Below are 230,686 nucleotides of genomic sequence, written 5' to 3' on the forward strand. Positions count from 1 at the left end.
ACAGGTATATCTCCGCCTATTATTTGTGCTTGATCTTCAATATAACATGGCACTGGTTTTCTTAATGCAGAATAAATAGACGCATATAAACTGTGTGTATGAACTACTGCTTTTATTTCAGGGAAATTTTTATAAATTTCCAAATGTAAAGCTTTTTCACTTGATGGCTTTAAACCATCAATATGTTTTTCTGTTTCAAAATCTAGAGTAGAAATATCTTCCTCCTTTAAGATATCATAAGGAACACCTGATGGAGTTATATAAACTTTATTATCAACTCTAATACTTAAATTTCCCCAGGTTCCTTTTATCAAACCTTTTTTCTCTAAATAAGTAATGCCATTTATAATTTCACGCTTCAAAAATACCACCTACCTATTATTGTATGCTTTTACAGCTTCTGCCAAGATATATGTAGCTAATTTAAGTTTTTCGCTTTCTAAAACATATGCTATTCTTATTTCTTGCAAACCGGAATTTGGTGTGGCATAAAATCCAGTTAAAGGAGATACCATAACAGTGGTATTATCAATGCTAAAATCTGTAAGAACCCATTTTACAAATTCTTCACTGTTATCAATAGGCAATTTTACAGATACATAAAAAGCACCTTTTGGTTTTTGGAATATAGCACCTTCAATTTTTGATAATTCTTCATATACAGCCAATCTTCTCTTATCATATTCTTTATACACTTCATTAATATAAGACTCATCCATTTCTAATAATCCTATCGTTCCTAATTGAGCAACCATAGGAGGACATAATCTTGATTGAGCCATTTTCATAACTTGATTATATAAGTCTTTATTTTTGGTAGCGAAAACTCCTACTCTCGCTCCACATGCACTATATCTTTTAGAAATGCTATCAACAACTATTGTTCTATCATATTCTTCAAAAGCCATTGTAGAGATGTGTTTTGTTCCATCGAATGTGAATTCTCTATAAACTTCATCCGAAATAATAAATAGGTCATGTTTTTTAGCAAAATCAACAATTCTTTTTAATTCTTCTTCAGAATAAACGGCTCCAGTTGGATTAGAGGGATTTGAAAAAATAATTCCTTTTGTTTTATTGGTTAAAACTTTTTCAAAATCTTCTGTAGGAGGCACAGCATAACCTGTTTCCGGTAATGCTCTAACAGGAACGAGTTTTACATTTATCATTTCTGCAAAACCTTTATAATTAGCATAAAATGGCTCAATTACGATAATTTCATCACCAGGATCAGCAATTGCACCCATAGCAAATATAATTGCTTCACTACCACCATTTGTAACTATTATTTCTTCTGGTGTAAATGGAATATTATGCTTGTTGTAATAATTGGAAAATGCTTCTCTTAATCCTAACAATCCAGCGGAATGAGTATATGCAACAACCTCTGGTTTGCTCTTTTTTTCAATATAATCAAAAAAAGCTTTTGGAGTTGCAATATCAGGTTGTCCAATATTAATGTGCAACACTTTTTTCCCAGCTTTTTTTGCTTGTTCTGCATATGGAATTAATTTTCTAATTGGTGATGCTTGCATGTTTAACACTCTTTTTGAAAAGTTCATTTTATTCCCTCCTGTGAAATAATTTTCTCGATATTTAATTTTACCATAAATGTTAAGAATTTTTTCATATTAATTTGTAATAATACTATGTGATAATAATTAATTTCTTATGTCTAAGAAGAGGTGAAGTATGGATTTAGAATATTTTAAAAAATATGGTAAAATTATTGGAGTAGATGAAGCTGGTAGAGGGCCTTTAGCGGGACCAGTTGTTGTTGGGGCTGTTTTATTAGAAAATATAAAGCAATTAGAGATTTTAAATAAAATATCTAATGATTCAAAAAAAATGACAGAAAAAGCCAGAAATGAAGCTTTTGAAATCATTACAAATAATTTTAAATATTCCATAAAAATCGCAAGTCCAGAAGAGATAGATATTTATAACATTTTTTCTGCCACAACTTTTGGTATTAAAAGAAATTTAGAAGAATTTGATATTTCAAACGCTTTTATAATAATAGATGGAAAAAATTTTAAGTTAGATATTATTAATTATGAATGTATAGTCAAAGGAGATATGAAATCAAAAGTAATAGGAGCAGCATCAATCTTAGCGAAAGTTTATAGAGATAGAATTATGGTAGAATTAGGTGAAAAATATCCAGAGTATAATTTTCAAAAACATAAAGGGTATCCAACCAAAGAACATATAGAAAATATAAAAAAATATGGCATAAAAAACTTTCATAGAATAACGTTTAATCCTATAAAAACGTTATTATTGAAAAATGAGATAAAATATAATAAAAATGATTTCAATTCTATGAGATTAATGAAAATAGGTTTATAGGAGGGATTATGAAAGAATTAGAGAATTTTAAAAAATTATTAGAAATAATGGAAACTTTACGTTCAGAAAATGGTTGTCCATGGGATAAAAAACAAACTCATGAAAGTTTAAAACCATATGTTATAGAAGAAGCTTATGAATTAGTTCATGCCATTGATAGCAAAGATAAAAATTATTTGATAGAAGAATTAGGTGATGTTTTACTGCAAGTTATTTTTCATTCGCAGATAGCAAAAGAGAATAATGATTTTTCTATTAATGATGTCATAGAAAAATTAAATGAGAAATTAATTAGAAGACATCCACATGTTTTTGAAAACAAAGGTGAGTATTCTTATGAGCAATGGGAAAAATTAAAAGCTAAAGAAAAAGGGAAAAAAGAATTTTCAAAAATAGGAGAGTATAATCCAGGTATGCCTCCTTTAATGAATTTGAGACGATTAATTGAAAATTCTTTGGCCGTAAATCATGATCCGTTTAAAAATGAAGATATTATAAATTTATTAATTGAAGATTTGAAAAAAATAAAAAGTGACAAATTAAATAAAAGATATAATATTAATTTTTTAACACATTTGATATATTTCTATGTTAAAAATAACATGAATATAGATTCTATTATTTCAAAAGCTGCAGAAATTTTTGTTGAAGAATATAAAAAAAATGAAAATAGGGAGGATTTATAATGAAAAAAGGTTTATTACTGGTATTCATATTATTGTTTGTTTTTACTTCTTTTGCTATTGTGAAATATGAAGATCTTGAAGCTAAAACTATAGCAATCATTAATGGTGAATCAATAAATTACGATTATTTTCAATCACAAGCAAAGACATTAGAAGTTTTGAGAGGAATTAATAAACTAAATAATGTTTTTTATAAAATATTAGTAGGAACTACTGAAGGTAATACAGTTATACAAAAGTATGAAAAAACAAAATTAGATAAATTAGCCGGAGAAATTTTATTTATTCAATTTACAGAAAAAGTCAAAGGTTTAGATTTGAAAAGAGATGAATTATATAATTCCATAAAGTCTCAAGTTGAGAGTATTTTTAATTCCTCCAAACTTTCAGAAAATGATATTTTATTATACTTAATTTCCAAAGGATTTGAAAATAAAGAACAATATATTTATAATATATATCATGACAAACTGTATCAACGATCTGTTTCTGCAATATATCAATATTTGATTGATAATGTAACAGTTTCAGAAAATGAGATTAGAGATGAATATGATAAAAATAAAGATAAATATTTCAAACCACAAGCTGCTGATATTAAACTCGTTTTATTAAATTCTTCTGATGATGCATCATTGGCTTATCAAAAAATAATTGATGGATACTATACATTTGATGATATTTATAATAATAAGATTTCTTCAAATGAAGCTACGATGATGAGAGTAAATATTGATAATGAACAAAGTGATTTTCTTAAAACAATTAGATCATCATTTCCAGGTGCTATATTAAAACCTATGAAATATAATAATGATTCTTATGCTTTAATAAAAATAGAAAAGAAATATCCAAAAACTCAAATGACATTTGAAGAAGCAAAATCTGAAATAATTAAAAATTTAAAAGATGAGAAAGCTAAAAAACTATTTGATGAATTAGTTTCTTCAGAATTTCAACAATTTAAAAATAATTCTGAAGTTATTATAAATTCGAAATATTTTAAAGGAGATGAGATAAATGGTAACTAAAGAGCAAGTAATGGAAGTATTAAAAAATGTATATGATATGGAAGTTGGATTTGATGTTGTTTCATTAGGACTTATTTACGATGTTAATATAGATGAAGAAAATAACGTACATGTATTAATGACATTAACAACTCCAATGTGTCCTTTAGCAGGTTTTATCACTGAAGATGCAAAAAATAAAGTAGGGTCTATTGAAGGAGTTAATAGTGTTAATGTTGAATTAACCTTTGATCCACCATGGGACCCTTCCAAAGCTTCAGATGAGGTAAGAACAATTTTAGGAATATGACGCTAAAAGAAATAATCAAGAAATATAAAAATATTCTTATTAAAAAGGGGATTAATAATCCCCTTTATTTTGTTGCAAAATTAATTTCTGAAATAGAAAATATAAATCTTTCCAATATTTTAATAGAAAACAATTTTGTTATTTCTGAAGATACATTAACTAAATTAAAAAAAATTATTTTATATGATTATCCACCTGAATATATAACAAATAAAGTTATATTTTATGGATACGAATTTTATGTGAATAATAATACATTAATACCACGAATAGAAACTGAAGATTTAATAAATATTGCAAAAGAAATAATAATAAAAAATAATTATAAATATATCATGGATATAGGCACTGGAAGTGGGGTTATTGCTATTATTTTAAAAAAATTATTTCCAGATGCTACAATTTATGCTGTGGATATCTCAAAAGACGCTTTAGAAGTTGCAGAAAAAAATGCTAAAAATTATGATGTAAATATAAAATTTATACAAAGCGATATTTTTGAAAATATTCCTAATAATATACTCGATAATATAGAGTTTATTGTATCTAATCCGCCTTATGTTGAAAGTGAGTTTTATATTAATAGTTCTTCATTGAAATATGAGCCCAAAATAGCTCTTGAAGCTGGAGGTGATGGGCAAGAATTTTTTAGAAATTTATTGAAATATAAAGATACTTTACTAAAAAAACATATGATATTTGAAACTACTGAGTTTAATATAGATAAAACTGTAGAAATATTATCTAACTTAGGTAAAACAAAAATATATAATGATTCATTTGGGGTTAGAAGATTTGTGGAAAAGATAGTGAGAAATAAAAATTAACATCAAAGGTGCGGAAACCGCACCTTTGATGTTAAGATATTAATTATAATTGTTCTAAAACATTAGCACATCTTGGACAAGTATCTGGATATTTTTCGTTTTTCCCAACCTCAGGATGTATTTTCCAACATCTTTCACATTTTCTACCTTCAGCTTTAACTACTTTAACTTTTGCAAATTCGCCATCATATCCATCATCAACGATGCCTAATTCGAATTGTGATGTGATAAATAAATCAGCTACAAAATATGGATCGTATGAACTTAAAATTTCTTTTAACTCTTCAGTTTTAGGTTCTACAATAATTTTGGCATCTAATGGATGACCAATGAACTTTTCTCTTCTTTTTTCTTCTAAAGCTTTTGTAACATCTTCTCTTAATTGGAATATTTTATTCCATTTTTCTTCTAATTTTTTATCAAAATATTTTTCATTAACCTTTGGCCATTCTTCTAATTGAACAGTTTCATATTTTTTAGTGGGTAAATATGAATAAATTTCTTCTGTTGTAAATGCTAATAATGGAACCATTAATTTTGTCAAAGCTACTAGCGCTTCATACATAACTGTTTGAGCGGATCTTCTTAATCTTGATTTTGGTAATTCTGTATATACTCTGTCTTTTATAATATCTAAATATATAGAGCTCATTTCTACTGTACAGAAGTTACTTATTAGATGATGTACTCTGAAAAATTCATATTTTTCATAAGCTTCAGTAACTTTTTCTATTAATTGGTGAACCTTCATTAATGCCCATTTATCTAATTCTTCCATTTCTTCATAAGGAACTGCATCTGTTTCAGGATTAAAGTCTGATGTATTACCTAATAAGAATCTTATAGTGTTCCTGTATTTTCTATATACTTCAGTTTGTTGTTTTAAGATATCGAAGGATACTCTAATATCACCTCTATAATCACTGGAAGCTACCCATAATCTTAATATATCAGCACCATATTGGTCTATAACATCAAAAGGACTAATTACATTACCTAACGATTTTGACATTTTCTTTCCATCTTTATCTTTAATAAAGCCATGGGTTAAAACCGTTTCATATGGTGCTATTCCATTTTTTGCTACTGATAAGAATAATGAACTTTGGAACCAACCTCTATGTTGATCAGTACCTTCCAAATATAAATCTACAGGATATTTTTTCAAGTCATCTCTAACATTTACGACAGCATCCCATGATGAACCAGAGTCAATCCATACATCCAAAATGTCTTCTTCTTTTTTGAAGTGAGTTCCACCACATTTTGGACATTTATATCCTTCGGGTAAGAAGTCTTCAACAGGTCTTTCATACCATGCATTTGTTCCTTCTTTTTCTACTATATTAATTACATTATCTAATACATTAGGGTCTAAGAATGTTTCTCCGCAATCTTCACAATATAATGCAGGAATTGGAATTCCCCAAGCTCTTTGTCTTGAAATACACCAATCTGGTCTATCTTGAACCATAGCTGTGATTCTGTTCTCGCCCCAGTCTGGAATCCAATTTACTTTTTTAATTTCTTCTAATGCTTTTTCTCTTAAATTATTTTTATCTACAGAAATAAACCATTGTTCTGTTGCTCTAAAGATAACAGGATTTTTACATCTCCAACAATGTGGGTATGAATGCCTAATATCTATTTGAGCTATTAAATGGCCAGATTCTTTTAAATCATTTATTATAATTTTATTACCTTTCCAAATATGTAAACCTTTATATTTTCCAGCTTCATCTGTAAATATTCCTTCATGATTTACAGGAGATAATATAGGAAGATTATATTTTAAACCTGTTTGATAATCTTCTGCACCATGACCTGGAGCAGTATGAACACATCCTGTACCATCTTCAAGAGTTACATAATCAGCTAATACTATTAACGATTCTCTATCCATAAACGGATGTTTAGTTTTTTTGTATTCAAGATCTTTGCCTTTAAATTCTTCAACTATTTCATAGTCGTTAATTCCAGCTACTTTTAATAAATTGTCTAATAAACCTTTGGCTAAAATCCATTTTTCTTCTCCTACTTTTACTTTTACATAATCAAAATCTGGATGAACAGCTATTGCAACATTTGCTGGTAAAGTCCATGGAGTTGTTGTCCAAATAACTACAAATGTATTAGGTTCATCTGTCATTTCAAATTTAACGTATATTGAATGAGATGTATGATCATGATATTCTATTTCAGCTTCTGCCAGGGCTGTTTCACAGCTCGGACACCAATATATAGGTTTTTTGTTTCTAAATACATTTCCATCTTCAACCATTTTCTTTAATATTTCAAGAACTTTTGCTTCATATTCTGGCTTTAGAGTAACATATGGGTTTTCCCAGTCTCCTCTAACACCAAGTCTTTTAAATTCTTCTTTTTGAATGTTTACAAAATTTAATGCATAATCTTTACATAATTTTCTTATCTCAAGTTTTGACATTTGCTTTGCTTTTTCGCCTAAATCCGTAGTAACTTTGTGTTCAATTGGAAGTCCATGTGTATCCCAACCAGGAACATATGGTGCATTATAACCTTGCATTGTTTTATATTTAATTACAATATCTTTTAATACTTTATTCAAAACATGTCCAAGATGAATATGTCCATTTGCATATGGAGGTCCATCATGCAAAATATAAGTTGGCGCTTTTTCTCTTTCTTTTCTAACATAGTGCTCTAAATCTAGTTCTTCCCATTTTTTCAATGTTTCTGGCTCTTTGTTTTTTAAATTTGCCTTCATTTTAAATGAAGTTTTTGGTAAATTCAACGTATCTTTATAATCCAATGTAAAGCACCTCCACTAAATTTTTAAAAGTCTATCTATAGTATCTTTAAATTCTGTTAAATCCAATGATTTTACAACGTAAGCATCTGCAACCCATGATGCCATATCACTCTTATAATGACTATATGCAGTCATTAATATAATTTTTTTGTTTGGATATTTTTTTCTTATTTCTGAAGCAAGTTCTAATCCATTCATTTCTGGCATTTCTATATCCAGTGAAATAACATCAAAATTTTGATCTTTTGATAAAATTTCTAAAGCTTTTTTTGCGCAATTAGCTTCAACAACTTCATAACCACTCTCTTCTAATTCTTCTTTTAATAATAATCTTATATTATCTTCGTCATCGACGATTAAAATTCTTGCCATACTTACCCCTCCCTTAATTTAAAGGTAATTCAAATCTAAAAATAGTGGATCGTTCATCTGATTTTACTAAATAAAGTTTACCTTTATGTTCTTCTTCTATTATTTTTTTACAAATAGGTAATCCTAAACCTGTTCCTTGAACTTTTGTAGTAAAGAAAGGTGAAAAGATTTTACTTTGTTCTTCATATGGAATAGGTTCGCCATTATTTTCAATCTGAAAAAATGCATAATCATTTTCTATACCTGTTTTAATATTTATATAATTATTTTCGTTTGTTGCTTCTATAGCATTTTTTATTAAATTTATTAATACCTGTTTTATTCTACTTCTATCACATTTTACATCTATTTTATCAAACATTTTTTCAAATTTCAACTCTAAATTTTTTTGTACAAAAAAATCTTGATACATCAAAATTATTTCATTTATAAGAGAATTAATATCAACATATTCAAATGTGGGTATTCTGCTTCCTCTACTAAACTCAAGTATTTCAGAAACTATACTTTCTAATCTAGACAATTCATCCATTATTATGTGTGAATACTGCTTTATTTTATCAGGTTGATCTAATTTTTTCATCATTCTATTAACAAATCCACCAATAATTGTTAAAGGATTTTTTATTTCATGAGCTACTCTTGCTGTCATTTCACCAATTGCTGCTAATTTTTCTCTTCTGGCAATTTCTTTTTCCATCTTGTAAGTTTCTGTAACATCGTCAAAAGTAACTATAACTCCTTCAATAACATCAAGGTCTCTGTTCCATAATGGAGAAAGTTGTATATCAAAAACCCTTTCTTCATTTCCATGATTTATGATATATTTAGGCATTTTCATTTCTTCTCTGGTGAAAAAAATACTTTCAATAGAATTGATAACATCATCACCTAGTTTTTCTTTTAAAATTTCAGCACTTTCACCAACTATCTGTTCTCTATTTTTATCAAAAAAAAGTTCTGCTTTTTTATTCCATTCAAGTATTTTTCCTTTTCTGTCTATAACAATTACAGCAAGTGCAAGGTTTTGTAAAATATTTTCGTTAAAACGTCTATAAAAATCTATTAAGTTTTTTTGTTCTTCTAAAAACTTTGTTTTTTCTTTCAATTCCTCATAATTTTCTATTGTCTCAATAGATAATCCAATACTGTCTTGGAATATTCTTAAAATTTCAATATCAACAGATGATATTTCTTTATAAGTAAATTTGTTGTCTGCAATAACTATTCCTTTAGTTTCCCATTTTCCTGTGATAGGAATAATAACAAATTCATCAAAATTAATAATTTCATATAAATATTGTAATTCATCATATTTTAATTTTATCATTTGAGGGACTACGTGAATTATATGTTTTTTAGTAACAGCTCTTTCAAGGATAGGTTGACCCTTATATACAATTAATCTGTTTTTAATGGATTCTGTTAATTTATTATTTGAAGTTAATTGAATAGCTTCTTCTCTTAAATATTGGACGATATCACCATATTTTAATGCCCTTTTATTTGCTTCTTTCCATATTGCTTCAACATTTTCATCATCAGATGGACCTACCCATATTTTAGGTATTAAAACACCTTTTGTTCTATCTCTTTCTAAATAAAGGGCTCTATTAAATTTAAGTCCTCTAACACTTGTTAGTCCCATTAACATTATTTTTATAGCATTATTTTTATCAAATGTTGATCTAACAGCTTGACTGATTTTATGCAAAGAATTTAATTTATCTAAATGTTCTCTTTGAACTTTAATTAGATCTTCGTGATTTTTTTTCAAAGTTATAAGCTTTTCAATTTCATCTTTGAGCTTATCATATAAGTATATTCTACTTAATGCCAATCCAAGTCTTCTGGTGATATTTCTTAAAGATGCAAGATCGAAATCATCAAAATGTTTATAAGGCCTAAATCCAAATCCTTCTTTTCTATTATATACACTAATTACTCCATATTCTACATTATCTATTATTATTGGAGCATATAGAGCCGATAATACCTCTGAAGATACAGGGACTTCAAATTCTTTAAATCTATTTTTTCCAACAACTAAAAATGGTTTTTTGTTTTTTTTGCATAATCCTTCAAGAGAAGATGATTCATTTAATATATTTTTACTAATATCCTCTTCTGAAAATCCTGAATAATTCTTTAATATTAATTTATTACCTTCCGTCTTCCAGAATAAAGTTCCCTGAGCATGAAGCATATTTTTAATGGTCTCTAACATCTTTTTTATTAATTCATTTTCGTCTAAAATATTTTCAAATAAATCTGTGATTTCTTCAATATATCCTAATCTATCTCTTGTTTCTTCCAACACAAGAAATTCCATAGTTAATTTTAAAATTATAGCATAACTTTCTGTTTCATAATAAAAATCATTTAATTTTTCTTTATCAAATTCAATCGGAACTCCAAAAGCTCCAATTAATGAATTATTTAAAACTATAGGAATTAAATATAAATTTTTTACATTTAAACAATTTAATTCTTCATATTCATCAATTGTTATTTTATAATTGTTTTTTGATAATAAATTTTCTAATAATCCTTTGTTATCTGAAAAATAAATTTTAAATTTCCCAATAGCGTCACATTCGCTAGAAGCCCCTAATAATTTTAATAAATTTCTAGGGGGTTCATGTATAAATATGAAAACCTTGGTATTAAATTTTTCAGATAAATTCTTTGCAGTATCATTTAATATTGACTTTAAAAGATTAGAAGGATCTTCATTTGAAAAATTTTTTAATATATCATTTAGCATTTAATCACTCCCAATTAGGAATTTGTAAAAGGAATAAAAATCTTACAATACTATTATACTATAAAAAACAATAATTTTTAACAATAATACTCATAAATTAAAATTATTTTGATATAATTACATATCTTTCGTATGGAGGAGATACGTGTGGGCAAAGAAACGATAAAAGAAATAACATTAATTACATTTGGTACATTTATAAATGCGATTGGATGGACTATGTTTTTGATTCCCTGGAAAATTATTGGCGGAGGGTTAAGTGGTGTAGGAACAATGATCTACTATGTTACTGGGATACCTGTAGGTATAAGTTATTTATTAATGAATATAGTTTTGTTATATGCAGCTATGAAAATTATTGGAAAATCTTTTGGATTTAAGACTATCTATGGAATAGCCAGTTCTAGTTTTTTTATTACATTCTTACAGGGATATTTTCATTCACCTATAATTTATGATGAATTTTTATCAACTGTAGTAGGTGGTATATTATTAGGAACTGGAATTGGAATTGTGTTTTTAGCCGGAGGTACTACTGGAGGTACTGAAATAATTGTTATGATTATAAATAAATATAAAAATGTTAGCCCTGGTAGAACTATGTTTTTATTTGATATAATTATAATAGGTAGTTCAATTTTTATTTTTGGATCTTTTGAAAAAATTATATATGGATATGTTACCATGGCAATAGCAGGATATTCCACAGATTTAGTACTTGAAGGTATCAAATCATCAGTCCAATTATTTATTTTTTCAGAATCATATGGATATATTGCAGATGAAATTACTAAAACACTTGGAAGAGGAGTTACTATTTTACAAGGTACAGGATGGTATACTAAAGAAAATAAAAATATTATTTTAACAGTTATTAAAAGACGTGAATTACCAACAGTTTTAAAAATAATTAAAAAACATGATAAAAATGCATTTGTTTCAATGTCATCAGCAACTGGAGTATATGGTCAGGGTTTTGAAAAATTAAAAGTATAGGAGGATTTTTTATGTATGATTTTGTTGTTATAAAGTATAGTGAAATAGGAACAAAAGGGAAAAATAGAAAAATATTTGAAAGTAAATTAATGAATAACATAGTACTTCAATTAGATCACAAAGTAAATGCTAAAAAAATATATGGAAGAATAATTGTGTTACCCAAAGATGATGAAAAAATAAATAAAAACATGCTGAATTCTTTAAAAAAAGTATTTGGTATTAAGTCTATTTCACCAGCAATTGAAGTGGAAAAAAATTATGAAGATATAAAAAGTAAAATAATTAAATTAATTAGAGAAAAAGGAATAAATACTGGGACATTTAAAGTTGAGGCTAGGAGAACTGACAAAAGTTTTCCTATTAGAAGTTTTGATTTAAATAAGAATCTTGGTGCGGATATTTTAGAAGAATTTCCAAATTTATCAGTAGATGTTCATAATCCAGATTACTTAATTAGAGTTGAAATAAGACATGAAATATCTTTTGTGTATTTTGAAAATATTGAATGTTTTGCGGGATATCCAGTAGGTTCAGGTGGAAAGGCTAGTATAATGCTTTCTGGAGGAATTGATAGTCCTGTAGCTGCCTGGATGATGATGAAAAGGGGAATGAAACTAAATGCTATATCTTTTTATAGTCCACCAAGTAACGATGAAAAAACTATAATGAAATTAATTGAATTAAGCAAGAAATTAAGTGAATTTTATCCATTTAAATTTTATCATTATATTATACCTTTTACAAAGGTTCAGCTTGTAATTAAAGATTTAAATGTAGAGAGCTATTCTTTAATTTTGCAAAGAAGGTCCATGTTAAGAATAGCTTCTAAATTAGCAAAACATACTAATAGTCAGGCTTTGATTACAGGTGAAAATTTAGGGCAAGTAGCTTCACAAACATTAGAAAATATGATAGCTATTTCTGAGGCTACAAATATGTTGATTTTAAGGCCTTTGTTAGGATTTGAAAAACTGGAAATAGTCAACAAATCTCAAGAGATAGGTACTTATGATATTTCAATATGGCCGTATAAAGATAGTTGTGTGGCTTTTTTACCAAAAAATCCAGCTACCAAATCTTATAGTGATAAACTAAAAAAATATGAAGAAAGAATAAATAATTTAGAAGGATTAGAAAATGAAGCTTTAAACAGAGGTTTAGTTTATGTAATTAAGAATGGAAAAGTGATTGAAAGCTATATATTTTCTGATAAAGAGGTGATAGAATGAAAAAGATATTTTTTTATATACATACCTTTTTATTAACTATATGGTTTTATGTTGGCTTTTTAGGATACATTGTAATATATGGATCTATAGTTTTACTAATTTCTAAATTTTTGAAAAAAATAAAAGGCGAAGAATCATCAGAAAATTATTTAAGAAAGGTAATTTATAATTTTGGAAAAAGATCCTTTAAATTAATGGGAATAAAAGTAAATGTTGAAAAAGAGATAGATTTGGCAGAATTAGAGAGTGAACCCTATATAATTGTGGCAAATCATCAAAGTTTATTTGATATACCATTGATTATAGGTTATGTATATCCAGCAGGATTTATAGCTAAAAAAGAATTAGAAAAAGCTCCAATTATATCCTCTTTTATTAAATCATTAGGTTCAGTTTTTATTGATAGAAAAAATCCTTCCCAAGCTGCTAAAGCTTTAAGAGAATTAAGGAAAAAATTATTAGAGGGAAGAAAATTGACTCTTTTTCCAGAAGGGACTAGAACTTTAGATGGGAATGTAAAAAAGTTTAAAAAGGGATCTTTAATGATACCATATAGATATGGCATTAAAATAGTTCCAGTTTCTATTGATGGAACATATTATATGAATAAAAAAGGAGAACATTTGATAAAGCCTCATAAAATAAAGATAAAAATATTTAAAGCGATAGACCCAAAAGAATTTGAAAATGAAAATGAATTAATAGAGTATGTATATAATTTAATAGCTTCTGAAGTTAATAAATAAAAAAGGAAGTGATTTAATGCTAAAAAAGGTGGATGTAATCACAATGGGCTTGGATAAGGTTTCTAATTCGCCTGTTATTTTTTTAAGGATAGAAAATACTCATATGGGATTACCTATTTGGATAGGTGCTTGTGAAGCAACATTTTTAGCTTTATCAATAAAAGAAGAAAAAACCCCAAGACCTTTAACTCATGATTTAATGCTAAATATTCTTGAAGAAGAAGGATATATATTAAAAAGAATAGAAATAATAAATATGGAAAGAGACACATATTTTGCAAATTTAGTTTTAGAAAAGGATGGCTCTGAAACCGTTTATGATTCCAGACCATCTGATGCGATTATATTAGCTGTTAAAAGTAAATCACCTATATATATTAAGGATAAAATTGTAATAGAAAATGGAATAGATTTATCTTTTATACCTATAGATGATCAAGAAATTGAAGATGAAGAAAATAAAAGAAAAGAATTCCAAGAATTTTTAAAGAATTTTGATATTGATACTATTAAAAAACACTTTTTTGATGAAGGGAATGAAGGTAGTGAAAATAAATAATTTCAGAATTTTTTTCGATAAAAAAGCATTAGTTTATTTTGATTTATTTCAAATAAATGATTTATTAAAAAAATCCTTAAAATATTCATTTTTTTCAGGAGGAAAAAGATTAAGACCTTGGATAATATATAATATTGGACGATATTATAATGTAGAGGAAGAAAAATTGTTAAAGATAGGGTTCGCTACAGAAATATTGCACACAGCATCTTTAATTCATGATGATTTACCGTCTATAGATAATAGTAATTTTAGAAGAGGTAAAGAAACAAATCATATAAAATTTAGTGAATGGCAAGCTATCTTAGCTGGAGATTTAGGGTTTGTGTTACCATTTTATTTGTTTTCTCGGTTTGATGAAATGGAATCAAAAGAATTAAATTCCTTTTTTTCTAAAACAATTTTAGAATTAATTGAAGGAGAAGCACTTGATATAGCATTTGAAAAAGAATTATTATTACCAAAAAAGGAAGATATAGAAGAAATGTATGTGAAAAAAACTGCAGCTTTATTTGAATTTTCTTTTTGTGTAGCTCCTTTGATAAAAGGAAAAAATGATGAATTTGAAATATTAAAAGAAGTAGGGAGAAATTTTGGATTATCATTTCAAATTTATGATGATTTAAAAGATAAATATGGCATATTTGAAGATATAGGTAAAGATTTAAATAAAGATGAAAATAAATATACGTTGTTAAAAGTTATGTCCGATGAAGACGCAAAGAATTATGCAGATAATTTATTTAATGAATCTTTTAATACGCTATTGAAATTGGGGATGTCTGAATTTGCAAAGGCTTTAATGGAAATAAAATCTTTGATTGAAAGGAAGTAAAAATGGCTAAAAAAGAAAAGAAAGAAAAGAAAAAAAAGGTTAAAGCCAAGAAAAAGAAAAAGGTTACAGATGAAGAGGCTGAACACAAGAAAAAGAAATTAGATTTAAGTAAGATTACAGGTATTTTTAAAAAAATAAATTTAAGAAAAATTAATATTAAACAGGTTATTTCTGATTTAAAAAACTTCAAGCAATTAGATAAAAAGAAGAAGAGATTAATGCTTGGAGGTATATTGTTATTTATTGCGTTAATATTGGTTATTATACTAATTCCAAGATTTTCTATTAGAAAATTAAAGGTTGAAAGTCAACCAAAAACTGCCTCTATTTCAAATCTTTTTTTATATGTTCCACCAGATGCTTTTCAATATAAAAAAACCTTTACAATTAAGCCATTAAAAGAGAATTCTGCAGAATATCAAAATCTGAAAACAATGGGTAATTTTTATGGACCTATATATCAGATTATTCCAGATGATAACAAAGAAGAATCATCCCTTAAACCGATAAAGATAAAATATAGAATTCCTATGGATTTATATTATGGGGATAATTTTAATAATTTTTCTATTATGTATGCTTCAGATGATGATCCTCCTATAATTAGAAAAATTCCTGGTTGTGAAATATTCAAGGATGAATCATTAGGAGATTATATAGTTCAAGCAAATACTTTTCATTTTTCTAAATTTGGATTATATGTAGATCCTAATCCTAAAGAAGTATCTTTTGGGTTAAAAACATTAATTGAAAAACCACCATCCTTGGAACCTGATATAATTTTGGTGCCAGGAATAGATAATAATTTTCTTGGATTTGTTCCAAATACTCAAACTATAAATAATTTGTATGGGGAAAATGTATGGAGTTTATATTTCCCTAATAGAACTATATGGAATTATAAATATCCACTATTAGAAACAAAACCCAAAAGTTATATGGAAGCTTTTTTTGGGTATTATATAAGAACAGGTTCGAATAGCTATCTTGAGTTTGAGGCTGAAAGATTTGCTGCAGAACTTAAAGCAAAACAAAATAAGCAATTTGATATTATAGCCCAAGGTATAGGAAGTTTAATAGTCAGATATGCTTTAGAAAAGCATCCGGAAATAAAAAATGTTAGGACTGTTAGTTTATTTTCACCTCCTAATCATGGTATTAATATAGTTAACCCTATATATTATAATATAATTTATAAAAAAAGCCCTGAAATTATGGAGTTAGCTTATGGAATTAATAAAGAGGAATATAATTCATTATTTTTAAATGTTAGTTCTAAACTTGAATTAATATCTTCTTATTATAAAGAGCTTTTGCCAGATTCTGAATTTATAAAAAAATTAGAATCTTTAAAGAAGAGAGAAGATATAAAATATTATGTATATGTTGGAACTAAACCAGACATAAATGTTCATATAAAAAATACAAAGTTAGCTACTTTTTATCCGGAATTCATAAATGGTAACGGTGACGGACTAGTTACTGTTGAAAGTGCAAAATTAGAAGGAGCCAAATATTATACTTTTGATTTACCATATAATAAATTATATTCAGATAACGATGTTTTAAATTTATTAAAAAAGAATTTGTCCGAAGGTATTCAAAAAGTAAATGTACCAAAAATAGATAGTGATGAATTTCCAGAAACAAAAAAAGAAGTGATCGAAAAAGCTCAACAAAAAGAAGAAGAAAAGGAAAAATTGACATCTATCTATAATAAGCCAGTGAAATATGAAAAAAAAGAATTATTGAAATTATCTAAACAATTATTATATTTAAGAAAAGTAATATACGGAAAAATATGCAATTTAAATGGAGAGATCCTTTTAGTTACAGATAAAGGGGTATATAATTTAGATGGAGAAAATATATTAAATAAAAAAATATATGGAAGTTTAGATTATAAAAACAGATTATATGTTACTACGGAAGATGGAGTATATGCAATTGATAATAGTACAGAAAAGTTTGTGAAAATTAGAAATTTAAATTTTGCTTTACATGATAATGTATTCTATTTACCAGAAATAAGAAAATATATTTTTGTTGATTATAACAGTGGTTTAGCGAAAATTAGTGAAGATGATAAAATTATTGTAGAAAAGGATATCTTTAATAAAATTAAAGTATTAAATAATGATTTTTATTTGGTTTTAGGAAACAAAATAATGAAACGAAAGAATAATGAGTGGATTACTTTAGTTACTAAAAAAGGTATTGAAGATATTCTAAAGAAAAAAATTGGATATTTTGAAGATTATTTTTCTAGATCATATTATATGTATTTGCTCACCTCGGACTATAAATTAATAATATATGATACAAAAAAAGATAAGATTCAAGTATTAGGAGATAGCGATGTTGGAAAAATGAAGTTGTTAGAAAATTATAATAAACTATGGATATTCGATAAAAATTACATAACTTATATAGACTTAATTGATAAGAATTTTCCAGGAGAATATCAAACATTAAATGATTTTGAATTAATGGATGTTGCTGATTATAAAAAAGATTCATTTTTATTCTTTATTAAAAAATCAGGGGGATATGAGTTATGGACAGCTCAATATTAAAAAAGATATTATTAATTATTTCTTTAATTATCATAATATACTCATATGGGCAGACTCTTCTTGATAAAGCTGAAGTGTATTATTTTAATGGTAGAAGTGCATTTCAAACGGAAGATTATGCAAATGCTGAAAGATTTTTTGAACAAGCATTAAATCTTACGGCTGAAATAGAAATCAAATATCCAGATATTAGATATATGTTAGGATGGACAAAATTTTATCTAAAAAAATATAGTGAAGCAGAAAAATATTTAAAATATTATACAGATGATCCTAAAGTAGTTATAGCCTTAAATAGTATAAAAAGAGGTAATGTTAGAGAAGATTTGCATTTTACTACTATAAAAGTATCACCCACACCAGCTTCTACAGAAGCTACAAAAAGTGATATAAAAGTTGGATTATTTTACTATATTATAGTAGCATTTGTCATATTTTTTATTGTAGTGTTAGTAGTAGCTTTGATTTATTTCTTTATATTAAAGAAATATTCATTTGGAGAAAAAGTTGAAGAAAAATTTTTGGAGCCCAAAGAAGAAGGAATGGAAGAAGAAGTTGAAGAATCAATACCTATGGAACAAATTTTAGAAGTAAAAATTGATGAATTAGAAGAATTATGGAGTGAATATGAAAAAATGAAAGAAAAAATGGATGTAGATGAAGAAGATATAGCACCTCAAGAAACAACGAATACTCCTCCGGCTGCCGAATCACATGTGGAGGAATTAAATATTGATGAATTACTTAATGAGCCAATAGAAGAAAAAAAGGAAACTTTAGATTTAGAGGATATTCTTGAAGAGGATAATCTGGAAAAAGTTGAAGAAACAGAAATTAAAGAACCTTCAGAGGAACATGTAGAAAAAGATATAGAAAATACAGAGAATGATGAACAAGAATCTGAGGATAATAATATAGAATCTATTATAGAAAAAGAGAAAATGGTAGATCTTGATTCAATAGAAACAGTGAAACCAAACATTGATGTTATTACAAAATATAATAAAATAATGTCTGAACCAGAAGGCAATATTGTTGTTTCTAATATAAAGGGGGTTGAAGAATTAGAAAATATTGATGAAGAAGTAAAAAAGAAAGGTGGGCAATTTAGTAAAGCTGACTTACATAATATATTTAAAGAAGTATTTGCAGATAAAAATAGAGATAATCTTATGATAGAATAAAAAATGGAGCGGGCGACGGGACTCGAACCCGCGACCCTCAGCTTGGGAAGCTGATGCTCTACCAACTGAGCTACACCCGCATCGGTTATCTATTATATCATTTTTCGAACAATTTTTCAAGGGGGTTCTATATGAAAGATAAATTATACAAAAAAGTTTTAATTATTTCAACATCGATAATGGCTATTTTGATTATTTTTTTATTGCCTGGTGTATTTTCTGGGAAAATATTATTAAATCCTGTATTATTAACTATTGGAACATTACAAATTAGGTGGTATGGATTACTTATAGCAACAGGAGTTTTTTTAAGTTTCTATTTGGCAAGTGATACAGCTAAAAAATGGGAAATATCCGAAGATGATTTATCTACAGCAGTTATGATAGGTATAATATTTTCAATAATTGGAGCTAGGTTATACTATGTAATATTTAATTGGGATATTTATTCAAAAATGCCTTCTGAAATATTTAAAACATGGCATGGTGGTATGGCTATTCATGGCGGAATATTGGGTGCATTACTATCTGTGTATATTTATACAAAATTAAAGAAAAATATTACCTTTAATTTTTTAGAAGGGTTGGACTTAATGGCTCATGTATTACCTTTAGGTCAAGCAATTGGAAGATGGGGAAACTTTTTTAATTATGAAGCTTATGGAGGACCAACTTCTTTACCATGGAAAATGTTTATCCCAAAACCTTTTAGAATGCCGGGATATGAAAATTTCGAATATTTTCATCCAACATTTTTATATGAATCTTTATGGGATTTGGGAATATTTCTATTTTTATTTTATTATGCAAGAAACAAGAAAAAATTTGATGGTGAAATTATATCGCTTTATTTAATATTATATTCTGCTGGGAGAGGATGGATAGAATTATTAAGAACAGATTCATTAATGTTTATGGGATTAAAAGTTGCTGTTTTAATAAGCATTGTGTTTATTATCTTGGGAATAATAATGTATTTTGTATTAAGGAAATATCAGAAAAATTAATCTGTATTATAGATGGAGGAGGTGAATTATGAAAAAGGTTTATATAGGAAAAGCAATGGAAGTTGAACCAATTATATATGATGATGGTGGTAAAACAGTTAAAGGGGCTCATAAGAGGGTATTAATTGGAAATAAATTAGGTGCTCCTAATTTTGTAATGAGATTATTTACTTTGGAGAAAGATGGTTTTTCACCAAGACATTCTCATGATTGGGAACATGAAGTGTATGTATTAAAAGGGAAATTGGAAGTATTTGATGGAGAAGAATACGTTGTTGCTGAAGAAGGGGATTTTGTTTTTGTTCCACCAAATATTGAACATCAATTTAAAAATATTAACGATGGCGAAAGTCAATTTATATGTGTAATTCCGAAAAGTGGAGGGGAATAATAAGTGAAACTTGTAGATACTCATTGCCATTTGAATTTGATAGAAAATAGCAAGGAAATAATTGAATTATTTGAAAAAGAAAATATGGAGTTTGTAGTTGAAGTTGGAATAAACGCAGAAAATTCTTTTAAAACTGTAGAATTAGCTAACGATTATGATAAAATTTATTGTTCTGTAGGTATTCATCCAAATGATTCTTCTAATTTAACAAATAAAGATTTTGATACAATTAAGATTCTTGCTCAAAATGAAAAAGTTGTAGCCATCGGTGAAATAGGTTTAGATTATTATAGAGAATATACATCTAAAAAAGAGCAATTTTCTTCATTTATAAATCAAATTCAAATAGCTAAAGAATTAAAATTACCTTTAATTTTGCATATAAGAGAAGCCTATGATGATGCATTTAATATATTGATTAATGAAGGTGTTCCGGATAAATTAGGTGTTGTACATTGTTTTTCTTCTGATTGGAAAACAGCAAAAAAGTTTTTAGATCTTGGATTTCATATTGGTATAGATGGTCCTATAACCTTTAAAAATAATAACACATTAGTAGAAGTTGTAGAAAATACACCTATCGAATATATATTACCAGAAACAGATTCGCCTTTTTTAACACCTGTTCCTTTTAGAGGAAAGAAGAATAATCCTACATATGTGAAATACGTAATCCAAAAAATAGCTGAAATTAAAAATATGAATATTGAAGATACTTCACAAATTTTAGTAGAAAATTCAAGAAAAATATTCAATATTTAATAATATAAACCTCCTGAAAAGGAGGTTTTTATGATATGATATAATATATATTGGAATTATCTTTAAATAAATGAGGTGATTTATGAAAATAATAAAAACACAAAGAAATAAAATTTATACGATTAAAATTATTGGAGAATTTACATTATATGATATTCACGATTTTGAGAATGAGATTAAACCAATAGTCAATAAAAAGGATATAAATACTATAATTATGGATTTTAGAGAATTAATAACAATTGATAGTACTGGAATAGGACAACTTATTTCTCTTCAAAGAAAATTAAAAGAAATAGGAAAAGAGTTAGTTCTTATAAACATGAATGAAAAAGTAGAAAAATTGTTTACGTTGCTAAAACTTCAAGAAGTATTTAATATAAATAAATAGGGGTGTTCGTATGAAAATATTAATTTTTTATGCATCTATTTTAATCGCTGTTTTAGGAGTGTTTTTCTCTCAGATTCCAATATTACCTATAGTTTTAGAAGCACTAGCTGCTGTAGTTTTTTCTATGGTATTTGAAAAAGGTAAATGGTTATATCTAATTATTTTCTTTGCTATATTTGTTTTAATAATTACAAATTATATTCCAGATTTTAATTTTGTTTTAACAATAAAATAATGAGGTGGTTATAATGATAAAAACTATAAGATTTGTTTTTGAAAAAGAATTTAGGCAAAGATCATATTATTTAATATTTATATCTATCTTACTTTTTTTACCAAATGATTTAGGAAATTTATTTGCAGTTGTTTTTGCTTCTACATTATTAACAAGAGAAATTGAAAATAAAAATTATTCTTTAATTGCAACTTTGCCTATATCCAGAATGGATTTTTATTTATCTTATTATATACTTGGTGCAAGTTTACTCCTTTTTTCAAAAGCATTATATTTTGGGATAACAAAAAATTCTGATTTGATAGGTTTATTGGGAAGTTTATTATTTTTTGCTTTTTTTTATAGTTTAAGTGTATTATCTTCTATTAAAGGTTTAGGTGGAATATATATACCTATTTCTATTTGGTTAGTAGATTTATTCTTAAAATCTAATGATATGATAAAAAATTATAGTTTGGTTACTCAAAAAAATATATTTATAAATCTTATCTCGTTATTTTTGTTTTTTTCTGTAATGATAATTTTTCATTTTTCAGATTCGTCTAATTATACAAAAAACAAAAACAAATTATTTACTATAATTGGTCTCGTTTTTGTCCTAATAATTGTGACATGGTTAATTACAAATTCATTGAGGTGATTAATATGATAGAAGTTATAAATTTAGAAAAATCATATGGGCCAAAACCAGCACTAATTGACGTTAACCTTATTATTAATCCTGGAGATATATATGTATTAGTTGGTCCAAATGGCGCTGGAAAAACAACTACATTAAAATGTATATATGGAGACTTAAAGCCTGATGAAGGGAAAATTTTAATAAATGGCAAAAAATTAAATAAAATTAGAAAAAGAAATATGACGGTTTTATTGGAAGATAGAATTACATTTAAAGGTTTATTTCCATATGATTATGCAGAATTGTGGAAAATATTATATCCAAATTGGAATGATAAAAAATATAAAGAATTAATGATGGAATTCAATTTGCCTATTAATAAACCTGTTCATACATATTCTTCAGGTATGAAAACATTATTTTATATTATTCTTATGTTTTCTGCACAACCTAAAATAATGATTTTGGATGAACCCACACAAAATATTGATCCAGTTAAAAAAGATAAAATTTTAAAGATGTTAAAGGAATTTGTCTCAAATGAGGAGAATATTGTTATCATGTCAACACATCATATAGAAGAAGTTGAATTAATTGCAACAAGATTTGCTATAATAAATTCTGGAAAAACTACTTTTGAAGGAAATATAGAAAAAGCTTTATCAGCTCATAAAATTGTTAAACAAAGTGAAATGACAGAAGAAATGGAAATTATAACTCCACTAGATGATGGGATTTTAGTGAAAACAGAAGAGAATATAGGAAGAGCACCAGATTTCAGAGAGGTTGTATTAGGATATTTAAAAAAATGAATAAAAAAATTAATATAAGCAAATAGTTTATTATGAACGTTTAAAGGTATTTAAAATGCAATTTCTTTTGAAATTGCATTTTTTTATTTTGCCTCTTGTAAATAATATATTTTTTGTGTTATAATATGATTATCAAAAAAATAATTCTGTTTAAAATTTTACATTAAGGTATTATATTTTTTACATCATCATTTTAGAAAGGGAGGGATAGTATGAAAAAAGTTTTACTTGTTTTATTGTTAGTTGTTTCTATTTTGGCTTTTTCATCAAAAGTATTAGTTGTCGGTACAACTGATAAAATCAGGACATTGGATCCTGCAAAATGTTATGATTATTTTTCCAGTAATATTTTGCAAAATGTATTAACAGGGTTAGTTGATTATGAGGTAAATACTTCTAATCTCATTCCGTCATTAGCAGAAAGTTGGGAAGTTTCTCCTGACAGTTTAGTTTACACATTCCATCTTAGAAAAGATGCTAAATTTGAAGATGGAACTGCTATCGATGCTTCTGTTATGAAATATTCCATAGACAGAGCTATGAAATTAAATGGTGATCCTGCATTTTTATTAACCGATATCGTTGATAGCACTAAAGTTGTTGACAAATATACATTCCAAATTAAATTAAAATATCCATTCTCTGCATTTTTATCTGTTTTAGGATATACAGTAGCATGGCCTGTAAATCCAAATTTATATCCTGAAAATGCATTTTATGAAGGTGCTCCTTCTTCATCAGGACCATATAAAATTACTGAATGGATAAGGGATGTTAGAATTGTTTTAGAAAAGAATGACAAATATTTTGGACCAGCACCAAAAGTAGATAAAGTTGTTATTACATTCTATGAAAGTGCAGCAACATTGAGGTTGGCTCTTGAAACAGGTCAAATTGATATTGCATTTAGACATTTGGATCCAAGAGATATTTCTGATCTTGAAAATAATCCAAATATCAATGTTATAAAAGGTAGTAGTCCTCAAATTAGATATTTAGTATTAAATACAAAACAAGCACCATTTTCAAATCCTTTAGTAAGAAAAGCTATTATGTATGCTGTTGATAGACAAAGAATTGTTGATGATGTATTTGTAGGATTAGCTCAACCATTATATTCAATGGTTCCAATGGGAATGTGGAGTCATGAAGATATATTCCCAAAAAGAAATTTAAGAGCAGCAAAGAGATTATTACAACAAGCAGGATATTGGACAGATAAACCATTAACAATAGATTTATGGTATTCACCTACACATTATGGTACAACTGAAGCAGATGTTGCCCAAGTATTAAAAGAATCATTAGAAGAAACAGGTATTATAAAGGTTAATATTAAGTATGCAGAATGGTCAACATATGTAGATTATTTCTTAAATGGAACAATGGGTTTATTCTTATTAGGATGGTATCCAGATTACATAGATCCTGATGATTATTTATGGCCATTCTTAAGTGTAAATGGTGCAAAATCAATGGGGAGTTTCTATGAAAATCCAACAACAGAAGCTATTATGAAAGCTGCAAGAGTTTGTGTTGATCAAAATACAAGATCTGATCTTTATGATCAAGTGCAAAATCATTTAGTTGTTGATGTTCCAAATATTCCATTATGGCAAGGTGTTGCAGTAGTTGCTACACAAAAGAATATAAAAGGTGTATTATTAGAACCTACACAAATCTTCAGATACTATATTATTGAAAAGAAATAATAATCTCCCCGCCAATTGGCGGGGTTTTTAAAAGAGGTGATGACTGGTGTCCTTAAAAGATTACATACTCACAAGAATTTTATTAGCAATTCCTATGATGTTTATACTTTTAATTGTAATTTTCTTTGTTCTTAGAATAATACCAGGAGATCCTGTTCTCGCTATTTTAGGCGGAAAAGCTCCACAGGAAGTTATAGTTCAAAAACGTCATGAATTAGGATTGGATAAACCGATTATAGTACAATTTTTTGATTATGTCGGGAATTTATTGAAAGGGGATCTTGGTAAATCTACTTTAACTTCAAGACCTGTGTGGAATGAGATAAAAGATAGATTTCCAGCAACAGTAGAGTTAACTCTATTTGCATTTTTAGTAGCAGTGTTAATAGGTATTTTTTGGGGAAGTGAGGCTGCGGCGCATAGAGATGGTGTAATAGACGTTACAGCAAGGGTATATGCGGTTTTTATATATGCTATTCCTGTATTTTGGTTTGGGTTGATGATGCAATATTATTTTGGAATGGTTTTAAGATGGTTACCTGTTGCAGGAAGATTATCCCCTATTGTATCCCTTGATACCAAGACAGGATTTTTCTTGCTTGATTCCATAATAACATGGAATTGGGAAGCGTTTGTTGATGTTTTAAAACACTTATTAATGCCAGGAATAACTCTTGGTTTAGTTATTTCGAGTATTTTTTTAAGAATGGTTAGAAATAACACTATATTGATGTTGTCTCAAGATTTTTCTACTGCTGCTAGAGCACGTGGAATAAGTCAAAAAAGAGTATTATACAAACATGCTTTAAGAAATGCAATGGTTCCTATTTTGACAGTAATGGGACTTCAATTAGCTATATTATTAGCAGGTGCTGTTTTGACAGAAACAACATTTTCATGGCCAGGATTAGGGAGTTATTTGGTTATGAAAATAAGATATAGAGATTTTCCTGCTATACAGGGAACAATTGTGTTCTTTGCGTTTTTTGTTATTATCATTAGTATTGTTGTTGACATAATTAATGCACTTATAGATCCAAGAGTTAGATATTGAGGTGATATGATGGAAGAAAAATTTTTATCACATAAAATAGCTTCATTTTTTAAAGATTTATTTAAAACCGGGACTGGCTGGATAACTTTTGTTGGAGCAATGATATTATTGTTTTATATTTTAATGGCAATATTTGCTCCTCAACTTTCTCCATATAACCCTATTCAAAGAGTTGGTAGAGCATTAAGTTCCCCAAATAGTCAATTTGTATTTGGTACAGATAATCTTGGAAGAGATATTTTCAGTAGAATAATGTATGGAGCAAGAATTGCTCTATCCATAGCTTTTATCTCTGTTGGATTTGCTTCTGCCTTTGGAATTCCATTGGGATTATTATCAGGTTACATCGGAGGTCCATTAGATAGAATTCTAACTTTAATCATGGATGCAATATATTCATTTCCTGGTTTAATTTTGGCAATAGCTATTGCAGCTGTATTAGGACCTGGTATGATTAATATTGCTTTATCTATTGCTGTTGTTTATACACCTACGTATTTTAGGGTAATAAGAAATCAAGTTTCTGGTATTAAAAATGAATTATATGTTGAAGGTGCAAGAGCTATTGGAGCAAAAGATTGGGAAATATTATTTAAATACATTCTCCCAAATGTGTTACCTTCTGTTGTTGTTGTTTTATCTATGAATTTAGCTGATGCTATTATGACAGAGGCCGGTCTAAGCTTTTTAGGCTTAGGAATTGCACCACCTACTCCTGATTGGGGTTATGATTTAAGTAATGGGCAAAGATTTGTTCTATCACGTGCATGGTGGGGAATATTGTATCCTGGTATGGCTATAATTACCATAGTTTTAGGATTTTCCTTATTCAGTGAAGGACTTAACGAACTATTGAATCCTACTATTCGTGAAAGAAGGTGACGATTGATGATATTACAAATAAAAGACTTGAACATAAACTATGAAGTAAAAAATGGTTATGTTAGTGCCGTTCAAAATGTTAATATCGATCTTTCAGAAAATGAAACACTTGGACTTGTTGGAGAATCTGGTTGTGGAAAATCCACATTAGGAAAGTCATTATTGAAAATTCTACCTAAAAATGCAAAAATACTTGGTGAAATAAATTTTAAAGGTAAAAATATTGCAGATTATAATGAAAAAGAAATGAGAAAAATTAGAGGGAAACATATTTCTATGATCTTTCAGGATCCAATGACATCATTAAATCCCATTATGAAGGTAAAAGATTTATTTTTAGAAACAATAAAAGCTCATTATCCAGAAATCCCAGAAGACGAAGCTCTTGAAATGTCAGGGAAAATATTATCGGATGTTGGAATTGATCCCATTCGTATGAACGAATACTCTTTTCAATTTTCTGGAGGTATGCGTCAAAGAGTTATGATTGCTTTGTCATTAGTATTAAAACCAGAAATAGTTATTGCAGATGAACCTACTACATCATTAGATGTTATTGTCCAAGCACAAATTATGGAAGTATTGAAAAAACTAAAGGATGAACATAGAATGTCTATGATTTTGATAACCCATGATTTGGGGGTTGTTGCAGAATTAGCAGATAGAATTGGTGTTATGTATGCTGGTCATCTTGTTGAACTTTCTACAGCAGAAAAAATATATTATGAACCAAAACATCCTTACACACAAGCATTATTAAAATCAATACCAAATACTAATATTGATGACAGAGAATTAAGATATATCCCAGGTGATTTGCCGAATTTAGTTAAACCGCCAAAAGGTTGTAGATTTGCATCTCGTTGTCCATATGCAAAAGATATTTGTCATAAAGAAGTTCCACCTGAATTTAAAGTTGATGGAACGAGAGTAAAATGCTGGTTGTATAAAGATGAGAAGGTGATAGTATGAGTGATGCATTAATCGAAGTAAAAAATCTAAAAAAATATTTTCCTTTAAAAAGATCCATTTCAGAATTTTTAACTGGGAAAGAACAAAAATATGTTAAAGCGGTCGATGATATTTCTTTTACTATAAAAAAAGGTGAAACTCTGGGATTAGTAGGAGAATCGGGTTCTGGAAAAACTACTACAGGAAGAATGGTTTTAAGATTATTAGAACCAACATCTGGTACAATAAAAATTAATGGTGTTGATATAACTTCATTGTCTAATGAGGAATTAAGAAAGTTCAGAAAAAAAATACAAATTATTTTCCAGGATCCAATGGCAGCATTAAATCCTTATATGAAAATAGGTGAAGCTATTCGTCATGCACTTCAAATACATAAAATTGGGGAAAATTACTCTGAGCAAAAGAAGCTTGTTTATAAAATTATGGAAAGAGTTAATTTAAAACCTGCAGAAGAATATTATAATCGATATCCAAGAGATTTATCTGGTGGTCAAAGGCAACGTGTTGTTATAGCAAGAGCTTTGGTATTAAAACCTGAATTTGTTGTAGCTGATGAAGCAATTGCTATGCTTGATGTATCAGTTAGATCACAACTCTTAAAACTTATGATTGATTTAAAAGAAGAATTTAACCTTACTTATTTATTTATTACCCATGATTTAGCAACGACCAAATATATATGTGATAGAATTGCAGTTATGTATCTTGGAAAAATAGTAGAAATTGGAACTTTTGAAGATATATATAGAAATCCAGCACATCCATATACTAAAGCATTAATTTCTGCTGTTCCTGAACCAGATCCTAAACTACAAAAAAAGAAAATTATTCCTAAAGGGGAAGTTCCGAATGCGGTAAATCCACCAAAAGGATGTAGATTCCATCCAAGATGTCCATATGCAATAGATATATGTAAAGTTGAAGAACCACCTACAATAAAATTAGATGATCAACATGAAGTTAGTTGTCACTTATTCAATAAATAAATGCTCTCTATACTCAAACAGCTCTGCAACTGCAGAGCTGTTTGTTATTTTAAAATGTCTTTTCTTTTTAAAATTTTTGCCATCATTGTATATATATAAATAAATAAATAAAGCTATTAGTAGGTATAATGAAAAAATCTTATATAATAAAATTCTGGTTTCAATCGAGGAAAATTTAAAAATAGAATTAGAAAAAACAAATAATAAAGAAAGAAGTAATATAGCTATTACATTCTTATATAGTGAAATAATAAAATAGTTTATTAAAATTAATGATATTAAATATAATGATAAAATTTTGTCAATTCCAAATATGGTGAAAATAAAGAATAAACCTACCGTAATTAGCAAAATCCCCATATGATTATTATTAATTCTTTTATATTCAAAAGCTGTGATAAAAATAGGTCCTAATAATGGAATAAAGTGAAATTTGAAATATAATCCAATTATTGTCCAAACTAATAATAAAATAGGATAATATCTATAAAATATATCTTTGTATCTTCTCTTTAAAATAAATGAGACAATACCAAATAATATAAATAGTAAATCACTTAGTAAAAACATCATAATCCCCCTCTTATTCTAAAATGTTTTTGATTTAATTATCTGGCGCCAGAATTTAAATATAAACTACTATAAGTTATAAAAGAATATATACTAAGACCATATGATATTAAAAACTATTATATTAAACCTATTTTTCTAATAAGTTATTGATTATAAAACATTACATAAACATTATAACACACAAAAAAAAAAGTCAATACAAATAAAAAAATTACACCGTTTTTACAAAAAAATAACTAATAATTGATATACCAAAGATTATATAATGTAAAATAATCATAAATATCAGAAAAAGAAAAATTATTCTGAACAAAAAAAGCTTGTTTATGAAATCATGGAAAGAGTTAATTTAAAACCTGCAGAAGAATATTATAATCGATATCCAAGAGATTTATCTGGTGGTCAAAGACAACGTGTTGTTATAGCAAGAGCTTTAGTATTAAAACCTGAGTTTGCCGTAGCCGATGAAGCGATTGCTATGCTTGATGTATCAGTTAGATCACAACTCTTAAAACTTATGATTGATTTAAAAGAAGAATTTAATCTTACATATTTATTTATTACACATGATTTAGCAACAACTAAATACATATGTGATAGAATTGCTGTTATGTATCTTGAGAAAATAGTAGAAATTGGAACTTTTGAAGATATATATAGAAATCCAGCACATCCATATACTAAAGCATTAATTTCTGCTGTTCCTGAACCAGATCCTAAACTACAAAAAAAGAAAATTATTCCTAAAGGGGAAGTTCCGAATGCGGTAAATCCACCAAAAGGATGTAGATTCCATCCAAGATGTCCATATGCAATAGATATATGTAAAGTTGAAGAACCACCTGCAATAAAATTAGATGATCAACATGAAGTTAGTTGTCACTTATTGAGACCATAAAAAATTTTGTGTAAATAAAAAGTAGAAAAAATAGGTAACCCTCTTCTTGGTATGGTAAAATAAAACCAAGAAGGGGGTATTTTAAATGGCAAAGAGAAAGAAAAAGGAAGAAAGTAACATTGAAAAATTAGCAAAGTTAATAGCAAGAGATCCTGAAGTAAATACAATGAAAGACGTATATGACAAGATTAAAGAATTGATGGGACCAATAATACAAGAAATGTTAGAAGCGGAATTAGAAGATGAATTAGGATATGAGAAATATGATAAGGAAAATAAAGAAACGGATAACTCCAGAAATGGATACAGCTCAAAAAAGGTAAGATCAAGCATGGGTGAGATGGAATTGAAAATACCCAGAGATAGAAAAGGTGAATATGAACCGAAAATAATACCGAAGTATAAAAGAGATATTTCAGATATTGAAAGTAGAATAATAGGAATGTATGGTTTGGGATTAAGTACGAAAGATATAGTTAGGAATGTTGAAGATATATATGGTGTAGAATTATCAGCTGAAATGATAAGTAAAATCACTAATAAGATATTACCAGAAATTAGAGAATGGCAAAGCAGACCATTAGAAGAGATATACACTTTTGTTTTCATGGATGGAATAGTATTTAAAGTAAAAGATGATGGTGAGATAATTAAAAAGACTGCATATGTTGTAATAGGTGTAAATATTGATGGATTTAAAGAAGTTCTTGGTATATATATAGGTGAAATAGAATCATCAAAATTCTGGTTAAGAGTATTAAATGATTTAAAAAATAGAGGAGTTAAAGATATATTAATAGCTTCAGTAGATGGATTAACTGGATTTCCACAAGCAATTAAAGCAGCATTTCCTGATACTGTAGTACAAAGATGTATAATACATCAAATAAGAAATACATTAAAATATGTTAATTACAAAGATAGAAAAGAACTTGTAAATGATTTAAAAAAAGTATATAAAGCACCCAATAAAGATATAGCTTATTCAAACCTACAAGATTTAAAAGAAAACAAATGGACAAAATACAAATTGGCATTAGAAAGCTGGGAAAAACATTGGGAAACAATATCTCCATATTTTGATTATGGTGATGAAGTAAGAAAAATAATGTACACAACAAATGTAATAGAATCATTGAATAGGCAATATAGAAAAGTGACTAAAAATAAAACATCTTTTCCAAATGATGATGCATTATTAAAAATATTATATTTAGCAACAATAGATGCAACAAAAAGATGGACAGCTCGATATAGAAACTGGAGTAAAGTCCTAAACGAACTATCCATCTTTTTCAAAGAAAGAATCACAAAATACGTCTATAATTCTTAATACAACTAAATTCCAAAACCTGTAATAATCAATAATACATAAAAACAAATACTAAAAACTAACGCCAAAAATATATTCTTAATTTAACAATGTTAAATCTTGCAGTGAAAATTGCAAAAAGGTGTTTGTTTTCAAAAACTCACATTAAAAACTTCTAGAAATTACTATTAAAGCATATTACAATATAGACGATAATTCATATGAAAATAATTTAAGAATTATAATCCAATTTAATTAATTTATTACCATCCAAGAAGAGGTATTTACACAAAAAATTACATGCTACCCACTTATTCAATAAATAAAATGCTGTCGAATTTCGACAGCATTTTATTATTTTATTTTTTTTCTTAATATATCCATTTCTTCTAAATCAAGGTCAAACTTTAACAATTACGTTTGGATTTGCTGTTTCTATTTTACCTTCTTCCTGACCTTTTCTCATTTTAATCATTTCTGGCATAATAACTTTAATAGGGTCACCTTTTGGTTTTATTATTTCAACTTCATCTCCTACATTAACTTTACTTCTAATTTCAAGAACACTTTTATAATCTTTAGACTTTCCAATGACTTTTGCCACTATATCATGAGTTTTATTATATGATGATGAATCGTAATTTTGACCTTCTGAACCAGGATTTCCAAAAAAGAATCCTTTTGTATATTTTCTATTGCTTACAGAATTTAACATATCCATCCATTTAGGATTATATTTAAAGTTTCCTTCATAATATCTATCTATAGCTTCTCTGTATACTTTAGTTACCATTGCACCATAGTATATACCTTTCATTCTACCTTCTATTTTTAGACTATCAATACCTGTATCCAAAATTTGATCTATAAATTCTATTGTACATAAATCGCGTGAATTCATTATAAATGTGCCACGTTCATCTTCATAAATAGGATAATATTCTCCGGGTCTATTTTCTTCAACTAAATGGTATTTCCATCTACATGGTTGAGCACATGCGCCTCTATTTGCATCTCTTCCTGTTAAATAATTACTTAATAAACATCTTCCAGATATAGACATACACATTGCACCATGTATAAATACTTCAAGTTCAACATCTGGGACTTTTTCTCTAATTTCTCTAATTTCTTTCAATGAAAGTTCTCGAGCTAAAATGATTCTTTTAGCCCCCATTTCTTTCCATACTTTAACACTCATCCAATTGGTATTGCTTGCCTGAGTGCTTATATTTATCTCTAAATTAGTATTATCTCTAACAACTTTGAATATACCTAAATCTGCTACAATTACAGCATCAACTCCAGCAGATTCAAGAAATTTTGAATAATCTGCAACTTTTTCTATTTCGTTGTTATGTGCAATTATATTTAATGTGACATATATTTTTTTTCCTAAGGAATGTGCATATTTTACCGCTTCTATAATCTCTTCATTTGAAAAGTTCCCTGCTAATGCTCTTAAATTGAAAAATTTTCCGCCAAGGTAAGCTGCATCAGCACCATAGCGGAAAACCATTTTTAATTTTTCCATGTTACCAGCAGGGGAAAGCAACTCAACTTTCTTCATCGTCTTTCCTCCTATGAATGAAATTAATTAATTTCTACAATCTCAATTTCAAAAGTCAAATCCTGCCCAGCTAATGGATGATTGGTATCCATTTTTACTGTTTCATCTGTAACTTCTAAAATTTTAGCTAAAAATACATTTCCTGATTGATCGCCTAATTGTACTGTTTGGCCTAAAGCTTCATCGATATTTGGTGGGAAGCTTTGTCTTGGTAATTCAAATATTTTTTCTTCAGAATATTCACCATATGCTTCTTCTGCAGGAATAGTAAATGTCTTTTTTTCTCCAGCTTCCATATCCATAACGGCTTTATCAAAACCAGGTATTACTTGTCCTGCACCTGCTGTAAATTCTAAAGGGTCTCTTCCTTCTGATGAATCGAATACAGTTCCATCACTTAATGTTCCTTTGTAATGTAATTTTACTACACTTCCTTCTTGTACTTTCATATTAGTCCGCCTTTCTCTTTTTTTCTTTTGCCTTTGATATTATAGGCTTTCTGCCTCTCTTTTTCTTTTTAAATGCCTGTAAAATTACTTCCGCTTCTTCAAATGGTACAGTCATAAACGAAAATTTATCGAGTATTCTAACATCTCTCAAATAAATATTTTGCAAGTTAGTATATTCTTTTATCATATTCTTTAATTTTTCTATAGTTAAATCATCATCTCTTCCTAAAGCTACAAATAATCTTGTTTTACCTTTTTTATCGACAGAAGAAACTTCTTTAATTTCCCTGTAATTTCTTTCATCTAATTCATCCTGAAATGCATATTTTAAAACTGCAGCTAATACTTCTTCAGGATTATTATCTTCAAGCATTTCTTTTGCTAATGATAAATAATTTTCATATGCATTATGTTCTAATATAGAATTTATTTCACTTTTTATTCTCAATTTTTTAGTTTCGATAACATCTTTAACCTTCGGTATAGGCATTTTTTTGATGTTGCTTTTTGAGATTCTTTTTATAAATAATAATTTTCTATATTCTTCAGGAGTTACAAATGTTATTGCTGTTCCTTCTTTACCAGCTCTTCCAGTTCTTCCGATTCTATGAACGTAAGATTCTGGGTTTTGAGGTAAAGAATAATTTATAACATGAGTTAAATCATTAATATCTATACCTCTTGCTGCAACATCCGTAGCTACAAGTATATTTGCTCTTTTTGATTTGAATTTTCTTAATATTCTTTCTCTTTGATATTGGGATAAATCTCCATGTAAAGCTTCAGCATGATACCCTCTATCTATTAGTCTATTAGATACAGTGTCAACATCTACTTTTGTTCTACAGAACACAAGACCATAGAATTCTGGTTCAATATCTATAATTCTACACAATGCTTCAAATTTATCCTGTTCTGAAACTTCAAAATATATTTGTTCTGTTAATTCTGTTGTTAATTGTTCTGGTTTTACAGAAATTATCTTATAATTTTTCATGTGTTTTTTTGCTAATGATATAATTCTTGAAGGCATTGTTGCTGAGAATAATAATATTTGTCTATCAGCAGGAGCATTTGATAAAATTTCTTCAACATCATCTATGAACCCCATATCCAGCATTTCATCAGCTTCATCTAAAATAAAATATTTAACATGGCTTAAGTTAAGTGTCCCTCTTTTAATGTGGTCTAAAACCCTTCCTGGAGTTCCAACAACAATATCAATACCCTTTCTTAAACGACTTATTTGGTTTTCTATTGATTGACCCCCATAAATAGGAAATACATTTAATTTATTAGTTCCTTTTAAAGAATTTATTTCTTCAGCAACCTGAACAGCCAATTCCCTTGTAGGTGTTAAAATTATAGCTTTTACTTTTTTAGATGGTTTTAATTTTTCAATTAAAGGCAGTCCGAATGCTGCAGTTTTACCTGTTCCTGTTTGTGCCTGACCAATAATATCAACATCTTGTTCTAATAATAACGGTATAACTTTTTCTTGAATAGGTGTTGGTTCTTCAAAACCTTTTTTCTTTAATGCTTTTAATGTTCCTTCTGATAAACCTAATTTTCTAAACTTTTCTAATTTTACCATTTTCTACCTCTTTCCATAATAATTTTTTCAGATAATCCAATGCTAGGATATATCCATCGAGTCCTAACCCTGTAATTTGTCCATCACATACAGGGGCTATTACACTTTCTTTTCTAAATTCTTCTCTTTTATATATATTAGAAATATGCAATTCTATTTTTGGTATATTTAAGATTTCTAAAGCATCTCTAATTGCATAACTATAGTGTGTATAAGCACCTGCATTAATAATGAGCCCTTTAAAGTTCATTTTTTGAAGTCTATCGATTATTTTCCCTTCACTATTTGATTGGAAAACATCGACAGGTATTCCATTTTTTTCTGACCATTTTTTAATTTCTAATAATAAATCATCATAAGAAAATAGTCCATATATACTTTTTGGGCGTTTTCCTAACATATTAAGGTTAGGACCATTCACTACTAGTATCATATCACAAAACCCCCACTTTTTCTTTTATAATTATTTTTCTTAACTCAAACGTTCTGATATTGTTACTGCGATAATATTTAAATCAAATATTTTCAATATCTAAATCTTTTATATTAATATTTTTTAATTTTATATTACCTATTTTTTCGATAATAGGAACATCAATTTTTCCTTTTGAAGTAATTTTTTTATCTTGAAGAAGATATTCCATGAATTTCTTTTTATTGATATTTGTATTAAAAATTATATTTGGTAAAATGGATTTAAGAAAATCTATAATAATATTTTTTCCCTTAAATTCCTTACTAAATAACTCTAATTCCTTTATAATTCCCCAACCTACAGAAAGGCCATGAGAGATACCTGTATAACTTTCAAAAGCATGACCTAAGGTATGTCCTAAATTCAAAACCTCCCTTATATTATTATCATAAGGATCTTTAGAAACTATATCTAATTTTATTTTAGTTGAGTATTTTATTATTTCTATTATTATATTTAAATCTCTTTTTATTATTTTATCAACATTATTGATGAAAAGATTAATATCACCATCTATTAAAGATACTTTAAATGCTTCAACTATTCCTTCTAAATAATTTTCATCACTTTGAGAAATTATAGTCAACGGATCTATTATAACTTTTTCAGGTATATAAAATGTCCCGATGGCATTTTTTATATTATCAAAATCAACTGCATTTTTCCCTCCAATTGATGCATCAACTTGTGATAACAATGTTGTAGGATAAAATATAGTTTTGACACCTCTTTTATATGTAGCCCCAACGTATCCTATTAAATCTGTTACTGTTCCTCCACCTACTGCAATTAATGTATCAGATCTATTGATTTCTTTTTTTATTAAATAACGATATATATTTTTAAGATTATCATAATTTTTTATAATTTCACCATCTGATAAAATATAAGGATTATTAAAATATTCCCCGTATATTCGATTAACACTATTGCTTACAAAAATATTTTTTTTGTTTTTTAAATCTTCTAAACCTTTTATTTTTAAAATAACATTTTGAAAATCATTTTTTATTACTTCTTCTTTAGAATCTAATATTTTGTATAAAATTTTTGCTGCTGATTCGTATATACTTAAATGTGATAAATTGATTTTTTCGAATTGTTCATATAAACTTTTTCTTTCTTCCCATATTTCATATAGTTTATCTTTTCCTGATTTTAATAAAGGTCTATTTTCTATTTCTATCCTTTTTATTAATTCTTTTATGGGAACGTATAAGAATAATGTTTTATGCTTTTTTAAAAAAATTCTATTTTTATCTTTTAATATAACTCCTCCACCTGTTGAAATAATTGCATTTTCATTCTCTATTTTTTCAAGTATTCTACTCTCTATTCCTCTAAAATATTCTTCACCTTTTTTAGAAAATATTTCGTTTATTTTCATATTTTGATCTTTTTCTATTTCTTCATCGATATCAATAAATTTTTTATTTAAAATATCACTTAAAATTTTACCTATTGTTGTTTTTCCAGAACCCATCATTCCAATCAAATAAATCGGCACCATTGTACCTCCTTACTAATTCAGTTATATTATCATTTCCAAATCTTTCTATTATACTCTCCATTAAAATTAAAGCTAAAGTGTTTTCAAAAATAATTATACTCGAAGAAATTACTGTGACATCAGATCTTATATATGGTGATTTTTTTTCATTTAAAGTTTTTAAATCCACAGAGTTAAGAGGTTTTCCCAATGTTGGTATTGGTTTTAAAAATACGGTTATTTCTATACTTTCTCCATTTGTAAATCCAGCTTCTATTCCCCCAGCATTGTTGGTTTTTCTTTTAATTTTATTATTCTCAATATAAAATTCATCGTGATATTCACTACCAGCTAAAGAAAAATCTTCATTACCAATAATAATACCTTTTACAGATGGTATTGACATAAATACTTTTCCAATTTTTGAATCCAATCTTTCAAAAATAGTCGAATATCCGCCTATACCAGGTTTTACATTTTTTGCAACTATTTTTACTGTACCTCCTAATGTATCACCTTTATTTTTCATCTCATCAATATATTTTTTCACTTCTTCTGTTATTTCTCCGTTTTTAATATTCATTTTTCCTATATTTTTAACATATCCATTTATTTCAATATTAAATACTTTTAAAAATTGTTTTGCTATAGACCCTAATGCAGTTAATACAACAGTCCATCTTGCACTATTCCTCTCAGTATAGATATTCAAATCTGGAATTTTATACTTCATATATGCGCTATAATCACCGTGTCCAGGCCTTGGAACACTTCTGATTTCTTTTTCTGTGTTGCTTCCTTTATTTTGAATAATTAAAGTTAATGGTGATCCAGTTGTATAACCTTTCCAGATTCCTGAAACAATTTCAACTTTATCATTTTCTATTTGCATTCTTTTGCCACGTCCATAACCTTTTTGGCGCTTTTTTAAATCTTCATTAATACTATCAATATTTATTTTTAGTCCAGCTGGAATATTTGTTATTGTACCTATCATCATAGGTCCATGAGAATCTCCCGATATAACAAAATTCATAAAATCACTCCTAAACTTTCGCTTCACGAAAATAAAATTTTTTTTAATATTCTTTGTAAAAACGTGTATTTATTTTTAATGTATAGCAATTAAAAATATGTTCATGTGCATTTTCGAGGACTCAAATTTTTCACCTTAGGCACGAATATTATTTTTTACTTTGTCTCCAAACTATAAGAAATAAGTTTCTATCATTTATTCATATTTTTTTTACAATATAATCCTCAATATTTCTCTTTTCTGAATTTATATTTATTCCTATTATATATATTTCTTTTTCATTATTTTTACTCATATATTTTTTATAATATTTTTTTTCTTTTATTTGATTTATCGCTTCTTTAGCACTTTTATCTAATTTTATTTCAAATATATATATTTTATCATTATGTTCTAATATTAAATCACTTCTCCCAAGATTTGTTAGTTCTTCTGCTGTTATGTTTAACCTTGCTGATGCTAATATTGTATATATTAATGAGTGATAATAACTTTCTCTTTTTTGATGTAAGTTATACGGTATTGCACTTATTATCCTTTTTATTTCTTCTATTAATTCTTTTATTTCATTTTTTTCTACTAATTCATATATTTCATATATTTTCTCATATGTTTCTTCATTTAGACCATAATTTGCTTCTAATATTAGTTTTGAGAAACTATTTTTTACTTCTAAATTTGGATAGTCTAATATATATTTTTCTGTTATTCCATATTTTTTTATTCCTTTAAATGTTAAGTATCCTGCTTGTGCAAAGAATATATTTGCATTTGCATCTTCTATTTCTCTTGTTGTAAAGTCTAATGAATCTACTGTGTATTTTACTAAATCCTCATATTCTATTTTTCTTCCTTTTACATATTCGTATATAAATGATGGTGATCCACTTTCAAACCAATAATTTTGAAATTTTCTTTCATCAAAGAATCTTAATACTGAGAATGGATTATATACAAAGTGTTCCCCGTCAAATGAGAATCCATTATAATATGTTTTTATTTCTTTTAGTAATTCTTCTTTACTTATTCCTATTTCTTTTGCTGTTTCTTCTATATGTTTTTTAAAATAAAATTCAAGTTCTTTTTGGGTAAAACCCAAAAAATTTGAATAATTTTTATCAAAAGAAATTTTCATTAAATTATTTAAACCCGAATACACACTTTTTAGTGTGTATTCTGTTATTCCTGTTATGAATACAAACTTTATGTATTCATCATTAGATTTTACCGTTACATAGAAATCTCTTAGTATTTCTCTGTATTTTTCTGCTTTTTCTTTGTTATTTATATTATCTAATATTGGCTTTTCATATTCATCTACTAATATCACTACTTTTCCTTTTTTAGATAATTTATATATTAATTCATCAAATGCATATTTATAATGATTACTCTCTATTTTTATTTCATTTTTCATTGCTTCTTTTTTTATTATTTTCAATAATCCTTCTTTTAATTCTTCCTCTGTATTGCTTGTTGTATCCAATAAGCTTATTCTTATTATTGGATATTCTTTAAATTCCCATTTGTCATATATATATGTATTTTTAAATAATTCTTTTTCTCCTTTGAATATGTAATATAATGTCGATATAGTTAAACTCTTTCCAAATCTTCTTGGTCGGGATAGAAAATAATATTTCCCATTATCCATTAAGTTATATATATATTTTGTTTTATCTACATATATGTAATTTCCTTCTATTATTTCCTTATAATCCTGTATTCCTATCGGTAATTTTTTCATCAATTCCACCTCCGATTCAATTATACCATATAAAAATAAAATGAGGCGAAAGCCTCATTTTATTTCAGACTGTTGATAAAATAAAATATGAAAAATAATATAAGAGAATCTTTAAAAATTCCTGAAAAAATTTGAATGAAACCAAACACAGATGCGAGTCTAACTACAATCTCAAATAAGACTTTAGCCGCATTTTTATCTTATAATTTGATTTTAAAAAATTTTTCTTCATCAAATAAATTCCAAATTTTTAAATTTTCAATTGCTTGATAATACCACATCATTTTTCCATTAATCGTTTTTATTCCAAGACTTTCTGCTTCTTTTTGCAATGGTGTATGAAAATAAACTACGTCATATAGTAAACTTAATTTTTTATTTAGTTTAATTGGTAATCTTTCATTGAACATACCTAGAGAAGTTGTATTTATAAATATATCAACATCATTAATTATTGTGTTTATTTTTTCATATTTTTCAATCTTGATTTTTATTTTTTTATCAAACAATTTTTTTAATTCAACTGCTCTTTCATATGTTCTATTTATAAGAATTATTTTGTCAACTCCTATTTTATGTAGACCATATAATATGGCTTTTGTTGCACCGCCTGCACCAAATACTAATATATTTTTATTTAAGTTTTCATTTAATATAGAATTATAAAAACCTACCCAATCAGTATTATAACCAATTCCCTTATGTATAGTATTTATAGCAGATAAGAAGATTGCACTATCAGTAGCTGAATCAAGATATTTGAAAATTCTTTCTTTATAAGGAACGGTTATATTTAAACCATAATAATTATTCAAAATATCTTTTATTTTAAAATCAAAATCGTTAGGATTTATATTAATCCCTTCATAAACAGCATCTATATTTATTTCTTGAAAATATTTGTTAAAAATCCTCTCCGACATACTTAACTTTTTTGGATACTGTACTATTCCAAATCGAAGTATATTCATCACACCTTTACATATTATTTCTTAACAATTCTTCATAAATATTAAAGAGTTTTTCTTTTAATGCATTCAATGTTTTTATTGTTTCCCACACTAATTCAAAATCGATTCCAAAATATGCATGTATTAATTTATCTCTCATTCCTGCCATACTTCTCCATGGAACTTCTGGATATTTTTTACGTATATCCTCTGGAATATTTTTTGCTGCTTCACCTATTATTTCAAATTTTCTAATAACTGCACTGGATGTTTTATCATCCAAAACAAAATCGTCAAATTTTTGACCTTCTATAAAATAATTAATAGATTTGATTGCATCCAATATGTCTTTTATGTACAAAGAATATAACCTGTTCATATATAAATCACTTCTTTTAAAATTATGTCCTTTATTTCTTTTTTTATACCATTTTTTGTTACTAAATCGACTTTTAATTGTAATTTTTTTTCAAGAAAATCATTTAATTCAACAAAATCAAATAAAGTTGCCCCTTTATCAAATTCTACTATAATGTCCACATCACTATCTTTGGTTTCTTCAGCACGCGCATAAGAACCAAAAATCCCTATAATTTCAGCTCTATATTTTTCTTTAATAGTTTTTTTAAATTTTCTCAGTTGTTGTTTTATATTTTCTATTTTTTCCATATTCCCACCCCAAAAAACAAAAAAATTTATTTATTTTATAAGACTATTTTTTATTTATTTAGTTCACTTACTACATTTAATAAATCGCTATATGAGTTTATATATGCTACTTTATTTCTTAATTCCCGAGCATTTTTTAGCCCTTTTGTATAACCAATAAATATTTTTTTAAATCTTCGTATTGCTTTTTCTTCGCCATAATCATTTATCATCATCTCAGTATGTCTTAATATTACTCTTTTTAATTCATCAATATCTGGTTTTTTATTTGAAAATATCCATGGATTTCCTATACTACCTCTTGCAACTACTACAAAATTCACATCATATTCTTCAATTAATACTTTAGCATCGTTATAAGAGTATATATCACCACTTGCACCAAGCGGGATATCACAAATTTTTTTTAAATCTTTAAATCTATTCCAGTTTACTTTGCCAGAATATAATTGCTTTTGTGTCCTGGCGTGAACTATTATATAATCAGCATTATTTTTCTGAACGGTATTTATAATTTTTTCTCCGATATCCTCATCAAATCCCAATCTTACTTTGACTCCAACAGGAATATCAACTGTATTTTTTAATGCTTTTATTATATCTCCTAGTTTGTTTAAGTCTTTTAAAAGAGCTGAACCTGCACCCTTTTTCACTACTTTCTTTACAGGACAACCTGCATTAATATCTATCCAATCACCATAATGTTGAACCATTAAACCTGCTTTTACAAAACTTTCAATATTTGATCCAAATAATTGTATACCTATATTATTTTCATTTTCTTTAGGAAGCATTTGAAAATTCTCTTTTTTATCCCTTACCAAAGCTTCCACACTAATCATCTCTGTAAAGGTAAATTCTGCACCATATTCTCTACATAACTCTCTATAAGCATAATCTGTATAATCAGCCATTGGGGCTAAACCAATCTTGCCATTTAACATATATCTTTCAACCCCAAGTTTGGAACTGCATCTAAACTTAAATTTGAAAATTTATTTCTAATAAATTTTTCATATGCAGCTCTTGCAATCATTAAAGCGTTATCTGTACATAATTCTAATGATGGGAAATAAATATGTAAATTTTTATTTTTTTCTTGTTCGTCTTTTATTTTTTTTCTTAAATAAGAATTGGCTGCAACTCCTCCTGCGATTATAATATCATTTATTTTTAAATCTTTTGAAGCTTTAATAGTTTTATGGATTAAAGTATCTATTAAAGCTTTTTGAAATGAAGCCGCAACATCTTCTATCCTATAATCATTATTTTCTCTAGTAAAATATAATAGTGCTGTTTTTAAACCGCTAAAACTAAAATCATATCCTTTGTGATATAGTGGTTTTGGGAAATCATATATAGCATTTCCTTTTTGAGATAATTTATCTATTTTTGGACCGCCAGGGTATCCTAAATTTAACATTCTTGCCACTTTATCAAAAGCTTCTCCAGCTGCATCGTCCATCGTTTGGCCAACTATTTCAAAGTGCAAATAATCTTTTGCATGTAAAATCATCGTATGACCACCAGATACTAATAATACTAAAAATGGTGGTTTTAATTCTGGAAAAGCTAAAAAGTTTGCATATATATGACCATATAAATGATTAACGCCTATCAAAGGCTTATTTAAATTTAAAGCTAATCCTTTTGCAAAGTTTAAACCAATAAGCAAAGCCCCGACTAATCCGGGGCCATATGTAACTGCAATAGCAGAAATTTCTTCTGGTCTTATTTTTGCTTCTTCAAAAGATTTTTTGGCTAATTGGTTTAAATAGTCTAAATGTTTACGAGAGGCAATTTCAGGTACAACACCTCCAAAAACTTTATGTATATCTATTTGAGAAACTACCAAATGAGATAAAACCTTATTTTTCCCTTTTAGGATAGCGACAGCTGTTTCATCACAAGAACTTTCTATCGAAAAGATAATGGGTTCTTCCATCATGCACTCTCCCGTTCAATCATTATAGGTTCTTTTTTGCCCTTAACTACATCTTTATCAATAATAATTTTTTCAACAACGCCTTTTTTATTTGGGGCCTCAAACATTATATCCAGCATTACATCTTCGAATACACTTTTTAATGCCCTAGCACCAGTGCCTCTATTTAAAGCTTCTTTTGCCAATTCTAGTAACGCATCATCGGTAAATTCTAATTCTATTCCGTCTAATTCCAACATTTTTTGATATTGTTTTAAAATAGCATTTTTAGGTTCTTTTATAATTTTTACTAAATCTTCAGCGCTTAAATCATTTAATGTTGTTACAACAGGGAATCTCCCAACGAATTCCGGAATTAAGCCATAATGTACTAAATCATCTTGAGTTACATTTTTTAATAGTTCCCCTAATTTCATATCATTTTTGCTCTTTACTTCAGAACCAAATCCCATTGTTGTTGTTAAAATCCTTTGTTTGATTATTTCATCTAAACCATCAAATGCACCGCCAGCAATAAATAATATGTTAGATGTATCAACTTTTATAAATTCTTGATATGGATGTTTTCTTCCACCTTGAGGTGGTACGTTGGCAATTGTTCCCTCAACAATTTTCAATAATGCTTGTTGAACACCTTCACCAGAAACATCTCTTGTTATAGATGGATTTGGAGATTTTCTTGTAATCTTATCAATTTCATCTATATATATAATGCCCATTTGTGCTTTTTTAGGGTCAAAATTGGCAGATTGTAATAATCTTAAAATGATATTTTCTACATCTTCACCAACATATCCTGCTTCAGTTAAAGGTGTTGCATCGGCTATTGCAAAAGGAACACCCAAAATCTTAGCTAATACTCTAGCCATCAAAGTTTTACCCGTCCCTGTTGGACCTATCATTAATACATTTGATTTTTCAATTTCCACATCGTCATGTTTATTTCCATAAAATACACGTTTATAATGATTATATACAGCCACAGATAAGGTTTTTTTAGCTTGTTCTTGACCAATTACATATTTATCTAATTCAGCTTTTATTTCAGCTGGAGTAGGTAATTTTTTTTCTTGATCTTTGCTCTTAATATTTTTTTGTTCTAAATCTAAATGTTGTTCCTCAATAAGATCAGAAAATAATTCTATACACTCGTTGCATATATATACGCCTGGACCGGCTATTAATGTCTCTACCTTACTTGCTGGTCTTCCACAAAATGAACAATATTTTTCTTTCATAAAGAAATCCTCCTATTTAATAAGTTTCAATTTATTTTAACACCCTCATATGGACTTTTCAAGACGATATTTTAATAATTTGTTAAATATACTTTTAGATTACAAGTAAAATTAAATTAATAGACTTCCAAAAAATTAAAATCATTCAAACAGCTCGATTGCAAATTTGAGGATTTAGGATTTTCCGTATGAGTAAATATTATTTTTTGAAAATACTTTGTATTTAAATATAGAGTTTGTCAGCAATCTGAGAATTATATTAAAAAATATAAATCAATACATATTTAAAACAAATATATATTTTAATATTTAGAAAATTGAGTTTTTTCGCGAAGCGAAGCATAGGTAACCTTCGAGTGTCCGTTCCTTTTCTACTCTTTGGAGAGTCTATTTTATGGAGTTTTTATTTGTGAAATTTAACAATATATGGTATAATATTATTAATCAAACGCTTGATATATTAATGAAAGGGGTATTAAAATGAATAAATGGTTAATAGCTTTTTTTTTACTGTTTAATATAATCCTTGCATTTCCTATCAAAATTATAACTTTTTCAGGAAATACATTAAGCGGTGATTTGATTTCAATTAATAATTCTCAAGTTTTCTTCAAAACTGATAATAAAATTAACAAAATTCCTATTTCAGAAATTAAAGAATTATCATTTACCGAAAAAGAAAAAGAAAATATGTATTTTTCATTAACCAATGGATATACATTTAAGGGATATTTAAAAGATATCAACAAAAATTATTTTGAATTTGTTTCTAAAAAATCTTTTTATAAAATAAATAAAAATGATATAAAAATCATTGTAATAAGACATAGAGCTACCTCCAACATAATTGCTACTAATTTCGGAAGATTCCATTTCAAACCAATTGAAATAATTTCAGATAAATTATGGAAAGTAGAAACAAAATATGGCATAATATCAATCTCCTCTGCTTTAATACAACCTTCATTTAGACCTGATATCGATAGTTTTAATAAAAATATCTTATATTTAAATAATGGTGATTATTTCTTTTATAATAATTTAACACTACTGGATTCAACTTTCCTATTTAATATTAATGATTTCAATATTCAAATATCAAAAAAAGATATTTTGTTTTTAAAAAATAAATATTTTACTCCAAAAATTATTCATACAAATAAAAAATTCCGCTTAAACATAAATAATAAATATTATTTTGTAGATTCATATGATATTAAAAATAATAAAATTATTTTAAATGATAAAATAATTGAAAATCCAAAAATTAATTTTATTTCTAATTCTTTAGTAAACCTTTATATTTTAAATGATGTTTTTTATAGTGGACTTTCTGTTGATAACAACTCAATATTTATATCTGGATATTCAAAAATCCTTTATGAATTAGACATAGAAAGTGGAATAAAAAATACTTATAAACTTAATAGTTTTTCTTATGATTCACCTGTACTATATAAAAATTATATTATTTTCTCTGGTTTTAGAAATTATCTAATAATGATAGACCGTTCTAACAATAAGATAGAATACACAAATATCAAATCTCCATATTCCAGTGCTTCAATTGTAGATGAAAATAAGTATGTTGTTCATTTATTCTCTAAAAAAACTTACTTATATAATTTTAATGGTAATATGATTAAAGAAATTGATTCAATAACTTCTAAAAGAAGCCCATTAATTAATTATAATAACAAAATAATCGACTTAGATAGATATGGAAATTTAAAAATTTTTGATAAAAATCTAAATCTTCTCATCCAAAAAAATCTTGATGGTAAAACTGATTATTATAATATAGATGAAGACAATAATATTTATATATGTGGTCCAGAAAATAATTTTACTGTAACAGACGAAAATGGAAATATATTAAATACATATAAATTAAACAAAACCCCTTCATCTTTCCCGCTAATAGATAAAAAAACAAAAAATATATATATTGTCGCTAATGATTATTATTTATATGCTTTAAATAATGGAAAAATTTTATGGAAGAAAAAAGTAGGCTATGTACCCGGTGCAGGAGTTTTAACTAAAAATTATATTATATTGAATAATTTAAATCATGATATTTTATTTATTTCTAAAGATGATGGAAAAATAGTTGATAGTTTTCATTTAGGATATTCTTCAATATTAACAATGGATAGCAGAGGTTTTCTTTATAGTGCTTCATCTAATGGTGTAGTTGCTATTTTAGACACAAATGAAGAAGTTATTAATCAATACAAGTTTAATACATTCCATACAGGAAATCCTTTAATATATTAAAGCCATCTTAAATGGATGGCTTTTTTATATTTAAAAAGTTATAAATTTTGATTTTGGTTGATTGTAAATAGCATTATTTATTTTTATCAGCTCCACATAATGAATAATCTTATTATGAAATTTTTTTCAAAGGTGGTATATTAAATTAGAACTTAATATGGAGGTGAAAAAATGTTCAATTTTCATAAAATTGACATTATTCCAGAAGATTATGATTATTTAGATGTTATGGCTGTAGACATATATGGAAAGCTAAAGCATGTAACCTTACCTAAAAGCTACGTTAGTGAAAAAATATTCAAAGAAGGTATAGGATTTGATGCATCCAATTATGGTTTTGCAAAAGTTACAGATTCTGATATGGTTGCCATTCCCGATTTAACAAAAATGTATTTAGAAGAAAATGATAATATGAAAATTATACATGTCTTAGCAGATGTAATAAATCCTTCAACTGGAAGCTTTTTTGATCAATATCCGAGAAGTATAACAAAAGAAACCTTAAATTATATAAAAAAATCAAATATTGCAGATGATGTAAAATTATTGGTTGAATTAGAATTTCATATATTTGATAATGTAAATTATAAAATATCATCTGATGAATCATATTATTATATAGAAAGTTCTGAAGGTTTGGGCGACAATAAAGACTATCCTAAAACAAATGACTCTTCTTATCATTTAAATGAACCATATGATATACATTTTAATTTAAGAAATGAAATTGTAAAAGTATTAGAAAATGCTGGAATACCTGTAAAATACCATCACCATGAGGTTGGTATTGCACAACACGAAATAGAATTAAATTTCACATCTCTTGTTGATACTGCAGATAATGTAACATTAGCTAAATATTTAATAAGAAAAGTGGCAGAAGAATATGGGCTATATGTAACCTTTATGCCAAAACCATTATATAATATGCCAGGCAATGGTATGCACGTTCATCAATATTTAGAAAAAAATGGAAAAAGTTTGTTTGTTGGTGATGAGTTATATAATTTAAGTAAAATAGCATTAAACTATATAGCTGGAATTTTAAATCATAGCTTATCAGGCTCATTATTAGCTTGGTCAAATCCAAGCACAAACTCTTATAAAAGATTAGTTCCTGGATTTGAAGCGCCTATATCTGCATCATTTTCAAAAGGAAGTAGAAGTGCTTCTATAAGAATTCCAGGATATTTAAAAAAATCTGATACAAGAATTGAATTTAGAACAGGAGATGCTACATCAAATGTTTATTTCTTCTTATCATCAATGATTTTAGCTGGACTAACTGGCATAGAAGAAAATTTAAACCCTATTGATTTAGGTTTTCATTCAAAAGGAGAAAATGATAAAGAATTTCCATTAAATTTAAAAGATGTCATATATGGACTTAAAAAAGATAATGAATACTTGAAAACATTCCCAAAACCGTTAATAAATAAGTGGATAGATTTAAAAATAAAAGAAGCTAATATGATTTATTCAATTCCAAATCCAAAAGAATTTGAATTATATTTTGAGTTGTAAACAAATAACCTGCGCAAATGCGCAGGTTATTTTAAAAAAGTAAAAAATTATTTTATCCCCAATAATCTTTCAATTTTTGCTTTATCAAAACCAACTATAGTTTGATTACCTATTTCTATAACAGGAACACCCATTTGTCCTGTTTTTCTTACCATTCTTTCAGCTGCTTTTTGATCTTTTTCTACATTATATTCTTTAAATGGAATCCCTAATTCTTTAAAATATCTTTTTGCCTTTTTACACCATGGACATCTTGATGTTGTATATATTGCTATTTTCACATGAGCCACAACTTTCCCTCCTTATTATATACAATTTGTATATATCCAAAATATTTATGCCATATAATATTTAAAATTACAAGCACTTTTTGTTAAGAATAAAAAAATCTTCCCAAATGGGAAGATTAATCAACATTATATTCTTTTATTGGTATAATTTTATCCAATCTAACAATTTCAATAACCTTTTTCACATTCTCATTTCTTACATTATGCAGTTCCATTGAACCACCTTTTTTCTTATAATTCATGAAGAAATATAAGATTCTTCCTAATCCACTACTATCAATATAATCCAATCCAGACATATCTATAAATATTCTTTTTATACCGTTTTCGGCTAATTCATTTAGTTCATCTCTTAATTCTTCAGAATTATTAATATCAATTCTACCTTGTAAAAAAATTGTTGCACTATTTCCATAGATTTCTTTTTTCATTATATTCCTCCTCTCTACTTTATATCATTATATCATATTTTCTATATTTTTTGAAGCACTAAAAAACTTTTTTCTGGAACTTTTACAGAAATTAAACCGTTATATACATCATATTCTTCATTTTCAATATCATTTATAGAAAAAACTTTTTTCAACTTGCCATTATTTATTTCTGCCATCCATACTGGGATTTTATATTCGACTGAATTTTCATTTATATTTACAATAATTACCAAATTTTCATTTTCATCCCATATACCATATGAAATAAATCCTTTATCCCACTTCAAAAATTCTATAGAACCATTTCTTAATGAAGAATGTTTCTTATAAAATTGTATCATGTTTTTCATAAATCCAAGACGCTTTTGATAGCTCTTATCATTAAGTTTATTCCATGGAAATGTCCTTCTATTATCCGGATCAGTCCAACCTGCTAAACCTATTTCATCTCCATAATATAATCCAGGAGACCCTGGCAACGTAAACATCATTGAATATCCTATTTTGAAAATATTCCAATCTATACCATTTTCAGCATCTTCATGTCCATTAAGATGTGATCTTCCTATCTTTTGGGTAGTTCTAGTTGCCCATCTTGAATGATCATGATTACTTAATTGATTTAAAGAAATATATTTTGAATTTAATGGCAATTGACTCCATGCCCATCTTAAATGATTAATAAACCATTCAGAATTTCCTATCAATTCAGGTTTAAAATCGTCATTATGTTTTTCCATTCCTGTTAAAAAATAACTTATTGGATCCATAGAACCAATATAATTCATAACTCCATCCCAAGAAAGACTTTCTATCCACTCTTTTGGTGATTCATAATCTTCTGCAAAAATAATAGCATCTTTATTTGCTCTTTTAACAATTTTTCTAAAATATCTCCAGAATGTTTTGTTAACAGATTTACTTCTCCCAAGATCTCTAGCAACATCAAGTCTCCAACCGTCTGCATTATAAGGATAGCTGACCCATTTTTTCCCGATTTCAGAAATATATTTCCATACAAGCATTGTTTTATCATAATTTAATTTTGGCAAAGATTTATATCCCCACCATCCTTCATATCCATCTTTATTCCAATAAAAGTATTCGGATTCTGGAATATTTGGATCATTTGCAATACCAGCATTTTCTCCATATATTTTATATTCATTTACCCATTTATGATACGAACCACAATGGTTAAAAACTCCATCCAATATTACTCTAATATTTCTTTTATGAGCTTCTTCTACTAATTTAGCAAATAACTTATCACTCTCAATCAAATTTTTTTCAGATGTTGTTCTAACCTTATACTTTTCATCTATATTATCAACATCTTCAACAATTACTCCTAAATGAGGATCAACATGTTCATAATCTTGTGTATCATACTTATGAGGGCTAGGTGATACAAAAATCGGATTTAAATAGATTACTTCTATACCTAAATCCTGTAAATAATCTAACTTATCAATAATACCTTGTAAATCTCCACCATAAAATTCCTTGTGACCTTTAGTAGGATGCGGCATCTCATCCCATTGCTTTTTCTTTATGGGTTCTCCATCATAAATATATTCCCCATCAACAGGATCATTTGATGGATCACCGTTATAGAATCTATCCGGAAAAATTTGATAATAAACAGCCCCATTAGCCCATTCAGGCACCTCAAAGTCTGGTATTATAACAAAATCTTCAACATGCCTATTTTCAACTATTCCTCTAGAATCATATTTTATAGTTTTATTGTAAGACAAAAATTCTAATTCAAAATGATATCTAATAAATCTTTCTGTTAGTTTTATTTTTGTAGAAAAATACCAAAATAAATCTTTTTCTTTCTGCAATACCATTGGTGTATTTTTATACTTTTTGGAATTTTTTTGAGTCGAAATAAACAAATTCCCAAACACTTCACCATATATTTTAGGAACTCTAATACTAATCTCAATTACATCATTTATTTTAGGATTAGTTGGATTAAAAAAATTTTTACTTTGATCGGAATATATTCCGAATATCATATAATCATCCTCCATAACTTCTTAATTCTTCCAATTCACGAATTATTTCATTTTCTCTATCTGTAATTAAATCTAATTCTTTTTCTAACTTTTCTTTTTCTTTGGTTAACTCCATTAATTTTTGATAATTTTGAGAATATAAATTTATATCTTTATCAATATTTTCTATTTTTAATATTATTTTCTCAAAATCTTTTTCTAACTTCTCTTTCTCTCTTGTTAATGATTTTATTTTATTTTTTATTTTCTTTGCCTCTTCATAATCAACATTAACTTTATTATTCTTTTTCAATTTAAATGAATCATCCATTAATTCTGGCAAAACATTATCAAAACTACTATACTCTTTTAAATTACCATTTTTAATTAAAAATATTCTATCAGATATAGTCTTTATAAGATTTTCATCATGAGAAACCATTATTATTGATCCCTTAAATTCTTTTAATGTTTCTTCAAGTGTTTGCACAGTAAATATATCTAAATGGTTTGTAGGTTCATCTAATATTAACACATTAGGTTTTTGAAGAATTAATTTTGCTAAAGCTAATCTTGTTAATTCCCCACCACTTAAAGCATCGACACTCTTAAAAACAAAATCACCATTAAACCCAAATCTTCCTAAATATTTTCTAACTTCATAATCTTTCCATTCTGGTATTTCTCTCCATATTATCTCCATTACATTTAAACTTTTATTAAGAGAAGATATGACCTGATCAAGATACCCAACTTTAATGTTATATCCCCACTCTATCTTTCCTGAGTTAGGTATTAATCTACCCATCAATAATTTTAATAACGTTGATTTTCCTGAACCATTTTTTCCTAATATTGTTATTTTTTCTTCTTCATTAACTTCAAAATTTATATTTTTCAATAATTTCATAGAATCTGTATATCCAAAAGATAATTTTTCTACTTTTAAAACTTTGTACCCTGTTCTCTTGGGTTCAGGAATTTTAATCTTAATAACTTGCTCTTCAACTAAAGAATCTATAGACTCATACTCTTTTATTAATTTATTTCTTAATGTTTCCCTAAACTTTGCCTGCTTCATCATCTTTTCTGTTCCCCATTTTCTGAAACGTTCAATCATAGAATTTAATCTTTCTATTTCCTTCTCTAAATTCTTTTTTCTACTCGAAATATTAAGTAACATGTTTTTCCTTAATTGAAGATATTGTTCATATTTCCCTTTAAAATCCCATATTTTAAAGTTGTTTATCTCCCAAAATCTATTTGCTAATTCTTTGAGAAATTTTCTATCATGAGATACAAAAATCAATGCCCCTTTATAATTTTTTAAATAATTAATTAACCAATTTATAGAGTAAATATCTAAATGATTTGTAGGTTCATCGAGGATTAAAAGATTATAATCACCTGCCAAAACCCTTCCTAAAGCAAGCCTTGTTAATTCTCCACCACTTAACGAATTAATTTTTCTATCCCAATCTTTTTCTTCGAATCCCATTCCTTTTAATACTGATCTTATAATTTTATTTTTAATCTCATCGTTTATACTTTTTTCTATTTCTTTCTTTACATAATCATATAATGTTAAGTTTAATTCATCCGCTCTAAATTGCTTCATATAACCTATTTTAGCCTTATTAGTTATTGTAACCTTTCCTTCCAAAGGTTCAATTTCTCCGTTAATCACTTTTAATAATGTTGTTTTACCAGAGCCATTTGATCCTATTAATGCTATTCTGTCATTCTCGTAAACAGATAAATTGACATCATAAAAGATGTCTTGGGTTCCAAAATTATGAGAAACATTATCTATATTAACCAGCATATAATTCACTCCAAATTATTAAATCTCAGATGTAATTATAACATTAAAATCTTAAATTTAAAAACCCCAAGAAAATACTTATTATTTTTTACAGGCAACCATGACGGATCGAATTTAAAAAAATCCTGTAATTTTACTATCTTAATGTATCCTCCACCTTCTATTGGCCCTGTATGATATATAAGATATTTTTCGTTATTATATATTACAAATACCATTAAATGATAAGGATATTCAGGATCCTCCGGATGAAAAAAAGCGAGAATATCTCCAGATTTTGCTTTATTTATGTCTTTTGTAACAAAATCTAAGTTATATTCAATTAAATATCTTGCAGTGACATATGAAGAAAAATCTTCATTTATATTATTTGTATCAAATACTCCCGATTTTTTTCTAAAAATCCTAACTCCTAAATATGGAATATCTGGGTAATTATACCTTAAATCTTCGAAAATAGGACCATCATATTGATTTTCTAAAATCCATTTTGCATCATGCTTTTTTAATGTTTCTTTATATGCATATTTTACAAATCCCGAACAATCTCTATAATTTTCTGGTAAGTTATTTTTTAAGGCAGTATTTATAATGATATTGGTAAACCAACTCCTAAATATTTTGCTTTCTTCTTCATTAAATTCAAGAGAATCTTCAAAACCATTTAAATTTTTATCTATAGGAATATATTCTTTTTTACAACTAATAAATAAAAAAAGTATAAAAATAATTATAACAGACATTTTTCTCATTTTAAAATCCCAATTCCTTTATATATATTTCTTGATATTGATAATTCATAGTATAAAAATTGGTTAAATAATAATGATATAATTCATGGATAAGAGTTTTTCTAAAAATATTTAGTCGTTTTAATATGCTAAATGGTTCAGTAATTATAATATTTTCTTCTGGTTCATAAATAGCCGCTTTTGAATATGGCTGATTTGTTAATAAATTATATTCATATAACGTATCTGCCTCTATAATTATCACTTCAAATTTCTTGTCAAAAGTATAATCTAAATCTATATTATTTGGATAAATATGGATTTTATACCCAAATCCAAATAAATTAATTATCATAAACATGAATATTAAAAATTTTCGAACTTCCATATACACCACTCCAATACATTGAATACCCTACAGTATGTAGAAGCATATAATTACCTACAGCCGTTGGTTTCCAGTAATACTCAAAAATTCCTTTATTAAATCCATTAGAAAAAAATGAAATTTTATTTTTATTTATTTGATAAGCACTATACCAGTAATTCCATTCATTATACCAATTATAATAAAATTTATATGAAGGCTTAATTGTGTTTTCTTTATATGAAATCAAAATCTGTGAAGCGCCTATAATCGGATCTTCAAATATTAAATAAGCTGGTATTTTAGAAGTGAATTTTATTCTTGTTTTTAAAATATCTGAGATAGATATTTTATGATCTCCAGTTTTAAACAAAATTTTAAATTTTCCAAAGCTCATTAAAGGTAATGAGTTTCCTTCAAATTTAACTACTCCATAATATGTATTTTCACTCAACAATCTTGAAGCACTTATAGGTAATATATATTCTAAATTTTCATTATTATTTAATTTATACATAGCATTACCGAATAAATAATTTTCTCCATTTAGCACATCTATATAATGAATATTTTCATTTAATTCAATAATTTTATTATCCATAATAAGTTGATTGTTTTTTAATATTATTATATTGCCATTATATATTGCAAAATCTGTTATATTTTCATCAATTTTAGAATTGGATATAGCTTCAAACAATCCTTTTGATGTGTGAATGTATATTTTATTTTTAAAAGCTCTTAAAGAATATGGGCGACCATAATTTTTATTATCAATCTTTAATTCACCTTTATATACTTCAAAATATTTATTATATATTTGAAATTTCTCATCTTTACCTTTATACAACCATATGTATTCATCTTCTCTCTTTTCTACTACATTTATAGGTAATATACTTATATTTTCAGGAATATAATTTCTATTTAGTGGCATAAAAACATCTACCAAATATTTATTTTTTTCTTGAGTTACAAACATCGGATAATTTTTATATAATGTTTTTTCTATTTTTATGCCTTTATCAACATTTTCTTTATTTATAACTTCTTTTTCTATCACTTTTAAATTATCAAACTTAAAATTTGAAAAGTCTAATAAAGCAATGGTAGCTCTCGCTTTATCTTTTGTAGAATACCATTTGTTTAATAACAAATATTTTAATACTTTAAAGGATAATTCTTTTTCACCTTTTTCTGATAATAATTTTAATAACCATGCATTGATTTCAATTGGGCTTATAAAATAATTATTATCATTATATTCTAAATATGCAATGTTATTAATAGTCTTTATTTTTTTCTTTAAATTTTCTAAAGCATTATTATCATAAAATGAAAGAAATAATAGATCAAAAGTATTTTCTGGTTTTATATTAATTTCCACACCATATAATTTTAAAACATACCATACGTAACCCTTATATTTTGAATTCAATAAATTTTCTTTTAAATAATTCAACCCATTTTCAATAATATTTTTATCTATATTATCAATATAGTGAAATAATTCTAAAACATATGCTGTTAAATATGGATTTGATTTATCATTTGGCCACCATCCCCAACCACCATCATCATTTTGATATTTGTATAATCTAAATATATTATCTTGAATATTTTTATATCCGTTCAAAACTGCAGGAAAAATAGAAGACACACTTTGTTCTGTACAATTATATGGATATTTTAATAATTCATCAATATTATTTTTTATCAACGTATTTACTTCAAAAATGTTACCTTCATTACTTTGAACAATTTCTTTCTCTTGTCTTTTTAAAATATTATCATATACATTAAAATAGAGCTTCACTATATCTTTTTTAAAGTCGAATAAAATCGAGTATTTTCCTTCTTCACTTGTTTTGAGTTTTAATTTAACAGATTTACTTGAATTATGTGGAATTTCAATAATTCCAGATTTTGGTGAAATATATAAATCGCTATCAATATTATAATTGATTTTTATATCATCTTTAGTATTATTATATACAATTACCGGGAATTCAAAAGAATCTCCCTTAATAGCAAATTTTGGCAAAATTGGTCTTATATAAAAATCTTTTGTAGATATATAACTTTTTGTTTTAGTCCCTACACTATTTTTTGAAACACCATTGACTGTTATTCTAAATTTGGTTATAGAATCAGGATTTTTAAATGTAATCTTTGCATAACCATTTTTTGTTTTTACAGAAGGTAACCATAATGCAGTATCCGGAAAAACTTCCCTTGTATTGCTTTTTTGAGAATTAACGGCTTTAGTAGAGGCTAAAGCATTTTTTGATATAGGTAATGTTGCTCTAATATTATAAAAAAAGTATTTATCTGATGTATCTATAATAATTTCAGGACTATATAGCTTTGGATATAATGTTTTTTCAAAATCAAAGTTATCTTCTGATAAAGCAAATATAGCTTCATCTACAGCAGAAATAGAAAATTCAGCATCTTCATTAGAATGAATCTCTAATTCAACAAGATCTTTAGGTTTATAAGTATCCTTTGATAATTTAATTGAAAATCTAAGATTTCTGTTTTGGTTTAAATTTATTCTCTTTATTTTTTTAATAATTTTATGATTATCCATATAAAAAGCTACAATGAATAAATTATTTTCTAATATCTGTTTTGGAATTTTCAATATATTTCCTTCATCATATAAAAGTCTTCCACATAAATAAGCATAACCATTGAAATTTATAAGTTGTATAACATTATTTTTTATCGCATATTTAATATCTTTTTCTTCTTGATAATATTTAGAAGTATATGTATATACATAAGTATAAGAATCTTTATATGAAAGCTTTATTTTATAAGACCCTTCCTTGGTAAGTACAATCGGAAGAGAAAAGTTCTTTTCAAAAGATTTTATAGAAGATTTAATAACATTGCTCGATTCATCGAAGATCTCTACTTTTATATCACCAGAAGCTGGATTATTATTAATATCTGTAACTGTTCCATAAATAGTAAATTTATTATTTAATTTACTCTGATAATAATAATCATTAGTTTTAATTAAATACTTTCCATTATATACTTTTACTGATATTTCATCTTCCATCTGTCTTTGACTCTCATCAGTAGATACTATCTGTAGAACATAATATCCATTATCCTGTGATTTAACTTTAATCTGAAGATGTATTTCTCCATTATCATTGGTGAAGGAAACTCCATGATATACCATATTTTGGTTATTAGAATTCAATGAATAAAATCTTACATAATACGCAACTTGTGCATTTTTTACGGGACTTTCATTATAATATTTTAATTTTATTTTGAAGTGTATAACCTCATTGGAAAAATAATAATCTTTATCCGCACTTAAAAAAGTTTTGTATTCTGGTTTTATATAGTTTTGAAGATAAAAACCATGATATTCTTCTTCACCATTATAAGATACAATTAAAGAATAATATCCTATAGGCAATTCAGTATTTAACTTGTAATCTAGTGACGCACCTCCAAATTCATCGGTGTTTATTTCTTTATTAAATAATTCCAAATTATCTGGCCCTTTTAATTTTATAGTAACCTTTTCATTTTTAGCTGGTGAATATATATTTTCTTTTTCATTGAAAAGATAGATTTTTACATGCAAAATATCTCCGGGCTTATAAATAGGTTTGTCAGTAATAATAACAATTCTATTATCTGTATATATTTTATATTGATTATAGAACTCTTTTATAGCATACGAATCATTTTTATTAACTATTATTTTCTTTAAATTATATATTTTTACATTAATCTCTGATGTATTTTTATATTGCAATGTTTTATTACTTTTATCTATTAAAAACACATCAGCCGTAGATAAATTTCCATTTTTTAAGTTAACAACCTTCAACTTTAAATTTTTTCCATCATAAATAGATATAAAATCTACATTTCTTACTATAATAATATTATAATATGTAGTTTCCTTCCCCTTTAATTCAAATAAATATACTCCTTCTTTTTTTATTTTTTCATAATATTTATTATTTTTAAGTTTGATATTTTTAGAATATAAAAAACTTTTATCTAAATCCTTAATTCTTTTTTTCTGAACAAATATTTCCATAGGATTTATTATTTTATACACTTTCATTTCTATAATGTTTTCATTATATCCATGGATCACAGTATTTTCTCCAGGATATAATTGCTTATTTTCCATATATACATAAGAAAAAATATTAATAATAGCTATCAAAAATATTATTATTAAAAAAATTCTTTTCATATAATCACCTTAATTTACTTTTATATTCATACATTCTTTTGTCTGCAATTTCTAATAATTTATCTATATCTTCTGAATCATCAGGATAAATTGCATAACCATAACTAAAATTCACTTTTAAATTTATTTCATTATATTTGAAAGTATTTTCAAATTTTTTCTGTATTTTATCAATAATAATATGAATGCCTTTTTCATCAGTATTAGGAAGAGCTAAAACAAACTCATCTCCACCAATTCTACCAAATAAATCACTTTCTCTTATAGATGATTTAATATTATTTGTAAAAAACTTTAACACTTCATCACCAATTAAATGCCCATATGTATCGTTTACTTGTTTAAACTTATCGATGTCAAAATATATTATTGAAGTACTTTGTTTATACCTTTTTGATAATTTTAATATTTCCTTTATTTTATACATAAAGGCTTGTCTATTATATACGCCTGTTAAGAAATCATATTCTGCAGCTTGTTTTAATTTTTCCTCTAACTTGATCTTATATAACAAAAATTCTAAATTACTTTTTATAATCTTTGCAAAATTTAATTCCATTTCTTCAAATGAATAATTGAAAGTATCTAAAGTAATTTCACCATATAATTGATTATCCACAATTAATGGTATCAATATAGTTTCTTTTATTTCGTTTGTTTTACCATATTTACTTAAAATTTTTTCCATTTTATCATTTAATTTATTATGTCTTTTAAGATCATATATAACATAAGGTTCATAATTATTTAGTATTTCTGGATTAAACCAAACTTTTTTTAATTTCTCAAGATCATAACCATAAACAGCTATATATTCAAATAATCCTTTATTATTTTTTAATAAAAAAGAGCCTGCTTCTGCATGAGGAACTATATTAACTAATTTTTCAAGTATTGTATTATATAGATCATCTGAAGTTGAGTTTGATAAAACGTAATTTGTAAGTTTTAAAAGTTCGGTAGAAAATACAGCTGAATTTTTTAATAATTCCATATATTTCAATTCTTCTGTAACATCAATTCCTGAACTTATTGTATAATTTATCTTTCCTTCAGAATCTCTTATATAAGCATTATGCCAAGAAATCACATGTTTTTTATTTTCTTTGTCTATCACTTCATTTTCATAAAATTCAGTACCTTTCATTTCACCATTCATTATTTTAATAAAAACTTCTTTCACCTGATCTCTAATTTCTTGAGGTATAAAATTTTCAAACCAATTTATGCCTATAGCTTCTTTTTTATTAATTTTCAAAATTTCACAAGCTTTTTTATTGATATCATAAATATTTCCTTCTCTATCCAAAACTACATTTATCGTTTGAGATAGTTCAAAATATTGTTTAAACTTTTCTTTTTCTAATTCGATATTTTTTTCAAGTTTTTTTCTTTCAGTTAAATCATAATCTATTTCTTGAATTATAAAATCTCCATTTTCGAGCGGTATTGGAGACAAATAAGCTTCTACCCATAATATTTCATTATTCTTAGAGATATATTTTTTCTCAAATATTTCAAAAAAACGTCCTCTTTCAAGAGCATTTCTTATTTTTCTTATAATTTCTTCATCAGATTCATCAAGATGTTTTTTATATGAAATACCAATCATTTCATCAACAGACTTATAACCCAACATTTCTGCTGCTTTTTTATTAGCTTTTATTAGCTTTAAATTTTTATCCCAATAAAATATTGCATTTTCCGATTTTTCAAAAATATTTTTTAAAATTACGTTATCCATATTTTTCCTCCGAAATTTTTAAAATTATTACATTTAAGAAATTCTTTATATATAGATTATATCATAAAAAATAAAAACGAGCACAAAATGCTCGTTTTTATTTTGATTTCTTATTATGCCATTTCCAAAGCTATTTTCATCATATTTGTAAATGACTTCATTCTTTCTTCGCTTGTTGTAGCTTTCATAGTTACCAATGAATCAGAAACAGTTAATAAACATGCTGCATTTTTCCCTGTAACTTTTGCATTAGCAAATAATGCGAATGATTCCATTTCAACAGCAATACATCCATATTTATCTCTAATCTTTTTGTAATCATCAAAATTTTGTCTATAAAACACATCTGAACTGTGAATTCTGCCTTTGTGAATAGGAATATTTAATTGATTAGCAGCATTTTTCAATCTTTTATTTAATTCAAATGATGGTTTTAATATTTCATCTTCAATACCTGCCATAACCTTAGCATATGTAGATTCGCTATATGATTCTTCTACTAAAATAACATCATACAAATCTATTTCTTCAGAATAAGCACCGCATGATCCAACTCTTATAATATTTTGAACATCGTAAAATTTGAATAATTCATATGAGTATATTCCAATACTTGGCATTCCCATACCGCTTCCCATAACACTTATTTTTTTCCCTTTATATGTACCGGTATAACCAAACATATTTCTTACTTTATTAAATAAAACTGGATTTTCTAAAAAATTTTCAGCAATAAACTTTGCTCTTAATGGGTCTCCCGGCATAATAACAGTTTCTGCAATAACTCCTTTTTTATCAACTTCAATATGTGGTGTTGGTATCACATCAATTCCTCCCTTAATAAAATTTATTTTTACCATAATATTATACACTTTTTTAATTAAGAAGAAAATTCAAAAATAAAAAAATATGATAAAATATAGAAAATCATATAAAAGAGGTGTTGATATTGCTAAAATTATTTTTTATGTTCTTTAAAATATCCGCATTAGCTCTTGGCGGTGGATATGCTATGATTCCTGTAATGTTAAAAAATCTAACTTCTGCAAATCTATTAACAGAAGAAGAATTTAAAAATATTTTATCAATTGCCCAAGCTATGCCTGGCCCTATTGCCTTTAAAGTGTCCTGGTTAATTGGAAAAAAAATTAACGGAATAAAAGGTTCAATAATAACCTCATTAGGAATATTAATCCCTCCATTTTTCAGTATAGTTTTAGTTGCATCAATATTAAAAAAATATGCCAATAATAATTTTGTCCTGGCTTTTACAAAAGGAGCTTATGCTTCTTTGATAGGAATGGTTGCTGGAATTCTATATGATTTTATAAAAACTACTAAAACTAATATTTATGATATATTTATAATAATACTTTCTACTTTAATAATGTTTATATATCCTAAATATACAGTTATAGTATTTTTCTCTTCAATAATCTTATTTTATTTTTTAGAAAAAGGATATGGTAAAAATGCTTAAAATGATATTATTGTTTTTTCAAATTGGATTTATTTCTTTCGGTGGAGGATGGGCCTCATTAGGAATAATTAAACAGTTGATTTTAGAAAATAAATTATTAAATGAAAAAGCTCTACAACAAGCGATTTCTATATCTCAAATGACTCCTGGTCCTGTTGCTGTAAATCTAGCAACATATATTGGATATTTAAAATGCGGTTTATTAGGAGCAACATTAAACACTATCTTCTTAGTTATCCCTGCAATAATATATTATTATATCGCAAAATGGCTTTTATTGAAACTCAATCTGAATAGAAAAAACGTTATGCAATCTTTAAGATTAGGAACTATAATTCTTATTTCTATGACATTCTTGTCAGTTTTAAAACCTGTTTTAATTATAAAAGATTTTGGAAGTATTATTATAGCTATATACGCATTAATACTATTTACAAAAACAAAATTAGATCCTATTTATATAATATTGAGTTCTGCAATAATAGGAATGATACTTTTTTCTATTATATAAATAAAGGGAGTAAACTCCCTGTTATTTATATAAAATGGTTTTTGTGAGATTTTCGAATAGAATTAGTGATGTTATTTCACCAACTCCACCTGGAACTTCTGTTACATAAGCAATATCTCTCACAGATTTTTTAACATCACCAACAATTTTCCCATCAACAACATTTATACCAACATCAATTATTATAGAATTTTCCCTAACCATATCTTTCGTAATAAATTCAGGATGTCCTACAGCAGCAACAATAATGTCCGAATTTAATGTAATATCTTTTATATTTTTAGTATGGCTATGACATATAGTCACCGTTGCATTATTTTCCTTACTTGCTAACATTACTGAAACAGGCATTCCAACTATCACACTTCTGCCAATTACAGCAACTCTCTTTCCATCAATTTCAGTAAAATCTCTCAATATTCTCACAACAGAATCTGCTGTACATGGTTTAAATATAGATTTCCCATATATAAGATTTCCTAAATTATATGGAGTTATTCCTTCAATATCTTTTTTAGGTTCAATATATATAGACACTTCATGAGAATCAAAAGGTAATGGTTGAGATAAAAAAATCCCGTTTACGCTTTCATCATTATTTAATTTTTTTATAGTTTCTATCAACTCTTTTTTTGAATTCGTTTCTATTACTTCATAATCAATATGCAATTTCTTAGATAATCTTCTTTGAGAATTCAGATAAGCAAGTGTGGCTTTATCTGGTTCTAAAGCCACACTAACTAATTTTAATTTATGCTTTGTTGAAATATTCATAATATTATTTCTTATTTTTTCTGATAATGAATCTATAGAAATAATCATAATATCACCTCAGAATAAACCAGAGATATTACCTTTAGCATCAACATCTATTTTTTCAGCATTAGAATGTTTAGGTAATCCAGGCATTCTCATTATTTCACCAGCTAAGGCAACTATAAATCCAGCCCCTGCAGATAATTCAAAATCTCTAATTGTAAAATTATAATTTGATGGAGAACCTAATTTCTTAGGATCATCAGAGATGGAATACTGAGTTTTAGCTACAATTACTGGTAAATGATCATATCCGTATTTTTTCAAAAATTTCATTTTATTTCTTGCAGCCATTTCATAATCAACATGTTTTGCTCTATATATTTCTTTAGCTAATTTCATTATTTTAACTTCTAAAGGGTCATGCCAATTGTATATTGTATTTAATTCGCTTTTTAATTCTGTAGCTTTTACTACTTTTTCTGCTAAATCTAATGCCCCTTCTGAACCCTTGTAATATGCTTCGTTTATAGAAATAGGAACATTCATATTTTCTACAAAATCCACTACATAATTTATCTCAGCATCTGTATCTGTATCAAATTTATTAAGAGCAACAACTATTGGAATGCCAAATTTTTGCAAGTTTTCAATATGCACCCTTAAATTTGCTATACCATTTCTCAATGCATCGATATTTTCTTCATTAAAATCTTTAGTCCCACCATTATATTTTAAAGCTCTAATAGTTGCAACTAAAACAATTGCATCTGGTTTAAATCCTGCTGTTGGAGAAACAAAATCAAGGAATTTTTCTGCACCTAAATCTGCTCCAAATCCACTTTCAGTAACAACATAATCAGATAATTTCAAAGCCATTTTAGTAGCAATTAATGAATTTGTGCCATGTGCAATATTAGCAAATGGCCCACCATGAATAAATGCAGGTGTATTTTCTATTGTTTGAACCAAATTAGGATCTAAAGCATTTTTCAATACAGCAGCTAAAGCTCCTTCAATTTTTAAATCTCCTATAGTTACCGGTTTCCCTTTTCTGGTTCTTGCTACAACTATATTTTGCAATCTTCTTTTTAAATCAGGTATATCTTCTGCTAAACATAACACTGCCATAATTTCAGAAGCAGCTGTAATAATAAAACCATCTTCTCTTGGATTTCCATTTGAATGACCACCAAGAGAAACAACTATTTCTCTTAAAGCTCTATCGTTCATATCCATAGCCCTTTTCCAATATACTCTTGTTGAATCTATATCTAATTCATTACCAAATTTTATATGAGCATCAATAACAGCTGATACAAGGTTATGTGCTGTTGTAACAGCATGAATATCTCCAGTGAAATGTAGATTTATATCTTCCATTGGAAGAACTTGAGAATAACCTCCACCTGCCGCACCACCTTTTACTCCCATCACAGGACCTAAGGATGGTTCTCTTAATGTAACTATAGATTTCTTACCTAATTTATTAATTGCCATAGATAATCCTATACTCGTCGTCGTTTTCCCCTCTCCTGCAGGTGTTGGATTAATAGCAGTTACTAATATCAACTTTCCATTTTCATTATTATTCAATTCTTTCAAATAATGATGTGAAATTTTAGCAATGTAATTTCCGCATTGATGCACATATTCTTCTTTAATATTCAAATCATTAGATACTTTAATAATTTTCTCCATCTTTGAACTTTTTGCAATTTCAATATCATTTAGCATATTTTCCCCTCCTTATTTAATCTCCATCTATTTTTGCTAAACTTAATAATTTATCTAAATTTATTTTTATTTCAGTTAAAGCTTCGGAAGTTTGTTTAATACCTTCTAAAACTTCATTCATTGATAATCTTGTTGTATGAGAAAACCCAGATAAAGAATCTACATTTTCCGCAAAACTTTCTACTACCTGAGAAATAGAATCTAATGAATTTTCTACGTTTACTAATTCTTTAGATATTTTTTCTGAAAGTAACACATTTGAAGTAATACTATTTTCTATTTCTTTTAATACATTTTCTGAATTTCTAGATGTATTTCTTGCATCAGTTGCTAATTCATTTATAAGATCAGCTATTTTTGATATTCCCTCTTTATCAATATTTTCTTTACTCGTTTCTATTGAAGAGTTAATAGATAATATAGATACTGTATCGGAAATATCTTTTATTTTATCATTTAACGAGGAAAGATTGTTGATAAATTCAGCTATTTTTAATGTCATTTGATTCATCGATTGAATATTTGCAAAAAATCCCTTCATATTTAACAACGTAGCGTTTAATTCACTCCTACCTTCTTCAATGGAAGAAGAAAAGTTTTGTATTAATTCATCTAATTTTTCAATATTACTCTGTGTATTATTTGCAACTGATTCTATCTCACTAGCTGCAGAACTGTTTTCTGCAATATATGATGAAACATTAGTTGTAAATTCCTCAATGGTTTTTATTTGTTTTTTAAATTTTTTTCCTATTGCTTTACTAATAACAAATGACAAAATGCAAACAATTCCAATAAATGCAAGTAATATGAAAATTAAAATATTCCTGGATTTTCTTAATCCGCTAAATAGTTCAGATTCTTTTACAGCATGAGCAAAATAATATGTGTAAGCATTAAAATTAAATTTAGCAAAAGCAACATATCTTTTTTCGTTTTCATATATATATTCATAAACACCTTTTTCATTTTTTTTCATATATTCCCAAAGTTCTGCTAATTTAGCATCTCTAAGAATATTAATACCTATTTTTGTTTTATCAGTATGAAAAACTACATCACCATTTTCATCTAAAATGTAATAATAACCCTTTCCTTCATTACCAAATCTCTCATTAAAATTTGTTTCATTAATAATATTAAAATTATTTTTTAATCCTATAACTATTCCACTTACTGATGACAAATACTCATTTTTCACATCTTCTTTTATATTATTAGAAAATATAACATATGATAAATAAAACAAAATACTTATTGCTACTGTAAAAATTATTGAAATCAAAATAGAATACTTTAATTCAATTTTCATTTTAATTCCTCCCCTGTAATTATTCTATTTTTCCCCATTTTTTTGCTAAATATAACGCCTTATCTGCATCATTTATAAATTCAGTTAAACTTTTTCCTTTTTCAATGTTTCTCCACTTTTTTCATCATACTACCTTCTCATTTAATGATAATAATAATTTATTCAATTCTTCCAATGTTTTTAAATTATATCTTTTTAACTCACTCATTGCACTTTTTGTCATATATGGAAATTGAGCATCTTTTTGAATATAAATTTTTGCATTTGTATTTTCTAATTTTATTAAACCATCAGTTCCATCATTACCTAATCCACCAAGTAATAATACATATGTATTATTTGCATATGGAACTAAACTGGTAAAAAGATGATTTATAGATGGTGAAACTATATCACTTTTTTTATCCACTGTAATTGTAGAATCACTAAAGAATATTAAATCATTACCACCTTTTGGAATATATATTCCCTTATTTAAAACTGTTAATTTATTTACTATATATACATTTTGCTTAGAAATATTATATATGTATCTTTTAAAATTATCCGTTTGGTTTTCCAAATTATGCATTGCTAGAATAATAGGATAATTTATTTTTGTATTAAATTTAAACAATATTTTTAAAGCTTGTGGCCCTCCAGCGGATGCACCCACTACAACTTTTATAATAATAATCATCCCCTTAAAAATTTATTCAAAAGATCTAATATTTTTTCTGTATTTTCACCTTTAACTACATAAGCATTAGCCCCAGAATCAAGGCCTTTTTTTATATCTTCAGGTGCAGACTTAGTTGAAAGCATAATAACTGGTATATCTTTATTTTTCTTTTTTATATATTTTACAACTTCATATCCATCTATTCCTGGAAGTTCAACATCTACAATAGCAGCATCATATCCTTTTTTTTCAATAGCTTCCTCACCTGTCCCTACTTCAATAACATTATATCCATTATTTTTTATCATCCTTGATATCACAAATCTTGTAAGCACAGAATCATCCAATACTAATACAGTTTTTTTCTTTATTTTATTTGAATTTACTTTAGATATTACTTTTTCTATAGAAATTATAGGAACTGGAAATGAAAAAATATTCTTAGCAAATCCCACTATTTCATTATAATTATATGGAGAAATAAACGCTTCAAAATGACCTATTATTTTATCAGCAATAATAGCTTTATTATTTTTTGTTATTATTGCAAATTTAATCGTTCCACTTCCATAATCTATTATATCTAACAATTTATTTCCATAATTTATTTTTCCATCTATTACTTCAATTTTATTAATAACTTCTTTTACATCATTTGAATCAACTGAGAATATATTATTACTTCTTTTTATAACCAAAACTTTTTTAGAGGTTATTTTAGTTTTAAAGGAAATTATAAACTTTGAACCTTTATCTTTCTCAGTTTCTAATTTTACAAAACCACCTTTTGCTTCAGCAAAAGCTTTTACAGAATCAAGCCCAACTCCTCTACCTGAGGATTGATCTGCAGTATCTTTAGTAGAAAATCCTGAATAAAAAATTACTTCCAATGGATCAACATTAGAATAACCTAATTTTTCTGCTTTTTCTTTAACTTTTTCCAGATCTATTCCTTTTCCATCATCAATTACTTCTAAATATATATAATCATTTTTAATATAACTTTTTACCGTTATATTACCAACTTCATTTTTCCCTTTTTCTTTTCTTTCTTCTGGTGATTCTATACCATGAGCAATAGCATTTTTTATTAAATGAACTAATACATCTTTGAGGCTTTCTGCATCATCTTTTTCTATTTTAGTATTTTCAACTTCTATATTTAAATTTACTTTTTTCTTATTAAAAACTGATTCTTGAAAAACTAAATTTTCAAAGCTTTTGATTATTTTATAAATAGATATAAATCTATTTTCTTCAATTAATTTTTGAGTATATAATCTTATATCTTTTGCTTCTTTTAAAGCTATTGTATAATTTTTATTTATTAAATTATTTTCTAATTTTAATATTCTTTCATAAAATTTTTCTAATAATTCTACAGATATCTTTTTAGATTCTATGCTACCTACAGTGCCTTCTTTTAAACTTATTTTTCCATTTAAAATGGATTCAAAATAATTTATTTCTTCATCCGTTAAATCATTCTTTTTATTTATAATTTCTGTAGAAATTTTTATTACTCTAGCTACAAATTCTTCATCTAAATCTTCATTTAACTTTTCTTTAAATGCTGATTCTAATTTATGCATAAATTCACCAATTTTAGGTAATCCAACTAATCCTGCAGATCCTTTTAAGGTATGATAAATCCTATATAAATCCTTAATTATTATAGGATCATGTGATTGAAGATAGTTTTTTAACAATTCTATGGCCTCATTTAGCTTTTCTTCCATTTCTGTAAAATATATATCCATAAATTCCATAGTATCACTCCAAAATAGGTAAGGTTTTATCATCTACTTTTAATACTTTTTTATTTTCCGAATCAAAAATTTCACCATATTCGAATTCAATTTTATCGCTTAATAACGCCATTTTTTTACTTATTACAATCCATTTGGGATTTTCAGAAGTTTTTTTTACATTATAAATTTTATTTTTATATTCAACAAATCCATCATATTCTCCAGATTTAAAAGGGCAAAATCCGCTAGTATCAATAATACTTATGATATTGTTTTTTAAAATTGAAATTTTATCATCAATAATATATGCATTGGACTTTATAACCTCTTTTTTTTCCTCTTTCTTTTTATTTGGAACTTTAACTACAATATCATCAGGAAGTTCATCAAAAACTTTATCTATATTAAAAATATATATTTCCTCATCATTATATTCAAAATATCCTGAAAATATTTTTAAGTGAGGAAACATTTCTAATGTTTCCTCATTGAATTTTTCAATCTTATCTATTTTCTCTTTTTTAATTATATTAGTAACTCCAAAAGCAAAGGATTTATATATTAAAAATACTTTTAATATAAATTCATTTTTTTTAGGCAAAGTGAGAACTGGGAATAATTGGCTCTTATATTCAGAATATCCCAAAAAACCTCCATCAATATTCTTTTTTATAAATTCTGATGATACTCCTATAATTCTATCTTCCAAAGCTATTTTTATTGACTCATCATTATTATCGATAATTTCGCAAATATAGTAATTCATATTATCCTCTCCCGTAATTTTTCATATTCCACAGCTCTTCATCATCTGGATTTAGAAAAATTGCTTTATTCAATGAGTCTTTATAATCCAAGTTAAGATGAATTTCTAAAAAAGCTTTATATTTCCAGATTAAGTAATTTATTGAATTATCTGCTATTCTATTTATTAAATTATATGCAAAAACATAATTTTTTTCTGATATTAGCTTCTCTATAATTTCTAAATATTCACCTTCAGAAATATCTACTATTGACTCTATTAATTTTTTCTTTTTATTAGATTCTGTTGGTTCCGTTAAATTAGTGTCCTTTTTTAATAATCTCCTTTTATTAAAGTTTATAAAACTTCGTGATTTATTCTTAATATTTCTATTACTTGTTTTTCTCCACAACACAACATTATTTATTATTTCAAATTCAAACAATTCTGTAAGGTAAGGATAAAATTCCCCATGTCCTAAAATCAATAAACCTTCATTATTAAGCATATTTTTGAGACTCTCCAAGATAGAATTTATTTGATCTTCTGAAAAATATATTAACACTCTTCTTAAAAAAATTATATCATATTTAACATCTTTTTTTAGATAATTACCAATTTCACCCACTTCAAATTTAATATTTTTTTTATATTTTTCTTTAACATAATAGCAATTATCTTTTTTTTCGAAATATTTATTAATCTCTATTTGAGACAATTTTCTAATACTCCAATATTTATATTTACCATCTTTAGCCTGTTTAATTCTCTCAAAAGAAGCATCTACACCTGTGATTTTATAATTTATATCTTTTATTTCACTGAGAATAAAAGATAAAGTGTATACTTCTTCGCCTCTAGAACATCCTAAACTTAATATATTATATTTATCCTTTTTATTTAAAAAAATATATTTTTTCAAGCTATCCCACAGTTCTTTATCCCTAAAAAAATATGATTCTCCAATAGTGTAATTTTCAATTATAATTTTTTCTAATTCTTCATCAGATATATTATCAAAAAAATTTACTATTCTTTTTATATTTTCAATTCTCTTTTTATCATATTTTAAATTATACTTTTTTATAATTTTTTCAATTCTACTTTCCATTAGTCAAATCACCTCTTTTTTATAATTATAGCAAAAATAAGGATTTTTATTATTATCGTCGAAATATATATTGGATAATTGATATTCTAAATACATTTTTATAAATATTATTTTGATTTGCATTTTAGAAAAAATATGCTATAATTTTTCTGATAATTAATTAATCATCTGATATATTAATTCTATGTTAATATTTATGAAGGAGATACGATATGAAATACAATAAAATTATAAAAAAATATATCAAAAACTCCACAATACAAAATGTTATTTTAATAATAATACTTTTTGTATTGTGGTTTGTTATGTATTTAAATATACAAAATTCTTTAAAATCTATATCTAAAATTAATATAAATAATTTTAATAATACTATGAATCACTACTATTATCATCTAAAATATATAAGTTTAATTAATGATGAATCTTTGCTTAAAGATGTAAATATTAAAAGTTTTTTTGTTATAAATAAATATGGAACCATAAGGAAATCATCATATCCTTCCCTTAATTATAAAACTATAAATAACACACCTCTTTTCCAAGAAATACTTAAAAAACATTCTGGAATTTTTCTTGTTAAAAGTTCTTTGTTCAGTGATAAAAAAAGAGTATTTGTTGGAGGAGCGTATAATAAAACATTTTTATTGGGAGAATTAACAAATTTAGATTTTGAGCAAGATGCAAATTATCACTTTTCTATTTTAAATGAAAATAATAATATTATATATTCTAAATTTAATCTACAATCAATGCTTGGAAAATGGTTAATATATAAAAAAAGATTCTACTTGAATTCATATACAAAATGGAATGATCTGATCGTAGCTACTTCCTTAGATATAACCTATCCATTAATTACTAATATAATAATATCTATATTTATACTTTCATTAATTATGTGGAATTTTTTATCCAGAGTAAAAAATAGAAAATTAATGAATATATTTGAAAAAGAATTTTCCATTATTATCAAAAGTATGGAGAAGTTTTTAAAAGAATTAAGAGTTTTAGACAAACAAACTTTTTTAAGTATTTCTGAAAAAGATTTTGAAGATATTTTAAAACCTATAAGAGATGTTAAATTCTTTTTTGATGATTTAAATGAAATAAAAGAAGTCGAATCACTTTCTATAAAAGAAATAATAGATTTATTCGATGAAATAAGTGCTTCTACTGAGGAATTAGAAGCTACTAATAAAGAGTTGGAAGATCTTTATATACAGGTGGAAAAAGCTTATTCAGATTTAGAAAATTCATATAGAAAATTTTCATCACATCTTTCCGCTATAGCAGAAAAATACGATGAAATAACAGGAAGTCATATAGATAGAGTTGCGAAATATTCAAAATTAATAGCAGAAAAAATGGGATTTGACATAAAATTTGTAAATGATATTGAAGCCTATGCACCTCTTCATGATATTGGAAAATTAATGATTAAACATGAAATACTTAATAAACCTGGAGGATTGACAACAGATGAATATGAGGAAATGAAAAAGCATACTATTTATGCGGAGAAAATATTTGGTAATGATAAAAGATTTGAAATGGCGAAAAATATTGCTATATTTCATCATGAAACCTATGATGGAAAAGGATATCCTTTTGGATTAAAAGGAGATGAAATACCTATTGAGGCAAGAATAGTTGCATTAGCTGATATTTATGATGCATTAAGAAGCGAAAGACCATACAAAGATGAATACACACATGAAGAAACTTATAATATAATTGTAAATGGTGACTTTAAAACTAAACCTACTATTTTTGACCCAAATGTTTTAGAAGTTTTTAAAAAATATCATTTAGAATTTGATAAAATATATAATGAATATAAAGAAAAAGAAAAAAACACCGATATTGAACAAGATTATATTAAATTAAATTTACATTAGCATTTTTAACTTTTTTATCCTCACTTAATCTGAAATTATTATTTCTCTAGTATTTTATTTCCTATAGAAAATATATATCCAAAAAATATAAAAATATCTCTTCCTATATAATCCTGAGAATATGGCTCAGGAGTCTCTACCAAACAGCCGCAAACTGTTTGACTATAGGAAGAGGGATGTGGAGTTTTTAAATCACACCTCTCTTCCATAGAGGTGTGATTTTATTTTTAATAATCAAATAAATCTTTCTAAATAAAGTTACCCATTAATTAACATTAACCTCATTTTAATATGAAGGTAATAATTAAGAAACTTTATTTTTATACAATAATGTTAAAGTTTCTTTATATTTCTATAACTCAGGAGGTGTTACGGGGTGGAAAAGTTTTTTAAGTTAAAAGAAAACGGAACAACTGTAACTACAGAGATTTTAGCGGGGTTAACTATCTTTTTAAGTATGGCTTATATACTTTTTGTTAACCCAAGTATTTTGGTAACGGCTATGGCTCCAGGCGCTGGACCTGATACTTCAGTATATGCTCAGTATTTCGGTGCATTAATGGTAGCAACTATTTTTGGTGCTGCAACTGCAACATTAGTAATGGGTTTATATGCTAATTATCCTTTCGCTTTAGCTCCTGGTATGGGTTTAAATGCATATTTTACATATACCGTAGTCTTAAAAATGGGGATCCCTTGGCAAGTAGCTTTAGGCGCTATTTTCGTTGAAGGTATTATATTCATAATTTTGACTGCTTCTGGTGCAAGAACATTTGTTGTAAAAGTAATACCTCAAAATATAAAATTTGCAACAAGTGCTGGTATAGGTTTGTTTATAGCTTTCATAGGTTTAAAAAGCGCTAATATTATAGTATCTAATCCTGCTACATTTGTTGGTTTAGGTGACTTAACAAAACCAGATGCATTATTAGCTATTATCGGTTTAATTTTAACAGGGGTTCTTTTTGCATTAAGAGTTCCAGGATCTATTTTATTAGGTATTATTTTAACTACTGTTGTCGGTGCTTTTCCAGTTTTTGGAGTTACTCATTATCAAGGAATTGTCGGAAAAATTCCTAGTATTGCTCCAACTTTTCTAAAAATGCAACTTACATGGGGTGATTTAGTTACAGGTTCATTCTGGGTAGTAGTTTTAACATTCTTCTTTGTTGACTTCTTCGACACTTTAGGAACTTTAACAGGATTAGCTCAAAGTGCTGGTTTCATAAAAAAAGGTGAAAGTGACTTTCCAAGATCAAATAAAGCTTATATGGCAGATGCTGTAGGTACTACAGTTGGTGCTTTATTTGGAACTTCAACAGTTACTACATATATCGAAAGTGAAACTGGTATAGCTCAAGGCGGAAGAACAGGTTTAACTTCTGTAACAGTTGCAGTTTTAATGTTATTGATGCTTTTCTTCTCACCATTAGGATTAACAATTCCTGCTGCAGCAACTGCTCCTGCTTTAATATTTGTAGGTTCTTTAATGCTTAAAAATTTAATTCACATTACATGGGAAGATACAACTGAAGCTTTACCAGCATTTATTACTATAATAATGATGCCTTTAACTTATTCAATTGCAAATGGTATTGCTCTTGGTTTGGTATTATATCCATTAGTCAAACTTTTCTCAGGAAAAGGTAAAGAAATACATTGGTTTAATTGGGTATTAGCTTTAGCCTTTGTATATTATTTAGTATTTTTACAACATTAAATAAAATTGCCCTCATTCGAGGGCAATTTTAGTTTGAAGAGTAAGTATAAAATAAAATATTCAAAATAATATTTGCTCGTCCAGTGAAAATTCTGAGTCCTCGAAAATTCTCATGAACATATTTTTAATGCGAAGCATTAAAAATAAATAAAGGTTTTTATATTAAAAAATATAATAATTAATATAAGTTATAAATAAAACAATTATTTTAGCTTATAATATTTAAAATTTCGCAAAGCGAAAGTTTGGGAATTTTCAAGGATTCTCTTATATTATTTTTTATATTTTATTTATATTTTAATATATCTAAAAATAAATAAAATAATTTATCACTACCATGATAATCAATAAAATGTGTTTGTATAATTGTAAACAGAAGAGTATTAATATTTGTTATTTTTCCTTTAGATATTTTTTCTGAAATACTTTTTAATAAACTTCTAAATTCATCTCTGACATCTTTTAAATCCAATCTGATTGAGTTTTTTTCAAATGATTTAATTATTTTTTCTGAAAATACTATATATAAATCATAATTATCATAATTTTTGAAAATATAAAGCCTTCCAATTTTTTCATTTTTCAAAGTTGATAATTCTTTTATATCAATATTTTCTATATAATTTAAATTCATTCCGCTTTCAGTTAGTTTTATGCCCACAGAAAACAATGATTTTAACTCATCAATATCAAAAATTTTTTTTAATAATCTCTTTAAAATTAAATTTTTAATTTTCAAAACTGTATTATATGAAACTTCTAAATCTTCAGAGATCCTTTTTATTAACCTTCCTTTTGAAAGTTCATGTATGATTTTCACAAATTTTAAAGGTTTAATTCTAATATCTTTAAAAATTGTACCATATATTTAGACCATTCTCTTCTGCAGTTCTTGCATTTAAAATGATTTCTTCTAATTGAATACACTTCCGTACTTCCACAATACGGACAAACTCTATTTATTTCTAATACGCCAATGTCGATTAAAAAATTTTCTGCTTCTATATCATTTTTCAATTCTTCAATATTCATGAAATCACCTCTTTATGATATATTTTACCATATTAATCAAGACTTAATTATCTGCCACCAAAATTTTCTTTATTTTTAAACATTAATGAAACATTTTAAGAGTAAAGTATATCTCGAAATAAGTATTCAATATTTGCCACCAAAGGAGGAAGAGTATGAAAATAAACAAGAAAAGTTCGGCATTTATTGTTATATTAATATCTTTACTTACGGTATTTTTTGCATTTTACGCAGCAAAAGTTAGTGTTAAAGATAATATAGCAAGTTATGTTCCAAAGAACGATCTAGATAAAAAGATATATGATGAAGTTGCAGATGAATTTGGATTAAACGGGATTATACTCACAGGTGTAAAATTTGATGATGCATATAAACATTTTGGTGAAATAAACACTTTGACAGAAAATTTAAAGAAATTAAATGTAGTGGATAATGTTATTTCACCAGTTAATGCTCCAAGAATTAGCGTTACAGAAGATGGAGATATATCTGTTGGAAATTTGAAATCCAGTTATGATTTTTCAACAGATAATTCATATAACTTTGAGAATTTGAAAAATGAGTTGTTAAATGATGATATGATAAAAGGTAAATTTATTTCAGAAGATGGAAAAAGTGTGTTATTTGCTATTGGATTAAAAAAGAATGTTGAAGAAAAATCTGCAGGTTTAATGGTTGAAAATGTTTTTAAAGATGCAAATGTTGACTATTACATTTTTGGAACAGCAATTGCGAATAGAGAAATCGAAGAGATAGTTAAAGATAATCTATTAAAGTTAATTCCTATTGTATTAGTTCTTGTTATGCTTGTTCTTTACTTTAGTTATAAGAACATTGCAGGCGTAATTCTTCCTATAATCTCTGTATTAATAGCAGATATTTGGACTGTGGGAATTATGTATCTCTTAGGTATTAATTTTAACATTACAACATCTGCAGTACCAATTGCTGTAGTTGGAATTGGAACAGCATATTCAATTCATATTATTAGCAAATATTATGAAGAATTACATAGAGGAATTTCTGCTACAGATGCAGTTAATGAAACGTTAAAACATGTTGGTACAGCAGTGGTATTGAGTGCATTAACCACTATAGCAGGATTTTTATCTTTATTAACAGCTGATTTAACTCCTGTATGGCAGTTAGGTATTTTTACATCTTTAGGTATAGCTTTAGCATTATTAATGGCTACAGTTTTTGTACCTGCTATGTTGATGATTTTTCAACCTAAATCAAAAGTTAATCTTTCAGAAGAAGGGGAAAGTCACTTATTAAAAGCTTTTACAAGTAAAATAATTCATCACAGAACAATTACATTGTCAATTATTTTATTTCTAATAATATTAACATCTTTCTTTATTCCAAAAATCAAATCTGATATGCAAATTGAAAACTTTATGAGTGAAAAAACTCATATGGTTCAGGGTTCTAAATTTTTGAGAAAGAATTTTGGTGGAAATGATTATATTTTTATAGATTTTCTTGCAAAAAAAGATAACACATTTAGAGATTTTTACTTTAATAGAACAATAAGGGATATTTCAATGTATGCAAAAAATTCACCAGTAGTATCTCAAATTACTAACATAGGTGATGTTGTAGCGAATTTAACAGAAGGATTTACAGGTTATGAATATGTTCCGGGTTCTAATTATGCAATGGAACAAAACTATATGTTAATTGAAGGTAGTGAAGGAATAGATAAGATATTATCCCCAGAAAAAAATGAAGCAATTTCTCAGATTATGGTAAATACCAAAAGTTTTAGTGATGTGAAGGTTTTAGAAAAATCATTGAAAGAATATATTGATAAGAATATTATAAAAGAATACAAAGTTGAAGACTTTGATATAGAAAATCCAGAGCATATAAAAGCGTATGGTAAAGAAATAAAACAATTTGTTATTTCCAGAAATGGTCATTATAATGGAGATATTTTAAATACAATGATAGAAGCTAAATCAAAAGATATTGAAGAACTTGTGTCAAATTTAGATAAAAAATCATTATTTAACATGTTCAATGATTATCTTAAATACAATGATGAAGACAGTATTGATTATGAAATATTTTTAAATTTAATTAATGGTGAAAAAGTAGAAGATTATATTTCTGAATATTATGAATACTTTTTATACGATTATGAACCAAATATAAGAGCAAATTATGCAAAAAACAAATTGTCTTATTTAAATACCAATTTATCAGAAAAAGCCTTAGACGAATTAGCTCAATATGTAAATGATGAACAAGTTCCTGTAGAAGGTGGAAATAATGTTCTTGAGGTTAGAGTAACCGGAATTCCTGTTTTAACAAATAAGGTTAATGATATGGTTTTTGACAATCAAAAAGAAAGTATGTTGTTAGCTTATGCTTTAGTATTTATATTATTTGCAATTCAAATGCATTCAATAATTTTAGGATTATTGGCTTTAATTCCAATAACTTTAACAATTATTGTAAACTTTGGAATTATGGGATTAACTGGAATTTCTTTAAATGCAGCAACTGTTACTATAGCATCTATTACTATAGGTACTGGTATTGACTATACAATTCATTATTTATCAAGATTTAAAAAGGAATATAGAGAAAATAAAGACAAATTTAAAGCAGCTATAAGAACTTCTGCAACATCAGGAAGAGCTATATTAATCAATTCGTTGGCTGTTATTTTAGGTTTCGCAACATTTATCTTTTCTGAAATAGGAATGCTTAAGCAATTTGGAATTTTAACAGCAACAGCAATGATAGTTGCACCATTTTTAACTCTAACGATATTCCCTGTTTTAATGACTATGTTAAGCGATAAATTATTAACTAAATTTTCTAAAGAATCAGTTATAAAAAGAAAATTAAAAAGTAGGAGGGTGAAAGCATGAAAAGAAAGTCAGTATTAATGACAGTTGTATTGATTTTAGCTTCTTTTGTGTTTGCTATTACAGGTCAGGAAGTACTTGATAATGTAAAGGATGCACATGATAACTTTAAAACAGAGAAATCTTTGGTAATAATGAAATTAAAAGATTCAAATGGAGATGTAAGAGAAAGAGAATTTGATATGTATTTAATGCATTCAGGCGATGATTCATTGGCTTTAGTAAGATTCAATAAACCATCAGAAGTTAAAAAAATTACATTATTAACTTTATCTGATGATGAAATATACTTATATATGCCAGCATATAGAAAGACAAAAAGGATTTCTGGTGGGGCAAAGAACGGAAAATTTGTGGGATCGGATTTCAAATATAACGATATCTCTTTATTATATAACGAACAAACTGGCGATTATGATGCTAATTTAGTAAAAGAAACAGATAAAGAATATATTGTTGAAGTTATTCCACATGAAAAGGACAATGATTATGGAAGAATAGTTATGACAATAAAAAAAGAACATATGTTGTTTGAAAAAATCGAATTTTATAATCATGAAAATAAGTTAATTAAGATAATGAATTTTAAAGATGAAAAAGATTTTGATGGACATATTTTAGCAACAACAATTGAGTTAGATAATTTAGAAGAAAATCATTCAACAATTCTTGAAATAAAGAAAGTAGAATTTGATATTCCAATTACAAAGAAATTCTTTGATAGAAGAAATATATCAAAACCTGTATTGAAATATAAATGATGGGGGTGTAAAAGATGAAAAAAAGACTATTAATAATTTTAATGATATTATCAACACTTGTAATTTTTGGTTTTAACGGTGATTTGCAATACTTTTATGGATATAACTTTTCTGAAGATGCTTCAACTACAATAAGTGGATTAAAAACAAATATAACCTTTGAAAATTCTTTAGATACATTATATTATAAATTATCACTGGATTTATTTAAATTAAAAAATGGAAAGACAAATTTTGATTTTGATAGTGGTAATTATTCAATGTTTCTACCTTCAGAAATGTATTTGATAAAACCTAATATGCCTTGGATGTTATATGTTTTAAATGAAGCATATGCTGATATATATTTTGATGAAGCAACTATGAGATTTGGAAGATTTATTTTAAACAATGGTAGTTCTACATTATATAGTCCTTCAGTTTTGTTAAGTGCTCATGATGGACTAAATCCATTTGAAAATTATAAAACATTACCAGTAGAAGGAATTAATATAAATGGTTACTTAGGTGATTTTGTATATGATTTAACAGTAATTCCAGAAACATATGATAATATACCTGATTTTGTATTATATCCAAAAACTATAAATGAAAATATCATTTCGGAAAACGCAGCAACATTAACTTATCAATTTACTGAAAGTAAAAAAGAAGTTGAAAAAGCAACAGAAGAGCTTATAGCTCAATTAGCAAATGCAGGATTAGATCAAAAGGCAATAAATGCAATGTTAGAAAATCCAGAATTATTAAAAAGCGCTGGTTTGACAAAAGAACAAATTTATCAAGTATATGCCGGTCAAACATTAATGACATTACCTTCAACTTATGAAGTAAATACAATAACTGCTGAGGCAACGGATATAGATGAATTAAACGTAAAAAATATGAATTATGCAGCAAAAGTTTCCTTTAATGTTTTGGGATATGATTTAAAAATGGGATTTGTACATGATCATTATCATTTCATGGTGCCGGAAAAAATAGATATAAAATATTCTGATGATGGAACAGGCGTTTCAAATACAGTAATGTATAGACCAGCAAGAAATTCTATTACTTTAGATGTTCAAGGTGTTTCAAATTTCTTTGATTCAATTAGTTATCATGGTGAAGTAGCATTTATTATGCCAGAAAAAAATTATGTAACAGTAAATACCAGTTATTATGTTCCAAATACTTCAAAACCAACAGAAACAATTTTAACTACAAATTCAACTGAAGTAGAAATATTTGATAAATATTATGTAAAAGCAGTTGGTGGTATAGAATATACAAAAGGTGAAGACTTTACTTTAGGAATAGAAGGATTTAATGGATTACCAACTGAAGAATTAAAAGATCATATTTCATTTGGTGGAGATGTATATGTTAAAGCTAAATATTCAAATATTTTAATAGAAGGTTTGGGATTAGCAGCTTTTTCAAAAATTAATGATGAATATAAACCAGGGTATATGACAAATTTAAAAATTGCTTATTCAGGAATAGACAATTTTGAACCATCAATGCAATTAAAATATGCTTATACTGAAGATGATGAACATTCTTTAAAATCAATGGAAGAATTAAACTCAATCTCTTTAAATATTAAAATATACTTTTAAAAACACCTGTGCTTGAGCGCAGGTGTTTTTTATTATTATGATATAATAACTAAAACAAGAAATTGAAGGAGGATTAATATGAGAATAGCAATTACAGGAGTTACAGGCTCAATTGGTACTCAAACTTTAGAAGTTTTGGAATTTTTAAAAACAAAAAATTTCGATTTTAAATTGGTAGGTATAAGTGCTGGAAGCAATGTTAAAAAAATGATTGAAATAATAAAAAGATGGAAACCAGAATATGCAGCTCTTGAAAATGCTGAACTTGAAAAATTTAATGAGACAAAGATATTAACTGGAAAAGATGCAACAATAGAAATGTTAGAAAAATCCAAGCCAGACTTTGTTTTAGTAGCTACAGGTGGAGCAATCGGCATTAAGCATACATTAAAAGCTATTGAAGTATCAAAAAGAATTGGATTAGCCAATAAAGAATCCATAGTTTGTGGTGGAAATATGTTACTTGAATATGCTAAGAAAAACAATACAGAAATCATCCCAGTTGATAGCGAACATAGTGCTTTATTTCAATTAAAGTTGGGAGATATAAAACCTTCAAAAATAATTATAACTGCTTCTGGTGGAGCTTTAAGAGATTGGCCTATTGAAAAACTCAATGAAGTATCTGTTAAAGATGTATTGAATCATCCTGTTTGGTCTATGGGAAAGAGAATTACAGTTGATTCTGCAACTATGGTAAATAAAGGCTTAGAAGTAATTGAAGCTTATCATTTATTTGATTTAAAGAAAGATAATATTGATGTTTTGATAAATAGAAATAGTCATATACATGCCATAGTAGGTTATCCAGATGGTGTTATGAAATTCCATTATGGTGTTCCGAGTATGACAATTCCAATTGCATATTCCATAACTTATCCTGAAAGAATATATGAATACAAATATCCTGATTTGACTTTGGAACCAATAAAATTTGAAAAAGTCGATTATAATAGATATCCTTCTTTAAAATTGGCTTTTGATATTTTAGGAAATCAAAAATTACAAATCGTATATAACGCCGCTGATGAAATAGCCGTTCAGAAATTTTTAGAGGGGAGAATTAAATATACTGAAATTTATAAATTAATATATCAAGCGATTAATAAATTTATAAATAAAAATATAAAAATTAATAATTTTAGTGATATAATGTTCCTAGATAGTAAAGCAAAAAAAATTGTGAAAGGAATGATTTTATGAAAAAAATTAAATTTCATCAAACAATGGGGTTCAAAACCATATTTATGGTATCTTTAATAATTGCTTTAGCGTTTTTGATGAATGGATTTATTTCATATTATAACATGAAAAAATTAACGGATGATTTTGTTAAAGAAGGATTAATGAAGCAAAGTGTAGAAAATATTTCTGCTACAATTGAAACATTTAACGAAGGACTAAAAACATTGGAAAATACTTTGAGAAATGATGAAATAAACAGAATGAAAACGATAAATGCTGCAACAAAAAGTTTAGTAAATAAAATACTTGAGGATATGAAAAGTGGAAAAATAGATGAAGAAGAAGCCAAAAATAGAATAAAAGAAGAATTAAGAAAGATAAGATTTGATAACGGCCAGGGTTATTATTTTATATATGATGAAAATGGTGTAAATGTTATGCATGCGGTTAAACCATCATTGGAAGGAAAAAATTTATATAATTTACAGGACAAAACAGGAATTTATTTAATTCAAGAGTTGATAAATGAAGCTAAAAAAGCTTATGAAAACAATGACAGTGGAGTTGTTGTTTATTATTGGCCTAAACCTGGGGAACCTGAAGATAAATTATTTCCAAAATTAGGAGTATCATTTTGGATTCCGGAATTTAAATGGATGGTCGGAACAGGAGTTTATATTGATGAAATTGATAAAAAGATTCAAGCAAAAAAGGAAGAATTTTTAAATAAATTATATGGTGAATTATATTCTCGATCTTATGTTGGAAGTAATACATACCCAATTGTTTATAATAAAGACGGATCATTCTTTATGTATAAGGATAAAACAAAAATAGGAACAAAATCTTCGGCAAAGGATCCAAGCACAGGAAAAATAATATCTCAATTAGCAAGGGAAACAAAAAATGGATTTTACGAATATATGTATCCAAAGGTTAAAGGATCAGATAAACTATATAAGAAACTCGCTTACGTGAAAAATATTGGTGATTTATATATTGTTTTAGCAGTTTATGAAGATGAAATTTATCAACCATTAACGAAATCAAATATGACAAATATAATTTCCTTATTTACAACCATTGTTATAATTATAATTGTTATATCTATTTCTATTAAGATATTGATTTCAAAACCTATTCATAAATTAATAGAAAATATTGGTAAGATTGAAAAAGGTATATTAAATGAAAAAATTGAAGTTACATCTAAAACAGAAATAGGTTTGTTAGAACATTCTTTTGAAAATATGAGAAAATCATTAAAAGAATTAATTTCTTCTTTAATAAAAGGAAATGAAATGATAGATAAAGAAAAAGATAAGGTTTTGGAAAGCGCGGATGAATTAAAAGAAATAGTTGAAAATGTTGAAAAATCACTTGAAATAGCTTCTGAAGAATCTGACAATGCTGCAACCTCAATTGAAGAAACAACATCTGGTATTGAAGAAGTAGCTTCAGCAGCACAAATGGTAAGTTCTGCTGCACAGGATTTAAGCCAAAAAAGTAATGAAGTTGAAAATTCTGTTAAAATAGGCGAAAATAGCATTAAAGATATTCATAATATAGCAAATGAAGCAAGTATCGCTGCAGAAGAAAATGCGATTAAAGTAAAGGAATTACAAGAAAAATCTGCTAATATTGGCGAAATAGTTAATACCATAGTAAGTATTGCAGAACAGACTAATTTATTAGCTTTAAATGCCGCAATAGAAGCCGCAAGAGCCGGAGAAGCGGGTAAGGGGTTTGCTGTTGTTGCAGATGAAATAAGAAAGTTAGCTGAAGAAACAAGAAAAGCAACAGAAAACATTGCTGAACTATTAAAGGGAATAAAAGATGAAACAGATGCAGTAGGAGAAAAATCTACATCATTATCACAAATAATCTCAAAGGTATCAATTAAAAGTGATGAAGTTTCTGAAGAATTTGGAAATATTAAGAATGCAATTGAAAATATAGTATCTATGGTTGATAGTTTGGCGTCAAGTTCTGAAGAACAAAGTGCATCTACTGAAGAAATGGCAGCAGCAATGGATCAGGCTTCTAAAAATGTAATCAATGTAAATGAATATATCAGAAGTTCAAAAGATAATTTTGCAAATATAGAAAATAGAAGTAAAGAATTACAGAGTGTTTCTAAAGAATTGGAAGATGCAGTTCAAAATATGAAAAATTTAATTAAAAAGTTTAGAATATAAAGAATTAGCGCGAACTAGTTCTTTTTTAACATCATTAATTTAATAAGCTGTATTCTCTAAAAAGTCAAAGATAATAAAAGGAATATATATATAATTATGTATCTTTTGTATTATTTAAAAATATTTAAATAACGACAGCATGATTTAGATAATTAGGATCATATTTTACATTATACTTGAGAAGTGTATATACTAATTCAGCCAATTTTCGTACTATTGCTATTAAAGATACTTTTTTAATTTACCTCTTTTAATTAAATTATGTAATTGAAGTAATTATTTTATATGTATTATGATATTTATTATTAGATTTCCAGGTTCAAATGACTTAATAGCGAAATCACTCAATATGTATATAGCTTTAGCAATGTTTTTAGCATTCGTCTTATTTGTTTTAGAATGACTAAAAGATTTCATGAAGTTTTTAATGAATATGAATGTAATACAATAATCATACGAAAACGCCTCCTTTTTTCATACAACCGTGGTTCGTGCAAGCTTAATTCTTAATTCTCTAAAACATGGCAAAAAGGGAAGATAACTACAGTCGCAAGCTTTTAAGCTTAGTCCAAAAAACTATCTTTCTCTGTAAATTATTTATTTTAACTAAAATAATATTTTATAATATATATATGAAATTGAAAATATGAACACGGAGGTAAATTATGAAAATATTATCCTGGAATGTTAATGGAATAAGAGCAGCAATAAAAAAAGGATTTGTGGAATTTCTTGATAAGGAAGATCCTGATATATTATGTATTCAAGAAACTAAGGCAAGAGAAGAACAATTAACAAAAAAATTTCTTGAGCATGGTCCATGGAAAAAATATTTTGTTTCTGCTGAAAAAAAAGGATATAGCGGTGTCGCTACTTTTACTAAAATCGAACCAAAAAATGTATTAAAAGGTTTTGGAAATGAAAAATTCGATTCAGAAGGTAGAACATTAATCACAGAATATGAAAATTTTTCATTATTTAATATATACTTTCCTAACGGAAAGGCTCGTGATGAAAGGTTACAATATAAAATGGATTTCTACTATTATTTATTAGAATTTTTAGAAGATTATAAAAAGAATCAACCAAACATTATTATATGTGGAGACGTTAATACTGCTCATACAGAAATCGATCTTGCAAGGCCAAAAGAAAATGAAAATACTTCTGGTTTTTTACCAATTGAAAGAGAATGGATTGATAAATTATTAGATAGTGGTTTTATAGATACATTTAGAATGTTTAATAAAGAACCTAATAATTACACATGGTGGGATTATAAAACAAGAGCAAGGGAAAGAAATGTAGGATGGAGAATAGATTATTTCTTTATAACTAATTCTTTAAAAAATAAACTTAAAGATGCATTTATTTTATCTGATATAATGGGGTCTGACCATTGTCCTATTAGCATTGAAATTGATTTATAATTTTAACATAAGTTTAATCAATGTTTAGGGTGAAATATGATAAAATATTCCGGAAAGGGTCTAAGGTCTCAAAACCGTAATGGTACCTTAGCCCACTATTATTATTCCAAGAGGAGGTGACTATATGTACGCTATTATCGAAGTTGGCGGAAAACAGTACAAAGTAGAAGAAGGCATGGAACTTTACACAGAAAAATTAAACGGATATGAGCCTGGTTCCGAAGTTATCCTAGATAAGGTTTTATTCGTAAAAGGGGATTCGGCTAAAGTTGGAAAACCTTATGTGGAAAATGCTAAAGTTGTTGCCGAAGTTGTAGAACACGGAAAAGATAAAAAGGTTTTAGTAGTAAAGTTCCGAGGAAGAAAAAATTACAGAAGAAAAAAAGGACATCGCCAACATTACACAGCTTTAAAAATTAAAAAGATTGAAGCATGATCAATGTAAAATTTAATTTCAAAAAGAATTTTGTTGAAATTAAAGGACATGCTGAATTTGATGAATTTGGAAAAGACATTGTTTGTAGTGCTGTAAGTATTTTAACTCAATTTGTTGCGGAAATAATCAAAAATGAGAATAGTGGAGAATATAAGAAAAAAGATGGATATTTAAAAATCAGCTGGAAAGATAATGAAATATCTGATAAATTGATAAAATATCTACACGATGCACTAAAAAGCATTGAAGAGAGTTATCCTGATAACTTGAAAGTGGAGGTGAATATATAATGAAAATAAATCTTCAACTCTTTTCTTCCAAAAAGAGTGGGGGTACTGCAAGAAACGGAAGAGATAGTAACCCTAAATATCTTGGCGTAAAAAAGAGTGATGGACAAAAAGTTATTCCTGGAAATATAATTGTTAGACAAAGAGGAACTAGATTCCATCCAGGAAACAATGTAGGAATGGGAAAAGATCATACAATATTTGCTAAAATAGAAGGTTATGTAAAGTTTGAAGTCAAAAACAATAGAAAATTAGTAAGTGTTTACCCTGAAAGGTAAGTTGGTGATAGCATGAGCCGTGTAAAAATCTTATCCACGGCAGGAATATTAGGAGCTTTATCTGTACTATTAATGTTTTTAGAATTTCCTATTTTCCCTTTTGCTAATTTTTTAAAGTATGATCCAAGTGCTTTACTAATCATTGCATCATTGTTTTTGTTTGATTGGAAAACAGCTATGTTTTCATTAATAACAAAAGATCTTGTTTTTTATTTTGTAAAATCAGGAGATTTAATTGGAGTTTCAATGGATTTTGTTGCTATTTTTACTTTTATTTCAATTATTGCAATCTTTAGATTAAATATAAATAAATATATTAAATATGTTGTAGCAGCATTTGGTGTTGGAATTGCAATGGTTTTAATGAATATGGCTATTATACCGATATATTTTAAAATGTCTTTTAATGATGCAGCAAAATATTTCGGATTAACTCCATGGACGCTTATTATCACTATAATAAGTTTTAACTTAATAAAATTTATTGCAAATGCAATATTAGGGGACTTGCTATATAAAAGAATTAAAAACTTTTTTTCCTAAGAAAGGAGGACAGCAAAATGGCTTCAATTATGACTCAAAAGAGTTATTTAGCAAAAAATGAAGAAATTGAAAGAAAATGGTATGTAGTTGATGCTACTGGAATGTCATTAGGTAGATTAGCATCTCAAGTTGCTAAAATATTACAAGGAAAACATAAACCAACATATACACCTCATGTTGATACAGGTGATTATGTAATTGTGATAAATGCTGAAAAAATAGTTTTAACAGGTAAAAAATTGACTCAAAAGAAATATTATAGACATACAGGTTATCCTGGAGGAATTAAGGAACAAACAGCTAAAGAAATTTTAGAAAAATATCCTGAAAGGTTAATCGAAAAAGCCGTTAAAGGTATGCTTCCAAGTACTACATTAGGAAGACATATGTTCAAAAAATTAAAGGTTTATTCTGGTTCTAATCACCCTCATGAAGCACAAAAACCAGAAAAGTTGGAATTATAAGGAGGGAATAATACATGGCTGAATTAATAGATTATTACGGTACAGGTAGAAGAAAAGCTTCTATTGCAAGAGTACATTTAAGACCAGGAGAAGGAAAAGTTAGAGTTAATAAAAAAGAATTTGAAAATTTAACTCAATACTTCAATAATAATCCTGTATGGTCTAAACACGCTTTAGAACCTTTAGCAGTTACAGAAAACGAAGGAAAATTCGATTTAGTTATAACTGTAGAAGGCGGCGGAATGAATGGTCAAGCTGGTGCTATTAGATTAGGCATTGCAAGAGCTTTATTACAATTTGATGAAAACTTAAGACCTGTTTTAAGAAAACACGGATTATTAACAAGAGATCCAAGAGAAGTAGAAAGAAAGAAATATGGTTTAAGAAAAGCAAGAAGAGCTCCACAATTCTCAAAGAGATGATTCTTGTTATATATCCAAAATGCTGCATAATAAGGGAACGGTTTTTCCGTTCCCATACTTTTGCTATATGGAGATGAGGGTATTTTGATACCAAAAGAAGTCATAGATGAAATAAACTCAAGATTGAGTATTAAAGATATTGTTGGGAATTATCTTTCCTTAAAAAAAACTGGAAAGAATTACACTGCTTTGTGTCCATTTCATCCTGAAGATACTCCTTCATTTTTTATTTTCCCAGCTACAAACACTTTTCACTGTTTTGGATGTGGAGCTCATGGAGACCCTATTAGCTTTATTCAAAAATACGAACAATTAAATTTTATTGATGCAGTAAAAAAAGCTGCATCATTGGCTGGTATAGATATTTCTCAATATTTAAAACAGAGAGAATTACCTATAGAATTACAGATATTTGAAAATTATCATAAAAAGTATAAAGAAATTCTTTTGAATTTATCAAATTCTCACCCTGCATGGAAGTATTTAAATAATAGAGGAATTACAATAGAATATGCAGATAAATTTGATTTAGGGTTTTCAAATGGTTCTTTAAAATCTTCTATTTTAGATGATTTTGATTTACCTATAACCCTTGGTAATGAATTAGGAATAATTAGAAAAGATGGTAGTGAAATTTTTTCTAATAGAATAATAATTCCAATAAAAGATGATTTTGGAAGAGTTGTTGCTTTTGCAGGAAGATCTATAAATAATGAAAATCCAAAATATTTAAATAGTCCAGAAAATAAATTCTTTCAAAAATCGAATATATTATTTTTATACGATAGATCAAAAAATATTATTAAAAGAGAAAAATATTCTATATTAGTTGAAGGTTATTTTGATGCTATAAACATGCATATTAATGGCTTTGAAAACACAGTAGCTATTCTTGGTTCTGCATTTACATCAAATCATGCCAAAAAATTAATAAAATTAACAGATAAAGTTATTACTATGTTTGATATGGATTCTGCTGGGCAAAATGCAACATTAAAATCTTTAGATTATTTATTATCTTATGGATTCCAAGTAGCTATTGCTCAATACAATTCTAAAGATCCCGATGAATTAATCAGAAAATCTGGATCTAAGGGAATATTAAACACATTAGAAAACTCTAAAAAATTCTATGAATTTATCCCAGAATATTTTAAAGATAAATATAATTTAAATGATGAATTTGGAATAGAACAATATCTTGAAAAAATGGCAGAATGGTATTTAAAGTTTCAACGTTCAAAACATGCTGCTATACTTGATACGTTTATTAAAAGGATTTCTTTAATTCTATTAAAGCCTGAAACTAATATAAAAAAAGCAATTGACAATATATTGAAATATAAGAAATTTAATAAGAAAGTAATTCCTTATATTTCTGCACAAAATGAAGAAGAGTTTTCTAATAAAGAAAAAAAGTATAATGAATTGGATAAACAATTAATATGGTTATGGATTAAACATAAAAAATATAGAAAAAAATTGACAGAAAAACTTTCTTCAAAAGATTTTGAAGGATTAGGGAAAGAATTTCTAGAATATATAGAAAATAAACATGAACTTTCTGAAATTTTAGAACAAGCTAGTGAAGAATTAGTAGATTTAATTAAATTTTCATGGAATTTTGACTATGATTTAGAACCAGAGCGAGTATTTTTAAGTCTAATAGATTCAGTGGAGAGAATAAAAAAAGAGAAAATAGTTAAGGAATTAAGAAAGAAATTAAATAGCACTAATGATCCTAAAGAGAAAAAGGAAATAATGAGAAAAATTTTTGAAATACTCGCTACCCTCAAAAAGCGAGGAGGTGTTTTTAATGGCAGATAAAGACTTAATGAAGGCAATTGAAGACATTGCAGATTTAGAAATAGACAAAGAAGTTGCTACTTCTGAAGAATATGTTACTGTAAAAAAGAAAAAGAAAAGCTATAAGCCACCAAAGCCATTTGAAAAAATTGTAAAAGATTTAGTAAAAAAAGCCAAAAAGAATAATATGGTTCTAACCTATGAAGATATAGATAAGTTATTGCCAACAGAATTAGATACTGAATTAATAGAAAGAATATATGAAGCGTTAGATAAAGAAGGCATAGTGATTGATGATGGAAATCAATTAGATGATGACAGCATTCAAGAAATTGAAGATATGATTGAATCTGATGGAGCTGCTACAATTGAATTAATGGATTATTTAGAAGATGGTGAAACACAGGTATTTGATAATATGTCTTTAAAAGATCCTATAAAAGTTTATTTAAAAGAAATTGGTAAAATTAAATTATTAACGCCCCAAAGGGAAAAAAGGTTGGCTAAAAGAGCTCATGAAGGCAACAAAAAAGCAAGAGATGAATTAATAAGAGCTAACTTAAGATTGGTTATCTCTATCGCAAAAAAATATGTTGGAAGAGGTTTATCATTCCTTGATTTAATCCAAGAAGGAAATATTGGTCTTATTAAAGCAGTAAATAAATTTGACTATAAAAAAGGATTTAAATTTAGCACATATGCAACCTGGTGGATAAGACAGGCTATTACAAGAGCTATTGCTGATCAAGCAAGAACTATAAGAATTCCTGTTCATATGGTTGAAACTATAAATAAATTCAATAAAATAATAAGAGAATACCTTCAAGAATATGGAGAATATCCTTCTCCTGAAAAATTAGCAGAATTAACTGGAAAACCTATAGAAAAAGTAAATGAAATATTGCTTACTGCAAGAGAAACTATTTCTGCAGATTCTCCGCTTGGTTCATCTGATGAAGATGATTCAACTATTGGAGATTTTATAGCAGATGATTCATTAGACAAACCTTCTGAAGTTGCTATGAAAATGTTATTAAGGGAAGAATTAGAAAAGATATTAGATACATTACAACCTAGAGAAGCTATGGTGTTAAAAATGAGATATGGCCTTCTTGATGGGAAAGTTAAAACATTAGAAGAAGTTGGTCAATATTTTAATGTAACCAGAGAAAGAATTAGACAAATAGAAGTAAAAGCTTTAAGAAAATTAAGACACCCAAGCAGAAGTGCTCAATTAAAAGAATTAAGTTCCATGTTAGGTAAAGAATTATAATCGGAGGATTAATATGGAAGAAAAAGTTTTTAATATAAAAAAAAGTGAATATGTTATTCCAGAATTTTTCAAAGAAGAACTTGACGAAGAACAGTTAAAAGCGGTTACCAATTCTAACGGAAGGTCTCTTATAATAGCTGGCCCGGGTTCTGGGAAAACCCGGGTTATTACATATAAAATAGCTTATTTGTTATCTCAAGGAATAAAACCGGAAAATATTCTACTTGTTACTTTTACAAGAGCTTCTGCTAGAGAAATGATAGAAAGGGTTAGAAACGTTACTAATATAGACACTTCCCCATTAACCGCCGGAACATTCCATCACGTGTGTAATATGCTTTTAAGACGATATGCTAAAGTTCTCGGTTACGAAAATAATTTCTCCATTCTTGATTCCGAAGATGCTAAAGATTTAATGAGAATTGCTAAAAATGAATATAAGGGAAACTTAACTAAAGAAGAAGCTAAACAAATACCAAATGAAGGTGTTATTCTAAAAATTGTAGGATATGCAGCAAATACTTTAAAATCATTAAGAGAAGCTATTTTAGATATTGCTTCATATTTAATAGATTATGAAGAAGACATAGAAAAAATTTATATGAATTATTTAGAATTAAAACAAAAAATAAATGCTATGGATTATGATGATATGTTAGTAAACACATTACGTCTTTTAGAAAATAATGAAGATATTAGAAATCATATTGCTTCTAAATATAAATGGGTATTGGTTGATGAGTTTCAGGATACCAGTTTAGTTCAATTGAGAATAGTTGAATTTTTATCCAGTGTTCATAAAAATCTAATTGTAGTCGGTGATGATTCTCAAAGTATATATTCATTTAGAGGATCAAGATTTGAAAATGTTGAGGATTTCCAAAATCACGATAATGTGAAATTATTTAAAATTCAAACAAACTATAGAAGTACTCCAGAAATTGTAGAATTAGAAAATTATTTAATTCCTACACATTCTATACCAAAGAAACTTAAACCTTATAGATCATCTTTTGATATTAAACCAAAAATTGTAAAAACATATGATGAATTAGAACAGGCAGAATTTGTTGTTCAATTAATAGAAAATAAATTCGATGAAGGCATTTCACCAGAGGATATTGCTATATTATATCGTTCTCACAGTTTATCTATGACATTACAACAAAAGCTCGATGCAAATAAAATATCATATAAATTATTATCAGGTAAGAGATTTATTGAAACAAGACATATTAAAGATATTATGGCATTTTTGAAAATAATAAATAATCCTTTTGATAACATATCTTGGTCAAGAGTATTAAAATTATTTCCTGGAATCGGTCAAAAAACAATGACGAAAATCACAAATGAATTTTATGCTAATTTGATGGAATATACTACACCATATGATGCATTTGAACATATTAACTTAAAGAAATATCCTAAATTAAAAGACATTATATTATACTTATATGAAAATGAAACAGAAAACCCACAAGATTTAATTGATTATGTTTATCTGGAATTCTATAGAGAATATCTTGAATTAAATTTTAAAGACGCTTATTCAAGAAAATTAGATGTTGAAAGACTATCAGAAATTGCTTCAAGGTATGAAACTCTTGATAAATTCCTTGAAGAATTGGCTTTAAGTGAAAACATTGAAATTCAAGGTGCAGAAAAAGACAGAAATGTGGAAAAAGTAACTTTAACCACGGTTCATGGTGCAAAAGGGCTTGAATGGAAAGTTGTAATAATAATTTCAGTAAATCCTGGTGATTTTCCTAATGGTATGGCTTTGAAAGAAAAGAAATTAGACGAAGAAGAAAGACTTTTCTATGTTGCAGTAACAAGAGCTAAGGATGAATTATATATTGTAAAACAATTAACTGGCACTGCTAAACCTTATTATGGTAATTCATTTTATATGAGGCAAAAACTTCCAGATTTTACGGATAAAATACCAAATAGACTTGTCGAATATTGGAAAATTGGATATACAGAATAGCTCCTCAAATTTTGAGGAGCTATTAATTCATTCAAGAACATAAAATGCTTTTTATCTCCAAACACTAACATACTTTTCTAGGGTAGCATGTAATTTTTTGTGTAAATACCTCTTCTTGGATGGTAATAAATTAATTAAATTAGATTATTATTTTTAAATTATTTTCATATGAATTATCGTCTATATTGTAATATGCTTTAATAGTAATTTTCAGAAGTTTTTGATGTGGATTTTTAAAAACAAACACCTTTTTGCAATTTTCACTGCAAGATTTAACATTATTAAATTAAGAATATATTTTTGGCGTTAGTTTTTAGCATTTAGTTTTATGTATTATTGATTATTACAGATTTTGGAATTTAGTTGTATTAAGAATTATAGACGTATTTTGTGATTCTTTCTTTGAAAAAGATGGATAGTTCGTTTAGGACTTTACTCCAGTTTCTATATCGAGCTGTCCATCTTTTTGTTGCATCTATTGTTGCTAAATATAATATTTTTAATAATGCATCATCATTTGGAAAAGATGTTTTATTTTTAGTCACTTTTCTATATTGCCTATTCAATGATTCTATTACATTTGTTGTATACATTATTTTTCTTACTTCATCACCATAATCAAAATATGGAGATATTGTTTCCCAATGTTTTTCCCAGCTTTCTAATGCCAATTTGTATTTTGTCCATTTGTTTTCTTTTAAATCTTGTAGATTTGAATAGGCTATATTTTTATTCGGTGCTTTATATACTTTTTTTAAATCATTTACAAGTTCTTTTCTATCTTTGTAATTAACATATTTTAATGTATTTCTTATTTGATGTATTATACATCTTTGTACTACAGTATCAGGAAATGCTGCTTTAATTGCTTGTGGAAATCCAGTTAATCCATCTACTGAAGCTATTAATATATCTTTAACTCCTCTATTTTTTAAATCATTTAATACTCTTAACCAGAATTTTGATGATTCTATTTCACCTATATATATACCAAGAACTTCTTTAAATCCATCAATATTTACACCTATTACAACATATGCAGTCTTTTTAATTATCTCACCATCATCTTTTACTTTAAATACTATTCCATCCATGAAAACAAAAGTGTATATCTCTTCTAATGGTCTGCTTTGCCATTCTCTAATTTCTGGTAATATCTTATTAGTAATTTTACTTATCATTTCAGCTGATAATTCTACACCATATATATCTTCAACATTCCTAACTATATCTTTCGTACTTAATCCCAAACCATACATTCCTATTATTCTACTTTCAATATCTGAAATATCTCTTTTATATTTTGGTATTATTTTCGGTTCATATTCACCCTTTCTATCTCTGGGTATTTTCAATTCCATCTCACCCATGCTTGATCTTACCTTTTTTGAGCTGTATCCATTTCTGGAGTTATCCGTTTCTTTATTTTCCTTATCGTATTTCTCATATCCTAATTCATCTTCTAATTCTGCTTCTAACATTTCTTGTATTATTGGTCCCATCAATTCTTTTATCTTGTCATATACGTCTTTCATTGTGTTTACTTCTGGATCCCTTGCTATTAACTTTGCTAACTTTTCAATGTTACTTTCTTCTTTTTTCTTTCTCTTTGCCATTTTAAAAACCCCCTTCTTGGTTTTATTTTACCATACCAAGAAGAGGGTTACCTATTTTCTCTACTTTTTATTTACACAAAATTTTTTATGGTCTCTTTTCTAGTGATTTTTTAAAAATTATGAATGGAGGTTTCCAAAATCACATAGATTTAATTTTGAATGAAGCCGAGTATGGATGCGGTTCTGAACGGAAATCGAGAATGATTAATTTTTTCAGTTTAGCAATCACGTGTTTAAATAAGTTTTTTTGTACTTTGACTATAGACTAACTTCCCTTTTCAGGGAATTTTAATTTTATTTGTAATATTATATTTTTTCAATCATATAATCATCAATATTTCTTTTGTCAGAGTTTATATTTATTCCTATTATATATATTTCTTTTTCATTATTTTTACTCATATATTTTTCATAATATTTCTTTTCTTTTATTTGGTTTATCGCTTCTTTTGCACTTTTGTCTAATTTTATTTCAAATATATATATTTTATTATTATGTTCTAATACTAAGTCACTTCTTCCAAGATTTGTTAATTCTTCTGCTGTTACGTTTAATCCTGCTGAGGCTAATATTGTATATATTAATGAATGATAATAACTTTCTCTTTTTTGATGTAAGTTATATGGTATTGCACTTATTATCCTTTTTATTTCTTCTATTATTTCTTCTATTTTATTTCTTGATAATAATTTCCATATTGCTTTATTTAATTCCTTTATCTTATCATTTTCTAAATTATAATTTGCTTCTAATATTAATTTTGAGAAACTATTTTTTACTTCAAGGTTCGGATAATCTAATATATACTCTTCTTCAAGTCCATATTTTTCTTTTCCTTTAAAGGTTAAATATCCTGCTTGTGCAAAGAATATATTCGCATTCGCATCTTCTATTTCTCTTGTTGTAAAGTCTAATGAATTTACTGTGTATTTTACTAAATCTTCGTATTCTATTTTTCTTCCTTTTACATATTCATATATAAATGATGGTGATCCACTTTCAAACCAGTAATTTTGAAATTTCTTTTTTTGGAAGAATTTTAATATTGAAAATGGATTATATACAAAGTGTTCTCCATCAAATGAGAATCCATTATAATATTTTTTCATTTCTTGTAATAGTTCTTTTTCTGTTACTTTTAATTTTTTTGCTGTTTCTTTTATATATTCTTTAAAGTAACTTTCTAACTCTTCTTGTGTATAACCTAACATTTGTGAATAGTCATTGTCTAATGATATATCATTTAGATTGTTTAACGCAGAGAATACTCCCGTTTTGGTGAATTTCGTTATTCCTGTTATGAATACGAATTTTATGTATTCATCTTTTGTTTTTACTTTTTTATAGAATTCTCTTAAGAATCCTCTTATTTTTTCTGCTTCTTTTTTATTGTTTATATGCTCTAATATTGGTGATTCATATTCATCTATTAATATTACTACTTTCTCATTATATTTTTTATTTAAACTTTCTATTAAATTACCAAATTTTGTTGGAATATTATTTTTTATTACTGGTATTTCTTCATTTATATATATTTTATTTATTACTTCGTCTAAAGATTCTATAAAAGTTTCATATGTTGTTAAGGTATTATCAGACATATCAAATTTTATTATTGGATATTCTTTAAATTCCCATTTGTCATATATATATGTATTTTTAAATAATTCTTTTTCTCCTTTGAATATGTAATATAATGTCGATATTGTTAAACTTTTTCCAAATCTCCTTGGTCGAGATAGAAATATTGGCACTTCTGAACTTATTAAATCAAATATATATTTTGTTTTATCTACATATATATAATTTCCTTCTATTATTTTTTTATAATCCTGTATTCCGATAGGCAATTTTTTCATTGTTTCCACCTCCGGTTCAATTATACCATATAAGAAATAATAAACATTATCATAAAAAATAAAGTGCCTGATCTTTAATCAAAATCAGACACTTTATTAATAAATTTTAATAAATTATATTTTCTATAAAAATTTTTAAAGTATTAAATTCTCCTGACTTTGACACAAAAATGGCGATTTTTGGGTAAATAGGACGGTAGAATGCGGGTTTGAGGTGCGTATTTTTCAGGAAGTCGAAAAAATGTGTGGCTAACTTTTGTTACATATAATTAACTATACATATTGTTATTTAGCTTCTTTTAGTGGTATAATATATATGACAACCACTAAAAGGGGATGATTATAATGTATCCTAAAATATCAAAAGTTAAAGGTAAGAGATATTTAAGGATAATGGAAAGTGTAAGAGAAGGTAAGAAGGTTAAACAAAAGACAGTGGTAAATTTTGGAAATGTTGATAATTACACTAAAAAAGATATAATTAAACTTGTAGATAGTTTGTTAAGGATATTTGAAATAGAAGGATACGAAAAAATAGATGATGATTTAATGGAAGAAATAGCAAGAAAGAATTACGGAATACGATTAATAGTAAATAAGATATTTGACAGATATGAAATGAAAAGATATTTTGAGAAGATGAATACAACATATGATGTAGAAGAGATGTTAAAAATAATGGTAATGAATAGAATAATAGAACCGAGGAGTAAATTAGGAATATTTAATAATTTAGAATATTTAGGATATACACCAGTAGAAGTTAGTGAAGGAAAAGAATTAGAAAAAGATGAAGTTATGTTGCATTGGTTGTATAGAACATTAGATGTATTAGCAGAAAATAAAGAAGGTATAGAAAAACATTTGTATAATCAAAGAATAAGTTTGTTTAATACAACAGTAGATTTAGTATTTTACGATGTAACTACATTAGCCTTTGAAACACAACAAACAAATGAGATATTACAAATGGGATATTCAAAAGATAAGAAATTTAATGAATCACAAATAGTATTAGGTATGTCAATAGATCAAGATAAAATGCCAGTGAGTTTTGATATATATCCAGGTAATACATTTGAAGGACATACATTTAAAGATGCAGTTGAAACAATGAAAAAAGAATATCAATTAGGAAAAGTAATAGTAGTATCAGATAGAGGAATGATGAGTAAAAAAAATATAGAAGTAGTAGAAAATTCCAATTATGAATTCATAGTAGGTAAATCAATTAAACAATTAAAAAAAGTAAATATATTTGATGGAGAATTCATAGAAATAGCAAAAGGAATAAAATATAGAGAAGTTCAATACGATAATAATAGATTACTCATAATATATTCAGAAGAAAGAGCTAAAAAAGATAGAGCAGATAGACTTAGATTAATTGAAAAAGCAAAGAAAATGCTTGAAAATAATAATGTAGATTCAATGAATAAAAGAGGAGCTAAAAAATATTTAAAAGAAGAAAATAAACAGAATTATATATTAGATAATGAAAAAATAAAAAATGATGAAAAATACGATGGATATTATGGAATAATGACAAATACTAAATTAAATCCAAAACAAATATTAGAACAGTATCATACATTATGGAAAGTAGAAGAAACATTGGTAGCATGTAATTTTTTGTGTAAATACCTCTTCTTGGATGGTAATAAATTAATTAAATTGGATTATAATTGGTAGCATGTAATTTTTTGTGTAAATACCTCTTCTTGGATGGTAATAAATTAATTAAATTAGATTATTATTTTTAAATTATTTTCATATGAATTATCGTCTATATTGTAATATGCTTTAATAGTAATTTTCAGAAGTTTTTGATGTGGATTTTTAAAAACAAACACCTTTTTGCAATTTTCACTGCAAGATTTAACATTATTAAATTAAGAATATATTTTTGGCGTTAGTTTTTAGCATTTAGTTTTATGTATTATTGATTATTACAGATTTTGGAATTTAGTTGTATTAAGAATTATAGACGTATTTTGTGATTCTTTCTTTGAAAAAGATGGATAGTTCGTTTAGGACTTTACTCCAGTTTCTATATCGAGCTGTCCATCTTTTTGTTGCATCTATTGTTGCTAAATATAATATTTTTAATAATGCATCATCATTTGGAAAAGATGTTTTATTTTTAGTCACTTTTCTATATTGCCTATTCAATGATTCTATTACATTTGTTGTATACATTATTTTTCTTACTTCATCACCATAATCAAAATATGGAGATATTGTTTCCCAATGTTTTTCCCAGCTTTCTAATGCCAATTTGTATTTTGTCCATTTGTTTTCTTTTAAATCTTGTAGATTTGAATAGGCTATATTTTTATTCGGTGCTTTATATACTTTTTTTAAATCATTTACAAGTTCTTTTCTATCTTTGTAATTAACATATTTTAATGTATTTCTTATTTGATGTATTATACATCTTTGTACTACAGTATCAGGAAATGCTGCTTTAATTGCTTGTGGAAATCCAGTTAATCCATCTACTGAAGCTATTAATATATCTTTAACTCCTCTATTTTTTAAATCATTTAATACTCTTAACCAGAATTTTGATGATTCTATTTCACCTATATATATACCAAGAACTTCTTTAAATCCATCAATATTTACACCTATTACAACATATGCAGTCTTTTTAATTATCTCACCATCATCTTTTACTTTAAATACTATTCCATCCATGAAAACAAAAGTGTATATCTCTTCTAATGGTCTGCTTTGCCATTCTCTAATTTCTGGTAATATCTTATTAGTAATTTTACTTATCATTTCAGCTGATAATTCTACACCATATATATCTTCAACATTCCTAACTATATCTTTCGTACTTAATCCCAAACCATACATTCCTATTATTCTACTTTCAATATCTGAAATATCTCTTTTATATTTTGGTATTATTTTCGGTTCATATTCACCCTTTCTATCTCTGGGTATTTTCAATTCCATCTCACCCATGCTTGATCTTACCTTTTTTGAGCTGTATCCATTTCTGGAGTTATCCGTTTCTTTATTTTCCTTATCGTATTTCTCATATCCTAATTCATCTTCTAATTCTGCTTCTAACATTTCTTGTATTATTGGTCCCATCAATTCTTTTATCTTGTCATATACGTCTTTCATTGTGTTTACTTCTGGATCCCTTGCTATTAACTTTGCTAACTTTTCAATGTTACTTTCTTCTTTTTTCTTTCTCTTTGCCATTTTAAAAACCCCCTTCTTGGTTTTATTTTACCATACCAAGAAGAGGGTTACCTATTTTCTCTACTTTTTATTTACACAAAATTTTTTATGGTCTCTTATAATTCTTAAATTATTTTCATATGAATTATCGTCTATATTATAATATGCTTTAATAGTAATTTCTAGAAGTTTTTAATGTGAGTTTTTGAAAACAAACACCTTTTTGCAATTTTCACTGCAAGATTTAACATTATTAAATTAAGAATATATTTTTGGCGTTAGTTTTTAGCATTTAGTTTTATGTATTATTGATTATTACAGATTTTGGAATTTAGTTGTATTAAGAATTATAGACGTATTTTGTGATTCTTTCTTTGAAAAAGATGGATAGTTCGTTTAGGACTTTACTCCAGTTTCTATATCGAGCTGTCCATCTTTTTGTTGCATCTATTGTTGCTAAATATAATATTTTTAATAATGCATCATCATTTGGAAAAGATGTTTTATTTTTAGTCACTTTTCTATATTGCCTATTCAATGATTCTATTACATTTGTTGTGTACATTATTTTTCTTACTTCATCACCATAATCAAAATATGGAGATATTGTTTCCCAATGTTTTTCCCAGCTTTCTAATGCCAATTTGTATTTTGTCCATTTGTTTTCTTTTAAATCTTGTAGGTTTGAATAAGCTATATCTTTATTGGGTGCTTTATATACTTTTTTTAAATCATTTACAAGTTCTTTTCTATCTTTGTAATTAACATATTTTAATGTATTTCTTATTTGATGTATTATACATCTTTGTACTACAGTATCAGGAAATGCTGCTTTAATTGCTTGTGGGAATCCTGTTAATCCATCTACTGAAGCTATTAATATATCTTTAACTCCTCTATTTTTTAAATCATTTAATACTCTTAACCAGAATTTTGATGATTCTATTTCACCTATATATATACCAAGAACTTCTTTAAATCCATCAATATTTACACCTATTACAACATATGCAGTCTTTTTAATTATCTCACCATCATCTTTTACTTTAAATACTATTCCATCCATGAAAACAAAAGTGTATATCTCTTCTAATGGTCTGCTTTGCCATTCTCTAATTTCTGGTAATATCTTATTAGTAATTTTACTTATCATTTCAGCTGATAATTCTACACCATATATATCTTCAACATTCCTAACTATATCTTTCGTACTTAATCCCAAACCATACATTCCTATTATTCTACTTTCAATATCTGAAATATCTCTTTTATATTTTGGTATTATTTTCGGTTCATATTCACCCTTTCTATCTCTGGGTATTTTCAATTCCATCTCACCCATGCTTGATCTTACCTTTTTTGAGCTGTATCCATTTCTGGAGTTATCCGTTTCTTTATTTTCCTTATCGTATTTCTCATATCCTAATTCATCTTCTAATTCCGCTTCTAACATTTCTTGTATTATTGGTCCCATCAATTCTTTTATCTTGTCATATACGTCTTTCATTGTGTTTACTTCAGGATCTCTTGCTATTAACTTTGCTAATTTTTCAATGTTACTTTCTTCTTTTTTCTTTCTCTTTGCCATTTAAAATACCCCCTTCTTGGTTTTATTTTACCATACCAAGAAGAGGGTTACCTATTTTTTCTACTTTTTATTTACACAAAATTTTTTATGGTCTCGAAACATTTAGAACATTAAAAAATTATCTAGAAACAAGACCTATATTTCATTGGACTCCTAAAAGAATAAAAGGTCATATAGTAATGAGTTTCATATCTTACATAATGCAAAGAACATTAGAATTAGAACTAGAAAAAAATAACATTGATTATTCACATGAAAAAATTAGAGAGACTATTAAAAATATGGAATATTCAGAAGTAAGATTAAAAGACAAATTATTTGCATTAAGAGCCAATTTAAATGAATTTCAAAAATCAATATTAAAAATATTAGAAATAGAAAAACCTAAAAAAATGATGGATTTAGATGAATTTAAAGAAAAATACTTCTAAAATACGCATGAATAGCTAAAAAGAGGGAGGTGTGTGGCTAATTTCTCTTTTTACAAAAAGTTAACAATCGCTGTTTTTCTTATTATTTCTCTTTTTGAGAATTTGAGTTACAAAAGTAGTGTCAAACTCAGGAAAATAAAGTGCCTGATCTTTAATCAAAATCAGACACTTTATTAATAAATTTTAATAAATTATATTTTCTATAAAAATTTTTAAAGTATTAAATTCTTCTTCTAAGGTTGGCATTTGTATTTTCCATATTGGTTCTTTTTCAAAAATTTCCGCTTTAGTTTTATATATTATTTTATTATCAGGATTTAATATAATTATTGTATGAGGGTAAAATAACTTCATTTTTTCTTGGATAATTTCATATTCATTTATTCCTTTAATTAAAGTAACTTCTAAATTAGAATATTCTTTTTCAATAATTTCTTTTATATTATCTTTTTCTTCTTTATTTACTAAGAGTAAAATTTTAACTTCTAATTTATCAGAAACATTATCATTTAAATATCTAAATATCTTATTATATTCTTTATTCAATGGTACAAATAGTATTATTTCCCACTTTTTATTATTTTTTATTTCTATTTTTTTATCTGCAAAATTTATATTTTCAGGAAATTCATAACCAACATTGCCAATTATATTTTCACTTGTTTTATCTAAAACAACTTTTTCTCCATTTTCTGAAACTTCTGCTATTTCATAGTTTTCTCCATTTATATTAATATACTTTTTAAATATTTCATTACTTTCGTATTTGTTATCTGAATTTAAATCTATACCTAATACTATATTTTCTAAATCATATATTCCATCTGAATTTGTGTCTGCGATAAACATTCTATATTTTCTCTTATTAATATTAATATAACCTTCTTTTCTTGTTATTCCATAATATCCAAATTTATCTAAAAAATATTCTAATACAATAGTATATTCATAATTTTGGCCTTCAAAGTTATAATTAATTGTTGTAAAATCATATATTTTATTATCCATACTTTCAAATATATAGTTATCTGTATAATCATCTGTCAAATTTTTATTATTATTAGAATCTACAATAATAACTCTTTTATTATTCTTTATACCTGTAATTAGATTAAAATAGCTATTACCAATGTAAATTTTACCAAATTGAATCTTTTCAAGATTTGGATATACTAAAATTTCCAACGGCTTTTGATATAATACTATTGGCTTAAATAATGTCTGCATCATACCAATTTTTGTTTGACTTAAATTAACAGTAATAGACGCATAAACAAACACAGGCAACAATAATAAAATAATAAGTAACTTCTTCATCCTATCACCCCCGTTATTAATTATAAAAATCACAATATACTTTAATTATAGATAACGATTGTTAACAATTAAGTTTTTACAAATTACAAAATAGTTAAAATAAATTTTATATATAATATATACTCCTGGGAACTTCCAGGAGTATATATTATTTCATTAAATATTTAATTGTATTTATTGCAAGCTGTGCATCATCACCCCATTGCCAACCATTATGTAATAAATCACTGGTATCTCCAGTTCCATCATCAAATGGAGAGCTATCTCCAATTGCAACCACTTTTCCTTTTCCATAATTAGTCACTACCATATAAGGCTTATTTTCAGAATTAGCAATTAAAACTTTTACATTATCCTTTAATATCTTTATAGATGATCCATTCCAAACCCCTATATTTTTAATCCCCTGTGTAATTTCATGATCATATACATATTTCAAAGGTGCTTCTTCTAAATCATCTCCAACAAATTTAAACCCAAAGTTTTCAACAAAAGTATTGAATATTCTCGGCGAATCCCAGCCATTTCCATTCCTATCAGAGCCACCATGATCTGCAATTATAAATAATGATCCGCCATTTTTAACAAAATTTAATATTGCAGATATTTCTTCTTCCTTAAATGGTTTATTAGGCTCTGGAATAACTAATATTTTATACATCTGAAGTATATTTTTATCTAAGTTTTCCTTTATTTCATCAACATTCAAACTTAAATCTCTAACAGCATCAGCAAAATCCGAATATGCTCCATTTATTACCCAATCAGCATTTCCAGCAGTTTGTCCATGATAATTATCAAATAATACTTTATTACTATAACTGTCCTTCTCTTTATTCATTGGAATAATTTTCATACCTGTTTTATTTCCTTTTTTATCAGAAATAGCTCTTAATACTAATTTGAAATTTTCTGGTATTGTTTCTAAATCAATTTTTATAATTGTATTATTTCTCAATAATTCTACATTTTTTATGTTGCCTTTTAGTATTCTAATAGACTTATTAGCTATAATACTTTTTTCATTTAATGGTTCATTAAATTCTATATAAATTGAATTATCTTTTATTGCATATGTTTCCACTTCTGGAGGAAATACATCATCCACAATTATATCTTTCATATCTCTTGGCCAAAGTTCATATGCTGACATATATTGACCTAAAACCCCTATAACTTTCATGTTTATTCCTGTTTTAAATAATGCTGGATTTATTCCTGTATTTTCACGAATAAATACCATTCCTTCTCCACTTCCATCATCTATAAAGATTTTTCTCACATCGTATTTGTCTATTTTTACTATTTTACCCTCAGTCTCTAATAGCATACCTTCATATTGTTCTTTATTTATGTCTTTAGTTTTTATTTTTATAGGATTTGGTAAAGGATTATTTCTCGATATTATTTTATAATAATGGGATTTATTATCACTTTCTAAAACTAATTCTGTATTATTTCTATGTGTCCAAATATATCCTCTTGCCTCTACTAAATCTCCTCTATTAACATTTTCAAATTGTCCACCTCTAAAGTATAGGTTTATCCCCCCTGTTTTATCTTGAATTATGATTATGTTAACATCATATGGCCCAGGCTCAACGGTGACTATTCCTCTAACAGTTACTGTTTGCAAATCTTTTAACTGTCTTGCATCTGAGATGCTAATAACCTTATTAGATGAAAATGCTATAACAATCATAAATAAAGTAATTAATACGAGAACACTTTTTTTCATCTTAAATCCCTCCTAAAAATTGGTATAATTTAACATAACATTATATCATAAAATTTAATTCATTTTACTTTTATATTTTTCATGTTATAATATATTGACTAAAAATTTTTGAGGGGGAAAATATTGTGTTTAATTTAGATAAACAAAAAATATTTATACTATTTATTATTATAATAGGAATCATTTCAATTTTTAAAGTTTCATACCCATTTATAAAAGATAGAGATGAAAATCTAATATTTCAAAATACAAATATAGTAAAAAATAATGTAACTTCTGATGATTACACTTTTGTTATTCTTGGAGATAACAAAAACTCTATATCTACCTTTAATAAAATTATTCAAAAGATAAATAACGATAATTCCATTAAATTTGTAGTAAATACTGGTGATATGGTTTTTGATGGCAATCCTATAAAATATGACTTCTTATTAAAACAAATAAAAAAATTAAATAAACCTATGTTACCTGTGGTTGGCAATCACGATATCGCTGATGATGGAGTAGGTAGATACTTAGAAATATTTGGACCATTATATTATTCATTCCATTTAAAAAATTCTTATTTTATTATGTTAAATGATTCAAATGAAAAAGAAATAGATCCTTGGCAAATGCACTGGTTAAAAGGTGAACTGGAAAAATCTAAAAATTATAAATATACTTTCGTTTTTATGCATGTTCCTATATATGACCCTCGAAATAATATTAATCATCAACCAGGACATTCATTAAAAAATTTATCCAACGCTAAAGAATTGTTAGATCTTCTGAATAATTATAATATAACTCAAGTGTTTTTTGGACACATTCATGGTTATTATGTAGGAAAATGGGATAATGTTCCTTATACTGTTACTGGTGGTGCTGGTGCAGAATTAGTAGGTAAAAATCCTGAACATGATTTTTATCATTATATTAAAATCCATGTAAATGATGATAATGTTTCATATGAATTAATTAAATTGGATTCTCCAGATTTTAATTTCATTGATAGAATAGGTGCATTTTTATGGATATACTTATACTCTACAATTGTCATTAATTTCTGGACTATATTATTATTTATATCTACTATAACTCTTATAGCATTTTATTTTAAATCTTATGGTACAAAACATTTTTATTTGTTCAAAAAAATTTTTAAACGCAAATAATTTTAAAATGGAGGTGTATAAGTGAAAGACTTTTTTCTGGGATTAATAATGGGAATAGCTAACCTCTTACCTGGAATCAGCGGTGGAACTATTGCTGCAATTTCTGGAAGATATGAAATTATACTAAAGGCTGCATCAAACTTTGTTTCTTTTAAATGGAAGAAAGAGTCTTTAAGCATTATTTTATTTTTAATCGCTGGAATGGGTACATCTATAATTTTATTATCTAAAATTCTTTCATTTATATTTGAAAAATACCCAGAATATTCTTATGGTATATTTACTGGCTTAATTATTGGAGGATTACTATATTTATTAAATCAAATAGACTTTAAAAAGAAGAGTAATTTTTCAGTAATCACTATTTCTTTTATAATTACTTTTTTTCTTTTGAAATTCGCCGAAACATTAGAATCATCAAACGGAAACATTTCTTTTTGGTATTTAATACTAGGAGGATTAGTAGGTGCTGCAACAATGGTATTACCTGGAATTAGCGGTTCTTCTATGCTATTGATTATGGGGATTTACAAACCTGTAATAGATGCTATTTCTAATATGAATATGAAAATCATCATACCTGTAGGAATTGGTGTTTTACTTGGTCTTGTTTTAATAATAAAATTGTTGGAAAAACTTATAGAAAAATTTCATGAACAGGTTATTGCTTTTTTAATAGGCTTAACTATTGCTGGAACTATTATTATTTTTCCTATAACTTCCAAATGGTTAACTTATGTATTTTTTCTAATTGGAATTTTCTTATCAAGATATCTTGAGAAAATATTAAAAGAATAATATAAAGAAAGAGGTGTGGTATGCAGGAAATTTTATTAGGCATTATTCAAGGTTTAACAGAATTTTTACCAGTTTCCAGTTCAGGGCATCTAGCTTTATTTTCTAAACTAATTAATTTTGATCCAAATGTATCGTTCTTTGCTTTTCTTCATTTAATGACATTTTTTGCTGTTTTATTGTTTGTGTATAAAGAAGTATGGTTTATTTTAAAAGGAATGTTTACTGGTAAAAAAGATGCATGGAATTTAGCACTAAAAATTATTGTATCTTCTATCCCTGCAGCTTTTATTGGATTAATGTTTGAAAATCAAATTAGTGAAGCTTTTTCATCATTAAAATTAGTTGGTGTATTTTTCTTATTCACTTCAATAGCAATGATTCTATCAGATAGATTTAATGGAAAAAAAGAATTAATGGATATTACATATATTGATGCAATAATAATAGGATTATTTCAGGCCGCTTCTATTTTCCCTGGAATTTCAAGAAGTGGTTTTACATTATTTGGTGCATTATTATTAAATACTAAAAAAGAAGCTGCATTAAAATATTCATTTTTAATGAGTTTACCAGTAACTTTTGGAGCTGGAATGCTTGAAATACATAAGGTTAACTTTACTGCACCTGTTATCTACTCTGGAATATTCACATTTATTTTCGGAGTTTTAGGTTTGTTTATATTAAAAAAGACTGTTATAAATGGAAAATTAAAATATTTTGGATATTATACTATAATAGCTGCTATATTAACTTTTATAGCTTAGGGGAAAAATTATAATGAAAATACTTTTAACAGGAAAAATGGGTGTTGGTAAATCTACAATATTAAAAAAAGCCATAAAAAAATATGATATAAAAAATGGCATTTTCACCAAAAAAATTGGTGAAAACGTTTATGCGTGGTTATTAGATTCCAACAAAAAATATATTATCGGAAAAAGATCTGACTACGGTATGCAAATAAATAAGGAAGGTTTTGATTCTCTTGTTGAAGAATTAAAAAAGATTAAAATTCCAGAGTTTTTTGTTATCGATGAAATCGGATATTTAGAAGAGAAACATCCACTTTTTTTAGAAGAATTAAAAAGAATTATTAATGAATCTAAAAATTTTATAGGTGTCGTTAGATTATTTTTTCAAGAAAGATATCCCTTTTTATCTTCTTTAAAGGTCATTGAAATTAATGAAGAAAATAGAAATACATTAGAATTATAATTTGATAAAATAAAAGCTCCAGATTTCTCCGGAGCTTTTATGATGCCATATATCTATATGGAATCGGGGGATGGGGATTTCAGAATTATTATATCTTAGATATATTAATTTAATGTTACAGAATTGGTTTAAATTTATATTTTTAGTTACTATATGCCTTATATTTCTCAAAAAATCAACGAGACCAATATGGCCTCGTTTGTCTTTAATTTATTTATTTTTTAATGCTTTTAGTACTTTTTCTGGTGTTATTGGTAAATCCTTTATTCTAACTCCAACAGCATTATAAATAGCGTTTGCAATTGCAGCTGGAGGTGTATCTATTCCAATTTCCCCTACACTTTTTGCACCAAATGGACCAGTTGGTTCGTAACTATCAACTAATTCTACATCAAGATTTTTAATATCTGCTCGTGATGGTATTTTATAATTCATCAAATTATTAGTTAATAATCTTCCATTTTTATCATATATAACTTCTTCATACATTGCCATACCTACTCCTTGAGCAAGTCCACCCTCAACTTGAACTTTAGCAAGATTTGGATTAATTGGTGTTCCACAATCAACAACCGCTACATAATTTAACAAATCTACTTTACCTGTTTCTGTATCCACCTCTACTTCTGCATATCCTGCCATAAATGGTGGTGGAGACTCTTCACCAACATATGATCCTGTTGCACTTAATTGCTTTTGATTTTCATTATAATATAAAATTTCTGCTAGTTTAGGTAAAGTAATTTTATTATCCTTGGTTTTTATTTCTTTTCCATCAAATTCAACTTCTTCTACTGGAACTTCAAAATATTCTGCTCCAGCTTTTATTATTTCTTTTTTCATATTTTCTGCTGCTATTCTTACTGCATTTCCTGATACATATGTTGTAGAGGATGCATATGCTCCAACATCAAACGGAGTTACATCTGTATCAGACGAATATGGAATTATATTTTCTGTAGGAACATTTAATACTTCAGCTGCTATTTGCGATAATATCGTATCACTACCAGTACCAATATCTGTAGCACCTATTAATAAATTAAATGATCCATCTTCGTTTAATTTTAATGTTGCTGCTCCCATATCTATTTTAGCAATACCAGAACCTTGCATAGCTATTGCCATCCCAACACCTTTAGCTTTTTTACCTTCTTTTTTAGCTTTAAATTTATTCTCCCAATCTATTTTTTGTGCACCTTTTTCTACGCACTCATCTAATTTACAACTTCTAACTATCATATCAACACCTTCTCTACCTTCACCCATAATCTTGAAGATAGGAGATGTTTCATTTTCTCTAATCATATTTATCTCTCTTAATTTTACAGGATCTATATTCAATTTTTCAGCTAATATATCCATAGCAGATTCAATTGCAAAATTTGCCTGTATTGCTCCATATCCTCGGTATGCACCAGCTGGAGGATGATTAGTATATACTACATCTCCGCCAAATCTAACAGCTTTTACTTTATTATACATTGGTAATACTTTTGAACCTGCAACCATAAATGTAGTTAATGCATGTTCTCCATATGCACCTGTGTCTGAAAGACCTCTTACATCAATTACATTTATTTTCCCATCTTTATTTGCTCCTATTGTTATATCAAATCTCATTGGATGTCTTGTATATGTAGATTCAAAAACTTCTTTTCTTGTATAATAGACTTTTGCGGGTTTACCTGTTTTTAAGGTAACTAAAGCTACATATGGTTCTCCGTGTATTCCCTGCTTTCCACCAAAACCTCCCCCAACACGTGGTTTTACAACTCTTATATTTTTTATAGGCATACCTAATGCTCTAGAAAGAATTCTTCTTACATGAAATGGAACTTGCGTTGAGGTAACTACAACTAATCTTCCTTGCATATCTATATATGAATATGCTGCATGAGGTTCCATCGCAACATGCGCTTGTGCTTGTGTATAAAATCTATCTTTTACTACAATATCTGAATTTTCTATTTCTTTTTCTATATCTCCTATGCTCATTTCATATGTTGCAGCTATATTATTTTTCGGATCTGAACTTACAAAACTTTCACTTTTATAATCTTTTTCTGGATGAATTACTGATTTTGATCCCTTACTTTTTTCAAAATCTAAAACTGGTTCTAAAACTTCATATTCAACTTCTAACAATTTAAGTGCTTTCTCTGCTGTGAACTCGTCTTTAGCAGCTACTACAGCTACTTCATCTCCCACATATCTAACATATTCATCTAATATATATTTATCATATGGTGAAGGTTCAGGATAGCCTTGCCCTGCTCTTGTGAAAATATTTCTTGGAACATCTTTATAAGTTAATACACACTCCACACCTTCTAAAGCCTTAGCTTTTTCTGTATTTATATTTTTTATTCGTGCAAATGCATGAGGTGATCTCAATATTTTAACTATTAATGAATTTTTAGGTGCTAAATCATCAGCATATACTGGTTGACCACTTACTAAACCATACCCATCAACTTTTTTAATAGAACTTTTTACTTCTTTCATGCTTTCACCTCAAAATACTTTTTTATTGCCCTCATTTGTGGAATATATCCTGTACATCTACATAAATTTCCAACTAAATACTTTCTTATATCTTCTTCTGTTGGATTTTTTAATTCTTTTTTCATAGAATAAACATTTAAAATTAAACCCGGGCTACAAAATCCACATTGATCTGCACCTTCGCTTAATAAAGCTTCAGATATAGCTTTATATTCAGGATCGTCTTTTAATCCTTCAACTGTTGTTATTTCGTGTCCATCTGCTGAAGCAGCTAAGACAGAACAGGATAATACAGGCTTTCCATCCATTAATACTGTACATACTCCACATGTTCCAGTATCACAACCTTTTTTTACACTCATATAATCAAGTTTTCTTAAAACATCTAATAAAAATTCTGAAGGTTCTATATCCACTTCTCTTTTTTCTTTATTTATTATTAATGTTATTTTCATTTTAAAACCTCCTCTAACGCTCTTCTAACCATTACTGGTGCAATCATTTTTCTATATTCTTTTGAACCTTTAATATTAGAACCATATTCTACCTCATCTGCCGCCATCTCTGAAACTTTATCAATATCTTTATTATTTTTCATATATTCCATAGCTTTTTTGGTCAATTTTGCAATTCCAGGCCTAGCTCCAATCGCAATTCTAAAATCTTCATTTTCATCAACTGAAGCTGCAACATTTAATATTGAAAAATCATAAAAAGAGTTTCTCATATATTGAAAAGATAATTTCCTGTTTTCTTTTTTTATTATAATTTCAGTTAAAATATCTTTTCTGATTTTTTCTTCTAAAAATACTTCTAATGGCATTCTTCCACTATTAAATAAAACAACATCTGTATTTAATGCTAATAATGCAGTGATCAAATCTGAAAAACCTAATTTTGGAAATATAGTTCCACCAATAGTTGCTATGTTCCTCAATTGAACTGACCATATTGCTTTAAAAACCTCAATTAGTTTTCCGTCAAATACTTCTTTTATAATTTCATTTTTTTCAACACTTCCTAATGGAGTTGCACTTCCAATCTTTATTTCTCCATCTTCTAATTTTACATAATTTAATCCCGTATCTTGTAAATCAATTGCTAAATTTATCTTTCTTGAGGATAATCGCATAAAAGCACCACTACCTATAACCTCAGCACCTTCAACATTTACCAACTTATCATAGGCTTCTTCAACACTTTTAGGCCTACAATAATCTTTAATTTCTATCACCCTTATCACCCTTCCCTAATTTTATTTAGAAAATTTAATATAAGCTTTCATTAATAGATTTTTTACCATTTTCTTTCTGTATTTAGCAGTTGCTCTTACATCTGTTATTGGATTAATTCTTTGCATATACTTCTCTGATATTTCTTCAAATAATTCTTTTGAAAATTCTTTTCCTTTCATTTCATCTTCTAAATCTTCGAATCTAATTACTGTTGGACCTACAGAACCATATGCTATCTTTATATCTTTAATGATGTTATTTTCCTTTTTTAATAGTACTCCCAAGCTAATAATAGAGATATTCATTGCATTCCTTTTTCCTACTTTTTCATAATAATACTCATAATCTGGTCTTTCTCTTAATTCTATAGAATATATAAATTCCTCTGGTTTTAACCTTAATTTTCCCGGTCCAGTAACTAAGTTTGATATTTTTATTTTTTTATTTGAAGGTTTTATATCTGCATAACCATGAAACAAATATGTTGTTAGCAGAAAATCACCAGCTGGTGAAGCATTTGCAATATTTCCTATAGGAGTTGCTCTATTTCTAATTTGCGGTGACCCTATTTTTTTCATTACCTCTACTACCATAGGAAATTTTTTATTAAATTCATAATTATTTATTAATTCTGTATAAGTTGTATTTATTGGTATTATTACCTTATCATTTTCAAATATTAATTCTTTCTTTTCTAATCCTTTTGTATCAATAACTATACTTGGTTTTATAACTTTTGCTCTCATTTTTACCATCAAATCTGTTCCACCTGATAATAACATTACATTTTCATTTTTCTTTATTTCACTTAATTCATCTATTGTATGAGGTTTGTAATATTTAAATTTCATTTTTTCTCACCTCGTTTTTCTGCTGCTAACTTTACTGCTTCCATTATTTTAGTATAACCAGTACATCTACACAAATTACCTTCTAATCCATTTTTTATATCTTCTTCACTTGGATTTGGATTATTATCTAATAATACTTTAGTTGACATTATAAATCCGGGAGTACAAAATCCACATTGTATTGCTCCTTTTTCAACATATGAATCTTGTATTATGGTATCTCCTTTTTCATTTAATCCTTCCAACGTCCAAACTTCTTGCCCATCTAATTCAACTGCTAAAACCATACATGAATTTACATTTTTACCATTTAATATTATTGTGCAAGCTCCACATTCTCCCTCACCACATCCTTCTTTTACAGAAGTCATTCTCATATCATCTCTTAAAAAATCCAAAGCTCTTTTGTATTCAGCAACATCAACACTTACATCTTTACCATTTAATTTAAAACTAATTTTCATTCTTCAACACCTCTCTAACTTCATCTGGCTTTATTTTTTTGAGATTTACAAATTTTTCTATAGCTTTTACATCCTTTAAACCATTACCTGTAACAACTATTGACACTTTTGCATTTTTTCCCAATGTATTCGCAATTTTCTTTAATCCAGCATATGATGTAGCCCCAGCTGGCTCTGCAAAAATCCCCGATTTAATCGCTAATTCCTGTATTGCTGATAATATTTCTTCATCTGATACTGATATAAAATATCCTCCACTTTTTTTGACGTATTTACATGCTTTTACAACGTCTCTTGGTTTTCCAACACTAATACTATCTGCAATTGTATTTGTTTCTATATCATCAGGTAAAAAGGGTTCTCCTTTGTCAAAAACTCTTTTAACAGCTGCTGCTCCTTCTGCTTGCACTCCTATAATCTTAGGAATTTTATCAATTAATCCCAACTTATAGAAATCATAAAAGCCTTTATAAAATGAGCTTATTACTGTACCATCACCAACACTCACAAAAACATAGTCAGGGATTTCCCAATCACTTTGTACAGCTATTTCTAATGCCCCTGTTTTTTTCCCTTCAAGCAAATAAGGATTTATAGCAGAATTTCTGCAATACCATCCTTTTTCCTTTCCAATTTCCATAGATATATCAAAAGCCTCATCATATGTTCCATCTATTGGTAATACATTAGCACCATATATGAATAATTGAGATATTTTTGCTATGGGAGCTGATGCTGGCAAAAATATATAAGTTTTTAATTCAGTTGGGGCACTTAAGCCTGCCAAAGAACTTGCTGCATTTCCTGTTGAAGCACAGTATATTGTATCATAACCTTTCTCATATGCTTTAGTGATAGCTATAGCTGAAGCTCTATCTTTGTATGATGCTGTAGGATTCGTTCCATCATATTTTATCGTTAATTTTTCTATTCCTAATTCTTCCGCCATTTTTGGCATATTATACAGTGGCGTTCCGCCAACATGTAAATGTGTTCTATAACTTCCCTTTTCGATTGGTAAAATTTTCTCAAATTGCCATATATTTTCAAATTTAGAAAATTCTTCTCTTTGAACTTTTATATCCTCATAATCATAAATCACTTCTAATGTTCCTAATCTATCCCCACATACAGGACAAGTATATTCAACTTCATCAGGTTCATAAACTTTTCCACAATTAATACATCTTAATTTATATTTCCCCATTATTTTTCCTCCTATTTTTTTTATTTTTCATCTATATTAAATTTTACATTATTTTATATTTATTTTAAACCTTACTTAAAGCTATTTGCATCTAAATATAATCAATGATATTCAATTATTCCTTCTTAATTGCTTTTTTTGTAATATCAATAATAAAAATAAAAATAAAAGTGAGGCTTCAAAGCCTCACTTTTGCTATTCCACAAGATATATTTTAGTTTCTCCAGGATTTAGATTTATATTTAACCATGCTCCTTCATCCCATTTAAAATCACATCTTCTATAATTTTCGAGCAATAAACTTATTTTATGATTTCCTCTCCATGTATGATATCCTAAATCAAATCCAAAATTAACTGCTTTTTCGAAATTCAAATTAACTGGAATTAACAATCCCCTATTACCATCCCAATAAAACATAGAAAATACTTTTTCCATATGCTCTGTATACCTATAATTACTAATTTTTGATACTAATTCTATATGATCTTTCTTTATTTTTCCTAAAGCTTTTAAAAGATTTACCATATGTTTATCTACATCCCAATGTAAAGCATAATAATCAAAGAATGCTAACTTCCCATAGAATTGATCAGTAGGTTTTAAATATTTATATCTTTCTTCTTCAGGTTTTTCAAAATCAAGTCCTAAATTCATAGGTTGTTTTTCAAATATCTCACTTCCCGAGTTAATAACTGTAATACCATTTGGCATGAATGTATTAACAACAGCAGATAATTTTGCAAACAACTCTCCTCCATCTCTGATAACAGCTCTTGGAGAGTCAGGTGTTTCTGAAGTTGCAAATGATGGAACTTCTAATTTAGGCATTATATCTCTAACAGTTTTAATAAACCAACTTTCTTTATGTCTTGGTTCACTCCACCATGTATTTCCTAATATAGCGTCATAACCGCTTAATTTTGCTTTAATGTGATTGTCCATAGATAATTCTTCAGCTATTATTCCAAAAGATGGATCATAATTCTTAGCATTTGATATTATTCTATGTTCTAACTCTTTTGGCAGCGCATGCCCCATATCGAGTCTTGCACCATCTATCCCAAAATTTTTTTGGAAATAAGGCATTATATTTGCAATTAAATCCCACAATTTTTCATTCTTTTCTTTTCCAGGAAAATTGCTGGATTTTACTACATCATATAAAACATATGGAGGTTGCTCATTTGGATTTTCTAAATATTTTTCAGATTCCATTGGATGGCTTAAGAATAACCTTAAGAAAGTCACATCATCCCATGTTGGTTGAGGATCATTTATCCAATCAGAAAAACCTGGAACAGTTATTACCTTAAATTCTTTTACTATTTCTTCCAAAAAGTCCGGATTCTCTTTATTCTTTTTCACAAAATTTTCCCATTTTTGTGGATCAGTTATATTTGGTGCCCATCTAAATTTCTTTAAATGTTTTTTTACCTCAAGTGATGAATATAATATTGGCAAATTTTCTTTCGATGGTTGTTCGAAATCAAGGCTTTCAATCTTTGGTGGTTTATATGAAGATAATTCATTTATATCTATCCAATAGAACCAATCCGGGTGTTCCAAAATCAAATTATTGTCTCTTGAAGATGTTCTAGGAATGAAATCTAAAATCACTCTTATTCCCATCATATGAGCCGCTTCTACAAAAGCAGAAAATTCTTGATTAGAATTAAAACTTTCTAATAACGGGTCATGATAGTCTTCTTCTACGTTATGAAAACTTTTTACTGCATATGGAGAACCTACTTCTCCTTTTTTAAACTTATTACTTGATTGAGTTATTGGCAAAAGATATACTGCATCAACATTATATTGTTTTAAATATGGTAATAATGCTATCATTTTTAAAAATGTACCACTTTCTTTGTAACCAAGATCATCCTCAGGTTTAAAAAAAGGAGCTTCTGCATCATGTTTATATGAAACTGTCATTCTTACATGAGCACTATAAATAATAGCTTTTTTCAACCAATCAGTTGTTTTTTCATTTGTAGAAAATGACAAAGGTTTTGAGTACTCAACATTTTCATTTGTATTTTTTAAGATTTTTTCTATAATTTTTGTAAAGTATTCATAAGGATTTACAACAAATGTCCTTCCTTTTAGTCTTACATTGCCTTCATATTCATCAGGCATCCATCTCTTTGGAATGGCGTAATTTATCTTTCCTTTTTCTATGTTTGCCTTTAAAAAATTATATACATTTTTCAAGTTTTTCATTTAAAACCCTCCCACCAAAATATATAAAAATGGCGGAGGCGGTGGGACTCGAACCCACACGAGGGTTTAACCCTCACCGGTTTTCGAGACCGGCTCCTTAGCCAATTCGGAACACGCCTCCGTTTGTAACTACATTTTAACATATATAAGTTATTTAATTTTGAAGCTTAAATTAAATTTAAAAACATATTGTTCTTAAACCAACTTTATTTCATCATAAAAACTTAAAATTACTTAATTTAATGGTTGAAATTTTTTTCATATTTATTATAATATATTTTGTTTAATATTTCAATATTCTGGAGGAATAATATGGAAGAAAAAATTTCAGTAAAAAAAACTGGTATATTGGAGCCTATATTGTTTATTGTTTTTTCTTTAATTATATTTTTACCTGTAATGAATTATATGGGCATTAGCAATTTCTTTAAAACATTGATGTCTACGGCTCATGATTTACTTTTAAATACCGTATTTTTCATTATGGCTGTTGCAGTTTTAACCAGTGCTTTTGGTAACGTTCTATCTGAATTTGGTGTTGTTTTTTTATTAAATAAAATTTTATCAAAATTAATGAAACCTTTATATAATCTACCTGGCGCGGCAGCATTAGGTATATTGACAACTTATTTATCTGATAATCCCGCTATTTTATCTCTAGCCCAAGACAAACAATTCACAAAATACTTTGAAAAATGGCAAATTCCTTTATTATGTAATTTAGGAACTTCATTTGGAATGGGTTTAATTGTAACAACATTTATGATAGCACAATCTTCTGCCATGAAGGAAAACCTACTTTGGCCAGTATTTTTAGGAAATTTTGGGGCAATAATTGGAAGTATTATTAGTGTAAGAATATTTTCTTTTTATACAAAAAAATTTTATAGTGAGGTTAAATATATTGCTCATACAGAAGATGTAGAATATTGGAATTCCACAAAAGGCAGTGCTCTTTCAAGGCTTATTGATGCTTTGCTTGAAGGAGGTAAAACAGGTGTTGATTTAGGATTATCCATTATACCTGGTGTATTAATTATAAGTACGATAGTTATGATGTTTACAAATGGTCCAAAAGACCCATCCATTGGCTATCAAGGTCTTCCGTATGAAGGTGTCCCTGTATTACAATGGATTGGAAATAAATTGGATTTTGTATTAAATTTTCTCTTTGGTTTTAAATCTCCAAAGTTAATCGCATTTCCATTAACCTCTTTGGGGTCAACTGGTGCTGCATTAGCCTTAATCCCTAAATTTATAGAAACCAATTCTATCACTCCTAATGATATTGCTGTTTTAACTGCAATTGGAATGACATGGAGTGGTTATTTGTCTACTCATATTGCTATGATGGATTCTCTAAAGGCAAGAAAATTAGCAAGCAAAGCTATACTTTCTCACACAATTGCTGGTATTATTGCTGGATTTATAACTCATTTATTATATATTCTTTTTTTCTGAATGCTTGCTTTCAATAACTTTCATTACAACAAAAACTATTAAAGCAAATATAAAAAATACTAATAGCATTGCTAAAATCCCCTGGAGAGCTTTTATAATAGTTCTTAAAATCTCAAGAAGCCATCTTTCTCGTGTCAGAGAGATGGCTTTTTGTATTATTCACCACCCAATTTAATTATACTCTTTCTTAATGTAAAATATTCTTTGAGAATGAATTAAATTTCTCTTTCTATTACAGTAATCAAATTGTAACTTTAAATTTTCCACCTTCTCACATTTTGTTCAATAGAATTCATGAAAAAAAAGAATTTTTATAGTATACTAAACATGTATTTTTATGTTAATTCATTAAAATACGATAATCAATGAAATACATACACAGATTATAGAATAATAAAAATCTATAATCTGATGCTTTTCTTTTTTATTTTTATTTTAATTCCTCATCGGAGGTGTGTTAATGTTTGATAATATACAGAAAAAATTATCTAAAGCCTTTAGGAATTTAAAAGGACAGGGTAAGTTATCTGAAAAAAATATTAAAGAAGCTGTTAGAGAAGTAAAAATGTCCTTATTGGAAGCTGATGTTAATTACAAAGTGGTAAAAGAGTTTATTGATAAGGTAAGGGAAAAAGCTTTAGGTAAAGAGGTTATGGAGAGTTTAACTCCAGATCAAGAGTTTATTAGAATTGTTAGAAATGAACTTATTGAATTGATGGGCGGTAATGAAAAACCCAAATTAAATATTTCAAAAAGACCTGGATATATTATGTTAGTCGGTTTGCAAGGAAGCGGTAAAACTACACATGCTGCAAAATTAGCAAATTATTTTAAAAAACAAGGAAAAGCTCCTTTATTAGTTGCTGCTGATACATACAGGCCAGCTGCTATTGACCAATTAGTTCAACTTGGAGAACAGATCGGAGTCCCAGTTTTTACTGGAGATAGAAAAAATGCTGTCAAAATTGTTAAAGAATCCATGGAATATGCTGAAAAACTTCTACACGATATTGTAATTCTCGATACCGCTGGTAGACTACATATTGATGAAAATATGATGGCAGAATTAGATGAAATAAAAAAAATAGCACAACCAGAAGAAATATTAATGGTCGTAGATGCCATGATAGGTCAAGATGCTGTTAATTCAGCTAAAGAATTTAATGATAGACTCGAATTAGATGGATTTATTGTAACAAAATTAGATGGTGATGCGCGTGGTGGTGTAATTATATCAATTAGGCAAATTACACAAAAACCTATTAAATTTGTTGGTATTGGAGAAAAAGTTGAAGATTTAGAATTATTCTATCCTGAAAGATATGCAAGTAGAATTTTAGGAATGGGTGATGTTTTATCTCTTATTGAAAAGGTTGAATCTGAAATTGATAAGGAAAAAGCAGAAGAATCAGCTAATAAGTTTCTTGAAGGAAAATTCGATTTCAACGATTTTTTAGAACAAATTAGGCAAATTAAAAAATTGGGACCTTTATCAAAAATACTTGAAATGATTCCAGGAGCTCCAACAGAAGGCGTTGATTTAAGTAAAGGCGAAGAAGAATTAAAGAAAATAGAAGCTATAATTAATTCAATGACTAAAGAAGAAAGAAGAAAACCAAGAATCTTAAATTATTCAAGAAAACAGAGAATTGCTAAAGGTAGCGGAACAACATTACAGGATATCAATAAATTGATTAAATCTTATGAGCAAATGAAAAAAATGATGAAGCAAGTTAGAAAAATGAAAAACAAAAAATCATTGTTCGGAAAAATGCCATTTGGATTTTAATAAAAAATTATTATAAAAAACTAAAATTCTTAGGAGGTGTATTATTAACATGGTAAAAATCAGATTAAACAGAATGGGAAGAAGACACAGACCTTTTTATAGGATCGTGGTAGTTGATTCAAGGGAAAAAAGAAGTGGAAAGTATATTGAATCATTAGGATTTTATGATCCACTAAGAGAAAACGATACATTTCAAGTTAACGTAGAAAAAGCTGTAGAATGGATTTTAAAAGGAGCACAACCAACTGAAACTGCTAAGAATATTTTATCAAAAGCTGGAGTAATGAAAAAAGTTCATGAAATCAAATTTGAAAAGAAAGCTTAATGCCAGGAGGCATATAAATGAAAGGGTTATTAGAAAATATTATTAAAGGTATAGTTAGAAAACCTGAGGCTGTAAAAATTGAGGAATTTGACAATAATGATGAAATTATTTTTGAAATTCATGTGGATCCTCAAGACGTTGGTCAAATTATTGGTAAAGACGGAAGAACTATAAAATCAATAAACACATTACTAACAGCTGCAAAGAAAGACGAAAATACTAAATTTTTATTAAAGGTAATTAGGTGATAGAATGAAGAGGTTAGACGACCTCTTGAAGGATAGAATAGCTATTGGAAAAATTTCTAATACACATGGTTTAAATGGAGAACTTAAGTTAACTCCATATACTAATGAACAAAGTGTATTTGATTCTTTACAAGATGTATTATTATATAATCCTAAAACAAAAAGATTTTTATATGCTAAAATTAATTCAATAAGAAAAGCTAATAAATTTTATATTATAAGTTTTATTGGCGTCGAAAATATTTCTTCAGCACAAAGATATAAGGATTTTATTTTATATATTAGTAAAGAAGCTTTACCAGAACTTAATAACAACGAATTTTACTATTTTCAATTATTGGAAAAAGATGTATATTATGATGACGGAACCTTTGTAGGAAAAATCGTTGATATCTTAGAAACCGGAGCTAATGAAGTCCTAATAATTGAAAAAGAGATTAATAAATATACAAAAGATGAGCTATTATATCCATTAATAAAAAATAATATTGTTCGTTTTAACAAAGATGAAAATGAGTTAGTAATAAAACGATTGGAATGGTACAATGATAATACCGAAGATAGAGATTGATGTTGTAACTATTTTTCCTGAAATGTTCGATGCTATAGTAAAATACGGGGTCATATCAAAGGCAATAAAAAATAATATTATCTCTTTTAATGCTCATAATCTCAGGAACTACACTAAAGACAAACATAAAGTTACAGACTTATATGCTTACGGTGGCGGCCCTGGTATGGTTATGAAACCAGAACCTTTTTTTGAATTTTATGATAATTACCTAGAAAAGAAAGGTAAAAAACCATATGTTATTATGCCATCACCACAAGGAAAACAATTTAACTCTAAAGATGCTGAAAGATTAGCTTCTATAGAAAATATAGTCTTCTTTTGTGGAAGGTATGAAGGAATAGATGAAAGGGTTATGTCATTAGTAGATGAGGAACTTTCTATTGGCGATTTCGTTGTGACTGGTGGAGAATTACCTTCTATGCTAATGATAGATGCCATAAGTAGATTTATCCCTGGTGTGGTTGGAGATATTGAAAGCGTTAAAAATGATTCTTTTTATAATCAATTACTTGATTATCCTCATTTTACAAAGCCAAGAAGTTATAGAGGAATGGATGTCCCAAAGGTATTACTAAGTGGAAATCATAAAAAAATTGAAGAATATAGAAAAAAAGAAAGTATTTTAAGAACAATTTTAAAACGTCCTGATCTGTTTATTAAACATGATTTGGATGAATTCGAAAAAAAAGTCATTGTTAATATAATCAGGGAGCTGATTTTAAATGAGAAATAATGTTTATCTAGCTTTAATACATTATCCTATTTTAGGAAGAGAAGGACAAATAATTTCTACAGCTATTACAAATTTAGATATACATGATATATCCAGATCTTCTAGAACGTATAATATTAAAAACTATTATATTGTAACTAATCTCCCTGCCCAACAACAAATCGTTAAAAATGTTTTAAAGTATTGGAATGAAGGGTTTGGAAAAGAATATAATCCTAATAGACATGATGCTTTATCTATTGCAAAGTTAAAACCATATTTAGAAGATGTTATTGAAGACATTGAAAAAATAGAAGGTAAAAAGCCAAAGTTAATCTTTACATCTGCAAAAATAAGAGAAAGAACTAAAAGTTTTAAAGAAATTAGTAAAATAATCACTGAGAATGAAGAACCACATCTAATTTTATTTGGGACTGGTTGGGGTATGCCAGAAGAAATCAGATTAATATGTGATTACGAGTTAGAACCTATAAGAGGAAAAGCACAATTTAACCATTTATCAGTTAGAGCAGCTGTAGCAATTTCTTTAGACAGACTTTTTGGTGAAAATTAATAAATTAAAAATATTCTCAAGGAGGGTTTAACATGGATCAATATATCAGAGCCATTGAAAAAGAGTACATGAGAGAAGATATTCCAGAATTCAGACCTGGTGATACTGTAAGGGTTTATGTAAAAGTTGTTGAAGGTGGAAGAGAAAGAGTTCAAGCTTATGAAGGTATTGTTATAAAAATAAGAGGTGGAGGATTAGGAAAAACCTTTACTGTTAGAAGGATTGGAGCTAATGGTATTGGTGTAGAAAGAATATTCCCAGTACACTCTCCATCAATAGAAAAAATACAAGTTGTAAGAAAAGGTAAAGTAAGAAGAGCTAAACTTTATTACTTAAGAAATGTAAGAGGTAAAATTAAAATTAAGGAGAGAAGGGACTGATCCTTTTTGCCTAATAATAATCTAAAAAATAAAATAAAAAAAGAAACATATGAATGGATCAATGCCCTAGTATATGCTGTTATTTTTGGTACCATAATAAGATTATTTGTTTTTGAAACAATGATGGTTCCAACACCTTCTATGGTACCTACCATACAGGTGTTGGACCGTTTGTTTATTGAAAAAGTTACTTATGACTATACAAAACCAAAAATTGGTGATATTATTGTATTTTGGACCCCATTTGTTGACAAAACCGCTCAAAAACAATTAGGTGCTTTTGATAAATTTATGGATTTATTTGCTCCAAAAGAATTTGATGGTCATGTAAAATATGTAAAACGATTAGTGGGAACGCCTGGAGATACTATAGAACTTATACCAGATTCTAAAATTTGGGATAGAATTGAAAATGATCCCAATTTCAAAACTCCATATTGGTTACAAAAAATTATTGAGAATTATGGAAGTATTGATAAATTACCATCAAGCGTAAAGAATTCCGTTGCTCAATTATATGTAAACGGAAAAATTCCAAAAGGATTTGAAGATAGATATTATTATATCGATGGTATTTTTGCCTCAAAAAATTATTATAAATTTATGGCTTATCCTGAAAAATATAGCAGTGACATTTATAGAACATATACAGAAATTAGAAAACCAATGTTTGATTTAGGAGCATTTAGATATTATAACAACACCTTAGATTATACTAAATATTACAAAAAGTATTTATCAAATTTGGATTTAAATAAAGTATTTATAGAAAAAAATGGTAGAGTAAAAGTTGTTCTTCCTAAAGGTTTTTATTTCTTTATGGGAGATAACACTACAGAAAGTTTTGACAGCAGGTATTTTGGAATAGTTCCAGAAAAGAATATTATTGGACGTCCTTTTTTAAGAATATGGCCTTATAATAGATTTGGCTCAGTAAAATAAACCAAAAACCGCCCTTAAATCGGGCGGTTTAAATTTGGCGGAGACGGTGGGACTCGAACCCACACGGGGCGTTAACCCCATCGGTTTTCAAGACCGACGCCTTAGCCAATTAGGCTACGTCTCCGAGGAGTATTATACCATATTAGGAGGTACTTGTCAATGAATTTTTTATTGAGACTTCTTAAAAAATATGACATTTTATTGAACGAAAATTCATATAAACTATTAAATGATTTTATTGAATTAATAATAAATTACCCTATTAATCTTACTGCAATAAAAGAATATGGAATTGCAGCAGAATCTTTAATCTTAGATAGTATTTTCCCATTCTACAAATTTGTTTCTTTGCAAGATAATGGAAATTTTTTGGATATTGGCACTGGTGGAGGAATACCTGGAATACCATTATCTATAATTTTTCCAAAGGTCAATTTTACATTGTTAGATAGCATTGAAAAAAAAATAAAAGCTGTAAAATTCTTTATTAATGAATTATCTTTAAAAAACTCTAAAGCTATTAATGAACGTGTTGAAAATTTTTCAAAAAATAATTTGGAAAGTTTTGATTATGTTACCGCAAAAGCTGTTTCTAGAAGTGATATATTATTAGAATATGCCGCTCCTTTATTAAAAATTAATGGTATATTGTTCTTATATAAAGGTCCTACATATATTTCTGAAGAAAAGCATTATTTAAAAGAAGCTATGAAAAAAATATATTTTGAAATAATAGATGAACATTATTATGTATTAGGTGGAAAGGAAAGACATTTTATAGTACTTAAAAAATTAGCCAAAACTCCTTCCAGTTTTCCTAGAAAAATTGGTATGGCTTTAAAAAAACCTTTGGGAGGTATTTTATGATACGGTTAATTATTGATACTTATCATATGGGCTCATGGAATATGGCATGTGATTTAGCAATTGCTAAACATGTCGGAAAAGGTTCCCAACCAACTACTATTAGATTATATGGCTGGACTTTACCGACATTATCATTAGGCCGATTTCAAAAAATAGATGATATTGATATTGATTATTTAAAAAATAATAATATTGATATCGTTAGAAGACCAACTGGCGGAAGAGCCGTATTGCATCATAAAGAAATTACTTATTTATTCACAGCATCTGCAAATCACCCGCTATTACCCAAAAGTGTAATTGGTAGTTATAAAATAATCGCAAATGCTTTAATAAAAAGTTTAGAATATTTAAATATTTTTTGTGATGTTGAAAAAAATAAAAATAAACATATGAATACACCAGCATGCTATGATGCACCTTCTATATATGAAATTACAATAGACAAAAAAAAATTTATTGGAAGTGCTCAATATAGAAACGATGATTATGTATTGCAACACGGATCTATTCCTATTGAATTTCCCTTAAAAAATTATGTAAATTCTTTTAAATTAAACAATGAAAAAAAAGAAAAACTTTTAAACCTTTTAAAAAAGAAGGTTATTGATATCAAATCCGTATTAAACAAAGATATTTCTTTTGAAGAAATGGCTGAAGCTTTCAAATTTGGATTTAGTAATGTATTTCAAGAAGAAGTTATTATTGGTGAGCTTTCTGAATCCGAATATGATTTAACAAAAAAACTAGTTGAAAAATTTGAACTTGATATTGGAAATGTTTAATATCATATTTTAATGAAAAAAGCCTTTTTTGTTAAACATTCATGTCTGTTTTAGTAACATTATTGATTTATCATATTCCCATCTTTATATAATGGGAGGTAAGCCATGGAAGTTACTAATTTAATTAGAGAGGCTGCAAAAAGATTGGAAACTCCTTTTTTGGTAATTGATATTGACCAGGTTAAAAAAAATTACAAACGATTAAAAGAATCTATGAAAAATGTTGAAATTTTTTATGCTGTAAAAGCTAATTCTCATATCGAAATTTTAAAAGCTTTAAGGGATCTAGGATCTTCTTTTGATGTTGCATCTGTTGGTGAAATTAATAAATTATTATCTTTAGGTGTTAGCCCTAAAAAAATGAGTTTTGGAAATCCTATAAAAAAGGAAAAAGATATCGCTTATGCCTGGGATATCGGAATAGAATATTTCTCAGTTGATAGTGAGATGGAAGTAGAAAAAGTAGCAAGAAATGCCCCTGGATCAAAAGTATACGCTAGAATTGCAACTAGTTCTTCAGATAGTGATTGGCCACTTTCTGGAAAGTTTGGAACAGATATAGATCATGTGATTTCAATTTTGAATTGGGCTAATAGACACGGATTAAAACCATATGGTGTAAGTTTTCATGTTGGTTCTCAATCATATAATAAATATAAATGGCAACAAGCTATTTTAGAAGCAAGTGTTGTATTTAATAAATTATCAAAGAATGGAATAGACCTAAAAATGCTTAATTTAGGTGGTGGAATACCTGTACAGCATACAAAACCTATACCTACTGTTGAGGAAATAGGAGAAGTTGTTGAAGACTCTATAAAAGAATATTTATGGAAACATAAAAATTTAATGATTTTAACTGAACCTGGAAGATCAATGGTTGGTGATGCTGGAATACTTGTTTCAAAAGTAATATTAAAAAGCAGAAAAGGCAGTAAAAAATGGATATATTTAGATACTGGTGTATTTCACGGATTAATGGAAACAATAGAAAATTTTCAATATGAAATACAAGTTGAAGGAAAGAATTATGACGAAACAGATGTATTCACATTAGCTGGGCCTACGTGTGATAGTGTAGATACAATATATGAAGATCATATATTACCTGCAAATATTGATTATAATGACATTGTTTATTTTATTAATGCTGGTGCTTATACCGTTGAATATGCTGCACACTTTAATGGTATTGAACCACCTAAAGTTTATACAGTTGATGAATTAAAAGAATTATTAAATTATAAAGATTAGTCTTATTTTTAATTTAAATCCAGCTTTTTTATAGCTGGATTTTTTATATGTTAATTGTAATATACCTCTGATATAATATGTTAAAAGAGGTGATTTTATGATTAGAAAAGACGCTTATCTATTATTGCGAGAATTTGATAAAAAACATTATATACCCCAGAAATCATTTGATTATTTTAATGAAATTTATTCAAATCAAGATATGGCTTTATTAAAAAATCTTGTATGGGGAACTATAAGGAATCTTGTTAAAATTGACTTTTATTTAAAAAAATTAATTAAAAATTACAAAAATATTCCTCCTGCTTCTAAGTGGATATTACGTTTAGGTGCTTACCAAATATTAAATGACTTTAAGCCTTATGTTGCAGTAAATGAAACTGTAAAAGTTGCTAAAAACAGGAAAGTCAGAGGTTTCGTAAATGCTACTCTAAAGAATCTATTAAGCAAAAAAAATGATTATGTTTTGCCAAACTGGGTTGAATTTTCTATTCCAAAATGGTTATATGATTATATGAATGGGAATTTTCCAGAATATTATGTAAAAGAATTTATGAAAAAAAATTATTCTATAAATCCACTCACATTAAGAGCAAATACATTAAAAATAAAGAGAGAAGATTTAATCAAAAATTTATCCGAATATTCTATTAAACCAACTCAACATTCTCCTTATGGTATTGTTGTAGAAAATCCACAATCCCCTATTGAAGTTACTGAATTTTATAAAAATGGATTCTTTTATATTCAACATGAAAGTTCTCAAATAATCCCCTTGATTTTAAATCCTCTTCCAGGAGAATCTGTTCTTGACATGTGTGCAGCTCCTGGAGGAAAAACTACTGAACTTGCTCAAATGATGGAAAATAAGGGAGAAATAATGGCCCTTGATATAGATGTTGATAGATTAGAATTAGTTGAAAGAAATGCTAAAAGATTAGGAATTGATATTATAAAAACAAAATTAGTCTCTGGTTATGAATATAATGAAGGAAAATATGATAAAATATTAATTGATGCACCTTGTACCTCTTTAGGCACTTCTTCTATTCATCCTGAGGTTTTACATAGAGTTACAAAAAATGATTTTACCATTTATTCAAATATACAAAAACAATTATTAGAAAATGCTATTGAAAATCTAATAAAAAATAATGGAGAAATAGTATATTCTACATGTACAATTTCAAAAGAAGAAAATACATTAAATATGGAATATATTAATGAAAAATATAATGATATAACGTTTGAAAAAATAGATTTAGAAAAATATGGAATAAAAAGCTATTTTGATGGATTTGGTTACTACTTTTATCCTGATGAATGTTTAATCCCTTTTTATGTTGCAAAAATAAAAATTAATAATGATTACAAAAATAATGAAGAAAGGGGATAAATATGGGAAAAATAGCGATTATCACAACTGGCGGTACTATCGCAATGATACATGATCCTTTACTTGGAGTTGTCCCTTCAGAAGAACGAAATAAACACCTTAATGAAATTCCCGAATTAAAAAAAATTGCTGAAACAGAATTACTTGAATTTACAAACATACCAAGTCCTCATATGACTCCAAAGATCATGTTTAAATTATCTAAATTCGTTAAAGATGTATTAGCAAGAAAAGATATTGATGGTGTTGTTATAACTCATGGAACTGATACTTTAGAAGAAACTGCATATTTTTTAGATTTAGTTTTAAATGAAAAAAAGCCTATTGTTTTAACTGCTGCTATGCGAAATTGGAATGAACCAAGCACAGATGGACCTGCAAATTTAATTTCCTCTGTAAGAGTTGCTGCATCTAAAAAATCCATTAATAAGGGTGTTTTAGTATGTTTAAATGATGAAATACACTCTGCAAGAGAAGTAACAAAGACTTATACCAGCAATGTTGCTACTTTTGATTCTCCAGGTTATGGCCCATTGGGAATTGTCGATGAAGATGCTATAATTTTCTATAGAGAATCTCTTTTAAGAATGCATATAGATGCTACTGATGTTGAAGATAAGGTGGCTTTAATAAAAACATATACAGGCGATGATGGTTCTATTTTAAGCGTTTTACCAGACTTAGGATTTAAAGGTGTAGTAGTGGAAGGATTTGGAAGAGGTAATGTACCTCCAAAAGTTGCTGACAAAATTGAATGGCTGGTCAAAGAAAAAAATTTGCCTGTAATTGTTGTATCTAGATGTTTTAAAGGAAGAGTTCTTGGAGTATATGGTTATCATGGTGGTGGAGCAGATTTAAAAAACAAAGGAGCTATTCTTGGAAATGAAGTTTCTGGACAAAAAGCTAGAATTAAATTAACTGTTGCTTTGGGAGTTACCAATAATATTGAAGAATTAAAAAAATTTTTTGAACTTAATGGAGTTGATTAAATTGAAATTGAGCACTAATTTAAGAGGTGCATTGTTTTCTTTTCTATATTTCATGCTTTTTATAAGTATTGCTTTTATATCACAAGATGTTTTTGCTATAATTATTTTTACTATTGGATTTGTTTTAGCTATTAATTTAATAGCTAAAGGATTAAATAGACTAAAAATACCTATAAAGATTGCTACAATAGTCTCTTTAATAGGGTCGTTATTTTTTCTATATTTATTATTAGTATTATTGGTACCAACGGTAATAAAAGAAATAAGTAATTTTGTTGTTTTCCTTAATGACTTTTTTCAAAATGGTTCATGGAAAGTGTTGTTGAAAAATCAACCAGAAAATATTGTTAATAACATTGAAAATTTTATGAATTCTTTACAACCTAAATTGATAGAAATGCTTTCTAATTTTATTGAATTAATACCTTCATATGGTCAAAAAGCATTTACCTTTTTATTCTTTTTGACCATTGGTTCTATTTATTTAAGCTTTTACTTTGAAGAATTCAAAGTAAGATTACAATATCTATATCCTAGATCTCTGCGTAACTCTGCAAAAATTTTTTATGAGGAATCTTTTAGTCAAATAGAGCATTATGTTGTAGCAACATTATTTGCTGCAGCATTTGTAGGAATTTCAGCATTTTTAGCAATGTCTTTCCTTGGTATTAAATATCAATTATTATTAAGTTTCTGGGCCGCTGTTACCAATTTTATACCAGTTATTGGTGTTGTCCTTGAATTTATACCTATGATTATTGTTGGTGTTTCTAGTGGATTATCTACAATGCTAATATTTATACTTATTATGATTATAATACATGGAATCGCTTTTATTATATTCATTTCTATAATGAAAGATTATGGGAGAATTAATCCTGTAATTACTGTATTTTCCTTATTAATTCTGGGCTCTATTTTAAGTTTAACTGGAGCTTTGATTGCCGTTCCTACAGCTATGATAATAAAAGTTTTTTGGAATATTTATATTAAGCCAGAATTAGAAAGGAGTTAAGATGAAAAAAAGTTTATTATTGTTTTTTTTAGTATTATTTACCCTTTCTTTTTCTATAACAATTGAAGATATTAGGAATCTCTCAAAAGTGCCTGATACACTTAACCAGGCATGGAGTGAGTTTATAAAATATATTGCACAAAATCCTAATGATCCCTCAATAGGAATTTTGGGTGAAATTTTATCTGCAAAAAAATATTTTTATGAACATTATAAAAATACACCTTTTTTTGAACCTCTTTTAGAAGAAAACTTCAATAAATTTTGTAATTCATTAGGCTTATATAATAATTATTTGAATGAAGATGAAACAAAGCTAATATTAAAAATATTTCCCCAAATTCCTTTAACTATAAAAAGAACTTTAGAAACTGGCATCATTGAAATGAATTCTTATAAATATTTATATAAACTTGATGGTTTAGAAAAATATGTTTCTCCTTTCTCATATCAAGGTTTTTTACAGGTTTTTGTTGACAAATCTATAAAATCTCCTGTTTTTCTTGATAGGGATATGGAATACTTTATAAAGAAGTTTATTCCAAAATCAAAAATCAAAAACATCAATGATATTTTATCTAATTCTACCTATTTTTTAGATGAAAATAATTATTTAGGTGCATATAAACTTTTAGACTTCCTAAAAAGAGAAGGTATTATTAATACAAAAGAATTACAAACTTATACTTTGTTAAAAAAATATTTTGATATTAAAACCAAAATTGGTGAACTTTCATCAAATATATATATTATTGAACCGAATAATTTAAAAAGTTTTACTATTAACCTTTTAGATATTACTGAAGATACATTAAATTTAAGCATAGAAAAAAGTACTCTAATAACTTTAATATCAGGCATTATAAAAACCATTAGAATAAGAATTGAAAGTTCAAATAAAATTATTTTTGATTCTTATCCTCAAAAATTAGATGATTTAATAAAACGATCACCAACTACATTAAAAAATGAATTAGAAAAATTAAAAACTACTATTATTAATTCCTCATTAAAAAAAGAAAAAAATGACTCAAAAATTAGTACAAAATCCAATAATTCAAACGTTTCAAAACCCTCAACAAAAACAAATAAAAATAATACATCAAAAATAAATATTTTTATCTATTTTTCCTTAATTATAATTTTTTCTATATTAGCTATATTATATATTCCGTTTTTCTTCTCTTCCCAAAAAAGCGTCAAGTTTTATATGAAATTAAAAATGCATAAAACTGCATTAAAACTAGCAGAAAAACTCATTTTAAAAGATCCTAATAATTATAAAACATATATTCTAATGGCACACATTTTAGAAGAAATGAATGAAGTTGAACAAGCAATGATGGCTTATAAGATGGCTTATACAAAAAAACAAAATCAAGATTTAAAATGATAATCTAAAAAAAGATGTATAATATATCCTGTAGTTATAGAAAGCCCTAAATATAACGAATAAAAATCTATTTGATAATAATTATTAGTGTTTAAATAATATGTTATTACACCAAAAATTAATGCTGTAATTGGACTATGCCATTTACCTCTATGCTTAGTAATATAATTAAAAAATGAGCCCATCATTCCACCAACTAATATGCCAAGTATTATATATATAGTATTTATAATGTATAATTTAATCTGTAAAAAAGATAATATATCATATGATTGTTTTACTTTGAAAATAATATATATTCCTAAACCTACTAATAAAATTCTAAAAAACTTGTTTATTAATGAAAAATTATGATCTACATCTGGCAAATCGGCTCCAAGTACAAAAAAGAAAAATGAAATAATTATCATATTAATGTTTGGATTAAAAGATACATTAAATATATCCATAAAAAATGAATATAATAAAAAAAATGTTGGAAAAAACAATATACCTGTTATAACATGTGTTTTGAAATTTGGCATTCAAACTCTCCTTTCTAGGTGGTGATTATTTTGAATATATTAGTATTAGATGCTTCTAATAAAGGACTTTTAGTTGTTTTAAAAAAAGATAATAATATTTTTTACAAACAAAACTTCGAGAAGAATTCAGGTAATTATATTATACCTTTAATTAAAGAAATTTTAGAAGAAAATTCTATTTCTATAGATAATATTGATTTATTTGGATGCACTATTGGCCCCGGTTCTTTTACTGGAATCAGAATTTCAATTGCGTCTTTACAGGGGTTATTATTTAATAAAAATAAGAAAGTTGTTCCTATAGTTTCAACAGAAATTATATATAATAGTTATAACGGCCCGTATAAATTAGATAAAATTGCCATTTTAAAACGTGCTCGTGTTGATGCTGCATATGTTCATATTTTTGAAAATGGTAAAACTATCTTTAATCCTAATTTAATTCATATAAATGATCTTAAAAATTTAATAGATAATGCTTATTTATTAGGAGAGGAAAGTTTATATTTCAAAGAAAAATTAGATTTGCCTAATGAATTATTAAAAGCAGAATTTTCTCCTGAAACTTTTATTTCATACATTGAAAATAACAGAAATAAAGCTCTTTTACCTGAAAATTTAAAAATTTTATATTTACAAAAACCTTTAGCAGTTGAAAATTTTGAAAAAAAGAATAATATTAAAATAGATGAAAATTTATATAATTAAACTAACTAAAAATAGCACCATTCGGTGCTATTTTTTTTCAAATAATTTTTTTACATGAGATACATCATCAACTTTTGTTGCTGAAATGTTTTCGTTCATTATACTTTCATATACTTCTTCCCTATATATTTTAAAATCTCTTGGTCCATCAAATCCTATCTTTATAGCATTTCCATCTATTGATAATATTTTTATCTTTAATATTTTATCTTCTATCATTATAGTAATACCTTCATCTAATTTCCTTGATAATACCAACATATTATGCACCCCTTCCTTTATCAGGTGCTTTTTCATTTAAAATAGAATCACTTCTTTCTATTTCTTTTTTTACATTATGCTTTAAATTATAATTATCATCATCTAAAATTATTTGTATTCCTTTATTATTTACTTTAGAAATTACTATTGGAGCTTTTAAATTTACTGTTATATTGTCCGGATCACCATGTGGTATTGTCATTATTGCATAAATTTTAACATCTTCAGGTTTTTCAATCTCTAAGTATTCTACTATGTCTTTTGATAATTCAAACGAATAATCTACTCTTACTAATAGAGGATCTATAATAGGAAATGATATCTCCGGGTTTTCTAAAGATAATAACCATTGAATTGGGAAAGTATCTTTTATAAAATGTATATAAAATTTATTTAGATTTTCAAAACCTGGTATTCCATTATCAAATGTAATAATATCATTTTCTGATATTTCTAATTCACCAAATTTTGTATTATATTTCTTTTTTTCATGAGATATTTTTGAAACTTCTAAAATTTGTTTTTCTAATATTTGCTGACTAAGTAAAACTTCCTCTTTAATTTTATGTTTCAATGACAACGTATCATCATCTATTATATATTGAATACCTTTATTTGTATTTTTTGATATTACTAATGGTGCTTTTAAATTTACTGTTGCCTCATCTGGATTATCATGAGGTATTGTCATAATAGCAAACACTGCTGCATCCTCAACGTTCTTTATACCTAATTTATCTGCAATTTCACCAGGAAATTTAACTTTATAATCTATTTTTACTAATTTTGGTTCTATTATTGGAAAAGAAATTAATTCATCTTCTAAAGAGAGTAACCACATTATAGGATATGTTTCTTCTAATGTTAATATTACATATTTTTTCAAGTTTTCAAATCCTGGCAATCCTTCTTCAAAAATTATTATTTCATCATCATCTACTTCAATTTCACCTATTCTTGTATTAAACTTTTTTAAAGCCACTTTTAATCTCCTCCCTATCTAATAAAGTCCACAAGGGATTGTGGTAATATTTGTGCTGTTGTTTTTAATGCCGCTTGTAATGTTGTTTGTTCCAAAGATAAATCACTTAAAGCTTTTGGCAAATCAGTTCCAACTAAATCATTTACAATATCATTATTATTATTAACAACATTTTCAAATCTTTTTTCCATAGATTCTAACATATTATCAACACTACCAATTCTTGCTAAATTTGAATTAACATTATTTAATATACTATCAAGAGAACCTAAATCTCTCTCGATATTGTCGTTTTTACCTTCTTCAACAGAATCTATTAATCTATCTAATATTCCAAATACTGTTTCTCCAGTATCTGTTTTAAAAACATCATAAACTGTTACTCCATATTCGACATTAATGTTTTCTATTGGGAGTTTTGCTCTAATATTAGCTTCTTGTGGAGTATTAATTACAACTTTATTATTTTCTTTTCTAACTGGTGGAATATCTGTTTTTGCTCCTCCAAAAATATATTTCCCACCAATTTGTGTATTAGCTAATTTATAAAGATGTTCCTTCAATTGTTTTAATTCTAAGGCAATATGATGTCTATCTTCTATTGTCTGAGTTCCATTGGCCGCTTGAACTGTTAATTCTTTTATTCTATGATTTACATTTTGCATTTCTTGCAACGCTGTATCATAATATACCAAAACTGATCTGGTATTTTTAATATCATCTATATAGCTATTTAGTAATCTATTTCTACTCATGAAATAACTAGCTTTTCCTGCTTTTTCAGGATCGTCTGAAGGTTTATTTATCTTTTTCCCTGTAGATATTTGCTCACTTAATTCTTCTCTTCTCAACATCGAATTCCTAATATTCTTTAAAGCATTATTTGCTATCATACTTTGGGTAATTCTCATATAATCACCTCATCATTCCGTTAATTATCTTATCTAACATACCATCAACAACATTTATAACTTTAGCCGCTGCGTTAAAAGCTTGCTGATATTTTATCATGTTAGACATTTCTTCATCTAAAGATACTCCCTTTACACTTTCACGTTGATTATAAAATTCTGTTCTTAAACTATCACTATTAATTTCCATTTTTTTAGCTTTTTGACCTGATAATCCCACATCTGTTATCATATCTGATATATAATCCTCAAAATCATGTCTTCCATCAGATAATAATTTTGCACTTTTTAACATATATCCTTCTTCCCATAAGCTGGAAGAATGTTCTCCTGTTGGAATTAATGTATCAACTTCTCCATCATCATCTGTATCTACTTTTTTACCTAAGTCCATCGCAAGCATATCAGGATTACTTAATAGATAATCTTTCACTTTCAAATTTTCAGCCATATTTATATTATCTGAAAGTATGAACTTTGAAACATATTTTAGTTTATTTTCAAATTCTGAACTTTGAAAATCTGGATTTAGCAATGTAAATTCTTCTGAATACGGCTGACTTGAATCTATATGTTTCCATAAACCTAACATTTCAAACAATTTTTCTGGTCCTTTTATTTCCGCATTTTTCAAATCATAATTTATTGTTTTATCAGCTTTTAATACAAGTCTTCCACCTGGCGTATAAAACGCTAAAACTCCTGTATTGGTTTCATTAATTTTATCAACTAAACTTTTTAATGTATCTCTATTAAAATCTAACTGAACCTTTTTCCCTTGAATTGATATAAACGATCCAAAATCAAGAAAATTCATTCGCCATTTTAAATCTTCATCTGATTTTAATTTTAATTTCGCACTTTGCTTATCGCCTGCCCATCCTTGACTAACTATTTTGTTTGCTGCTGAATCTTCATCATAATAAAAATTTTCTACCGAAATGGTTTTTGAACCAACTTGTATTTGTATATTATTAATATTTTCCCAACTAAAAGTTGAATTATCAGCTCCAGGCAAAATTTCAAATTCTTCTCCATTTCTAACTATTTGAAATTCATTATTATTTCCAATAGTTGTCCCATCTAAATATGATTTTAAAATTGTATTTGAATATTGGGCTGATCCATCTTTATAACTAATGGTAATATTAACATTATCTGTTTCATCAAATGAAGATAAATCAAATGTTTTTGTTTTATATGCATATAATCCCATTGCATTTTTTAGTGAATTTTGAGAAGTATCCAAAGCTGTTAAACTCACAGAATTTGAATTCATTTCATGTAACATTCCAAGCGGATCATCTATTATAACATTCTTCATATCAAGATATGATTTATCTGTAGGTACAATGTATAACTCATTATCTCTTACAAAAGCTCTAACTAATTTTAAACCACCATCATTATTTCCATCACCATCTGCATCACTATTTATCCTTTGAGCAATTTCATTTATACTATTTATTCCTTGTAGATTGAGCGTTTCTGAATAATTTCCAGGTCCTTTAAAAGTCATTATCCCTTTATCCGTTGGAATTGATGACCATTTTAAAGCATTTACTTCTTTGGTTGGTAATCCTAATTGTTTAAAAACATTATTGTTAAAATCTATTACTAACCTGCTATCCAATGACGACCCACCCTCATTGGAAAAAGTTAGTAATCCACCATTTTGCACATTATATTTATATTTAAAATCTCCTCTAAATTTATTACCTTTTGACAGATTATCTAAGCCCTCACCAGAATTTATGGTTGCAGTATAGTCATTTGTATCTTCAAATCCATTTTCTATATTTATTAGTTCTCCAGTACCTATATCAAAATTAACTTTAATATCATCTTTGGTATTTTGATTAAATTTTAAATAACTGTCTACATAATTTTTGGGTTCTCCACTTAAGAGTTTAGATCCTGCTATTCTACGTAATTTATCAGTTTGTAAATTACCAGAAGGAACTTCATTAAAAAAATTAAGACCTCTTATTGTACCTGTTAAATCAAATCCTTCTTCATGTATTAAATTTAGAGTATCATAAAACGTTGCTGCTAATTCATTCAATCTATTCAATTGATCTGAAATAACTTTATCTCTCAACTCAGAAATAGCCCCTAAAGATCCACTTTTAAGCTGTAAAATATTTTTATCAACAAATATAAATTTTTTACCATCAACTTCTTTTATATTTAATTTTTTATAGGTTTCACCATTTAGAATTACTGTATTTTTTAAGATTATACTAATCTGACCATCTTTTTGCTCTTTAGCTGTAAAATTAAATTTTTCTGATAATTCATCCAAAATTTTGTCTCTTTGATCTAATAAATCATTAACACTTATCCCTTGACTTTTCAATCCTTTTATTTGCTTGTTTAAGTTAGATAATTCCTCAAGTTTATCATTGATATCCTTTACAGATGTTGATAAATCATTATTAAGATTTTCTTTTACATTATTAATATCAGAATATAAGCTATTCATTTTATTAGCTAATTCTTGAGCTTTATATACCAATTCTCTTTTATTTTCTGGTACTGTTGGTTCTGATAATATTTTATGTATCGACCCCCAAAAATCATCAAATGACTTTCTGAATCCATCTTCTGATGGTTCGCCATATAAAGATTGAATATAATTAAGATTGGAATTCATTGTTTTCCAATAACCGTAATCACTATTATATTTTCTATATTGTATATCTAAAAATTGATTCCTTATTCTTTCAATAGATTCTATTTTTGAGCCAGTTCCCATTTCGAAACCGCCATAACTAACAGGGGTATTGGTAGTAATATTAACCTGTCTCCTTGAGTAATTTGGATTATTCACATTAGCTATATTTTGAGAAACAGCATTCATAGCTGTTTTACTAGAAAATAATCCAGATACACCTGTATTTAAAGTATTAAATAATGACATTTTATCACCTCATCCCTGCCAATTAGCTTTACCTTGGTTTACTGGCTTGCTATATAATCCGTTTTTCCCATATACTGGAACATTATTTTTAGGTTCCATAAATAATTTTATCAATATATCGTTGTATTCAACTTTAACCTTTAATAAATCTTTTAGGGTAGAACTTAAGGAATTTATATCAATAAATTTATCCGACATTTTTTTCAATAAATCTGCTACTTCTAAATCTACATTTGAAAAATATTCATAAAAACTATTTATACTATTTTTTATATTCTCTTTTTTGGATATTTGCTCAAAATGCTCCACCCTTTTTTTTTCTATTTTTGCCAATTTTAATGCATTTTCACTAATTTTTGAGACTGAATTATTTATATCTTTTATGTCTGCATTATTTAAAACAAATTCTTTCAAATTATTCATTGAATAAAAAAGATCCACGAGGATACTAAGTTCCTCGTGGATTAATTGTTTTATTATATTAATATCTGGCATTTTAAAAACCTCCCAGCATCCTTTCAGCTATCTTATCTGGATCTATTTTGTATAGACCTTGCTCAATGGCCTGGCGTAGCTCTTCCACGAGGCTTTCCCTTACTTCAGGGATTTCATTCCTGGCCATCTCTATATATTTTTTTGAAGAACCGTCAACTGATACCTTTACAGGAGTATCTTCCTGTTTTATTATTCTATCTTCTTTGGAGGTTTTCCCTATTTTTGTATCTTTTTTCAACGTTTCATTTTTTACATATTGATTATACGCATTATTTAATTTATTTATATCCATATTTTGCACCTCCGAAATCACTCTCACATAATATATCGTCTAAATTTTGCCAGATATTAATATTTAAATTTATTTTCTAACTTCTATTCCTAATTCATTTTTCAACATATTAATAGTTTTCTCTGAAACTCTATTTATTTCATCGTCTGTTAATGTTCTATCTTTAGCTCTATATGTAACGGTTATTGTAATACTTGTTTTTCCTTCTTCTATATTTTTACCTTTATATATATCGAATATTTTTATTTCTTCCACAAGTTTTTTACCAACTTTTAATATTACATTTTTAATATCTAAATAAGTAACTTTATCATCTATTAACATAGAATAATCTCTTCTCATAGATGGATAATCTAAAGATATTATATTTTTCTTTTTGTTTGATTTTAAATCATATAACTTTTCTATATCTAATTCAGCTATATACAAAGGTTGGGTTATATCATAAATATTCTTTGCTATATCATTGTCTACCTTGCCAATAAAACCTATTTCAACGTTTTTCACAAAAATTTTACCACTTTGGGAATAAGATAATCCTTCTATTTTTCCCCTTTTTAAATCAGCTTCAATTCCAAAATAATCTAATAAATTATCTAATACTCCTTTAAAAGTATAAAAGTTAATATTTCTTTTATCTGTATAATCATTAGGATTTTCTTCTCCAACACCTACAAAAGCTAATTTTTCTATCTCTTTTACCTTAGTCTCAGAACTTTCATCTTTTAAGAAGCTTTTTCCTATTTCAAATAATTTTATGTTCCTGCTTTGATTTCTAAAATTATATGATGCTGATTCTAAAACACCGTAAATCAATAAAGGTCTTAATGTTGCTAATTCAGACGATATTGGATTTTCAAGAAATACCTCCCCTGATTTTAACCACATTCTAGAATTATCCATAAATGCAAAAGTAAACGCTTCATTATATCCATTTAATCTCATGATTTCAGAAACTTTTTCTCTAAACTTAATATACTCAGAAACACCACCAACAAGATTATTATATGGTAAAGTTGATGGTATATTATGATAACCATATATTCTCCCAATCTCCTCAACGAGATCTATTTCTTCAGAGATATCCGGTCTTCTAGTGGGAACAGTAACTATATACCCTGATTCTGCTTCCTTACTTTCAAATTCTAATTTTTCTAAAATTTTATTAATATCTTTTTTATCTACTTCTATACCCAATCTATTATTTACATATTCATTTCTAACATTTACTTTTTTAGGTTTTATTTCTTCCGGATAAACATCTGTCATTGGTGAAGCTATTCTGCCATTAGCTAATTTTTCTATGAGATATGCAAGTCTTCCCATTACAAATTCAACATCATTAGGATCTACTCCTCTTTCAAATCTATATGAAGAATCGGAAGACACTTTATGATATCTTGAACTTTTTCTAATATTCACTGGATCAAAATATGCTACTTCTAATAATACTCTTTTTGTATTTTCATTAATTCCAGATTCTTGCCCTCCCATTATTCCACCAAGTGCAAGAATTTTTTCACCATCTGTAATTAATGTTTCGGTACCATTCATTTCATATTCCTTTTCATCCAATAATAAAACTTTTTCACCTTTATTAGCTTTTCTAACTACTATTTTATCTCCTATTAAATCGAGATCAAATGCATGTACTGGATGCCCAGTTTCTAACAATACGTAATTAGTTATATCAACAATATTATTTATACTTCTTATACCTGCAGTTGCCAACCTCTTTACTAACCAAGCTGGTGAAGGTTTAATTTCTACATCTTCAATAACTAAAGCTGCATATCTTTTACAACCCTCATATTCTATCTCTACAGGAAAGCCATTCCCTTTTTTCAATTCTTTAATTTCTGGATATTTTAAATTTTCTGCTGCATCTATAGCTATAAATTCCTTAGCTACTCCTAAATAAGATAATAAATCTGGTCTATTGGGAAATATTTCTATATCAATAACATCATCTGGCAATTTTAGATATTCAACAAAATCTGTCCCTGGTTTAATATCCTCTGGTATTCTATATACATATTCTGATTTTTCTTCTAAACCTAATTCTTCTAGTGAACACATCATACCTTCAGAGATTATTCCTCTCATTTTTCTTGATTTTATTTTAAAATTACCAGCTAAAATAGCGCCATCAACAGCAACAGGAACAAGATCATTTACCTTTACAGTTTTATCAGCCGTTAAAATTTGTAACTTTTTATCTCCAACATCTACTGTACAAATAATAATTTTATCTGCATCAGGATGATCTTTTATATCAATAACTTTACCAACTATTACCCCTTTTATTCCATTACCAATTCTTTCTACCCCTTCAACATTTGTAGAATGTAGTTTTATTTTATTTATTAATTCACTTATTGTCAATTTTAAGTCTATATATTCAGATATCCAATTTTTTGATATATTCACTACTATTCCTCCTTTATAATCCTAAAAATCTCATATCATTTCTATAAAATTCTCTCATATCAGCAATTCCATGTTTTAACATCGCTATTCTTTCAACTCCTGTACCAAATGCAAAACCTTGCCAGATTTCCGGATCATATCCTACATTTTTTAATACGTTTGGATGAACAAGCCCTGCACCCAAAATTTCTATCCATCCTGTACCTTTACATACATTACATCCTTTTCCTCCACAAAACATACAATCAACATCTACTTCATAACCAGGTTCTACAAATGGAAAATAACTGGGCCTTAATAATACTTTTCTTGATCCTCCAAAATACATTGTTAAAAATTGTTCTAAAGTTGCTTTTAAATGACCAACAGTTACATTTTTATCAATGTATAAGCCTTCTATTTGATTAAATGCTGGAGAATGAGTTGCATCAGGTTCATCTTTTCTATATACTCTTCCAGGAGAAATTATAGCAATAGGTGGTTCCTGACTTAGCATCGTTCTAATTTGGACTGGTGATGTATGAGTCCTCAAAATTATGTTATCTTTATTTGATATATAAAAAGTATCTTGCATATCTCTAGCAGGATGCCAATCTGGGGTATTTAATGCATCAAAATTATGCCAGGTTGTTTCAACCTCAGGACCTTCAACAATTTTATATCCCATATTAGAAAATATTTCATATACTTCTCTAATTGTTTGCTTCAATATATGCTCATAACCTATTTTTCTTCTTGCACCGGGTAAAGTAATATCAACCCAATTTTTTCTCTCTTCTTCTTCTTTCATCTTTTCTTTCAACTTAACAAAATAATCTTCTAACATTTCTTCAGCTTCTTTTTTTATGCTGTTTACAAATGCCCCAAATTCTTTCCTTTTATCCTTTTCAATCTTAGAAATTTCTTTCATTAATTTAGAAATTTCACCTTTTTTCCCAAGAAATTTAGATTTCACAATCTGAAATTCCTGAACATTTTTTACTTCTTCAATTTTTTCTTTCAATTCATTTAATATTTTATTCCTTATGTCGTTCAATTTATTTTCCTCCTCTTAATATATTAATTTCTCAATTTTTCTTTAGAAGTATAATACTAAAAACAAAGTTTAAAATTATAGCTATGCCTAATGAAATTATTGAATAAAAAATATTATTCGCATACATACTTAAAAGAATAAAAATAGTAATTGTCATTAAATTCCAATATATATTCGAAAAAATAGAAGCTATAAAAACTGCTCCTAATGAATAAAATATAAATGAATATATAAATTTAATATCTTTAAAAACAATCCATATTAAAAAAAGCATTAATATTATAGAAAAAGCAAATACTAAAAGTCTCTGAAAGATTTCTTTATAATAATGCAATAAAAATATTTTCATATTTTTATAATTGAATAAAGAAAAAATCCTTCCTGATAAAAACAAAGCTATTAAAATTCCTATACCCTGTATTTTTATATATTTTTCATATACTTTGGGTGGTTTTAAATTTTTCTTGTCAATAAAATAAGGCTTTACTAATTTATTTAACTTTATAGAAGTATCGTATAAAAAAACTTTTAAATCTTTAAATATTAAATCAAAATAATTACTATTATCTGGCAAATAAACTTTTAAAATTTTTCCCTCTAAAGAAAGCACTGCTTTAGCTTCTTTAGGAAAATTTTTTGAAAATTTTAAATTTTCATTTTCAATAGGAAAAGAACCATAATAAAAATATGGTTCTTTTTGAAATATATAATCAAAAATTATCTGAGATAACGACAAAAAGATAGTTAGTCCAATTACTAATATTATATATATCTTAATATTTTTTGAATACATTATCTTAGATTCAACTCCCGTTTTTTGAATATCAATGGAACATATTTATCTTCAATTTCTTCTAATTTCTCAACATTTTCGTTTGTATCAATTCTTTTTATAAAAATCCCATCATCAAATGGTATTTGATTACCTTTATCATCTATAACCTTTTCACATATTGCTTCTAATATTTCAGTAGAATCAGAAATGACCAAAATATTTTCTTCATTTAAGTTTTTTTCTATATATCTTGAAATTTCTACCATTTCTTGGATGTTTATTTCATTTTCAAGTATTAGCATTATTATTATTTTTCTTTTTTCATTTTTTCTCTTCAATATATCTAAAATGCTTTTATTTCCCCATAAATCTTTTGATATCACATGAAATATTCTTCTACTAAAAAAAGTTAAATTTTCTGCATCCATACTTTCTAATATATATTCTTCAGTATATTTTTTCGGTTTCAATATTATTTTTATTAAATTATTAAATAAAACTATTGGATTTTGACTATATATTCCTATTTTATCTTTTGGCATAATCTCAATATCTGGAAATTCTATTTTTGATCCGGAAATTTTAAGTATAGTTTCAGACATATAATCATCTCCGCTAAGCTGGAATAAAGTTTAAAAAATCAAATTTTTTTACTGCAATAAATTCAGAATTAAATATATCAACATTTTTTAAGTTATCGAATATATCCAACATATTTTTGCCTGTATATTTTAATATTCCATTATTATAAATACCATATTCTGAATCAATTAAAATATTACCATTGCTACTATTGTAAAAAGTAACACAAAATTCAAATAATCTTTTTTGTATATTTAATTCCTTTACTATAGAAAATTCATTTTTAGTTATTATTATATTTTTTTTAAATGATAATTTACCTATAGCTCTTAAAAAAGAGGTGTGAATTAAAAATTTAGCATATATTCTCTGATTATCTTTTTCTATTAAAAATGTATAATCTGTAAAATCATTTCCTAAAACTATAGGAGCTATTATTTTCCCACCATTTTTCAATTGATTTATCCACGTTACAGGGATACCATCTACTGCTATTGTTGATATTATTATATCAAATGTTTCACCTTTATATCCATAATAACCATCTTTATTTAATAAAATAACATTTTTATAATATTTCAAATTTTTTCTTGCTATTTTAAAAATTTCTTCCTCAGGTTCTGTAGAAACTACTAATCCTTTTTCACCAACAATTTCAGAGATAATAGCTGCATTATAACCTGTACCTGTTCCTATTTCGAAAACCCTTTTACCTTCTGTTAAGCCTGCTTCTTTAAAAAAAAGCGCCATTAAAGAAGGTTGACTTGATGTTGATAATATATTTCCACCATAATATGTTGGTATTGCTTCATCAAAATATACATTACCTTCATTAATCCCACTATAAACAAAATCCTCTCGTGGAACTTTTGCAAAAGCTTGTATTATATTTTCGTTTAATCCTTTTATTTTGTTTTTAATCAACTCAGACAGTTCTCTTCTATTCATTCTTACCTTTCAACTCTAAATATTTTTTCCAATCTTCATTAAATCTTTCAATTCCTTTATCTGTTAATGGATGGAAAAATAATTTCTGGACAACATTAAATGGTATTGTTGCTATATCACATCCCATTTTAGCAACTTCAACAACGTGATAAGGATGTCTAACACTTGCTGCAATAACCTGTGTATCAAAATCATAATTATAAAATATTTGTAATATTTCCTCCACTAAATCAAGCCCTTGATTGCCTATATCATCAACTCTACCAATAAACGGGCTTACATATGTAGCTCCAGCTTTAGCTGCTAATAATGCTTGTAAAGGGCTAAAAACAAGAGTTACATTTGTTTTTATTCCTTCTGAAGAAAGAGTTTTAACTGCTTTAATACCATCTTGTGTCATTGGAATTTTCACAACAACATATTCACTTAATGAAGCTAAGTGTCTTGCCTCTTTAACCATATTTTCATAGTCCATAGAAACTACTTCTGCACTTACAGGCCCCTTAACTACATCACATATTTCCTTTACTCTAGTTTCAAAATCTATATCTCCTTCTTTAGATACCAATGTTGGATTTGTTGTAACTCCATCAATTATTCCCCAATCTTTTGCTTTTTTTATTTCTTCAAGATTTGCCGTGTCTAAAAATATTTTCATAAAAATACCCCCTTTATTTTTTAATCTTTCTATTAATAACATATATATTATATCATAAAAATGAGGCCTTTCGGCCTCATTTAGAACATTTTTATTACTTTACCATATAAAAAACAAGTTTTTATTTTTCACTCTCTTGAATTTTAGAAACTTTTATTTTTACATTTCTAATCCATAAATCTGCAGACAATGTTTTATATTGTTCACTACAATACACCCAAAATATAACTCTAATATATTTTATTCTTTTTTCACCAACAATATCCGCTACATTAAATCTCAAATTAAAATCATTAGAATCTTTTAATGGCATAGGATTTATCCACAGATGTTCTTTAAAAGGGTATTCAGATGAACTCCAGACAAAAGCCATTTTATCCACACTCTCTTTTTTCTCATTAAGAAAAGAAAAGATTATTCCTGAAACACTGTATGCATTCTCTGGCAATATTTTACTCTTTACCGCTAAACCTGCAATCTCAGCATAAAAATCTACAAAACTTTTTGAATTATAAGGTAATTCAAAATCTTTATACAACGTGATTTCAGAATATCCCTCTTTATGAATTCTATACCATATTGTATTTCCAATAGCGTCTAAATCGGCATAACTAACTTTTTCTTTCCTTCCGCCAATATTCCAATATTCATAATCTTTTGGCATAAAATAAGAAAAAACATGTGATTTTTCATATAATTTATTTTTTTCTTTACTTTTTCCAAGTATATTACCAGAATAAACCAAACCATTAGAATTATCATCTACTCTTTTATTCTCAAAATTATTCGATATATTCCCGTTTTTAGTATACATTTGATCAATAGATTCTTTTACCCCATCTTTTATCAATATAATCCTTTTATCTGATATCTCATTTAACCGATTCTCTGGAGATACAACTTCAACTTTATAGTCATTATTTAATGTATTTAAATCTCCCTTATATATAGTATTGCCAATTACATAATAAGTTTCTGAAAATACTATATAAGGCATTAAAATTAGTAAAATGAAAATTCCTTTTTTCATTATATCCCCTCCTTGAGAATTACTATATTGAATATCGTCCAATTCTTTAAAATATTTAATTTTTTCATATTTTATTTTGACAACAGTCTGATCTATTTTTGTATTAAAAAAAGATTGTGATATAATAAAATGAATAAAAATAGTTGTAGGTGATAAAATGAAAAAAGCCATTGTCTTTAGCACATACTCTGAAGAAATGAGAGTAGCTTTGTTAGAAGATGAAAAATTAATGGAAATTTTTTTTGAAGATTTAGAAGCCAATAAGTTGTCAGGAAAAATTTTTTTAGGGAGAATAGAAAATGTTGTCCCTGCACTAGAATCTTTTTTTGTAAATATTGGAACAAAAAAAAATGGCTTCTTAAGATATAAAGATACTATAGTTGATACTGATACTTTGCATCGTGGTTCTTTTATAATTGTTCAGGTTAAAAAAGATGGAAATAGTCGAAAAGGCCCCCAATTAACTATGCGTATTGATATTCCAGGAAGATATCTAGTGTATATGCCATATGGTGAAAATAGTATTGGAATATCAAAAAAAATTTTTTCTTCTTCTGAAAAAGATAGATTAAGAGAAATAGGTGAAATATTAATAGAAAATGAAGAGGAAGGCATTATATTTAGAACAAATAGTGAAAATGTTGACTTTGATACTTTAAAAGAAGAATTCGAAAATTTAAAAAATATATGGGATAATATTTTAGAAAAAGCAAAAACTATTAATAAACCTAAATTATTATTTGAAGAGGAAAATTTTGTTGAATATATTTTAAGAGAAAAATTAGATATTTATACAAATGAGATAATAACAGATGACTCTAAATTATTTAGAAAGTTTAATAAATTAAAAGAAAATTATAAAAATTTAAAAGTGAGAAAAGTAGATATCGATGCGTTTTCATGGACTGGAATATATGAGCAATTAGATGATTTATTTTCAAGAAAGGTCGAATTACCAAGCGGAGGAATTATTACTGTAGATAAAACTGAGGCATTAACTGTATTTGATGTTGATTCTGCTGGGAATGTTTTAGAAAATAATGTTGAAAATACTTCATTTAAAACAAATTTAGAAGCAGCAAAAGAAATAGCAAGACAATTGCGCTTAAGAAATATAGCTGGTATTATTTTAATAGATTTTATTGATATGAAAAACGATTATCATAAAGAAGAAATTATTAATGTTTTTAGAAACGAAGCTATGAAAGATAAAGCAAGAATTTATATTTCTGGATTTACAAAATTAGGGTTATTGGAGCTTTCAAGAAAAAGGACTACCCCTTCTATAGACTCATTATTATTCACACAATGTCCAATTTGTCAAGGAACTGGAAAAATCGCCTCGCCAAGGATTGTATTCAGGAGAGCTATAAAAGAATTGGAAGAATCTCTCACAGATCTAAAAAAGAAATATGATATCAAAGAGGTCCATACAAGTGTATATCATAACCTTTCTGGATATTTCACAAAAGAAAAGAAAAAAGAAATAGAAAAAAAGTTTAATATCTCATTAGATATAGATTTTAATTGGCCAGATCCAAATTCCTATAATATAAGATATAGAAAATAAAGGTGATTATATGAGAATCCAATTTCAAATAAAGGAAAATATGCTACCGATATTTGATATAGAAAAAAATTTTGATTTATTAATTGTTGGTGGGGTTGAGATCTTAATACGATCTATATTAGATATACCTAATATTTCTTTAGAAGTTAATGGTATTGGAACAAAAATTGCTACACATATAAAAAAATTAGGAATTTCACCAATTATTTATGACTTTATTGGAAATGATGAATTCTTTGATTTTATTAATAAATATTTTGAAAAAAATGATATTACTTTGTTTTTTTCCAGACAACCATATGGAACAAAAAGAGTATTAAAATTAATAAAAAATAATGAAGAAATAGTGTATAAAGATTATAGAAATATTGAAAAAATGGATTATAATCATTCTTTAAATATATTATCTGACGTTTATAATGAAGTTAGAGGGGTTTATTTAATATTAAATAACTTTGAAAACAATATAGCACGAAATGTTAAGCTATTGGGAAAATTTTTATTTTTAGACTTTGAGGAAAGCACTATTATACCTGACTCAAAAGATATATTTGGAGATTTTATATTTATAAATGAAAATATACATTTACCAAAAAATATACATTATATCTATAAAGTAACTTTTTTAAATAATGGAAAAATAAAATTCGAATTTTCTAATGAAAGCTGGACAATAGAACCCTTTTCAATTAATGATGAATATATTTTTGAGGCAAAATGCTCATTCAAAAGTGTAATCGTAAATTCATTATTTGAGGGAAAATCATTAAAAGATGCTTTACTTCTAGGGAATATAGCTTATTCTTATTCTTTAGAAAACAAAGGTAGAATGATTAGCAAAAATTTATTATTAGAAGAATTTTACAAAAGGAAATGAGTATTTATTCATTTCCTTTAAAGAATTTAATTATTTCATCGGCAACTTTTTCTTTTTCTATATCATTTACTACAACATGCGGACTTTTTTCTAATACTATGGTTTTAATCACTTTAGAACTAATATTATTTTTAATTGTATCTGCTACACTTAAAGGAACTGCTCCATCTTTTTTTGATACAATTATTAATGTATTACTTTTTATTCTATTTAATCTTCTTTTAGCTAAACGTTGTAATTTATACAAATCTGCAGCTTTTGGTGGCCAATCATAATCCCAATATTCTCTTGCTAATTTGTTTAACTCTTCTTCTTCATAATTTATTCTTTTTCTTCTATTTAATTTTTTTACAAATAACTTTATAACAGGAGTTAATTTTAATCTCCAATCTTTAGCTTCCAGGGCTGGTGCAGCCAATGCTATTTTTTTAGGATTAAATTGTGCTGATAATAATAACGTTAAGACTCCTCCCATAGATAATCCTGATATATATACATTCTCATATTTTGAATTTAATTCAATATATGAATCAACCACTCTTCTTAACCAATCTTTCCAATTGCTATTTAAAAAATCTATTGAATTCGTTCCATGACCCGGCAATCTTGGAATACATACAGTAAAACCTGATTCGTTTAATCTTTGACCTAAATAATACATATCATGTGGCGTTCCTGTATATCCATGTATTAGCAATACTGCATCTTTTCCACCTTCTAAAAATAAAGGATATGACTTTTCATATATTACTTTTGTATCTTTTGATATATTGTCTAAAAACACCTTATCGCCTCCTTATTTTTTCTAAATAATTTTATCATAAATCTTATAAAATTACTAAAGTTTATAAAAAAAACAGACGAGATATATAACGGTTGGAAAAATATTACATTTCACACGGAGGTGAAATTATGAGAATTTATCACAATATGGAAGCTTTAAACGCTTGGAGAACATTAAGTGGTGTTAAGAGTGAAATGAGTAAATCACTCGAAAAATTATCTTCTGGTCTAAGAATCAACAGAGCAGCTGATGATGCAGCAGGTTTAGCTATCTCTGAAAAAATGAGAAATCAAATTAAAGGTTTAGACACTGCTACAAGAAATGCTCAGGACGCTATTTCTATGATTCAAACTGCAGAAGGTGGATTAGATGAAATCCATTCAATTTTAAAGCGTATGAGAGAACTTGCTGTTCAAGCATCCACAGATACAAATACTGATGCTGACAGAGTTCAATTGCAAAATGAATTTACAGAATTACGAGATGAAATCAATAGAATAGCAAAAACTACACAATTTAATACAAAGAATTTATTAGATGGTTCTTTGAAAGAAACAAGAGACTCTGAGGCTAAATTAGTGTCTCCTGGTTCTGCTCATTTCGAAATTGATACGACATTTGGTACAGATGGAGTTGCACATACAGTAACAAAAGATGGAAATGTTATTATAGAAGTCGGTCAATTCACTGGTGCTGCAACATCTGGTATTGACGTTAAATTAACAATTGTAACAGCAGGTGGTAGTAGTAGCGTTACTACACTTGCTTCTAATGGTTCAGCTGTTGTTGGTGTAGGTGGAGGTTCAATTAAAATTAAATGGGATACTGATCAAGTTGCCGATATTGATGATTATGGCGGAACGTTAGCTAAAGGTACAAAAGTTGATGGTGGAGCAGTTGTAGTATATGGTCAAGTTACAGCTGGTTCTACAGGAGTTGAACCATTAAACTTCCATATAGGTGCAAATGAAGGTCAAGTTATCAACATGGGATTTGAAAGCATGAAGGCTGATGACCTCGGTATTACATCAACCGTTAAGATCGATTCACAAAGTGGCGCTGAGTTTGCTGTAAGTGCTATAGATGCTGCAGTATATAAGGTTTCTGCTTTCAGAGCTAAATTAGGTGCTGCTCAAAATAGGCTTGAACATACTATCAAGAATTTAGGTGTAGCTTCTGAAAACTTAACTGCTGCTGAGTCAAGAATTAGAGATGCTGATATGGCTAAGGTTATGGCTCAATACACTCGAGAACAAATTCTTATGCAATCTGGTACTGCTATGTTATCTCAAGCTAATCAATTACCTCAACAAGTATTGCAATTACTAAGATAATAACTATTTTTAAAGGGCGAATGGATTCGCCCTTTTTTATTTTATTCCTACTAAAGTTTATTAAAAAACAGACGAAATATATAACAGTTGGAAAAATATTACATTTCACACGGAGGTGAAATTATGAGAATTTATCACAATATGGAAGCTTTAAACGCTTGGAGAACATTAAGTGGTGTTAAGAGTGAAATGAGTAAATCACTCGAAAAATTATCTTCTGGTCTAAGAATCAACAGAGCAGCTGATGATGCAGCAGGTTTAGCTATCTCTGAAAAAATGAGAAATCAAATTAAAGGTTTAGACACTGCTACAAGAAATGCTCAGGACGCTATTTCTATGATTCAAACTGCAGAAGGTGGATTAGATGAAATCCATTCAATTTTAAAGCGTATGAGAGAACTTGCTGTTCAAGCATCCACAGATACAAATACTGATGCTGACAGAGTTCAATTGCAAAATGAATTTACAGAATTACGAGATGAAATCAATAGAATAGCAAAAACTACACAATTTAATACAAAAAACTTGTTAGATGGTTCTTTGAAAGAAACAAGAAATGCTGATGTAAAGTTAGTATCTCCTGGTTCTGCACACTTTGAGGTTGGTACATTCTCTGCAAGTATGACAAATGATGCAAATTTCGTTATAGAAGTTGGTCAATTTAGTGGTGGAGCTACATCACAACTAGATGTTTTAGTTAAAAGAATTGATTCCAATGGTGTAACAACTGTAGGTTCTTCTATTGTTAGTGTAGGCGCAGGAAGCATTCAAGTTACTGTAGCTGGAGGAGGAACTGTAACTATTAAATGGGATACTAACCAAATTGCGAAAATCGATGACTACGGTGGAACATTAGCTTCAGGAACAAAAGTTGATGGTGCAGCAATTGTAGCTTATGGTCAAGTTACAGCTGGTTCTACAGGAGTTGAACCATTAAACTTCCATATAGGTGCAAATGAAGGTCAAGTTATCAACATGGGATTTGAAAGCATGAAGGCTGATGACCTCGGTATTACATCAACCGTTAAGATCGATTCACAAAGTGGCGCTGAGTTTGCTGTAAGTGCTATAGATGCTGCAGTATATAAGGTTTCTGCTTTCAGAGCTAAATTAGGTGCTGCTCAAAATAGGCTTGAACATACTATCAAGAATTTAGGTGTAGCTTCTGAAAACTTAACTGCTGCTGAGTCAAGAATTAGAGATGCTGATATGGCTAAGGTTATGGCTCAATACACTCGAGAACAAATTCTTATGCAATCTGGTACTGCTATGTTATCTCAAGCTAATCAATTACCTCAACAAGTATTGCAATTATTAAGATAATAACTATTTTTAAAGGGCGAATGGATTCGCCCTTTTTTATTTTATTTTGAACTTTGTCTACAAACCAAAACTCTCTTCCAAATTGGAAGAGAGTTTTAGCATATATAATATACTTTTTAATATACTTTCGTCTTTTTTATCCAACCAATAACTATAGGACTTGCAATATATAATGAGGAATATGTTCCAACAACAACACCTACTGCTAATCCAAATGCAAATGGTGCTATTGCCTTTCCACCCCAAATCAATATTGGTAAAATTACCAAAAATGTTGTTAATGATGTATTAATAGATCTTACAATAACTTCATTAATACTTGTATTAACAATTTCTTCTATACTCTTTTTACCTCTTAACTTTTTCATATTTTCTCTAATCTTATCATAAACAACGATAGTATCATTTAAAGAATAACCTGCTAATGTTAAAAATGCAGCTATTGCAGCAACATTAATCTCTATATTAAATATAGAATAAAATCCCATTGTAATGATTATATCATGAGCTAAAGCTAATATAGCTCCAACACCAAAAGAAAATTTAAATCTTAATGTTATATATGCCAACAGCAATATCAAAGAAATAATTACTGCATACCATGCATAAGATTTAATTTCTTGAGCTGCAAAACCTGAAACATCATTAAACTCTAAAAAATTAATTGTTACGCCTTTATCCTTGAACTCTTTTGTTAAAGATTTTATTAATGTTTCTTTTAACTCAGTAGAACCTGATAATGATTCTTTTAAAACTATCATATATTGGGATAATTTAGAGTTTTCTACACTTAAATCTTTTAATTTTGCTATTTTAGCAGTTGCATAATCTGAGTTAATATTTGTTAAAACATTTCTAATATCATCTATAGTAACCTCTTTATCAGAAGATATGATAAATTCTGTTCCACCTGCAAAATCAACACCTAAATTAAATCCTTTTGTAAATACAAATATTAAACTAACCACAATTAATAATAGTGAAAGAGAAATAAATACTTTTCTTTTCCCAACGAAATCAATCATTATTTTCCCTCCTCTACAGCCGCTTTTTGATATTTCTTAGTATTGATTAAATGGCTTGATGTTTCTAATATTGCTCTAGATACAACAAGATTTGTGAACATACTACCTAAAACACCAATTATCAATGTAACAGCAAATCCCCTTACTGTACCTGTTGCGAAGTAGTATAAAACAACACCTGCTAATACTGTTGTTAAATTTGCATCAAAAAGAGTCCAAAATGCTTTATCAAAACCAAATCTAACGGCTGTTAATGGAGGTCTTCCATGCCTTAATTCTTCTTTAATTCTTTCATAAATAATAACATTACCATCTACGGTTGTACCAAAAGTCAAAATAATACCTGCTAAACCTGGTAAGGTTAAAATTGCGTGAGTTCCCGCTAAAACACCCAATAACAATACTGAGTTAAATAATAATACGATATCTGCAACTACACCCATCCAACCATAAAATGCTATCATGTATACCATAACAACAACTAATCCTAATAATCCAGCTTTTATTATAGTTTCTACTACATCCTTACCTAATGTTGGACCAGTAGTTCTTTCTTGGAATTTTACCAAATCAACAGGTAAATTACCAGCTTTAATTAAAGCTGCAACATTCCTTGCTTCTTCTATTGTTTGAATTCCTTCAATAACAGCTGAACTACTTGTTATCTTTTGATTTACAGTTGGAGCAATAATTACTCTATTATCTAAAACAATTGCTAATCTTTTTCCCACTAAATTACCAGTTATCAATTCAAAATTTTTGCTTCCTTTAGAACTAAATTTCAAATTTACTAAAAATCCTTTTCCTCTTGTGTTAATATCTGCATTTGCATCTACAACTTCTGCACCAGTAAATTCAAATGGTTCTTTTCCAAAAGTAAAATATTTTTGAACTTTATACCATGTAGTTTCATCATACATATCTCTTACATAATCGTATAATGGTTCTTCTTTTCCATTTATAACAACATATTTATTCCTTCTAACTTCTGGTTTTGTATCTGAAGTTGTAACATCTATAACTTCTGCAAAATATAATTTACCTCTACTACCTATTAATTTTTCTGCTTCTTCAATATCTGTAATACCTGGAATTTCTACTCTAACTCTTATTTTATTACCGCTAACAACTTTAGTAACTACAGCTTCAGTATATCCTGCAGCATCTAATCTCTTTCTTAATACTAAAATAACATTGTCTATTATTTCATTTGGATCCGTGCCTTGATCAAGCTTCATATTATATTCCAACATACTTCCGCCTTTAATATCTAATCCTAATTTTATATTTGAAAAATACTTTAAAACACCTGTATTTTCAGAACTTGTCTTAGATGGCCAAAAAAACATCAACAAGGCTGTTAGTATGACAATTACAGAAATAATTACCCTTATGTTATGTGTTTTCAACAAAATCAACCCCCTCGAATATTACTTTTTGTTTTCTTCTTCTTTATTTGACTTGGAAAGAATTGCGGCTATTGAACTTTTTGTAATATCTAATTCAGTTTTGTCTGCTGTTCTTATTCTTACATAGTCATTATTAATACTTACTATTTTTCCAATTATTCCAGAAGATGTCATGATTTTATCATCTTTTTTTAGTTTTGATAACATATCTCTATGCTTTTTTTCTTGCCTCTTCTGTGGCATTATTATCAAGAAATACATTAAACCAAAGATTAAAATAAATGGAAACAATAAACTCCATATACTACCTGAAGCAGTCGTTGCAGCTGCTCCTGTTGTGGTTTGTGGTGCTGCTGCTTCTGGTGGTCCAAAAAATAAAAAATCTGTTAAACTATGAATATTCATAAAACTTCACCTCCAAATTAATTTTTTCTTAGAATATTATAACACAGATTTGTGATTTATGGAAATTTTTATGATATAATTAAGAGGGAAATTTATTATTTATGTGGAAAAAATTATTGAAAAAGAATAAGGGGGTATGAAAATGGAACTTTTAAAAGAACTTGAAAGTATTATTAACAATTTAACTGAAAAGTATAACAAAGTAAAGGCGGAAAGAGATTCTCTAAAGAAAGAAAGCGAAGAACTTTATACAGAATATGAAAACTTAACAAGAGAACGGGACTTATTGAAGAATCAAATTGAAGAATTCAAAAAGAACGAAGAAGAAATGGAAAAATATATTCAAGAAATTAATTACAAACTAAAAGAAATTTTAGGTGAAGAAAATAATGAAGAAGCACCAGCTAATATCGAACTAGAAAATAATGAAGAAAACAACGAAGAAAAGTCATCCTATGAAGAACCAAAATGGTAATATTTTATAGGCGGTGAATTTTGTGGGAGACAAGGGACAAAAACATATATATTTTGATTTAATGGGTAAAAAATATGATTTTATTACAGATGAATCAGAAGATGTTGTTAATGAAATATTAGAAAATATAAAAGAAAATGTTGAAAACATATATGCTAGGATGAACAATCCAGATATTGTTCATATACTTTTACTTTTATTATTAAATGAACATCTCGAAAAATTGGAATTGAAAAATGGTTTAAAAGAACTTATTGATAAAGTCTCTAATGTCTCCCATAACAAATAGTATTTATATGGTGGTGTTGTAAAAATGAAAATAGGTTTTTTTGATTCGGGAATAGGTGGATTAACTGTTCTTAAAAAGGTGGTCAATACCTTCAAAGGCCACCAATATTTTTATTTTGGAGATACATTAAATGTTCCATATGGTTCAAAACCTATTGAAAAAATAATCGATATTTTAAAAAGATTATTTTATTATTATGATTCGATAGGAATTGATATTGTAGTTGCAGCATGTAATACTTCAGATTCTATAATATTAAAAAATTATATTGATATGTCTCAATATAATTTTAAGTATATTAGCATTTTAAAGAATGCAATTTCTCAAATAAATGCTTATGAAAATGTTTTATTATTAGCTACAGAGAATACCATTAAAACAGGCACATATAGAGAATTACTTGCTTCAAAAAATGTGAAAATAAGTGAAATTGCATGCCCATTATTTGTTCCATTGATAGAAGAAGGAATTTGGCATGGACCAATCGCTGAATCCATTGTAAATTTTTACTTAAAAAAGCAAAAATCTTATGATAAAATAATTTTAGGTTGCACTCATTATCCAATTTTAGAAAAACATATAAAAAAGACTATTAGAGGTAAAATTATTGATCCTGCTGATGGAATTATTGAAAATTTAAAATATTTTTTACCTATTATAAATTCAATGCCAAAAATTAAATTTTTAATTTCTGGTGATATAAATAAATTTAAACATAATTCAGAAAGAATTATGGGTAGGTTACATTATATTGAATATTCCTCACTTGTTTTAGAAGAATTGGAGTGGTTTAATGAAAAAAAATAGAAAAATTTTACTAATAACAGGATTATCAGGTGCTGGAAAAACAACTATATTAAAGATTTTAGAAGATCTTAATTATTACACAATAGATAATATTCCACCTCATTTAATTGAAAATTTTTTAATAATGTTATTGAATACATCTGACATTGAAAATGTAGCTTTTGTAAGTGATATAAGATGGAAAAATTCAGAAGAATTGAAATCAAAAATTTTAATTCTTAGAGAAAAGTTTTTAAATTCGCCAGATATTACATTTAAAATTATTTTTCTTGACTCTTCTATTGAAACAATTAAAATTAGATTTATGAAATCAAGGAGAGGTCATCCATTACAGAACAATGCTTTATCTTTAGATGAAGCTATAGACAAAGAGATTGAACTTATGACTCCAATAAAAGAAATATCAGATATTATAATTGATACAACAAATCTTGAGCCATCTATGTTTAGAGAAAAAATTTTAGATATATTGCAAAACACAAAAAAGAATATAACTAAAATTAAAATAATAAGTTTTGGATTTAAATATTCAACACCTCATGATCTGGATTATCTATTTGATGTGAGATTTCTCCCTAACCCATATTATATTAAAGAACTTTTTATTCAAACAGGCAAAGATAAGGAAATAAAGGAATATTTAGAAAATTTTGAAGAAACTCATCAAATTGTAGAATCTATAAATGACTTTTTACTTAAAGTGCAAAAATGGTATTCCGCTACAGGAAGAGTATCTATAAATGTTGGAATAGGCTGCACAGGTGGGAAACACCGTTCTGTATATGTTGCTGAAAAAGTATATGAATTGCTAAAAAATAAAAACTCCAATGTATCAATATTCCATCGAGATATTAACAGGTGAGATTATGTCTATTTTTTCTGAAGATGTAAAACTAGAATTATCAAACTTAGAAATAGAACATCCTGAGGTTGAATTATTTGGATTTATAAAAGGTAAAGGAAGTTTTGTTATAGAAGATAGTAATCATTTTTTAAAATTATCAATATCCTCTATGAACACTTTAAAACGAGTTTATAAACTTTCAAAAGAGCTTTTTAAAGAGTGGATTACAACTTATATTAAAGTTGAGAAAAGATTAAAGTTAGGAAGAATGGGAGAGCTCTATTTTAATCTCATGCATGCAAAAATAATATTTGACGAAAAAAAAATAGATATTTTTTCTGATTCTATACCAAAATATATATCTAATGATCCATATTTATTTGGTATATTTTTAAGGGGATTATTTTTAAGTTGTGGATCTGTTTCAATAACAAAAAACTATCATCTAGAAATTTTTTCTGATTTTACAGAAAATTTTGCTCAAATGATAATAAAAAATTTACAAAATCTTATAGGAATCAAAGCTAATTATATAACTAAAAATAATAAAATAAAGATATATGTTAAATCTTCAAAAGATATTTTAAATACATTGGAATTGATAGGAGCACATAATTCTGTTGAAAAAATTGCTAATACTATAAAAGTTCGCGAATTAAAAAGTAACGTATCTCGAACATTTAATTTTATTTCTGCAAATGCTAATAAAACTGCGGACAGCGCTTCAAGACAGATTAAAAATATTAAATTTATTATTGATAAATACGGACTTGATAATTTACCTGATGATTTAAAAGAAGTAGCATTATATAGATTAGAAAATGAAAGTGATAGTTTGAGCGAAATGGCTGAGAACTTGAATTTATCGAAATCAACACTGTATTATAAAATGAAAAAAATAGAAAAATTAGCTAACAAATTAAGAAGAGGTGAAAAAATTTGAAATGTCCATATTGCGGTTATGAAGAAACTAGAGTGCTTGACTCTAGAACAATCGCAGAAGGAACTGTTACCAGAAGGAGACGCGAATGCTTAAAATGCAATAGTAGATTTACAACTTATGAAAGATATGAAACTCATAAAATTTTTGTTATAAAAAAGAATGGTCAGAGGGAAGTTTTTGATAGACAAAAAATATTGAATGGGTTAATAAAAGCATGTTATAAAAGAACTATTTCATACGAACAATTAGAAAATATTGCTGCTCAAATTGAAGAAAATATAAGAAAATTAGGAATATCTGAAATAGAAAGTGTAAAAATTGGTGATATGGTTATGAATGAATTAAAAAGTCTGGATCATGTGGCTTATGTTAGATTTGCTTCAGTATATAAAGAATTCGGTGATCTTGACCATTTCGTAAAAATAATAAATGATTTAAGAAAAAAAGAAAATTAAGGAGGTTTAAATATGGTTCCAGGCGAAAAAATACAATTGACAAGAGAAGGTTATGAAAATCTTATAAAAGAAAAAGAAGAATTAAAAAAGAAATTAATGACTGAAATTGCTGAAAGAATTAAAGAAGCAAGAGAATTAGGTGATTTATCAGAAAACAGTGAATATGAAGAAGCAAAAAATGAACAGGGTAAAATTGATTCAAGAATTAAAGAAATAGACTATATTTTGGATAATGCTGAAGTTATTGATGAATCAGAAAGTAATACAGAAGAGGTAAATCTTGGCAATACTGTAATTGTTAAAGATTTGAATAAAAATATTGAAGAAACATATAAAATAGTAAACTCACAAGAAGCCGATATTTTTTCAAATCCTAAAAAAATTAGTTCTGAATCTCCATTAGGTAGAGCATTATTGAAAAAAAGAATTGGTGATAGAGTAAAATTCAAAACACCATCAAATAAAGAAAGAGAAATTGAAATTTTAGCTATATTAAAATATGGAGGTGCTTGATTTGAGCGATTTAAGAGAGCAAAGATTAAAATTGATAGAGGAATTACGTAAAGAAGGGAAAAATCCATATCCATACAGATATGAAAAAGAAATGAAGGTTGAAGAAATAAAGAAAAAATACAACCATATAGATGCTGGAGAATTATTAGAAAACGATGTATTTAAATTTGCTGGAAGAGTTATGTCAATAAGGAAACATGGAAAATCCGCTTTTTTTGTTTTAAAAGATGATACAGGAAGAATTCAAGCATATATTAGAAAAGATAAAGTTCCAGAAGGAAAATATGATGAATTTAAAAAATATATGGATATTGGTGATTGGGTTGGAATTGAAGGATTCCCATTCAAAACACATACTGGGGAATTAACATTGTTAGTACTTAATTTTGAAATACTTTCAAAAGCTTTAAGACCATTACCTGAAAAATGGCATGGATTAAAAGATAAAGAAGTTAAATACAGGCAAAGATATGTAGATATGATTGCAAATGATGATACTTTAAAAACTTTTGTAACTAGATTTAAGGCAATTAGATATATTAGAGAATTTTTAAATTCAAAAGGGTTTATAGAAGTAGAAACCCCAACATTACATCCCATTTTAGGTGGTGCTAATGCAAGACCTTTTGTTACTCACTTAAATGTTTATGATACAGATATGTATTTAAGAATTGCTCCAGAATTGTATTTAAAAAGATTAGTAGTTGGCGGTATGGAAAAAATATACGAAATTGGAAAGAATTTTAGAAATGAAGGTGTTTCATATAAACACAATCCAGAATTTACGATGATGGAATTATATCAAGCTTATGCAGATTATACTGATATGATGAAAATAACAGAAGAAGTTCTCTCTTATGTTGTAAAAAAAATACATGGAACAACTAAAATTAATTATCAAGGTGTAGAAATTGACTTCACACCACCATTCAAAAGAGTAAAAATGAGAGACTTTATAAAAGAACACTTGGATGTTGATATTTTAGAAGATCCAGATGAAAAATTAGTAGAAGTTCTAAAAGAAAATGGCGTAGATGTAATGGTTGAAGATAAAGGGCATTATATTGATGAATTATGGTCATTAGTAGAACATCATGTTATTCAACCAACATTTGTATTAGAACATCCTGTTGAAATCTCCCCATTAGCAAAAAGACATAGAGAAGATCCAAGAGTTACTGAAAGATTTGAACTTATAATACATGGAAGAGAATTAGCAAATGCTTTTAGTGAATTAAATGATCCCGTTGACCAATTACAAAGATTTAAGAAACAAGTTGAATTAAAAGACATGGGTGATGAAGAAGCTCAAATGATGGATTTAGATTTTGTTAGAGCTTTAGAGTATGGACTCCCCCCAACTGGTGGTTTAGGAATAGGAATTGATAGATTTGTAATGTTCTTAACTAATGCTGAAACTATAAGGGATGTTATTGCTTATCCTATTGTAAAACCAATGAGATTTGAGGATGAGGAAAATTTATTTAATTCCGACGAATAATTTTAACCTTATTTAAATATTAAATTCATCTTTATGTATATAATATACTAGGTATAAAATGTATAAAATAATAATTAAAATATACAGGAGGCTGATTGAAATGGCTAGAGTTTGTGAAATCTGTGGAAAAAGACCTACAGCTGGAAATAGTGTTGCTCACTCAAAAGTTACAACAAGAAGATGGTGGAAACCAAATATACAAAAAGTTAAAGTTGTTTTAGAAGATGGAACAGTTAAAAGAATGAATGTTTGTACAAGTTGTTTAAAAGCAGGCAAAGTTAAAAGAGCTATATAAAACAATATAATAAAGCGCCTTAAAGGCGCTTTTTATGTTATAATATAGATAATAAATATCAAATTATGTATATAAATGAAGGTGATAATTTGAAAATATTAGGACCTATTGTTACTTCAAAATCAATCGGAGAATCCTATATTCAAATAAGGGATTTAATACCATTGGCAAAACGATTTCATTATGATGGTATTGCTATTTTAGAAAATCATCCTAAATCTTGGATTTCATTTATAAAATTATGCAATCAATTTAATATAAAGCCAACTATTCTTTTTGAATACGAAAATAATGTTTTTATTCCTTCTAATTCAAAGGACTTAATAGAAATTATAAAATTATATAATGGTATAAACAAAAATATATCAATTCCATATTTTTCAAAAAATCTGATATATAAAAAAATTGTTTATCCAACTAAAAACTTTAATAAAATCATTAATAACATTGATGGTGATTATATCAAGAAAGATTACGGGATAGAAAATTATATTTCTAAAGATATATATAATAGAATTACAAATATGGACTTTAAATATAATTTGAAAGATTTTTATGTTGGAATTCCAAAGATGGGCGGATTTAAAAAATTATATGAATCTCTTTTGCCAATAATAAGCAAATTACCTGATTCATATATGGATAGATTAAAATATGAATTGGAAACTATTAGAAAATTAAACATTTCTGATTATATACTTTCTGTGAAAAAAATAGTTGATGTTGCTAAAAATACTGGAAGTTTAGTAGGACCCGGAAGGGGTTCAGCGGTAGGATCATTAGTAGTATATTTACTTGGAATAACTTTAATAGATCCAATCCGTTACAATCTATATTTTGAAAGGTTCTTAAATTTATCTCGACATGAATTACCTGATATAGACCTTGATGTTGAATCTGAAAAAAGGGATGAAATAATAGAATCGTTATCAAATTATTTTGAAATTGCTCAAGTAAGAACATATGTAAAAATGAAGAGTAAAAGCGTATTTAAAAAAGTAAAAGAATTTCTTGATTACGATTATTCAGAAAAATTTTTCAAACCTATAAGATCTCCTAAAAATATGCAATTATACAATACTCAAAACAAAGAATTAAAAACTTTTTATACACTAGCATTTTATTTAGAAGGTTTAGAAATTGCTGAGTCAGTTCATGCTGCTGGAATAATGTTATCAGATGGGTTATTGAAAAATAAAATTCCTATTGATAGAAGTAGAAAAATCCCAATTACATTATGGGAAATGGATGAACTTAAAGAAGTTGGAATAGAAAAATTTGATTTATTATCTTTAGATACCTTATCTTTATTAAAAAAATTAAATTTTAAATATTCAAAAGAGAGCTTTTATAACCTCGATAATAAAAAAGCATATTCTTTAATTTCAAAAGGTTTAACTGAAGGAATTTTTCAACTCGAATCTAAATTAGCTAAAAATTTAGCTAAAAAATTACAACCAAAAGATTTTGAAGAATTATATATATTACTTGCATTAAATAGGCCTGGACCTTTAAATTCTGGTATGTTTGATGAATATATAGAAGGAAATAGTAAGGATTATTTAAAAAAACTTCTACCTGAAACAAAAGGTGTTGTGATTTTCCAAGAACAGGTTATGTATCTTTCCCAAAAGTTAGGAAAACTATCCCCTGAAGAATCTGATAATTTTAGAAAAGCTATATCTAAAAAAGAGATTAAAAAAATAGAAGATTTGAAAAATAAATTTATTAAAAATGCTTCAAAAAAAATAGGTTTTAATGAAGCTAACAGTCTATATAATAAGATTGAAAATTTTGCTCAATACGCTTTTAATAAATCTCATAGTGTTGCCTATGCGCATATCAGTTATTGGATTGCCAGTTTAAAAAGTTCTAATCCTGAAAGATTTTATCTAGAATATATCAAATTCAAAGGTTTTACATTTAGTTTATTTAATGAAATAAAAAAATTCAAAATATCTATTCATCATCCTAATATACATTTCCCACATGGAAAATATGAAAATAAAAAAATTTTTCTCCCATTAAGAATTATTAAAGGCGTAGGAGAATTTGTTGAAAACATTATTTACTCTGATATTTCTAAGAATGGACAGTATAAATCTTTTGAAGATTTTATTAAAAGGGCAAAGAATATAGGAATAACCAGAAATATAATTGAGCAAATGATAAAAGCTGGAGTGTTTAATATATTTGACAAAAATAGAAGAAAATTATTAAGGATGATTTCTGAAATAGAAATGAACAGCAGTGAAACATCAAAAAAAATACTTAGCAATGTTTTTGGAGAAAATATAACTGAAAATACAAAAAATATAAAAACAACAAAAGAAGACATTATTAATTTTGAAAAAGAAGTGTATGGATTTTCATTAAATAATAATTTATAATATAATGTTTTTTGGAACTTGATTTTGTAAAAAAATTGTGATATAATACTTTTGAAATATTATTACAGATGTTCGAGGGCAAAGCCCTCGAACTCTCTTTTATATAATATGGAGGTGCATTTATGAAAGAAATAAAAGACTTGATAAAAGAAAAATCAATTGAAATTGCTAAAAATATGAGTCTTGAAATTTTTGATATTTCATTAAAAAAAATACGAAGAAAATTGAAATTAGAAGTCATTATTGACAAATTAGATGATTATGTTGGTATTGATGAATGTGAAAATTTTTCTAGAGAACTTGAAGCTTATTTGGATGAAAAAGATTTAATTGATACTTCTTATGATTTAATCGTAAGTTCTCCAGGTTTGGATAGACCATTGAGAAATATCAATGATTTTATAAGGTTTAAAGATAAATTAGCAAAAATAATATTAAAAGAAAGAATTGAAAACCGAACTGCAATCAAAGGTTATATTAAAAATATTGAAAATAACACTGTTTTTGTTGAAGAAAAAGATGGTGGAAAATTAATAAAAATACCTTATGAAAAAATACTAAGAGCAAATTTAGAAATCGATATATAACAGGAGGTGTAACAATGAATGTTGTTTTAATTGAGGCTTTAGAAGAATTAGAAAGAGAAAAGGATATAAAAAAAGAAATATTGTTAGAAATAATTGAAAAAGCTATTGAAAAAGCTTATAAAAATAATTATGAAATGGAAAATGTTGAAGTTGTTGTTGATAAAAACCATGGAGAAATAACGATATATCAAATTTTAAAAGTTGTTGAAAAAGTTGAAAATGAAGGTGAAGAAATTTCTCTAGAAGAAGCAAAAAAAATCGATTCGAAAGTGAATATTGGTGATTATATTAGGAAAAAAATAAATCCGAAAAAAGAATTCAAAAGAATTGCTGCTCAAACAGCAAAACAAGTAATAAAACAAAGTATAAGAGAAATTGAAAAGGAAAATTTATATCATAAATATTCGCCTTTAGAAGGAAAAATCACTACAGCAGAAGTTTTATTAGTAACAAAAGATTATGCAGATATTAGAATCGGTAAATTAGAAACTAAATTACCTCAAAAAGAATGGATACCTGGGGAATCCCTATATTCGGGAGATATTATAAAAGTTTACATTAAAAGTATTCAAAAAACTACTAAAGGACCAAAAATTTTAGTTTCTAGAAGTGTTCCAGAATTTGTTGAAGAATTATTTAAAATGAATATACCAGAAGTTGAAGATGGTATCGTAAAAATTAAAAAAATTTATAGAGAACCTGGAATAAGAAGTAAAATTGCCGTATATTCTGAAGATCCAAAAATAGATCCAGTTGGTGCATGTATTGGAGAAAATGGTGTCAGAATTAGTCAAATATTAGAAGATTTAAAAAACTTGGAGAAAATAGATGTTATTAAATGGTCTGATGATATTGAAGAATTGATTAAAAATGCATTAGCTCCTGCTCAAGTTGTTAACATTAAATTAGACAACAAAAATAGAATGGCTTTAGTTCATGTACCTGAAAATCAACTCTCCTTAGCAATAGGTAAAGGCGGTCAAAACGCAAGAGCTGCAGCTAAAATTACTGGTTGGAAAATAGATATACATACCATTTGATTTAAATAAAGGGGAACACAATTTTAATACTATTTAAATCAAAAAGTATTTTTTTTGCTGTAGAATTGTATCGAACTAAAATATGAGGAGGCGGATTGAACACTATGTCCCAACAAATTCTTAAAAAAGTTCTTAGAGACAAAAAACAAAGAATGACTGCTCAAAGAGAATTAATTTTAAAAATATTTCTTGAATCAAAAGGACAACTTTTAAGCTTAGATGATGTATATATGAATATCAGAAAGAAAAAAAATCATAAAACAAGCAAAATGACAGTAAAAAGAGGCATCGATTTATTAGAAGAATTGGGTATAATTAGAAGATTCGATTTTGAAGATGGAACTTCCAGATACGAATTAATAGAAGACGCTCAAGATGAAACAAATGTTTTATTTATATGTGAGAATTGTGGAAAAGCTATCAAATTAGATATTGATAAGGATAAAATTAAAGATTTAGTTCCTATGGAAAATATTGAAATCAAAGATTTTGACTTAAAAATTTATGGAATGTGTTCAGAATGCAAATAGCTGCACCTCAAAGTGCAGCTATTTTTTTATCTGAATAATCTAATTATTTCATTTTTTAAATCTCCTATACCTTCTCCAGTGTTAGAAGATACTGGAAAATAAATATAATCTCCATATTTAGATAATGTTGATTTTATAATATTTAATTTTTTTATTCTTTCAGATTTCTTTACTTTATCAACTTTTGTCAAAACAATCATAAATGGGATCCCTAATTCTTTTAGCCATTGTATCATTTCTAAATCTTTTTTTTGGGGTTCATGTCTATGATCTATAAGTAAAAATACCATCTGCAATGAATATCTATTTACAAAATAATCTTCTAATAATTGAGCCCACTTTTTCTTTTCTTCTTTTGAAACATTAGCAAAACCATAACCAGGTAAATCTACAAGATATCCTTTATTATCAACATTATAAAAATTTATTGATCTTGTTTTACCTGGATTAGAACTTATTTTTGCAATTTTTATACCGAATAATTTATTTAAAAGACTTGACTTACCAACATTTGATCTTCCAGCAAATGCTATTTCATTATCAAATGGTGGTGGATATTCTCCTTTTGTATAAACTGTTTTTACTAATTCTATTTTCTTAAACATATTCATTCCTCCATTAATGCTATTCTTAATACTTCTTTTATATTTCTTACTGTATTAATTTTTATTTTACTTAAAATTTCTTCTGGAATTTTTTCAAGATCTCTTTCATTATCTTTTGGTATTATTACTTCTTTTATGCCACTTCTATATGCCGATAATAATTTTTCTTTAATTCCTCCAACTGGAAGAACTTTACCTTTTAAAGTAATTTCTCCTGTCATTGCAATTTCATTATTTATAGGTTTTTTTAATATCGCTGAAATAACAGAAGAAGTTATAGTAACACCAGCTGATGGTCCATCTTTGGGTACAGCTCCTTCTGGTACATGTATATGAAAATCGCATTTTTCAAATTTATCAAGTAATGTTTTATCTTTCTCTTCTATTATAGCTTTTGACAATGTTAAGGAAATTTGTGCCGATTCTTTCATCACATCGCCTAATTTACCTGTTAATATTATTTTCCCTTTTCCAGAAGTTATTAAAGTTTCAACCTGCAATATTTCTCCACCATAAGCCGTCCAAGCCATACCTGTGGCAACACCTATTTCTGGAGCTTCAAGTTTGCTTGGTCTAAAATAAGGTGGTGTCCCTAAAAAATCTTTAATATTATTTACCTTAACAATTACTTTTTCTTCACCTTCTGCAATTTTTAATGCAACTTTTCTCATCAATTTAGCCAATACTCTTTCTAATGATCTTACACCAGCTTCTCGTGTATATTCTGATATTATTTTTAATAAAGCCTGCTTATTTATCTTTATTTGTTTTTTATTAAGCCCATGTTCATTTAACAATTTAGAAATTATATAATCTTTAGCTATATAATATTTTTCAGCATCAGTATATCCAGGAATTTCTATTATTTCCATTCTATCCCTCAATGCATCTGGAATAGTATGCAGAACATTTGATGTTGTAATAAATATTACTTCCGATAAATCAAAAGGAATTTCTAAATAATGATCAACAAAACTATTATTTTGTTCAGGATCTAAAACTTCTAATAATGCTGCTGCTGGGTCCCCTTGATAAGATATACCCATTTTATCAATTTCATCTAAAACTATTACAGGATTTTTTACTTTTAATTTCTTCATTAATTGAATTATTCTACCTGGCATGGCTCCAACATAAGTTCTTCTATGCCCTCTAATTTCAGCTTCATCCCTCATTCCACCTAATGATATTCTTCCGAATTTTCTTCCTAAAGCTTCTGCCACTGATTTACCAAGTGATGTTTTCCCAACACCTGGTGCTCCAACAAAACATAAAATTGGTGATTTTGGCTTATCAGATAATTTTCTCACAGCTAAAAATTCTAATATTCTTTCTTTTGGTTCTTTTAAACCATAGTGATTTTTATTTAAAATTTCTTCTGCTTCTTTAATATTTAGCCTATCTTCTGTTTTTTCATTCCAAGGTAAATTAATTATCCAATCTAAATATGTCCTTACCACGCTTGCTTCTGGAGAATATGGAGACATTTTTTCTAATCTTCCTAATTCATGTACAGCTTTATCTTTTACATATTCAGGTAATTCTAATTCTTCTATTTTTTCCCTAATGTCTTTTAATTCATCATCTGCTTCACCAGATAATTCTTCTTGAATAGCCTTAAGTTTTTCTCTTAAATAATATTCCTTTTGCCCCTTTTCTATTTTTTCTTTAACTTTTGATTCTAAAACTTCCTCTATTTCTAACAATTCAATTTCTCTTGTTAGAATTTCCAATTCTAATTCTAATCTTTTTTTAGGATGCAATTCTTCTAATAATTCTTGTTTTTCTTCAAGTTCAAGAGGCAAGACAGAAGCAATTAAATCACTTATTACCTCAGGATCATTTGTATCTTCCAATACCATAATTGCCTCTTGCGGAAACTTTTTCGTTAAATTTATATATTTTTCAAAAAGAGTTTTTACTTTTCTTACTAAAGCTTCCAAAATTTTTGTAGTCTTATATTTTCTTTCAATTGTTTTAATTTCAAATCTAAACATTTCTTTATCTTCTAAAACTTTTTTTATTTCAGCTCTTTTTAAACCTTCAACTAATATCTTATATTCTCCATCAGGAAGTTTTGCTATTTGCACTATTCTTCCAACAGTACCCACTTTATAAAGATCGTCAATAGTAGGCTCTTCCAGTTCTATATCTTTTTGAGACACAAAAAATAATAAATTATTATATTTTTCTAAAGATTCTTCTAGAGCTTTAATAGATTTCTTCCTTCCTATTAACATTGGCAATATAGAATTAGGAAAAATAACTAATTTAGCTCTAGTTGCTATTACTGGCAAATCATTTGGTATTATTTCTTTAGAAGATTCGTCAATAAATTTATCTATAATACTTTTCTTATTATCCATATATTTAACCTCCATTTTTATTATAAAATTAACATTTGCATTAATAAATAAAGATATAAGTATGATAAAATATAAAAAAAGAATTATTTATATCAATTAGATTATCCAAAAAGATAAAATCTCTATCATAATAAACCCAAATATATTTTAACATATATAAATGTAATTTATTAGGTATTTAAGGTAAAAATAAAGAAAAAATAAATAGAAGCGATTATTAAAAAGGTGGGAATGATGTGACACATATGATAGAACTATTTGGTTTGAAACTTTTATCAGGAAAAAAAGACGAGATGTGGAATTACATAAAAGAAAAAATAAACTCAGATGAAAAGACCTGGGTAGTAACCTTAAATGCTTTAATGTTTTTAGAATACTTTAAAAATAACAATTATAAATATGAGCTTCAAAATTCTACTGTTTCTATTCCTGATGGAATTGGTGTAGTTAAATATTTAAAAAAATGGGGATACGAAACCGAGAGATGTCCTGGAATAGATACGATGTTAAAAATATGTGAATGGCAAGAACACAAAATATTTTTACTTGGCTCTCAACCAGGAATTGCTGAAAAAGCTAAAATAAAATTAGAAGAAAAATACGAAAATATTAAAATAGTTGGTGTGCATAATGGTTATTTTGAAAATAGCAATAAAGTTATTGATATAATAAACGCAAGTGGAGCTGAAATTTTATTTGTTGGAATGGGTGTTCCAAAACAAGAAGAATTTATATACAAAAACTTGCACAGATTAAATGTAAAGATGGCTATGGGCGTTGGAGGAAGCATTGATGTTATTTCTGGAAAAGTTACTAGAGCGCCCAAACTATTTCAAGTTTTTGGTTTAGAATGGTTATATAGAATGCTTGCTGAACCTAAAAGGCTTAAAAAATTACCAGATTTATTGAATTTTTATTTTAAAATATACAGATCAAAAGAAATGCCTATAAACTTAGAAGTTATAAATCTTTAGTTGAACCATATAAAGAGCAATCTTTTTGGATTGCTCTTTTCTTTTTTATTTTTTTATGATAAAATTATATTAAAAAGAGCGGGAGGTGTTTTATGACTTTACATCATATTGTAGAAATAACTGTTAATTTTATTTCAGATATTTCCTATATATTAGCCATTATCGTTATAGCTTTTGGAATGATAAGTGGTTTTAAAATATTTCTCAAAGATATTTTATTTGGTCAGAAATCTGAAGAAAGTATTTGGGAAAGCAGATTAGAATTAGGCAACTCTTTCTCATTAGGTTTAGGCTTTCTAATTGGAGCCAGTATTTTAAAAACAACTGTGGCACCAACTTGGAATGATATTGGACAGCTTGCAACAATAATTGCTATAAGAACAACATTAAATTTTTTCTTAAATAAGGAAATAAGAGAACACAAAGGGAATGTAAACAATGTTGAAAAATAGTATTATATGGATGAAAGAATTCTTAAAAGAATCAAATAAAAAAATTATAGAAAATATTAAAAAAAATAAATTACCTTTAATGGATGAAAACAAATTACATGATTTTTTTAAAGAATTAAAATAATTACTTACTTTGATGATGAATATCCTGAAAAATTAAAAAGAATTTTTAATCCCCCATTAGTTCTTTATTTATTAGGAAACTCAGAACTATTAAAAAAAGAATGTATTGGAATTGTAGGATCAAGAAAAAATACACCCTACGGAAAAAATATTACTTTATCTTTTTCAGAAACTTTATCTAAAAAATACCCAATAGTTAGCGGAATGGCTTATGGAATTGACTATTATTCTCATAAAGGAGCTTTAAAAAATGGGACAATCGCTGTTTTAGGGAGCGGAATTGATATACCTTATCCATCTTCAAATAAAAAATTATATTATGAAATTATTGAAAATGATGGTTGCATTGTTTCTGAATATGCTCCTGGAACTCCCGCACAACCTTTTCGCTTCCCTGAAAGAAATAGAATTATCGTAGGATTAAGTAGTTCTATAATCGTTATAGAAGCAGCTAAAAAAAGTGGTTCATTAATTACAGCTAGATTAGCATTAGAATCTGGAATAGATGTATATGCTATCCCAGGAGATATAAATAGAATAAATTCTGAAGGTACTAATAACTTAATTTATAATGGGGCAACTCCAATAATTTCAAATAAGCACTTAAAAGAATTATTTAATCTTGACATACCTAATAATATAAAAATTACAAATAAAACTGATAAAAAAATCATAGAAGCTATAAATAATGGTTTTAATACTTTTGAAAAAATAATTTATTTTACAAAAGAAGAAACTTCTACAATTCTTCAGAGATTAACTATATTATCAATGAATAATATCATTATTGAAAGTAATGGAAATTACTTTTTAAAAGGGGGTATCTCATGAAAAAACTTATATTTTTCATTTTAATTTTAATACTTTTCATTTTAGTTTCGTGTTCCTCACAGCCAAAAAGCGAACCTTATGAATATTTTTCTTCTCAAAACACTGGTTATAAAGAGATAATTGTCGAGGGTATGGGTACTAACCTTGAAGACGCAGAAAGAAATGCTCGTGTACAAGCATTACAGAATATTGTAGGTATGAAAATCTACAATGAAACAAAGACTAAAAATTTTAAATTAGTTGATAAAACAATTTTATCTAAAACTTATGGTTTTATAAAAGGCTCTGAAATTATAGATAAATATGAAAAAAATGGTATTTATTTTATAAAAGTAAAATATAAAGTTTCTGAAAATATTGGTGATGATGACTTTTTCTACATTTTGCATCAAATGAAAAAACCAAAAGTAGGAGTCTATTTAAATAACATATCAAATCCAGATTTTAAAGACGATAAAACATTTGAAGTATCTATAGAATCTTCATTAAATAAATATGGATTTAATTTATTTGACTCTAATAGAATCAAAGAAGTTTCTAATAAATTTAAATTAGCAGGAGAAGGTTTAGATATTTTAGTTTTAGGTGATATTTATGTTGAATATTCAGGAGAATATTATGGACTAAAAACAGCACGGAGCAAAATTACATTAAAAGCATATTGGACGTCTACTGGTAAATTAATTACGAGTATTTCTTCAGAGTCCGGAGGATCAGATGTCACTATAGATAATGCGATGAGAACTGCAATAAAAAAGAGTTCAGAAATGGCAGGAGATAAACTTGGTAAAGAAATATTAAAAAAATGGATGGATTACCTCGCAAATGGTATTCCTATACAAATTATAGTTTTAAATATTTCTAACGAGGAATATAAAAATATATATACAAAACTAAAAAATAATTTTAATGTTTTTTCTTATGAATACACTAATGAAAATGCAATATTTGAAATCGAATCTGATAAATTTACTGATGAAATTTATAATATATATTTTTCTGATAGAAAATTAATTTCTCAAAGTATAGTAAATTTGGTTATAAAATAACATTTTATGCCTTTAATCGTTTATATTTCTTCATAAAATTATATAATAATACACAAAAACAAATAAATCAATAGAAAATATTATGTTTTTGTGTTATAATTTAAATGTAACATTTTTTTTATCAAAAAAGTTAAGGGAGGTTAAAAAGATGAAAAAAGTTGCAGTATTGGCATTATTAGTATTATTTGCATTTACTTCTATCTTTGCCGTTTCAAATAAGATAGTAGTTTGGTGTTCAGAAAAGCAAGTTGATTTCATGAAGACATTTGGTGAAAAGTTTACAAGGGATACTGGGATTTTAGTTGAAGTTCAACAAGTAAATTTTGGTGATATCAAATCCAAATTTTTAACAGCTGCACAAGCTGGCGAAGGTCCAGATATTATAGTTGGTGCTCACGATTGGGTTGGAGAATTAGTAGAAAACGGATTAATCGATTCAATTCCATTTTCAGCTATTGAAACTGATAAATTTGCTAAATCAGGATTAGACGCTTTTACGGTTAATGGAAAATTATATGGTGTTCCATATGCTATTGAAGCTGTTGCATTATTATATAATAAAGATTATGTTGAGGAACCACCTAAAACAATTGAAGAATTAAAACAAGTTGCAGCTGAATACACAACAGATGAAACATTAGGATTTGTTTATGATGCTGGAAACTTCTATTTCTCATACGGATTTATAGCTGGAAATGGCGGATATGTATTTAAATGGTCAAAAGAAAATGGTTACGATGTTAACAACATTGGATTAGATAATGAAGGCGCTATAAAAGGTGCTGAATTAATAAAATCATTCTTCGATGAAGGTTTAATTCCTCAAGGTGCTAATTACGGAACAATGGATTCAATGTTTAAAGACGGTTTAGCAGCAATGATAATCAACGGTCCTTGGGCAGTAAAAGATTATATAAATGCTGGGATTGATTTTGGTGTATTACCATTAACAGAATTAGACTTAGGAAATGGACATTTTGGCAAACCATTTGTTGGTGTGCAAGGTTTAATGGTTAATGCAAGAAGTGAAAATAAAGCATTAGCAAAAGAATTCATCATCAATTACTTAGCTACAAAAGATGGTATTTATCAATTCTATTTAGCAGATCCAAGATTACCAGCAAGAACAGATGTTGCACAAATAATTGAAGAAAAAGGCGGACCAGTTCCTAAAGAAATAGTTGATGCTTTTGTTAAAAGTGCAGCTGGCGGAGAACCAATGCCTAACGTTCCTGAAATGGGTTCAGTTTGGGGACCAATGGGTGATGCTTTAAGCCAGATTATCAATGGTCAAGTAGAACCTGCACAAGCATTAAAAGAAGCTGTTGAAAAAATTAAAACTTCAATAAATAAATAATAATAAAATAATGGGCGGCTTAATAAGTCGCCCATTATTTTATATTTTCATTCCATCAAAAGCTGTAATTATATTATGTTTCTGATATATTTTTTCAAGTTCTGAATGTGACGGATTATGAAGATGTGAGAAATGAGTCACAACAATTTTTGTATTATTATCGATTATACCTTCATCATATAAATCTTTTTTAGTTTGCAAAATTTCTTCGTATCCCATATGAAATTCATATTTTTTATTAAATCCCATTGTAGCATCTAAAATTACTACATTTAATTTTTTGCCATTTAAATTATCTTTAATAAAATTAAAAGTTTCTGGCAATATGCACCCGGTATCAACAGCATATAATATTTTTTCTTTATCTTTTTCAATTAAATAATTTAATGGCGTTTCACCAAATCCTGATGTGTGATTGGCCTTTAATGTATATATAACGTATCCGTTCAAATGTATAGTAACAAATGGGGATACAGACATCAAACTAAATTTTGGAAGTTCTGTCTTTTCTTTTATTACAGAACCTAATTTATCAGGAACAATCAAATCAACATGAGGCAAATCCTCATAATTACCAGAAAAAATAGGATTCCTATATTCAAAATTTTTAAAAAACAGATGATCTGAATGCCCATGAGTTATTAATATATGTTCGACTTGAGATAAATCTTTCCCAAATCTATTTGCAGAAGCCACTAAATCTGGTCCAAAGTCTATTAAAAGTTTTTCATCAATTAAAATACTCGATCTTAATCTTATACTTTTTTTCCCTTTCTCTCTTGCTTTTTGACAATTTTCACATGAACAAAAAGGATTTGGAAAACCTTCAGATGCAGCTGTACCTAAGAACAATATCTCCATATATTCTCCCCCTCAACTTTTAGTTTCTATAATTATACCATATTTTCACATACATAAACTTGATATTAAATTTTAATAGAATTTATTATAATCTATTTTTATGATAAAATATTGTTGACTATCAAAATATTATTTGTATTAGGAGGGATAAAAATGAAACTTGGTATTATAAGTGATACTCATGGATCACTATTTTATTTCGAAAAAGCACTTAATTATTTAAAAGATGCTGATAGAATCATTCATTTAGGTGATTATTTATATCATGGACCTCGAAATCCTCTTCCAAAAGGTTATGATCCCATGAAATTATCCGAAATACTAAAAAATTTTAAAAAAAGAACATTTATAACTGGAAACTGTGATTCTCCTATTGATTTAAAATTACTCAACATTCCTGAACCAACACCTTATTCTATAGAAAGTTATGGCCCATATAATTTTTTCTTCACACATGGTTGGGATCCTAATTTAGAGGATTCTATTTCTTTAACAAAAAAATATAAATGTCAATATTTGATTCACGGACATACTCATATCTCTAAATATGAAGAACAAAGTGGAATAATCATAATAAATCCAGGAAGTGTTTCTATCCCAAAAGAAAATACTCCACATAGTATTTTAATAATTGATATACTCGAAAACAAAATTAATTTCAAGTTTATTGATATACTGAAAGATGAAATATATAAACATATATATTATTAATATATATTTTATTATTTTGTAAAAAGCGATATAATAAATTTGCACTACAAAAATAAGGGGTGTAAAAATTGGAATTTTAGGTTTAACAACAAAGTATATACCACATTGGGAAGATCCAAAAAATATTAGAAATTTAGATTTTTACGATACAGTAGCAGTAACAAAAAAATATGTGAAAATTTTAAGAGAACAAGAAAAAGTTGATGTTTTAATTGTTGGCTATCATGGTGGTTTTGAAAGAGATTTGAATACAGGAGAACCAACTGAAGAATTAACTGGAGAAAATTAAGGTTATCAGTTATTAATGGAAGTTCCTGGTATTGATGTATTATTAACAGGTCACCAACACAGATCTATTTCCGGTGTATATAATAATGTAGCAGTTACAATGCCAAGTAGCTGGGGAAAAAAGGTGGGTAGAATTGAACTAACTCTTGACAATTCTGATGGTAAATGGAAAGTAGTTTCTAAAAAAGCTGAATTATTAGATTCAAAAACAGTAGAATCAGATAAAGAAGTATTAGCTCTTGTGCAAGATTATGAAGATAAAGTTCAAAAATGGTTAGATCAACCAGTAGGTACAGCTAAAGGCGATTTTTATGTATATAACCCATTAAAGGTCAGATTGGCAGATCATCCTTTAATTGAATTTGTAAACACAGTTCAACAAATATATTCCGGAGTTAAAATTTCTTCAACCGCATTATTTAACAATGATATAAAAGGTTGGAAGTCAGGTCCTATTACATTAAGAGATATTAATGGTGTATATATTTATCCAAACACATTAAAAGTATTAAGAGTTACAGGAAAAGATATAAAAGATGCTATAGAAAAAAGCGCAGATTACTTTGTATATAAAAATGGTAAAGCAGATGTAAACAAATCATGGGTAGAACCAAAATCAAGGCATTATAATTATGATATGTGGGAAGGTATCAATTACATTATTGATGTTGAAAAACCTGTTGGAGAAAGATTTGTTTGGTTAGAATATGAGGGAAAACCTGTTAAAATGGATAAAGAATATGATATTGTATTAAACAATTATAGAGAAGGTGGCGGTGGTGGATACTCAATGTTCGCTGGAAAACCTGTTGTAAAAGAAGTTATGATGGAAGTTTCAGAATTGATGGCTGATTATATTATGGAGCATAAAGTTATAGAAGCAAAAGTTGATCATAATTGGTATGTTGCAACAGATGTTATGTATAATGTCAAATCTGGAGATACATTATTTAAATTAGGTAGAATGTATAATGTAAATCCTTATGCTATTGCAAAATGGAATAATATTAAAAATCCTGATTTAATCTTTATTGGTCAAAAATTGATAATTTATAAACCAATAATTTCTAATAATTAATAAAATCCCCATTTTCAGGGGGATTTTATTAATTATTTTCTTTAGTATATTTTTGAATATCTTGTTTTAAAGCACTATTATAGTTTTCTATTTTCTCAAATAATCTATTTACCCCATTTATATCAATCTTTTCACCTTTTTTGGCTTTTTTTAAATAAAATTCAATTTGCATATAATTATCCGTTATATCTTTTATAATTTTGTTTTCTGATAATGAAACCTTTTCTCCGCCTATAAGACTAAAAATTGAAATTATTTGAAAAATTAATACAATAGATATTATTGATAATATTATAGCTAAATTCACTTTTATAATTTTACTTATTAAATTCATTTAATCCCCCTTTCATTTAACAAAAGCTTGATCATGTATATTTAATATTATTTAAATTTTCCGCTTTTTGATTATATCAAAATATTAAAAAAAATCAATAATAATAAAAGAAATTTACTTTATATTTCCGATATTTAAATTTATAATTAATATATCAGATGATCAAAAAATAATATAAAACAATCAAAAGATTTTGAAAAAAGCAGTAATACTATTTTTGATGTTAAATACAGGAATGAGGTTTATTTATTTTAATTTTAAACAGCGTATAAAATAGAAAATCTTTCTGGAAACTCCAGAGAGATTATTATATTTCTAAAACTTCTGTATATTTTTCACCTTTTTCATCATATATTTCAAATTTTATTATTTCTATTGTACTCACAAAATCTTCTGACTCATCTTTTTCTATTTCATAATTATATCCATTTTCTATTTTCTTTACCGATATATTTATTTTCACATATTTTCCATTTTTAAAATTATATGTTTCTCCATCATCATCAAAATATGTGAATTCTCCACTATCAGTAACAAAACCAATTACCGTTAATTCTTTTATTGATTTTTCATTTATGTAATTTATTTCTTCTTCATTTAATACTATTAATGAATTTTCTTTTATGAACATAGGAATTTCATTTAAATCAGCATCAATATAATAATCTCCAGGTTCATAAACTTTGACATTTCTATATTTATAATTTGATACTTTCCAGTATAACCATTTATGCTCTGGTAAATGTACATATCTACCTTTTGCATTTGGTTGTATAACAGGGGTCGCCATTATAGAATTTCCTACCATAAACTGATCTTCAATATTTTTTGATATTTCATCATTAAAATACAAAAATAACGGTGAAATAAAAGGGATTAAACTATCAACAGAATTAAAAAATTCCGAATATAAATATGGAATTAAGGCATATCTTAATTTAATAGTATTTCTTAATATTTCTTCAGTATATTCATCAAAAGCCCAAGGTTCTTGATGTCTTGTGCCCAATGCTGAATGATTTCTGTATAAAGGTGAAAATACTCCTAATTGCATCCATCTAATAACTAATTCAGGAGAAGTATTAGAACCAAATCCCCCTATATCAGCACCTGTATAGAAAAATCCTGATAAATTTAATGATTGCAACATTCGGATATTTACTAACATGTGTTCCCACCAGGACATATTATCGCCCATCCAAATTGTTGCAATTCTATGATGCCCAGCATAACTGCTTCTTGACAACAATAAATATCTTTTATTTGGAATTATTTTTTCAAATCCTTCTACTGTTGCTTTCGTCATATAATACCCATATAAATTATGTATTTCATCATTCGAATATTTTCCTTGAGGGGTATTATGATAAAAACTTTTATAATATTCTCTTCTATTAGATAGACTTACGGCTTCATCTTTTATCATAAAAAATTCTAACCCCACTTCTTTTTCTTTTAATTTATCAACTTTTTTTAAATATTCTTTCAATGTTTTTGGAACGAAGAAAATAGAAGGCTCATTCATATCATTCCAAAAACCTGTAATTCCTAAATCAGTAAATAATTTGTACTTTTCACCCCACCATTTTCTAACTTCTGGATTTAAAAAATCAGGAAAATGCGTGTATCCAGGCCAAACTGTGGCTACAAAATTTTTATCATTTTCATCCTTACAAAAGTATTCATTTTTTATTCCTTCTTCATATACATCATATCCTTTTTCTATTTTCACTCCAGGATCTACTATAGGTACTAAGTTAAATCCCATGCTTTTCATTTCAGAAACAAATTCTGGAAAATTAGGAAATTTATTTTCATCAATAGTAAATACCTTATAATTTTCCATATAATCTATATCCATATATATTGCATCACAAGGAATATTTCTTTTTCTGAAGTTATTTGCTACTTCTTTAATGGTTTCAGCATCTGGATAACTCCATCTACATTGTTGATATCCAAAGGCCCATTTTGGAGGAATATATGGTTTTCCTGTTAATTTTAAATATTCACGAATAACTTCAACATCTTTTTTAGTATCAAAAATATAAATATCAAAATTATTTGAGTTAATTGTAATAATCATTTTATCTAATTTTGTATAACTAATATCAAATATCATTTCACCTGGGTAATCTATAAAAAAACCAAATTTATTGCTTATTATAACAAAAGGGTGAGACCCATATAATGCGTCTTTTTCTGGTGTATGTATAGGATCATCTGTTGCATATAATTTATATACTTTACCTCTTTTGTTTAAAGAACCTAAAGTTTCACCTAAACCATAAACTTTATCATCCTTAAATAATTTGAGAGTTAATATAATTTTATTTTCTTTTTCTGTGATTGAAAAATAATCAATTTTTTCACATTTTTTAAAAGTAAGATCATTTTTCTTGAAAACGGTTGCATCAGTTTCAAAAGGAATACCGAATCTATATAGAGTTGTAATTTCAGTTAATTTTGCCTTTTTCACTGTATCACCCTTTCTTTATATATTATATGTGCAAAAATGCCATTATTATTTCAAAAACAATTAGAATTACTATTAATAATTCTAAGAAATTAGCTCTTGACCCTTCATTTATTTCATTTAAAACTGTATAACTTTCCAAGGCACTATCTAATTTATGTGATAATATTCTATATCTTCTATTTAATTCAAAAAATCTCGCTAATAATTCATAAAGTTCATCATATATATTCCACTCCCATGTTATAGAAGGTTTATCCAATATCATAATATCTGAGACTATTTCATGTCTTGTTTTTATCAATTTTAATGCTTTCCCTACTGCTAAATTTCTCATTATTGATAGAAAATGCTTATACCTATTATATTTATCTATAGTCTCTTCTATATCTTCTTCCAAGTCATCTGATAATTGTTCATATCTTTCAAGAGCAACGCTTTGAGAAATTGCTAGAGAAATTAAAGATAACATATCAGGCGTAATAAACTCATCCTTTATATAGAGTGTTTCTGTATTATAATCTATATAAAAATTATTTTTTATATTATCATTTATTTTTATATAAATTTCGTCTTCAATTTTTACCTTAAACTCTTTTTCCAACAATTTTTCAAGATAATCTATAAAATCTTTTATTTCTTTGTCTGTAAAATCATAGAAAACAAAAGAACCAAATTGATATATATGAACATCTTTTTGATTATATTTTAATATAAGTGGCATTTCCCATTTTGTAACTATTGGTAATTGCAATTTAGCAGCAATTATTTGAATATCAATATTTTCACCAGCATCAAACGCTTTTACTTTGATTTCTTTTTCCATAATATCCCTCCAAGGATGTAAATAATATATACAATAATAAATGCGTTTATAGTTCTTAAAACTCCTAAATATATTGGTGTTTGAATATGCAAAAATGTATCTAATATTGAAACAAAAATTATGGATTGCCCTATATTCCAAAATATTTCAAAAAAATTAGATGGTGGTTTAATAAAAACAAACAAATAAGCTATTAGTTCCTTGAATCTAGGCCTGGCTATTAATGTTTTTTCGAGAAAATCTCTTATATTTCTTTCAAACATTGTTGAAAAACCAAAATTTCCACTTCTTAATAGATAATAAATAGCTATTGTTCCAAGAAAAATGCTTGATAAAATTATATCTTTTTTTCTTAATTTAAAATTTTTTATTTGAACCAAAAACAAAACAAATGGCAATGTTACTAATAATAATTTAACTCCTCTTATTACAGATATTTTATAAATATATAAATATGTATATCCTGTAGAATAAACCAATATTCCATAAATAATATTTAGGAATACTGCTTTTAGAATATTTGTATGTTTTTTCCACTTTATCCACGAAACAAAAGAAAAAACTATTGCAATAAATACATATGACCATGAATTCAAAAAAACATATAATAATATATACAATATTGATATTATAGGACTTATCGTTAATATATATATTGAAATCATCAAAACTGATAATATACTAATATTTATAGTTGGTGCTTTTATCAAAGGAATTTTTTCATTATAATTTGGCATTCTTTCTTTTATTGCATCTATTATTTTATTTCTTTTACTATGATTTGGTATATAAAAAATATTTATTCTTCTTTCATTATAAGCTCTCCAAAACCTTTGTACTATTTGAATTAAATTATATTTATCTATTTCTTTGGGTTTAATATAATGGGCATATCTTATTTTCATTAGTTCTTGCTCATCAAGATATATTTTATATTTATCAAATAGATATCCAAAATCAGAAAATTCTGCTACAATTATATTGTTAAATTTTCTAACAAACTTTCTAAAATCCTCTAATTCAATATTAGTAGAATTTTCACTAATTAAAACATAATCATTATAATTATAATATTTAATTACCTTGTTATCAATCATAATTGATTGTTCTTTTAATTTATTATTATCTATAATATGATATCCACTCTCTAAATATTTGTAATCATTAAACGAAATATAAATAAACACTACAAAAGAGTACAAAATAAAACTCCAATGTATATATTTTTTCATATTTTTCAAAAAATCACTCTCCCAATCTATCTAAAACTTTTTTCAAATCATCCGTTAAATTTGATATAAGCGTATATCTTTTGTTTTTATAGGTAAATTCCAAAAAGTACGAATGTAAAAAATATCTTTTTAACCCTATTAATTTCTTCAATTCTCTATTAATTTCAAAATCTCCATATTTATTATCTCCTGCAACTGGTGATCCTATATCTGCAAATTGTTTTCTTATTTGGTGTTTTCTGCCAGTTTTCAGTTCTATGTCAACTAATGTCAAATTAATATCTCTTATTTTATAATTATTTAATACATCATAATACAATATTGCTTTCTTATCTTCTAAAACACTTTCTAATTTATTATGTTCTCCATGTAAATTTCCTAAAACTAATGATTGATATTTTTTTGTTATATCCCTACCTTTTATTATTTCCGTAAGTTCTCTAGATACTTGCTTATTCTTTGCTATTACTAAAACGCCTGAAGTATGTTTATCGAGTCTATGAACTAAATGTGGTTCAAATCTTCCACCTGCATAGTATAACAACCCTTCTATAACAGTAACTTTTTCTTCGTTTCTACCAGGATGAACCGAAATTCCTGCTGGTTTATTAATAGCTATTATTTTTTCATCTTCAAATATAATATCTAAATTTAGCGGTCTAGGTAAAATTTTATTTTCTCTTTTTCTTTCTTCAAGAGGTCCTTTATATCTTATCTCAATTTCATCTCCAATATTTAACTCAAATTCTTGTTTTTTTACTCTCTTTCCATTTACATAAACAAACCCTTTCCTAATGAGCTTATATATAAATCCCAATTTTAAATTATCAAAGTTATTTCTTAAAAATTTATCTAATCTTTTATAATAATTTTTTTCATTTACAATTTTATGTTTTTGCATATAAACACTCCTTTTTTTGATATAATATATAATATAATATAAAATTATAAAGAGGTGATGGCTTTGTATAAAGAAATTTTGAAAACATTATATACTTTTTTAGGTGAAAATATCTTAAATGAAGAAAAGAAATTAAAAACTGAAATTTTTGATAAATTATCGACAAAATCTGATTATTATGAAATTCTAGATTTTTTAAAGTCAGAAACATTTTCTCAAAAAGTTGAAGAAAAATTTCTATCATTGTTTATTATATCATTATTTAACCGATTACGAATATCTATTGATATTGAAAAGAGAATTTTAATATATGGTAATGAAAAGATTAATTTGGATATTTTTGGTCTTAATAAAGGTATAATATATATGGAACCAATATTAAAAGAATTAATTGAATTAATTGATTATGGAAATTTACCAACAGAATATCTTTTTGGAATATTATCTGATGATATTTCAAAACGTATTAAATATTTTAAAGAATTAATATATGGCTCAAATATAACAGAGGAAAAATGGACTGAAGAAGAGTTAAAAGGTTTAATTAATTCATTAACTGATTCTACCAAGGAATTTTTAAAATATATTGTAATAAATGGTAGAAGTACTAAAGATGATTTAATAAAAAATTTAAGTTTAAAAGATACTCGATCTGTGTCTGCATTTACTAGTGCAATATCAAGAAATTCACCAGAAAATAAGGAAAAAATTATTTTTGGCGAAAAAGGAAAAATTATTATTAATGATAGATATAGAGAAATATTAAAAAATTTATTATTATAAATTTCAGTTTATAGACAAAGTCAAAATAAAATATTTAAAATAATATTCGTTCATCCGGTAAAAATTCTAATCCTCAAAAATATTCATTCTCGCCGGGCGCTCAGACGCACATCCTGATTGGCTTCGCTTAAAATCACATCCATGTGATTTTATCCGGCTTCATTCATATTTTTTCGGGAATTTTCAAGGATTCTCTCATATTATTTTTTCATATTTTATTTTGTCAACAGTCTAAAATTTATTATTATAAATTTTATTATAAATTATGGGAGAGGTGATATCATGAAAATAGGTATTATTGGTTTAGGTAGAATGGGTAAAAACATGGCCAGAAGATTATTTAAAGGTGGACATGATATAGTTGTATATAATAGAACCAAAGAAAAAGTTAAAGAAATGCAAGAGGAAGGACTTAGTGGTGCATATTCTTTAGAAGAATTCATAGAAAAATTAGACACACCACGAGTTATTTGGCTTATGTTACCTGCTGGCAAAGTAACAGATAATAATATTGATAATTTAATTCCATTGTTAGATAAAGGTGACATCATAATTGATGGTGCTAATAGCTATTATAAAGATGATTTGAAAAGAGCTAAAAAATTAAATAAATATGGTATTCATTATATGGATGCTGGAGTTTCAGGTGGCGTATGGGGATTAAAAGAAGGGTATTGTACAATGGTTGGTGGAGAAAAGAAAATTTTTGATTATATAGAACCAATTTTAAAAACTTTGGCACCAAAAGATGGGTATCTATACTGTGGTCCTACGGGTGCTGGACATTTCGTTAAAATGATACATAACGGCATTGAATACGGATTAATGGAAGCATATGGAGAAGGTTTTGAACTTTTAAAAGCATCAAAATATGGAGAAAATTTAGATTTACATAAAGTAGCTCATTTATGGAATCAAGGTAGCGTAATTAGATCTTGGTTACTTGAATTATTAGAAAATGCATTTAAAGAAGATGGAAATTTAGACGAAATTCAGGGTTATGTGGAAGATTCAGGAGAAGCTAGATGGACAGTATTGGAAGCTGTAGAAAGTGGTGTTTCTGTCCCAATAATTTCTAATTCGTTGTTTAAAAGATTCCAGTCAAGGCAAAAAGATGTATTTTCTGATAAAGTTGTCGCAGCTCTTAGAAGGGAATTTGGGGGACATGCTGTGTACAAAAAATCAGAAGATGTAAAAAAGAATATTGCAGGTGCTGGAAAAGTTCAAGCTGCAAATCCTGACGAAAAGTTTAGAAGGTGATTATATGGGATTTGTAGAAAATAAATTAGGATCTATTGTAGAACTTTGCGAAGATCCAACTCCAGATCCTGCAGGAATTATTATCTTCGGTGCCTCTGGAGATTTAAGTTTTAGAAAGCTTTTCCCTTCAATTTTTAAATTGCTTAAAAATAGAAAGTTAGTAAATTTCTATATATTAGGGGTCGGCAGAACAAATTATAGCGATGAAGAGTTTAAAGAAAAAATAAGGAAATCATTGGGTAATAATGAATTAATATCAAAATTTTTAAACCATGTATATTTTTTATCAGGTGATTATGATAATGATGAATTATATTTAAACTTAAAAAAAAGATTAGAAATTTTAGATGAAAAACATAATACAAAAAATAATAGATTATTTTATTTCGCTACGCCTCCCCATATATATTTACCAATTATCAGACATTTAGGAAAATTCGATTTAAATCAAGAATATGAAAATTATTCAAGAGTAATTATAGAAAAACCATTTGGCAATGATTTGAATAGTGCAAAAAATTTAGATAATGAATTACATAAATGTTTAAATGAAAAGCAAATATATAGAATAGACCATTATTTGGGTAAAGAAACAGTACAAAATATATTAATGATGAGATTTGCAAATATAGTATTTGAACCCATTTGGAATTACAAGTATATTGATCACATTCAAATAACTGTTGCAGAAAATTTAGGTGTGGAAAATAGAATTGGATATTTTGATAATGCAGGATTATTAAGAGATATGTTTCAGAATCATATTTTACAATTATTAACATTAATTACTATGGAACCCCCTGCATCACTTGATGCGGATATGATACATGATGAAAAAATAAAAGTTTTAAAATCTATTAGGCCTTTTGATTTAGATAACCTAAACAATTACATTATAAGAGGACAATATACAGATGGATATATCAATGGAGAGTTAAAAAAATCATATATTGATGAAGTTCAAAAAGATTCAAAAACAGAAACATTTATCGCTGTAAAACTGCTAATTGATAATTGGAGATGGAGTGGAGTTCCTTTTTATATAAGAACTGGTAAGAGATTAAAAAAGAAAGTATCTGAAGTATCTATTATATTTAAAGATGTACCTCACTCTATATTTTCAGATTTCTATCCAGTGAAAATAGAACCCAATGCTTTAGTTATAAGGATTCAACCAGATGAAGGATTTAAATTAGTATTGCAAGCTAAACAGCCAGGTTCTAAAATTTGTATAAATACATTAAATATGGAGTTTAAATATAAAAATTTCTTCAATTACGAACCCCAAGATGCATATGAAAGATTAATATTAGATGCTTTATTAGGAGATCAAACATTGTATGTTAGAAACGATGTAATGGAAGAATCATGGAAATTAGTCACTCCTATTTTAGAAAAATGGGAAAATGAAAAAATAGAATTATATTATTATCCATCTGGAAGTTGGGGTCCAAAAGAATCTAATAGGTTAATAGAAAAAGATAATAGGAAATGGAGGAATTATGAGGATATTTAAATATGATAATATTAATGAAATGAGTTATAATGCAGCTAAAACTTTTTATAATTTCTATAATTATTATATAAAAAAGAATGGTTTGTTTACAGTAGCTTTATCTGGCGGAAACACCCCAAAGCTACTGTATCAATTCCTTTCTTCTCAATACAGAGATTTAATAAATTGGCATAATGTATATATTTTTTTAGGTGATGAGCGATATGTAAACATAAAAGATAATAATAGCAACTTTAAGATGATTAACGAATTGCTACTTTCAAAAATTAATATACCAGAAAAAAATATTTTCAGACCTAAAACAGAAATATATTCTATTGAGAAATGTGCTGCACAATACGAAAAAGATATAATAAACTTTTTTAGGTTTATAAAAAAAGAAGTTTCACTTGATCTGTTATTATTGGGTATGGGAAACGATGGACATACAGCTTCCATCTTCCCAGATACCCCAGTTTCAAACAACAATTATGTTGATATAACTTATCCTAAACATGCAACTCCGAAAATCCCAAGAATAACATTCACATATAAGACCATTAATAATAGTAAAAATATTATGTTTCTATTATCCGGAGAAAAAAAGATAAAAATTTTAAAAGAAATTTTTGAAGGAAAGTTTTATCCTACTTCAATGGTAAAAGCTAAAGAAAATTTATTATATTTTATCTCAAAAATTTAAGAATTTTATCACCTCATATAGAATAATTTACCGAGGTGATAGAATGAAAAAAACTTTATTATATATATTTGTAGCATTTCTATTGATATCTTCTTTAAGTTCTTGTATTTTAAATCCTAAATTACCTAAGGCTATTTTAACCTATCCAAATAAAGAAATTTCTAATGATTTACCTACAAAAATTGATGTTTTATGGAATCTAGAAGGAAATATTGATTCCAAAGATTTTTATTTTGAAGTTTATTATGGAAAATCAAAAAGTTTATTGGACAACAAAATATCTACATCCAATCTATCTGTGCGAATTGAAAACTTAGAACCAGAAACAGAATATTATTTAAAAATAAGAACTATAAAAGGAAATGTTTATACAGATTCCGATATATATACATTTAAAACTACAGACATACCAAAAGTCAATTTTTCTTTAAACAAAGATATCACATATAAAAATTCCATCAATCTATCTTGGAATGCTACAGATAATGATGGAATAAAAAAATATGAATTATTTATAAGTGAAGACCCAAATTTTTCTAATCCAATAAAATTATATGAAGGAACAGGAACTACCTTTTCCATAAGCAACCTCGAGAGAGGCAAGGTTTATTATATTAAATTAATAGCATATGATAAATTAAATGAAAAAAACGAAAAAACTTTAACTATTAATGTTGAAAATTTAGAATTTAGTAATTTTTACCCTTCAAATAATGAAAAAAGTATTCCTACCGACGAAGTCACATTGAAGTGGGACTTTTCAATTTCTTCAAATTTCATATTATTATTTTCAACAAATAACAATTTATTAGATGATAATAAATATTACAAGCGAATAGAAACTTCTGAAAATTCTTATACTATAAAGTCTTTGCCTTCTGGCACAACATTTTATTGGCAAGTAATAGATAAAAATAGCAATGTTAAAAGTGATATCTTATCTTTTACAACGTCATACAAACCAGAAATAGAAATAACATATCCACAAAAAAATACGGAGATAGAAAACTATGCGATTGGTGTTCCTGAAAATGCACTAATCACATGGAATGCAACTGACATAGACAATGATCAATTATCCTTTGTGGTTAAAATTAAAAAAATACAGAAAAATGAAGATATTTCATATATTGATTTTGATGAAGATTTATTATACAACGTGACCATATATAGTACGTCAATAAGAGTTAATTTAGAAAAAGGTTCATACTATGCTTTAATCATTTCTGCAGATGATAAAAAAGGTAATATAACATATAGTAATCCTATTAAGTTTAGAACAAATTTACCTCCAAATTCGCCATATAACTTATATCCAAATAATATTATCAATATTCCTACAAAAGAAGCTACATTATCTTGGAATGCTTTTGATCCTGATAATGGCATAAAATACAATGTATATTTTGGAAATACTATTGATAATCTTGATTTAATTGCAACTACTGAAAACAATTATTATACTTTAAAAAATTTAGATTACGGAAAAACTTACTATTGGGAAGTTGAATCTATTGATTCTGAAAACGCTACATCATTGAGCACTATCGCAACTTTTACAACAAATAAAAAACCTGTTTTCTTGAATAGTAGCCCTGAAGACAATTCTTCAAATATTTCTTTAAAACCAACATTTAGTTGGGAATTTAGCGATGATAATATATCTTATTATCAATTGTTTTTATCAAAAGAAAATGACCCTCTAACATTAATAGCTACTTTAACTAATAATACTTATGAATATAATAAATTTTTAAATCCTAACACAAAATATAAATGGAAGGTTGTTGCTTTTGATAATTGTTTAGCTTCATCTGAATCAAGTATCAATTATTTTACTACAACACAAAAACCTAATATTTCTTTGGTTTTACCAAATAATAATTATACTAACTCTTCGTTAAAAACTATTTTTAAATGGGATGCTTTTGATCCTGATAATGACAATTTAAAATATACTTTTAATTTATACACTGAAAATTCTACTATTTCATATACTTTGAATTCAACAGAATTCAAATATAACGATTACTTGCTACCAAACACTCAATATTCATGGGAAGTAATCGCTACAGATAGCAATTATGCATCAACTGTTTCTGAAAAATATTATTTTAAAACTACTAATCAACCAACAGTTACATTAATGTTTCCTATATCAAATTCAAATATTTCAGCATCAGCTACATTAGAATGGAATGCTCAGGATATAGATAATGATGAACTTCAATATGAAATATTTTTGAATGAAACTAAAGTAGGAACTACTACCAATACACATTATGTAATTAATAATCTAAATCCCAATAGTAATTATTCATGGAAAATATTGGTAACAGATAGTAATTACGCTACGGTTATTTCTAAAGAAGCTACTTTTAAAACTGCTAACTCTAATTTAACAAAACCTAACATTACAAAAATTTATGATTATTTTATACCATCGAAAGAATATACTTTATCAGAAGAAAAATACCCGAATATGTTTAATCTTTATTGGGAAAACAGCAATAGTGCAAAATATTACGATGTATATATAAATAAATATAATATCGATACCAAAATAGCTACTAATTTAATTGAAAATTATGCTATATTAAATTTTGAAAAAGGTGGAAGATATAACTTATATATAAAAGCATACGATGAAAACGGATTTTCCATAAAGGGCGAAAAATTAGAAATAAATGTGAATCAGCCGCCATTAATACAAGATTATTTCCCTCGTGACAATGAAAATAACTTATCATTAAATCCAAAAATAATATGGTATGCTGAAGATCTTGACTCCTCTTCGTTTAATATACGTGTATATTTCGGAGAAAATATAGATGATTTATCTGAAGAATTTATTTCAAATGCTCAATCTCAAGGAGAATATACTATAAAAACTAAATTATTACCAGGAAAAACTTATTATTGGAAAATGGTATTAGAAGATGAAATGCATGGCGTCACATCCACTAAATATAGGAAGTTTACTACAACACATAAACCTATAATTAATTCCATTAACCTTACAGATAACTCAACTGATATTTCTTTAAAATATTTATTAAAATGGAATGCATCTGATGAAGATTATGACAAATTAAACTATTCCATCGATCTATATGATAATAACAATTCACTTATTAAATCTTTTAACACAAATAATCAAAGTTACATTCTTGACCTTGATAGTAATTCAACATATAAACTTATTTTTATAGCCAATGATGATAAAGGATCATCTGCATCAACAGAATTAAGTTTTACTACTACATTAAAACCTATAATATATGATAATTCTCTTACTTATTCATGTGATTCAAACCATATGAATAATGGAGAAAAATTAAAGTGGGATGCTTATGATCCCGATGGGGATGATTTATCGTACACTATATATCTAGGAAAAAATATAAATAACTTATCTGTTATTGGAACAACTTTAAACAAAGAGTTTTCTCTAAATAATTTAGAAAATAATACCACATATTACTGGAAAATTAAGGCTGAAGATGATAAAGGATCCTTTGCATATTCTGATATAAAATCTTTTAAAACTAATGCTTTACCAATGTATGATATTGAAAAGTTTTATCCAAAAAATTATTCTATTGGTGTTGAACAAGATCTTACTTTAAAATGGTTTTTTACTGATTTTGATGGAGATAATTTATCATATGATATTTATTTTGGCTCTTCGTTAGATAATTTATCTTTAATAAAAAACAATTATACTAATACATCATTTAATATCAATAATTTGGAAAGTGGAAAAACTTATTATTGGAAAATAATTGCAAAAGATAGTTACGGTGGCGAAACAGATTCTGGAATTTTATCTTTTACCACTAATCGTCCTCCAACCAATCCAAGCATTTCAGTATCTGATTTAAATAAGTTAGAGTTCTATTTATCTTGGAGCTCGGTGGATCCTGAAAATCAACATATTACATATGACCTTTTGAGTTCCTATAATAACGATACAAATTATAGTACAATTTTATATAATACAGAATTGACACAAAAGTATATTTCGCGTTTATTGCCAAATTCAACCTATTATTTTAAAGTACGATCCATTGATGAAAAAGAAGGTGTCAGCGAATCTTATATAAATTATGTGACGCCACAAATAGATACTAATATTTTTACTATTGAAAAAGACAGCTCGTCTAATGATGAAGTAATAAACATTATAGAAAAAAACAATGAAATATTCTCTATTATAAGAGAAGATAATATTTATTACCTAACAAAGTTTGATAACGCAGGAACAGAAATAACTACAAACTCATCAGCTACTATCAATATAACACCTTATTTCATTGATGTAAATGGTAATAATTTAGTATTAATTGGCAATAATAACAATAATTTAGAATTTGAAGAATATGACTCTAATTTAAATTTCAAAACAGCTACTACAACAGCAATTATTATGAATATTTCAGGATATATGAAGGATTTAAATAAATATATTATATATGGCACTAATTCTAATAATGGGGAAGTTTATGTTTTAGATAATTCTTTATCTATAATTAAATCTTTAAATATTCCAGACTTTACCATAAATTCTATAATAAAAATTTATGATGATGATAGTAAGTATAAGTATTTATTAGGCGGTATAAAAAATAGTGAAGGTTATATAATAAAAACCGACTTAGATCTCAATACAGAATTTGAAAAATCTTTTAATGATATGAATAGTATTACTTCTATGATAAATAATGATAATAATGAATTGATTTTATTAGGTTTTACAAATAATGATTTGATAATAAAAAAGATCAGTTATAGATTCAATGAATTACAAGATCCAGTATATGAAAATGGTTACAAAAATAATTTTTCAAAAATTATAAAAAACAGTAATAATGAATATTTAATATTATTAAACACATTAGACAACATAGAAATATTAAAAATGGATGAAAACATTAATATTATTGAAAAAATAAAATTTGGAGGTGATAATATAGACTATGCAAATGGCCTACTGAATACAAATGATGGTGGTTATATTATTTTTGGGCAGACTAGATCATTCAAAGATACAATTAACGGTAATTCATATATTATAAAAACAGATTCTAAATTATTAGGATGGAGTACCCCTGAAGAATAGAATGGAGGATATTATGAAAAAAATTATTATTTTAATGCTATTTTTATCAATATTCGTATTATCTTTTGCTAAATTAAATAATGTATATATCGGATACAATAATATAGTTTATTCAACTTTGGAATCTTCACTAAATACAAATGAATTATATATCGGATATAATTTCGGAAATATCCCTTTAAAAATTCAAGCTGGAGGTTCTACAAACCTTCAGTCATTTATTATGGTTATGTCCTATCTCAATTTTAATGATTTTTATATCAATCCATATTTAAAATATCGAAAAAATTTCTCTTTAGGTTTTTTAGCTGAATTTAAAAACTTTGGTATTAATTATAATATATCTAAAAATTTTGTTCAGACTGTTGGTTTTAATATATCTTTTCCTATAATAAAATTTGGAAAAGATGTTGCTTCTTCTATTATTTGCCCAAATAGTATTAACTCAATAGCCGGAAAAGATATTAAATTAAGGATTAAATTAAAAAATGATTTTTATCCCGCTGAAAATGTTGATGTTTTTTATAATATTGACAATAATAAAACTGTATATGCTGGTAAAACAAATAATAACGGAGAGATTATTATAAACACTCCTATTTTAAAAAAAGCTGGAAATCATATTATAAATATTTATGCGAATAATATAAATAATATTATGAAGAAAATAAATGTATATGTAAAACCTAATCTACCACAAAAAATATCAATACTTTTTGATAAAGATTATATATATACTTCAAATCAAAACATACTAAAAATAAAAGAAATTAAAATCTTTGATGATTATTCAAACATAATAAAGAATTATAATTTGAAATTTATTGATTTTAAACTCATTGGCGATTATAAGGATATTAAATATTCTTATTTAGATGGCATTATAACTTTGGATCCTATAGAAAAACCAGGCATATATAAATTGTATTATGAAGCAATTGTAAATAATACACTTTTAAGTGGAATAACTGATATAACAGTGAAAAACAACCCAAAAGATATAACAAATGTAAAAACTTCTATTTCCTATATAGGAACTGAAAAAAATTATGCAGTATTTAAAATTTCAAACCCAAAAATTATTTTTTCTAATCTTTCTGAAGAATATGCTGAAAATTATTATTTATATTTTGATAATCAAAAAATTAAAATAGACAATAATAAGTTTAAACTTCCTTTAAACAATAATTTTGAAAAAAAATATAATTTTAAAGTTATTGTTTATTACCAAAATTTTATAAAAACTTTAGATCTTACGGTATCTACTGAATAATTCTAATTAAACTTTTCCCTTTCAATTACGTCAAAATAGTTGAAAAAGAAATTTATTTATGTTATAATCATATTCGTTTGGGGACGAAACGGTTTCGACGGGGGTAGAGTAAGTCGGAAAGCGAGCCGTGGAAGACTGTTACCACGTAAAATAATCGGTCAAAAAAGAGAATTGCCGAAGAAAATTACGCTTTAGCTGCTTAATTTAATTAGCAGCCGTCCTATTAACCGTTCTGGGTCAAATGGTTAAATAGGACGTCATAATTATGACCCTTACCTAAAAACCTTTCTCCCGGGTTTTTAGGGAAATCTTAGGGAGATAGCTTAATCTTATCCTGCCTGTGGGAGAAGATTAAGCAAAAATTAAAACACAGGCTGCGCTCGGAGATGTCCGGCTTACTTTACTTTCGGACGCGGGTTCGACTCCCGCCGTCTCCACCAGCATTTTTAAAAAGGAGCCTTTCGGCTCCCTTTTATTTTGCTTTTTTCAAATATTTTAATATAAAACTTTTATCTACTTCATTTTTTTCGTTAAAAAAGTATCCAGGTATCTTCAAATAATTCTCTTTTCTAATAGGCTTTTTTAAATACTCTTCTATACTTTTAAGATATCTTTTAGCAGTAATTTCCCATGTATAATTTTCTAAAACTCTCTTTTTACCTAATTCAGAATATTTATCAAAATTTTTCAATCCATCTAAAATGCCTTTTTCTATATCCTTTATATCAAATGGATCTATCAATACCCCATATTTACCTTTATCAAATGATTCCATAGGACCACCATTTTTAGTTGCAACAACAGCAAGACCTACTGCTGCTGCCTCAATAGGAGCTAATCCAAATGGTTCATAAAAAGCTGGCAAAACAAAAACAGATTTTTTTCTAACAAAATATCTATACGCACTTGCTAATTCATCTTGACCAGGCACATCAAATAATGATACTTTTCCGTATAAATCGTGATCTTCTACTATTCTTTCTATTTCTCCTATAATTTTTTTCTCTTTTTCAGATAATTTATTTATATCTTCAAAACCATTCTTTAAACCTCTAACAAAAATAACCAGATTCGCCATTTTTTGAAGCTCTTTAGACTTTGCATATGCTCTAACTACACCAAGATGATTCTTTTTTTCATCCACTCTACTGGAAACAATTATATATTGTTTCTCTCTATTTTCTATATCTCTAATTAAATATTTTTCTATTTCATTCCAAAAAACATTATCTAATTCCTTATTTTCTGATGAAAATGTTTTAACATTTACCCCAGGTGGAATAACTTTAAACTTAGAATCATCATTTACATCTATAGCGCCATCATACAATTGATGCCCATACTGTTCGAATCTTTCAAGATTGGTACTTACTATATTAAATGCCGAACGATTCATGGAAACCCTTTCTGCATTTATTCTTATAGAAAAATTATATTCTTCATCATATTCATCGAAATTAAATTTATTTATTCCTAATTTATCCATTTTTTGCGCTCCTAAAGAATGCGCCGTGAAAGAAAATGGGATATGAGTAATATTTTCAAATATCGCTCCTGTAATACCTCCATCTCCATAATGGGTTGTTACAAAATCTGGCATTTTGCCTATAGAATCATAATATTTTAAAATGTCTTCTGCAAATTCTTTTAAATGTGGCCATAACAACTCTTTCCTTAAAAATTTATTTCCTCCAAAAGGTATTCTTATAATTTTCAAATTATTATAACCTTCATAATAGTCAAAATCATCCATAAACTCTGGCCAATTTTTATCAATTATTTTTCTTGTAAAAATATCAACATCAACCCCTAGTTTTGATAATTCCATAGCAACTTCTCTTACATATATTAATTGACCTCCAAAATCAGGATGTTCTGTTAGTCTAGAATTATTTTTATCAAAATTCCCTTGGGGATTAAAAAATGCAATTCTCATTTTTTCACCTCATTTATTTTATAATATTTTAATGCTCCAGATATATCATTTAATTTTCGATTTATATTAGCAGGATATCCATAAAAACCATATTTATTACATAAATTTATAAAATCAAAAATTATATCTTTGTTAGGATTTTTTTGATTATATATATAATCAGTAACAAGTACAAATTTTCCGGAATTTCTAACTCTTAATATGTATTTAAGTCTATTGTTTACATATTTTTCAGAACGTTTATTAGTTTTTTTATAAAATAAACTCTCTACTCCAAGACCAGAAATTGTATTTAGATATTTATCATTATAATCATATTCTAATATATCTTCTGCATTTTGAGGAACTATTAAAAATACAGGATTCTTTTTTCTAGCATATTCAGCAATTTCAATTACAAACTTAATCATTTCAGAAGCTGTTGATTCTATATCGTACCCATTTTCTGCCCAAAATTTATAAGAATCAACTAAATCTATATAAACTCCCATAAACCCCTGATCAATTATCTTATCTAAATAATCAAAAATTATGTTTTTCCATTCATCATACCAATATTTTACTTTATAGTTTCCAGGCCATCTTGGATTTTCACTATCCAACCATTTTGGCGGATTATCATACCAATTTTCATCCCAATAAAATCTATAATCTTCTGCTTCACCTATACTTAAATATGCCAAAGGGATAATATTCAAATTTTTCAATTTATTTATCTCATTGTGCGTAAATTTTTTTTCGTCTGACCCATCCTTAGAATAATCTATAATTAGAAATTTAGGCTTATAGTTTCTAATTATATTATCAATATTAGGGCCATTAATTTGATAGATTACAGGTACTTCAATAGTTTCCTTTTTTGGTATAAAAAGGAAAGAAATAAGTACTATAAATATTGCGGTTATAATAATTAATTCTTTTGACATAATTCTCACCTTATATTTCATATTTATTTTTTAATATTTTCCAATATTCGATAGGAGCAATTGCACCAATATATTTTAATTTTTCAGCAGCAAAAGCCAATCCTAATTTTGTTGATTTAATTATATCTAATCCATTTAATAGTCCAATATAAATTCCAGACCATACTGCATCACCTGCACCAGTAACATCATTTACCTCTGAGGCATAGGTTGATATTCTCTTATTTATCTCATTATTTTTAATAAATACACCATCTTTACCTAAGGTAAATATAATATTGTTAAAATTATACTCTTTAAAATACGTATAGTAATTTTCTAGACTGTCTTTCCCAAAAATATGTTCAGCATCATCTAATGAAGGCTTAATAATATCAATATATGGACCTATAGCTTGCAAAACTTCTAAAATTGTATATTTATTATGCCATAACACTTTTCTGTAATTCGGGTCAAATCCAATAATTATGTTGCGTTTTTTTGCAATTTTAATTAAATTTAGAATTTTTTCATATTGAGTTGTTTCTGATACAGCCCAGGATGAAATATGAATAATTTTAAATTTATTTAAGTCAATATTTTTTGGAATATCTAAATTTAAAGATGCATTCCTATATGCTTTAAATTCTGGTGTGTCTTTAGATTTGTTTACAAACACAACATCTGTATTTATTTTTGGAGATATATGTATATAATCAGTTTTTACTTTATATTCTTTTAAAAAGTCTATTATAAATTCCCCAAATGGATCTTCTCCAACTGCAGATAATAAATAGCTATCTATACCCTGATTTGAAACATTTATCGCTATATTTGCTGGTGATCCTCCAAAGAATTTATGGAAAACGTTTGCATTTTTTAATGAAAAAGATTCTGTTATAAAATCAATCAAAACTTCGCCTATTGATAAAAACATTTTCATCTCTCCTATTTATAAAATTTTTCTATCCTATCTTCAAAAATATGATTATATTTATTTATATTTTTATTAAGTGCTTCATCAGGATTTATATCAACAACTTTTACTTTATCTCCTTTTTTAGAAAATCTTATGATAACCTCACCTTTAGGATTTGTAATTTGGCTCATGCCTGTAAAATTATTTGAATTTAAAACATTAACTTCTTCTCCCCATCTATTTGATGTAACAATAAACACTCTATTTTCTAATGATCTTATTTTATTTGCTTCCTGACAATATGGCATTACTAAATTAGCACTATGTGCTATTACTTGAGCCCCCTTTAATGCAAGCGTTCTAAATGATTCCGGGAAAAACCAGTCAAAGCATATTGCAAGACCAATTTTAACTCCATTAATATCTTCAACCCAAAAACCGGTATTTCCTCTTTCGAAAAATAATTTTTCTTCATAGAATAAATGAGTTTTTCTATAAATTCTATATTTACCATCGGGTTTTATTAAAATAGAAGAATTATAAAATTTATTTTCTTTTTTTTCTACAAAACCAAAAACAACATTTGTATTTTTAGAAAATGCAAAATCTCTAAAAGATTTTATTGAAAATCCAGTTATATCTTCAGAAACCCATTCTACTTCATTCTTTGTATTAAATGTATAACCTGTAAAAGCTAATTCCGGAAAAACAAACAATTCCGCATCTTCATTTTCTATTAATTTTATTCCTTTTTCAACATTTTCTTTTACTTGAAAAAGCTCTGGTTTAAATTGAACTAATCCTATTTTCATATTAATCACCCTCAATAATTCTTTTTTCTGTAATTATTTTATCCATTTTTATATCATAATCAAAGACGAGTAATTTATCTATGATTTGAAAATCAAACGCAATGCCTACTTTTAATCCCGTTCTCTGTTTTGAAAAATATTTATCAAAAAATCCTCCACCATATCCTAATCTATATAATTTCTTATCAAAAGCTACACCTGGTATCAGATATACATCTATTTCTTTTCCATAAGGTCCCCCACTTGGTTCCATTATACCAAATTTTCCTTTTTTAAAATCGCTAAAAGAATTAATTTTTACAAAAATCATATTATTTCCAATAACTTTTGGAAATAATATATCTTTATCCTTCAAAACTCCAACTAATTTTAATAAATCCACTTCTTTTTTAAAAGGGTAATACATAGCTATACTATTAAATTCTACATTTGATAAAAATTCTAATACTTTTTCATATATAACCTGATTATATTTTTCATATAACGATACATCTAAATTTAGTCTTTTTCTGAGAAATTCCTTTCTAATATCATTTTTCATTACTTTCACCACTCATAAATTCAATATTCATAATATTTCTATCCATTTCTAAAATAAATAAATTATTTTCTCTATAATAATGGATAATCTTACCTCCAGTTATTTTTCTAATATTCTTTTTGCTTTTCACCATAAAATATTTTGGAAATAATGATGAATTTGGTACTATTACTGTTAAATTATTTTCATCATAATTATATTTTACTTTTTGGGTTAAGTAATCAAAAAAATAAGGATAAGCTTCAGATGCTGTTTGGTTCCTCAACCATGGAAATTTAGATTTTATTGTATTATAAAAAGTTTCTAAGTTATTATACATTTCATCCCAAGTTAAATTTTCGGGATTTCTATCTTTTGCAAAAGCATCATCTGGATGTATAAAATGTTGAAATGTTCCAAAATTAGCTAAAGTATTAATAGTTGTAGAATATAATCTTGTCAAAGGATAATAACCATACGTTGATCTTGGTATTATAAGTGTATAGTTATTTCTAATAACATATTCTGATAAATTAGATTCACTTTGATATATTGTTCCAATTGTTCGTATTGTGGGAATACCTTCAAGAAGATTCTTTACTCCAAATTCATCTATTAAATTATTTGGGGCAACATAGCTACTTATAATAATATCATGACCAATTATTTTACTAATAAACTCTTTAGCTGCTCTTAAACTAAGCTTTATATTTTCAGCATTTGCCCATTTATCTTTTGTTAAAGAATTATGATTATATCCATGAAGGCCTAATTCAAAATCCGATTTATCAATTTCTCTCATGGCTTTATATGGATTGTTATTTTTACTAATAAAAAATTCTGTAAATTCAAATGGCGGTATACTCGAGCCATTATAACTTAAAGGAGTTACAAAAGTATATTTTATGTTATATTTTTTTGCAAACTTTTTTATAGATGGCCACCATATATCATAATAATATTCATCATCAGTAACTTTTTTCCCATTAATTTCTAATCTTTCTATATTATATGATGGAAGAGGGAAATCGTCAATATAAAAAATAAAAGAATTCAATAAACCCGCTATAGAAATATCTTGCATTTCAAGTACAGATTGTAGAATTAAACCTCTAACAGATTTTAATATAATATCTGGATATATATAGCCAATATATCCTTTATTAACCTTTTTATACCAGATAGCTGGAACTTTAGCATTTTCATTTTCTAAATAAACCAAAATTTGATATTTGTTATCTAAAGAAATATTAAAAGAAATATTAAAATCTCTATTTATTATAGTTCCTTTTTCGTCATTTCCAACAGGAAACAATTTTTTAGAAAAAAGTATTTTTGAAATATTTATATTATCTTCTTTAATATTAGTACTCCAAGGTGTATTATAAATATCTGTTGAAAGTATAAAAGAACCTCCATTATTTATATATCTTTCTATAGTTTTTGTCTTTACATATTTTGCATCAGTATTCCATATAATAGTTTTGTATGGGATAAGATCAAAATATGAAAAATTATAAAAATCCTCTACATTTAAAACATCATAATTTATTTTAGCATAATCAAACATTTTATATAAATTATTTTGATATGATAAAAATTGTTCATTATCATACTTTGTTTTTATAATTAAAACTTTTCCTTTATTTCCAACCTTTTGATTTATAAAATTTAATAAAATCTTCTCAATATTTATAATGATATTACCCTTAACATCGGTAAAACTGTTAAATATTGCAGCACCACCATTTTTAGTTAAAATAATCATCGGATAATCATCATTACTTGTTTCGAATTGCATTAATATTTTATCTTCACTTTCAAATACCCTATACTTTTCTACAGGTCTTTTTATTTGAGTAGATGGTTCTGTAAGAAAAAAATCTTTATTATAATTAATCTGATAATTTTCCAATTCTTTATACCCATACATATAATGAATACCAATTTTATCTAAAAGATTATTTATTTCTCTAATATCTGAAGTTACTCCTAAATTATTAAAGAAAAAGAAAAAACCTCCGTTTTCTATAAAATTTGCTAATTGTCTTAAATACAAATGTGAATCTTTTATTTCTGGTGAGTAATACCAACTTATTACTCCAAAATACTTTTTATTATCAATTCTATAATAATTCATTTCCTCTACATTCTTTAATTCGTATTTTATATTATATTTTTCTAAAATAGGTATTATATGATATTTGAACATAAACTCCCCATATTGTTCAGATTTTTTATATAACAATAATAAATTTTTTTGCCCAAACAAAGATAATGATAATACTAACAATAAAATTAATATTATAGTTTTTTTCATTTTTGCTCCTCCATTAATTTTTTAATATCATTAAATTCTAAATAAAACCCTGGTTCTACGGCTAATTTTTGCCTAAAATATTCAAGTTGTATTATATTATTTACTTTTGATAATAATAACTTATACCCTACAAATGTTCCTATTGTAAAGGCTATAGAATAACTAGCTCCTAAAGCATAATATCCTAATTTGTATGTAAATATTATACTTAGTATTAGATTAATTAAAAAAACAGAAATATTTAAATACAGTGCTGTGTTCCTAAAATCAAAGTATAGAAGTAATAACATAATCATCAAATAAAAAGAATTAAGCATAGCACCTATTAATCCTATTCTTAAAATTGGTTTCAAACTTTCTGAAACAAAAGGTATAAGATTTATTTCATTCAATAAAAACAAAGATAATGTTATTATCAGTTGAACCCTAACAACTAAACTAACATCATATTTCAATTCTTTTAACATACTGTTTTTACGAATTTCTATTTCTTCATAATTATAACCTTCTCTTAAAGAATCATAAAATAATTTATAGGTTTTATAAAATCTTGTTTCTAAAACTAAAATAAACATAGTTGACGTTGGGATTATAGTTAAGTAAGCAATAAACATCGGATTATCATATATAAAAGAAAAATGAAAACCTTTTAAAGGGATTTCACCAAATTGTGGAGAATACCATGTAACAAAATCATCTATCCATAATGCCAAATAATATGTAAATCCTATTAAAATATTTTGCCAATATTTTTTTGTTTCACCAATCCACTCAAAAGACACATCAAAATCAGTTCCAAAATATATTAAAGCAATTAGATAATGGAGGAAAATCCCAATATTTACTCCTAATGCATAACCTAATATATATCCGATAGAATTATTATCTCTACCAAAAATATTTGAAAATAATATGGAAAAAAAGCCCATTATCAAAAATGCCATAATATACCAATTAACAGAATCACTTGAAAGTGAAGCTATTGACATTATCCACAAAGTTAATAAAGATAATGTTAAATATGAAAAAGAAGCTACAAACCATAATTCATGATGATTAAAAGCAAAAAAAACTATCATAATTAAAATTAATATCAAAGAACTACAAACAAGCATTCCCATGACTTCTGGCAATATTTTTTTATATTGTTTTGAAAATATTAAATCTGAAATCCTTCTAGACTCAAACATTATAAATAATCCAGAAATTATTATTGATACTATAAAAGAATATACTATTGCGACATTAAAATATATATCATTTGTTTTAAAAACTGTTAATATTATCCATAACGATATAGTTGTAATAATCCATGGTCCTGAAGAAACCATAATAGAGTAGGCTATTGCTAATAAATCTGTTGATACTCCACCTTTATGAAACATCTTATTAAGTCTAAAACCTACCCCTGCCATTATTTCACCACCGATAAATACAAATTTCTATAATTTTTTATCATCTGATTTAAACGATATCTTTTTTGAACTCTAATCCTAGCTATTTCAGATGCTTTCATTCTAAATTCATCATCTTCATATAACTTAATAATTCCATTAGCTAATGAAACAAAATCTTTTGGTTTAACTACAATTCCTGTATCTCCAACAATATCTTCCTTTGTTCCATGAATCATTTCAGAACAAGCACCAACATCTGTAGTAACAACAGGTATACCCGCTGCAAATGCTTCTAATATAACTAAAGGTTGTCCTTCACTAACGCTTGAGAGTAATAACACATTCAATTTTGGATAATAATCCAAAACATTTACTTTACCTGTAAATTCTATTGTATCTTCTAATCTGAAAATTTCTATCATTTTTTTACATTCTTCAAAATACTCTGGTTCTTCATCTGTTGGTCCAATTATATACAATTTAAAATTTTTTATTCTTTCTTTTATTAATTTTGCTGCCTTAATTGCTGTTTTAATATCTTTAATTTCTACCACTCTTCCAACTAAACCGACAATAAAAGGATTTTTTTCTTTTCTATACTTCAATTTTGAGAATTTTTCATAATCTATTCCATTAGGTATTACCATCATTTTTGACTCATCATCACATAGCTCTTTTTCAAACATTTGATTTTTAGAAAATAATGTTGTTATTTTTTGAGAACCTTTATATACAAGAGAACTAATAGTATTAAACAATTTTATCCATGCCAATCTATATTCATCTTTTATCCAATCTGCCTTTAAAACTTCTAATTGCCTTTCTCTATGATATATTCCATGTTCTGTTAAAATCACGGGAATGTTATTTTTCATACCATTCATTATTGCCGATATACCCGCATATCCTGTTGTAATAGTATGATACACATCACATTTTGGGAAATCTACTGTCATAGAATTTAAAAAAGGTAATAACATAGATTGTAATGTCCAATAATAGTTAGTGAAATCCTCATAAGGTATATATGTTTTATAAAATTCTAAACTTACATCCCAATAGAAACCAGATTTTAAAATTCTGGTGAAATCTAAATCCGGCTGTTTTTTAAAAAGTTCAAACAATTTATTTGCCATAGTTTTTTCCTCAAAAGGATATATAAGAACATTTTTAAGCCCTTCAAAAAAACTTTCAGGAATACTTCTTTTCTTAAAAAAATCATATTCCGCAAATAAAAAATATTCAAAATAGTCAGTAACATTCTCTGGAAAAATATATTTAGGTTTTCTAATCCTCGGAACATCGCCTATTTGTATTACACAAAACTCTATATCTTCCATAGATCTTATTAAATTATGTCCCCAACTGGAAACTCCACCAGTAACATAAGGATATGTCCCTTCAAATATAATACCTACTTTCATTTATTATCACCCATATTTTCCAAAAATTTTTCTATATATTTTATATCCTCAGACATAAAGTTTTTTGAAATTATTTCAAATTCATTTGGGTAATATTGTTTTAATATCAACAAAACCATTATTTTTTGTATTTTATCAGAATTCTTCATAATATCCATAAGATATTCTTTATTCCCTGTTAAAGTATATAAAGATAATTTTTCTTTAAAGCTCATGTTTTTCAAAATATTTATATTACTGGATCCGGTCATTTCCTTTAATGAGGATACTAAATAACTATATTTTAATCTTTCGGCATACTCTAAAGTTTTTTTATCCTCAAGTGTTTTAGATATACCAATTAATTCATTTATTAATATTAAATCTTTATCAGTGTAAAATTTTTTATCTTTTAATTTAGATATTAATTCTTTTTTCTTCAAATATGAAGTTCGCTTCTGCCATGGAAGATTTTTTATATAATTAGGATCAAAATTTGTTCCAGTTTTATAATTTGCTATAATTACAGCAATTATTAAGAAAATTGTTAATCCAAACAACAAATAATATGGCTGTAAAATTTGATTAATTAATTTGTTTTTTCTTTTCATATTATCCTCCCAACATATATCTTATTGCTTCCTCTTTAGGGGAAAATTGTAATTCTAAAAATTCTGAAAGAACTTTTTGTACTTTTTTTTGATTTTTTCTTTTTATATAATATAAAATCGAAAATTCATAAATTTCTTGCGCTTTAAATTTTTCTAAATATTCTTCTAACATATTCTCTAATTCTTCATATTCTTCAAGAGATTCCAGAATTTTTAGTACTGTTATTATTAATTTAGGACTATCTATAAATACTTCTAACGAAGCTCTTAAAATAATCAAAGATTGCCATAAAACTTCAATTTTATGTTCTCCCGCAAGAAATCCGGAATTTGCATAATAATATGAGTATTTACCATAATTTATATAATCTTCCAAAGTATTTAAATTATTCATATAATATGAAATTTTTTCTACTAAAAAATTCTCTAAATTAGATAAAGCATCTGATGCATATAACACAACGTCTGGATGAGAATCAATTTTTATAGCTTCTCTAAGCAATTTTATTCCATAAATAAAATCTATTTTTTCACTTTTTATTGAATTATATATCAATCTTACAACATATTTTCTTTGGGCTGGATCTCCATATTTTAAAATTATATGAAATGGAGCTAAATCTACAGAAGAAAAATTAACATTTTTCGTTTGTATTAATTCATCTTCGCCAAAATCTATAGGTTTATATAGTGGTTTTATATTTCTATACCTAAAATATAAAATTATGGGATAAAATGGGTATAATATTAATGCTATAAATAATTTAATCATAGAAAAAAATATTCTTTTTTCAATAATATAGATTAAAAAATACGAAATTGCTATATATAATAGCACAGTTATCATTCCATATAATTTAAAATCCATAATTAAAAAAATTATTGATACAATACCAAATACTACTGCTAAAAAAGATAATATAAAATATATTTTTTCTTTATTCACTCTTTGTATATGCCTCCAATATTTTTATATTTTCATGTTTTTTCATATTTTCCAATACTCTATTAAGTCCATCTTGAGCACTTGATGCTAATATTATTCTAATTTCCTTATTTTTTTCATCATAAAACAAATAATCTGTATCACGTATATAAGATCTTAACTTTTCATATGAAATATTTTCGTTTTTTACCTTTGCTATTATTATAGAATATGGTATATTAAATCTAACTCGTCTTTCTTCTATTTTTTCTAAAATAGTATTATAGTTTTCTATAGACCAATATGGTAAATTTGATTTTTCATTCAATTCAGATGAAGATAATAATAAAGTACTTAACCAATCAGCTAATATCTTTAAATATATTTCTGTATTTTTATTTATTTTTTCTGGATCTATTATTTCAACCAAAATAAACCCTAAAATCTTTTCTCTATATTTAATAGCTACTGCCATAGCTGGTTCAAATTCAAAATCATAATCTGCTTCTGTTAGGTAAAGAACATTTGCATTAGCACTACCTATTTCTCTTGCTAAACTAATAACAACTGATTTTTCTAAAGGAAAAGAATTTGGTAAAAATTGAGGTCCTTTTCTTACTTTTAATCTCAAAAAATTATTTTTACTCAAGGTATAAATGGAAACTGATTTTGCATTTATAAAATCTGAAACAAGATCTATTGCCTCATTAAAAATATCTTCTTCATTATCATATTCTATATCTTTAAGTCTATCTACAAGCAATGAAACACCCTGTTTCTCTAAAACCAGCTTATGTTCTAAGTCATCAGTTACATTTTGATACTTTCTAATATCTTCTTCCAACGATTTTATTTTTTCTTTTAATAATTCTATTTGTTCATCTTTTAAATCTATTTGTTGTTTATACATATCCCTAAAAAAACCTATTATAAGGCCAAATGAAAAAATAAATAATGGAATTTTTAAAACATCCCAATTAATAATAACATTAAAAAAATCTTTATTAACATTTAAATAAACAGAAAAAAACATCAAAAAAGTACTTATAGCACCTGATATAAGTGAATAATTTATTCCATAACGAACAGCAACAAATAATGTAAAAATAAAATATGGATTAGGTTCTACAAAGACATATCCAAAATATTTTAATGTTATATCCAACAAAAACAATGTAAAATTTATAATAAATATTTCAAGAAAACCATATAATTTTATATTTTTCATTTTAATCCTCCCGAATCAAATGCTTGGATTTTATTGAATATAAATTAACATATCTAACAATGTTTTTTTCTGTCTTATAATCAATATTTAAAAATTTCATACCATACATTTTTTCTCCAAAGATATTTTCGCCTATTTTTCTTACTGTTTTAACATTAATATCCTTTAAATTAAGAGTTTCATCAATATGCAAATTTTCTATAATGTAATCCTTTTCTTCATCTATATCTTTTTTAGTAACTATAAGCATTCCTCCTGCACTAAAATCCCGTGTTTCAAAAGAAATTATATTATTTTCTTCATCTTTTAAGACTCCTTCTCTAATAATTGGTATTCTATAAAATAATCTTTTTTGAATTTTATAGGCTATACGAGGAAGGAATATCTCTAAATATTCTTTTTCAACATTTAAAATCTTAGATTTAATCATATAGTTAGAAGCTCTTTCATATATTCTTATATTTATTTTTTCACCTCTGATTGAGTGAATTCTCATATTTTTATATAAAGGTGGTAATATACGTCCTCTATGATTTATAAAATCCAGATCAATAATTCTACTATTAGCAATAATATGTTGATTAATATATTCAACATCTATTAAATCACCTATATCTAATACTCTTTTTATATTTAATCTTTCTATAAAAACATTACTATCCCTATTAGACATAATTCACTCTCCTTAAACTATAAGTATAATATTATTATACTATAAAATCCTAATTTTTTATTTAATAAAAAAATTTTACTATAATAGAACACTTATACTATATTTTTAAATTGGCATAGTGTTGCTAATAATAAATACGGCAATAATAATACATAAAATAAAATTAATTTTAGGAGGTATTAGCATGAGAAAAGTTGTTGTAACAGGATTAGGAGTTATTAATGCTATTGCAAAATCTAAAGATGAATTCAAAGAAAATTTAAAAAATATGGTTATAGGTATTGATCACATATCCCAATTTGATACTACTGATCACAAAGTAAAAATTGCTGGAGAAGTTAAAGACTTTGATCCCTTATTGTATATGGATAAAAAAATTGCAAAAAGATATGATAGATTTTTACAATTTGCTATTGCTGCTACAAAAGAAGCATTAGAAGATAGCAATTTAGAAGATGGAGAATGGAAAGAAAATGCTGCCGTCATTGTCGCTTCAGGAATAGGTGGATTTAAAACTTTATATAAAGAATTTCAAAAAATGGAAAAAAAAGGTCCAAAGGTTGTTAGTCCATTTTTAATTCCCATGATGATATCAGATATGGCATCTGGTGTAGTATCAATAGAATTCGGATTAAAAGGACCAAATTTTAATACTGTTAGTGCTTGCGCTTCATCTTTACACGCTATAGCAATGGGAACTATGTTAATTAGACATGGATATGTAGACGTTGCAATAGTTGGCGGTGCCGAAGCTACTATAGATCCAATGCCAATAGCAGCTTTTGCTAATATGAAAGCTTTATCTACAAGAAATGATGATCCAAAAGGTTCATCAAGACCTTTCGATAAAGATAGAGACGGTTTTGTTATGGGGGAAGGTGCTGGAGTTGTAGTATTAGAATCCGAAGAACATGCAAAAAAAAGAAATGCTAATGTTTATGGATATATTGAGGGTTTTGGAATGAGTGGAGACGCGTATCATATTAGTGCTCCTGATGAAAACGGAACAGGTGCAGCTAAAGCAATAAAAATAGCTTTAAAAGATTCTAATATTGATCCAGAAAAAATTGAATTAGCTAATTGCCATGCTACCTCAACACCATCAGGAGATATCGCAGAAACTAGAGCCTTACGAAATGCTTTTGGTGATCATGCAAAAAAAATATATATACAAGGTTCAAAAACTTTATTTGGTCATGCCTTAGGTGGTGCTGCTGCAATAGAATTTATTGGACTTATATTACAAATGAAAGAAGGATTTATTCACGGCATGCCAAACTTAGTAAATCCTGATGATGAATTAAAAGATTTAAATATACCTAAAGAAACCGTAAATTATAAAACAAAATACGCTATAAAGAACGCTTTCGGATTTGGAGGACATAATGTTTCTATTGTTTATAGAAGCTTATAAGGAGTTGATTTAAATGAATATTGGAATTGTAACAGATAACACTTGTAATCTACCTATAGATTTTTTAGAAAAAAACGATGTTGGATACGCTTCATTATATATTTTAAGAAATAGTAATCATATCAGAGCCATAGATCTATGTACCACCACTTTTTATGAAGAATTAAAAGTTGGATCATATGTTCCACTTACTTCTCAACCATCAGTGAAGGATTTCGAAAATGTATATAGAGATATGTTAAAAAAATATGATTATTTAATCACCATAACTATTTCCGAAAAACTTAGCGGAACTTTAAACTCTGCAAAACTCGCAGCTTCAATGGTTGATGAAAAAAGAATATTTGCAATAGATTCTAAATTAACAAGTTTTGGTTTAGGTTTTTTGGTAATGGAATTATTAGAAAAAATTAAGTCAAAAAAATACACATTAGAACAATTATTAGAATATGCTAAACATTTTTATTTAACTACTAAAACCATCTTTAGTGTAACAAACATTGATTACCTATATAAAGGCGGTAGAATTGGAAAAGCTAAAGCATTAATGGGTAGTTTACTAAATATGAAACCCATTTTATCTTTAACTGAAGGTGAAATCATTCCTGTAAAAAATGTTAGAGGTAATAATAAAATGATTAAAGAATTAACCAATATTGCCATTGAAAGAATTGATACCATGAGACTTAAAAGAATTGCAGTGATTCACACAGGTAACCTTAAATATGGGTCCTTGATTTTAGAAGAATTAAGGAATAGAGGAATAAATGATGATGATATTTTTTATTCTTTACTTGATCCTGTAATTGGAACACATTTAGGTCCAGATGCTGTGGGGGTGATTACACAATGGGAATAATGAACATTGATGAAATAATAAAGATACTACCACATAGATATCCGTTTTTGCTTGTCGATGGTGTTATCGAAATAACTGAAAATAAAATAATTGCATATAAAAATGTAAGCATAAATGAACCACAATTTCAAGGACATTTCCCTGATTATCCAATTATGCCAGGAGTATTAATAATAGAAGGATTAGCCCAAACTGCTGGAATATTATTAATGAAAGATTTAAAAGAAAATTCTATCCCATTATTCCTTGGTATTGATAAAGCAAGATTTAAAAGAGAAGTTAGACCAGGTGATAAATTAATATATGAAATTGAAGTAATACAGGAAAAAATGGGTATGTATAAGTTAAAAGTAAATGCAAAGGTAGAAAATAAAACCGTTACCAGTGCAGAATTAATGGTTGGAATAAAGAAGGGATAACATGTATATATCACAAATTAATGCTTTTATCCCAGAAAAAATTTTGGATAATCAATTTTTAGCAAAAAAATTCAATGTCTCTGAAGATTGGATATATAAAAGAACTGGTATAAGAAATAGGTATATATCTGAAGTAGATGTATTTCAAATGGGAATAAAGGCAGCAGAAGGTTTAGATCTTGGTGGAGTTGATACTGTACTATTCGTTTCTTCTGTAGGAGCACATTATGTTCCTTTTTATGTCAGAATATTTGAAAAATTGAAGATTAAAAATTCGCGTTATGGTATAGACGTATCAAATGGATTTGTGGGTTTTGTAACCTCATTACATATTGCAGATGTCATGTTTAGAGAAAATATTGCGAATAAAATACTATTAATAGTCTCAGAAAAATTGTCGGATCTTGTCGAAGAAAATGATATCAATACTGCAATTTTGTTTTCTGATGCCGCTGTTGCTATGATTTTAGAAAATCATGATAAATGTATTTGTGATCATAGAGTTATGTATGATTCAGAATATTTAGATGCTTTAAATATAAATGAAAATAAAAAAATCGTAATGGATGGTAAGAGAGTATATAAATTCGCTGTAAATAATATGAAAAAGATGTTATCACAATATATTGATAAATATGGTAAAAAAATAATTGTTCCACATCAAGCAAATAAAAGAATACTTGAAAGCGTTAAAAAAAGCTTTAATGATTTTGAATTTTTAGATATTATAGAAGAATATGGAAATACTGGTGCTGTAAGCATTCCTTTAACCTTATTTAAAACTTATGGAAATACCGAAATTTCATTAAAAGATCATTTACTTATTTCAGTTGGTGGAGGTATGACAACATCAGCAATAACCTGGAGGTGCAACAATGAATAGAGTAACGGAACTACTTAATATCAAATATCCTGTTTTAGAAGGTGGAATGGCATGGGTTGGAACAGCAAAATTAGCTGCAGCAGTTTCTGAAGCTGGTGGTCTTGGAACCATTGGCGCTGGAAGTATGACTCCTGATATTTTAAAAGAATCTATTAAGACAATAAAATCTTTAACCGATAAAACTTTTGCTGTAAATATTATTTTAGTAAACCCTTATGCTAATCAATTAGTTGAAATAGCAAAAGAAGAAAACGTTCCTGTAGTGATTTTTGGTGCTGGTAATCCAGGAAAATACATTCCTCAGTTAAAAGAAAAAAATATAAAAGTTTTAGCTGTAGTTTCATCGGAAAATTTAGCTAAAAGATTAGAAAAAGCTGGAGTTGATGCTATTATTGGTGAAGGAATGGAATGCGGAGGACATATAGGTGATGTTTCTACTATGGTTTTAATACCAAAGCTCGTTGATGTATTAAATATTCCTGTTATTGCAGCAGGAGGCATTGCTGATTTAAGAGGTGCAAGAGCAGCTTTAGCATTGGGTGCTGAAGGAATTCAAATGGGGACAAGATTTGTTGCTACTCATGAATGTGAAGCACATGAAAATTATAAAAATTTAATTTTAAAAGCTGGAATAAGAGATGCTATTGTTACTGGCGCATCAATTGGACATCCAGCAAGAGTCATAAAAACTAAATTTGCTAAGAAAATAAAACAACTTGAAGTAGCTTCGCCAGAAGAAGCCGAAGAAATGCTTGTTGGAAGTTTAAGAAAAGCGTTTATAGATGGAGATTTAGAAAATGGCTCTTTCATGGCTGGACAAAGTGCTGGATTGATCAATGAAATAAAAAGCGTAAGTGAAATTGTTGAAGAATTTGGAGAAGAGCTTAGAAAATATTTTGAGAGGTGATAAAATGATAGCATTTGTCTTTCCTGGTCAGGGTTCTCAATCTCTTGGAATGGGAAAAGAAATTTTAGAAAAATATCCTGAATATAAAAAGTATTTAGATAAGGCCTCTGAAACCATTGGTGTAAATTTAGAATCTATTATTTTTGGAGAAGACGAAAAAACTTTAACTCTGACAGAAAATGCTCAACCTGCATTATTGACTATTTCATATATTATGTATTTATATGCAACTGAAAAATTAAATATTATTCCTGATGTTGTTGCTGGTCATTCTTTGGGCGAATGGACAGCATTAGTAGCAGCAGAAGTTGTCTCTTTCGAAGAAGCAGTAAAATTAGTCCGTCTTAGAGGAAAATATATGAGTGAAGCTTGTCCTCCTGGAGTTGGTGGTATGGGAGCAATAATTGGATTAGATATAGAAAATATACAAAAAGTTTTATCTAAATTTAATAATGTAAACATTGCGAATCATAATTCCCCAGAACAAATTGTAATTAGTGGTGAAAAACAAGAAGTTTTAAAAGCTCTTGAAATACTAAAAGAAAAAGATGCAAAAAAGGTTGTTGAGTTAAATGTGAGTGGGCCATTTCACTCAAAACTTGTTGAACCTGCTCAAGAAAAAATGAAACATGAATTAGAAAATATTAAATTTAATAATCCAAAACACAAAATTATACAAAATTATACTGGTAATTTAGAATATGATCCAGAAAAAATAAAAGAAAATATAATTAATCAAATTACTGGAACAGTAAAATGGGTAGATAGTATTAGAAAAATGAAGGAAATTGGGGTTACTCAGATATATGAAGTTGGCCCAGGAAAAGTTCTTACTGGATTAGTAAAAAGGATTGATAAAAGTTTAAATCCAAAAAGTATTTTAAAAATATAATATTATTATATGTACAAGACAGCCGATAAAAAACATCTCCTTGTGGATTTTCTACAAGGAGATGTTTTGATATATATAATATATTTAAAATAGATCTTCAAATAAATTTACTTGATTTTTTTCTGGCAATCCCTTCAATATTCCTAATTTTCTAAATGTTTCAATTGTAGTTTTATTAATTCCTGTTCTATTTAACAAATCTTCGATAGATAAAAATTCCTTTTCTTTTCTAGCCTTTATAATACTTATAGCCGCCTTTTCACCTAAATTTGGAACCTTAATAAATGGTATTCTTAATTTATCTCCTTCAATAATAAAATTTTTTGCATCAGACTTATAAATATCTGGTGGTAAAAAATCAAATCCTCTTAAAATCATTTCATAAGCTATTTCTAAAACTGTAAGTTCATTTTTTTCTTTTACATCCAAAGATTTTAAAGATTTTAATTCGAATATTCTTGATCTAATAGCATTTTTACCTTTTAATATAACATCTGTATTAAATTCATCACCTTTTACAGAAAAATATGTAGCGTAAAAAGCTAAAGGATAATGAACTTTAAAATATGCAATTCTAAATGCCATGCTCACATATGCTGCCGCATGAGCTTTAGGAAATAAATATTTTATTTTTTTACATGACTTAATAAACCACTCTGGAACATTATTTTTTTTCATTTCTTCTTCATCTTCCTCTGCTAAGCCTTTTCCTTTTCTTACTTTTTCCATGATAAAAAATGAATGTTTTTTATCTAATCCTTTTTGAATTAAATAGTTCATGATATCATCACGACAAGCTATTACTTCATCAACTGTCGCTTGTTTCGCAGCAATTAAATCTCTTGCATTATTTAACCAAACATCTGTTCCATGAGACAGTCCAGATATTCTAACCAAGGCTGCAAAAGTTTTTGGTTTAGTTTCTTCAAGCATACCTCTAACAAATTGAGTTCCAAATTCTGGAATCCCCAATGTTCCAACCGTTGTCCTTAATTCAGAACTTAAATCAACTCCTAAAACTTTTGAAGAAGAAAAAATTGACATCGTTTCTTTATCATCCATTTTTATATTTTTATATTCTATTCCTGTTAAATCACTTAACATCTTCAAAAATGTAGGATCATCATGTCCAAGTGCATCAAGTTTTACAAGGTCATCGTGAATAACATGATAGTCAAAGTGTGTAGTCATTGTATTTGCTTTTCTATCATTTGCAGGAAATTGAACAGGTGTAAAATCATATACTTCCATATTTTTAGGTACAATCATTAATCCTCCCGGATGCTGCCCTGTAGTTCTCCTTGAACCCTCTATTTTTTTAGCTAATCTAATTATTTCAGGATTTTTTAATCCTCCAGCATACTCCTCTGCATATTTTTTTACATATCCATAAGCTGTTTTTTCTGCAACAGTTGATATAGTACCTGCTCTAAATACATGATCTTCACCAAATAATTCTTCAATAAATTTATGTGCTCTTGTCTGATATTCCCCTGAAAAATTCAGATCTATATCTGGAACTTTATCCCCCTCAAATCCCATAAACGTTTCAAAAGGTATATCCTGTCCATTCTTTTTCATTTCGGTTCCACATCTTGGGCATTTTTTATCTGGCAAATCATACCCAGAATCATATGAACCATCTGTTATAAATTCACTGTATTTACATTTAGGGCAAACATAATGAGGAGGTAATGGATTAACCTCTGTTATTCCCATCATGGTAGCAACTAAAGATGATCCAACAGAACCTCTAGAACCTACTAAATAACCATCGTCATTTGACTTTTTTACAATTTTTTGAGCCATTAAATATAATACTGCATATCCGTGGTTAATAATTGAATGCAATTCTCTCTCTATTCTTGCTTTTACTATTTCAGGTAATGGATCTCCATATATTTTTTTAGCTGTATCCCAGCTTAATTTTCTTACTGTTTCGTCAGCTTCCTCTATAATTGGTGGATGCAATTTTCCTTCCAAAGGTTTTATCTCTTCTATTAAATCAGCAATTTTATTGGTATTCTTTACTACTATCTCTTTAGCTATTTCTTCATCTTCAAAAATTTCATATGCTGCTTTTAACATTTCTTTTGTTGTTCTTAAATATTTATTAGATTCATATATTTTATTTTTTTTACCTTTCGTTGCTGAGCCTATTATCAAAGCATCTCTTGCTTTTTTATCTTCTTTATTTAAATAATGTGCATTACTTGTCATTACAACAGGAATATTAAAATTCTTAGCTGATTCATATAAAAGTTTATAAAAATCTTTAATTTTATCTGAATCAACACCATTATGCTCTATACTGTCTAATGGTTGAACTTCTATATAATCAAATAAACTCAGCAGAGAATTAATTTCATCAATTGATGCACCCCTTGAATACTCTTCAAAAATTATGTTTTTAGTACATCCACTTCCTATTAATAATCCTTCTCTATTTTCTAATAACTCATTCAGTAATACAGTTGTATTTCTATAAAAATATTCCGTATGTGCTTTAGAAACTAATTTATACAAATTCTTCAAACCAATTCTATTTTTTACCAATATTGTAGCATGATATTTTCTCAACTTTTTAAAATCTATCATTTTTTCAAGATTAATTAAATCATTTAAAGTTTTAATACCTCTCCCTTTAGCTTTTTCCAAAAGTTTTAAAAATGTATAAGCAGTTACTTTAGCATCTTCATGAGCCCTATGATGCTCAAAATTACCCAATCCAAGAGCTTTAACAACTTTATCAAGAGAATGACCACCTTTTAAATTTAATAATGCTCTTGCCATGGCAAGTGTATCAATATATGGTATTTTTATTTCTATATTCATTATTTCTTTAACCCATCTTCTTAAAAATCTATAGTCAAAATTTGCATTATGCGCAACTAATACTGAATCCGATATAAAATCCATAAATTTAGGTAATATATCTTCAATAACTGGAGCATCTATTAACATTTCATTAGTTATACCAGTTATTTCTTGTATCTTTGATGGAACACTTTTTTTAGGTTTAATTAATTCATGAAATGTATTTGTTATTTCACCGTTTTCAATTTTCACTGCACCAATTTCTATTATTTCCTCGATATTTGGATCGAGACCTGTCGTTTCAAAATCAAAAACAACAAATTTAGAATTAAATTGTATTTCATCAGAAAAATTATTAATTATGGAAACTTTATTGTTAACAACATTTATTTCACAACCATATATTGGTTTAATATTATGTTTTTTAGCTGCATTATAAAAAGTTGGTATAGATTGAACAACCTCATGATCCGTTATAGCTACCGCTTTATGACCCCATTTTGCTACAGTTTTAACCAATTCCTCAACATCCAAAACTGAATCAAGAGCACTAAATTTCGAATGTACATGCAAGTCAACCATTTTTTCCTCAGCATCATCAATTCTTTCTTTTGGAATTACTTTTAATATATTTTCTGGAATTATTACGTATTCTCTTTGATATTCATCATAGGTTATTTTTCCTTCAACTTTAATATAATCATTTTCTTTAATTTTTTCATTTATTTTTTCTGCTGAATTCTTAAAAGCTTTAATTGTTATAGAATCTTTATTATCTGTTATGTACATAGTTAAAATTATAGCTCTATCGTTATATTCTTTAAAAAAAACTTGCCCCTCAACTACAACTTTTGAAGTTTGATACATTACATCATTTAATTTATCTAATGGTATAGAAACTTTCTTAAACTTATTTCCCAGAATAATTTCATCATTTTTCCCCAATTCTTGATTATTACTACTATTAAAGATTTTTTCTTCTTGTGCATTATAAGATTTATCTTCGTAAATATTATCATTTCTATCTAAAAAAGATTTTCGTTCATCCTCAAATTCCAAGTAATTTATATTAATTGATTCATCATATAAAAAATCATAATGTGGTAAAAAACCTATACTCCTTATTATTATATCTTCAACTATTTTTTTATTTTTTTTAATTTTTTCTAATGCAAATTTATTTGAAACTCTAAATATTAAGTCATCATCTTCAGTGTCTGGTAATAAAAATCTTAAATAATTTTCTTCTTCATGTCCTTTTATTAAATCAATCCAATGCTCTAATATATAATTTAGATCTTTTTCACTAGACAAAATAAATTTGACAGTCTTTTTCATTAGCCTCGAGAAAAACTTTTTTATTTTTTTTTCTTCACCTTCATTTAAAGGATTATTTAATTTTAAAATTATTACGTCTTTTATTTCTATTTCTCCTTGAAGATTAAATGGATCAAACCCTATTTTGGAAAGTAAAAAATCCGAAATTTTCATCGAAAGACCTCCTGAAAGAATATCATTCTTACTATACCATATAAATTTTAAAATTTATATGTCAAATTAAAAAAATGAGGAATAAGAATTTTCACTAAATGAGCAAATATTATTTTGATTATTTTATTTTATATTTTTTAGAAACTGAAACATCTTAAAAGATGTCGTATTTTTTATACAATCTATAAAAAAGTTAAAAAAACAAGCATCTCTTGATGCTTGTTTTAGATCTTCTTTATTGCTTGAGTTGCTGCTACTAAATCTATATCCCAGACAGGAGAAAATGGTGGTGAATAAGCTAAATCCATATTTCTTAATATATCAACAGTTCCATTTGTATATATTAATGAAGTTATAGTATTTAATCGTGGATGAATTTCTCCACCAACAAATTGCGCTCCTAAAATTCTTCCTGTTTTCTTTTCAAAGACAAGTTTTATCTTTAATTTCTTTGAACCCTTGTAATAATGAGCTTTGCTTCCTGACTTAATAAATACCGCATCTGCGTCGAACCCTTTATCTTTAGCTTCTTCTAAAGTCAAACCCGTTTTTGCATATTCTATATCTTCAAATTTTGTAATCAAAGAACCCACTACACCAATAAATGAATCATTACCTCCTGCTAAATTTTTACCTGCAATTCTTCCCTGTTTATTAGCAGTAGTTCCTAATGGTATATATACATTTTCTTTTGTAATGAAATGATTTACTGTTGCACAATCTCCTGCAGCATATACATCATGAATATTTGTTTCCATTTTTTCATTAACAATAATAGCTCCATTTTTTGCCATATTTAATCCTTTATCTTTTAAGAATGATGTATTCGGTCTTACTCCAATTGATACAATAACCATATCTGCGATATAATTTTTATCTTCTGTAATTACTTTAAAATTACCATCCTCTTTCGCAATATCTTTAGCAAATGTATTAAAAACAACGTTTACACCTTTTTCTTTTAATCCATTTATAAACTCTTCATGGATTTCTGGTTCTATATTTCCAAGAACATGATCCATTCCTTCAATAATAGTAACTTCTATACCATGGATTTTTAATGCTTCTGCAGTTTCAATACCTACAAATCCCCCGCCAATAACAATTGCTTTTTTAGGGTTATTTTCTCTTATAAAATCAAGAATATTTTTAGCATCATCAGGGTTTCTTAATTTAAATATTCCATTTTCTCCCCAAGCTTTAAATGGTGGAATAATTGGTGATGCTCCTGTAGAAATTACTAATTTATTATAAGATACTTCTTTTTCTCCTTCTTCAGATCTAACATAAACTATTTTATTAGCAAAATCTATTTCATACGCTTCATGTTTAACAAAAACATCTGCACCTTTTTTCTCTTTAAATGTTTCTGGAGATAATGCTATTACTGCTTCTGGAGATTTAACATCACCACTAATTACATATGGTAAACCACAACCCCCATATGATATATATGGTTCTTTTTGAAATATCGCTATTTTCAAATCTTTATTAACTCTTTTAGCACTTGCTGCAGCACTTGTTCCAGCTGCTACACCTCCTAAAACAACTACATCATACTCTATTTTTTCCATTTTTCCACCTCCAAAAACTCTATTTAATTTTGATATTTTATATTAATCAAACAGTACAATTATTAACATTATTATCAAAAATAAAAGGAGCTTCGCTCCTATTTCAAAATATCGTAATATGATAACAATGACAAAAATACAGAATATGTCAAATACACTATACTTGGAATATAAAATAATTGATTTTTTCCTAAGGAAGTATTCCCAAATATTGAAGTTCCAAACCATTGAATACCATGTCTGAAAATTAAATATAATATTGAGAATATCATTATAATTGATATTATAAATTTTATAGCTGCTGTAATCTTTACTAATTTCATATTTCCTTTTAAATAGTAAATTGCATTAAATTGTTCTAATACACTATATAAAAGATATAGTACCCCCAAAATAATAACATTTAAAACATCTAAGGTAAATTGGCTACCTAACATACTTTGTATTAATGGCTTTTGAATCTGAACAATTAAAACCATTAAAGTTAGTAATAATGATATTAAAAAATTAAAACTGGAAAATACTACTTTTAACCACCCTAAAGCTGCATTTCCAGAAAACACATTATATTTTTCCTCAGAAACTTCTAACTTAGCACCTTTGCTCTTTGTCACAGGCTTTACTCTTTCAGATAATATATGTTTTTTCTTTTTTCTTGGTTCTTTTCTATCCTGAGGATTTATCTTTAAAGTAGCCATATTAACCTCCTAAAAAAACCTTGATAATTCTAATGCCTTTCCTTCATCCAATAAACAAAATCTAATTTCATTTACATTTATTGCTTCTTTTGAAAAGTTCAATATTGCTTTAGAATATACTTTACAGGCTTCCCTATATGGATAGCCAAAAATACCTGAACTAATAGCTGGAAAAGATATGCTCTTCAACTTTAAATCATCCGCCTTTTTTAATGAATTAAAAATCGCATTATACAATAATTTTTCTTCGCCAGATTTTCCACCATTCCAAACTGGGCCAACAGCATGAATGACATATTTAGCCTTCAGCTTACCTCCTGAAGTAATTCCAACCTCACCTGTTTTTATTATACCATTTTTCCTGATATAATCATTACTCTCTTGCTGAATGATATTACCACCAGCTCTGACTATAGCCGCTGCTACTCCACCCCCATGGGATAAATAAGAATTCGCAGCATTTACTATTGCATCCACATTTTCTTTTGTCAAATCTCCTACTACAATTCTAAATGTAATTTTATTTATATTCTTTTCAAATATAATTTTATTCATAAAAAACACCTCATAATACTAAACGAAAAAGATATACACTGTACCCAAAATCAAAGGAATTAAAACTGGTAAAAATGATTTCTTCATATAATCAGCAAAAGTTATTGTCTTATTGTAATTTTTCTCTAATAAAGATACCCCTACAATATTTTGAACGGCTCCTAATGGAGTTAGATTAGTTCCCAAATTTGCTCCTATTGCATATGCATACCATAATTCATACGGGGCTCCATGAACTATTAAAAGTTTAATAACTGGTGCTAAAATTAATGTCCCAGGTACAGCACTTAAAAATGGTATAATAAATGCAGAAACCCACATTATTACAATCATAAGAATTGCTGGTGTTGCCAAAAGAGGATTAAAGATATTAGCAATCATTTGAGTAACTCCAATTTCCTCTAATGAAAAAGCTATTGTAAATAAACCACCATAAAAAAACATTGTATCCCAATCCAAACTACTTGACATACTTTCAAAATCCTTTTTAGTTAATAACATTAAAATTAATGCTCCTGATATTGCTATTAAAGCAAGATCTATTTTTATTACAGAATGTAGCATAAATCCCGTTAAGACAACAGCAAATACACCTACACCTTTATACATCAATGATTTATTTTCAATAGCTTTCTCGGGATCCATAGAGGATAATTTTTTTAATTTTTCATTGTATGTTTTTGTATCAACTTTATTATTTATTTTATACATAGCTAAAATAGAAATAAAAGATAAAACTGTTATTGGTAACATAACAATTAAAAATCTAGTAAAATCCAATTTTCCAACAGAACCCAAAACAATATTTAATGGACTACCAATTAAAGTGCTCATACCTCCAATATTATCTATATATATTGTCAATAATAGTAATGGAGCAGGATCAACTTCAAGAGTATCTGCAACTAAAAATATAATTGGAGCTATCAACATGATTGTAATTAAATTATCCAAAAAAGCAGAGAATAACGTTACTACAAGCATCAACAAAGTTAAAACTACCCAAAATCTATACTTACTTAATTTAATAGCGTTTATAGCTGTAAATGTAAAAAAACCACTTTCTTTTAATATCTCAACAATAATCATCATACCAAGTAAAATACCTAGCGTTTCAAAACTAACTATTCTTCCTAAATTGTCAAATTCCAATCCTTCAACTGGTTTTAAAATAAAAAGGAGAACTCCAAAAAAGAAAGTGATAATAGACTTTTTTACATTTCGTGCAAATATTATAAAATAATACGCGACTATAGCTATACCCAATACCAACAACTCTGACATATCAACCGCCTCCAATTTAGATAGTTTTAACATTCTAATTAAACTCTTTTTCTTTAAAGTTCTCTTGAAAACTATTTTAAGTTTTAAAAAAAAATTCTTCTTAATTTAGAGAAAATGTGTTAAAATAATTATTAGATACGGAGGTGATAATATGTTTGATAACTTTACAGATAGAGCAGCAAAGGTTTTCATTGAAGCTCAGAATGAGGCAAGATTTATGGGACATCCTTATGTGGGGACTGAGCACTTATTATTAGGACTTTTAAAAGTAAGTGGAAAATATTTATCTCAAATTTTTTCATATTATAATTTAACTTATGGAAAAATCAAAGCTGAAATAACTAATATAGTGGGTGTTAATGCTTCTCATAATATCGTTGGTTCCTCACCACAACCAACCCCCAGAGCTAAAAGAATAATTGAATTAGCATATGACGAATCAGAAATACTTGGAACATCACAAATTGATGCTGAACACTTATTGCTTGGTATATGTAGAGAAGGAGAGGGTATTGCCGCTCATGTATTAAGGCGTTTAGGAATTAATCTCGTCGAAATGAGGAAAAAATTAGCAGATTTAATGTTAAACAAAAGCGATAGTATTAAAAATTCAACTACTTCTTATGATGAAGAAAATGAAGAAAGAATTAGGCAAAGGCAAAATGCCCTCAAACAACTTGAAGGATATGGAACTGATTTAACAGATAAAGCAGAAAAAAATGAATTAGACCCTGTGATAGGTAGAGAAGTTGAGATAAGAAGAGTGATGGAAATATTAGCCAGAAGAAAGAAAAATAATCCTGTTTTAATAGGGGAAGCTGGTGTAGGAAAGAGTGCAATTGTAGAAGGATTAGCAAAAAAAATTGTGGAAGGTGACGTTCCTGAAGTATTGAAAAATAAATGTATTTTTTCTCTAGATTTAACCTCATTGGTTGCTGGAACTAAATATCGTGGTGAATTTGAAAAAAGAATGAAAAAATTAATGCAAATTTTAGAAAAAAACAAAGATATAATATTGTTTATAGACGAATTACATATGATTGTTGAAGCTGGTGCTGCCGAAGGCTCATCAATGGATGCAGCTAATGTATTAAAACCAGCATTAGCAAGTGGTAATATTACAGTAATTGGCGCCACAACACCTGCTGAATACAGAAAATTCATAGAAAAAGACCCAGCATTAGAGAGAAGATTTCAAAAGATATATGTAAATGAACCAACATATGAAGAGGCTTTAGAGATTTTAAAAGGTATAAAAACAAAATACGAAGAACATCACAAAGTAAAATATACATTTGACGCTTTGGAATCTGCTGTAAATCTTTCATTACGTTATATAACTGATAGATTTTTACCAGATAAAGCTGTAGATTTAATTGATGAAGCTGGTGCAAGGGTACGTTTAAACGCTTTAACATTACCAAATAATTTAAAAAAATTATTAAATAAAATTACTGAATTAGAAAATAAAAAAGAATATTTAATGCAGAATGATGATTACGAAGAAATAGAAAAAATAAAATCTCAAATATCTTCATTAAAAAAGAAATACTCCAAAAAATATTCAGAGTGGCGTGAAAAAGCAGAAAAAGAAATAATAGAAATTACTGAAGAACATATTTCTGAAGTAGTTTCTGATTGGACTGGAGTTCCATTGAAAAAATTAGAAATGTCTGAAATGGAAAGATTATTGAATTTAGAAGCTGTATTGCACGAAAGAGTTATAGGGCAAGATGACGCAATAAAAGCTGTTTCCCGTGCAATAAGACGTTCAAGGAGCGGAATAAAAGATCCAAGAAGACCTACTGGTGTATTTTTATTTTTAGGTCCTACTGGCGTCGGAAAAACAGAACTAGCAAAAACTATAGCTGAATACTTATTTGGAGATGAAAAGGCATTAGTTAGAATTGATATGTCTGAATATATGGAAAAGTTCAATGTTTCAAGGCTTGTTGGAGCACCTCCAGGATATGTAGGATATGAAGAAGGTGGACAATTAACTGAGGCTGTTAGGCGAAGACCATATTCTGTAATTCTTCTTGATGAAATTGAAAAAGCTCATCCTGATGTATATAATATTTTATTACAAATAATGGATGATGGAAGATTAACTGATTCGCAAGGGAGATTGGTAGACTTTAGAAATTCAATCATTATAATGACGAGTAATCTTGGAAGTGAGACAATTAATAAAACAAAAAGATCTATGGGATTTGTCGATGAAGAATCAGAAGAGAAAAAATATAATGAGATAAAGTTATCTGTAATGGAGGAAGTAAGAAAAGCTTTTAAACCGGAATTTTTAAATAGACTTGATGAAACTGTTGTTTTCCATCCTTTAACAAAAAAAGATATGAAAGAAATTATAAAAATTCAATTAAAGGATCTTGAAAAAAGACTAAAGGAAAAAGATTTGCATTTAAAATTCAAAGAAGAGGCTGTGGATCTTTTAATAGAAAAGGGATTTGATCCTATTTTTGGCGCTAGACCTTTAAAGAGAGCGATACAACGTTATTTAGAGGATTCTCTTTCAGAAGAAATTTTAAAAGGCAGATTTAAAGAAGGAGATAAAATCATAATTGATGTAAAAAATAATCAAATACATTTCAAAAAAGGTAGAAGAGCTACCCCTAAACAGAAGGTGCAATAATGGGGAAAAAGAAGCAAAATTACTATGTTTGTTCTGAATGCGGTTATGAAAGTACTAAATGGTTTGCAAAATGCCCTTCATGTAATGAATGGAATACCGCGGTGGAATTCACCGCGGATACTTTTAATGATAAAATAAACACCCCTCCATCAGAAATATTATTTTTAACCGATAATATTAGAGAACCACAAAAAATTAATACTGGATTTAAAGAATTAAATGAAATATTATATGATGGGTTTGTAGAAGGGGCTGTCTATTTATTAGCCGGAGAACCTGGCATTGGGAAAAGCACTTTTTTAACTCAAATATCAGCAAATGTTAGCAAAGATAAATTTGTTGTCTATGTTTCTGGTGAAGAATCATCCGAACAAGTCTTTCAAAGATTTAATAGACTAAAAGTTAAAAAAGAAGAAAAGAAAATTGGTCTTGTCTTTGAAAATTCTCTAGAAAAAATTATATCTTTAATAGAGTCTTTAAAAGAAAAACCAGAATTTTTGATAATTGACTCAATACAAACTATTAAATCCGAAAATTTCTCTTCATATGCAGGAAGTGTTTTACAGGTAAAGGAAGTAACGAGATACCTTTCTGAATACTGTAAAAAAAGGAATATCACTTTGATAATAGTTGGTCATGTAACTAAAGGTGGAATCATTGCTGGACCAAAAATATTAGAACATATGGTCGATGCAGTTCTACAATTTGAATTAGAAAAAACATCAGGACTGAGAATGCTCAGAATATTAAAAAACAGATATGGACCTACTGATGAAATTTTAATGTTTGAGATGACGCAAAAAGGATTGTTGCCTATCTCTGAATATACACATTATTTTCTAAAAGACTATAAAAATGCTTCTGGTAATGTTTTAACTATTGTAAAAGAGGGAAGTAAGCTTATACCTATTGAAATACAAGCATTAGTTAGTAAACCTGTTTATGGCAATCCCAGAAGAGTTACTTCTGGAGCACCATTAGATAGACTTTTAATGATAATCGCTGTATTGAGTAAGCGTTTAAGGTTGCCTATTGAATCCAAAGATATTTTTCTAAGCACATCGGGTGGATTCAAAATTTCGGATACTTCTAGTGATTTAGCCATTGCATATGCTTTATTATCTTCACTTTTTGATATTTCCACAAACAATTCTATAGTTGTTCTAGGAGAAATAGGTCTTGATGGAAATATACGTAATGTTAGAGATTTAGATAAACGAATAGCATTTGCTAAAAAATTAGGAATTGAAACAACTGTTATTCCACAATCAAAAAATAAATATAATGATATATTAAGTGTTAAAAATCTTTCTGAACTAGTAAAAAGATTTTTCTCATAATCGAGGTGATGTAAATGAAAGATTGCTTTTTAGAAATTTTAAGTTCTTTAGCCCCAGGCAAAAAACTCAGAAATGGTATTGATTTAATAATTTCAGCTAATTTAGGTGCTCTAATTTTTTTAACAGATAATGCTGAAGAACATTTAAAAAATGGACTAATACAATTAGGTTTTGTTATTGATATAGATTTTGAACCTGAAAGACTATATGAATTAGCTAAGATGGATGGAGCCATTGTTTTAAATAAAGATGCAACAAAAATTTTATATGCAAATGCACAATTAAACCCTTCCAGTGATATCCCTAGTTTTCAAACGGGGATGAGACATAGAACAGCAGAAAGAATGGCTAAACAAACAAATGAAACTCTTATAGCTGTTTCCAAAAGAAGAAACCAAGTTTCAATTTATAAAGGTTCTGAAAGTAAAGTATTATTCCCAGAAATAATTATTTTACCACGTCTTAACCAAGAAATTGCAGTTGCTCAACGCTATAAACAAAGCTTTTTTGAATTACTTTCAGAAATTAACATTTCAGAAATGGAAAATAGAGTTATTTTATCTAACGTAGTCGAAGCTATATCTAAAGGTTTTATGACCTTAAAAGTTGCTGCAAAAGCTGAAAATTATCTTTTAGAATTGGGAGAAGCTGCGGAAAGTTCAAGGTTAGAAATTAATGAAATATATAGAATAACTCCACGTTATTTGGGAGCTTTAATAATGGATTATTCAAAAGATCTACTTGACTTTCAATATCCACAAGATTCGCTAAAATTATTCGAAGGATTAAAAACAGAAGATTTTTTAAATATGAAAATAATTGCTCAAAAATTGGGGTATGAAATAGAAACAGAAAATGATTTGGAAGAATTCTTTGTTACACCAAGAGGATTTAGATTACTATACTCAACCAGAATCCCATCTATTACTGTAAGAAACGTTGTAGAAACCTTTAAAAATTTAGATACATTAATGAAGGCAAATATTGACGAATTAATTAACGTTCCAGGTATAGGGAAAAAGAGAGCAGAAAGAATTAATAGAGCAATTAAGAGAAAAAGTGAATTTTCTGAAAAAATCTCTTCTGAATGGGGGAAATTTAATGAAAATTATAACGAATAATAAACATGCTACTTATCAATACCATATTTTAGAAAAATATGAAGCAGGTATTGAATTAAGAGGTTCTGAAGTAAAGTCTCTTCGAGAAGGCAGAATAAATTTGAAAGATGCTTTTTGTAAAATAGAAAATGGTGAAATTTTTCTATACAATGCTCATATTAACCAATATAAAAACGCATCATTATTCAATCACGATCCTGAAAGACCAAGAAAACTATTAATGCATAAATATGAGATTTTAAAATTAGATCAAAAAGTTAAAGAAAAAGGATTAACAATTGTTCCCTTAAAAATGTATTTTAATGAAAAAGGTTTAGTTAAGGTTGAAATAGCTTTAGTTAAAGGTAAAAAATTATATGATAAAAGAGAAGATTTAGCTAAACGAGATTTAGAAAGGCGAATAAAAAAAAGCCTTAAGTATGATATGTGAGGTGTATTATGAAAGCAATTGAAATGAAAAATGTTACTAGAAAATTCAAAGATGTTGTAGCTATTAAGAATATTGATTTTGCCATAGAAGAAAATAAAATAGTAGGACTTCTTGGACCAAATGGTGCAGGAAAGTCCACTTTAATGAAAATAGTATCTACACTTATTTTACCTTCTTCTGGCGAAGTAAAATCTTTCGGCATAGACGTTGTTAAAGAAAAACATAAAGTTAGAAAATTTATCAGCCTTGTATCAGATTATACTGTTTTAGAAGATGAATTAACCCCATATGAAAATCTAATATTATTTGGAAAAATAAGCAATGTAAAAGATAATTTAAAATCTAGAGCCTTATCACTATTAGAAGATTTTGGATTATCACAATACAAATATAGGCTTACCAAAAATTTATCTTCTGGTAATAAACAAAAATTAAATATTGCTCGTTCATTAATTAAAGATCCAAAATTACTATTATTGGATGAGCCTACAATTGCTATTGATGTTGAAACTTCAAGATTTATCAGGGAATATATTCTTGACCAAAATTTAAAAAACAATAAAACGATTTTAATTTCTTCTCATTATATGTGGGAAGTGGAGCAAATAGCCTCTGAAATAGCTATTTTGGTTAATGGGTCTATCGTCGCTCACGATAAAATTACTAATATTATGAAAAATTTTGAAGAGAAACTATCCATATATGAAATAGAACTTAAAAATACTAATTATTTATCGAAATTAGAAAAAATAAAAGAAGAGGATAATATAACTGGATTAAAAATTATTTCATCAACTACAGCTATTATTGAAACCCCATTAAAAGAAAAGGATTTTATCAATTTAATCAATAAATATGATATTGAATATGACTATAGAATGATGAAAATATCATTAGAAGATGTATATTCATATATTATTAGAGGAAGAGATTATGGAAAGGTTGGATAAATTTTTAGCAAATGCAAAAGTTGGTACTCGCAATGAAGTAAAAAAATTAATTAGAAAAGGGCTTATTAAAGTAAATGGAAATGTCATTAAAAAAAGCGACTTCAAATTAAAAGATACTGATATTGTAGAAATGAATGGAAATATTATTGAAAAACATAAGTTAATATATATTATTATTAACAAACCCGTTGGATATTTATCTTCAACCTATGATTCTCACGATAAATATATTTTACAATTAATTAATCATAAATATAGAGATGAATTAAGCATTGCTGGAAGATTAGATAAAGATGCACATGGATTATTATTTTTAACTAATGATGGTGATATGATACATAAAATTATTTCTCCCAAAAAAAATATTTATAAAACATATGAAGTTAAAGTAAATGGAAACATTACTCAAGATAAAATCAAAAAGTTGGAAAGTGGAATTCAATTAAAAGACTTTATAACAAAACCGGCAATAGTAGAAAAAATTGAAAACAATTTAATCACTATAAAAATCTCAGAAGGAAAATATCACCAAGTAAAAAGAATGATGAGAGCTGTAAATTTAGAAGTTGTAGATTTAAAAAGAATAGCGATAGGAAATTTATATCTTCCAGATGGTTTAAAAGAAGGTAAATGGATGGAAATTGAAAAACCAAATATTTTCGATAATAACTCCCCAATATAAATAAAATCCTAAAGGAATTCTTTTTCTCCTATCAAATATAAAAGTTGTTAAAATTGAAAATATAATAATTTCAAAAATTTTGGTTCCAAAAATTAATGTTAATCCAAAAATAAGTTTTAAATCTCCAAAACCTATTTTTTCCTTTTTAAAATATATGTATAATATAATACCTAAAATTATTGCTAAAATAGAATAATATAAATTAAAGTTGATTAACCCATATATTATTATTAAATAATTTAATATATCAGGTATATAAAACGTATTAAAATCCACAAAAGCTATTAATGCACTTATTATTATTAAAATATTTAAATTTCCGAAAATACCAACAAAAATAACTCCCGATAAAATCGGGAGTATTATTTTATTATCTTTTAAAATCGCTTTTTTAAATAACTGAAAATCTTCATTAATTTTCAAGAAAAACTTTTTCTTCATCATCTAAAATTTCGTCAAATATATTTTTTACTCCATAATAATACCACGGATATTTCTCCTTCATTTCACTAATCAATGATTTTGCTTTATCCTTTTTTCCAGATTTTATAAATGGCACCGTTAATAAAATTCTAAAGTGTTCATAATTTGTATTTTTATCTAAAAATTTATTAATAAATTTCTCAACCTTATCATATTTACCATTTTGGAACATTATTTTTGCCCAAATTTCCACATCGCTTACATATTCTGGTTGTGCATTTGAAATATCTTCCTCCATTTCTTGAGCTTCTATATTTCTTTCTAATTTTTTATATATTTCTATTAATTCATACTTTGCTAAAATACTTTTTGGATATTTATTCAAAAATTTTTCTAATATTCTTGCAGCCTTTTTATAATTTTTTGCTTGTCTATATGCATCTGCAATCATAAAATAAGTTACAGTATTCTCTGGCATTAACTCAACTTCTTTTCCCCAGATTTCTGCTGCTTTTTCAAATTCTCCAAGATTAAAATATACTTCTCCTAATTCTGATAAAGCTGCTATGTTCCATGGGTCTTGCTTTACAGCCATTTCCAAATATTTTTTCCCTTCTTCAAAATTACCTTCTTCTACCAAAACTGAACCTAAAATCTCATAAGCTGGTGTATAATTTGGATCTATTTCAATCATAAATTTAACAATTTTCTTTAATTCAGAAAAATTATGATGATCTGCATAATCGAGAATGATGTCATATAATTCATTTAAAGTTGCATGATTAAAATCTGATGGAGTTAATTCAAATTCATCTAAATAACCTAAAAATTCTGAAAAAATAAATGGTTTAGTGACAAAATTTGATGCAATACCTGGTATATTTTCTGATAAAAATTTTATTTTTTTTGATTCCAACATCAGCTTATCTTTTGATTTCAAATCTGCCATCATTAGATCTAAATCACCCTCATACATAACATCTGATAAAATAATAGGAAATACAGTATTTGTATTTATTTCAATTTTTTCACCGTTTATATTTAATAATGCCACTATTTCCATAATCCCACCTCTTTATATTAATATTCTTGTAATTTTATTTTATCATTTTTTACATAAAATAATAAATGTTATAAATATTGATAGCCTGATATAATATAATATAAGACACAAATATTTATAATTATTATAATAAATCCAATCATTACAATAATATTATTCTGAAAGGAGTCTTTATGAAAAAAAAATTTATACTATTATATATAATTATTTTTATTCTTATATATGCTTTTTTTATAGAACCTTTTTCTATAAAAAAAACCTATTTAAAAATAAATGAAAACATTGAAAAACCTATAAAAATAATCGATATTTCGGATCTACACATCTATAAATATATTTTTTTTCACGATAAAATATTAGAAAATATAAAGAAAGAAAAACCTGACATAATTTTATACACTGGAGATTCTATAATAAAAAATACTGATAAAGATAGTTTAAATAAATTTTTTAATAAATTAAGCCAAATTGCCCCAGTATATGCTATATATGGCAACTGGGACTATTATAATCTTAAAATGGTTAACGATGTATATAATGCTAATAATATACATTTAATCAATGATAATTCAATAAGCTTATATTTTGACAACTTTTCTTTAAAGCTTATCGGATTACCTATATATAAAAAAATTTCATATATTGATACTACATCTGCAAGTTATACCATAGTTCTAGAACATATTCCAGATACAATTTATTATAATAAAGAAATTTTTGATCAAGCAAATCTTATCTTGGCTGGCCATACACACGGTGGTCAAGTATATATACCTTTCTTAACAGAACAATTAATAAAAAAATATGCTTTTTATCTTAGAGGTAAAAAAATTTTAGATAAAAATAAAATTATGTATATTAATAGAGGATTAGGATCATGGTATAATATTCGTCTTTTTTCACCACCGGAAATTCTAATTATCACTATATCGCATAATTAAATTTTAATATAATTGTTTATTAAAATATAAATTCATCCTTGACTATGAAAAAAGAATATGTTATAATTTGTCAGACAAAAATATTATAATATAGAGGTGAAAAACATGAAAAAGGGAATCCACCCAGAAATGAAGCTCATCACTGTAAAATGTGCTTGCGGCGCTGAGCACCAGATGTACAGTACAGAAGACAACTTTCGTGTTGATGTTTGTTCAAAATGTCACCCATTCTTTTTAGGTGAAACAAGTTCTCAAATTATCGATACTGAAGGTAGAGTTCAAAAATTCAAGAACAAATATGCAAAATTTCTCAACTCATAAGTGGGAGGATAGCCTCCCATATTGTTATATATAAATTATTTTATGGAGGTAGTATTTGTGGCTAAAAGTATGGCATTTGGCGAAACTGTGAAAGTAACGGTAAAAGACATTAAAAAATTCGGAGCTTTTGTTACACTAGAATCTGGTGAAGAGGGTTTTATTCACATTTCAAAGATTTCAAATGACTATGTAAAAAACATTTCTGACTTTTTAAAAGTTGGTCAGGAACTCGAAGGAAAAATCATAGGAAAAACAAAAGATGGAAAGGTTGAGCTCTCCTTAAAAACCGAAGATGTCAAAGAGGAAAAGAAAGACGATGAATTTGAAAAAAAACTCACTAGATTCCTCAGAGACAGCGACAGGAAGTTATCCGAGTATTCTAAAAGACTCGATAAGAAAAGAGGTGGCAAGGGGAAGAGATAAGTTTTAATAATGTTTTGGGGGATATAAGGCGGTTAAACCGCCTTATTTTTTATTTTCAGTTGATGTTGTTGTATTGTTAGAAGATTTTGAATCATTTATATAAAAACCACTACCCTTAAATGATATACCAACTCTTCCTATACCTTTCCTTGCAGGGCTTCCACATTTTTCACAAAAAATTTCAGGTGTTTCATTCATTCCATGCATTACTGTAAATTCATGTCCACAATTATCACAAACATATCTATATATAGGCATTTAAACACCTCCCATCATTTTCTTTCCTTTAGATTTTAACAATATTATATTTAAAATCCTTTTCATATAATTTAATTTCATAAAAACATATTTGTTTATTTTCTATTAAAATCATTTTTTACTTGAATTATAAAAAGTTTTAGTGTATAATATTTTTTGAGACAGAATTAGATTAAGAAAAAAGGAGGCAGATGAAGTGTCAATTTTAACAATATTAGCCGTTATAGTTCATGTAATTCTATCCATAGCCTTAATTTATTTTGCTTTGCAAAGAATGCAAAAAAATGCAGAATTAGGTGGGGCTTTTGGCTCAGGAGCAGCACACACAATGTTCGGTAGAGAAAAAGGTTTTGACCCTGCAGCAAAAATGGCTCTATGGACAGGAGTATTATTTATGATATCTTGCTTCGTCGTAGCAGCACTTCTTGCGAGGTGATTAAATAGTGGATCTTGAAAAACAATTTGAAATAATAAAAAGAAATGCTATTGATCTAATTTCCGAAGAAGAATTAAAAGAAAGATTAAAATCTCAAAAAAAATTAAGAGTAAAGTTAGGTGTTGATCCATCACGACCAGATTTGCATTTGGGTCATGCTGTTGTGTTAAAAAAATTAAGAGAATTTCAAGACTTAGGTCACCAAGTAGTTTTAATCATAGGCGATTTTACTGCAAGAATTGGTGATCCATCTGGTCGTTCAAAAACGAGACCAATGCTTACAAAAGAAGAAG

The 230,686-nt window shown here is 26.8% G+C and carries 211 protein-coding genes, 3 tRNA genes, 1 other RNA gene, 3 pseudogenes and 1 riboswitch (2 of these 219 cut by a window edge); of the genes and pseudogenes, 119 read left to right on the forward strand and 99 right to left on the reverse strand.

Annotation, left to right across the window (positions count from 1 at the left end; all coding sequences use genetic code 11):
• Together ACZ5CK_RS07675 and ACZ5CK_RS07680 are read right to left on the reverse strand one after the other, a co-directional pair.
• A protein-coding gene (locus tag ACZ5CK_RS07675; protein WP_464581238.1) for a class II aldolase/adducin family protein crosses the window boundary here: on the reverse strand, nt 1-362 show its 5' portion. 271 nt of this gene lie to the left of the window's left edge; only the first 362 of its 633 coding nucleotides appear in the window; the start codon lies at nt 360-362; the stop codon falls past the left edge of the window.
• A 9-nt stretch (nt 363-371) separates the two neighbouring features.
• Nucleotides 372-1,562 (reverse strand): pyridoxal phosphate-dependent aminotransferase, encoded by a 1,191-nt coding sequence (locus ACZ5CK_RS07680; protein WP_464581239.1) that lies wholly within the window; start codon nt 1,560-1,562, stop codon nt 372-374.
• Nucleotides 1,563-1,692: 130 nt separating this feature from the next.
• Between ACZ5CK_RS07680 and ACZ5CK_RS07685 the strand changes: the two genes are divergently transcribed.
• From ACZ5CK_RS07685 to ACZ5CK_RS07705, 5 genes are read left to right on the forward strand one after another with little or no spacing between them, the layout of a single operon-like run.
• Nucleotides 1,693-2,352: a ribonuclease HII gene (locus ACZ5CK_RS07685; protein WP_464581240.1), complete on the forward strand. Its 660-nt coding sequence runs from the start codon at nt 1,693-1,695 to the stop codon at nt 2,350-2,352.
• Between the two features lie 8 nt (nt 2,353-2,360).
• Entirely contained in the window at nt 2,361-3,038 is a 678-nt protein-coding gene (locus ACZ5CK_RS07690; RefSeq protein ID WP_464581241.1) for a MazG family protein, read from the forward strand.
• Complete coding sequence (locus ACZ5CK_RS07695) at nt 3,038-4,069, forward strand: peptidyl-prolyl cis-trans isomerase (RefSeq protein ID WP_464581242.1); 1,032 nt, start codon at nt 3,038-3,040, stop codon at nt 4,067-4,069. The genes ACZ5CK_RS07690 and ACZ5CK_RS07695 overlap by 1 nt, the downstream gene beginning before the upstream one ends.
• The gene (locus ACZ5CK_RS07700; RefSeq protein ID WP_464581243.1) at nt 4,059-4,358 is read left to right on the forward strand and encodes a metal-sulfur cluster assembly factor; all 300 of its coding nucleotides are present in this window, start codon (nt 4,059-4,061) and stop codon (nt 4,356-4,358) included. The genes ACZ5CK_RS07695 and ACZ5CK_RS07700 overlap by 11 nt, the downstream gene beginning before the upstream one ends.
• Complete coding sequence (locus ACZ5CK_RS07705; protein ID WP_464581244.1) at nt 4,355-5,185, forward strand: N5-glutamine methyltransferase family protein; 831 nt, start codon at nt 4,355-4,357, stop codon at nt 5,183-5,185. The genes ACZ5CK_RS07700 and ACZ5CK_RS07705 overlap by 4 nt, the downstream gene beginning before the upstream one ends.
• Nucleotides 5,186-5,228: 43 nt before the next feature.
• Here the strand turns inward: ACZ5CK_RS07705 and ileS are convergent, their stop codons facing one another.
• From ileS to ACZ5CK_RS07720, 3 genes are read right to left on the reverse strand one after another with little or no spacing between them, the layout of a single operon-like run.
• Complete coding sequence (ileS, locus tag ACZ5CK_RS07710) at nt 5,229-7,976, reverse strand: isoleucine--tRNA ligase (protein WP_464581245.1); 2,748 nt, start codon at nt 7,974-7,976, stop codon at nt 5,229-5,231.
• A 15-nt stretch (nt 7,977-7,991) separates the two neighbouring features.
• Nucleotides 7,992-8,348: a response regulator gene (locus tag ACZ5CK_RS07715; protein WP_464581246.1), complete on the reverse strand. Its 357-nt coding sequence runs from the start codon at nt 8,346-8,348 to the stop codon at nt 7,992-7,994.
• 13 nt (nt 8,349-8,361) lie between these two features.
• Nucleotides 8,362-11,115 (reverse strand): ATP-binding protein, encoded by a 2,754-nt coding sequence (locus ACZ5CK_RS07720; protein WP_464581247.1) that lies wholly within the window; start codon nt 11,113-11,115, stop codon nt 8,362-8,364.
• A gap of 147 nt (nt 11,116-11,262) precedes the next feature.
• Here ACZ5CK_RS07720 and ACZ5CK_RS07725 point away from each other — a divergent pair, with 147 nt between their 5' ends.
• Genes ACZ5CK_RS07725 through ACZ5CK_RS07755 form a run of 7 tightly spaced genes read left to right on the forward strand, consistent with a single transcriptional unit; the run spans nt 11,263 to nt 19,243 of the window.
• A complete protein-coding gene (locus tag ACZ5CK_RS07725; RefSeq protein ID WP_464581248.1) occupies nt 11,263-12,111 on the forward strand; it encodes a YitT family protein in 849 nt (282 codons plus the stop codon).
• Between the two features lie 11 nt (nt 12,112-12,122).
• Nucleotides 12,123-13,343 (forward strand): tRNA uracil 4-sulfurtransferase ThiI, encoded by a 1,221-nt coding sequence (gene thiI / locus ACZ5CK_RS07730; protein WP_464581249.1) that lies wholly within the window; start codon nt 12,123-12,125, stop codon nt 13,341-13,343.
• Nucleotides 13,340-14,089, forward strand: coding sequence for a lysophospholipid acyltransferase family protein (locus ACZ5CK_RS07735; protein ID WP_464581250.1), 750 nt, complete (start codon nt 13,340-13,342; stop codon nt 14,087-14,089). The genes thiI and ACZ5CK_RS07735 overlap by 4 nt, the downstream gene beginning before the upstream one ends.
• 16 nt (nt 14,090-14,105) lie before the next feature.
• A complete protein-coding gene (locus ACZ5CK_RS07740) occupies nt 14,106-14,648 on the forward strand; it encodes a bifunctional nuclease family protein (RefSeq protein WP_464581251.1) in 543 nt (180 codons plus the stop codon).
• Nucleotides 14,626-15,483, forward strand: a complete 858-nt coding sequence (locus ACZ5CK_RS07745) for a polyprenyl synthetase family protein (protein ID WP_464581252.1) — start codon at nt 14,626-14,628, stop codon at nt 15,481-15,483. The genes ACZ5CK_RS07740 and ACZ5CK_RS07745 overlap by 23 nt, the downstream gene beginning before the upstream one ends.
• A gap of 2 nt (nt 15,484-15,485) precedes the next feature.
• Nucleotides 15,486-18,059 carry a hypothetical protein gene (locus ACZ5CK_RS07750; RefSeq protein ID WP_464581253.1) on the forward strand — a complete coding sequence of 858 codons (2,574 nt, stop codon included), beginning with the start codon at nt 15,486-15,488 and terminating at the stop codon, nt 18,057-18,059.
• Complete coding sequence (locus tag ACZ5CK_RS07755; RefSeq protein WP_464581254.1) at nt 18,041-19,243, forward strand: hypothetical protein; 1,203 nt, start codon at nt 18,041-18,043, stop codon at nt 19,241-19,243. Before ACZ5CK_RS07750 ends, ACZ5CK_RS07755 begins: the two co-directional genes overlap by 19 nt.
• Before the next feature lie 4 nt (nt 19,244-19,247).
• Here ACZ5CK_RS07755 and ACZ5CK_RS07760 read toward each other — a convergent pair.
• Nucleotides 19,248-19,323, reverse strand: a tRNA-Gly gene (locus ACZ5CK_RS07760).
• Between the two features lie 51 nt (nt 19,324-19,374).
• Here ACZ5CK_RS07760 and lgt point away from each other — a divergent pair.
• The 12 genes from lgt to ACZ5CK_RS07820 all read left to right on the forward strand — a co-directional run bounded on the left by lgt (nt 19,375) and on the right by ACZ5CK_RS07820 (nt 29,072).
• Nucleotides 19,375-20,250, forward strand: a complete 876-nt coding sequence (gene lgt, locus ACZ5CK_RS07765) for a prolipoprotein diacylglyceryl transferase (protein WP_464581255.1) — start codon at nt 19,375-19,377, stop codon at nt 20,248-20,250.
• 28 nt (nt 20,251-20,278) lie between these two features.
• Nucleotides 20,279-20,641, forward strand: a complete 363-nt coding sequence (locus ACZ5CK_RS07770; RefSeq protein ID WP_464581256.1) for a cupin domain-containing protein — start codon at nt 20,279-20,281, stop codon at nt 20,639-20,641.
• A 3-nt stretch (nt 20,642-20,644) separates the two neighbouring features.
• The gene (locus tag ACZ5CK_RS07775; protein ID WP_464581257.1) at nt 20,645-21,403 is read left to right on the forward strand and encodes a TatD family hydrolase; all 759 of its coding nucleotides are present in this window, start codon (nt 20,645-20,647) and stop codon (nt 21,401-21,403) included.
• Nucleotides 21,404-21,485: 82 nt separating this feature from the next.
• Nucleotides 21,486-21,794 (forward strand): STAS domain-containing protein, encoded by a 309-nt coding sequence (locus ACZ5CK_RS07780; protein ID WP_464581258.1) that lies wholly within the window; start codon nt 21,486-21,488, stop codon nt 21,792-21,794.
• Nucleotides 21,795-21,804: 10 nt separating this feature from the next.
• Nucleotides 21,805-22,029: a hypothetical protein gene (locus tag ACZ5CK_RS07785; protein WP_464581259.1), complete on the forward strand. Its 225-nt coding sequence runs from the start codon at nt 21,805-21,807 to the stop codon at nt 22,027-22,029.
• Nucleotides 22,030-22,042: 13 nt separating this feature from the next.
• A complete protein-coding gene (locus ACZ5CK_RS07790; RefSeq protein ID WP_464581260.1) occupies nt 22,043-22,669 on the forward strand; it encodes a hypothetical protein in 627 nt (208 codons plus the stop codon).
• A 5-nt stretch (nt 22,670-22,674) separates the two neighbouring features.
• Nucleotides 22,675-23,463 (forward strand): ABC transporter ATP-binding protein, encoded by a 789-nt coding sequence (locus ACZ5CK_RS07795; protein WP_464581261.1) that lies wholly within the window; start codon nt 22,675-22,677, stop codon nt 23,461-23,463.
• A gap of 212 nt (nt 23,464-23,675) precedes the next feature.
• Nucleotides 23,676-25,175, forward strand: a complete 1,500-nt coding sequence (locus tag ACZ5CK_RS07800) for an ABC transporter substrate-binding protein (RefSeq protein ID WP_464581262.1) — start codon at nt 23,676-23,678, stop codon at nt 25,173-25,175.
• Between the two features lie 46 nt (nt 25,176-25,221).
• Nucleotides 25,222-26,229, forward strand: coding sequence for an ABC transporter permease (locus ACZ5CK_RS07805; protein WP_464581263.1), 1,008 nt, complete (start codon nt 25,222-25,224; stop codon nt 26,227-26,229).
• Between the two features lie 9 nt (nt 26,230-26,238).
• Nucleotides 26,239-27,111, forward strand: coding sequence for an ABC transporter permease (locus ACZ5CK_RS07810; RefSeq protein WP_464581264.1), 873 nt, complete (start codon nt 26,239-26,241; stop codon nt 27,109-27,111).
• Nucleotides 27,112-27,114: 3 nt separating this feature from the next.
• Nucleotides 27,115-28,083 carry an ABC transporter ATP-binding protein gene (locus ACZ5CK_RS07815; RefSeq protein WP_464581265.1) on the forward strand — a complete coding sequence of 323 codons (969 nt, stop codon included), beginning with the start codon at nt 27,115-27,117 and terminating at the stop codon, nt 28,081-28,083.
• Nucleotides 28,080-29,072: an ABC transporter ATP-binding protein gene (locus ACZ5CK_RS07820; protein WP_464581266.1), complete on the forward strand. Its 993-nt coding sequence runs from the start codon at nt 28,080-28,082 to the stop codon at nt 29,070-29,072. Before ACZ5CK_RS07815 ends, ACZ5CK_RS07820 begins: the two co-directional genes overlap by 4 nt.
• Here ACZ5CK_RS07820 and ACZ5CK_RS07825 read toward each other — a convergent pair.
• Nucleotides 29,058-29,645, reverse strand: coding sequence for a hypothetical protein (locus ACZ5CK_RS07825; protein WP_464581267.1), 588 nt, complete (start codon nt 29,643-29,645; stop codon nt 29,058-29,060). The genes ACZ5CK_RS07820 and ACZ5CK_RS07825 overlap by 15 nt on opposite strands.
• 304 nt (nt 29,646-29,949) lie before the next feature.
• Here ACZ5CK_RS07825 and ACZ5CK_RS07830 point away from each other — a divergent pair.
• A pseudogene (locus ACZ5CK_RS07830) lies at nt 29,950-30,543 on the forward strand (oligopeptide/dipeptide ABC transporter ATP-binding protein); the annotation flags it as partial.
• Nucleotides 30,544-30,628: 85 nt separating this feature from the next.
• Nucleotides 30,629-31,876: an IS256 family transposase gene (locus ACZ5CK_RS07835; protein WP_464581024.1), complete on the forward strand. Its 1,248-nt coding sequence runs from the start codon at nt 30,629-30,631 to the stop codon at nt 31,874-31,876.
• Between the two features lie 379 nt (nt 31,877-32,255).
• Here the strand turns inward: ACZ5CK_RS07835 and ACZ5CK_RS07840 are convergent, their stop codons facing one another.
• From ACZ5CK_RS07840 to clpX, 13 genes are all read right to left on the reverse strand, one after another.
• Entirely contained in the window at nt 32,256-33,425 is a 1,170-nt protein-coding gene (locus ACZ5CK_RS07840) for a peptidase U32 family protein (protein WP_464581268.1), read from the reverse strand.
• A gap of 23 nt (nt 33,426-33,448) precedes the next feature.
• Nucleotides 33,449-33,874, reverse strand: coding sequence for an FKBP-type peptidyl-prolyl cis-trans isomerase (locus ACZ5CK_RS07845; protein WP_464581269.1), 426 nt, complete (start codon nt 33,872-33,874; stop codon nt 33,449-33,451).
• Nucleotide 33,875: 1 nt separating this feature from the next.
• A complete protein-coding gene (locus tag ACZ5CK_RS07850) occupies nt 33,876-35,468 on the reverse strand; it encodes a DEAD/DEAH box helicase (RefSeq protein ID WP_464581270.1) in 1,593 nt (530 codons plus the stop codon).
• Nucleotides 35,446-35,901 carry a type II 3-dehydroquinate dehydratase gene (gene aroQ / locus ACZ5CK_RS07855; RefSeq protein WP_464581271.1) on the reverse strand — a complete coding sequence of 152 codons (456 nt, stop codon included), beginning with the start codon at nt 35,899-35,901 and terminating at the stop codon, nt 35,446-35,448. The genes ACZ5CK_RS07850 and aroQ overlap by 23 nt, the downstream gene beginning before the upstream one ends.
• An 82-nt stretch (nt 35,902-35,983) precedes the next feature.
• On the reverse strand, nt 35,984-37,450 hold the full coding sequence (locus tag ACZ5CK_RS07860) for a shikimate kinase (protein ID WP_464581272.1): 1,467 nt from the start codon (nt 37,448-37,450) through the stop codon (nt 35,984-35,986).
• Complete coding sequence (gene aroC / locus ACZ5CK_RS07865) at nt 37,398-38,468, reverse strand: chorismate synthase (RefSeq protein ID WP_464581273.1); 1,071 nt, start codon at nt 38,466-38,468, stop codon at nt 37,398-37,400. The genes ACZ5CK_RS07860 and aroC overlap by 53 nt, the downstream gene beginning before the upstream one ends.
• A 199-nt stretch (nt 38,469-38,667) precedes the next feature.
• A complete protein-coding gene (locus tag ACZ5CK_RS07870) occupies nt 38,668-40,215 on the reverse strand; it encodes an ATP-binding protein (protein ID WP_464581274.1) in 1,548 nt (515 codons plus the stop codon).
• Nucleotides 40,216-40,415: 200 nt separating this feature from the next.
• Nucleotides 40,416-41,186 (reverse strand): shikimate dehydrogenase family protein, encoded by a 771-nt coding sequence (locus ACZ5CK_RS07875; protein WP_464581275.1) that lies wholly within the window; start codon nt 41,184-41,186, stop codon nt 40,416-40,418.
• A gap of 7 nt (nt 41,187-41,193) precedes the next feature.
• Nucleotides 41,194-41,544, reverse strand: coding sequence for a HepT-like ribonuclease domain-containing protein (locus ACZ5CK_RS07880; RefSeq protein ID WP_464581276.1), 351 nt, complete (start codon nt 41,542-41,544; stop codon nt 41,194-41,196).
• On the reverse strand, nt 41,541-41,834 hold the full coding sequence (locus ACZ5CK_RS07885; RefSeq protein WP_464581277.1) for a nucleotidyltransferase family protein: 294 nt from the start codon (nt 41,832-41,834) through the stop codon (nt 41,541-41,543). The genes ACZ5CK_RS07880 and ACZ5CK_RS07885 overlap by 4 nt, the downstream gene beginning before the upstream one ends.
• Nucleotides 41,835-41,884: 50 nt before the next feature.
• Nucleotides 41,885-42,778, reverse strand: a complete 894-nt coding sequence (locus tag ACZ5CK_RS07890) for a tRNA dihydrouridine synthase (protein ID WP_464581278.1) — start codon at nt 42,776-42,778, stop codon at nt 41,885-41,887.
• A complete protein-coding gene (tsaD, locus tag ACZ5CK_RS07895; protein ID WP_464581279.1) occupies nt 42,772-43,779 on the reverse strand; it encodes a tRNA (adenosine(37)-N6)-threonylcarbamoyltransferase complex transferase subunit TsaD in 1,008 nt (335 codons plus the stop codon). Before tsaD ends, ACZ5CK_RS07890 begins: the two co-directional genes overlap by 7 nt.
• A complete protein-coding gene (gene clpX, locus ACZ5CK_RS07900; protein ID WP_464581280.1) occupies nt 43,779-45,017 on the reverse strand; it encodes an ATP-dependent Clp protease ATP-binding subunit ClpX in 1,239 nt (412 codons plus the stop codon). Before clpX ends, tsaD begins: the two co-directional genes overlap by 1 nt.
• A gap of 480 nt (nt 45,018-45,497) precedes the next feature.
• Here clpX and ACZ5CK_RS07905 point away from each other — a divergent pair, with 480 nt between their 5' ends.
• Both ACZ5CK_RS07905 and ACZ5CK_RS07910 read left to right on the forward strand, forming a co-directional pair.
• Entirely contained in the window at nt 45,498-47,297 is a 1,800-nt protein-coding gene (locus ACZ5CK_RS07905; protein WP_464581281.1) for a hypothetical protein, read from the forward strand.
• A 171-nt stretch (nt 47,298-47,468) separates the two neighbouring features.
• Nucleotides 47,469-48,821 (forward strand): glutamine synthetase beta-grasp domain-containing protein, encoded by a 1,353-nt coding sequence (locus ACZ5CK_RS07910; RefSeq protein WP_464581282.1) that lies wholly within the window; start codon nt 47,469-47,471, stop codon nt 48,819-48,821.
• 47 nt (nt 48,822-48,868) lie between these two features.
• Here the strand turns inward: ACZ5CK_RS07910 and ACZ5CK_RS07915 are convergent, their stop codons facing one another.
• The 9 genes from ACZ5CK_RS07915 to deoD all read right to left on the reverse strand — a co-directional run bounded on the left by ACZ5CK_RS07915 (nt 48,869) and on the right by deoD (nt 61,282).
• Nucleotides 48,869-49,111, reverse strand: coding sequence for a glutaredoxin family protein (locus ACZ5CK_RS07915; RefSeq protein ID WP_464581283.1), 243 nt, complete (start codon nt 49,109-49,111; stop codon nt 48,869-48,871).
• Between the two features lie 116 nt (nt 49,112-49,227).
• Complete coding sequence (locus tag ACZ5CK_RS07920) at nt 49,228-49,542, reverse strand: STAS domain-containing protein (RefSeq protein ID WP_464581284.1); 315 nt, start codon at nt 49,540-49,542, stop codon at nt 49,228-49,230.
• Nucleotides 49,543-49,583: 41 nt separating this feature from the next.
• Nucleotides 49,584-51,572 (reverse strand): glycoside hydrolase family 13 protein, encoded by a 1,989-nt coding sequence (locus tag ACZ5CK_RS07925; RefSeq protein WP_464581285.1) that lies wholly within the window; start codon nt 51,570-51,572, stop codon nt 49,584-49,586.
• A gap of 4 nt (nt 51,573-51,576) precedes the next feature.
• Nucleotides 51,577-53,376: a ribosomal protection-like ABC-F family protein gene (gene abc-f / locus ACZ5CK_RS07930; RefSeq protein ID WP_464581286.1), complete on the reverse strand. Its 1,800-nt coding sequence runs from the start codon at nt 53,374-53,376 to the stop codon at nt 51,577-51,579.
• Nucleotides 53,377-53,411: 35 nt separating this feature from the next.
• Nucleotides 53,412-54,128: a DUF1175 family protein gene (locus ACZ5CK_RS07935; RefSeq protein WP_464581287.1), complete on the reverse strand. Its 717-nt coding sequence runs from the start codon at nt 54,126-54,128 to the stop codon at nt 53,412-53,414.
• Between the two features lies 1 nt (nt 54,129).
• Entirely contained in the window at nt 54,130-54,495 is a 366-nt protein-coding gene (locus ACZ5CK_RS07940; protein ID WP_464581288.1) for a hypothetical protein, read from the reverse strand.
• Nucleotides 54,452-58,717, reverse strand: a complete 4,266-nt coding sequence (locus ACZ5CK_RS07945; protein ID WP_464581289.1) for an MG2 domain-containing protein — start codon at nt 58,715-58,717, stop codon at nt 54,452-54,454. The genes ACZ5CK_RS07940 and ACZ5CK_RS07945 overlap by 44 nt, the downstream gene beginning before the upstream one ends.
• Nucleotides 58,718-58,721: 4 nt before the next feature.
• A complete protein-coding gene (locus ACZ5CK_RS07950) occupies nt 58,722-60,461 on the reverse strand; it encodes a sensor domain-containing diguanylate cyclase (protein ID WP_464581290.1) in 1,740 nt (579 codons plus the stop codon).
• Nucleotides 60,462-60,574: 113 nt separating this feature from the next.
• Complete coding sequence (gene deoD, locus ACZ5CK_RS07955; protein ID WP_464582980.1) at nt 60,575-61,282, reverse strand: purine-nucleoside phosphorylase; 708 nt, start codon at nt 61,280-61,282, stop codon at nt 60,575-60,577.
• Nucleotides 61,283-61,410: 128 nt separating this feature from the next.
• Between deoD and ACZ5CK_RS07960 the strand changes: the two genes are divergently transcribed.
• Complete coding sequence (locus ACZ5CK_RS07960; protein ID WP_464581291.1) at nt 61,411-61,941, forward strand: chromate transporter; 531 nt, start codon at nt 61,411-61,413, stop codon at nt 61,939-61,941.
• Complete coding sequence (locus ACZ5CK_RS07965; RefSeq protein WP_464581292.1) at nt 61,934-62,452, forward strand: chromate transporter; 519 nt, start codon at nt 61,934-61,936, stop codon at nt 62,450-62,452. The genes ACZ5CK_RS07960 and ACZ5CK_RS07965 overlap by 8 nt, the downstream gene beginning before the upstream one ends.
• Before the next feature lie 21 nt (nt 62,453-62,473).
• Here ACZ5CK_RS07965 and ACZ5CK_RS07970 read toward each other — a convergent pair whose 3' ends face one another.
• The 7 genes from ACZ5CK_RS07970 to ACZ5CK_RS08000 form a co-directional block, all read right to left on the reverse strand.
• Nucleotides 62,474-63,274, reverse strand: coding sequence for a bifunctional 5,10-methylenetetrahydrofolate dehydrogenase/5,10-methenyltetrahydrofolate cyclohydrolase (locus ACZ5CK_RS07970; protein ID WP_464581293.1), 801 nt, complete (start codon nt 63,272-63,274; stop codon nt 62,474-62,476).
• Between the two features lie 9 nt (nt 63,275-63,283).
• Nucleotides 63,284-64,945, reverse strand: a complete 1,662-nt coding sequence (locus ACZ5CK_RS07975; protein WP_464581294.1) for a formate--tetrahydrofolate ligase — start codon at nt 64,943-64,945, stop codon at nt 63,284-63,286.
• A 16-nt stretch (nt 64,946-64,961) separates the two neighbouring features.
• Nucleotides 64,962-66,257, reverse strand: coding sequence for a methyl-accepting chemotaxis protein (locus ACZ5CK_RS07980; protein ID WP_464581295.1), 1,296 nt, complete (start codon nt 66,255-66,257; stop codon nt 64,962-64,964).
• Between the two features lie 124 nt (nt 66,258-66,381).
• The gene (locus tag ACZ5CK_RS07985) at nt 66,382-66,936 is read right to left on the reverse strand and encodes a chemotaxis protein CheB (RefSeq protein WP_464581296.1); all 555 of its coding nucleotides are present in this window, start codon (nt 66,934-66,936) and stop codon (nt 66,382-66,384) included.
• A complete protein-coding gene (locus tag ACZ5CK_RS07990) occupies nt 66,933-68,687 on the reverse strand; it encodes a response regulator (protein WP_464581297.1) in 1,755 nt (584 codons plus the stop codon). Before ACZ5CK_RS07990 ends, ACZ5CK_RS07985 begins: the two co-directional genes overlap by 4 nt.
• Nucleotides 68,688-68,691: 4 nt before the next feature.
• Complete coding sequence (locus ACZ5CK_RS07995) at nt 68,692-69,435, reverse strand: hypothetical protein (RefSeq protein WP_464581298.1); 744 nt, start codon at nt 69,433-69,435, stop codon at nt 68,692-68,694.
• Between the two features lies 1 nt (nt 69,436).
• Nucleotides 69,437-70,525: a CheR family methyltransferase gene (locus ACZ5CK_RS08000; protein WP_464581299.1), complete on the reverse strand. Its 1,089-nt coding sequence runs from the start codon at nt 70,523-70,525 to the stop codon at nt 69,437-69,439.
• A 212-nt stretch (nt 70,526-70,737) separates the two neighbouring features.
• On the opposite strand from ACZ5CK_RS08000, the gene ACZ5CK_RS08005 reads away from it, so the two are divergent.
• Nucleotides 70,738-72,426, forward strand: coding sequence for an HD-GYP domain-containing protein (locus ACZ5CK_RS08005; protein ID WP_464581300.1), 1,689 nt, complete (start codon nt 70,738-70,740; stop codon nt 72,424-72,426).
• Nucleotides 72,427-72,509: 83 nt separating this feature from the next.
• Nucleotides 72,510-72,611: riboswitch (purine riboswitch) on the forward strand.
• A gap of 191 nt (nt 72,612-72,802) precedes the next feature.
• Nucleotides 72,803-74,146, forward strand: coding sequence for an NCS2 family permease (locus ACZ5CK_RS08010; protein ID WP_464581301.1), 1,344 nt, complete (start codon nt 72,803-72,805; stop codon nt 74,144-74,146).
• A 286-nt stretch (nt 74,147-74,432) separates the two neighbouring features.
• On the opposite strand, the gene ACZ5CK_RS08015 is transcribed toward ACZ5CK_RS08010, so the two are convergent.
• Both ACZ5CK_RS08015 and ACZ5CK_RS08020 read right to left on the reverse strand, forming a co-directional pair.
• A complete protein-coding gene (locus ACZ5CK_RS08015) occupies nt 74,433-74,966 on the reverse strand; it encodes a hypothetical protein (protein WP_464581302.1) in 534 nt (177 codons plus the stop codon).
• A 5-nt stretch (nt 74,967-74,971) separates the two neighbouring features.
• On the reverse strand, nt 74,972-75,178 hold the full coding sequence (locus ACZ5CK_RS08020; RefSeq protein ID WP_464581303.1) for a transposase: 207 nt from the start codon (nt 75,176-75,178) through the stop codon (nt 74,972-74,974).
• 155 nt (nt 75,179-75,333) lie between these two features.
• On the opposite strand from ACZ5CK_RS08020, the gene ACZ5CK_RS08025 reads away from it, so the two are divergent.
• The 15 genes from ACZ5CK_RS08025 to ACZ5CK_RS08095 all read left to right on the forward strand — a co-directional run bounded on the left by ACZ5CK_RS08025 (nt 75,334) and on the right by ACZ5CK_RS08095 (nt 92,740).
• Entirely contained in the window at nt 75,334-78,063 is a 2,730-nt protein-coding gene (locus tag ACZ5CK_RS08025; RefSeq protein ID WP_464581304.1) for an efflux RND transporter permease subunit, read from the forward strand.
• A complete protein-coding gene (locus ACZ5CK_RS08030) occupies nt 78,060-78,821 on the forward strand; it encodes an outer membrane lipoprotein-sorting protein (protein WP_464581305.1) in 762 nt (253 codons plus the stop codon). Before ACZ5CK_RS08025 ends, ACZ5CK_RS08030 begins: the two co-directional genes overlap by 4 nt.
• A gap of 14 nt (nt 78,822-78,835) precedes the next feature.
• Entirely contained in the window at nt 78,836-80,425 is a 1,590-nt protein-coding gene (locus tag ACZ5CK_RS08035; RefSeq protein WP_464581306.1) for a hypothetical protein, read from the forward strand.
• Nucleotides 80,426-80,503: 78 nt separating this feature from the next.
• A complete protein-coding gene (gene dxr, locus ACZ5CK_RS08040; protein ID WP_464581307.1) occupies nt 80,504-81,628 on the forward strand; it encodes a 1-deoxy-D-xylulose-5-phosphate reductoisomerase in 1,125 nt (374 codons plus the stop codon).
• Nucleotides 81,625-83,808, forward strand: a complete 2,184-nt coding sequence (locus ACZ5CK_RS08045; protein WP_464581309.1) for a methyl-accepting chemotaxis protein — start codon at nt 81,625-81,627, stop codon at nt 83,806-83,808. The genes dxr and ACZ5CK_RS08045 overlap by 4 nt, the downstream gene beginning before the upstream one ends.
• 665 nt (nt 83,809-84,473) lie before the next feature.
• Nucleotides 84,474-85,238 (forward strand): exodeoxyribonuclease III, encoded by a 765-nt coding sequence (gene xth / locus ACZ5CK_RS08050; RefSeq protein ID WP_464581311.1) that lies wholly within the window; start codon nt 84,474-84,476, stop codon nt 85,236-85,238.
• Between the two features lie 124 nt (nt 85,239-85,362).
• The gene (rplU, locus tag ACZ5CK_RS08055; protein WP_464581312.1) at nt 85,363-85,674 is read left to right on the forward strand and encodes a 50S ribosomal protein L21; all 312 of its coding nucleotides are present in this window, start codon (nt 85,363-85,365) and stop codon (nt 85,672-85,674) included.
• Nucleotides 85,671-85,964 carry a ribosomal-processing cysteine protease Prp gene (locus tag ACZ5CK_RS08060; RefSeq protein ID WP_464581313.1) on the forward strand — a complete coding sequence of 98 codons (294 nt, stop codon included), beginning with the start codon at nt 85,671-85,673 and terminating at the stop codon, nt 85,962-85,964. Before rplU ends, ACZ5CK_RS08060 begins: the two co-directional genes overlap by 4 nt.
• Nucleotides 85,961-86,239, forward strand: a complete 279-nt coding sequence (rpmA, locus tag ACZ5CK_RS08065) for a 50S ribosomal protein L27 (RefSeq protein ID WP_464582981.1) — start codon at nt 85,961-85,963, stop codon at nt 86,237-86,239. Before ACZ5CK_RS08060 ends, rpmA begins: the two co-directional genes overlap by 4 nt.
• A gap of 12 nt (nt 86,240-86,251) precedes the next feature.
• Nucleotides 86,252-86,782 carry an ECF transporter S component gene (locus ACZ5CK_RS08070; RefSeq protein ID WP_464581314.1) on the forward strand — a complete coding sequence of 177 codons (531 nt, stop codon included), beginning with the start codon at nt 86,252-86,254 and terminating at the stop codon, nt 86,780-86,782.
• 17 nt (nt 86,783-86,799) lie between these two features.
• On the forward strand, nt 86,800-87,246 hold the full coding sequence (gene rplM / locus ACZ5CK_RS08075) for a 50S ribosomal protein L13 (protein WP_464581315.1): 447 nt from the start codon (nt 86,800-86,802) through the stop codon (nt 87,244-87,246).
• A 14-nt stretch (nt 87,247-87,260) separates the two neighbouring features.
• On the forward strand, nt 87,261-87,668 hold the full coding sequence (gene rpsI, locus ACZ5CK_RS08080; RefSeq protein WP_464581316.1) for a 30S ribosomal protein S9: 408 nt from the start codon (nt 87,261-87,263) through the stop codon (nt 87,666-87,668).
• A gap of 84 nt (nt 87,669-87,752) precedes the next feature.
• On the forward strand, nt 87,753-89,495 hold the full coding sequence (gene dnaG, locus ACZ5CK_RS08085) for a DNA primase (RefSeq protein ID WP_464581317.1): 1,743 nt from the start codon (nt 87,753-87,755) through the stop codon (nt 89,493-89,495).
• Nucleotides 89,485-90,747 (forward strand): RNA polymerase sigma factor RpoD, encoded by a 1,263-nt coding sequence (rpoD, locus tag ACZ5CK_RS08090; RefSeq protein ID WP_464581318.1) that lies wholly within the window; start codon nt 89,485-89,487, stop codon nt 90,745-90,747. Before dnaG ends, rpoD begins: the two co-directional genes overlap by 11 nt.
• A gap of 13 nt (nt 90,748-90,760) precedes the next feature.
• The gene (locus tag ACZ5CK_RS08095; RefSeq protein WP_464581319.1) at nt 90,761-92,740 is read left to right on the forward strand and encodes an ATP-dependent helicase; all 1,980 of its coding nucleotides are present in this window, start codon (nt 90,761-90,763) and stop codon (nt 92,738-92,740) included.
• 368 nt (nt 92,741-93,108) lie between these two features.
• Here ACZ5CK_RS08095 and ACZ5CK_RS08100 read toward each other — a convergent pair whose 3' ends face one another.
• Together ACZ5CK_RS08100 and ACZ5CK_RS08105 are read right to left on the reverse strand one after the other, a co-directional pair.
• Entirely contained in the window at nt 93,109-94,356 is a 1,248-nt protein-coding gene (locus ACZ5CK_RS08100; protein ID WP_464581320.1) for an IS256 family transposase, read from the reverse strand.
• A 306-nt stretch (nt 94,357-94,662) separates the two neighbouring features.
• A complete protein-coding gene (locus ACZ5CK_RS08105) occupies nt 94,663-96,219 on the reverse strand; it encodes an ATP-binding protein (RefSeq protein WP_464581321.1) in 1,557 nt (518 codons plus the stop codon).
• 345 nt (nt 96,220-96,564) lie between these two features.
• On the opposite strand from ACZ5CK_RS08105, the pseudogene ACZ5CK_RS08110 reads away from it, so the two are divergent.
• A pseudogene (locus ACZ5CK_RS08110) lies at nt 96,565-97,833 on the forward strand (IS1634 family transposase); the annotation flags it as partial.
• Nucleotides 97,834-98,193: 360 nt separating this feature from the next.
• On the opposite strand, the gene ACZ5CK_RS08115 reads toward ACZ5CK_RS08110, so the two are convergent.
• Entirely contained in the window at nt 98,194-99,441 is a 1,248-nt protein-coding gene (locus ACZ5CK_RS08115) for an IS256 family transposase (protein WP_464581320.1), read from the reverse strand.
• A 319-nt stretch (nt 99,442-99,760) separates the two neighbouring features.
• Nucleotides 99,761-101,008, reverse strand: coding sequence for an IS256 family transposase (locus tag ACZ5CK_RS08120; protein ID WP_464581024.1), 1,248 nt, complete (start codon nt 101,006-101,008; stop codon nt 99,761-99,763).
• 92 nt (nt 101,009-101,100) lie between these two features.
• Between ACZ5CK_RS08120 and ACZ5CK_RS08125 the strand changes: the two are divergent.
• Nucleotides 101,101-101,439: pseudogene (locus tag ACZ5CK_RS08125) on the forward strand (IS1634 family transposase); the annotation flags it as partial.
• A 183-nt stretch (nt 101,440-101,622) separates the two neighbouring features.
• Here ACZ5CK_RS08125 and ACZ5CK_RS08130 read toward each other — a convergent pair.
• Nucleotides 101,623-102,756, reverse strand: a complete 1,134-nt coding sequence (locus ACZ5CK_RS08130) for a hypothetical protein (protein WP_464581322.1) — start codon at nt 102,754-102,756, stop codon at nt 101,623-101,625.
• A 148-nt stretch (nt 102,757-102,904) separates the two neighbouring features.
• Nucleotides 102,905-104,494, reverse strand: a complete 1,590-nt coding sequence (locus tag ACZ5CK_RS08135) for a DNA-binding protein (RefSeq protein ID WP_464581323.1) — start codon at nt 104,492-104,494, stop codon at nt 102,905-102,907.
• Between the two features lie 125 nt (nt 104,495-104,619).
• On the opposite strand from ACZ5CK_RS08135, the gene ACZ5CK_RS08140 reads away from it, so the two are divergent.
• Genes ACZ5CK_RS08140 through ACZ5CK_RS08155 form a run of 4 tightly spaced genes read left to right on the forward strand, consistent with a single transcriptional unit; the run spans nt 104,620 to nt 107,667 of the window.
• Nucleotides 104,620-105,654 carry a metallophosphoesterase family protein gene (locus ACZ5CK_RS08140; protein ID WP_464581324.1) on the forward strand — a complete coding sequence of 345 codons (1,035 nt, stop codon included), beginning with the start codon at nt 104,620-104,622 and terminating at the stop codon, nt 105,652-105,654.
• Between the two features lie 21 nt (nt 105,655-105,675).
• Complete coding sequence (locus ACZ5CK_RS08145) at nt 105,676-106,452, forward strand: DUF368 domain-containing protein (RefSeq protein WP_464581325.1); 777 nt, start codon at nt 105,676-105,678, stop codon at nt 106,450-106,452.
• A gap of 20 nt (nt 106,453-106,472) precedes the next feature.
• The gene (locus ACZ5CK_RS08150) at nt 106,473-107,216 is read left to right on the forward strand and encodes an undecaprenyl-diphosphate phosphatase (RefSeq protein ID WP_464581326.1); all 744 of its coding nucleotides are present in this window, start codon (nt 106,473-106,475) and stop codon (nt 107,214-107,216) included.
• Nucleotides 107,217-107,229: 13 nt separating this feature from the next.
• Nucleotides 107,230-107,667: a nucleoside-triphosphatase gene (locus tag ACZ5CK_RS08155; protein WP_464581327.1), complete on the forward strand. Its 438-nt coding sequence runs from the start codon at nt 107,230-107,232 to the stop codon at nt 107,665-107,667.
• Between the two features lie 210 nt (nt 107,668-107,877).
• Here the strand turns inward: ACZ5CK_RS08155 and ACZ5CK_RS08160 are convergent, their stop codons facing one another.
• The 8 genes from ACZ5CK_RS08160 to ACZ5CK_RS08195 form a co-directional block, all read right to left on the reverse strand.
• On the reverse strand, nt 107,878-110,175 hold the full coding sequence (locus ACZ5CK_RS08160) for a xanthine dehydrogenase family protein molybdopterin-binding subunit (protein ID WP_464581328.1): 2,298 nt from the start codon (nt 110,173-110,175) through the stop codon (nt 107,878-107,880).
• Nucleotides 110,172-110,630: a (2Fe-2S)-binding protein gene (locus ACZ5CK_RS08165; protein WP_464581329.1), complete on the reverse strand. Its 459-nt coding sequence runs from the start codon at nt 110,628-110,630 to the stop codon at nt 110,172-110,174. Before ACZ5CK_RS08165 ends, ACZ5CK_RS08160 begins: the two co-directional genes overlap by 4 nt.
• The gene (locus ACZ5CK_RS08170; RefSeq protein ID WP_464581330.1) at nt 110,627-111,409 is read right to left on the reverse strand and encodes an FAD binding domain-containing protein; all 783 of its coding nucleotides are present in this window, start codon (nt 111,407-111,409) and stop codon (nt 110,627-110,629) included. The genes ACZ5CK_RS08165 and ACZ5CK_RS08170 overlap by 4 nt, the downstream gene beginning before the upstream one ends.
• A gap of 21 nt (nt 111,410-111,430) precedes the next feature.
• Nucleotides 111,431-112,261, reverse strand: a complete 831-nt coding sequence (locus tag ACZ5CK_RS08175) for an FAD binding domain-containing protein (RefSeq protein ID WP_464581331.1) — start codon at nt 112,259-112,261, stop codon at nt 111,431-111,433.
• Complete coding sequence (locus ACZ5CK_RS08180) at nt 112,258-112,725, reverse strand: (2Fe-2S)-binding protein (RefSeq protein WP_464581332.1); 468 nt, start codon at nt 112,723-112,725, stop codon at nt 112,258-112,260. The genes ACZ5CK_RS08175 and ACZ5CK_RS08180 overlap by 4 nt, the downstream gene beginning before the upstream one ends.
• Nucleotides 112,715-113,932, reverse strand: a complete 1,218-nt coding sequence (gene thrC / locus ACZ5CK_RS08185; RefSeq protein ID WP_464581333.1) for a threonine synthase — start codon at nt 113,930-113,932, stop codon at nt 112,715-112,717. The genes ACZ5CK_RS08180 and thrC overlap by 11 nt, the downstream gene beginning before the upstream one ends.
• Before the next feature lie 195 nt (nt 113,933-114,127).
• A complete protein-coding gene (locus ACZ5CK_RS08190) occupies nt 114,128-116,158 on the reverse strand; it encodes an alpha-amylase family glycosyl hydrolase (RefSeq protein ID WP_464581334.1) in 2,031 nt (676 codons plus the stop codon).
• A gap of 30 nt (nt 116,159-116,188) precedes the next feature.
• Nucleotides 116,189-116,279 (reverse strand) — tRNA-Ser (locus ACZ5CK_RS08195).
• Nucleotides 116,280-116,470: 191 nt separating this feature from the next.
• Here ACZ5CK_RS08195 and ACZ5CK_RS08200 point away from each other — a divergent pair.
• The 9 genes from ACZ5CK_RS08200 to lepB all read left to right on the forward strand — a co-directional run bounded on the left by ACZ5CK_RS08200 (nt 116,471) and on the right by lepB (nt 123,163).
• Complete coding sequence (locus tag ACZ5CK_RS08200; protein WP_464581335.1) at nt 116,471-117,619, forward strand: CD0519/CD1768 family membrane protein; 1,149 nt, start codon at nt 116,471-116,473, stop codon at nt 117,617-117,619.
• 460 nt (nt 117,620-118,079) lie between these two features.
• Nucleotides 118,080-119,408: a signal recognition particle protein gene (gene ffh / locus ACZ5CK_RS08205; protein WP_464581336.1), complete on the forward strand. Its 1,329-nt coding sequence runs from the start codon at nt 118,080-118,082 to the stop codon at nt 119,406-119,408.
• 49 nt (nt 119,409-119,457) lie between these two features.
• A complete protein-coding gene (gene rpsP, locus ACZ5CK_RS08210) occupies nt 119,458-119,733 on the forward strand; it encodes a 30S ribosomal protein S16 (RefSeq protein WP_464581337.1) in 276 nt (91 codons plus the stop codon).
• Nucleotides 119,734-119,750: 17 nt separating this feature from the next.
• On the forward strand, nt 119,751-119,981 hold the full coding sequence (locus ACZ5CK_RS08215) for a KH domain-containing protein (protein WP_464581338.1): 231 nt from the start codon (nt 119,751-119,753) through the stop codon (nt 119,979-119,981).
• Nucleotides 119,982-119,985: 4 nt separating this feature from the next.
• A complete protein-coding gene (gene rimM / locus ACZ5CK_RS08220; protein WP_464581339.1) occupies nt 119,986-120,552 on the forward strand; it encodes a ribosome maturation factor RimM in 567 nt (188 codons plus the stop codon).
• Nucleotides 120,542-121,288, forward strand: coding sequence for a tRNA (guanosine(37)-N1)-methyltransferase TrmD (gene trmD / locus ACZ5CK_RS08225; RefSeq protein ID WP_464582982.1), 747 nt, complete (start codon nt 120,542-120,544; stop codon nt 121,286-121,288). The genes rimM and trmD overlap by 11 nt, the downstream gene beginning before the upstream one ends.
• Nucleotides 121,278-121,841 carry an RNA methyltransferase gene (locus ACZ5CK_RS08230; RefSeq protein WP_464581340.1) on the forward strand — a complete coding sequence of 188 codons (564 nt, stop codon included), beginning with the start codon at nt 121,278-121,280 and terminating at the stop codon, nt 121,839-121,841. The genes trmD and ACZ5CK_RS08230 overlap by 11 nt, the downstream gene beginning before the upstream one ends.
• Nucleotides 121,842-121,873: 32 nt before the next feature.
• Nucleotides 121,874-122,221, forward strand: a complete 348-nt coding sequence (rplS, locus tag ACZ5CK_RS08235) for a 50S ribosomal protein L19 (RefSeq protein ID WP_280997746.1) — start codon at nt 121,874-121,876, stop codon at nt 122,219-122,221.
• Between the two features lie 6 nt (nt 122,222-122,227).
• The gene (lepB, locus tag ACZ5CK_RS08240; protein WP_464581341.1) at nt 122,228-123,163 is read left to right on the forward strand and encodes a signal peptidase I; all 936 of its coding nucleotides are present in this window, start codon (nt 122,228-122,230) and stop codon (nt 123,161-123,163) included.
• Nucleotides 123,164-123,198: 35 nt separating this feature from the next.
• Here the strand turns inward: lepB and ACZ5CK_RS08245 are convergent.
• Nucleotides 123,199-123,287 (reverse strand) — tRNA-Ser (locus ACZ5CK_RS08245).
• A 35-nt stretch (nt 123,288-123,322) separates the two neighbouring features.
• Between ACZ5CK_RS08245 and rsmG the strand changes: the two genes are divergently transcribed.
• From rsmG to ACZ5CK_RS08280, 7 genes are all read left to right on the forward strand, one after another.
• The gene (rsmG, locus tag ACZ5CK_RS08250) at nt 123,323-124,030 is read left to right on the forward strand and encodes a 16S rRNA (guanine(527)-N(7))-methyltransferase RsmG (protein ID WP_464581342.1); all 708 of its coding nucleotides are present in this window, start codon (nt 123,323-123,325) and stop codon (nt 124,028-124,030) included.
• A complete protein-coding gene (locus ACZ5CK_RS08255) occupies nt 124,027-124,815 on the forward strand; it encodes a lipoate--protein ligase family protein (protein WP_464581343.1) in 789 nt (262 codons plus the stop codon). Before rsmG ends, ACZ5CK_RS08255 begins: the two co-directional genes overlap by 4 nt.
• 105 nt (nt 124,816-124,920) lie before the next feature.
• Nucleotides 124,921-126,069, forward strand: a complete 1,149-nt coding sequence (locus ACZ5CK_RS08260) for a type III PLP-dependent enzyme (RefSeq protein WP_464581344.1) — start codon at nt 124,921-124,923, stop codon at nt 126,067-126,069.
• A 97-nt stretch (nt 126,070-126,166) separates the two neighbouring features.
• Nucleotides 126,167-127,465 carry a transcription antitermination factor NusB gene (locus tag ACZ5CK_RS08265; protein WP_464581345.1) on the forward strand — a complete coding sequence of 433 codons (1,299 nt, stop codon included), beginning with the start codon at nt 126,167-126,169 and terminating at the stop codon, nt 127,463-127,465.
• Nucleotides 127,466-127,467: 2 nt separating this feature from the next.
• The gene (locus ACZ5CK_RS08270) at nt 127,468-128,454 is read left to right on the forward strand and encodes an asparaginase (RefSeq protein WP_464581346.1); all 987 of its coding nucleotides are present in this window, start codon (nt 127,468-127,470) and stop codon (nt 128,452-128,454) included.
• A 1-nt stretch (nt 128,455) separates the two neighbouring features.
• Complete coding sequence (locus tag ACZ5CK_RS08275; protein ID WP_464581347.1) at nt 128,456-129,469, forward strand: AI-2E family transporter; 1,014 nt, start codon at nt 128,456-128,458, stop codon at nt 129,467-129,469.
• A gap of 1 nt (nt 129,470) precedes the next feature.
• Nucleotides 129,471-130,862, forward strand: coding sequence for a hypothetical protein (locus ACZ5CK_RS08280; protein ID WP_464581348.1), 1,392 nt, complete (start codon nt 129,471-129,473; stop codon nt 130,860-130,862).
• Here the strand turns inward: ACZ5CK_RS08280 and ACZ5CK_RS08285 are convergent.
• A complete protein-coding gene (locus ACZ5CK_RS08285; protein ID WP_464581349.1) occupies nt 130,847-131,386 on the reverse strand; it encodes a metal-dependent hydrolase in 540 nt (179 codons plus the stop codon). The two genes, ACZ5CK_RS08280 and ACZ5CK_RS08285, sit on opposite strands and share 16 nt — an antisense overlap.
• Nucleotides 131,387-131,416: 30 nt before the next feature.
• Here ACZ5CK_RS08285 and tsaB point away from each other — a divergent pair, with 30 nt between their 5' ends.
• The gene (tsaB, locus tag ACZ5CK_RS08290) at nt 131,417-132,094 is read left to right on the forward strand and encodes a tRNA (adenosine(37)-N6)-threonylcarbamoyltransferase complex dimerization subunit type 1 TsaB (RefSeq protein WP_464581350.1); all 678 of its coding nucleotides are present in this window, start codon (nt 131,417-131,419) and stop codon (nt 132,092-132,094) included.
• Between the two features lie 27 nt (nt 132,095-132,121).
• Here tsaB and ACZ5CK_RS08295 read toward each other — a convergent pair whose 3' ends face one another.
• The 13 genes from ACZ5CK_RS08295 to ACZ5CK_RS08355 form a co-directional block, all read right to left on the reverse strand.
• Nucleotides 132,122-132,355 carry a carbon storage regulator gene (locus tag ACZ5CK_RS08295; protein WP_464581351.1) on the reverse strand — a complete coding sequence of 78 codons (234 nt, stop codon included), beginning with the start codon at nt 132,353-132,355 and terminating at the stop codon, nt 132,122-132,124.
• A gap of 1 nt (nt 132,356) precedes the next feature.
• The gene (gene fliW / locus ACZ5CK_RS08300) at nt 132,357-133,337 is read right to left on the reverse strand and encodes a flagellar assembly protein FliW (protein WP_464581352.1); all 981 of its coding nucleotides are present in this window, start codon (nt 133,335-133,337) and stop codon (nt 132,357-132,359) included.
• Nucleotides 133,338-133,351: 14 nt separating this feature from the next.
• Nucleotides 133,352-134,248, reverse strand: coding sequence for a flagellar hook-associated protein FlgL (gene flgL, locus ACZ5CK_RS08305; protein WP_464581353.1), 897 nt, complete (start codon nt 134,246-134,248; stop codon nt 133,352-133,354).
• A 4-nt stretch (nt 134,249-134,252) separates the two neighbouring features.
• Nucleotides 134,253-137,171: a flagellar hook-associated protein FlgK gene (gene flgK, locus ACZ5CK_RS08310; RefSeq protein WP_464581354.1), complete on the reverse strand. Its 2,919-nt coding sequence runs from the start codon at nt 137,169-137,171 to the stop codon at nt 134,253-134,255.
• 9 nt (nt 137,172-137,180) lie between these two features.
• Nucleotides 137,181-137,666, reverse strand: a complete 486-nt coding sequence (flgN, locus tag ACZ5CK_RS08315; protein WP_464581355.1) for a flagellar export chaperone FlgN — start codon at nt 137,664-137,666, stop codon at nt 137,181-137,183.
• A 1-nt stretch (nt 137,667) separates the two neighbouring features.
• Nucleotides 137,668-137,958 (reverse strand): flagellar biosynthesis anti-sigma factor FlgM, encoded by a 291-nt coding sequence (flgM, locus tag ACZ5CK_RS08320; RefSeq protein WP_464581356.1) that lies wholly within the window; start codon nt 137,956-137,958, stop codon nt 137,668-137,670.
• Between the two features lie 69 nt (nt 137,959-138,027).
• Entirely contained in the window at nt 138,028-140,388 is a 2,361-nt protein-coding gene (gene pheT / locus ACZ5CK_RS08325; RefSeq protein ID WP_464581357.1) for a phenylalanine--tRNA ligase subunit beta, read from the reverse strand.
• A 13-nt stretch (nt 140,389-140,401) separates the two neighbouring features.
• The gene (pheS, locus tag ACZ5CK_RS08330) at nt 140,402-141,424 is read right to left on the reverse strand and encodes a phenylalanine--tRNA ligase subunit alpha (RefSeq protein WP_464581358.1); all 1,023 of its coding nucleotides are present in this window, start codon (nt 141,422-141,424) and stop codon (nt 140,402-140,404) included.
• A gap of 31 nt (nt 141,425-141,455) precedes the next feature.
• A complete protein-coding gene (locus ACZ5CK_RS08335) occupies nt 141,456-142,217 on the reverse strand; it encodes a hypothetical protein (RefSeq protein ID WP_464581359.1) in 762 nt (253 codons plus the stop codon).
• A complete protein-coding gene (locus ACZ5CK_RS08340) occupies nt 142,217-142,801 on the reverse strand; it encodes a hypothetical protein (protein WP_464581360.1) in 585 nt (194 codons plus the stop codon). The genes ACZ5CK_RS08335 and ACZ5CK_RS08340 overlap by 1 nt, the downstream gene beginning before the upstream one ends.
• Nucleotides 142,802-142,814: 13 nt before the next feature.
• Nucleotides 142,815-143,729: an rRNA adenine N-6-methyltransferase family protein gene (locus tag ACZ5CK_RS08345; protein ID WP_464581361.1), complete on the reverse strand. Its 915-nt coding sequence runs from the start codon at nt 143,727-143,729 to the stop codon at nt 142,815-142,817.
• Complete coding sequence (gene fsa, locus ACZ5CK_RS08350; RefSeq protein ID WP_464581362.1) at nt 143,722-144,387, reverse strand: fructose-6-phosphate aldolase; 666 nt, start codon at nt 144,385-144,387, stop codon at nt 143,722-143,724. Before fsa ends, ACZ5CK_RS08345 begins: the two co-directional genes overlap by 8 nt.
• A gap of 121 nt (nt 144,388-144,508) precedes the next feature.
• Nucleotides 144,509-145,417: a hypothetical protein gene (locus ACZ5CK_RS08355; RefSeq protein ID WP_464581363.1), complete on the reverse strand. Its 909-nt coding sequence runs from the start codon at nt 145,415-145,417 to the stop codon at nt 144,509-144,511.
• A gap of 157 nt (nt 145,418-145,574) precedes the next feature.
• On the opposite strand from ACZ5CK_RS08355, the gene ACZ5CK_RS08360 reads away from it, so the two are divergent.
• Together ACZ5CK_RS08360 and ACZ5CK_RS08365 are read left to right on the forward strand one after the other, a co-directional pair.
• Nucleotides 145,575-146,987, forward strand: coding sequence for an Rne/Rng family ribonuclease (locus tag ACZ5CK_RS08360; RefSeq protein ID WP_464581364.1), 1,413 nt, complete (start codon nt 145,575-145,577; stop codon nt 146,985-146,987).
• Between the two features lie 10 nt (nt 146,988-146,997).
• Complete coding sequence (locus ACZ5CK_RS08365) at nt 146,998-147,864, forward strand: hypothetical protein (RefSeq protein WP_464581365.1); 867 nt, start codon at nt 146,998-147,000, stop codon at nt 147,862-147,864.
• Nucleotides 147,865-147,868: 4 nt separating this feature from the next.
• On the opposite strand, the gene ACZ5CK_RS08370 is transcribed toward ACZ5CK_RS08365, so the two are convergent.
• The gene (locus ACZ5CK_RS08370) at nt 147,869-148,648 is read right to left on the reverse strand and encodes an alpha/beta hydrolase (protein WP_464581366.1); all 780 of its coding nucleotides are present in this window, start codon (nt 148,646-148,648) and stop codon (nt 147,869-147,871) included.
• A gap of 128 nt (nt 148,649-148,776) precedes the next feature.
• Here ACZ5CK_RS08370 and ACZ5CK_RS08375 point away from each other — a divergent pair, with 128 nt between their 5' ends.
• Both ACZ5CK_RS08375 and ACZ5CK_RS08380 read left to right on the forward strand, forming a co-directional pair.
• On the forward strand, nt 148,777-149,982 hold the full coding sequence (locus ACZ5CK_RS08375) for a flagellin N-terminal helical domain-containing protein (RefSeq protein WP_464581367.1): 1,206 nt from the start codon (nt 148,777-148,779) through the stop codon (nt 149,980-149,982).
• A 123-nt stretch (nt 149,983-150,105) separates the two neighbouring features.
• Complete coding sequence (locus ACZ5CK_RS08380) at nt 150,106-151,305, forward strand: flagellin N-terminal helical domain-containing protein (RefSeq protein ID WP_464581368.1); 1,200 nt, start codon at nt 150,106-150,108, stop codon at nt 151,303-151,305.
• A 116-nt stretch (nt 151,306-151,421) separates the two neighbouring features.
• Here ACZ5CK_RS08380 and secF read toward each other — a convergent pair whose 3' ends face one another.
• From secF to yajC, 3 genes are read right to left on the reverse strand one after another with little or no spacing between them, the layout of a single operon-like run.
• Entirely contained in the window at nt 151,422-152,330 is a 909-nt protein-coding gene (secF, locus tag ACZ5CK_RS08385; RefSeq protein WP_464581369.1) for a protein translocase subunit SecF, read from the reverse strand.
• The gene (gene secD, locus ACZ5CK_RS08390; protein WP_464581370.1) at nt 152,330-153,742 is read right to left on the reverse strand and encodes a protein translocase subunit SecD; all 1,413 of its coding nucleotides are present in this window, start codon (nt 153,740-153,742) and stop codon (nt 152,330-152,332) included. The genes secF and secD overlap by 1 nt, the downstream gene beginning before the upstream one ends.
• A gap of 18 nt (nt 153,743-153,760) precedes the next feature.
• On the reverse strand, nt 153,761-154,144 hold the full coding sequence (yajC, locus tag ACZ5CK_RS08395) for a preprotein translocase subunit YajC (RefSeq protein ID WP_464581371.1): 384 nt from the start codon (nt 154,142-154,144) through the stop codon (nt 153,761-153,763).
• 142 nt (nt 154,145-154,286) lie between these two features.
• Between yajC and ACZ5CK_RS08400 the strand changes: the two genes are divergently transcribed.
• The 13 genes from ACZ5CK_RS08400 to ACZ5CK_RS08460 all read left to right on the forward strand — a co-directional run bounded on the left by ACZ5CK_RS08400 (nt 154,287) and on the right by ACZ5CK_RS08460 (nt 164,813).
• The gene (locus ACZ5CK_RS08400; protein WP_464581372.1) at nt 154,287-154,619 is read left to right on the forward strand and encodes a hypothetical protein; all 333 of its coding nucleotides are present in this window, start codon (nt 154,287-154,289) and stop codon (nt 154,617-154,619) included.
• Nucleotides 154,620-154,641: 22 nt separating this feature from the next.
• A complete protein-coding gene (gene zapA, locus ACZ5CK_RS08405; RefSeq protein ID WP_464581373.1) occupies nt 154,642-154,908 on the forward strand; it encodes a cell division protein ZapA in 267 nt (88 codons plus the stop codon).
• Between the two features lie 24 nt (nt 154,909-154,932).
• On the forward strand, nt 154,933-155,715 hold the full coding sequence (murI, locus tag ACZ5CK_RS08410) for a glutamate racemase (protein ID WP_464581374.1): 783 nt from the start codon (nt 154,933-154,935) through the stop codon (nt 155,713-155,715).
• The gene (gene rapZ, locus ACZ5CK_RS08415) at nt 155,702-156,577 is read left to right on the forward strand and encodes an RNase adapter RapZ (protein ID WP_464581375.1); all 876 of its coding nucleotides are present in this window, start codon (nt 155,702-155,704) and stop codon (nt 156,575-156,577) included. The genes murI and rapZ overlap by 14 nt, the downstream gene beginning before the upstream one ends.
• Before the next feature lie 4 nt (nt 156,578-156,581).
• Nucleotides 156,582-157,502, forward strand: coding sequence for a DNA-binding protein WhiA (gene whiA / locus ACZ5CK_RS08420; RefSeq protein ID WP_464581376.1), 921 nt, complete (start codon nt 156,582-156,584; stop codon nt 157,500-157,502).
• A complete protein-coding gene (gene nrdR, locus ACZ5CK_RS08425; RefSeq protein ID WP_464581377.1) occupies nt 157,499-157,957 on the forward strand; it encodes a transcriptional regulator NrdR in 459 nt (152 codons plus the stop codon). Before whiA ends, nrdR begins: the two co-directional genes overlap by 4 nt.
• Before the next feature lie 12 nt (nt 157,958-157,969).
• Entirely contained in the window at nt 157,970-158,470 is a 501-nt protein-coding gene (gene greA / locus ACZ5CK_RS08430; RefSeq protein WP_464581378.1) for a transcription elongation factor GreA, read from the forward strand.
• The gene (lysS, locus tag ACZ5CK_RS08435) at nt 158,457-159,971 is read left to right on the forward strand and encodes a lysine--tRNA ligase (protein ID WP_464581379.1); all 1,515 of its coding nucleotides are present in this window, start codon (nt 158,457-158,459) and stop codon (nt 159,969-159,971) included. Before greA ends, lysS begins: the two co-directional genes overlap by 14 nt.
• 100 nt (nt 159,972-160,071) lie before the next feature.
• Nucleotides 160,072-160,266: a 50S ribosomal protein L28 gene (gene rpmB, locus ACZ5CK_RS08440; RefSeq protein WP_464581380.1), complete on the forward strand. Its 195-nt coding sequence runs from the start codon at nt 160,072-160,074 to the stop codon at nt 160,264-160,266.
• 89 nt (nt 160,267-160,355) lie between these two features.
• Nucleotides 160,356-162,656: a DNA polymerase III subunit alpha gene (gene dnaE, locus ACZ5CK_RS08445; protein ID WP_464581381.1), complete on the forward strand. Its 2,301-nt coding sequence runs from the start codon at nt 160,356-160,358 to the stop codon at nt 162,654-162,656.
• A 122-nt stretch (nt 162,657-162,778) separates the two neighbouring features.
• The gene (locus tag ACZ5CK_RS08450) at nt 162,779-163,243 is read left to right on the forward strand and encodes a ribosome maturation factor RimP (RefSeq protein ID WP_464581382.1); all 465 of its coding nucleotides are present in this window, start codon (nt 162,779-162,781) and stop codon (nt 163,241-163,243) included.
• Between the two features lie 14 nt (nt 163,244-163,257).
• Entirely contained in the window at nt 163,258-164,283 is a 1,026-nt protein-coding gene (nusA, locus tag ACZ5CK_RS08455) for a transcription termination factor NusA (protein WP_464581383.1), read from the forward strand.
• A gap of 104 nt (nt 164,284-164,387) precedes the next feature.
• Complete coding sequence (locus tag ACZ5CK_RS08460) at nt 164,388-164,813, forward strand: Fur family transcriptional regulator (protein ID WP_464581384.1); 426 nt, start codon at nt 164,388-164,390, stop codon at nt 164,811-164,813.
• Nucleotides 164,814-164,839: 26 nt separating this feature from the next.
• Here ACZ5CK_RS08460 and yihA read toward each other — a convergent pair whose 3' ends face one another.
• Nucleotides 164,840-165,418: a ribosome biogenesis GTP-binding protein YihA/YsxC gene (gene yihA / locus ACZ5CK_RS08465; protein ID WP_464581385.1), complete on the reverse strand. Its 579-nt coding sequence runs from the start codon at nt 165,416-165,418 to the stop codon at nt 164,840-164,842.
• A 2-nt stretch (nt 165,419-165,420) separates the two neighbouring features.
• Entirely contained in the window at nt 165,421-167,784 is a 2,364-nt protein-coding gene (gene lon / locus ACZ5CK_RS08470; RefSeq protein WP_464581386.1) for an endopeptidase La, read from the reverse strand.
• Nucleotides 167,785-168,029: 245 nt separating this feature from the next.
• On the opposite strand from lon, the gene ACZ5CK_RS08475 reads away from it, so the two are divergent.
• The 6 genes from ACZ5CK_RS08475 to malE all read left to right on the forward strand — a co-directional run bounded on the left by ACZ5CK_RS08475 (nt 168,030) and on the right by malE (nt 172,570).
• A complete protein-coding gene (locus ACZ5CK_RS08475) occupies nt 168,030-168,758 on the forward strand; it encodes a WecB/TagA/CpsF family glycosyltransferase (protein ID WP_464582983.1) in 729 nt (242 codons plus the stop codon).
• A 92-nt stretch (nt 168,759-168,850) separates the two neighbouring features.
• Nucleotides 168,851-169,210 carry a DUF1622 domain-containing protein gene (locus ACZ5CK_RS08480; protein ID WP_464581387.1) on the forward strand — a complete coding sequence of 120 codons (360 nt, stop codon included), beginning with the start codon at nt 168,851-168,853 and terminating at the stop codon, nt 169,208-169,210.
• Entirely contained in the window at nt 169,197-169,334 is a 138-nt protein-coding gene (locus tag ACZ5CK_RS08485) for a hypothetical protein (protein ID WP_464581388.1), read from the forward strand. The genes ACZ5CK_RS08480 and ACZ5CK_RS08485 overlap by 14 nt, the downstream gene beginning before the upstream one ends.
• A 41-nt stretch (nt 169,335-169,375) precedes the next feature.
• A complete protein-coding gene (dprA, locus tag ACZ5CK_RS08490) occupies nt 169,376-170,164 on the forward strand; it encodes a DNA-processing protein DprA (protein WP_464582984.1) in 789 nt (262 codons plus the stop codon).
• Nucleotides 170,161-171,213 carry a hypothetical protein gene (locus ACZ5CK_RS08495; protein ID WP_464581389.1) on the forward strand — a complete coding sequence of 351 codons (1,053 nt, stop codon included), beginning with the start codon at nt 170,161-170,163 and terminating at the stop codon, nt 171,211-171,213. The genes dprA and ACZ5CK_RS08495 overlap by 4 nt, the downstream gene beginning before the upstream one ends.
• 148 nt (nt 171,214-171,361) lie before the next feature.
• A complete protein-coding gene (gene malE / locus ACZ5CK_RS08500) occupies nt 171,362-172,570 on the forward strand; it encodes a maltose/maltodextrin ABC transporter substrate-binding protein MalE (protein WP_464581390.1) in 1,209 nt (402 codons plus the stop codon).
• Nucleotides 172,571-172,609: 39 nt separating this feature from the next.
• Here malE and ACZ5CK_RS08505 read toward each other — a convergent pair whose 3' ends face one another.
• Nucleotides 172,610-173,431 carry an MBL fold metallo-hydrolase gene (locus ACZ5CK_RS08505; RefSeq protein WP_464581391.1) on the reverse strand — a complete coding sequence of 274 codons (822 nt, stop codon included), beginning with the start codon at nt 173,429-173,431 and terminating at the stop codon, nt 172,610-172,612.
• Between the two features lie 153 nt (nt 173,432-173,584).
• Between ACZ5CK_RS08505 and yfcE the strand changes: the two genes are divergently transcribed.
• Both yfcE and ACZ5CK_RS08515 read left to right on the forward strand, forming a co-directional pair.
• Nucleotides 173,585-174,142, forward strand: a complete 558-nt coding sequence (gene yfcE / locus ACZ5CK_RS08510; RefSeq protein ID WP_464581392.1) for a phosphodiesterase — start codon at nt 173,585-173,587, stop codon at nt 174,140-174,142.
• Between the two features lie 304 nt (nt 174,143-174,446).
• A complete protein-coding gene (locus ACZ5CK_RS08515; RefSeq protein WP_464581393.1) occupies nt 174,447-175,508 on the forward strand; it encodes a 5'-nucleotidase C-terminal domain-containing protein in 1,062 nt (353 codons plus the stop codon).
• 28 nt (nt 175,509-175,536) lie between these two features.
• Here the strand turns inward: ACZ5CK_RS08515 and ACZ5CK_RS08520 are convergent, their stop codons facing one another.
• From ACZ5CK_RS08520 to ACZ5CK_RS08540, 5 genes are all read right to left on the reverse strand, one after another.
• Nucleotides 175,537-175,842, reverse strand: coding sequence for a hypothetical protein (locus ACZ5CK_RS08520; protein WP_464581394.1), 306 nt, complete (start codon nt 175,840-175,842; stop codon nt 175,537-175,539).
• Between the two features lie 307 nt (nt 175,843-176,149).
• On the reverse strand, nt 176,150-178,321 hold the full coding sequence (locus ACZ5CK_RS08525) for a TIM-barrel domain-containing protein (RefSeq protein WP_464581395.1): 2,172 nt from the start codon (nt 178,319-178,321) through the stop codon (nt 176,150-176,152).
• 22 nt (nt 178,322-178,343) lie between these two features.
• A complete protein-coding gene (locus tag ACZ5CK_RS08530) occupies nt 178,344-179,144 on the reverse strand; it encodes an RMD1 family protein (RefSeq protein WP_464581396.1) in 801 nt (266 codons plus the stop codon).
• Nucleotides 179,123-180,376: a DUF5693 family protein gene (locus ACZ5CK_RS08535; protein ID WP_464582985.1), complete on the reverse strand. Its 1,254-nt coding sequence runs from the start codon at nt 180,374-180,376 to the stop codon at nt 179,123-179,125. The genes ACZ5CK_RS08530 and ACZ5CK_RS08535 overlap by 22 nt, the downstream gene beginning before the upstream one ends.
• A 13-nt stretch (nt 180,377-180,389) precedes the next feature.
• Nucleotides 180,390-181,277 carry an RluA family pseudouridine synthase gene (locus ACZ5CK_RS08540; protein WP_464581397.1) on the reverse strand — a complete coding sequence of 296 codons (888 nt, stop codon included), beginning with the start codon at nt 181,275-181,277 and terminating at the stop codon, nt 180,390-180,392.
• Nucleotides 181,278-181,340: 63 nt separating this feature from the next.
• Here ACZ5CK_RS08540 and ACZ5CK_RS08545 point away from each other — a divergent pair, with 63 nt between their 5' ends.
• The 7 genes from ACZ5CK_RS08545 (at nt 181,341) to ssrA (ending at nt 192,353) form a co-directional block, all read left to right on the forward strand.
• The gene (locus tag ACZ5CK_RS08545; protein WP_464581398.1) at nt 181,341-182,060 is read left to right on the forward strand and encodes a hypothetical protein; all 720 of its coding nucleotides are present in this window, start codon (nt 181,341-181,343) and stop codon (nt 182,058-182,060) included.
• Nucleotides 182,061-182,342: 282 nt separating this feature from the next.
• Nucleotides 182,343-183,320: a phosphogluconate dehydrogenase (NAD(+)-dependent, decarboxylating) gene (gene gnd / locus ACZ5CK_RS08550; protein ID WP_464581399.1), complete on the forward strand. Its 978-nt coding sequence runs from the start codon at nt 182,343-182,345 to the stop codon at nt 183,318-183,320.
• Nucleotides 183,321-183,324: 4 nt separating this feature from the next.
• Nucleotides 183,325-184,836, forward strand: a complete 1,512-nt coding sequence (zwf, locus tag ACZ5CK_RS08555) for a glucose-6-phosphate dehydrogenase (RefSeq protein ID WP_464581400.1) — start codon at nt 183,325-183,327, stop codon at nt 184,834-184,836.
• The gene (gene pgl / locus ACZ5CK_RS08560) at nt 184,823-185,518 is read left to right on the forward strand and encodes a 6-phosphogluconolactonase (protein WP_464581401.1); all 696 of its coding nucleotides are present in this window, start codon (nt 184,823-184,825) and stop codon (nt 185,516-185,518) included. Before zwf ends, pgl begins: the two co-directional genes overlap by 14 nt.
• Nucleotides 185,519-185,561: 43 nt before the next feature.
• Entirely contained in the window at nt 185,562-190,640 is a 5,079-nt protein-coding gene (locus ACZ5CK_RS08565) for a hypothetical protein (protein WP_464581402.1), read from the forward strand.
• 13 nt (nt 190,641-190,653) lie between these two features.
• On the forward strand, nt 190,654-191,913 hold the full coding sequence (locus tag ACZ5CK_RS08570; RefSeq protein ID WP_464581403.1) for a hypothetical protein: 1,260 nt from the start codon (nt 190,654-190,656) through the stop codon (nt 191,911-191,913).
• Between the two features lie 79 nt (nt 191,914-191,992).
• Nucleotides 191,993-192,353: a transfer-messenger RNA gene (gene ssrA, locus ACZ5CK_RS08575) on the forward strand.
• Between the two features lie 32 nt (nt 192,354-192,385).
• Here ssrA and ACZ5CK_RS08580 read toward each other — a convergent pair.
• The 12 genes from ACZ5CK_RS08580 to ACZ5CK_RS08635 are packed head-to-tail and all read right to left on the reverse strand — an operon-like array spanning nt 192,386 to nt 205,562.
• A complete protein-coding gene (locus tag ACZ5CK_RS08580) occupies nt 192,386-193,849 on the reverse strand; it encodes a glycosyltransferase (RefSeq protein WP_464581404.1) in 1,464 nt (487 codons plus the stop codon).
• Nucleotides 193,846-194,775 carry an MJ1477/TM1410 family putative glycoside hydrolase gene (locus tag ACZ5CK_RS08585; RefSeq protein ID WP_464581405.1) on the reverse strand — a complete coding sequence of 310 codons (930 nt, stop codon included), beginning with the start codon at nt 194,773-194,775 and terminating at the stop codon, nt 193,846-193,848. The genes ACZ5CK_RS08580 and ACZ5CK_RS08585 overlap by 4 nt, the downstream gene beginning before the upstream one ends.
• A gap of 10 nt (nt 194,776-194,785) precedes the next feature.
• Nucleotides 194,786-195,691: a carbohydrate kinase family protein gene (locus tag ACZ5CK_RS08590; RefSeq protein ID WP_464581406.1), complete on the reverse strand. Its 906-nt coding sequence runs from the start codon at nt 195,689-195,691 to the stop codon at nt 194,786-194,788.
• 11 nt (nt 195,692-195,702) lie between these two features.
• A complete protein-coding gene (locus ACZ5CK_RS08595; protein WP_464581407.1) occupies nt 195,703-196,485 on the reverse strand; it encodes a nitrilase-related carbon-nitrogen hydrolase in 783 nt (260 codons plus the stop codon).
• Nucleotide 196,486: 1 nt separating this feature from the next.
• Complete coding sequence (locus ACZ5CK_RS08600) at nt 196,487-197,026, reverse strand: 5-formyltetrahydrofolate cyclo-ligase (protein WP_464581408.1); 540 nt, start codon at nt 197,024-197,026, stop codon at nt 196,487-196,489.
• On the reverse strand, nt 197,016-199,325 hold the full coding sequence (locus ACZ5CK_RS08605) for a DUF2194 domain-containing protein (RefSeq protein WP_464581409.1): 2,310 nt from the start codon (nt 199,323-199,325) through the stop codon (nt 197,016-197,018). Before ACZ5CK_RS08605 ends, ACZ5CK_RS08600 begins: the two co-directional genes overlap by 11 nt.
• Nucleotides 199,322-200,740: an exopolysaccharide Pel transporter PelG gene (pelG, locus tag ACZ5CK_RS08610; RefSeq protein ID WP_464581410.1), complete on the reverse strand. Its 1,419-nt coding sequence runs from the start codon at nt 200,738-200,740 to the stop codon at nt 199,322-199,324. Before pelG ends, ACZ5CK_RS08605 begins: the two co-directional genes overlap by 4 nt.
• Nucleotides 200,740-202,146: a GT4 family glycosyltransferase PelF gene (pelF, locus tag ACZ5CK_RS08615; RefSeq protein WP_464581411.1), complete on the reverse strand. Its 1,407-nt coding sequence runs from the start codon at nt 202,144-202,146 to the stop codon at nt 200,740-200,742. The genes pelG and pelF overlap by 1 nt, the downstream gene beginning before the upstream one ends.
• A complete protein-coding gene (locus ACZ5CK_RS08620; protein ID WP_464581412.1) occupies nt 202,143-202,736 on the reverse strand; it encodes a hypothetical protein in 594 nt (197 codons plus the stop codon). Before ACZ5CK_RS08620 ends, pelF begins: the two co-directional genes overlap by 4 nt.
• 1 nt (nt 202,737) lies before the next feature.
• On the reverse strand, nt 202,738-203,682 hold the full coding sequence (locus ACZ5CK_RS08625) for a hypothetical protein (protein WP_464581413.1): 945 nt from the start codon (nt 203,680-203,682) through the stop codon (nt 202,738-202,740).
• Nucleotides 203,675-204,889 (reverse strand): GAF domain-containing protein, encoded by a 1,215-nt coding sequence (locus ACZ5CK_RS08630; protein ID WP_464581414.1) that lies wholly within the window; start codon nt 204,887-204,889, stop codon nt 203,675-203,677. Before ACZ5CK_RS08630 ends, ACZ5CK_RS08625 begins: the two co-directional genes overlap by 8 nt.
• A gap of 1 nt (nt 204,890) precedes the next feature.
• A complete protein-coding gene (locus ACZ5CK_RS08635) occupies nt 204,891-205,562 on the reverse strand; it encodes a PilZ domain-containing protein (protein WP_464581416.1) in 672 nt (223 codons plus the stop codon).
• A gap of 184 nt (nt 205,563-205,746) precedes the next feature.
• On the opposite strand from ACZ5CK_RS08635, the gene fabF reads away from it, so the two are divergent.
• Genes fabF through fabD form a run of 6 tightly spaced genes read left to right on the forward strand, consistent with a single transcriptional unit; the run spans nt 205,747 to nt 210,936 of the window.
• Nucleotides 205,747-206,976, forward strand: a complete 1,230-nt coding sequence (gene fabF, locus ACZ5CK_RS08640) for a beta-ketoacyl-ACP synthase II (protein WP_464581417.1) — start codon at nt 205,747-205,749, stop codon at nt 206,974-206,976.
• A 13-nt stretch (nt 206,977-206,989) separates the two neighbouring features.
• Nucleotides 206,990-207,835, forward strand: coding sequence for a DegV family protein (locus ACZ5CK_RS08645; protein WP_464581418.1), 846 nt, complete (start codon nt 206,990-206,992; stop codon nt 207,833-207,835).
• Nucleotides 207,835-208,254, forward strand: coding sequence for a 3-hydroxyacyl-ACP dehydratase FabZ (gene fabZ, locus ACZ5CK_RS08650; RefSeq protein ID WP_464582986.1), 420 nt, complete (start codon nt 207,835-207,837; stop codon nt 208,252-208,254). Before ACZ5CK_RS08645 ends, fabZ begins: the two co-directional genes overlap by 1 nt.
• A gap of 1 nt (nt 208,255) precedes the next feature.
• A complete protein-coding gene (locus tag ACZ5CK_RS08655; RefSeq protein ID WP_464581419.1) occupies nt 208,256-209,137 on the forward strand; it encodes a 3-oxoacyl-ACP synthase III family protein in 882 nt (293 codons plus the stop codon).
• Nucleotides 209,130-210,044, forward strand: coding sequence for a nitronate monooxygenase (locus ACZ5CK_RS08660; protein ID WP_464581420.1), 915 nt, complete (start codon nt 209,130-209,132; stop codon nt 210,042-210,044). The genes ACZ5CK_RS08655 and ACZ5CK_RS08660 overlap by 8 nt, the downstream gene beginning before the upstream one ends.
• A 4-nt stretch (nt 210,045-210,048) precedes the next feature.
• A complete protein-coding gene (gene fabD / locus ACZ5CK_RS08665; RefSeq protein ID WP_464581421.1) occupies nt 210,049-210,936 on the forward strand; it encodes an ACP S-malonyltransferase in 888 nt (295 codons plus the stop codon).
• An 84-nt stretch (nt 210,937-211,020) separates the two neighbouring features.
• Here the strand turns inward: fabD and ACZ5CK_RS08670 are convergent, their stop codons facing one another.
• The 5 genes from ACZ5CK_RS08670 to ACZ5CK_RS08690 form a co-directional block, all read right to left on the reverse strand.
• Nucleotides 211,021-215,244 carry a PolC-type DNA polymerase III gene (locus ACZ5CK_RS08670; RefSeq protein WP_464581422.1) on the reverse strand — a complete coding sequence of 1,408 codons (4,224 nt, stop codon included), beginning with the start codon at nt 215,242-215,244 and terminating at the stop codon, nt 211,021-211,023.
• 224 nt (nt 215,245-215,468) lie between these two features.
• The gene (locus ACZ5CK_RS08675; RefSeq protein ID WP_464581423.1) at nt 215,469-216,818 is read right to left on the reverse strand and encodes an FAD-dependent oxidoreductase; all 1,350 of its coding nucleotides are present in this window, start codon (nt 216,816-216,818) and stop codon (nt 215,469-215,471) included.
• A 98-nt stretch (nt 216,819-216,916) separates the two neighbouring features.
• Complete coding sequence (locus tag ACZ5CK_RS08680) at nt 216,917-217,516, reverse strand: hypothetical protein (protein ID WP_464581424.1); 600 nt, start codon at nt 217,514-217,516, stop codon at nt 216,917-216,919.
• Between the two features lie 9 nt (nt 217,517-217,525).
• Nucleotides 217,526-218,071: a macro domain-containing protein gene (locus tag ACZ5CK_RS08685; protein ID WP_464581425.1), complete on the reverse strand. Its 546-nt coding sequence runs from the start codon at nt 218,069-218,071 to the stop codon at nt 217,526-217,528.
• Nucleotides 218,072-218,089: 18 nt separating this feature from the next.
• Complete coding sequence (locus ACZ5CK_RS08690) at nt 218,090-219,388, reverse strand: ArsB/NhaD family transporter (protein WP_464581426.1); 1,299 nt, start codon at nt 219,386-219,388, stop codon at nt 218,090-218,092.
• Nucleotides 219,389-219,506: 118 nt separating this feature from the next.
• On the opposite strand from ACZ5CK_RS08690, the gene ACZ5CK_RS08695 reads away from it, so the two are divergent.
• From ACZ5CK_RS08695 to ACZ5CK_RS08720, 6 genes are read left to right on the forward strand one after another with little or no spacing between them, the layout of a single operon-like run.
• Nucleotides 219,507-222,005 carry an ATP-dependent Clp protease ATP-binding subunit gene (locus ACZ5CK_RS08695; RefSeq protein WP_464581427.1) on the forward strand — a complete coding sequence of 833 codons (2,499 nt, stop codon included), beginning with the start codon at nt 219,507-219,509 and terminating at the stop codon, nt 222,003-222,005.
• Nucleotides 222,005-223,345, forward strand: coding sequence for a DNA repair protein RadA (gene radA, locus ACZ5CK_RS08700; RefSeq protein ID WP_464581428.1), 1,341 nt, complete (start codon nt 222,005-222,007; stop codon nt 223,343-223,345). The genes ACZ5CK_RS08695 and radA overlap by 1 nt, the downstream gene beginning before the upstream one ends.
• 14 nt (nt 223,346-223,359) lie before the next feature.
• Complete coding sequence (disA, locus tag ACZ5CK_RS08705) at nt 223,360-224,466, forward strand: DNA integrity scanning diadenylate cyclase DisA (protein ID WP_464581429.1); 1,107 nt, start codon at nt 223,360-223,362, stop codon at nt 224,464-224,466.
• A complete protein-coding gene (smpB, locus tag ACZ5CK_RS08710; protein WP_464581430.1) occupies nt 224,447-224,896 on the forward strand; it encodes an SsrA-binding protein SmpB in 450 nt (149 codons plus the stop codon). Before disA ends, smpB begins: the two co-directional genes overlap by 20 nt.
• An 8-nt stretch (nt 224,897-224,904) precedes the next feature.
• On the forward strand, nt 224,905-225,846 hold the full coding sequence (locus ACZ5CK_RS08715) for an ABC transporter ATP-binding protein (RefSeq protein WP_464581431.1): 942 nt from the start codon (nt 224,905-224,907) through the stop codon (nt 225,844-225,846).
• A complete protein-coding gene (locus ACZ5CK_RS08720) occupies nt 225,830-226,528 on the forward strand; it encodes a pseudouridine synthase (RefSeq protein ID WP_464581432.1) in 699 nt (232 codons plus the stop codon). Before ACZ5CK_RS08715 ends, ACZ5CK_RS08720 begins: the two co-directional genes overlap by 17 nt.
• Here the strand turns inward: ACZ5CK_RS08720 and ACZ5CK_RS08725 are convergent.
• Both ACZ5CK_RS08725 and ACZ5CK_RS08730 read right to left on the reverse strand, forming a co-directional pair.
• The gene (locus tag ACZ5CK_RS08725) at nt 226,463-226,972 is read right to left on the reverse strand and encodes a prepilin peptidase (RefSeq protein ID WP_464581433.1); all 510 of its coding nucleotides are present in this window, start codon (nt 226,970-226,972) and stop codon (nt 226,463-226,465) included. The two genes, ACZ5CK_RS08720 and ACZ5CK_RS08725, sit on opposite strands and share 66 nt — an antisense overlap.
• Nucleotides 226,941-228,014, reverse strand: coding sequence for a tetratricopeptide repeat protein (locus tag ACZ5CK_RS08730; RefSeq protein WP_464581434.1), 1,074 nt, complete (start codon nt 228,012-228,014; stop codon nt 226,941-226,943). Before ACZ5CK_RS08730 ends, ACZ5CK_RS08725 begins: the two co-directional genes overlap by 32 nt.
• 173 nt (nt 228,015-228,187) lie before the next feature.
• Between ACZ5CK_RS08730 and ACZ5CK_RS08735 the strand changes: the two genes are divergently transcribed.
• From ACZ5CK_RS08735 to ACZ5CK_RS08745, 3 genes are all read left to right on the forward strand, one after another.
• Nucleotides 228,188-228,955 carry a metallophosphoesterase gene (locus ACZ5CK_RS08735; RefSeq protein WP_464581435.1) on the forward strand — a complete coding sequence of 256 codons (768 nt, stop codon included), beginning with the start codon at nt 228,188-228,190 and terminating at the stop codon, nt 228,953-228,955.
• 105 nt (nt 228,956-229,060) lie between these two features.
• Nucleotides 229,061-229,276 (forward strand): 50S ribosomal protein L31, encoded by a 216-nt coding sequence (gene rpmE / locus ACZ5CK_RS08740; protein ID WP_165147155.1) that lies wholly within the window; start codon nt 229,061-229,063, stop codon nt 229,274-229,276.
• A 69-nt stretch (nt 229,277-229,345) separates the two neighbouring features.
• Nucleotides 229,346-229,699 carry a S1 RNA-binding domain-containing protein gene (locus ACZ5CK_RS08745; RefSeq protein ID WP_072862417.1) on the forward strand — a complete coding sequence of 118 codons (354 nt, stop codon included), beginning with the start codon at nt 229,346-229,348 and terminating at the stop codon, nt 229,697-229,699.
• Between the two features lie 42 nt (nt 229,700-229,741).
• On the opposite strand, the gene ACZ5CK_RS08750 is transcribed toward ACZ5CK_RS08745, so the two are convergent.
• Nucleotides 229,742-229,957 carry an FmdB family zinc ribbon protein gene (locus tag ACZ5CK_RS08750; RefSeq protein ID WP_464581436.1) on the reverse strand — a complete coding sequence of 72 codons (216 nt, stop codon included), beginning with the start codon at nt 229,955-229,957 and terminating at the stop codon, nt 229,742-229,744.
• Between the two features lie 196 nt (nt 229,958-230,153).
• Here ACZ5CK_RS08750 and secG point away from each other — a divergent pair, with 196 nt between their 5' ends.
• Nucleotides 230,154-230,393 carry a preprotein translocase subunit SecG gene (secG, locus tag ACZ5CK_RS08755; protein ID WP_464581437.1) on the forward strand — a complete coding sequence of 80 codons (240 nt, stop codon included), beginning with the start codon at nt 230,154-230,156 and terminating at the stop codon, nt 230,391-230,393.
• A gap of 7 nt (nt 230,394-230,400) precedes the next feature.
• Nucleotides 230,401-230,686, forward strand: partial view of a tyrosine--tRNA ligase gene (gene tyrS, locus ACZ5CK_RS08760; RefSeq protein WP_464581438.1) — the 5' end (the start) only. Its footprint extends 905 nt past the window's final position; 286 of the gene's 1,191 nt are visible here — the first part of the coding sequence; the start codon lies at nt 230,401-230,403; its stop codon lies beyond the right edge, outside the window.

Source organism: Marinitoga okinawensis (assembly GCF_055387075.1).

Excerpts from the sequence above, each read along its gene's own strand:
- ACZ5CK_RS07680 (WP_464581239.1), bottom strand. The coding sequence starts at position 1,562 with ATGAACTTTTCAAAAAGAGTGTTAAACATGCAAGCATCACCAATTAGA.
- ACZ5CK_RS07685 (WP_464581240.1), top strand. The coding sequence starts at position 1,693 with ATGGATTTAGAATATTTTAAAAAATATGGTAAAATTATTGGAGTAGAT.
- ACZ5CK_RS07690 (WP_464581241.1), top strand. The coding sequence starts at position 2,361 with ATGAAAGAATTAGAGAATTTTAAAAAATTATTAGAAATAATGGAAACT.
- ACZ5CK_RS07695 (WP_464581242.1), top strand. The coding sequence starts at position 3,038 with ATGAAAAAAGGTTTATTACTGGTATTCATATTATTGTTTGTTTTTACT.
- ACZ5CK_RS07700 (WP_464581243.1), top strand. The coding sequence starts at position 4,059 with ATGGTAACTAAAGAGCAAGTAATGGAAGTATTAAAAAATGTATATGAT.
- ACZ5CK_RS07705 (WP_464581244.1), top strand. The coding sequence starts at position 4,355 with ATGACGCTAAAAGAAATAATCAAGAAATATAAAAATATTCTTATTAAA.
- ACZ5CK_RS07715 (WP_464581246.1), bottom strand. The coding sequence starts at position 8,348 with ATGGCAAGAATTTTAATCGTCGATGACGAAGATAATATAAGATTATTA.
- ACZ5CK_RS07720 (WP_464581247.1), bottom strand. The coding sequence starts at position 11,115 with ATGCTAAATGATATATTAAAAAATTTTTCAAATGAAGATCCTTCTAAT.
- thiI (WP_464581249.1), top strand. The coding sequence starts at position 12,123 with ATGTATGATTTTGTTGTTATAAAGTATAGTGAAATAGGAACAAAAGGG.
- ACZ5CK_RS07735 (WP_464581250.1), top strand. The coding sequence starts at position 13,340 with ATGAAAAAGATATTTTTTTATATACATACCTTTTTATTAACTATATGG.
- ACZ5CK_RS07740 (WP_464581251.1), top strand. The coding sequence starts at position 14,106 with ATGCTAAAAAAGGTGGATGTAATCACAATGGGCTTGGATAAGGTTTCT.
- ACZ5CK_RS07745 (WP_464581252.1), top strand. The coding sequence starts at position 14,626 with ATGAAGGTAGTGAAAATAAATAATTTCAGAATTTTTTTCGATAAAAAA.
- ACZ5CK_RS07750 (WP_464581253.1), top strand. The coding sequence starts at position 15,486 with ATGGCTAAAAAAGAAAAGAAAGAAAAGAAAAAAAAGGTTAAAGCCAAG.
- ACZ5CK_RS07755 (WP_464581254.1), top strand. The coding sequence starts at position 18,041 with ATGGACAGCTCAATATTAAAAAAGATATTATTAATTATTTCTTTAATT.
- lgt (WP_464581255.1), top strand. The coding sequence starts at position 19,375 with ATGAAAGATAAATTATACAAAAAAGTTTTAATTATTTCAACATCGATA.
- ACZ5CK_RS07770 (WP_464581256.1), top strand. The coding sequence starts at position 20,279 with ATGAAAAAGGTTTATATAGGAAAAGCAATGGAAGTTGAACCAATTATA.
- ACZ5CK_RS07780 (WP_464581258.1), top strand. The coding sequence starts at position 21,486 with ATGAAAATAATAAAAACACAAAGAAATAAAATTTATACGATTAAAATT.
- ACZ5CK_RS07785 (WP_464581259.1), top strand. The coding sequence starts at position 21,805 with ATGAAAATATTAATTTTTTATGCATCTATTTTAATCGCTGTTTTAGGA.
- ACZ5CK_RS07790 (WP_464581260.1), top strand. The coding sequence starts at position 22,043 with ATGATAAAAACTATAAGATTTGTTTTTGAAAAAGAATTTAGGCAAAGA.
- ACZ5CK_RS07795 (WP_464581261.1), top strand. The coding sequence starts at position 22,675 with ATGATAGAAGTTATAAATTTAGAAAAATCATATGGGCCAAAACCAGCA.
- ACZ5CK_RS07800 (WP_464581262.1), top strand. The coding sequence starts at position 23,676 with ATGAAAAAAGTTTTACTTGTTTTATTGTTAGTTGTTTCTATTTTGGCT.
- ACZ5CK_RS07810 (WP_464581264.1), top strand. The coding sequence starts at position 26,239 with ATGGAAGAAAAATTTTTATCACATAAAATAGCTTCATTTTTTAAAGAT.
- ACZ5CK_RS07820 (WP_464581266.1), top strand. The coding sequence starts at position 28,080 with ATGAGTGATGCATTAATCGAAGTAAAAAATCTAAAAAAATATTTTCCT.
- ACZ5CK_RS07825 (WP_464581267.1), bottom strand. The coding sequence starts at position 29,645 with ATGATGTTTTTACTAAGTGATTTACTATTTATATTATTTGGTATTGTC.
- ACZ5CK_RS07835 (WP_464581024.1), top strand. The coding sequence starts at position 30,629 with ATGGCAAAGAGAAAGAAAAAGGAAGAAAGTAACATTGAAAAATTAGCA.
- ACZ5CK_RS07840 (WP_464581268.1), bottom strand. The coding sequence starts at position 33,425 with ATGAAGAAAGTTGAGTTGCTTTCCCCTGCTGGTAACATGGAAAAATTA.
- ACZ5CK_RS07845 (WP_464581269.1), bottom strand. The coding sequence starts at position 33,874 with ATGAAAGTACAAGAAGGAAGTGTAGTAAAATTACATTACAAAGGAACA.
- ACZ5CK_RS07850 (WP_464581270.1), bottom strand. The coding sequence starts at position 35,468 with ATGGTAAAATTAGAAAAGTTTAGAAAATTAGGTTTATCAGAAGGAACA.
- aroQ (WP_464581271.1), bottom strand. The coding sequence starts at position 35,901 with ATGATACTAGTAGTGAATGGTCCTAACCTTAATATGTTAGGAAAACGC.
- aroC (WP_464581273.1), bottom strand. The coding sequence starts at position 38,468 with ATGAATTTTGTTATATCGGGAGATTCTCATGGACCTATGATGATAGGT.
- ACZ5CK_RS07870 (WP_464581274.1), bottom strand. The coding sequence starts at position 40,215 with ATGAAAAAATTACCGATAGGAATACAGGATTATAAGGAAATAATAGAA.
- ACZ5CK_RS07875 (WP_464581275.1), bottom strand. The coding sequence starts at position 41,186 with ATGAATATACTTCGATTTGGAATAGTACAGTATCCAAAAAAGTTAAGT.
- ACZ5CK_RS07880 (WP_464581276.1), bottom strand. The coding sequence starts at position 41,544 with ATGAACAGGTTATATTCTTTGTACATAAAAGACATATTGGATGCAATC.
- ACZ5CK_RS07885 (WP_464581277.1), bottom strand. The coding sequence starts at position 41,834 with ATGGAAAAAATAGAAAATATAAAACAACAACTGAGAAAATTTAAAAAA.
- ACZ5CK_RS07890 (WP_464581278.1), bottom strand. The coding sequence starts at position 42,778 with ATGTTAAATGGCAAGATTGGTTTAGCCCCAATGGCTGATTATACAGAT.
- tsaD (WP_464581279.1), bottom strand. The coding sequence starts at position 43,779 with ATGGAAGAACCCATTATCTTTTCGATAGAAAGTTCTTGTGATGAAACA.
- clpX (WP_464581280.1), bottom strand. The coding sequence starts at position 45,017 with ATGAAAGAAAAATATTGTTCATTTTGTGGAAGACCAGCAAGTAAGGTA.
- ACZ5CK_RS07905 (WP_464581281.1), top strand. The coding sequence starts at position 45,498 with ATGAATAAATGGTTAATAGCTTTTTTTTTACTGTTTAATATAATCCTT.
- ACZ5CK_RS07910 (WP_464581282.1), top strand. The coding sequence starts at position 47,469 with ATGTTCAATTTTCATAAAATTGACATTATTCCAGAAGATTATGATTAT.
- ACZ5CK_RS07920 (WP_464581284.1), bottom strand. The coding sequence starts at position 49,542 with ATGAAAAAAGAAATCTATGGAAATAGTGCAACAATTTTTTTACAAGGT.
- ACZ5CK_RS07925 (WP_464581285.1), bottom strand. The coding sequence starts at position 51,572 with ATGATATTCGGAATATATTCCGATCAAAGTAAAAATTTTTTTAATCCA.
- abc-f (WP_464581286.1), bottom strand. The coding sequence starts at position 53,376 with ATGCTGGTTAATATAGATAATGTTTCTCATAATTTTGGAACCCAAGAC.
- ACZ5CK_RS07935 (WP_464581287.1), bottom strand. The coding sequence starts at position 54,128 with ATGAGAAAAATGTCTGTTATAATTATTTTTATACTTTTTTTATTTATT.
- ACZ5CK_RS07940 (WP_464581288.1), bottom strand. The coding sequence starts at position 54,495 with ATGGAAGTTCGAAAATTTTTAATATTCATGTTTATGATAATTAATTTA.
- ACZ5CK_RS07945 (WP_464581289.1), bottom strand. The coding sequence starts at position 58,717 with ATGAAAAGAATTTTTTTAATAATAATATTTTTGATAGCTATTATTAAT.
- ACZ5CK_RS07950 (WP_464581290.1), bottom strand. The coding sequence starts at position 60,461 with ATGGATAACGTAATTTTAAAAAATATTTTTGAAAAATCGGAAAATGCA.
- ACZ5CK_RS07965 (WP_464581292.1), top strand. The coding sequence starts at position 61,934 with ATGCTTAAAATGATATTATTGTTTTTTCAAATTGGATTTATTTCTTTC.
- ACZ5CK_RS07970 (WP_464581293.1), bottom strand. The coding sequence starts at position 63,274 with ATGATTATTTCTATAGATTCATTATCAGAAAAAATAAGAAATAATATT.
- ACZ5CK_RS07975 (WP_464581294.1), bottom strand. The coding sequence starts at position 64,945 with ATGCTAAATGATATTGAAATTGCAAAAAGTTCAAAGATGGAGAAAATT.
- ACZ5CK_RS07980 (WP_464581295.1), bottom strand. The coding sequence starts at position 66,257 with ATGAAAATTGAATTAAAGTATTCTATTTTGATTTCAATAATTTTTACA.
- ACZ5CK_RS07985 (WP_464581296.1), bottom strand. The coding sequence starts at position 66,936 with ATGATTATTATTATAAAAGTTGTAGTGGGTGCATCCGCTGGAGGGCCA.
- ACZ5CK_RS07990 (WP_464581297.1), bottom strand. The coding sequence starts at position 68,687 with ATGGAATTTATGGATATATATTTTACAGAAATGGAAGAAAAGCTAAAT.
- ACZ5CK_RS07995 (WP_464581298.1), bottom strand. The coding sequence starts at position 69,435 with ATGAATTACTATATTTGCGAAATTATCGATAATAATGATGAGTCAATA.
- ACZ5CK_RS08000 (WP_464581299.1), bottom strand. The coding sequence starts at position 70,525 with ATGGAAAGTAGAATTGAAAAAATTATAAAAAAGTATAATTTAAAATAT.
- ACZ5CK_RS08005 (WP_464581300.1), top strand. The coding sequence starts at position 70,738 with ATGAAATACAATAAAATTATAAAAAAATATATCAAAAACTCCACAATA.
- ACZ5CK_RS08020 (WP_464581303.1), bottom strand. The coding sequence starts at position 75,178 with ATGAATATTGAAGAATTGAAAAATGATATAGAAGCAGAAAATTTTTTA.
- ACZ5CK_RS08025 (WP_464581304.1), top strand. The coding sequence starts at position 75,334 with ATGAAAATAAACAAGAAAAGTTCGGCATTTATTGTTATATTAATATCT.
- ACZ5CK_RS08030 (WP_464581305.1), top strand. The coding sequence starts at position 78,060 with ATGAAAAGAAAGTCAGTATTAATGACAGTTGTATTGATTTTAGCTTCT.
- ACZ5CK_RS08035 (WP_464581306.1), top strand. The coding sequence starts at position 78,836 with ATGAAAAAAAGACTATTAATAATTTTAATGATATTATCAACACTTGTA.
- dxr (WP_464581307.1), top strand. The coding sequence starts at position 80,504 with ATGAGAATAGCAATTACAGGAGTTACAGGCTCAATTGGTACTCAAACT.
- ACZ5CK_RS08045 (WP_464581309.1), top strand. The coding sequence starts at position 81,625 with ATGAAAAAAATTAAATTTCATCAAACAATGGGGTTCAAAACCATATTT.
- xth (WP_464581311.1), top strand. The coding sequence starts at position 84,474 with ATGAAAATATTATCCTGGAATGTTAATGGAATAAGAGCAGCAATAAAA.
- rplU (WP_464581312.1), top strand. The coding sequence starts at position 85,363 with ATGTACGCTATTATCGAAGTTGGCGGAAAACAGTACAAAGTAGAAGAA.
- ACZ5CK_RS08060 (WP_464581313.1), top strand. The coding sequence starts at position 85,671 with ATGATCAATGTAAAATTTAATTTCAAAAAGAATTTTGTTGAAATTAAA.
- ACZ5CK_RS08070 (WP_464581314.1), top strand. The coding sequence starts at position 86,252 with ATGAGCCGTGTAAAAATCTTATCCACGGCAGGAATATTAGGAGCTTTA.
- rplM (WP_464581315.1), top strand. The coding sequence starts at position 86,800 with ATGGCTTCAATTATGACTCAAAAGAGTTATTTAGCAAAAAATGAAGAA.
- rpsI (WP_464581316.1), top strand. The coding sequence starts at position 87,261 with ATGGCTGAATTAATAGATTATTACGGTACAGGTAGAAGAAAAGCTTCT.
- rpoD (WP_464581318.1), top strand. The coding sequence starts at position 89,485 with ATGGCAGATAAAGACTTAATGAAGGCAATTGAAGACATTGCAGATTTA.
- ACZ5CK_RS08095 (WP_464581319.1), top strand. The coding sequence starts at position 90,761 with ATGGAAGAAAAAGTTTTTAATATAAAAAAAAGTGAATATGTTATTCCA.
- ACZ5CK_RS08100 (WP_464581320.1), bottom strand. The coding sequence starts at position 94,356 with ATGGCAAAGAGAAAGAAAAAAGAAGAAAGTAACATTGAAAAGTTAGCA.
- ACZ5CK_RS08105 (WP_464581321.1), bottom strand. The coding sequence starts at position 96,219 with ATGAAAAAATTGCCTATCGGAATACAGGATTATAAAAAAATAATAGAA.
- ACZ5CK_RS08115 (WP_464581320.1), bottom strand. The coding sequence starts at position 99,441 with ATGGCAAAGAGAAAGAAAAAAGAAGAAAGTAACATTGAAAAGTTAGCA.
- ACZ5CK_RS08120 (WP_464581024.1), bottom strand. The coding sequence starts at position 101,008 with ATGGCAAAGAGAAAGAAAAAAGAAGAAAGTAACATTGAAAAATTAGCA.
- ACZ5CK_RS08130 (WP_464581322.1), bottom strand. The coding sequence starts at position 102,756 with ATGAAGAAGTTACTTATTATTTTATTATTGTTGCCTGTGTTTGTTTAT.
- ACZ5CK_RS08135 (WP_464581323.1), bottom strand. The coding sequence starts at position 104,494 with ATGAAAAAAAGTGTTCTCGTATTAATTACTTTATTTATGATTGTTATA.
- ACZ5CK_RS08150 (WP_464581326.1), top strand. The coding sequence starts at position 106,473 with ATGCAGGAAATTTTATTAGGCATTATTCAAGGTTTAACAGAATTTTTA.
- ACZ5CK_RS08155 (WP_464581327.1), top strand. The coding sequence starts at position 107,230 with ATGAAAATACTTTTAACAGGAAAAATGGGTGTTGGTAAATCTACAATA.
- ACZ5CK_RS08160 (WP_464581328.1), bottom strand. The coding sequence starts at position 110,175 with ATGAAAGAAGTAAAAAGTTCTATTAAAAAAGTTGATGGGTATGGTTTA.
- ACZ5CK_RS08165 (WP_464581329.1), bottom strand. The coding sequence starts at position 110,630 with ATGAAAATAACATTAATAATAAATAAAGAAAAAAGAGAAGTGGATATA.
- ACZ5CK_RS08175 (WP_464581331.1), bottom strand. The coding sequence starts at position 112,261 with ATGAAATTTAAATATTACAAACCTCATACAATAGATGAATTAAGTGAA.
- ACZ5CK_RS08180 (WP_464581332.1), bottom strand. The coding sequence starts at position 112,725 with ATGAAAATTAGTTTTAAATTAAATGGTAAAGATGTAAGTGTTGATGTT.
- thrC (WP_464581333.1), bottom strand. The coding sequence starts at position 113,932 with ATGGGGAAATATAAATTAAGATGTATTAATTGTGGAAAAGTTTATGAA.
- ACZ5CK_RS08190 (WP_464581334.1), bottom strand. The coding sequence starts at position 116,158 with ATGAAAAACTTGAAAAATGTATATAATTTTTTAAAGGCAAACATAGAA.
- ACZ5CK_RS08200 (WP_464581335.1), top strand. The coding sequence starts at position 116,471 with ATGGAAGAAAAAATTTCAGTAAAAAAAACTGGTATATTGGAGCCTATA.
- ffh (WP_464581336.1), top strand. The coding sequence starts at position 118,080 with ATGTTTGATAATATACAGAAAAAATTATCTAAAGCCTTTAGGAATTTA.
- rpsP (WP_464581337.1), top strand. The coding sequence starts at position 119,458 with ATGGTAAAAATCAGATTAAACAGAATGGGAAGAAGACACAGACCTTTT.
- ACZ5CK_RS08215 (WP_464581338.1), top strand. The coding sequence starts at position 119,751 with ATGAAAGGGTTATTAGAAAATATTATTAAAGGTATAGTTAGAAAACCT.
- rimM (WP_464581339.1), top strand. The coding sequence starts at position 119,986 with ATGAAGAGGTTAGACGACCTCTTGAAGGATAGAATAGCTATTGGAAAA.
- ACZ5CK_RS08230 (WP_464581340.1), top strand. The coding sequence starts at position 121,278 with ATGAGAAATAATGTTTATCTAGCTTTAATACATTATCCTATTTTAGGA.
- rplS (WP_280997746.1), top strand. The coding sequence starts at position 121,874 with ATGGATCAATATATCAGAGCCATTGAAAAAGAGTACATGAGAGAAGAT.
- rsmG (WP_464581342.1), top strand. The coding sequence starts at position 123,323 with ATGAATTTTTTATTGAGACTTCTTAAAAAATATGACATTTTATTGAAC.
- ACZ5CK_RS08255 (WP_464581343.1), top strand. The coding sequence starts at position 124,027 with ATGATACGGTTAATTATTGATACTTATCATATGGGCTCATGGAATATG.
- ACZ5CK_RS08260 (WP_464581344.1), top strand. The coding sequence starts at position 124,921 with ATGGAAGTTACTAATTTAATTAGAGAGGCTGCAAAAAGATTGGAAACT.
- ACZ5CK_RS08265 (WP_464581345.1), top strand. The coding sequence starts at position 126,167 with ATGATTAGAAAAGACGCTTATCTATTATTGCGAGAATTTGATAAAAAA.
- ACZ5CK_RS08270 (WP_464581346.1), top strand. The coding sequence starts at position 127,468 with ATGGGAAAAATAGCGATTATCACAACTGGCGGTACTATCGCAATGATA.
- ACZ5CK_RS08280 (WP_464581348.1), top strand. The coding sequence starts at position 129,471 with ATGAAAAAAAGTTTATTATTGTTTTTTTTAGTATTATTTACCCTTTCT.
- ACZ5CK_RS08285 (WP_464581349.1), bottom strand. The coding sequence starts at position 131,386 with ATGCCAAATTTCAAAACACATGTTATAACAGGTATATTGTTTTTTCCA.
- ACZ5CK_RS08295 (WP_464581351.1), bottom strand. The coding sequence starts at position 132,355 with ATGTTGGTATTATCAAGGAAATTAGATGAAGGTATTACTATAATGATA.
- flgL (WP_464581353.1), bottom strand. The coding sequence starts at position 134,248 with ATGAGAATTACCCAAAGTATGATAGCAAATAATGCTTTAAAGAATATT.
- flgK (WP_464581354.1), bottom strand. The coding sequence starts at position 137,171 with ATGTCATTATTTAATACTTTAAATACAGGTGTATCTGGATTATTTTCT.
- flgN (WP_464581355.1), bottom strand. The coding sequence starts at position 137,666 with ATGCCAGATATTAATATAATAAAACAATTAATCCACGAGGAACTTAGT.
- flgM (WP_464581356.1), bottom strand. The coding sequence starts at position 137,958 with ATGGATATAAATAAATTAAATAATGCGTATAATCAATATGTAAAAAAT.
- ACZ5CK_RS08335 (WP_464581359.1), bottom strand. The coding sequence starts at position 142,217 with ATGTATTCAAAAAATATTAAGATATATATAATATTAGTAATTGGACTA.
- ACZ5CK_RS08340 (WP_464581360.1), bottom strand. The coding sequence starts at position 142,801 with ATGTCTGAAACTATACTTAAAATTTCCGGATCAAAAATAGAATTTCCA.
- ACZ5CK_RS08345 (WP_464581361.1), bottom strand. The coding sequence starts at position 143,729 with ATGAATAGAAGAGAACTGTCTGAGTTGATTAAAAACAAAATAAAAGGA.
- fsa (WP_464581362.1), bottom strand. The coding sequence starts at position 144,387 with ATGAAAATATTTTTAGACACGGCAAATCTTGAAGAAATAAAAAAAGCA.
- ACZ5CK_RS08355 (WP_464581363.1), bottom strand. The coding sequence starts at position 145,417 with ATGAAAAAAGGAATTTTCATTTTACTAATTTTAATGCCTTATATAGTA.
- ACZ5CK_RS08360 (WP_464581364.1), top strand. The coding sequence starts at position 145,575 with ATGAAAAAAGCCATTGTCTTTAGCACATACTCTGAAGAAATGAGAGTA.
- ACZ5CK_RS08365 (WP_464581365.1), top strand. The coding sequence starts at position 146,998 with ATGAGAATCCAATTTCAAATAAAGGAAAATATGCTACCGATATTTGAT.
- ACZ5CK_RS08375 (WP_464581367.1), top strand. The coding sequence starts at position 148,777 with ATGAGAATTTATCACAATATGGAAGCTTTAAACGCTTGGAGAACATTA.
- ACZ5CK_RS08380 (WP_464581368.1), top strand. The coding sequence starts at position 150,106 with ATGAGAATTTATCACAATATGGAAGCTTTAAACGCTTGGAGAACATTA.
- secF (WP_464581369.1), bottom strand. The coding sequence starts at position 152,330 with ATGATTGATTTCGTTGGGAAAAGAAAAGTATTTATTTCTCTTTCACTA.
- yajC (WP_464581371.1), bottom strand. The coding sequence starts at position 154,144 with ATGAATATTCATAGTTTAACAGATTTTTTATTTTTTGGACCACCAGAA.
- ACZ5CK_RS08400 (WP_464581372.1), top strand. The coding sequence starts at position 154,287 with ATGGAACTTTTAAAAGAACTTGAAAGTATTATTAACAATTTAACTGAA.
- murI (WP_464581374.1), top strand. The coding sequence starts at position 154,933 with ATGAAAATAGGTTTTTTTGATTCGGGAATAGGTGGATTAACTGTTCTT.
- rapZ (WP_464581375.1), top strand. The coding sequence starts at position 155,702 with ATGAAAAAAAATAGAAAAATTTTACTAATAACAGGATTATCAGGTGCT.
- whiA (WP_464581376.1), top strand. The coding sequence starts at position 156,582 with ATGTCTATTTTTTCTGAAGATGTAAAACTAGAATTATCAAACTTAGAA.
- greA (WP_464581378.1), top strand. The coding sequence starts at position 157,970 with ATGGTTCCAGGCGAAAAAATACAATTGACAAGAGAAGGTTATGAAAAT.
- lysS (WP_464581379.1), top strand. The coding sequence starts at position 158,457 with ATGGAGGTGCTTGATTTGAGCGATTTAAGAGAGCAAAGATTAAAATTG.
- rpmB (WP_464581380.1), top strand. The coding sequence starts at position 160,072 with ATGGCTAGAGTTTGTGAAATCTGTGGAAAAAGACCTACAGCTGGAAAT.
- ACZ5CK_RS08450 (WP_464581382.1), top strand. The coding sequence starts at position 162,779 with ATGAAAGAAATAAAAGACTTGATAAAAGAAAAATCAATTGAAATTGCT.
- nusA (WP_464581383.1), top strand. The coding sequence starts at position 163,258 with ATGAATGTTGTTTTAATTGAGGCTTTAGAAGAATTAGAAAGAGAAAAG.
- ACZ5CK_RS08460 (WP_464581384.1), top strand. The coding sequence starts at position 164,388 with ATGTCCCAACAAATTCTTAAAAAAGTTCTTAGAGACAAAAAACAAAGA.
- yihA (WP_464581385.1), bottom strand. The coding sequence starts at position 165,418 with ATGTTTAAGAAAATAGAATTAGTAAAAACAGTTTATACAAAAGGAGAA.
- lon (WP_464581386.1), bottom strand. The coding sequence starts at position 167,784 with ATGGATAATAAGAAAAGTATTATAGATAAATTTATTGACGAATCTTCT.
- ACZ5CK_RS08475 (WP_464582983.1), top strand. The coding sequence starts at position 168,030 with ATGATAGAACTATTTGGTTTGAAACTTTTATCAGGAAAAAAAGACGAG.
- ACZ5CK_RS08480 (WP_464581387.1), top strand. The coding sequence starts at position 168,851 with ATGACTTTACATCATATTGTAGAAATAACTGTTAATTTTATTTCAGAT.
- ACZ5CK_RS08485 (WP_464581388.1), top strand. The coding sequence starts at position 169,197 with ATGTTGAAAAATAGTATTATATGGATGAAAGAATTCTTAAAAGAATCA.
- ACZ5CK_RS08495 (WP_464581389.1), top strand. The coding sequence starts at position 170,161 with ATGAAAAAACTTATATTTTTCATTTTAATTTTAATACTTTTCATTTTA.
- malE (WP_464581390.1), top strand. The coding sequence starts at position 171,362 with ATGAAAAAAGTTGCAGTATTGGCATTATTAGTATTATTTGCATTTACT.
- ACZ5CK_RS08505 (WP_464581391.1), bottom strand. The coding sequence starts at position 173,431 with ATGGAGATATTGTTCTTAGGTACAGCTGCATCTGAAGGTTTTCCAAAT.
- yfcE (WP_464581392.1), top strand. The coding sequence starts at position 173,585 with ATGAAACTTGGTATTATAAGTGATACTCATGGATCACTATTTTATTTC.
- ACZ5CK_RS08515 (WP_464581393.1), top strand. The coding sequence starts at position 174,447 with ATGGAAGTTCCTGGTATTGATGTATTATTAACAGGTCACCAACACAGA.
- ACZ5CK_RS08520 (WP_464581394.1), bottom strand. The coding sequence starts at position 175,842 with ATGAATTTAATAAGTAAAATTATAAAAGTGAATTTAGCTATAATATTA.
- ACZ5CK_RS08530 (WP_464581396.1), bottom strand. The coding sequence starts at position 179,144 with ATGGAAAAAGAAATCAAAGTAAAAGCGTTTGATGCTGGTGAAAATATT.
- ACZ5CK_RS08535 (WP_464582985.1), bottom strand. The coding sequence starts at position 180,376 with ATGAAAAAATATATACATTGGAGTTTTATTTTGTACTCTTTTGTAGTG.
- ACZ5CK_RS08540 (WP_464581397.1), bottom strand. The coding sequence starts at position 181,277 with ATGCAAAAACATAAAATTGTAAATGAAAAAAATTATTATAAAAGATTA.
- gnd (WP_464581399.1), top strand. The coding sequence starts at position 182,343 with ATGAAAATAGGTATTATTGGTTTAGGTAGAATGGGTAAAAACATGGCC.
- zwf (WP_464581400.1), top strand. The coding sequence starts at position 183,325 with ATGGGATTTGTAGAAAATAAATTAGGATCTATTGTAGAACTTTGCGAA.
- pgl (WP_464581401.1), top strand. The coding sequence starts at position 184,823 with ATGAGGATATTTAAATATGATAATATTAATGAAATGAGTTATAATGCA.
- ACZ5CK_RS08565 (WP_464581402.1), top strand. The coding sequence starts at position 185,562 with ATGAAAAAAACTTTATTATATATATTTGTAGCATTTCTATTGATATCT.
- ACZ5CK_RS08570 (WP_464581403.1), top strand. The coding sequence starts at position 190,654 with ATGAAAAAAATTATTATTTTAATGCTATTTTTATCAATATTCGTATTA.
- ACZ5CK_RS08580 (WP_464581404.1), bottom strand. The coding sequence starts at position 193,849 with ATGAGAATTGCATTTTTTAATCCCCAAGGGAATTTTGATAAAAATAAT.
- ACZ5CK_RS08585 (WP_464581405.1), bottom strand. The coding sequence starts at position 194,775 with ATGTCAAAAGAATTAATTATTATAACCGCAATATTTATAGTACTTATT.
- ACZ5CK_RS08590 (WP_464581406.1), bottom strand. The coding sequence starts at position 195,691 with ATGTTTTTATCAATAGGCGAAGTTTTGATTGATTTTATAACAGAATCT.
- ACZ5CK_RS08595 (WP_464581407.1), bottom strand. The coding sequence starts at position 196,485 with ATGAAAATAGGATTAGTTCAATTTAAACCAGAGCTTTTTCAAGTAAAA.
- ACZ5CK_RS08600 (WP_464581408.1), bottom strand. The coding sequence starts at position 197,026 with ATGAAAAATGATATTAGAAAGGAATTTCTCAGAAAAAGACTAAATTTA.
- ACZ5CK_RS08605 (WP_464581409.1), bottom strand. The coding sequence starts at position 199,325 with ATGAAAAAAACTATAATATTAATTTTATTGTTAGTATTATCATTATCT.
- pelG (WP_464581410.1), bottom strand. The coding sequence starts at position 200,740 with ATGGCAGGGGTAGGTTTTAGACTTAATAAGATGTTTCATAAAGGTGGA.
- pelF (WP_464581411.1), bottom strand. The coding sequence starts at position 202,146 with ATGAAAGTAGGTATTATATTTGAAGGGACATATCCTTATGTTACTGGT.
- ACZ5CK_RS08620 (WP_464581412.1), bottom strand. The coding sequence starts at position 202,736 with ATGAAAAGAAAAAACAAATTAATTAATCAAATTTTACAGCCATATTAT.
- ACZ5CK_RS08630 (WP_464581414.1), bottom strand. The coding sequence starts at position 204,889 with ATGAAAAATATAAAATTATATGGTTTTCTTGAAATATTTATTATAAAT.
- ACZ5CK_RS08635 (WP_464581416.1), bottom strand. The coding sequence starts at position 205,562 with ATGTCTAATAGGGATAGTAATGTTTTTATAGAAAGATTAAATATAAAA.
- fabF (WP_464581417.1), top strand. The coding sequence starts at position 205,747 with ATGAGAAAAGTTGTTGTAACAGGATTAGGAGTTATTAATGCTATTGCA.
- ACZ5CK_RS08645 (WP_464581418.1), top strand. The coding sequence starts at position 206,990 with ATGAATATTGGAATTGTAACAGATAACACTTGTAATCTACCTATAGAT.
- fabZ (WP_464582986.1), top strand. The coding sequence starts at position 207,835 with ATGAACATTGATGAAATAATAAAGATACTACCACATAGATATCCGTTT.
- ACZ5CK_RS08655 (WP_464581419.1), top strand. The coding sequence starts at position 208,256 with ATGTATATATCACAAATTAATGCTTTTATCCCAGAAAAAATTTTGGAT.
- ACZ5CK_RS08660 (WP_464581420.1), top strand. The coding sequence starts at position 209,130 with ATGAATAGAGTAACGGAACTACTTAATATCAAATATCCTGTTTTAGAA.
- fabD (WP_464581421.1), top strand. The coding sequence starts at position 210,049 with ATGATAGCATTTGTCTTTCCTGGTCAGGGTTCTCAATCTCTTGGAATG.
- ACZ5CK_RS08670 (WP_464581422.1), bottom strand. The coding sequence starts at position 215,244 with ATGAAAATTTCGGATTTTTTACTTTCCAAAATAGGGTTTGATCCATTT.
- ACZ5CK_RS08675 (WP_464581423.1), bottom strand. The coding sequence starts at position 216,818 with ATGGAAAAAATAGAGTATGATGTAGTTGTTTTAGGAGGTGTAGCAGCT.
- ACZ5CK_RS08680 (WP_464581424.1), bottom strand. The coding sequence starts at position 217,516 with ATGGCTACTTTAAAGATAAATCCTCAGGATAGAAAAGAACCAAGAAAA.
- ACZ5CK_RS08685 (WP_464581425.1), bottom strand. The coding sequence starts at position 218,071 with ATGAATAAAATTATATTTGAAAAGAATATAAATAAAATTACATTTAGA.
- ACZ5CK_RS08690 (WP_464581426.1), bottom strand. The coding sequence starts at position 219,388 with ATGTTAAAACTATCTAAATTGGAGGCGGTTGATATGTCAGAGTTGTTG.
- ACZ5CK_RS08695 (WP_464581427.1), top strand. The coding sequence starts at position 219,507 with ATGTTTGATAACTTTACAGATAGAGCAGCAAAGGTTTTCATTGAAGCT.
- radA (WP_464581428.1), top strand. The coding sequence starts at position 222,005 with ATGGGGAAAAAGAAGCAAAATTACTATGTTTGTTCTGAATGCGGTTAT.
- disA (WP_464581429.1), top strand. The coding sequence starts at position 223,360 with ATGAAAGATTGCTTTTTAGAAATTTTAAGTTCTTTAGCCCCAGGCAAA.
- smpB (WP_464581430.1), top strand. The coding sequence starts at position 224,447 with ATGAAAATTATAACGAATAATAAACATGCTACTTATCAATACCATATT.
- ACZ5CK_RS08715 (WP_464581431.1), top strand. The coding sequence starts at position 224,905 with ATGAAAGCAATTGAAATGAAAAATGTTACTAGAAAATTCAAAGATGTT.
- ACZ5CK_RS08720 (WP_464581432.1), top strand. The coding sequence starts at position 225,830 with ATGGAAAGGTTGGATAAATTTTTAGCAAATGCAAAAGTTGGTACTCGC.
- ACZ5CK_RS08725 (WP_464581433.1), bottom strand. The coding sequence starts at position 226,972 with ATGATGAAGAAAAAGTTTTTCTTGAAAATTAATGAAGATTTTCAGTTA.
- ACZ5CK_RS08730 (WP_464581434.1), bottom strand. The coding sequence starts at position 228,014 with ATGGAAATAGTGGCATTATTAAATATAAACGGTGAAAAAATTGAAATA.
- ACZ5CK_RS08735 (WP_464581435.1), top strand. The coding sequence starts at position 228,188 with ATGAAAAAAAAATTTATACTATTATATATAATTATTTTTATTCTTATA.
- rpmE (WP_165147155.1), top strand. The coding sequence starts at position 229,061 with ATGAAAAAGGGAATCCACCCAGAAATGAAGCTCATCACTGTAAAATGT.
- ACZ5CK_RS08745 (WP_072862417.1), top strand. The coding sequence starts at position 229,346 with ATGGCATTTGGCGAAACTGTGAAAGTAACGGTAAAAGACATTAAAAAA.
- ACZ5CK_RS08750 (WP_464581436.1), bottom strand. The coding sequence starts at position 229,957 with ATGCCTATATATAGATATGTTTGTGATAATTGTGGACATGAATTTACA.